The sequence below is a fragment of the Enterococcus sp. AZ095b genome (genome assembly GCF_051714725.1).
GTDB classification, from domain to species: Bacteria; Bacillota; Bacilli; order Lactobacillales; family Enterococcaceae; genus Enterococcus_B; species Enterococcus_B pernyi.
In genome coordinates this window covers 492501-723186 of the sequence record NZ_JBIOSL010000001.1, presented here as the reverse complement: position 1 = coordinate 723186, position 230686 = coordinate 492501, and the positions used below count along the sequence as shown (strand labels likewise).

Annotated in this window: 208 protein-coding genes, 3 pseudogenes, 1 riboswitch and 1 other annotated feature (2 of these 213 only partly in view); of the genes and pseudogenes, 46 read left to right on the top strand and 165 right to left on the bottom strand. The window is 38.5% G+C overall.

Annotated features, from left to right (window positions below; genetic code table 11):
• A protein-coding gene (locus IGJ99_RS03360; RefSeq protein ID WP_010736115.1) for a ribonuclease J crosses the window boundary here: on the bottom strand, positions 1–479 show its start. It extends 1201 nt beyond the left edge of the window; only the first 479 of its 1680 coding nucleotides appear in the window; the start codon lies at positions 477–479; its stop codon lies off the left edge, out of view.
• A gap of 473 nt (positions 480–952) precedes the next feature.
• Here IGJ99_RS03360 and IGJ99_RS03355 point away from each other — a divergent pair, with 473 nt between their 5' ends.
• Positions 953–2461, top strand: a complete 1509-nt coding sequence (locus IGJ99_RS03355; RefSeq protein WP_438770583.1) for an ABC transporter permease — start codon at positions 953–955, stop codon at positions 2459–2461.
• A 12-nt stretch (positions 2462–2473) separates the two neighbouring features.
• Complete coding sequence (locus IGJ99_RS03350; protein WP_010736117.1) at positions 2474–3139, top strand: ABC transporter ATP-binding protein; 666 nt, start codon at positions 2474–2476, stop codon at positions 3137–3139.
• A gap of 62 nt (positions 3140–3201) precedes the next feature.
• Here the strand turns inward: IGJ99_RS03350 and IGJ99_RS03345 are convergent, their stop codons facing one another.
• The 8 genes from IGJ99_RS03345 to IGJ99_RS03310 form a co-directional block, all read right to left on the bottom strand.
• On the bottom strand, positions 3202–3423 hold the full coding sequence (locus IGJ99_RS03345) for a CsbD family protein (RefSeq protein WP_010736118.1): 222 nt from the start codon (positions 3421–3423) through the stop codon (positions 3202–3204).
• Between the two features lie 90 nt (positions 3424–3513).
• Complete coding sequence (iadA, locus tag IGJ99_RS03340) at positions 3514–4704, bottom strand: beta-aspartyl-peptidase (protein ID WP_226076671.1); 1191 nt, start codon at positions 4702–4704, stop codon at positions 3514–3516.
• 203 nt (positions 4705–4907) lie between these two features.
• Positions 4908–6647 (bottom strand): putative basic amino acid antiporter YfcC, encoded by a 1740-nt coding sequence (gene yfcC, locus IGJ99_RS03335; RefSeq protein ID WP_438770581.1) that lies wholly within the window; start codon positions 6645–6647, stop codon positions 4908–4910.
• A 521-nt stretch (positions 6648–7168) separates the two neighbouring features.
• A complete protein-coding gene (locus IGJ99_RS03330; RefSeq protein ID WP_010736121.1) occupies positions 7169–7774 on the bottom strand; it encodes an SIS domain-containing protein in 606 nt (201 codons plus the stop codon).
• Between the two features lie 508 nt (positions 7775–8282).
• A complete protein-coding gene (locus IGJ99_RS03325) occupies positions 8283–8657 on the bottom strand; it encodes a hypothetical protein (RefSeq protein ID WP_010736122.1) in 375 nt (124 codons plus the stop codon).
• 63 nt (positions 8658–8720) lie between these two features.
• Positions 8721–9602: a UTP--glucose-1-phosphate uridylyltransferase GalU gene (galU, locus tag IGJ99_RS03320; protein ID WP_010736123.1), complete on the bottom strand. Its 882-nt coding sequence runs from the start codon at positions 9600–9602 to the stop codon at positions 8721–8723.
• A 30-nt stretch (positions 9603–9632) separates the two neighbouring features.
• A complete protein-coding gene (locus tag IGJ99_RS03315; protein WP_010736124.1) occupies positions 9633–10646 on the bottom strand; it encodes an NAD(P)H-dependent glycerol-3-phosphate dehydrogenase in 1014 nt (337 codons plus the stop codon).
• A 766-nt stretch (positions 10647–11412) separates the two neighbouring features.
• Positions 11413–13149, bottom strand: a complete 1737-nt coding sequence (locus IGJ99_RS03310; protein ID WP_438770579.1) for a fibronectin type III domain-containing protein — start codon at positions 13147–13149, stop codon at positions 11413–11415.
• Between the two features lie 213 nt (positions 13150–13362).
• On the opposite strand from IGJ99_RS03310, the gene IGJ99_RS03305 reads away from it, so the two are divergent.
• From IGJ99_RS03305 to IGJ99_RS03290, 4 genes are all read left to right on the top strand, one after another.
• Positions 13363–14304 (top strand): helix-turn-helix domain-containing protein, encoded by a 942-nt coding sequence (locus IGJ99_RS03305; protein WP_062805586.1) that lies wholly within the window; start codon positions 13363–13365, stop codon positions 14302–14304.
• 612 nt (positions 14305–14916) lie between these two features.
• Entirely contained in the window at positions 14917–15567 is a 651-nt protein-coding gene (locus IGJ99_RS03300; protein WP_224434567.1) for a lytic polysaccharide monooxygenase auxiliary activity family 9 protein, read from the top strand.
• Between the two features lie 395 nt (positions 15568–15962).
• On the top strand, positions 15963–17678 hold the full coding sequence (locus tag IGJ99_RS03295; protein WP_375152122.1) for an ABC transporter ATP-binding protein: 1716 nt from the start codon (positions 15963–15965) through the stop codon (positions 17676–17678).
• Position 17679: 1 nt separating this feature from the next.
• Positions 17680–19455 carry an ABC transporter ATP-binding protein gene (locus tag IGJ99_RS03290; RefSeq protein ID WP_375152121.1) on the top strand — a complete coding sequence of 592 codons (1776 nt, stop codon included), beginning with the start codon at positions 17680–17682 and terminating at the stop codon, positions 19453–19455.
• A 77-nt stretch (positions 19456–19532) separates the two neighbouring features.
• Here IGJ99_RS03290 and IGJ99_RS03285 read toward each other — a convergent pair whose 3' ends face one another.
• The 4 genes from IGJ99_RS03285 to IGJ99_RS03270 all read right to left on the bottom strand — a co-directional run bounded on the left by IGJ99_RS03285 (position 19533) and on the right by IGJ99_RS03270 (position 21410).
• Complete coding sequence (locus tag IGJ99_RS03285) at positions 19533–20066, bottom strand: folate family ECF transporter S component (RefSeq protein WP_375152120.1); 534 nt, start codon at positions 20064–20066, stop codon at positions 19533–19535.
• Between the two features lie 36 nt (positions 20067–20102).
• Positions 20103–20200, bottom strand: a riboswitch (THF riboswitch).
• A gap of 154 nt (positions 20201–20354) precedes the next feature.
• Complete coding sequence (mgsA, locus tag IGJ99_RS03280) at positions 20355–20786, bottom strand: methylglyoxal synthase (RefSeq protein WP_023519225.1); 432 nt, start codon at positions 20784–20786, stop codon at positions 20355–20357.
• Between the two features lie 63 nt (positions 20787–20849).
• Positions 20850–21176, bottom strand: coding sequence for a type II toxin-antitoxin system PemK/MazF family toxin (locus IGJ99_RS03275; protein ID WP_010736132.1), 327 nt, complete (start codon positions 21174–21176; stop codon positions 20850–20852).
• Entirely contained in the window at positions 21177–21410 is a 234-nt protein-coding gene (locus IGJ99_RS03270; protein WP_010736133.1) for an AbrB/MazE/SpoVT family DNA-binding domain-containing protein, read from the bottom strand.
• A gap of 413 nt (positions 21411–21823) precedes the next feature.
• Between IGJ99_RS03270 and IGJ99_RS03265 the strand changes: the two genes are divergently transcribed.
• Complete coding sequence (locus tag IGJ99_RS03265; protein WP_010736134.1) at positions 21824–22933, top strand: ABC transporter ATP-binding protein; 1110 nt, start codon at positions 21824–21826, stop codon at positions 22931–22933.
• 93 nt (positions 22934–23026) lie between these two features.
• Here IGJ99_RS03265 and IGJ99_RS03260 read toward each other — a convergent pair whose 3' ends face one another.
• From IGJ99_RS03260 to IGJ99_RS03240, 5 genes are all read right to left on the bottom strand, one after another.
• A complete protein-coding gene (locus IGJ99_RS03260; protein WP_019722490.1) occupies positions 23027–23653 on the bottom strand; it encodes a hypothetical protein in 627 nt (208 codons plus the stop codon).
• Positions 23654–23904: 251 nt separating this feature from the next.
• On the bottom strand, positions 23905–24789 hold the full coding sequence (gene rsmA / locus IGJ99_RS03255) for a 16S rRNA (adenine(1518)-N(6)/adenine(1519)-N(6))-dimethyltransferase RsmA (protein WP_438747736.1): 885 nt from the start codon (positions 24787–24789) through the stop codon (positions 23905–23907).
• The gene (rnmV, locus tag IGJ99_RS03250) at positions 24782–25351 is read right to left on the bottom strand and encodes a ribonuclease M5 (RefSeq protein ID WP_010736137.1); all 570 of its coding nucleotides are present in this window, start codon (positions 25349–25351) and stop codon (positions 24782–24784) included. The genes rsmA and rnmV overlap by 8 nt, the downstream gene beginning before the upstream one ends.
• On the bottom strand, positions 25344–26120 hold the full coding sequence (locus IGJ99_RS03245; RefSeq protein WP_023519222.1) for a TatD family hydrolase: 777 nt from the start codon (positions 26118–26120) through the stop codon (positions 25344–25346). The genes rnmV and IGJ99_RS03245 overlap by 8 nt, the downstream gene beginning before the upstream one ends.
• A 136-nt stretch (positions 26121–26256) precedes the next feature.
• Positions 26257–27579, bottom strand: a complete 1323-nt coding sequence (locus IGJ99_RS03240) for an APC family permease (RefSeq protein ID WP_010736139.1) — start codon at positions 27577–27579, stop codon at positions 26257–26259.
• Positions 27580–27747: 168 nt separating this feature from the next.
• Between IGJ99_RS03240 and IGJ99_RS03235 the strand changes: the two genes are divergently transcribed.
• The gene (locus IGJ99_RS03235) at positions 27748–28341 is read left to right on the top strand and encodes a hypothetical protein (RefSeq protein ID WP_023519221.1); all 594 of its coding nucleotides are present in this window, start codon (positions 27748–27750) and stop codon (positions 28339–28341) included.
• Positions 28342–28382: 41 nt separating this feature from the next.
• On the opposite strand, the gene IGJ99_RS03230 is transcribed toward IGJ99_RS03235, so the two are convergent.
• Together IGJ99_RS03230 and metG are read right to left on the bottom strand one after the other, a co-directional pair.
• Positions 28383–29144, bottom strand: coding sequence for a Fic family protein (locus IGJ99_RS03230; protein WP_438747732.1), 762 nt, complete (start codon positions 29142–29144; stop codon positions 28383–28385).
• A gap of 340 nt (positions 29145–29484) precedes the next feature.
• Complete coding sequence (metG, locus tag IGJ99_RS03225; RefSeq protein WP_010736142.1) at positions 29485–31494, bottom strand: methionine--tRNA ligase; 2010 nt, start codon at positions 31492–31494, stop codon at positions 29485–29487.
• A 277-nt stretch (positions 31495–31771) separates the two neighbouring features.
• On the opposite strand from metG, the gene IGJ99_RS03220 reads away from it, so the two are divergent.
• Positions 31772–32050: a hypothetical protein gene (locus IGJ99_RS03220; protein WP_080674305.1), complete on the top strand. Its 279-nt coding sequence runs from the start codon at positions 31772–31774 to the stop codon at positions 32048–32050.
• A gap of 91 nt (positions 32051–32141) precedes the next feature.
• Positions 32142–32963, top strand: a complete 822-nt coding sequence (locus IGJ99_RS03215; RefSeq protein WP_010736144.1) for an NUDIX domain-containing protein — start codon at positions 32142–32144, stop codon at positions 32961–32963.
• Positions 32964–33087: 124 nt separating this feature from the next.
• On the opposite strand, the gene tnpA is transcribed toward IGJ99_RS03215, so the two are convergent.
• Complete coding sequence (gene tnpA, locus IGJ99_RS03210; RefSeq protein WP_010736145.1) at positions 33088–33540, bottom strand: IS200/IS605 family transposase; 453 nt, start codon at positions 33538–33540, stop codon at positions 33088–33090.
• A 549-nt stretch (positions 33541–34089) separates the two neighbouring features.
• Positions 34090–40761 carry a hypothetical protein gene (locus IGJ99_RS03205; RefSeq protein ID WP_438770577.1) on the bottom strand — a complete coding sequence of 2224 codons (6672 nt, stop codon included), beginning with the start codon at positions 40759–40761 and terminating at the stop codon, positions 34090–34092.
• 207 nt (positions 40762–40968) lie between these two features.
• Here IGJ99_RS03205 and IGJ99_RS03200 point away from each other — a divergent pair.
• Positions 40969–41472 (top strand): annotated as a pseudogene (locus tag IGJ99_RS03200) (transposase); the annotation flags it as partial.
• Between the two features lie 307 nt (positions 41473–41779).
• Here IGJ99_RS03200 and IGJ99_RS03195 read toward each other — a convergent pair.
• From IGJ99_RS03195 to opp3b, 5 genes are read right to left on the bottom strand one after another with little or no spacing between them, the layout of a single operon-like run.
• Positions 41780–42787 (bottom strand): RNA-guided endonuclease TnpB family protein, encoded by a 1008-nt coding sequence (locus IGJ99_RS03195; protein ID WP_010736150.1) that lies wholly within the window; start codon positions 42785–42787, stop codon positions 41780–41782.
• A 12-nt stretch (positions 42788–42799) separates the two neighbouring features.
• A complete protein-coding gene (locus IGJ99_RS03190) occupies positions 42800–43753 on the bottom strand; it encodes an ABC transporter ATP-binding protein (RefSeq protein ID WP_375152115.1) in 954 nt (317 codons plus the stop codon).
• A complete protein-coding gene (locus IGJ99_RS03185) occupies positions 43728–44810 on the bottom strand; it encodes an ABC transporter ATP-binding protein (RefSeq protein WP_019722498.1) in 1083 nt (360 codons plus the stop codon). The genes IGJ99_RS03190 and IGJ99_RS03185 overlap by 26 nt, the downstream gene beginning before the upstream one ends.
• A 5-nt stretch (positions 44811–44815) precedes the next feature.
• Positions 44816–45859, bottom strand: a complete 1044-nt coding sequence (locus tag IGJ99_RS03180) for an ABC transporter permease (RefSeq protein ID WP_019722499.1) — start codon at positions 45857–45859, stop codon at positions 44816–44818.
• Positions 45860–46801 (bottom strand): oligopeptide ABC transporter permease, encoded by a 942-nt coding sequence (gene opp3b, locus IGJ99_RS03175; RefSeq protein WP_019722500.1) that lies wholly within the window; start codon positions 46799–46801, stop codon positions 45860–45862.
• 80 nt (positions 46802–46881) lie between these two features.
• On the opposite strand from opp3b, the gene IGJ99_RS03170 reads away from it, so the two are divergent.
• The gene (locus tag IGJ99_RS03170; protein WP_010736155.1) at positions 46882–47226 is read left to right on the top strand and encodes a DUF3899 domain-containing protein; all 345 of its coding nucleotides are present in this window, start codon (positions 46882–46884) and stop codon (positions 47224–47226) included.
• Between the two features lie 92 nt (positions 47227–47318).
• On the opposite strand, the gene IGJ99_RS03165 is transcribed toward IGJ99_RS03170, so the two are convergent.
• From IGJ99_RS03165 to IGJ99_RS03140, 6 genes are all read right to left on the bottom strand, one after another.
• Positions 47319–48986, bottom strand: coding sequence for a peptide ABC transporter substrate-binding protein (locus IGJ99_RS03165; RefSeq protein WP_010736156.1), 1668 nt, complete (start codon positions 48984–48986; stop codon positions 47319–47321).
• 332 nt (positions 48987–49318) lie between these two features.
• Positions 49319–49861: an aminoglycoside 6'-N-acetyltransferase gene (locus IGJ99_RS03160; RefSeq protein WP_023519215.1), complete on the bottom strand. Its 543-nt coding sequence runs from the start codon at positions 49859–49861 to the stop codon at positions 49319–49321.
• 85 nt (positions 49862–49946) lie between these two features.
• On the bottom strand, positions 49947–51020 hold the full coding sequence (gene rlmN / locus IGJ99_RS03155) for a 23S rRNA (adenine(2503)-C(2))-methyltransferase RlmN (RefSeq protein WP_010736158.1): 1074 nt from the start codon (positions 51018–51020) through the stop codon (positions 49947–49949).
• Positions 51021–51140: 120 nt separating this feature from the next.
• Positions 51141–51554 carry a hypothetical protein gene (locus IGJ99_RS03150; protein WP_438747722.1) on the bottom strand — a complete coding sequence of 138 codons (414 nt, stop codon included), beginning with the start codon at positions 51552–51554 and terminating at the stop codon, positions 51141–51143.
• A 15-nt stretch (positions 51555–51569) separates the two neighbouring features.
• Positions 51570–51980 carry a hypothetical protein gene (locus IGJ99_RS03145; RefSeq protein WP_051377631.1) on the bottom strand — a complete coding sequence of 137 codons (411 nt, stop codon included), beginning with the start codon at positions 51978–51980 and terminating at the stop codon, positions 51570–51572.
• Between the two features lie 479 nt (positions 51981–52459).
• Entirely contained in the window at positions 52460–54898 is a 2439-nt protein-coding gene (locus IGJ99_RS03140; protein WP_153830480.1) for a DNA translocase FtsK, read from the bottom strand.
• A gap of 512 nt (positions 54899–55410) precedes the next feature.
• On the opposite strand from IGJ99_RS03140, the gene IGJ99_RS03135 reads away from it, so the two are divergent.
• Complete coding sequence (locus tag IGJ99_RS03135) at positions 55411–56865, top strand: metallophosphoesterase (RefSeq protein WP_438747718.1); 1455 nt, start codon at positions 55411–55413, stop codon at positions 56863–56865.
• A gap of 136 nt (positions 56866–57001) precedes the next feature.
• Here IGJ99_RS03135 and IGJ99_RS03130 read toward each other — a convergent pair whose 3' ends face one another.
• The 4 genes from IGJ99_RS03130 to IGJ99_RS03115 form a co-directional block, all read right to left on the bottom strand.
• The gene (locus tag IGJ99_RS03130) at positions 57002–58447 is read right to left on the bottom strand and encodes a glycoside hydrolase family 1 protein (RefSeq protein ID WP_066025120.1); all 1446 of its coding nucleotides are present in this window, start codon (positions 58445–58447) and stop codon (positions 57002–57004) included.
• A 205-nt stretch (positions 58448–58652) separates the two neighbouring features.
• The gene (locus tag IGJ99_RS03125) at positions 58653–59465 is read right to left on the bottom strand and encodes an amino acid ABC transporter substrate-binding protein (RefSeq protein WP_010736164.1); all 813 of its coding nucleotides are present in this window, start codon (positions 59463–59465) and stop codon (positions 58653–58655) included.
• An 18-nt stretch (positions 59466–59483) separates the two neighbouring features.
• Entirely contained in the window at positions 59484–60119 is a 636-nt protein-coding gene (locus tag IGJ99_RS03120) for an amino acid ABC transporter ATP-binding protein (RefSeq protein ID WP_010736165.1), read from the bottom strand.
• A gap of 20 nt (positions 60120–60139) precedes the next feature.
• Complete coding sequence (locus IGJ99_RS03115) at positions 60140–60781, bottom strand: amino acid ABC transporter permease (RefSeq protein ID WP_010736166.1); 642 nt, start codon at positions 60779–60781, stop codon at positions 60140–60142.
• A gap of 91 nt (positions 60782–60872) precedes the next feature.
• Positions 60873–61103: a binding site (T-box leader), on the bottom strand.
• Between the two features lie 92 nt (positions 61104–61195).
• Between IGJ99_RS03115 and IGJ99_RS03110 the strand changes: the two genes are divergently transcribed.
• Positions 61196–61681 carry a YbaK/EbsC family protein gene (locus tag IGJ99_RS03110; RefSeq protein ID WP_023519207.1) on the top strand — a complete coding sequence of 162 codons (486 nt, stop codon included), beginning with the start codon at positions 61196–61198 and terminating at the stop codon, positions 61679–61681.
• 1 nt (position 61682) lies between these two features.
• Here the strand turns inward: IGJ99_RS03110 and IGJ99_RS03105 are convergent, their stop codons facing one another.
• From IGJ99_RS03105 to IGJ99_RS03095, 3 genes are all read right to left on the bottom strand, one after another.
• A complete protein-coding gene (locus tag IGJ99_RS03105; protein ID WP_438770574.1) occupies positions 61683–63758 on the bottom strand; it encodes a DNA topoisomerase III in 2076 nt (691 codons plus the stop codon).
• On the bottom strand, positions 63691–64068 hold the full coding sequence (locus tag IGJ99_RS03100) for a DUF1033 family protein (protein ID WP_010736169.1): 378 nt from the start codon (positions 64066–64068) through the stop codon (positions 63691–63693). The genes IGJ99_RS03105 and IGJ99_RS03100 overlap by 68 nt, the downstream gene beginning before the upstream one ends.
• A 124-nt stretch (positions 64069–64192) precedes the next feature.
• Positions 64193–64759 carry a TetR/AcrR family transcriptional regulator gene (locus IGJ99_RS03095; RefSeq protein WP_010736170.1) on the bottom strand — a complete coding sequence of 189 codons (567 nt, stop codon included), beginning with the start codon at positions 64757–64759 and terminating at the stop codon, positions 64193–64195.
• A gap of 117 nt (positions 64760–64876) precedes the next feature.
• Here IGJ99_RS03095 and IGJ99_RS03090 point away from each other — a divergent pair, with 117 nt between their 5' ends.
• Positions 64877–66169, top strand: coding sequence for a multidrug efflux MFS transporter (locus IGJ99_RS03090; protein ID WP_438747716.1), 1293 nt, complete (start codon positions 64877–64879; stop codon positions 66167–66169).
• A 50-nt stretch (positions 66170–66219) separates the two neighbouring features.
• Here IGJ99_RS03090 and mnmA read toward each other — a convergent pair whose 3' ends face one another.
• Both mnmA and IGJ99_RS03080 read right to left on the bottom strand, forming a co-directional pair.
• Positions 66220–67341, bottom strand: a complete 1122-nt coding sequence (gene mnmA, locus IGJ99_RS03085; RefSeq protein ID WP_438722362.1) for a tRNA 2-thiouridine(34) synthase MnmA — start codon at positions 67339–67341, stop codon at positions 66220–66222.
• 199 nt (positions 67342–67540) lie between these two features.
• On the bottom strand, positions 67541–68164 hold the full coding sequence (locus tag IGJ99_RS03080; protein ID WP_023519203.1) for a hypothetical protein: 624 nt from the start codon (positions 68162–68164) through the stop codon (positions 67541–67543).
• 74 nt (positions 68165–68238) lie between these two features.
• Between IGJ99_RS03080 and IGJ99_RS03075 the strand changes: the two genes are divergently transcribed.
• Positions 68239–68370: a hypothetical protein gene (locus tag IGJ99_RS03075; protein WP_438770572.1), complete on the top strand. Its 132-nt coding sequence runs from the start codon at positions 68239–68241 to the stop codon at positions 68368–68370.
• A 743-nt stretch (positions 68371–69113) separates the two neighbouring features.
• On the opposite strand, the gene IGJ99_RS03070 is transcribed toward IGJ99_RS03075, so the two are convergent.
• The 4 genes from IGJ99_RS03070 to IGJ99_RS03055 form a co-directional block, all read right to left on the bottom strand.
• The gene (locus IGJ99_RS03070; RefSeq protein ID WP_224434552.1) at positions 69114–69377 is read right to left on the bottom strand and encodes a hypothetical protein; all 264 of its coding nucleotides are present in this window, start codon (positions 69375–69377) and stop codon (positions 69114–69116) included.
• A 425-nt stretch (positions 69378–69802) separates the two neighbouring features.
• A complete protein-coding gene (locus IGJ99_RS03065) occupies positions 69803–70054 on the bottom strand; it encodes a hypothetical protein (RefSeq protein WP_438770570.1) in 252 nt (83 codons plus the stop codon).
• Between the two features lie 392 nt (positions 70055–70446).
• Entirely contained in the window at positions 70447–70704 is a 258-nt protein-coding gene (locus tag IGJ99_RS03060; protein ID WP_023519199.1) for a hypothetical protein, read from the bottom strand.
• A gap of 631 nt (positions 70705–71335) precedes the next feature.
• Positions 71336–71602, bottom strand: coding sequence for a hypothetical protein (locus IGJ99_RS03055; protein ID WP_438770569.1), 267 nt, complete (start codon positions 71600–71602; stop codon positions 71336–71338).
• A 1277-nt stretch (positions 71603–72879) separates the two neighbouring features.
• On the opposite strand from IGJ99_RS03055, the gene IGJ99_RS03050 reads away from it, so the two are divergent.
• Positions 72880–74802 (top strand): hypothetical protein, encoded by a 1923-nt coding sequence (locus IGJ99_RS03050; protein ID WP_438770567.1) that lies wholly within the window; start codon positions 72880–72882, stop codon positions 74800–74802.
• 304 nt (positions 74803–75106) lie between these two features.
• Here the strand turns inward: IGJ99_RS03050 and IGJ99_RS03045 are convergent, their stop codons facing one another.
• From IGJ99_RS03045 to IGJ99_RS03035, 3 genes are all read right to left on the bottom strand, one after another.
• Positions 75107–75793, bottom strand: coding sequence for a hypothetical protein (locus IGJ99_RS03045; RefSeq protein WP_023519195.1), 687 nt, complete (start codon positions 75791–75793; stop codon positions 75107–75109).
• A 156-nt stretch (positions 75794–75949) separates the two neighbouring features.
• Complete coding sequence (locus IGJ99_RS03040) at positions 75950–76558, bottom strand: metallophosphoesterase (RefSeq protein ID WP_023519194.1); 609 nt, start codon at positions 76556–76558, stop codon at positions 75950–75952.
• Between the two features lie 92 nt (positions 76559–76650).
• The gene (locus tag IGJ99_RS03035) at positions 76651–77922 is read right to left on the bottom strand and encodes an MFS transporter (protein WP_224434550.1); all 1272 of its coding nucleotides are present in this window, start codon (positions 77920–77922) and stop codon (positions 76651–76653) included.
• Positions 77923–78013: 91 nt separating this feature from the next.
• On the opposite strand from IGJ99_RS03035, the gene IGJ99_RS03030 reads away from it, so the two are divergent.
• On the top strand, positions 78014–78793 hold the full coding sequence (locus tag IGJ99_RS03030) for a hypothetical protein (RefSeq protein WP_010736188.1): 780 nt from the start codon (positions 78014–78016) through the stop codon (positions 78791–78793).
• Positions 78794–78935: 142 nt separating this feature from the next.
• On the opposite strand, the gene IGJ99_RS03025 is transcribed toward IGJ99_RS03030, so the two are convergent.
• From IGJ99_RS03025 to IGJ99_RS03010, 4 genes are all read right to left on the bottom strand, one after another.
• On the bottom strand, positions 78936–79283 hold the full coding sequence (locus tag IGJ99_RS03025; RefSeq protein WP_010736189.1) for a DUF1831 domain-containing protein: 348 nt from the start codon (positions 79281–79283) through the stop codon (positions 78936–78938).
• Positions 79284–79358: 75 nt separating this feature from the next.
• Positions 79359–80498, bottom strand: a complete 1140-nt coding sequence (locus IGJ99_RS03020) for a cysteine desulfurase family protein (protein WP_438770565.1) — start codon at positions 80496–80498, stop codon at positions 79359–79361.
• 157 nt (positions 80499–80655) lie between these two features.
• The gene (locus IGJ99_RS03015) at positions 80656–81636 is read right to left on the bottom strand and encodes a ribose-phosphate diphosphokinase (RefSeq protein ID WP_010736191.1); all 981 of its coding nucleotides are present in this window, start codon (positions 81634–81636) and stop codon (positions 80656–80658) included.
• Positions 81637–81713: 77 nt separating this feature from the next.
• Entirely contained in the window at positions 81714–82568 is an 855-nt protein-coding gene (locus IGJ99_RS03010) for a dihydrolipoamide dehydrogenase (RefSeq protein WP_153830468.1), read from the bottom strand.
• A gap of 237 nt (positions 82569–82805) precedes the next feature.
• On the opposite strand from IGJ99_RS03010, the gene IGJ99_RS03005 reads away from it, so the two are divergent.
• Complete coding sequence (locus IGJ99_RS03005; protein ID WP_010736193.1) at positions 82806–84713, top strand: M13 family metallopeptidase; 1908 nt, start codon at positions 82806–82808, stop codon at positions 84711–84713.
• A 188-nt stretch (positions 84714–84901) separates the two neighbouring features.
• Here IGJ99_RS03005 and IGJ99_RS03000 read toward each other — a convergent pair whose 3' ends face one another.
• The 8 genes from IGJ99_RS03000 to IGJ99_RS02965 form a co-directional block, all read right to left on the bottom strand.
• The gene (locus tag IGJ99_RS03000) at positions 84902–84997 is read right to left on the bottom strand and encodes a putative holin-like toxin (RefSeq protein ID WP_353629272.1); all 96 of its coding nucleotides are present in this window, start codon (positions 84995–84997) and stop codon (positions 84902–84904) included.
• Between the two features lie 156 nt (positions 84998–85153).
• On the bottom strand, positions 85154–85240 hold the full coding sequence (locus IGJ99_RS02995) for a putative holin-like toxin (RefSeq protein ID WP_410779225.1): 87 nt from the start codon (positions 85238–85240) through the stop codon (positions 85154–85156).
• A gap of 605 nt (positions 85241–85845) precedes the next feature.
• The gene (locus IGJ99_RS02990) at positions 85846–86208 is read right to left on the bottom strand and encodes a hypothetical protein (RefSeq protein ID WP_065096110.1); all 363 of its coding nucleotides are present in this window, start codon (positions 86206–86208) and stop codon (positions 85846–85848) included.
• 594 nt (positions 86209–86802) lie between these two features.
• Positions 86803–87090, bottom strand: a complete 288-nt coding sequence (locus tag IGJ99_RS02985) for a hypothetical protein (protein WP_224434547.1) — start codon at positions 87088–87090, stop codon at positions 86803–86805.
• A 150-nt stretch (positions 87091–87240) separates the two neighbouring features.
• A complete protein-coding gene (locus IGJ99_RS02980; RefSeq protein ID WP_438722348.1) occupies positions 87241–87792 on the bottom strand; it encodes a cysteine hydrolase family protein in 552 nt (183 codons plus the stop codon).
• Between the two features lie 12 nt (positions 87793–87804).
• A complete protein-coding gene (locus IGJ99_RS02975; RefSeq protein WP_023519186.1) occupies positions 87805–88497 on the bottom strand; it encodes a 5'-methylthioadenosine/adenosylhomocysteine nucleosidase in 693 nt (230 codons plus the stop codon).
• A 17-nt stretch (positions 88498–88514) separates the two neighbouring features.
• On the bottom strand, positions 88515–88799 hold the full coding sequence (macP, locus tag IGJ99_RS02970) for a cell wall synthase accessory phosphoprotein MacP (protein WP_010736198.1): 285 nt from the start codon (positions 88797–88799) through the stop codon (positions 88515–88517).
• Between the two features lie 12 nt (positions 88800–88811).
• Positions 88812–89375 carry an NUDIX hydrolase gene (locus IGJ99_RS02965; protein WP_010736199.1) on the bottom strand — a complete coding sequence of 188 codons (564 nt, stop codon included), beginning with the start codon at positions 89373–89375 and terminating at the stop codon, positions 88812–88814.
• 217 nt (positions 89376–89592) lie between these two features.
• On the opposite strand from IGJ99_RS02965, the gene IGJ99_RS02960 reads away from it, so the two are divergent.
• Together IGJ99_RS02960 and IGJ99_RS02955 are read left to right on the top strand one after the other, a co-directional pair.
• A complete protein-coding gene (locus IGJ99_RS02960; RefSeq protein ID WP_438747696.1) occupies positions 89593–90255 on the top strand; it encodes a 5-bromo-4-chloroindolyl phosphate hydrolysis family protein in 663 nt (220 codons plus the stop codon).
• An 89-nt stretch (positions 90256–90344) separates the two neighbouring features.
• Positions 90345–91544 (top strand): toxic anion resistance protein, encoded by a 1200-nt coding sequence (locus tag IGJ99_RS02955; RefSeq protein ID WP_010736201.1) that lies wholly within the window; start codon positions 90345–90347, stop codon positions 91542–91544.
• A gap of 64 nt (positions 91545–91608) precedes the next feature.
• Here the strand turns inward: IGJ99_RS02955 and IGJ99_RS02950 are convergent, their stop codons facing one another.
• From IGJ99_RS02950 to sapR, 4 genes are all read right to left on the bottom strand, one after another.
• A complete protein-coding gene (locus tag IGJ99_RS02950; protein WP_019724164.1) occupies positions 91609–92988 on the bottom strand; it encodes an APC family permease in 1380 nt (459 codons plus the stop codon).
• A 43-nt stretch (positions 92989–93031) separates the two neighbouring features.
• Positions 93032–93898, bottom strand: coding sequence for a GRP family sugar transporter (locus tag IGJ99_RS02945; RefSeq protein ID WP_019724165.1), 867 nt, complete (start codon positions 93896–93898; stop codon positions 93032–93034).
• 331 nt (positions 93899–94229) lie between these two features.
• Positions 94230–95255, bottom strand: a complete 1026-nt coding sequence (gene sapS / locus IGJ99_RS02940; RefSeq protein WP_010736205.1) for a two-component system sensor histidine kinase SapS — start codon at positions 95253–95255, stop codon at positions 94230–94232.
• Positions 95256–95272: 17 nt separating this feature from the next.
• The gene (gene sapR / locus IGJ99_RS02935) at positions 95273–95947 is read right to left on the bottom strand and encodes a two-component system response regulator SapR (RefSeq protein ID WP_010736206.1); all 675 of its coding nucleotides are present in this window, start codon (positions 95945–95947) and stop codon (positions 95273–95275) included.
• Between the two features lie 624 nt (positions 95948–96571).
• On the opposite strand from sapR, the gene IGJ99_RS02930 reads away from it, so the two are divergent.
• Positions 96572–97402, top strand: a complete 831-nt coding sequence (locus IGJ99_RS02930; protein ID WP_010736207.1) for a manganese catalase family protein — start codon at positions 96572–96574, stop codon at positions 97400–97402.
• A 50-nt stretch (positions 97403–97452) separates the two neighbouring features.
• Here IGJ99_RS02930 and IGJ99_RS02925 read toward each other — a convergent pair whose 3' ends face one another.
• The 3 genes from IGJ99_RS02925 to IGJ99_RS02915 form a co-directional block, all read right to left on the bottom strand.
• Positions 97453–97659: a hypothetical protein gene (locus IGJ99_RS02925; protein ID WP_023519183.1), complete on the bottom strand. Its 207-nt coding sequence runs from the start codon at positions 97657–97659 to the stop codon at positions 97453–97455.
• Positions 97660–97849: 190 nt separating this feature from the next.
• Complete coding sequence (locus tag IGJ99_RS02920; protein WP_010736209.1) at positions 97850–98305, bottom strand: arginine repressor; 456 nt, start codon at positions 98303–98305, stop codon at positions 97850–97852.
• A gap of 57 nt (positions 98306–98362) precedes the next feature.
• Positions 98363–99013, bottom strand: coding sequence for a GyrI-like domain-containing protein (locus IGJ99_RS02915; RefSeq protein WP_438770563.1), 651 nt, complete (start codon positions 99011–99013; stop codon positions 98363–98365).
• A 209-nt stretch (positions 99014–99222) separates the two neighbouring features.
• Between IGJ99_RS02915 and IGJ99_RS02910 the strand changes: the two genes are divergently transcribed.
• Both IGJ99_RS02910 and IGJ99_RS02905 read left to right on the top strand, forming a co-directional pair.
• Complete coding sequence (locus IGJ99_RS02910; RefSeq protein ID WP_010736211.1) at positions 99223–100605, top strand: MFS transporter; 1383 nt, start codon at positions 99223–99225, stop codon at positions 100603–100605.
• Positions 100606–100783: 178 nt separating this feature from the next.
• Positions 100784–101890, top strand: coding sequence for an NAD(P)/FAD-dependent oxidoreductase (locus tag IGJ99_RS02905; protein ID WP_023519181.1), 1107 nt, complete (start codon positions 100784–100786; stop codon positions 101888–101890).
• 64 nt (positions 101891–101954) lie between these two features.
• On the opposite strand, the gene IGJ99_RS02900 is transcribed toward IGJ99_RS02905, so the two are convergent.
• The 6 genes from IGJ99_RS02900 to IGJ99_RS02875 form a co-directional block, all read right to left on the bottom strand.
• Complete coding sequence (locus tag IGJ99_RS02900; protein ID WP_023519180.1) at positions 101955–102563, bottom strand: LysM peptidoglycan-binding domain-containing protein; 609 nt, start codon at positions 102561–102563, stop codon at positions 101955–101957.
• Positions 102564–102940: 377 nt separating this feature from the next.
• Complete coding sequence (gene queG, locus IGJ99_RS02895) at positions 102941–104107, bottom strand: tRNA epoxyqueuosine(34) reductase QueG (protein WP_153830461.1); 1167 nt, start codon at positions 104105–104107, stop codon at positions 102941–102943.
• A gap of 15 nt (positions 104108–104122) precedes the next feature.
• Positions 104123–104869 (bottom strand): hypothetical protein, encoded by a 747-nt coding sequence (locus tag IGJ99_RS02890; protein WP_010736215.1) that lies wholly within the window; start codon positions 104867–104869, stop codon positions 104123–104125.
• 273 nt (positions 104870–105142) lie between these two features.
• Positions 105143–106078: a metal ABC transporter substrate-binding protein gene (locus IGJ99_RS02885; protein ID WP_153830460.1), complete on the bottom strand. Its 936-nt coding sequence runs from the start codon at positions 106076–106078 to the stop codon at positions 105143–105145.
• Positions 106079–106093: 15 nt separating this feature from the next.
• Positions 106094–106966, bottom strand: coding sequence for a metal ABC transporter permease (locus IGJ99_RS02880; protein WP_153830459.1), 873 nt, complete (start codon positions 106964–106966; stop codon positions 106094–106096).
• Positions 106963–107709 (bottom strand): metal ABC transporter ATP-binding protein, encoded by a 747-nt coding sequence (locus tag IGJ99_RS02875; protein WP_023519176.1) that lies wholly within the window; start codon positions 107707–107709, stop codon positions 106963–106965. The genes IGJ99_RS02880 and IGJ99_RS02875 overlap by 4 nt, the downstream gene beginning before the upstream one ends.
• Before the next feature lie 241 nt (positions 107710–107950).
• Here IGJ99_RS02875 and IGJ99_RS02870 point away from each other — a divergent pair, with 241 nt between their 5' ends.
• Positions 107951–109321 (top strand): amino acid permease, encoded by a 1371-nt coding sequence (locus IGJ99_RS02870; RefSeq protein ID WP_023519175.1) that lies wholly within the window; start codon positions 107951–107953, stop codon positions 109319–109321.
• Between the two features lie 337 nt (positions 109322–109658).
• Here IGJ99_RS02870 and IGJ99_RS02865 read toward each other — a convergent pair whose 3' ends face one another.
• From IGJ99_RS02865 to IGJ99_RS02820, 10 genes and pseudogenes are all read right to left on the bottom strand, one after another.
• Positions 109659–111017 carry a HAMP domain-containing sensor histidine kinase gene (locus IGJ99_RS02865; protein WP_077151558.1) on the bottom strand — a complete coding sequence of 453 codons (1359 nt, stop codon included), beginning with the start codon at positions 111015–111017 and terminating at the stop codon, positions 109659–109661.
• A complete protein-coding gene (locus IGJ99_RS02860) occupies positions 111014–111670 on the bottom strand; it encodes a response regulator transcription factor (RefSeq protein ID WP_019723143.1) in 657 nt (218 codons plus the stop codon). Before IGJ99_RS02860 ends, IGJ99_RS02865 begins: the two co-directional genes overlap by 4 nt.
• A 12-nt stretch (positions 111671–111682) precedes the next feature.
• Complete coding sequence (locus IGJ99_RS02855) at positions 111683–112915, bottom strand: ABC transporter permease (protein WP_137072016.1); 1233 nt, start codon at positions 112913–112915, stop codon at positions 111683–111685.
• A gap of 6 nt (positions 112916–112921) precedes the next feature.
• The gene (locus IGJ99_RS02850) at positions 112922–113605 is read right to left on the bottom strand and encodes an ABC transporter ATP-binding protein (RefSeq protein ID WP_137072014.1); all 684 of its coding nucleotides are present in this window, start codon (positions 113603–113605) and stop codon (positions 112922–112924) included.
• Positions 113592–114845, bottom strand: a complete 1254-nt coding sequence (locus IGJ99_RS02845; protein WP_178946657.1) for an efflux RND transporter periplasmic adaptor subunit — start codon at positions 114843–114845, stop codon at positions 113592–113594. The genes IGJ99_RS02850 and IGJ99_RS02845 overlap by 14 nt, the downstream gene beginning before the upstream one ends.
• Positions 114846–114906: 61 nt before the next feature.
• Positions 114907–115137: a hypothetical protein gene (locus IGJ99_RS02840; RefSeq protein ID WP_023519169.1), complete on the bottom strand. Its 231-nt coding sequence runs from the start codon at positions 115135–115137 to the stop codon at positions 114907–114909.
• 385 nt (positions 115138–115522) lie between these two features.
• A complete protein-coding gene (gene tnpB / locus IGJ99_RS02835; RefSeq protein WP_153830454.1) occupies positions 115523–116674 on the bottom strand; it encodes an IS200/IS605 family element RNA-guided endonuclease TnpB in 1152 nt (383 codons plus the stop codon).
• Between the two features lie 42 nt (positions 116675–116716).
• Positions 116717–117043: pseudogene (locus IGJ99_RS02830) on the bottom strand (transposase).
• Between the two features lie 140 nt (positions 117044–117183).
• A complete protein-coding gene (locus IGJ99_RS02825) occupies positions 117184–117537 on the bottom strand; it encodes an MmcQ/YjbR family DNA-binding protein (protein WP_023519166.1) in 354 nt (117 codons plus the stop codon).
• Between the two features lie 130 nt (positions 117538–117667).
• Positions 117668–118294: a pentapeptide repeat-containing protein gene (locus IGJ99_RS02820; RefSeq protein WP_438747629.1), complete on the bottom strand. Its 627-nt coding sequence runs from the start codon at positions 118292–118294 to the stop codon at positions 117668–117670.
• Between the two features lie 233 nt (positions 118295–118527).
• On the opposite strand from IGJ99_RS02820, the gene IGJ99_RS02815 reads away from it, so the two are divergent.
• A complete protein-coding gene (locus IGJ99_RS02815; protein WP_019724362.1) occupies positions 118528–118704 on the top strand; it encodes a hypothetical protein in 177 nt (58 codons plus the stop codon).
• Positions 118705–118829: 125 nt separating this feature from the next.
• Here the strand turns inward: IGJ99_RS02815 and IGJ99_RS02810 are convergent, their stop codons facing one another.
• Positions 118830–119213: a DUF7006 family protein gene (locus IGJ99_RS02810; RefSeq protein WP_019724361.1), complete on the bottom strand. Its 384-nt coding sequence runs from the start codon at positions 119211–119213 to the stop codon at positions 118830–118832.
• A 1036-nt stretch (positions 119214–120249) separates the two neighbouring features.
• Here IGJ99_RS02810 and IGJ99_RS02805 point away from each other — a divergent pair.
• Entirely contained in the window at positions 120250–121737 is a 1488-nt protein-coding gene (locus IGJ99_RS02805) for a helix-turn-helix domain-containing protein (protein WP_438747627.1), read from the top strand.
• A gap of 241 nt (positions 121738–121978) precedes the next feature.
• Here the strand turns inward: IGJ99_RS02805 and IGJ99_RS02800 are convergent, their stop codons facing one another.
• The 4 genes from IGJ99_RS02800 to IGJ99_RS02785 form a co-directional block, all read right to left on the bottom strand.
• Entirely contained in the window at positions 121979–126850 is a 4872-nt protein-coding gene (locus IGJ99_RS02800) for a WxL domain-containing protein (RefSeq protein ID WP_438770562.1), read from the bottom strand.
• 13 nt (positions 126851–126863) lie between these two features.
• Positions 126864–127949 (bottom strand): DUF916 and DUF3324 domain-containing protein, encoded by a 1086-nt coding sequence (locus IGJ99_RS02795; protein WP_153830450.1) that lies wholly within the window; start codon positions 127947–127949, stop codon positions 126864–126866.
• Positions 127950–128024: 75 nt separating this feature from the next.
• Positions 128025–128828, bottom strand: coding sequence for a WxL domain-containing protein (locus IGJ99_RS02790; RefSeq protein ID WP_010736239.1), 804 nt, complete (start codon positions 128826–128828; stop codon positions 128025–128027).
• A 22-nt stretch (positions 128829–128850) separates the two neighbouring features.
• Positions 128851–129222: a hypothetical protein gene (locus IGJ99_RS02785; RefSeq protein WP_023519160.1), complete on the bottom strand. Its 372-nt coding sequence runs from the start codon at positions 129220–129222 to the stop codon at positions 128851–128853.
• Positions 129223–129487: 265 nt separating this feature from the next.
• On the opposite strand from IGJ99_RS02785, the gene IGJ99_RS02780 reads away from it, so the two are divergent.
• Complete coding sequence (locus IGJ99_RS02780) at positions 129488–131005, top strand: helix-turn-helix domain-containing protein (protein WP_023519159.1); 1518 nt, start codon at positions 129488–129490, stop codon at positions 131003–131005.
• Between the two features lie 216 nt (positions 131006–131221).
• Here the strand turns inward: IGJ99_RS02780 and IGJ99_RS02775 are convergent, their stop codons facing one another.
• The 7 genes from IGJ99_RS02775 to IGJ99_RS02745 all read right to left on the bottom strand — a co-directional run bounded on the left by IGJ99_RS02775 (position 131222) and on the right by IGJ99_RS02745 (position 139867).
• Positions 131222–132385 (bottom strand): hypothetical protein, encoded by a 1164-nt coding sequence (locus IGJ99_RS02775; RefSeq protein ID WP_023519158.1) that lies wholly within the window; start codon positions 132383–132385, stop codon positions 131222–131224.
• A 144-nt stretch (positions 132386–132529) separates the two neighbouring features.
• On the bottom strand, positions 132530–133675 hold the full coding sequence (locus IGJ99_RS02770; protein WP_438770561.1) for a pectate lyase-like adhesive domain-containing protein: 1146 nt from the start codon (positions 133673–133675) through the stop codon (positions 132530–132532).
• Positions 133676–133885: 210 nt separating this feature from the next.
• Positions 133886–134239, bottom strand: a complete 354-nt coding sequence (locus tag IGJ99_RS02765; RefSeq protein ID WP_438770560.1) for a hypothetical protein — start codon at positions 134237–134239, stop codon at positions 133886–133888.
• 52 nt (positions 134240–134291) lie between these two features.
• On the bottom strand, positions 134292–134849 hold the full coding sequence (locus IGJ99_RS02760; protein ID WP_194179903.1) for a hypothetical protein: 558 nt from the start codon (positions 134847–134849) through the stop codon (positions 134292–134294).
• 25 nt (positions 134850–134874) lie between these two features.
• Positions 134875–135393 carry a hypothetical protein gene (locus tag IGJ99_RS02755; protein ID WP_194179904.1) on the bottom strand — a complete coding sequence of 173 codons (519 nt, stop codon included), beginning with the start codon at positions 135391–135393 and terminating at the stop codon, positions 134875–134877.
• Between the two features lie 32 nt (positions 135394–135425).
• Positions 135426–138125 carry a BspA family leucine-rich repeat surface protein gene (locus tag IGJ99_RS02750; RefSeq protein WP_438770559.1) on the bottom strand — a complete coding sequence of 900 codons (2700 nt, stop codon included), beginning with the start codon at positions 138123–138125 and terminating at the stop codon, positions 135426–135428.
• Positions 138126–138391: 266 nt separating this feature from the next.
• Positions 138392–139867 (bottom strand): helix-turn-helix domain-containing protein, encoded by a 1476-nt coding sequence (locus IGJ99_RS02745; RefSeq protein WP_438770558.1) that lies wholly within the window; start codon positions 139865–139867, stop codon positions 138392–138394.
• A gap of 1083 nt (positions 139868–140950) precedes the next feature.
• On the opposite strand from IGJ99_RS02745, the gene IGJ99_RS02740 reads away from it, so the two are divergent.
• Positions 140951–141571: a hypothetical protein gene (locus tag IGJ99_RS02740; protein ID WP_194179907.1), complete on the top strand. Its 621-nt coding sequence runs from the start codon at positions 140951–140953 to the stop codon at positions 141569–141571.
• Between the two features lie 172 nt (positions 141572–141743).
• Complete coding sequence (locus IGJ99_RS02735; protein ID WP_375152086.1) at positions 141744–142001, top strand: hypothetical protein; 258 nt, start codon at positions 141744–141746, stop codon at positions 141999–142001.
• Positions 142002–142029: 28 nt separating this feature from the next.
• On the opposite strand, the gene IGJ99_RS02730 is transcribed toward IGJ99_RS02735, so the two are convergent.
• The 3 genes from IGJ99_RS02730 to IGJ99_RS02720 all read right to left on the bottom strand — a co-directional run bounded on the left by IGJ99_RS02730 (position 142030) and on the right by IGJ99_RS02720 (position 144972).
• Positions 142030–142626, bottom strand: a complete 597-nt coding sequence (locus IGJ99_RS02730; protein WP_023519150.1) for a YitT family protein — start codon at positions 142624–142626, stop codon at positions 142030–142032.
• Between the two features lie 383 nt (positions 142627–143009).
• Positions 143010–143852, bottom strand: coding sequence for an S-formylglutathione hydrolase (fghA, locus tag IGJ99_RS02725; protein ID WP_194179910.1), 843 nt, complete (start codon positions 143850–143852; stop codon positions 143010–143012).
• Positions 143833–144972: an S-(hydroxymethyl)glutathione dehydrogenase/class III alcohol dehydrogenase gene (locus IGJ99_RS02720; protein WP_438747611.1), complete on the bottom strand. Its 1140-nt coding sequence runs from the start codon at positions 144970–144972 to the stop codon at positions 143833–143835. The genes fghA and IGJ99_RS02720 overlap by 20 nt, the downstream gene beginning before the upstream one ends.
• 312 nt (positions 144973–145284) lie before the next feature.
• Here IGJ99_RS02720 and IGJ99_RS02715 point away from each other — a divergent pair, with 312 nt between their 5' ends.
• Positions 145285–145533: a winged helix-turn-helix transcriptional regulator gene (locus tag IGJ99_RS02715; RefSeq protein WP_224434882.1), complete on the top strand. Its 249-nt coding sequence runs from the start codon at positions 145285–145287 to the stop codon at positions 145531–145533.
• Positions 145534–145664: 131 nt separating this feature from the next.
• Here the strand turns inward: IGJ99_RS02715 and IGJ99_RS02710 are convergent, their stop codons facing one another.
• Together IGJ99_RS02710 and IGJ99_RS02705 are read right to left on the bottom strand one after the other, a co-directional pair.
• Positions 145665–145964 carry a hypothetical protein gene (locus IGJ99_RS02710; protein WP_023519146.1) on the bottom strand — a complete coding sequence of 100 codons (300 nt, stop codon included), beginning with the start codon at positions 145962–145964 and terminating at the stop codon, positions 145665–145667.
• A 413-nt stretch (positions 145965–146377) separates the two neighbouring features.
• Positions 146378–148207 (bottom strand): glucose PTS transporter subunit IIA, encoded by a 1830-nt coding sequence (locus IGJ99_RS02705; RefSeq protein ID WP_010736253.1) that lies wholly within the window; start codon positions 148205–148207, stop codon positions 146378–146380.
• Between the two features lie 273 nt (positions 148208–148480).
• Here IGJ99_RS02705 and IGJ99_RS02700 point away from each other — a divergent pair, with 273 nt between their 5' ends.
• Positions 148481–149680 (top strand): enolase C-terminal domain-like protein, encoded by a 1200-nt coding sequence (locus IGJ99_RS02700; RefSeq protein WP_010736254.1) that lies wholly within the window; start codon positions 148481–148483, stop codon positions 149678–149680.
• A gap of 374 nt (positions 149681–150054) precedes the next feature.
• On the opposite strand, the gene mazE is transcribed toward IGJ99_RS02700, so the two are convergent.
• From mazE to IGJ99_RS02670, 6 genes are all read right to left on the bottom strand, one after another.
• Complete coding sequence (gene mazE / locus IGJ99_RS02695) at positions 150055–150282, bottom strand: type II toxin-antitoxin system PemI/MazE family antitoxin (protein WP_023519142.1); 228 nt, start codon at positions 150280–150282, stop codon at positions 150055–150057.
• A 709-nt stretch (positions 150283–150991) separates the two neighbouring features.
• Positions 150992–151699: a GntR family transcriptional regulator gene (locus IGJ99_RS02690; protein WP_010736257.1), complete on the bottom strand. Its 708-nt coding sequence runs from the start codon at positions 151697–151699 to the stop codon at positions 150992–150994.
• A gap of 189 nt (positions 151700–151888) precedes the next feature.
• A complete protein-coding gene (locus IGJ99_RS02685) occupies positions 151889–152779 on the bottom strand; it encodes a LysM peptidoglycan-binding domain-containing protein (protein WP_438770557.1) in 891 nt (296 codons plus the stop codon).
• 117 nt (positions 152780–152896) lie between these two features.
• A complete protein-coding gene (locus IGJ99_RS02680; protein ID WP_010736259.1) occupies positions 152897–153064 on the bottom strand; it encodes a hypothetical protein in 168 nt (55 codons plus the stop codon).
• Positions 153064–153741, bottom strand: a complete 678-nt coding sequence (locus IGJ99_RS02675) for an NAD(P)H-dependent oxidoreductase (protein WP_224434533.1) — start codon at positions 153739–153741, stop codon at positions 153064–153066. The genes IGJ99_RS02680 and IGJ99_RS02675 overlap by 1 nt, the downstream gene beginning before the upstream one ends.
• Positions 153742–153809: 68 nt before the next feature.
• A complete protein-coding gene (locus tag IGJ99_RS02670) occupies positions 153810–154715 on the bottom strand; it encodes an AraC family transcriptional regulator (protein ID WP_010736261.1) in 906 nt (301 codons plus the stop codon).
• Positions 154716–154942: 227 nt separating this feature from the next.
• Between IGJ99_RS02670 and IGJ99_RS02665 the strand changes: the two genes are divergently transcribed.
• Entirely contained in the window at positions 154943–155983 is a 1041-nt protein-coding gene (locus IGJ99_RS02665; RefSeq protein ID WP_438770556.1) for an aldose epimerase family protein, read from the top strand.
• On the top strand, positions 155980–157146 hold the full coding sequence (locus IGJ99_RS02660; RefSeq protein WP_010736263.1) for a galactokinase: 1167 nt from the start codon (positions 155980–155982) through the stop codon (positions 157144–157146). Before IGJ99_RS02665 ends, IGJ99_RS02660 begins: the two co-directional genes overlap by 4 nt.
• A 271-nt stretch (positions 157147–157417) precedes the next feature.
• Here IGJ99_RS02660 and IGJ99_RS02655 read toward each other — a convergent pair whose 3' ends face one another.
• The 10 genes from IGJ99_RS02655 to aroF all read right to left on the bottom strand — a co-directional run bounded on the left by IGJ99_RS02655 (position 157418) and on the right by aroF (position 165883).
• Entirely contained in the window at positions 157418–157927 is a 510-nt protein-coding gene (locus tag IGJ99_RS02655; protein ID WP_438770555.1) for a type 1 glutamine amidotransferase domain-containing protein, read from the bottom strand.
• A 124-nt stretch (positions 157928–158051) separates the two neighbouring features.
• Positions 158052–158507, bottom strand: coding sequence for a type II toxin-antitoxin system HicB family antitoxin (locus tag IGJ99_RS02650; RefSeq protein WP_010736265.1), 456 nt, complete (start codon positions 158505–158507; stop codon positions 158052–158054).
• Positions 158508–158541: 34 nt separating this feature from the next.
• Positions 158542–158703 carry a type II toxin-antitoxin system HicA family toxin gene (locus IGJ99_RS02645; RefSeq protein ID WP_023519139.1) on the bottom strand — a complete coding sequence of 54 codons (162 nt, stop codon included), beginning with the start codon at positions 158701–158703 and terminating at the stop codon, positions 158542–158544.
• Between the two features lie 164 nt (positions 158704–158867).
• On the bottom strand, positions 158868–159734 hold the full coding sequence (gene pheA / locus IGJ99_RS02640; RefSeq protein ID WP_244063188.1) for a prephenate dehydratase: 867 nt from the start codon (positions 159732–159734) through the stop codon (positions 158868–158870).
• Positions 159731–160237 carry a shikimate kinase gene (locus IGJ99_RS02635; RefSeq protein ID WP_438722295.1) on the bottom strand — a complete coding sequence of 169 codons (507 nt, stop codon included), beginning with the start codon at positions 160235–160237 and terminating at the stop codon, positions 159731–159733. Before IGJ99_RS02635 ends, pheA begins: the two co-directional genes overlap by 4 nt.
• On the bottom strand, positions 160237–161520 hold the full coding sequence (aroA, locus tag IGJ99_RS02630; RefSeq protein ID WP_438722293.1) for a 3-phosphoshikimate 1-carboxyvinyltransferase: 1284 nt from the start codon (positions 161518–161520) through the stop codon (positions 160237–160239). The genes IGJ99_RS02635 and aroA overlap by 1 nt, the downstream gene beginning before the upstream one ends.
• A 4-nt stretch (positions 161521–161524) precedes the next feature.
• Positions 161525–162604, bottom strand: a complete 1080-nt coding sequence (locus IGJ99_RS02625; protein WP_023519136.1) for a prephenate dehydrogenase — start codon at positions 162602–162604, stop codon at positions 161525–161527.
• A 13-nt stretch (positions 162605–162617) separates the two neighbouring features.
• Positions 162618–163784 carry a chorismate synthase gene (gene aroC / locus IGJ99_RS02620; RefSeq protein WP_010736270.1) on the bottom strand — a complete coding sequence of 389 codons (1167 nt, stop codon included), beginning with the start codon at positions 163782–163784 and terminating at the stop codon, positions 162618–162620.
• Positions 163785–164849 (bottom strand): 3-dehydroquinate synthase, encoded by a 1065-nt coding sequence (gene aroB, locus IGJ99_RS02615; RefSeq protein WP_438770554.1) that lies wholly within the window; start codon positions 164847–164849, stop codon positions 163785–163787.
• A gap of 14 nt (positions 164850–164863) precedes the next feature.
• Positions 164864–165883: a 3-deoxy-7-phosphoheptulonate synthase gene (gene aroF, locus IGJ99_RS02610; RefSeq protein ID WP_019722398.1), complete on the bottom strand. Its 1020-nt coding sequence runs from the start codon at positions 165881–165883 to the stop codon at positions 164864–164866.
• A 552-nt stretch (positions 165884–166435) separates the two neighbouring features.
• Between aroF and IGJ99_RS02605 the strand changes: the two genes are divergently transcribed.
• The 3 genes from IGJ99_RS02605 to IGJ99_RS02595 are packed head-to-tail and all read left to right on the top strand — an operon-like array spanning position 166436 to position 168555.
• Positions 166436–167827 carry a Y-family DNA polymerase gene (locus IGJ99_RS02605; RefSeq protein WP_438770553.1) on the top strand — a complete coding sequence of 464 codons (1392 nt, stop codon included), beginning with the start codon at positions 166436–166438 and terminating at the stop codon, positions 167825–167827.
• Positions 167790–168299, top strand: coding sequence for a hypothetical protein (locus IGJ99_RS02600; protein ID WP_096081378.1), 510 nt, complete (start codon positions 167790–167792; stop codon positions 168297–168299). Before IGJ99_RS02605 ends, IGJ99_RS02600 begins: the two co-directional genes overlap by 38 nt.
• A gap of 16 nt (positions 168300–168315) precedes the next feature.
• Positions 168316–168555 (top strand): hypothetical protein, encoded by a 240-nt coding sequence (locus IGJ99_RS02595; RefSeq protein ID WP_010736276.1) that lies wholly within the window; start codon positions 168316–168318, stop codon positions 168553–168555.
• A gap of 149 nt (positions 168556–168704) precedes the next feature.
• On the opposite strand, the gene IGJ99_RS02590 is transcribed toward IGJ99_RS02595, so the two are convergent.
• The 12 genes and pseudogenes from IGJ99_RS02590 to IGJ99_RS02535 form a co-directional block, all read right to left on the bottom strand.
• Positions 168705–169571, bottom strand: coding sequence for an RsiV family protein (locus IGJ99_RS02590; protein ID WP_023519129.1), 867 nt, complete (start codon positions 169569–169571; stop codon positions 168705–168707).
• 18 nt (positions 169572–169589) lie between these two features.
• The gene (locus IGJ99_RS02585; RefSeq protein ID WP_023519128.1) at positions 169590–170018 is read right to left on the bottom strand and encodes an RNA polymerase sigma factor; all 429 of its coding nucleotides are present in this window, start codon (positions 170016–170018) and stop codon (positions 169590–169592) included.
• A 954-nt stretch (positions 170019–170972) separates the two neighbouring features.
• Positions 170973–171229, bottom strand: a pseudogene (locus IGJ99_RS02580) (type II toxin-antitoxin system YafQ family toxin); the annotation flags it as partial.
• Positions 171230–171507: 278 nt separating this feature from the next.
• Positions 171508–171999, bottom strand: coding sequence for a glycosyl-4,4'-diaponeurosporenoate acyltransferase (locus tag IGJ99_RS02575; protein ID WP_071866705.1), 492 nt, complete (start codon positions 171997–171999; stop codon positions 171508–171510).
• A 9-nt stretch (positions 172000–172008) separates the two neighbouring features.
• Complete coding sequence (locus IGJ99_RS02570; RefSeq protein WP_096081376.1) at positions 172009–173088, bottom strand: glycosyltransferase; 1080 nt, start codon at positions 173086–173088, stop codon at positions 172009–172011.
• A 15-nt stretch (positions 173089–173103) separates the two neighbouring features.
• Positions 173104–174600: a phytoene desaturase family protein gene (locus IGJ99_RS02565; RefSeq protein WP_071866704.1), complete on the bottom strand. Its 1497-nt coding sequence runs from the start codon at positions 174598–174600 to the stop codon at positions 173104–173106.
• Positions 174601–174860: 260 nt separating this feature from the next.
• Entirely contained in the window at positions 174861–176390 is a 1530-nt protein-coding gene (cls, locus tag IGJ99_RS02560) for a cardiolipin synthase (protein WP_010736291.1), read from the bottom strand.
• Between the two features lie 362 nt (positions 176391–176752).
• Complete coding sequence (locus IGJ99_RS02555; protein ID WP_438770552.1) at positions 176753–180202, bottom strand: WxL domain-containing protein; 3450 nt, start codon at positions 180200–180202, stop codon at positions 176753–176755.
• A 5-nt stretch (positions 180203–180207) separates the two neighbouring features.
• Positions 180208–181275, bottom strand: a complete 1068-nt coding sequence (locus IGJ99_RS02550; protein WP_023519121.1) for a DUF916 and DUF3324 domain-containing protein — start codon at positions 181273–181275, stop codon at positions 180208–180210.
• Between the two features lie 129 nt (positions 181276–181404).
• Positions 181405–182217: a WxL domain-containing protein gene (locus IGJ99_RS02545; RefSeq protein ID WP_010736295.1), complete on the bottom strand. Its 813-nt coding sequence runs from the start codon at positions 182215–182217 to the stop codon at positions 181405–181407.
• 18 nt (positions 182218–182235) lie between these two features.
• The gene (locus tag IGJ99_RS02540) at positions 182236–182589 is read right to left on the bottom strand and encodes an LPXTG cell wall anchor domain-containing protein (RefSeq protein WP_010736296.1); all 354 of its coding nucleotides are present in this window, start codon (positions 182587–182589) and stop codon (positions 182236–182238) included.
• Between the two features lie 249 nt (positions 182590–182838).
• Positions 182839–184317, bottom strand: a complete 1479-nt coding sequence (locus IGJ99_RS02535; RefSeq protein ID WP_153830438.1) for a helix-turn-helix domain-containing protein — start codon at positions 184315–184317, stop codon at positions 182839–182841.
• A gap of 201 nt (positions 184318–184518) precedes the next feature.
• Here IGJ99_RS02535 and IGJ99_RS02530 point away from each other — a divergent pair, with 201 nt between their 5' ends.
• The 3 genes from IGJ99_RS02530 (at position 184519) to IGJ99_RS02520 (ending at position 187477) form a co-directional block, all read left to right on the top strand.
• The gene (locus tag IGJ99_RS02530) at positions 184519–184815 is read left to right on the top strand and encodes an ArsR/SmtB family transcription factor (RefSeq protein WP_010736298.1); all 297 of its coding nucleotides are present in this window, start codon (positions 184519–184521) and stop codon (positions 184813–184815) included.
• A gap of 76 nt (positions 184816–184891) precedes the next feature.
• Positions 184892–186262 carry an aldehyde dehydrogenase family protein gene (locus IGJ99_RS02525; RefSeq protein WP_010736299.1) on the top strand — a complete coding sequence of 457 codons (1371 nt, stop codon included), beginning with the start codon at positions 184892–184894 and terminating at the stop codon, positions 186260–186262.
• Positions 186263–186274: 12 nt separating this feature from the next.
• Complete coding sequence (locus IGJ99_RS02520) at positions 186275–187477, top strand: NADH:flavin oxidoreductase/NADH oxidase family protein (RefSeq protein WP_438770550.1); 1203 nt, start codon at positions 186275–186277, stop codon at positions 187475–187477.
• Positions 187478–187622: 145 nt separating this feature from the next.
• Here the strand turns inward: IGJ99_RS02520 and IGJ99_RS02515 are convergent, their stop codons facing one another.
• From IGJ99_RS02515 to IGJ99_RS02455, 13 genes are all read right to left on the bottom strand, one after another.
• A complete protein-coding gene (locus IGJ99_RS02515; RefSeq protein ID WP_157733673.1) occupies positions 187623–187799 on the bottom strand; it encodes a BspA family leucine-rich repeat surface protein in 177 nt (58 codons plus the stop codon).
• A 4-nt stretch (positions 187800–187803) separates the two neighbouring features.
• The gene (locus IGJ99_RS02510; protein ID WP_010736301.1) at positions 187804–188445 is read right to left on the bottom strand and encodes a hypothetical protein; all 642 of its coding nucleotides are present in this window, start codon (positions 188443–188445) and stop codon (positions 187804–187806) included.
• Between the two features lie 587 nt (positions 188446–189032).
• Positions 189033–189794 carry a tyrosine-protein phosphatase gene (locus IGJ99_RS02505; RefSeq protein ID WP_071866699.1) on the bottom strand — a complete coding sequence of 254 codons (762 nt, stop codon included), beginning with the start codon at positions 189792–189794 and terminating at the stop codon, positions 189033–189035.
• Positions 189795–189839: 45 nt separating this feature from the next.
• A complete protein-coding gene (locus tag IGJ99_RS02500) occupies positions 189840–190808 on the bottom strand; it encodes a dimethylarginine dimethylaminohydrolase family protein (protein ID WP_438747582.1) in 969 nt (322 codons plus the stop codon).
• A gap of 32 nt (positions 190809–190840) precedes the next feature.
• On the bottom strand, positions 190841–191125 hold the full coding sequence (locus IGJ99_RS02495; RefSeq protein WP_023519113.1) for a hypothetical protein: 285 nt from the start codon (positions 191123–191125) through the stop codon (positions 190841–190843).
• Between the two features lie 281 nt (positions 191126–191406).
• Entirely contained in the window at positions 191407–192837 is a 1431-nt protein-coding gene (locus IGJ99_RS02490) for a glycoside hydrolase family 1 protein (RefSeq protein ID WP_023519112.1), read from the bottom strand.
• Between the two features lie 175 nt (positions 192838–193012).
• On the bottom strand, positions 193013–193414 hold the full coding sequence (locus tag IGJ99_RS02485) for a PTS sugar transporter subunit IIA (RefSeq protein WP_023519111.1): 402 nt from the start codon (positions 193412–193414) through the stop codon (positions 193013–193015).
• A gap of 13 nt (positions 193415–193427) precedes the next feature.
• Positions 193428–194237: a PTS system mannose/fructose/sorbose family transporter subunit IID gene (locus tag IGJ99_RS02480; protein WP_010736307.1), complete on the bottom strand. Its 810-nt coding sequence runs from the start codon at positions 194235–194237 to the stop codon at positions 193428–193430.
• A complete protein-coding gene (locus IGJ99_RS02475) occupies positions 194224–195114 on the bottom strand; it encodes a PTS mannose/fructose/sorbose/N-acetylgalactosamine transporter subunit IIC (RefSeq protein ID WP_062805684.1) in 891 nt (296 codons plus the stop codon). The genes IGJ99_RS02480 and IGJ99_RS02475 overlap by 14 nt, the downstream gene beginning before the upstream one ends.
• Positions 195115–195127: 13 nt before the next feature.
• On the bottom strand, positions 195128–195607 hold the full coding sequence (locus IGJ99_RS02470; RefSeq protein WP_224434517.1) for a PTS system mannose/fructose/N-acetylgalactosamine-transporter subunit IIB: 480 nt from the start codon (positions 195605–195607) through the stop codon (positions 195128–195130).
• 57 nt (positions 195608–195664) lie between these two features.
• Positions 195665–196642, bottom strand: coding sequence for a tagatose-bisphosphate aldolase (gene lacD, locus IGJ99_RS02465; protein ID WP_438747581.1), 978 nt, complete (start codon positions 196640–196642; stop codon positions 195665–195667).
• A gap of 20 nt (positions 196643–196662) precedes the next feature.
• Positions 196663–197841 carry an SIS domain-containing protein gene (locus IGJ99_RS02460; protein WP_010736311.1) on the bottom strand — a complete coding sequence of 393 codons (1179 nt, stop codon included), beginning with the start codon at positions 197839–197841 and terminating at the stop codon, positions 196663–196665.
• Between the two features lies 1 nt (position 197842).
• Entirely contained in the window at positions 197843–198586 is a 744-nt protein-coding gene (locus IGJ99_RS02455; RefSeq protein ID WP_023519107.1) for a GntR family transcriptional regulator, read from the bottom strand.
• A gap of 443 nt (positions 198587–199029) precedes the next feature.
• Between IGJ99_RS02455 and IGJ99_RS02450 the strand changes: the two genes are divergently transcribed.
• The gene (locus tag IGJ99_RS02450; RefSeq protein WP_010734358.1) at positions 199030–200325 is read left to right on the top strand and encodes an ISL3-like element ISEfa11 family transposase; all 1296 of its coding nucleotides are present in this window, start codon (positions 199030–199032) and stop codon (positions 200323–200325) included.
• A gap of 159 nt (positions 200326–200484) precedes the next feature.
• Here IGJ99_RS02450 and lacD (IGJ99_RS02445) read toward each other — a convergent pair whose 3' ends face one another.
• The 4 genes from lacD (IGJ99_RS02445) to pfkB are packed head-to-tail and all read right to left on the bottom strand — an operon-like array spanning position 200485 to position 204263.
• On the bottom strand, positions 200485–201468 hold the full coding sequence (gene lacD / locus IGJ99_RS02445; protein WP_023519106.1) for a tagatose-bisphosphate aldolase: 984 nt from the start codon (positions 201466–201468) through the stop codon (positions 200485–200487).
• Positions 201465–201920: a fructose PTS transporter subunit IIA gene (locus IGJ99_RS02440; protein ID WP_062805688.1), complete on the bottom strand. Its 456-nt coding sequence runs from the start codon at positions 201918–201920 to the stop codon at positions 201465–201467. Before IGJ99_RS02440 ends, lacD (IGJ99_RS02445) begins: the two co-directional genes overlap by 4 nt.
• 19 nt (positions 201921–201939) lie before the next feature.
• Complete coding sequence (locus IGJ99_RS02435; RefSeq protein WP_438770548.1) at positions 201940–203331, bottom strand: PTS fructose transporter subunit IIC; 1392 nt, start codon at positions 203329–203331, stop codon at positions 201940–201942.
• On the bottom strand, positions 203331–204263 hold the full coding sequence (gene pfkB / locus IGJ99_RS02430; RefSeq protein WP_023519103.1) for a 1-phosphofructokinase: 933 nt from the start codon (positions 204261–204263) through the stop codon (positions 203331–203333). Before pfkB ends, IGJ99_RS02435 begins: the two co-directional genes overlap by 1 nt.
• 155 nt (positions 204264–204418) lie before the next feature.
• Here pfkB and IGJ99_RS02425 point away from each other — a divergent pair, with 155 nt between their 5' ends.
• Positions 204419–205171, top strand: coding sequence for a MurR/RpiR family transcriptional regulator (locus tag IGJ99_RS02425; protein ID WP_010736317.1), 753 nt, complete (start codon positions 204419–204421; stop codon positions 205169–205171).
• Positions 205172–205300: 129 nt separating this feature from the next.
• Here the strand turns inward: IGJ99_RS02425 and IGJ99_RS02420 are convergent, their stop codons facing one another.
• From IGJ99_RS02420 to IGJ99_RS02335, 18 genes are all read right to left on the bottom strand, one after another.
• Positions 205301–205567, bottom strand: a complete 267-nt coding sequence (locus tag IGJ99_RS02420) for a hypothetical protein (protein WP_438747578.1) — start codon at positions 205565–205567, stop codon at positions 205301–205303.
• Positions 205568–205950: 383 nt separating this feature from the next.
• Positions 205951–206232, bottom strand: coding sequence for a hypothetical protein (locus IGJ99_RS02415; RefSeq protein ID WP_010736319.1), 282 nt, complete (start codon positions 206230–206232; stop codon positions 205951–205953).
• A gap of 290 nt (positions 206233–206522) precedes the next feature.
• The gene (locus tag IGJ99_RS02410) at positions 206523–207902 is read right to left on the bottom strand and encodes an FAD-dependent oxidoreductase (protein ID WP_010736320.1); all 1380 of its coding nucleotides are present in this window, start codon (positions 207900–207902) and stop codon (positions 206523–206525) included.
• Positions 207903–208022: 120 nt separating this feature from the next.
• Complete coding sequence (locus IGJ99_RS02405) at positions 208023–209195, bottom strand: pyridoxal phosphate-dependent aminotransferase (RefSeq protein WP_023519102.1); 1173 nt, start codon at positions 209193–209195, stop codon at positions 208023–208025.
• 35 nt (positions 209196–209230) lie between these two features.
• The gene (locus tag IGJ99_RS02400) at positions 209231–210325 is read right to left on the bottom strand and encodes an amidohydrolase (RefSeq protein ID WP_023519101.1); all 1095 of its coding nucleotides are present in this window, start codon (positions 210323–210325) and stop codon (positions 209231–209233) included.
• Positions 210285–211634 (bottom strand): aspartate kinase, encoded by a 1350-nt coding sequence (locus IGJ99_RS02395; protein ID WP_023519100.1) that lies wholly within the window; start codon positions 211632–211634, stop codon positions 210285–210287. The genes IGJ99_RS02400 and IGJ99_RS02395 overlap by 41 nt, the downstream gene beginning before the upstream one ends.
• Positions 211631–212626, bottom strand: coding sequence for an aspartate-semialdehyde dehydrogenase (locus IGJ99_RS02390; protein WP_023519099.1), 996 nt, complete (start codon positions 212624–212626; stop codon positions 211631–211633). The genes IGJ99_RS02395 and IGJ99_RS02390 overlap by 4 nt, the downstream gene beginning before the upstream one ends.
• A gap of 20 nt (positions 212627–212646) precedes the next feature.
• The gene (gene dapD / locus IGJ99_RS02385; protein ID WP_019723553.1) at positions 212647–213342 is read right to left on the bottom strand and encodes a 2,3,4,5-tetrahydropyridine-2,6-dicarboxylate N-acetyltransferase; all 696 of its coding nucleotides are present in this window, start codon (positions 213340–213342) and stop codon (positions 212647–212649) included.
• Position 213343: 1 nt separating this feature from the next.
• Positions 213344–214063, bottom strand: coding sequence for a 4-hydroxy-tetrahydrodipicolinate reductase (dapB, locus tag IGJ99_RS02380; RefSeq protein ID WP_438747577.1), 720 nt, complete (start codon positions 214061–214063; stop codon positions 213344–213346).
• Complete coding sequence (dapA, locus tag IGJ99_RS02375; RefSeq protein ID WP_019723555.1) at positions 214060–214941, bottom strand: 4-hydroxy-tetrahydrodipicolinate synthase; 882 nt, start codon at positions 214939–214941, stop codon at positions 214060–214062. Before dapA ends, dapB begins: the two co-directional genes overlap by 4 nt.
• Positions 214938–215744 carry a diaminopimelate epimerase gene (gene dapF, locus IGJ99_RS02370; RefSeq protein WP_019723556.1) on the bottom strand — a complete coding sequence of 269 codons (807 nt, stop codon included), beginning with the start codon at positions 215742–215744 and terminating at the stop codon, positions 214938–214940. The genes dapA and dapF overlap by 4 nt, the downstream gene beginning before the upstream one ends.
• Positions 215731–216987, bottom strand: a complete 1257-nt coding sequence (gene lysA / locus IGJ99_RS02365; RefSeq protein WP_019723557.1) for a diaminopimelate decarboxylase — start codon at positions 216985–216987, stop codon at positions 215731–215733. The genes dapF and lysA overlap by 14 nt, the downstream gene beginning before the upstream one ends.
• A 274-nt stretch (positions 216988–217261) precedes the next feature.
• A complete protein-coding gene (gene trhA / locus IGJ99_RS02360; RefSeq protein WP_010736330.1) occupies positions 217262–217903 on the bottom strand; it encodes a PAQR family membrane homeostasis protein TrhA in 642 nt (213 codons plus the stop codon).
• 91 nt (positions 217904–217994) lie between these two features.
• Complete coding sequence (locus IGJ99_RS02355; RefSeq protein WP_438770546.1) at positions 217995–218840, bottom strand: class C sortase; 846 nt, start codon at positions 218838–218840, stop codon at positions 217995–217997.
• Between the two features lie 39 nt (positions 218841–218879).
• Positions 218880–220748: a SpaH/EbpB family LPXTG-anchored major pilin gene (locus IGJ99_RS02350; RefSeq protein WP_438770544.1), complete on the bottom strand. Its 1869-nt coding sequence runs from the start codon at positions 220746–220748 to the stop codon at positions 218880–218882.
• Positions 220745–221830, bottom strand: a complete 1086-nt coding sequence (locus IGJ99_RS02345; RefSeq protein WP_438770543.1) for an isopeptide-forming domain-containing fimbrial protein — start codon at positions 221828–221830, stop codon at positions 220745–220747. Before IGJ99_RS02345 ends, IGJ99_RS02350 begins: the two co-directional genes overlap by 4 nt.
• 27 nt (positions 221831–221857) lie before the next feature.
• On the bottom strand, positions 221858–222097 hold the full coding sequence (locus IGJ99_RS02340) for a hypothetical protein (protein WP_438770541.1): 240 nt from the start codon (positions 222095–222097) through the stop codon (positions 221858–221860).
• Positions 222094–225540, bottom strand: a complete 3447-nt coding sequence (locus IGJ99_RS02335) for a SpaA isopeptide-forming pilin-related protein (RefSeq protein WP_438770540.1) — start codon at positions 225538–225540, stop codon at positions 222094–222096. The genes IGJ99_RS02340 and IGJ99_RS02335 overlap by 4 nt, the downstream gene beginning before the upstream one ends.
• Before the next feature lie 354 nt (positions 225541–225894).
• Between IGJ99_RS02335 and IGJ99_RS02330 the strand changes: the two genes are divergently transcribed.
• Positions 225895–227391 carry a helix-turn-helix domain-containing protein gene (locus IGJ99_RS02330; protein WP_224434508.1) on the top strand — a complete coding sequence of 499 codons (1497 nt, stop codon included), beginning with the start codon at positions 225895–225897 and terminating at the stop codon, positions 227389–227391.
• Positions 227392–227452: 61 nt separating this feature from the next.
• Here the strand turns inward: IGJ99_RS02330 and efp are convergent, their stop codons facing one another.
• Positions 227453–228013, bottom strand: coding sequence for an elongation factor P (gene efp, locus IGJ99_RS02325; protein WP_010736336.1), 561 nt, complete (start codon positions 228011–228013; stop codon positions 227453–227455).
• Between the two features lie 373 nt (positions 228014–228386).
• Here efp and IGJ99_RS02320 point away from each other — a divergent pair, with 373 nt between their 5' ends.
• The 3 genes from IGJ99_RS02320 to IGJ99_RS02310 all read left to right on the top strand — a co-directional run.
• On the top strand, positions 228387–229304 hold the full coding sequence (locus IGJ99_RS02320; protein WP_023519093.1) for a PLP-dependent cysteine synthase family protein: 918 nt from the start codon (positions 228387–228389) through the stop codon (positions 229302–229304).
• Positions 229305–229352: 48 nt separating this feature from the next.
• A complete protein-coding gene (locus tag IGJ99_RS02315; protein ID WP_019724150.1) occupies positions 229353–230501 on the top strand; it encodes a cystathionine gamma-synthase in 1149 nt (382 codons plus the stop codon).
• A 152-nt stretch (positions 230502–230653) separates the two neighbouring features.
• Positions 230654–230686, top strand: the 5' end (the start) of a protein-coding gene (locus IGJ99_RS02310) for an S-ribosylhomocysteine lyase (RefSeq protein WP_019724149.1). It continues 426 nt past the right edge of the window; 33 of the gene's 459 nt are visible here — the first part of the coding sequence; it begins with the start codon at positions 230654–230656; its stop codon lies beyond the right edge, outside the window.

Here is a 230686-nt window from a genome sequence, read left to right as displayed (position 1 = left end):
TCACCCGTATAAACGATATTTCCTTCTTGGGTTTTTAAATTGATCCCAACTGAATCTGGAATCGTATGGGTGGTGCGGAAGAAGCTAACGATCGTTTCACCGAAATCGATCTCTGTATGCTCATCTACCACATGAAAATCTTTGAATCCTTTTGCAGCATCATTGCGATTGACATTCAATTTTGCCAATTCGATCGTCAATTCGGTTCCGAACACAGGTACAGAAATCTTTGACAATAAATAAGGCAACGCCCCAATCGCATCTGCGTGACCATGTGTCAGAAAGACACCTGCTACACGATCGACATTATCTTCTAAATACGTAAAATCAGGAATCACAACGTCAATCCCTAATAATTCGTTTTCAGGATATTTCAGACCACAGTCTAAAACAAAAATAGCTTCCCCTACTTCTGCAATGTACAAATTTTTTCCGTTTTCGCGTACACCGCCTAAAGGGATAATCTTAATGGTACTCACAAATTTCACCTCTTCTTATGACATCTTCATTTTGACGATGTCGATTCTCTATTTTATTTAAAACGATCCAATTTCTGAGTGCCTCGTTTTCGGATGATTTCATTAGATAATCAAATCTATCTTAATATTACAGGCGTTTAGGATCTTTTTTTGACACAAAAAAATCGGGATTGCTTCAGTTGCTCGATCAACTGCTCCACATCATTATACAACAAATCAAACAAATCGCTAGCATGTACGATTGTTTCTGTCTTCATGTTTTTCCCAGACCATTTTTTCTTCTTTTGTTTTAGAAGATACTTCGTCTATTTTAACATAAATTACTCAATAACTATAGAATGTTTTTCATTTCCTGCTCCATTTGATCTGTTTTTAGCTTTCAACTGTTTGTATTCGTGGCCGCTTTTTAAGGTAGGCTTAAGCTACTCCCTTTATTCTATTTTTTGTACTCATTTCGAAAGGAGATCGAACCAATGAATTTTTTCAAACGAGCATTAAAAAGTACAAAAGTAAAATGGGGGCGTTCTTTACTATTATTAGCAGTTTTTACAGCAATCCTTGTCTTCGTTCTTGCTGGACTAACCATACGTAGTGCGGCACAAGAAGCAGCAGAGCAAGCTCAAAAAGATGTCGGTGCGACGGTCACTTTAAGTGCAAATCGTGAAGCGGCTTTTCAAAAACAAACAGAGGAAACTGATACTGAATCCGGTGGACGACCAGATCCTGGAAGTTTCTCCCTCACACCTGTTTCAGTCAGCGATGCAGAAAAGATCGCAGTACTAGATAATGTAGCAAGTTTTTCCTTCGAAAGCTCTGCATCAGCTTTAGCCAATAGCGGGATCACTGCCATTTCAAGCTCTGATACCTCAGAAACATCCGAAGAAACTGATACTGCAACTGATGCTGCACCAAACGGTGAAAACATGGGTGGAGCTATGGGAGGTGGCAAACCCCAAATGATCCAAGCAGATTTTCAAATCAGCGGGGTATCCAATACAGCCCAAACCAGTGGCTTTACAGATGGCACAGCTAAAATCATCGAAGGAGAAGGAATCACTGATAGCGACAAAGATACGAACAATGTTGTGATCGACTCTACTTTAGCTAGTGCGAATGACTTATCCGTAGGAGATACTTTCATAATTACTAGCACGGAAGACGAAGAAACAACTTATGAAATGACGATCAAAGGAATCTATGAGTCAAGTGAAACAAGTAGTAGCATGGGAATGAATTTCAATTTCATGAATCCAACGAACACTTTGTATACTTATTATACGTTTGCCAATACATTGAATGGCTCGACAGAAGATGACACAATTGATTCTGCGGTTTATACGCTGACCGATCCTAATAAAATTACAGACTTTATCAATGAAGCAGAAAACCTGATCGATACTTCAACGTTCAGTCTTCAATCAAACGATACCATGTTCCAAGCAATGCTTGAACCACTTAACAACGTGGCCAGTTTTTCACAAAATGTCGTTTTACTCGTTGCGGTTGCTGGAATCATTATTTTGACTTTGATCATCATGATCACGATTCGTGAGCGTCGCCATGAACTAGGGGTATTGCTTTCATTAGGTGAGTCCAGAAGCAAAATCGTCCTTCAATTGTTTGCAGAAGTGGCCATATGTATGATCGTCGCGTTAGGTGTGGCTTCATTCAGTGGAAATGTCGTTGCAAATGCTGTCGGTCAACAGTTGCTTGATCAACAAACTGAAACGTCAACCGACTCACCTGCCGAGCAACAAGGAGAGCAGATGCCTGGTGGTGGCAATCGTGGACCTGGCGGACAACCAGGTGGAACTAGTAATCCACTTACCGTTTCGGAGCAAGTAAGCGACCTTGAAATCACTGTTCAACCAGCTCAACTTGGCCTACTAGCAGCTGTTGCATTTGGGATCAGCTTACTCTCAGTTTTTCTAGCCTCCATCGGCATACTACGATTAAATCCACGAAAAATTTTATTAAACTAAAGGAGGAATTGGATGTTACGTACAGAAAACTTGGGCTTCTGGTATCAGAATCCAACAGAAGCACTTTATAAAGATGTGAATCTATCCTTTGAAAAAGGAAAAATGTACGCCATATTAGGGGCTAGTGGTTCAGGAAAGACGACCTTTCTTTCGTTGATTTCAGGACTTGATACACCAAAAGAAGGGACTGTTTATTATGAAGAGCGAGCTTTAGCTAAAATAGGCCTACGGAATTATCGCAAAAATGATGTATCCATTATTTTTCAAGCGTACAACTTATTGCCTTACCTTTCCGCTCTTGATAACGTCATTACCGCCATGGAAATTTCAAATACTCCTCAAAAAGAGTATCGCCAAGTAGCACTTGATCGCTTGGCACGCGTTGGGATAAATGAAACACTTGCAAAACAACAAGTCACTAAATTATCTGGGGGACAACAACAACGCGTAGCGATCGTCCGAGCGATTTGTTGCGAACATCAGTTGATCATTGCGGATGAACCAACAGGAAACCTTGATGAAACGACTTCACAAGAAATCGTTCAACTCTTCCAAGAAATCGCCCATGAGCAAGATCGCTGTATCATCATTGTGACACACGAACTAGAAGTGGCTAAAAAATGTGATGAAGTTTTTGAATTAAAAAATAAAACATTCGCGTCCATTGCCATTGGATAACCGCTAAAAAAAAGCGTCCACCTTATTGGTAGGACGCTTTTTTTTAAGAATTTACAAGTAGACTATTTATGGTCTTTTTTTGAAAATTTTTCTTTTACATCTTCAAAGCCTTCTTTGATTTCATCGCCGATATTACGAGCTTTACTCTTGATATCCGCACCTACAGATTGGGCTTTACCTTCTGTTTCTTTACTTCTATCGCCTGTTGCTTTTCCATAGGCTTCTTTGCCTTCACCTGCAACTTTGTCTTTCAAATCTTTAGAGCGTCCTTCTAAATCTGCCATAATATTTCCTCCTCTAAAATTTGTCTTTGTAACTACTTTTAGAGTAACACCAATTATAAAAACAAACAAACAGAATGCTTATTGTGTTATTTAGTTGTTAAGAATTTGCTCAAATGTTCCCCAAACTTTCACTTGTTTTTCTTGGACCATGATGGTGCCATTAGCGATCACCGTATCGATTTCTAAGGTTTCTTTATCAAGTAGACAAAGATCTGCATCTTTACCAACAGCGATTCTTCCCTTTTGGTCCAGTTTAAGGACTCTTGCAGGATTGGACGTCACAGCTCGTAAGGCAATCTCTAAAGGAATGTCTTCTTTTTGAACGGCTTCTTTGATGCCCACCAGTAAGGATTTCGCACTACCGACGCCCATACCGATAAAATGGTTCTCTTGGTCAAAATATGGGAGACTACCTTGTCCATCGGAGGTCAAGGTGAAGTTATCAAGAGAGACTTGTGCTTCCAATAACTGCTTCAATGCTTTACTGAAACGAACTTCACCATCGGTCTTTTCCCAAAAATCAGGATCTTCACTTGCAGTGAAATCGATCGTTCCACCTTTTTTCGCAAATTCGATACATGCAGCTAATAATTCAGTTGTCCGATTCGCATGCGTCGGATAAAACTGAGTAATAGGGATTTCTGTTTCTTCAACCACACGATTCAATAGTTCCAATTTTCGACTTCCGCCACCTAAATGGACATTCACGATCCCTGCTTTACCTGATAACATGCCCCCAACACGAGCATCCGCCACTGACCGAGCAAACTCATCGAATGTTGGCTGAGAAGAGCGATGATCAGAGACAGCGATTTCTCCGATCCCAATGATCTTATCAATGGTAAGAAAATCTTTGATCAATGAATCAGTCACCGTTTTGACCGGCAACCGATAAGAACCAACATAAACATACGTAGTCAATCCTTCTGCCTCTAACCCTCTTGCTTTACTGATCAAAGCAGTCATATCTCGACCCTCGCCATCTGTCCCGATACAACCTACGACTGTTGTCACTCCTGCTGTCGTTAATTGACTAAGTGTGACTTCTGGCGTGCGATTATGATAGCCTCCTTCGCCGCCGCCACCTAAAATATGGAAATGGGCATCAATAAAACCTGGGGTCAAGAGTTTTCCTTCTCCTGAAATTTCTTCCACGATCAATTCTTCGTAACCGCCGGATAGTTGATCTTCCAAGGCAACAATCTTATTTCCTGCCACTAATACGTCCTTCTTACCAAGATATTCTGGTGCATAGACATCGATTTGTCGAATGAGTTTCATATCTGATCTTCTCCTTTATAAAATAGTCTTTACCTTTTAGAACACTCAAAAGGTTGTTTAATAAGCAATCCATCGCTCTTTCGGAAATAAGCGAGAAAATCCAAAAATATGAAGATACTTTCGGGTTTTCTCGCTTATTGTCTCAGAGTTACGTATCGGTTAGCATAACTTCTTTGATTGCTATAAATCAGTTCTTATTTGTTTTATTGAAGTCCGATCGCGATTGCAATCATAATGAAGATCGTTCCTAAAACAAAGAAGAATCCTTGCATTTTGATTTGGAATCGTGCCCATTTTGCCCATTCGATCCGTGCCACACCTAAGACACCAATCAAGCTAGCAGAAACCGGCGTGAACGCATCCATGAATCCTGAACCTAATTGATAAGCTAATACAGCCACTTGACGAGAGACACCTACTAAATCAGCCAACGGTGCCATGATTGGCATCGTCAATGCCGCTTGTCCAGAATTTGAAGTGACGACTAAGTTGAACAAACTTTGGAATACGTACATCGCCCATGCCCCGATAACTGCCGGCACACCAGTCAGTGCTGTTCCAATACCATGTAAGATCGTATTAAGCGCAGAAGGTACAGAAGCATCTGATCCACCTAATACAAGTAAGATTCCTTTTGCCATCCCAACAACGATCGCTGTTCCAGCTAGATCTGCTGCTCCAGATTGGAAAGAAGAGGCAATATCATTGACCGTCATACCGTCCAATTTGAATAAAACAGCAATGATCCCTGCAACGAGTCCCATAACAAAAAATTGAGAGGCGATTTCTGGGATATAATAGCCTTTTTGTGTGACTCCCCAAACGATCCAAACTAAAACGATCAACATTTCGCCTAAAATCAATTTATGGCCTAGTGTAAATGTTTTTTGTTCATCGGATGTTTTCTTCAAGTGGTTACGGAAGTATTCATCAGATTTATACGTTAATGAACTTTCCGGATTCTTCCGAACTTTTTCGCCATAGATCATTAAGTAACCAGCCGATAACGCAGTCACGACGACCCACATGATCAATCGGAAGGTGGCGCCTGATAAGACTGGAATACCCGCAATCCCTTGAGCAACGGCGACACTGAACGGACTCATCCATGACGTGGCATTCCCGACTTGTGACGCCACATAGGTGACTGTGACGGCGACGATTGAATCATAGCCTAAGGCAATCACAAAAGGTACCATGACCATTGAGAATGGAATGACTTCTTCAGCCATACCGAACGTTGCGCCTCCAAATGAAAAAGCAAAGAATAAGAGCGGTAAAGCTAAACGTTCTAGACCACGTGTCTTATTGATAAAAGCATAAATACCTGCATCGATGGCACCCGTTCGCATAATGATCCCGAATGCACCACCCACGACTAAAATAAGTGCAGCAATCCCGACTGCTGAACCATATTTATCACCTGATACTAGACCTTCAAAAACGAAGTTTAAAAAGCCGAAACCACCGAAATCATCGGTCCCCCATAGTTTTGCTGTTTTATGCAATTTCTTTGAGGTGTCATAGATGTCTTCACCATATTCATCGTATAAAACATCATCTGTCAGTGAGATTTCATCTAGTTTCTCCTGGGTCAAGTTTTTCTCACCAGCTGCCAAGACTTCTTCTAATCCTTCTTCAGGAACAGCTAGCTTTTCTCTTTCCTTTGGATCATTTTGTAATTCTTCCAGTTGATCAAATACAAAAGCCTTATCTAATTCATAAGCATAACGAAACGAATCTTGGCGTAATACTGTTCTGGTACTGGTTTCTCCATTTGCATCTTTGTATTCTATATCTTGCGTACTGAATCTCCCAGCTGGTACGATAAATGTTAATAACCAGGCAAGTACAACTACACCAAAAATAATGACATACGTATGCGGTGTCGTCATTTTGGTAAAGTCTCGTTTTTTCTTTACTGAAGAATTTTTTCTCTTCAAAACTCGTTCTTCCTTTCTTGCTACGTTTTTGTCAATAATGAATAAGCAAATAGATTATACAGTAAAATGTTCTATACCACATGAATAAACAATTAAAATAATCTATTGATTTTAGTTATCATCAAGACACATTTTAATAAAAACGCTGGTTTCAAAGCCATAGTACCTATAAAAATGGATTAAAATTCTTTTTTTATTTTTACAATGTCGCTATTTCCGACTATTTATTTTCATTTCTAATTACGTATAAACAAAGATTTTTTAGCGATTAACAAATATTTATACATTTTCTTCCTCGCTCCTTTCCTATTTGAATCGATGTTTTTGATTGAATTTCTGCCTCTCTCTTCCTCTCTTTTTATTTTCATTAGGTATCTTCATTGCAATATTCATAACAAATGTACTATAATTGGAGTGTAAAGAGTTTTGGGGAAGACTCTTTCATCAACGTGTATAAAGAGACAAGAAAGAATCTTCATGATTCTTTCTTGTCTCTTTTTCGGACTCTTAACCTTCTCGCTTTAGTGACTCTCCAACAAATAATACACTGAAAAATAAACGATCTGCTGTAATAGGATTAAGGTTGCTAAGGAAGCTGCACCACATATAGCTGGCTCAAATTTAGGAACCGTAAGGACGGCATCATCTATCGTTGCATAGTTATCTAATACTAGATCTGCATATTCATATAAGCGCAAACCACTACTATGTCTTGACTTGATACTTCGGGATAAGTCAAATCCGGTGATCACGATCAATAGATACCCTTGTTCTTTGACCCATTCCGCCAGTTCAATGATTGCAGGATTTCTACCTTCATTTGATAAGAAAAGAAAAATATCTTCGGGTTGCGCATTGATTTGTTCAATGATTGCTTGGCCAGTTCCTTCCAGCGACTCATAAATCCCCGCTGCGGGATGTTCAATCAACTGAGTTGGCAAGATTTTTGGACATTGTTGCCAAAATTCATAGGCAGTGCCTTGTAAGGTACGGCTAGCAAAAATATGTAAACATCCTCCTCGATGAATCTGTGTAGCGATCCAACGACCCGCTTGTTCCATCAAGGGTTCCTCGATCCTTAATTTTTGTTCAAGTTTTTGACAATAATCAAAATAGGGTAAGCTCATTCTTTTCTCCTCTTCTTCTGCTATTTCAGAATAGAGATAACTATCAAAAAGAAAAATACAAAAAGATGAGACGAAGCAATTGCTCAGTCTCATCTTTACCTTAACCACTTATTCATTACAATCAAGCAAAAGATCTGATGTAGCAGCATCTTGATGTTCTTCGGCTTCAGTGTAAAAGATAGGAACGATGTATCGCTAAAAGCAAGTCTTTAAAACGGATTAAACAAACTTCTCGCTTGAATATACATCTGTTTTGACATAGTAAATAAACTGCCCCGCTTCCTCCGCTTTTTAGATTCATAAGGTAGAAAATCTTCCTTAAATCAGGTACAATAAATGCGGTCGGTGCGCTGCATCGACTATGGCAAAATGATCGGTCAGGGTGTATACGTGTGACTGGTCATTCCTTGATAGTTAGTTGCCGCTAACTATCAAGGAGCCTTTTTTTAGTTATTTCTATCTGCATCTATTGTAAGGAAAGTGCGAAACAAGTGCAAGTATCAAAATATCAGCGGTCAGATCTTGTCCGTCTTTCTGAGACATCCTTTGAGCGGTTCGGAGAAGCCGCATGTTTGCCTTTTTTGACGACATGAAATCTTTTAAGTAGATACGGGATATAGGCAAAAAGGTACAGCAAAAGAAAAGCTGCCGCAAAAAGAAATGCCTGTTGATCTCCCCACAAAAGAACGATGATCAAACTACCGATCGCCACTGTTGCTAAGTACCAAATAAAAATCAAAAAGGTTTCTTTTATTCTGACCATATAAAACATCGTAAACAAACTAATAAATAATACTGGCAGTAAAAACAGCCAATTATTTCCCTCCATCAACCATTTCAATCCATCAAGAAACGTTTGTGCAATGTTGATTAGAATCCCCATGTAAGCAATACACCTCATTTACTATTCTTTTCTCAAGATTTTATTTCTCTAATTGTTAAGTTTTTAGTCCAGAGAATGACTTAGATCAATGAGGTATTGTTTCAGCTGCTCGCTGATTTCAGGATGACCTAAACCGTATTCGATACTTGTTTTTAGATAACCAAATTTATCACCGACATCATATCTAGAGCCTTTGAATACTCTCGCATATACGGGTTGCTTTTTATTTAATTCATCAATTGCATCCGTCAATTGAACCTCATTTCCAGCTCCAGGTTTTTGTGTTTCTAATAATTCAAAAATTTCTGGTGTCAATAAGTAGCGTCCAATAATCGCTAAATCACTCGGAGCTTGTTCAGGTGTTGGTTTTTCGACGAATCGTTTCACTTCATACAAGCCTTCAGATTCTTTTGTTTCTGGATCGATGATCCCATATTTTGACGTGTCTTCATGAGGAACTTTCATGACTGCTACAGTCGAACCTTTTGTTTTCTCGTAATCTAAGATCAATTGTTTTGTCAGTGGAATCTCATCTTCCATCAAATCGTCCCCAAGCATAACGATGAATGGTTCATCTCCAACAAAAGTTTTCGCTTGTAATACCGCATGACCTAGTCCTAAAGGATGGGACTGACGGATAAAGTGGAGATTGACATTCGTTGTTTCTTCGACTAATTTTAGCAAGTCGATTTTATTTTTTTCTTGTAGATTCAATTCTAATTCGATATTCGAATCAAAATGGTCTTCAATCGGTCGTTTTTCTTTTCCGGTAACGATCAAAATATCTTCGATCCCCGAAGCTAAAGCTTCCTCTACGATAAATTGGATCGTTGGTTTATCAACGATCGGCAACATTTCTTTTGCCATTGCCTTTGTAGCAGGTAAAAAACGTGTACCTAGACCTGCTGCAGGAATGACTGCTTTTCTTACGATTTTATTCTCCATATGCGTATTTATATACTCCATTCTGTTGATTTACTGAAATTCGTTTTCCATCTTGCCATCACGCAACATGATTTCTTTTGCTGCTTGTTTGATATCCTTCCCTTGATAAAGGACCTGATAGATTGTTTGAGTGATGGGCATTTCTACACCTAGTTGATCAGCAAGTTCAACCGCCGCTTTTGTTGTCGATACACCCTCCACGATCATTCCCATATTCTCTAGGATTTGGTCTAATTTCTGTCCTTCACCTAACATATGACCCGCGCGCCAATTTCGTGAATGGACACTGGTACAAGTGACGATCAGATCACCAACACCGCTCAATCCAATAAAGGTCAAAGGGTTCGCGCCCATTGCTACACCGAGACGACTGATTTCAGCTAATCCTCTTGTCATGATCGCCGCTTTCGCATTGTCACCAAAACCAAGACCGTGGATCGCGCCGGCACCGATTGCAATGATATTCTTCAATGCTGCACCTGTTTCCACACCGATCACATCATTATTTGTATAGATTCGGAAATAATCATTCATAAATAATTCTTGCACATAAGTAGCTGCTTTTTGATCAACACTTGCAGCAGTAATCGTTGTGATATCGTGGACTGCCACTTCCTCTGCATGACTAGGTCCCGACAAAACAACGATGGATTGACGTTTTTCTTCTGGGATTTCTTCAGCAATCACTTCTGAGATCCGCTTATGCGTGTCTTGTTCTAATCCTTTACTTGCATGGATGATCACTGGTTTTGTCGTTAAATGTTGTAGCAATTCTTGTGCTACAGCACGGATTGCTTTCGTCGGTACGACAAATAATACTGCATCTACCTCTTTGACAGCTTCAGCCAATTCTGTGTAACCGATGATTGATTCTGGTAAATGTAACTCAGGTAAATAGTGTTTATTCGTATGATACGTATTGATTTCTGTGATTTGTTCTGGAACATTCCCCCAGATACGGACGTCATGTCCATTTTCTGCTAAGGTTTGAGCTAAAGCAGTTCCCCAAGAGCCAGGGCCTAATACTGCAATTTTTTGTTTCATGGAAATTCCTCCAAAATTCATAGTTAGTTTCTATTATAGTATAGATTAACAAAATACTGGACTTATTTTCATTGTTTTTAGCTTTTGTTTAAGAAGAGGTCGAGATATAAGTGTTTCGAAGTGGCTACTTTTTAGATGGTGTGAGAGGTCAAATGCCCCAGAAACATTTTATTCAGCCATTTTATTTCTTGATCTACCTTAAATAGAAATTATAATGTTGCAATACCATACAAGATGTTTTTTGGTCTATTCCAATGATATAGTCTATTTATCAACAGTCGAACTAAAGGAGGTGCATCTTATGTGGTCAGTTACTCCACCAATGTAAGTGCAAGTTTCAAGAATAGACAAAATCCTCAAGAATAAAAAACGAAAATCGTCGTTTAACAAGCGATTTTCGTTTTTTTATTTATTTTTCTAAAAATCAGCTGTCTCTATCCATCTCTTCTATTTATCGTAATTCTTTCTCGATGATTTTTTTATACATAGCAATATCATAACCAAACAATTATGTTTCTTAAAAAATAAAAAAAGCCCTCTAAAAAGAGGACTTGGAATTTTTATAATAGTTGTTATAATATATGTTTTTTTCATGTTCTGTTATACAAACATAAATAAATAATTGAATTTTTATCATGCGTTTGCCCAATTGCTAAGATTCTCGTTATACATGCACGAAAATCTTAACAATACTGAGCAAATCACTTATTCGTTGATTGATTCAGCATCAACGATTGCTTCATTAATAAAAACGGGTATGGATCGATTAGCCAATCAATTCCCAAGGTCCCCATTGTTCAGTTCCAGGCTCATTGCCTCGTGTCCACCATTTTGCACGATATGTGTTTCCTTTGTGTGTCACGATATCACCTAAATCATAAATTGTATCTGCATCCCATGCTTCTGCTGATGGTGCATCCGCCGTTGTCACAACTAATGCTTTGCTTTCTTCTGAAATGTTGCCCGCTTCGTCAAATGCTTTTACTGTATAAGAATACTCCGTATTAGCTGTTAATCCTGCGTCACTAAATGTATTTGTTTCTGTTTCTCCTACTTGCTCACCATCACGGTAAACATAGTAACCTACTACACCCACGTTATCTGTTGATTGTGTCCATGATAAAGAAACACTCTTGTCACTAATTGATGAAGCCGTAATGTTCAATGGTACTGATGGAGCTTCTAAGTCTGCTGGTGGCTCTTCTAATGTAGAGATCACTAATGCTTTACTTTCTTCTGAAACGTTACCAGCTGCATCAAATGCTTTCACTGTATAAGTGTATTCTGTGCTGGCAGTCAATTTTGTGTCTGTATAAGCATTGTTTGTTGCTCTACCAATTTGTTCGCCATCACGATAAATGTAATAACCTGCTACGCCACGATCATCTGTTGATTTTGTCCATGATAAAGCAACAGTTGAATGTGTTGCTGTGCCTGCTAGATTTGTTGGTTGTGATGGTTTTTCTGTATCAGGTGTTTTTTCTTGGAATAGATCCTGATAAGACTTCGCAAATGATTCATTGTACTCGACACCAGCTGAGTTTCTTCCTTCATCCCAGTTGATACTCCAAGTCATCAAACCTTTTAATGGTGTTTGATCTTTTTCCATTTGTTCGAATACATCGTAAACTTTTGATGGTTCTTTTACAAAACCATTTGCTGCTGCATCTACGTTTGCTGGAATACCTAAAGCTAAGCGATTCGCTGGGATTTGGATAAACCCACCGCTTCCTTCGTTGAAAGCTTTTGAAATTCCATATAAGAATTCAAATTTTTTGCTGTCATTATTTTGAGCGATCCATTCAGTTCCAACACTTATACCGTCACCTGCTTGGTTGTATAACTGTGGTGCAATAAAATCATATTCTTGTTCTAAAGCAGTAATGTATGGTACATATTTACCTTGTGTTCTTAAATATGGAAACTCTGGCGCCATGGAGATAATGAAATGTTTTTGTTCTTTCTCAAAATGCGCACGGACAATCTTCAAAGCATCTGGAATTACTGTTTTATTGTCGCCTGCATCTACTGCGGTTTGTTCTAAATCGATATCTAAGCCATCAAATCCATAAACTTCAACCAAACGGATAATTTCATCGGCAAAGGCTTGTTCTTCCCCTTTATGTAATTCAATATGTGAATCTGCACCACCAAGTGAAATAATGACCACACGATTTTCAGCATTCAAAGTGGCTACTTTTTGTCTAAATTCAGTATCTGATATATTGTAAGGTTTGAATGTTGGGATACCTTCTCCTTTCATGAATGACACAGCAATCACATTATAAAAAGGATTTACTTTTGCCAAATCAGTATCTGCCGGACGGCCACCTTGGTAACCAGCACCTTGTTCAGGCACCCAATTATGATAATAACCTACTGAAACTTGGCGATTTGAGATATCTGGCATCGTATCTGCTGCATCTGCTGCAAACACATCTGTTCCGCCTCCAAACAAACAACCTAAAAGACCAACTGAGAATAATAAACTTTTCTTATTCATTTTTTTCCCTCCTAAATTTGTATTACAGAAGAGATTAAAACATATTTTATCCTTCAAAATTTTTTTTGTTTGGTATTGCAACAAAATAACTTTCCAAACAAAAAAATCGCACTTTTTTAACAAAAGGGCGCACATATGAAAACATAACATCCACATAACTATATTATGCTATTATAACCATGTACAAAAAAACAGCTTCTGGAGGAAATGAACATGACAGAACATGCTGCTCTAATTCGAAAATTAAGAAAAGATCGTGGATTGACACAAGAACAACTAACTTCAGGTATCTCACAAAGAGGAACCTTAGCAGCTTTTGAATCACGTGGAACAAAAATCGGCTTTGAACTAATAGTAAACTACCTTGATCGGATGAATATCACACTTGAAGAATATCAATTTTTATTGAATAGTAATTCGTTGTCTAATAAACAAAAATTAACGAATTATTTAATCACTTCAAAAACCATTACATCTGCTCAAGAACAAGAATTGCTCAACGAATTTGAAAAAACAGGAAACATTTATTATCGTTTGATCTACGCCCAAAGAAAATTGATTTCAAATTATCTGTATAGTAGCTCTTTTACCGCATCAATGAAAGAAGAAATCAGTGTTATAAAGAAGTATCTTGAAAAGATTGATACATGGGGGCACTTTGAATTGACTATTTTTTCGAATTGTTTATTTATTTTTGATGATGAATACATTGCCTATTCGTTCCAAAATAGTGTCACAAAGATGAAAGCCTACATAGATAATACCTATTATTCGGAGCTTCTTTCTAACTTTATTTTGAACGGCATACGTCTTTCTTTTAACCGTGAATCAACCACATTACGCAAATTATTTCTAGCCCAATTAAAAAAAATCGCGACGACACACAAACAAACACTCGATCTTGCACATTACAAAGTGTTTACTGCTTTAGATAAACTAGCTGATGGACAAAAAACAGCTTTAAAAGAAGTGGAAACGGGTATTGCGTTTTTTGAATGGTTAGATCTTTCTACGAGTAAAGACTACATGATCAATCTAAAAGAAAAATTTTGCGCTGAAGTATGTGATTTTCCGAACAATGATCATCACACAAAAGTCGTTGTCAAAAGTACGTGCGATCGCCTCTCTCCACAACGCCAAGTGAATACTGCCTAAAATAACCGCGTATCTCCTCACTCCCAATGAGAAGATACACGGTTTTTAAGTCTCTCTGTTTATTCTCGATTGATTCGATAGGTTCCACTGGAATGGCGTGCTTGATACGAGAGTTTCTAAACAGTTCATTGCACATTTCGTAGTCAGACGATTATCGATCAAAGAACTATCAGAAATGCAACGCATTGAAGAAATGCGTCTTCGTGTATTCCTTTCAGGGGCACCGATTACTAAAGTCAACAAATCCTGGCCAGTCATATGGACCACCTACAAGGGCGCACCAGCCTACTGCCTGTGTAGGTGCATAACGTTGCTTCCTTCATTTTCTGATTCGTTCTCTACATTTCCTCTCAATAAATTCTTTTGTTACTTGTTTTATCCCCATGTCTCCCCTTTCTATACTGTGCAAACGCGACTCCTTCAGTGGCAGTTCTTTCTCCAGCGAACATTTGCGTTTCACCTAAAAAATGACTAAATAGTATAATTTCTAATAACACTCGCGATGAACGAAATTTTTTTGTTGCAATAACATACATAATTTTCAGATTAAAAATATATCAGTTATGATAACAATCGTACATTACACAAAGTAAAAATATCGGAGGAATTATTATGAAAAAGAGTACATTAATTGGTTTAGGATTCATTTTGGCAGGTATCGGAGCAAGCACGCTTACTTCTGTTGATGTTGCTGCTCATGGTTATGTTTCTGAACCAGCAAGTCGTGGCTACCAAGGAAGCCTTGACAAAAATACAAACTGGAATGCTGCATTCAAAAAATACGGAGCTGTTATCAATGAGCCACAATCCCTTGAAGCACCAAAAGGATTCCCAGCTGCAGGACCTGAAGATGGTCAAATCGCTTCTGCAAATGGTACGGTAGGTGATTTCTTATTGGATCAACAAACAGCCTCATTGTGGACAAAACAACAACTGACAGCTGGTGCAAATGATTTTACTTGGACATTCACTGCCAACCATGCAACAACGAAATGGCATTACTACATGACGAAAGCCGGTTGGGATCAAAATGATGCGTTGACAAGAGACGACTTGGAATTCATTGGTGAAGTAGGCAATGATGGACAACTAGCTTCTACTAATCCGACACATTCGATCAACATTCCCAATGACCGATTAGGTTATCATGTGATCTTAGCTGTTTGGGATGTCGCTGATACTAAAAATGGGTTCTATAATGTCATTGATGTCGATGTTAAAGGTGAAACAGTTTTAGCTGACTTACAAAAAAAAAATTATTAATGACCGAAAGAGACCGAGGCAGGAATCTTTAGCCACGGAAATAAGTCACCATCTACGAGAGTTGTTCGTCAATTTTTTGTAGATGGTGCTTTTTTGTAATTATTTTTTTCTATGGTTTATTCAATTATAGGCGTTGCAAGAGCGACAACGCGTTAAGCGTTATGGTGTGATTTCTTAAGTTTTACTAAAATGTGCGGATTATGAAAAGGCTTGTTCTCTTTTCATTCTAAATTTCATAAGCTACAATATGAGAGTACCTAGTTATATCATCGTTAGATTTCTCGCTGCAAGATATTTTTGTTGCTTTAAGGATATCTATTTATCATAAATCGGTTGTTTTTTGCCGATAGACGTTCGAACAATATTGGGTAACTTGTTTTTAGGAGGAAATTTTTATGATTCAGTTATTGCGCTATGCGAAAGACTATCGAAAACAAATCATCCTAGGTCCTGTATTTAAATTTTTAGAAGCAGTCTTTGAATTGATTTTACCTTTACTGATGGCTTCGCTGATCGATAATGGGCTAAAAATGAACAATCGTGAAGTGATCATCAATATGGGTATCTGGATGATCGCGATGTCGGTGATCGGATTGATCTGTGCCATTATTTGTCAATATTATTCATCCATTGCCTCTCAAGGGTTTGGAACAGAACTTAGAAATCAACTCATCAAAAAAATCAACTCTTTCTCCCATAGTGAATTAAATCATTTTGGGACGGATACATTGATCACGCGGATGACCAATGATATCAATCAGCTACAACTTGCACTCGCAATGGTTATCCGTTTATTGATCCGAGCACCTTTTTTAAGTATTGGATCAGTAGTGATGGCGTTTGTGATCGACTGGCAAGTCGGGCTATTCTTCTTAGCTTTATTACCAATTTTTTCAATCATTTTATACTTTATTATCCGTAAGACGATCCCCCTCTATCAAAAAGTCCAAGAAAAGTTGGATGGTCTAAACGAGACTGTTAGCCAAAACTTAAGCGGGGTTCGTGTGATCCGAGCATTTTCACGTACCAATAAAGAAATCGAAACATTTGATGAAAACACAGATGTCTTAGCAAAAAATTATTTACGTGTTTCCAATATCTCCGCTTTGCTCTCTCCGGCAACGACATTGATCATGAATGTCGGAATCATTTGTCTATTGACTGTCGGCGGGGTCAAGGTAAATATCGGTTCCTTACAACAAGGACAAGTTTTAGCATTGATCAATTACATGAACCAAATGTTATTAGCCTTGATCGTCGTTTCCAATCTTGTCGTGATTTTTACTCGTGCAGAAGCTTCTGCTCGGCGGGTCAAAGAAGTCTTAGATACCGAAAATACCATTACAGATGCTGAGACTCCTAGTGAACCAGTCATGGATTCTGAAACAATTCTACAATTTAAAAACGTAGATTTTCGTTATACGCCAGAATCTGGTCTGTCATTACAAGGAATCAATTTCACTTTGAAACGCCAAACTGTCTTAGGGATCATTGGTCCGACCGGAAGTGGGAAGACGACATTGACACAATTGATCCCACGTTTTTATGATGTTAGTGAAGGCTCTGTGCTATTTGATGAACAAGACGTTCGTGACTGGCCCTTAGATACATTACGAAGTCAGATTTCGCAAGTACCACAAACGGCTGTCTTATTCACCGGTACCATTCGGGAAAATCTTCAGTGGGGAAAACCTGACGCGACAGACGCAGAGTGTTGGGAAGCTTTGGCAATTGCCCAAGCGGAGGATTTTGTTCGCCAATTACCCAAAGGTTTAGACACAAGAGTCATGGAGAATGGGAAAAACTTTTCCGGAGGACAAAAACAACGGTTGACGATTGCTCGTGCATTGATCGCCAAACCCGCCTTATTGATCTTAGATGACTCCTTGAGTGCCCTTGATTATCAAACGGATCTAAACTTACGCCAAGCACTACAAACTTCCCTCAACACAACGGTCATCATTATTTCTCAACGCATCCGTTCGATTCAACAAGCAGAGCATATCCTCGTCATGGATCAAGGAAAAATCGTAGCCCAGGGTACGCACGATACATTGCTTAGTCAATCTTCTGAGTATCGTGAAATCGTGGCATCACAGGAGGAGGAATAAAATGAAAACAAAAAAACTATCTTGGCAAACGCTCAAACGTTTTGTTCCTTATCTGACGGCCCATCCACGTGAAATTTGGTTAGCTGTCTTGTTGGGAATCGTCAATGGTGTTGCTACCGTCGTAATGACCTTACAAATCGGTCAAAGTATCGATCAAATGGTTGGTGTGGGACAAGTCAACTTTACTCGATTAGTCCAACTTCTGGTGATGTTTGGCGGGATCGTTTTACTTAATGTCATCAGTCAATGGCTGATCCAAGTATTAAGTAACCGATTGGCTTACCTCTCCGTTGCGAATCTACGAAAAGATGCCTTTGCTCGTTTGAATCTTTTACCTTTAAGATACTATGATCAAAATTCACATGGGAATATCGTCAGCCGTTTCACAAATGACATGGACAATATCTCCATCGCGATATCAGCGGCGTTCAATCAATTATTTTCTGGGGTAGCGATCATTATCCTCTCACTGATCTTCATGCTCAACTTGAGTCCGTTATTGACACTTGTCGTCATTTGTTCGACACCAATCATTTTCTTAGTCAGCTGGTTAGTCGCACGGGCTTCTCAAAATGATTTTGATAACCAACAAAAAATCATTGGGAACATTTCAGGATTCGTTACGGAACGTATCGGTAATCAAAAAATCATCAAAGCGTTCCAACAAGAAGAAGTCAATCAACAGCAATTCAGCGCATTGAATGCTGACTTATATGAGAAAGGGCAGCGCGCGCAATTCTCTTCTTCATTAACGAACCCATCTTCTCGTTTTGTCGATCACTTAGCCTATCTCTCCATTGGTTTGATTGGTGGTTTACTTGCCTTACGAAGTGATTCAACGATTACTGTCGGGATCATTTCAAGCTTTACGATCTATTCAAGTCAGTTTTCAAAACCTTTTATTGAATTATCAGGGATCACGACACAGATCCAAACAGCATTTTCTGGTTTAGAACGAGCATTTGAATTGATCGACCAACCGGAAGAAACGCCAGATGAACCTTTTGCGTATCAACTTGAGCCTCAAACGATCAAAGGCGAGGTCGCTTTTAAACATGTTTCTTTCTCTTATGAGCCACAACAACGGTTGATCGAGAATTTCAGCTTTGTTGCCAAACCAGGTCAAACAGTGGCAATCGTTGGTAAAACAGGAGCTGGTAAATCCACATTAGTGAATTTATTGATGCGGTTTTACGATGTCAATTCTGGGACGATCACGATCGACGATTATGATATTACCCAAATCGCCCGTGATTCCTTACGTAAAAGCTTTGGGATGGTTTTACAAGATACTTGGTTATTCGACAGTACGCTACGAGAAAACTTACGTTACGGGAAGCCAGATGCCAGTGATGAAGAAATCAATGAGGCCCTAAAATCAGCCTATATGTATGAATTTGTCCAACGCTTGCCACAAAAACTAGATACACGCATTGGTGGACAGGGATTAAAAATCTCCGATGGGCAGCGTCAATTACTGACGATCGCTCGTACGATGATCAGTAATCCACCCATGTTGATACTTGATGAAGCAACAAGTTCAGTGGATACATTGACAGAGAAGAAAATCCAAAATGCCTTCCTAAAAATGATGGAAGGAAAAACTAGTTTTGTGATTGCCCATCGCTTGTCCACGATCAAAAATGCCGATCAGATCCTCGTGATGGATCAAGGGGCAATCGTTGAGATAGGAACACATGATGAATTATTGAAAATCGAAGATGGTAGCTATCGTCAACTTTATCAAGCGCAATTTACTGGATCGGTTGAAAAATAGTGAACATCGAATCAGATGATTTTTCTGATCTATGCAAAAAACAAGCAGTCTTCTGGGATGGGAAGACTGCTTGTTTTTTATTTTGTATGCGTCGTTAAACTCCGCAAAATTCTTTTATATGGCATGGCGCGCCCAATCACGTAGATCATCGTCGATTGGATCGGCAACCAGATAATGGCTTTTAATAAACGTGGTCCCCAGAATACCCAGTTCATCGGTACTTGATACATGATGACCAACCATAATGGTGTCAGGATCAAGCTAACGAACACTGTCACACTGAGCGTGGCTAAGATTGCATTTTTCCAAGTGATCTCTTTGCGATGGAAAAAGAACCCATAAATCGCTCCTTCAATAAAAGCATTCAACGTGAAGCCAATGAAAAAGACAGATTTAGGAAATAATGCCATACCCACCACATCAGCTAACACAGAACCGACCCCTGTCCAAAATGGGCCAAATAAAATACCCATGATTACTTGGGGAATGAACGTTACACTGATTTTGAGTAATGGTGTTTCAAATGAAACTAAGCGAGACAACGTGACCATCAATGCGATCAGCAGTCCCATGATCGTAATCATACGAGCATCTAAACGATTTTTCTTCATTTCTAGCATCTCCTTTAAGAGCTGCTACATGTTTCATGCAGCGAATGCGAAAATAAAACCGCGAACTTACGTCCTTCGTCCTAGAGGCAACATCCCATCCTCTAAGCACTTAACGCTTTATTTTCTACTCTGTTAATAGTGGGAACTTATCCCAGACAAACTATAGCATAGAAAAGGAAGAACTGTAAATAAAAAAACCTAATGTTCTAAACGAAAACGATTCCTAAGTTCGTAACATGGCAGACATTCGCCTTGATCAACTGTCTCTATCCTCATAAAATCCGAATTTTAAATCTTATTAGGAAAAGGGATCTTACTTCCTTCTTCATGGATCACTTGTCGGAACTCCAAAAATCCGGCTTCAAGCCCTCGTAATAAAACTTCTGCGGTACCGATATTCGTTGCTAAAGGAATATCATATACATCAGCCAAGCGGATCAACGCAGTGACATCAGGTTCATGAGGTTGAGCTGCTAAAGGATCACGCAGGAAAATCACTAGATCCAATTCATCTTCTGAGATCATCGCGCCAATTTGTTGGTCACCGCCTAAAGGTCCTGAATTGAACCGATGGACCAATAATCCTGTGGCTTCTGCAATCTTTTGTCCGGTCGTCCCTGTCGCGAATAGTTCATGTTGTTCCAGTATCGTTTTGTAAGCAGTGGTAAATTTTATCATCAATTCTTTTTTGCGATCATGTGCAATCAATGCTATCTTCATCCGTCCTCACTCCTTTTTTACCAGTGTACCAAATTTCTTTGTGGTTTGATATTTTTCAAATTTCTATAAAAACATATCAAGGACTTCTAGTACATCCACCCATGTGAGAATATCACATTGTTCAATTTTTATTATGTTTCTAGCGGTGTAGTCAATTGAACGCAATTGATGTGTAACAACTTGTCCAGAAATGATTTGTGGTTCTTTAATCTTAATATATGTATCAAATTTTCTTTCAGTTGATGTGATTGGGCAAATCAAACAAAAACCAGTGTATTGGTTGAAGTTATTCTTACTTACTACCAAACCTGGTCTTCGCTTCTTTATTTCCTTTCCTCTAGCTGGATCAAAATCCAGCCATACAATATCTTTTTGCTTTGGATAATCCATTTATAGTTCCTCCCCCTCAAGGTTCATCTCATCCCACTCTTTATCTTCTTGGGTGATTGAATCTCTAAAGCCTGCCCATGCCTCTGGAGTCTTAAAAATATCTTCTTTTTTGGGCTTTAATACATATGTTTCACCTATTTTAATAATCGTATATATTTTTCCAACTTCTGGAGAAATATCTTTGGGAAAAATCGCTCCTACAGAATTTCCAATCTTTCTAACAGTCGTTTCCATTATTATCATCTCCCAGCTTATGTTAAATCGAGTTTAACTTAATTTAACATGAAAATCAAATTTTGTTTTCTTGGTTGCCTCCTTTTTTATATCTCTTAATATCTACAAAGTATTATACGCTCTAAGATAGTGAATACACGGTAAATCTTTGATAACTCGAGCAGTAAAAACAAAAAAATAGATTGCCATATTGCTGGAGTTTGCTCTCATTGTTGAAGGATCTGTTTCATGAACATCATTTATTCTATTTTATAGGTGGCAGATTTAGTAATCTCACGCACTTTCCAATTATTTTGTACACATTGACGAAAGTTCCTACGAATTCTTGTTCATTGTGACATTGAATATAGATAGCGCTTTCAACTATACTAAACACATCAAATAAAAGAAAAAAAGAAAGCGTGGTTTGTACGATGGTAGAAATGGCTCTGAAAAATGTATACAAGAAATATGATAATGCAGAAAACTATTCTGTTACTGACTTTAACTTGGCAATCAAAGATCGCGAATTTATCGTATTCGTTGGTCCTTCCGGTTGTGGGAAATCAACAACTCTACGAATGATCGCTGGTCTTGAAGATATTTCCGAAGGAGAATTGAATATCGGAGGCAAAGTAATGAACGATGTTGCTCCTAAAGACCGTGATATCGCGATGGTATTCCAAAACTATGCCTTATACCCTCACATGACGGTATTTGACAACATGGCGTTTGGTTTGAAATTGCGTAAATACGATAAAGCAGACATCCAACAACGTGTAGAAAATGCTGCAGAGATCCTTGGTTTGACTGAATACTTAAAACGTAAACCTGCTGCTCTTTCTGGGGGGCAACGTCAGCGTGTGGCTTTAGGTCGTGCCATCGTACGTGATGCGAAAGTCTTCTTGATGGATGAGCCATTGTCAAACTTGGATGCCAAACTACGTGTAGCCATGCGTGCCGAGATCGCGAAGTTGCATCAACGCTTAGAAACAACAACCATTTACGTTACCCATGACCAAACAGAAGCGATGACGATGGCAGACCGTATCGTCATCATGAAAGATGGATTTATCCAACAAATCGGTTCACCGAAAGAAGTTTATGACACACCAGTCAACATGTTCGTTGCTGGTTTCATTGGTTCGCCTGCCATGAACTTTTTCAACGTAAAATTAAGCCAAGGCGTTATCTCAGATGGTCATGGACTAAAATTGAGAATCCCTGAAGGTAAAAATAAAGTACTAGTTGAAAAAGGTTATGAAGGCAAAGAACTTGTCTTTGGTATTCGTCCTGAAGATATCCACAGTGAACAAGTTGTCTTGGATGCCTCACCAGAAACTGTTGTCAATTCAGAAGTCGTTGTTTCAGAATTACTAGGCGCAGAAACCATGCTTTATACTCGCACTGGAACAACTGAGTTCATTTCAAAAGTTGACGCGCGTGACTTCCATAAACCAGGAGAAATGATCGACCTTGCCTTCAATATCAATAAAGGCCATTTCTTTGATAAAGATACAGAAGATGTCATCACGATCCCATAAACGAAACAGAACTTGATGATACGTAAAAGACCCAACGATCGTTCGATCGTGGGTCTTTTTTTGGTTATTTTTCAGTCTTTATCTGTGGCATTGCTAAACGACTTTTTTGATCGTTCCTTGCACGATCTCTTTCTTTTGCTGTTTCTTGGCAGCAGTGAAAACTGGGACATCAAAGAATTTACTCAATGTTCCGGCAATGAAGTAAGCGATATTGTAATCCACCAAACTATGGATCAAGCCACCGATCCCCATCAAGATGAATACGGTATAGAAGTAGCCTTCTGCATAGTATGTTTCCGGCATATTCCCAATGAAGAAGAACACACTCACCACTAGCATTTCGATGATCGAGTGGATCACGCCGATCAATAAGTTAAACCCTTGAAAACGCCAGTTCATTAATGTGAATTGCCCGTCTTTTAAGACGATCCCTGGTTTTTTTTGTAAATACCATGCACCGATTAGAGCGAATACCAAATGAGACAATGCACGAAGCGCAATAATCACAGGTGTCGTCAAGAAGAAACCAAATGTTGTACCTAGCGCCACTGCCACAGCTACACCGGGTGAAAAAAACATTGCGATAAATAATGGCACATGTGAAGCTAGTGTAAATGAAGCAGGCGGAATTACGATCTTAGGCATGATCATCGGAATAAGAACGCCCATCCCGATCAATAAAGCGGAAATTGTCAATTTTCTTACAGAATTTGTTTTCATTTTTTTACTCCCTTGATGTGTCTTGACACATTTGTTTTGACCTATTGTACCGCTAACTTTCTAATGTGTCAAGACACATCAAGAGGAACAAGGCGCCTGAAATACCACCCTCTTTAAAATCCAAGAATTTGATTTGGGATCTTGTTTCCTAAAATAGTCAGGCATCACTTGAAGAATACCCAAAATGGTTTTCTCAAGTGATGCCTTCAGACCTAGAGCGAAAAGACTTTTTCAGCCTTCTATTCCTCATTTTATTTTTTTAGATGTTCCATAGCATTGCTCAAAGCAGCAAATTCTTCTAAAGAAAGTGTTTCTCCTCGTCTTTTCGGATCGATTCCTGCCTCTGTTAGACTTGCGGTTAACCAACTTTTAGTTTCTTCGTCTTTCCCATAGGCATGTTGCAAATTATTCCATAAAGTTTTTCTACGCTGTTGAAACGCAGCCTTTGTCAGACGGAAAAAGGCTTTTTCATCCGTTACGGAAACTGCTGGTATTGCGCGTCTTGTCAATTTCAAGATTGCTGAATCCACGTTTGGTTGTGGCACAAATACTGTTTTTGGCACAATAAACGCCAAACTTGCTTCCATATAGTATTGCACAGCGATCGATAAAGAACCATATGCTTTTGTTCCCGGTTTTGCTGAGATGCGATCAGCGACTTCTTTTTGCATCATCACGATCATTTCGTCAACCACTACGTCTGATTCAAGAAAGTGCATCATGATCGGTGTCGTAATATAATAAGGCAAATTAGCCACCACTTTCAATGGTAACCGCTCATTGAATTGAGTATTGACTGCCTCTGCTAAATCAGTTTTCAAAATATCTTGGTGGATGACTGTGACATTCGGATAAGGTGAAAGGGTATCTGCCAAGACAGGAATCAATCGATCGTCGATTTCAAATGCGACTACTTGTTTGGCATGACGCGCGATTTGCTCTGTTAATGCACCAATTCCTGGCCCTACTTCGATCACATTAGTCTGCTGACCGATTTGACCAGTTTCAATGATTTTCCGAAGGATATTCGGCTCTGTCAAAAAGTTTTGTCCTAAGCTCTTCTTAAAAGAGAAGCCGTGCTTCAATAAAATTTCTTTTGTTCTAGTGGGTGTTGCAATATCCCGATATTCACTCATAATGATCCTCCACTTTTTTCATTGCCTGCTTAAACTCAGTTAACGTAATTCGGAACATGTTCAATCGTTTTTCCAATTGTTTTCCGTTCGTATAGCCGATGCGTAATTCATCACCTAGCATCTCACGTTTTTCTTTTGCATGTGCTCCGGCAATCAATCCATATGCAACCAGCATTTGTCTAGTGATCTCCGGTACTTGGGTCTCATCATCGACTGGCGTAACGACCTTTTTCAACGCTTCTAATATCGCTTCATCACTCGCATGTTCGACCCCTAAGCTTCCCTTTTTTTTCGGTACGGCTTGGTTCCTTGGCAAAAATGCATGTTTTGCTTGTGGTACCACTTCCATGATCGTTTTACGGATCTTCTCACCTGAGAAATCTGGGTCCGTAAAAATAATGATTCCCCTAGTTTCCTGTGCATGTTCGATCTGCATCAAGATTTCTTCATTGATCGCTGAACCAATCGTTTCTATCGTATCGGCTTCAACCACTTCTTGTAGCCTTCTCGTATCGTCTTTCCCTTCGACAACAATGATTTCTTGGATCTTTAACTTAGTCATGCTCTGATAATCCAAATAAATGATGGGCGTTTTTCCATGTTTGTGCCGCAACTTCTTCCATTGGTAGTTGACGAAGTTCAGCGATCTTTTCGACTGTGTAACGAGTATACCCTGGTTCATTTCTTTTTCCTCGATAGGGCACTGGCGCTAAATAAGGAGCATCCGTTTCCACTAATAGACGATCCATTGGGACGTTTGTCGCTGCTTCTTGCACATCTAACGCCTTTTTGAATGTCACGACACCACTAAAAGAAATGTGCATCCCTAAATCAAGGAAACGTTGTGCCCATTCATAATCACCACTAAAGCTATGCATGATTCCGCCAATATCACGAATGTCTTCTTCTTTTAACACCTTATAAGTGTCTTCCAAGGCATCTCTCGTATGGATACTGATCGGTAGACGCATTTCTTTTGCGATGGCGATCTGTCTTCTAAAGATTTTATCTTGGACTTCTTTGGGATCTTCCATCCAATAATAATCCAGTCCGATTTCACCTAAAGCAACCACTTTTGGTAAAGTCAGTTGTTCTTGTAGTTTGTTTTCGATTTCTTTCGTATAGCTACCAGCTTCTGTAGGATGCCAGCCGATGATGCTATAAATGTTTGGGTAATCTTGACTAAGCATCAAGGACTTTTCGATCGTTGGTGTATCAAAGCCTACAACGGCCATTTTAGTCACACCTAGTTCTTCTGCACGCTGGATCGTTTCAGGAATATCATCATTGAATTGTTCCGCGTTCAAATGAGTATGAGAATCAAATATCATCTTTATCTCTCCTTTTCATTCATTACTTTAGCATATAAGCAGGCGTTAAAGAAGTCTCAAAGACTAAAAAACATGAGATATCGTACAAAGAAAGACAAGAAATGACTTGATTCACTTCTTGTCTTTTCATTATCAGTTAGTTACTTTCAGTTTGTCTTTTTTTGTAGTAAAACACAGGTACACCTAACAATGTGACTAAGATTCCGATCAATGCCAAATTCGTTTGTGTGATCAGTGTCATCCCTAAAATAAAGATGGCTCCTAAAATCGCAATGATCGGTATCACTGGATAAAGGGGTACTTTGTATGGACGAGGCATCTCTGGGGCTTTCTTTCTTAAAATAAATACGCCAATAAAAATCAATAAGCTAAATAGCCACATGACAAAAATCAACATATCTGTCAGAAAATCAAATGAACCCAAGCTCATCATGATACATGCAATCGCTAGTTGGAACAACGCAGGGACATAAGGAACGGTGAATTTTTTTGAGAGCTTTGTCAACTGGTTACTGAACGGCAACTCATTTTCTAATGCCATTGCATATGGAACACGAATCCCAGTCAACGTATAACCATTCAGTGCGCCGTAGACAGAGATCAAAATACCGATCGTAACGATTTTTCCTCCTAGTTCACCGAAGATGACCGCTGACGCATCAGATGAAGCATTCAAGTTTCCAGCAATTTGATCAATCGGTAATGTTTTTAAAAAGACGAAGTTGATCAATAGATAAACGAATGTCACAAAACTCAATCCTAAAATAATCGCTTTTGGTAGATCCTTTTCTGGACGTTTCATTTCTCCAGCCATGGCTCCGACACCTAACCAGCCATCGTAAGCGAATAGTGTCGCCAACAAAGCACCACTAAGTCCTTCTGCCCATGAAACACCTTGTCCGGCTTCTACTGGAAATAATTGAACAGTACCCTGTCCGGGTGTCAGAAGCCCCCAAATAATGATCACTGCAATTGGGATCAACTTGACTACCAATGTAATCGATTGAACGTACGCACCAACTTTGGTCCCTAACAGATTCAATCCAGTGATAGAAAGTGCTGTAATAATAGCAATCACCAATAAATAATCAGGAGATAGCTGTAAGAGATTGATCAGCTGTGTTGCAAAGATGATCGATAATGCCGCAATGTTGGCTGGAAAGTAAATCAAACTTTGTGCCCAGCCTAACAAAAAACTTGGTAACTTACCGTAAGCTGCTTCAATATACTTGACAGCTCCACCTGTTTCAGGAATGGCAGTGGCTAATTCAGCGACTGTTAGCCCCGCACAGATCGTTAAGAATCCCCCTAACAACCACGCGAGTAACGTCAAACTTGTTGATTGTGTACTTGCCACTACCGCTGCTGTTTTAAAAAAGACGCCGGCGCCGATCACAGTTCCCATTACTGTGGATAATGCACCAAACAAATTGATCTCGCGTTTTAATTTCCCCTTCATCCTCTTCCTCATTTCGTATTTCTTTTTTATTTTTTTCAGTATAACCGAGAACTTTTCATTTTACCATTCTTTTCAGAAATTTGTAGTGAAAATATCCCTCTAAAGACGGATGTATTCTTGTCTTACTTCTTATAGAATGAAGCTACTTGAAATGTCAGGAGGTACCCTATGGATTTTCAATCGATCGATCCAAAACTAGCATCTTATCTAAAAGATAAAGGTACTACTTTCTTTCCACAAAAAGAACAAAAACAATCCAAGCTACATTGGTTATTGTTGATTTTATTTGGCTGGCTAACAATTGCGACATTGACACAGCAATTGCTATTGATGGCTAGTTTTCTTCTCATTGCCGCCTTGATCAAAGGGCCTGGGATGTTGTTGTGGGGAATCGTCTATTCCTTTCTCGTCGGCTTGTTTCCGCCCATTGCTTTTTTACTATCGGTCATCTTTTTACTATTGAATGTTCAAACGATCGTCAAAAATTGGCGCGTCACGATGGTCGGGATTTTTTTCTACGGCTATCCTTTAACCATGAACGCCTTGCGCCACTTGACTGATTGGGATACAAGATGGTTCTTTGCGATCAGCTTGCTCCTAGGGCTGGTGATCCTTCACTCGCTATTGACCAAGATTTATGTACGTTACGGCAATAGCCGCCTGATTGCTTGGTATATTCTATGTATTCCATTTTCAATCGTCGCAGCATTATTGCCAACGAAAGTCAAACAACGGCTAAAACTAAAAAAAGTCGGACGATGATTATCATCGCTCGACTTTTTCAATATATCTATAAAGCTATTTTATTGATGAACCGATCCTGTGAATTTCATTTTTTTTAAAAACTGTTCATACATATCTTGACTCATACCTAAAGTATCAAGTAAATAACCATTCTCGGTTCCCCAATTACTTAAACCTCTGTAGTAGAACTCACGATGGACAACTTTGATCACGAAAGGCATGATATTGTGCCTCAAGCATTCTTTGAACATCATCAAACGTCCCGTACGTCCGTTGCCATCTGCAAATGGGTGGATGCGTTCATATTTCACATGAAAATATGCAATTTCAACTAAGCTTTGTTTTTTTGAGTTCTCATAGTGAGCAAGTAATTCCGTCATTTTTTCAGTTACTTCCTCGGGTGCTATGGTTTCAACCTCATCATAACCAAAACCAATCATATTTTGAACAAGTTTAAATTCTCCGACAGGTGTTAGCGGATTGTTTTCATCAGTTGTTCCTCGTTTCAAAATTCGATGTAGTTCTTTGATAAAATCATTCGATAACGGTTCTTCGATATGATCGATCACGTAATCGAAACCTTTGAAATGATTTTCTGTTTCTTTGATATCATCTAGTTTCGTTGCCTCGCCACTTTCAGCAGGAGGGAGAATATTATTTTCAAATATTAAGGCGGTTTGCTTCTCAGAAATTCTCGACCCTTCGATTCGATTGGAGTTATACGCCATTTCTACTTGAGTCAAATGGTAAATTCCGCCATGCAGATTTGCTTTTTTTTCCAGTACAAATCGGGTAACTAAATCTAACTCAGCCACATTCATCTTTCGTCTCCTTCCAATAGATAGCATAGTTATCCTATTTCTTATCAAGCGCTAACTAAGCCAATGACCTGCTCATTCGGCTTGGATCGTTTACTTACTCACTTTTCTTTCTTATTGTAACATGAATGAATGGTTTAATACTGCAGTTCCAAAAAATTTGTCACTCAATCAAAGTTATAAAAAAGCCGAGGAGATTCGTCCTTTCGTACCCCCTAAAAACAAATAAACGGTGTTCGCACAACCTCGTTAGTTTTATTTTTATAGAGCCATGAAAAGTAAGGTTATCAAAAAAGAACTATTCTAAGCTTATTTGCTTAGAATAGTTCTTAACAGTCATTGATTAGCCAACTTCAGAACCGTTTGGCATACCTTTTGGTGCTTCGATCACTTGTAATGAACCATCAGCTGCTTCTGCTGAAAGAATCATTCCTTGACTGATCAGCCCGCGCATTTTGCGTGGTTTCAAGTTAGCAACGATCACTAATTTTTTGCCGATCAATTCACTTGGATCAGGATAAAATTCGGCAATACCGGATAAGATTTGACGGTCTTGGTCATCTCCTGCATCTAGACGGAATTGCAATAATTTATCTGCCCCTTCGACTTTTTGGCAATTGATGACTTCTGCTACTTTTAATTCGACTTTTTCAAATACATCGAATTTGATTTGTTTTTCTTTAGTCGAAACAAGCTCTGTTTCTTCTGGGTCCCATTTGACAGAGTCCTCATTTGTTTGAGTACCTTCTGACATTTTTGCTTGGATATACGCAATTTCTTCTTCCAGCTCTAAGCGTGGGAAAATCGGTGTACCTTTTGCAACGACTTTTGTCCCAGATGGGAATTCACCGAAGTGTAATCCTTCAAGGTTCATCGTCTCGGCATCCAACCCTAATTGATTGAAGATTTTAGTTGGTGTTTCTGTCATGATCGGTTGTAAGAGGATCGCAGTGATACGTAACGATTCAGCTAAGTGGATCATCACGCTCTCTAACTCTTTTTTCTTCTCTTCGTCTTTTGCTAAGACCCAAGGTTCTGTTTCATCGATATATTTGTTGGCACGAGAAATCAATACCCAGATTTCGGCTAAAGCAGTGTTGAATTCCATTTTTTCCATTGCGTCATGATAACGACCAACCACATTCGCAGCAGTTGTTGATAACTCACTGTCAAACGGTGTCACTAATGACGCATAGTCAGGAACCATGCCATCACAATATTTATTGATCATTGCAATCGTTCGATTCAAAAGATTCCCTAAGTCATTCGCCAAATCGTAGTTCACACGTGACACAAAGTCTTCTGGTGTAAATACGCCATCTGAACCAAATGGTACTGCACGCAATAAGTAATAACGCAAAGCATCTAAGCCATAGCGTTCTACGAGCATTTCTGGATAAACGACATTGCCTTTCGATTTAGACATCTTGCCGTCTTTCATCAACAACCAGCCATGTCCAAAGACTTTCTTTGGCAATGGGATATCTAATGCCATCAACATGATCGGCCAATAGATCGTATGGAACCGAACGATTTCTTTTCCAACCATATGGACATCTGCGGGCCAATATTTCTGGAATAATTGATCGTCTTCTGAACCGTAGCCCAGTGCGGTGATGTAGTTCGACAACGCATCGATCCAGACATACACTACATGTTTCGGATCATTTTTAACATTGATTCCCCAGCTGAATGTCGTCCGTGAAACTGCTAGATCTTCTAAACCTGGTTTGATGAAGTTATTGATCATCTCATTTTTACGTGATTCAGGTTGGATAAACTCTGGGTGTTCTTCGTAGTACTCTAACAAGCGATCTGCATACTTACTCATACGGAAGAAATAAGACTCTTCCTTGACTAGCTCAACTTCATGACCACTTGGCGCTTTCCCGCCGATCACTTTGCCGTCTTCATCTTTGTATACTTCTGCAAGTTGAGTTTCTGTAAAGAATTCCTCATCAGAGACAGAATACCAACCTTCATATTCACCTAAGTAAATATCGCCTTGTTCAAGCAAACGATCAAAGATTTTTTGAACTGCTGCTTTATGATAATCATCAGTTGTGCGAATGAATTTATCGTAGCTGATATCTAATGTTTTCCATAGTTTTTTGACATCTGCAGCCATTTTGTCTACATATTCCTGTGGCTCTACGCCTAATTCTTCTGCTTTTTTCTCGATTTTCTGTCCGTGTTCATCTACCCCAGTTAGATAAAACACATCAAAGCCCATCAAACGTTTATAACGTGCAACAGCATCACATGCAATCGTTGTATAAGAATTGCCAATGTGCAGTTTGCCACTTGGATAATAGATGGGCGTAGTGATATAAAAAGTTTCCTTTTCTGCCATGGGGTACTTCCTCCTTTATCGCATGGTGCGAATTCGTTTCCTTGCTAGTATACCATAAAATGAATACGCTGTTAGCTTTTTTTGATAACTCCCGAAATGTAAAGATGTCCTTTCCCTTCAAGAAAACATTTATAAAGAACCTACGTTATCGTGATGAACCACTTCCTTCTCTACCCACACTCTCGCTCCTTTTTCTTCAGGATCGTCTACTCTCTCATTTTTACTTTACAAACATGCTATAATAAGCAATATCATATAAGAAAAGGTTTTGAGACTAATGACAAAAAAACACAAACGAATGATTATCAGCATTGCTTTACTTTCTCTCATCCATCTATTATTTAGTTTTTACTATTTACATCTGTATGGTTATTTCAATCTACATGGGCAATTAAATACTTTTCTTTTGCTCACTTTGATCCTTCGAGTGATCCTAGCAGGGTATATCGTCCTCTGTGGCTTTTTCGCCATTCGAGAAGAAAAACAGAAGCTTCCCCCTTTTTATTTGCTTTTCTTCCTATTTAATCTACTCTTACCGTTTCTTTTTCAACTCTGAGTTGGATTTATTTGTCTAGAAATCTTTGGTTTTCAGAGAGATTCTGCTACAATAAAGTAAAAAGTACCTTAACATAATAGGAGGTGAGAAAGTGGAACATTTTCATTCAAAAGAAGAAGAAAAAACATATTATGAACAAGAGGCCTCTGAAACTGATTTCTTATCTTGGTACCAAGACCAAGAACGTCCTGAATATGAAAAACCTTCCTTGACCGTCGATATCGTTTTACTCTGCTACAACAAAGAAGAAGATCAATTAAAAGTTTTACTTATCCAACGTAAAAGCCATCCTTACCGAAATTCTTGGGCACTTCCCGGAGGATTCGTCCAAAAAAATGAATCGACTGGTGCCAGCGTATTGCGAGAAACAAAAGAAGAAACAGGCGTCATCATATCCGAAGAAAATATTGAACAACTGCATACCTTCAGTACACCGAATCGTGATCCTCGTGGCTGGGTCGTGACAGTCAGCTATCTCGCCTTTATCGGTGAAGAACCTTTGATCGCTGGAGACGATGCCAAAGAAGTGCAGTGGTTTTCACTTGAACGCAATGCAAACAAACTGCATTTATCGAGTGGGGATGTAGCAATCACTCTAGACTTGACGACGAGCGAGTCTTCTGGCAAAGACACATTAGCTTTTGACCATAGCGAGATCATTGTCAAAGCCTTCAACCGTGTCGTCAACAAAATGGAACATGAACCCCAAGTGCTTCAAGTGCTAGGAAAAGACTTCACGATCACTGAAGCACGCAAAGTATTCGCTAAATTCTTAGGGATCGATTTTAAAATGATCGATCATTCCAATTTCAAAAAAGCTATGTTACAATACTTCGATGAAATCGGTGAACGTCCTGTCGGTATTGGACGTCCCTCAAAGATCTATCAATTAAAACCTGGACATACAGAGTAAATATCCACCCGTGAAAACGGGTGGCTTTTTAACAGCTCTAGAAGGGCTCACCACTCGCTAGCCCCTTAAAAGGGGCTTTTTAAATAACCACCAACCGCTCGCTCACAGCTCTATCTCTCTTTAACTATTTAAATGGATCTACATACTCTTGTTTACTTATACTATCTCTAATTCGATCATCTGCTTCTTGTTCTCGAATATATTTTTCAATTGTTTTTTGATTTAACCCAACCGTACTCACGTAGTATCCTTTGGACCAAAAGCTTTTATTCCCATACTTATATTTCAAATTCGCATGTTTTTCATGGATTAAAGTTGCACTTCGTCCTTTTAAGTAGCCCATAAAACTAGAAATACTAATCTTTGGCGGTATTCTTACTAACATATGAATATGGTCAGGCATTGCATGTGCTCCAATGATTTCAACATCTTTCATCTCACACAATTTTCTTAATATCTGACCAATACTTACTCTTAACTTTCCATAAATCACTTTTCGTCGATACTTCGGGATGAATACTATGTGATACTTACAATTCCATCTTGTATGTGCTAAACTTTTATCATTGTTAGACATAAAAAAACTCCTTTCAATCTGATATGCGGTTGGTAGCCACTATTAGTATATCGAAAGGAGTTTTTTTATCGCTAAAGCTATTTCGTCCACGCATAGAAACGCGCGGTTTTTTTATTTCGTACGCTACGCGAACGAAACTGACTAAAGTCAATAACAAAAAAACTGTAGAACAAAGAAATTTTTTCTTTGTCTACAGTCTGATTATGTTTGGTTCCTATTTGTGGGAGTTGCTTTTCATTACTCGAGCCTTTTTCATTTAAATATGAAGGGGGAACTGGCAAGACTTTTATGAACAAAAAGATAAGTTAATTTTGTGAGGATGGACTTCCAATTTTTTGAAACAATTTGGACAGGTAGTCCTTCATCCAAGATGAATAAAACCGCTTATCGTTTGAATTCTTGTGTAAATGGTCCATGTTTCATAGTAATTTCCCCCACAAACTCTCTTAACTTGGTGTCTACTTTAATATAACTCGTCCATCACTCCTCCTTAATTTTTTGTTTAGTTTATTATACCAAGCCCATATATTTTTGAATGACCTACTTGAATTAATATTGTGGAGTTACTTCTTGCAGATGGTTTGTTCGTCTCTTCGAGACATTTTGTCGAAGTTTATTACTTTTTTCAATACTACTAGTTACAAGGTTCGAGAAACTTAAAGTCAATGAAGGGTGTGTTGGGCTCATTACTCCTTGTTCTTTTATAATATATTCAGTTATACTGTTATTACTTTTTATCATACTAGCCGTTAGAAGGTCTGAGACTTCCTTTTTCAACATATCTTTTGCTTTATATTTTAGTATTTTTAAAGATTCCGTGTGTACAGGCATTCTTGTTTCTTTCGGCATTTCTTTACTTGGGATATCTGTACTTACATTATCCATTACTTTTGTTGTGGTCTGTTCTTTCATTTGGTTTAACTGATGATTTACCTCTAAATTTGAATTTCTAGACAGATAAGCCATTGCCGTATAGAGGAACAGAAATTTTAGTTTCATTTTTTTATTATCTGTACTTCTTGGGACACGAACGATTTCATCCACCTCTCTTCCTTCGATAATGTCCCTTAAAATCATTGTAAAGAATTCTGCATCTGTCAATAAAAAATTATAAAGCAACACATCATCTTCACACATTCTCCTTATAACCTCAGACTTGGATAAGGTAGGTAAATTCAATTCTTTCGCTAAATGATCCACAAAAACACCGAAAGGTTTAGAATCTACATTTACTATGTTTTTTAATTCCTCGTAAAACCGGTTTATTGCTTGTGCTGTAGTCAATTCCGTCCCTCTTAGAGAATAATATTGAACTGCCAGATCGTTTGTATTTGAAACAAGATGTGATCCTTCATGAAAGAGCACTGAAGAAGGTCTTGCTGTTAGCTCATATTCTGGAAATTTTTGAGGATCCAAATGAAAACTATCTGCATAAATAATGACCCGACATTCTCCATCAACTGGAAAAACCTCTGCTTTCGGAATATTTATATCAGCTGTTGATACATAAACATCTAATCCTTCTTTCTTGGTGAATGAATCACTCCAAACGAGCAAAATATTTTCATAGTCCCATTCCTTTGATTGCTTATAGAAGTCTTTGATTTTTTTCAACCTATTCAACAGTCTTTTAATCGTTTCTGTTATGATGAGTTCTTGGCTGGGAGTCTCACCTATTGAAAATAATTTTATTAAATATTTCCCTTCTTTAGATTGTGAAAGAGTTTGATCAAACTTAACTAGTTCAATCGCTTTGTCAAGTTCAAATTGTGCCTGCTCTGCTTTTGCCATAACTTCTTCTAGCTCTGCTTGTGCAATAGCTTTGTCAAGCGGAGATTCTGCAAGCTGAACTTTTGCCACAGCATCGTTAACTACAGCTTTTGCCACAGCGTTTTCAACCTCAGCGTTTGCCACGGCTTTATTAAGCTCAACTTTTTCAGTAGTTTTGTCAAGCAATAATTTTTCAAATATGGCTATTCCAGAATCTGCAAAATCCATTAATTGTTCAAGACCATATTCCATATCTTGAACAAACGGTTTGAGAAAGTCTGGCACTTTATCAGAAGTAACTCCTGCCACTGTTTTAAAAGTAGAATTGGGCGGCAAGTTCACTTTAATTGTTTTCAAAATACTCTGTCTTATTTCCTCGTCACTAAAATGATATTTATTAGGCAAATCTGAAACAAATTCAGTTAACGGTGCAAGTCGAACATTAGGATCTTCTATTCTTGGAATTACACCTTTAGAAAGCTCTGCTTCTCTAAGTTTACTCCATAAATCATATTTTCCCGCGGATTTGGGAATATCATTATTTTCCACTTGACCAACCAATGTGCCCATTTTAACCCTTTTATCGTGAGAACTTGTGCTTGAAGTACCTGAGGTGCCCGGTGTCTCTCCTTGCGACACTCTTGACTCACCTGAAGTGGTTTTTCTTTTATGCTGTAAAGCCTCTAACTTATGAGGTTTTTCTTTCTTACTTGTTTGTTCAATTGCTTCTACCTTCGCTCTTTCCGAATCTGTCTCAAAACGAAACTTGCCTTTTTTTTCATCAAATATCAAAATCGTCATCGGTTCATTGTATTCCTTTTTCACTAAATGATACCGATTGCTATTTTTATCCAATGCGATCAACGGAATGTAATGATTATTGATCTTGATGTAGGATCTGCCTGATTCATTCCACATCATCCCCTTTCCATACGAAGCAGAAAGTCCACTTGGATCTTTTAGTGTTTCAAACTTATCTAACATCCCAGCGATTTTTTCCTCTACGGATTTTGATATGAAAGTAGACGTTGCTTCTTCAAAATACCATTCCATCCCGTTAAAATTCACTGGTAACATTTTTCCTTCATGACGATCATAAACATCTAATCGGATTCCATGCTTTTTGATGACTGTCATGGTCACTTCAATCAATTTCCCCTTCATTTCAATACAACGCTTCGTTTCTTCACCTTCTTTTGCTACAGTTGTGATCTTCCCTGTACCATAGGCTTGAGGATTTAAATTATCTTCCACGACAAAGATCTGATTTTCATCCAACTTCACCTCCAAGAGGTTAATCAAGTTGAGTTGTTCATTCGTAAATGTAGCGGGTCTATAGGGCTCTAAGCGATCCCCCTTTTTCATAAACAAGCCGCCAAACACCTCTGCAGTTTCTAGATTCGTCACGCGCATATACAAATGAGCATTCACTTTTCTCACTGGTACTTCCAGACCATTTAACTGAACGATCTCGATTGATTTCTCCCACGCTTTTTGCGTCTTCTCCCACGCTTCGACTCTTTCTAACATTTCTCTCGTCTTTTTACCCACACGAAGTTCATTTTTGAACTGCACTACTTTTCTAATGATCCATCGTCCTCCACCTACAATGGTCTCAAATCCTGGATCAATCGTTTGTGCAAGAGTTAACGCAAGTCTTCTGGTCTCGGCCGCTGTTGGTAGGAAACTTTTACCACTTCTGATGGCGTTGCGAATTCCTCTACTGGCAAACGCTCGAGCCGCACCTAATGTAAATTTCATATTGAGGGAAGTGATTTGACCGAGTACCGGAATCATGAGTAAGGCATCAATCGTACAAGAAACAATTGCTCCTTCTGTGTCTTGATTAATGCTCCCTGTCACACAATCATAAAAAGGAATAAAATGCTTGACGACCTCCAAAGCTTTTTCGAGATCCGCTTTGTCGTCTCCCGAATCATACAATTGTTGATACAGTTGATCACTATGTTTACGACTAAGTGCTTCAATGAATGGAGTTGTCTCAACTCCATGGGATAATTTTTTACTCCAATTCATACGAGTAGAAAATGTAAAAAGTTTATCCCCGATCCGAATCTCATTTCCTTCTTTCTTATACCCATTTTTCCAAAGGTTTTTCTGATCAAATAACCCAAATTTGAGGTATAATAGAGGATCTTGATCAACACGATAAAAACGATAACCTCCTTCGCCAGCCAACTGCTTCAGGGCATACCAACGTTTTTCCTTTTCGTTGTCCGCTACAAACAGATCGGTTTTGTCTAGATTTAGAATCGTTCTCTGTTTCTTCTTCATAGAAAGCAACTGATACATCTTCAGAGCCACACTTGCGACTGGCACTTCAGCCATATAGTCACTTTCATTTGTCAACTCGGCATTTGCCTCATATAGCTGAGTTCCTTCTGAGAAAATAAACGCTCTTTCCTCTTTGTCGAAGGCGAGTAATGCAAACTCTATCAGTTTTTTATTCAGTGGCAAATACGTATCTGCTACATTTTTCGTCAATTTAACATAACTAGTTTCTAATTTCTCTGGAATCCAGTCAATATCTGGACAAGGATCTTCTGAACCTATAAGATAATTTTGTTTGATCACATGAAATGAAATGAGGGAACCTTTGTCGCGACAAGTCTGTGCCACAGTTATAGCTAATGCTTTTTTTCGACGCCATTGAAGAAAGACTTTTTGATAAGCTTTATACAATTGACTGAGGAGTTCTTGATTTTCGACTAGCTTATAATAACCTTCTTGTTGATATCCAATAAAGGTACTGATTGCCACTTCTTTGTAGGTGTCCGTAGCCAATGCCTCTCGTAATAGATTTGGTTCTAGTTGGGCGACCGCAAGCAAAGAAGGCATTAGAAGTTGACGGAATTCTTCATAGCTGGTCACGCCTTTTTCAAGGATCGTTTCCCAGAAATGTTGCCCCATCAACCAACTATCTTCTTGACTGAATGCCTGTGGGTACCCACTCTCATTTAAAATTTGTGCTCCTGTCAGCTGCATCAATGATTGATAATCAGAAATCAATAAGTGATCCGCTAAACCACTGCTATCTAGAAAATAATTTGGTAGCTCTTTATGAAGTAACAAATTCCATAATTTGTTAAAGACTCTTTTCTGTTCTTGAGAAAGGGTAGGCGTATCTAACTGAATTAATCCCTCTTTTTCTAAGTTTCTGGCAGTGAATAAATCTCTCAATCGACCTATGGTAAATTGCTCTACATCAGGAGCCGACACTAAGGTTTTGACTATATAAGCTTCAATCGAACTTCCTAATATCGTTTCAAAGGCCCATTTCATGACAGTTAATTCGGCATCTTTGTTTGAAATCTTTTCCTTTCCTTTTATATCATAAAGCTTCAATCCTTTTATAATCACTTTTGCTACTGCTTGAATTCTTTTATAATTGAAGACGAATTTGTTATTTTCTTCTTTGATGATCCATTTTCCTAAGGCGATCAATATTTGTTCTTTGGTTGGCTGATTTGGTAATAATTCCTTTTCTTGAAAAAATGCTTCCATTTGTTTTCGCACATTAGGGTCACGCCATTGAATTCCATCAGTTTCGCTGTTATTTTTTTGGTTTTCTGTCCTTGTGGGGTGGGGCGTACTGGTTCCTTCTGGTTGTTTAGTCGTTTCCACAACAAGATTTAAAGCCACAGATTGGTTGTCCTTCACTGTTTCATAGATCCATGTCCCGACCGTTAGACCGGCTTGTTCCTCTGAAATCACTGTCTCTTCGCTCATTTCCAAGATCAGTTTTGCAATTTGTTTAACTTTCACCATATCCAACGTTGGTGGCGCTGCACCTTCAAGAAGTACCCACTCACCGACTGTCTCCATTAATTCCTCAGCATTTTCTTGACAAGCAATTCCTTTTTCCGTGAAAAAATGAGTCAGCTTTTTATTTATGTCCTCTTTTTGTTCCTTATTCCACATTGGAAGAGGTGTTTCCTGTTCTTCTTGAATTATTTCCTTTGCTGGATCAGCTCTATTTTCACGCAAAAATGCTTGGATTTTTTCATTTATCTCTTGCTCTTGGGTGGTGTCAAATTCTCCAGCTGTTGTCACATTTAATCCAAGTACTTCCGTAGGAATAGCTGTCGCATTCACCGAACTGTCTTCGAGAGTTGTTTCAGTGCTAACAGGAAGGGGCATTGCTTCCACCCCAAATGTTGGGAAAATATCAAAGCTCCCTACTTTTTCACAAAAATCTTCTACTAGATCCCAAAGTTGCGTGAAGAAACTCACTTTTTCAGGAGATAGTACAGATTCACCTTCTGGTGGTGTGCCTGTCACTTCCTCTGAAGCTGTTTCCTGAGGATCCTGCGCCTGTTTTTCCTCCCTTGATTTTTTTGGTGAAATCTTGGATGGATGCGAGTCTTTCGTGGAGTACACATTCATCGGTATCTGTTGATCCTTTTCTAAATGGAAATCACTAGATAGCTCTTCCTCATAATCTATCGAAAAAGTACGCAACAATAAATTCACAAACTGCGACAGCACTGACCCACCACTTGTGTCTTTTTGTTCTTGGGTGTAGCTCGTATTCTCGTATTGGTGAAAGATCTGGTAAAATCGCTCCGTTAATCCCTTCCAAAACGTGGCTGGGATTGGTCTATGTACATTCGTTGGGGCATCTGTTGTGCTATTATATTTGGTTTCAAAGGTGGTTCGGATGGCTTCACTTAGTTTTTGAGCCGACTCTTGTGCAGAAAAATAAGGAAAATCTTGAGTTTTTGAATCATTCTTATGGTGAGAAGAGTGTGTAGAATTCTCCCTCTCTTGTTTCTTTTGCTCATTTTGCGCATTCGATCGAGTAATCGCTTCTTGGCAAATAGTGGTCAATCTCGTTTGTTCCACACTTGTTCCTGTGACGATCCATGTGTTTACCTGATCTGTCCTTCTCGTGGTGGTACAATTGATCAGTTGATGAATCTTATGCCTCCGTCGGTACAAAGAAAGACTTCGTTCATGCACCATCTTCGCGAGATCAACGTACGGTGATAGATCCATGGATGTCGTATTAGCAAACGTCTGATTGTCATAAGAAAGTTTGTCTGTATCCGAATGGGATATCGCATGGTTTGGATTCAAGGAATGGATTCGAGCACGATTGATGGTGGAGGTGGAAACAAAGGAGTGAATCCTTGCCTGATTCCCCTCTCTTCTCACGTCAACTCGTGTAGTGACTTCAAATGCTGGCGAGTCTTTTTTTATAACCGGATGTTGTTCGGGAGGATCTACTGGCCGAAAATTTTGAAAAATAGTGGCTAGATAAACCAATCCAGTAAATGTCCATACACCATTGCGTATCAGCGTTTGCCCCCTGTGATTGGCTAGATAGGTTAAAATCTTTTGATCCGTTCCTGGCGGATGTTCATCATTCCGTTTGTTGTAATTATTTCCAATTTTTTCTCTATGAGCATCTTCTGGTAACTTTGGCATCTCTTTCACTCCTCGTTAATTAATAAGATAGATAGTTTATTTATATGTAGTCAACAAAAAGCACCTCCTAATCACTCTTTTTTGTATCATATAATACAAACTTCAAAAAATACACTAAAAAAGAAAACTCAGACTACAGTTTTTTTATTACAATTAAAAAAAAACGTTCGCTTTTTGAGGAGGAATGTATAATGCTGTCCAAACAATCAAATGAATGAGCAACGTAAAGTAGAACAGAAAAGCCATGCAGAAAAACTGAAAAAGAACTGGCGCTTTCTGCTAAAAAATCGTGCAAACATTAACCACTATGAATATAAAACATGGAAAAGTTTCCGAGCACCTAAATACCCATTTCTTACTGAAGCAATGATGATTGATCGATTGCTTAGCTTTTCCACGCCCCTAAAGGAGGCGTATCCCGTTTTCCATGAATTAGTTGAAGCTTTTCGAGACAAAGATCCTGACTTGCTTTTCTCCTTATTGGCAGAACTTCCCGAAACATTAGATGAAGGATTTCGTGAGAAACTTCAAAACCTTCTGATCTACGAAGAAGGCATCGGCAATGCGATGATTTATCCTTACTCCAATGGAAAAATAGAAGCAAAGAATACCCACATAAAAACAATGAAACGAGTATCCTACGGATTTAAATCATTTGAGAATATGAAAATTAGAATCTTTTTGACCAATCAATTAATCAAAGTTAGATAACACAAAATCTGAGTCAGAATGAGGTTTGTTCTGACCCAGATTTAGTTTTTCGCAACTCATCAGTCCTTATTGACAAAGAGCCCATATCTTTTATTATACAAAAATAGACAAAAGTATTAATCTACACTCTTAGTAAAGAGGAAACTGATGCTTTTGTCTACAGTCTGAAAGGAGAAGAGCATTCATGCTCTTCTCCTCTTTTTTGGTTTGTCATAATTAGTGAGCTTCTCTGAAAGAAATTCCTAGAAACAAAAACAATAGATGTTTTTTATTAGCAAGGCGAACCCTGGCGCCCCTACCAGTTTTTTTATTCAAAAAGGACTTGCTTCCCGATTTCAACTAATTCCAGACTCTTTTTATTTGTGGAAGCATTTGTTTGTTCTTTCATATCGATCAATACTAACTTTTTGCTATACCATTGCGATTTATATTGGAGCTTTGCTAATAGCTTATGCCAGTCTTGGATAGAAAAATCACCTTTCGGACAATCTGCTGAAATCGATTCGACAAACAAATAATCATAATGATGGATCACTGTTCCTGAAATTTGTTCTAAATAGTCTTCTCGTTGAAATTTTTGTTTTAAATAAAGGTCTTTGATTTTCCTTTTTTGCTTTTGATAATTTTTAACTCTTTCAACGTGTGTTCGTCGATGCTGTGCTGATCGTCCTTTGATCACAAGCTTTCTCTTTGCCCGCAGGAGTTGTTGATCAACTTGTTTGAATTTAGGAATCGTGATGTCAAGCGGTGTAGACATCTCCACTAGACGATCTGGATCATAGGCAATCCCGATCCATTTATTTGACGCTCTCATCGTCTTTTGGGGAACTTCACAGAGCAAGGAGACATAAAAGATCTCGTTGTATCGAGATGAGATCGTTGCTGAACGAATCGTTCCTTCAATCGGGCGATGGGCATGGATGCGAATTTTCTCTTTTAGCTTTGGCAATTTGAGGTATGTTTCTTCTAAATAGATTGTTCCTTTTTGATTATTCGTCGTATACGACTGCCAAATACTTTTTTTATTTTTTAGTTTGGGGAAGCTTGCGCGTCCTTTAAAATAATTACGAAATGCACGATCCAAGTTTAATTGGGCATTCGCTAAGGCTAAACTATCGACTTCCTTTAAAAACGGATATTGCTTTTTTAAAGAAGCTGGTGTCAGCGTATAATCGATCTCTTGTGTTTCTAAATAATACGCCTGTCTGGCTTTTAATAAATGATTGTAAGTAAAACGCACACAACCAAATGTTTGGATCAACCACTGTTTTTGTGAATCAGTGGGATAGATTCGAAATTTAAAGGCTTTTAGCATCGGCTTCTCCCCCTAGTTTGCGACTAGCAAGGCTTCTTTCTGCCGTTTTAATTTTTTCGCATAATAAGCAACTTCTTGTTCTGTTGCATATACAAAATGTTCAGGAGCAATTTCTCTTAACGTGCGGATTTGTCCATCATCTGGTTCAGGTTGATACTTGATCCGGCGACGTTGGCGTTCATGATCAGGGTCAGGCAATGGGATCGCTGATAGTAAGCTTTCCGTATATGGGTGCACTCCATGATTATAGATTTCTTCACTGGTTCCCATCTCAAGCAACAAGCCATTGTGCATCACACCAATACGGTCACTGATATGTTTCACCATGGATAGATCGTGCGCGATAAACAAGTAAGTCAATCCTTGCTCTTTTTGTAAATCTTGTAAAAGATTGACCACTTGGGCTTGGATCGATACGTCTAAAGCAGAGATTGGTTCATCACAAATGATAAACTTCGGATTGACTGCTAATGCTCGTGCAATCCCGATCCGTTGGCGTTGTCCCCCTGAAAATTCATGAGGATAGCGTGTGCCATGGCTGGGATTTAAGCCAACTGTTTTTAGTAACTCGTTGACTTTTTCTGCACGTTCTTCGGGTGATTTAGCTAGTCCGTTGACATCGATTCCTTCTGCAATAATATCTCGTACTTTCATTCTTGGATTTAATGAAGCATATGGATCTTGGAAAATCATTTGGACTTCATGACGAAACTTTGTCATGGCTTGTTTGCCTTTTAATTTCGTCACATCTTGCCCATCAAATAAGATCTCGCCACTCGTTGGTTCATTCAAACGGATGATCGTTCGACCTGTGGTTGACTTTCCACTACCAGATTCGCCAACTAAGCCGAATGTTTCTCCTTCATAGATGTGAAAACTGATATCATTCACCGCATGGACTTCATTTTTCTTTCCTACATTAAAATACTGTTTTAAGCCTTTAACCTCGAGCAGTTTTTTGTTCATTGTTCAATCCCCCTTGGCCATGTGCTTTTTGTTTTTCTTGAAAAATCGCCCAGCGCCGTTGAATCTCTTCTGGCGGTGTCACTTTTGGAGCTTGTGGGGCTAATAGCCAAGTAGCTGCTTGGTGTGTTGGTGATAGTTCGAAAAACGGTGGTGCTTGTTCCGCATCGATTTTCAATGCAAATTCATTTCGTGGATAGAAGGCATCACCTTTTGGCGGATTCAATAAATCCGGTGGAGAACCTGGGATTGCATATAAGCGGTCATTGCCACTTTCCAATGTAGGCATAGAGCCAAGTAAGCCCCATGTATACGGATGCTGTGGATTGTAAAAAATCTCTTCAGATGTCCCCACTTCAATGATTTTTCCACCGTACATCACTGCTACTCGATCAGCGACATTCGCTACGACACCAAGATCATGGGTGATAAAAATGATCGACGTGTCGATTTTTGATTGGATTTTTTTCAACAACTCTAAAATCTGTGCTTGGATCGTCACATCTAAGGCTGTCGTTGGTTCATCTGCAATCAAGATTTCTGGGTAACAAATCAACGCGATCGCGATCACGATCCGTTGCCGTTGTCCCCCTGAAAATTGATGAGGATAGCTATGGATGCGTTTCTCAGCTTCCGGGATTCCTACAAGATTCAATAATTCTAAAGCGGCTTTTTGCCCCTCTTTTTTCGATACTTTATTATGCTTACGTAAAGATTCTGCTACTTGTTTACCAATCGTCATCGTTGGATCTAATGAAGTCATCGGATCTTGGAAGATCATCGCAATTTCTTTCCCACGAATCTTTTGCATTTCTTTTTCTGTTTTATCAACAATGTTTTGTCCTTTGAATAAAATCTCACCAGAATCAATCGATGCGTTACTTGACAGTAAACGCATGATACTTCTAGTCGTTACAGATTTCCCACTACCGGATTCGCCAACGATTGCCAATGTTTCACCTTTGTTCAAATGAAAATCGACGCCTCGGATTGCTTGGACTTTTCCAGCATAGGTATCAAAGGAGATTTGTAAGTTCTTTACTTCAAGAATTTTCGTCATCGTACTCACTCTTTCATTTTAGGATCAAAGGCATCACGTAAGCCATCTGCTAATAAGTTGAAACCAATCATGATCACCGATAAGGTTGCTGCCGGTATCCATAATAGGTACGGCAAGTATAAGAATGTTTTGTATCCATCACTCAACATCGTTCCCAATGAAGCAGAAGGTGGTGTCAAGCCTAGGCCGATGAAACTTAAGAAAGCTTCGAAGAAAATCGCTGATGGGATACTGAACATCATTTGGATGATGATCACACTCGAAATGTTTGGCAAGATATGCTTGAAGGCGATCTTCCATTTGGATTCACCTAATGTCATTCCTGCTAACACATACTCTTGGTCTTTTAATTTCAAGGTTTGCGCCCTGACGATCCGAGCCATCGGAATCCAGTTCGTGATCGCCATCGCCGCCACGATCGAGAAGATCCCTGGTTCAAAGACGACCAACATCAAAATCATCACGACTAAGTTAGGAATACCAGATAAGACCTCTAAGAAACGTTGCATCGCATTGTCCACACGACCACCTAACAAACCAGAGATCAAACCATAGGCAACACCGATCGTTACATCTAGTAACGCAGCAATGAAGGCAATCAGTAGAGAGATACGTGTTCCCATGAACAAACGACTTAACACATCACGACCTAGACCATCTGTTCCTAAAAAGTAGTTCACGTCTGCGGGAACATTTGCTTGCGCATATTTATCGACTAACTCACCAGCAACCATTGCTTTTCCGTTTAGTCCGTCGATATTGATACCAGGAATACGTGGTGGTAAGTTGATGTAATCGACATTTTGAGCGGTTGGATCATGGGGTGAAACGAAAATCGTGATGATCGAGATAAAGATGATCACGATCAGTAATCCCATAGAAATAACTGCCGCTTTGTTTTTCTTCAATCGACGCCAAGAATCCTGGATAAAATTCAGTGAAGGAGCTTCGATTTTTTCACGTTCTTCTTCTGTGTTTTTTTGTAACGGTAAAAATTCATCTGCAGGAATTTCTGCAATTGTTTCGTAGCGTTTTGGTATCAGTTCCATCTAGCTTCGACTCCCTTCAGAAACTCGGATTCTCGGATCAACTAGTCCGTACAATAGATCCACGACTAAAATAACTAAGATCAACATAAATGAATACAAGATCGTGACAGCCATGATCGTTGGATAGTCATTTGTTGTGATCGACTTAACGAATTGCTCACCGATCCCCGGAATAGCAAAGATATTTTCAACAACTAATGAACCAGTCATCAAAGCGACTGCTAATGGGCCTAACAAGGTCATCAACGGGATCAAACTATTACGTAGACCATGTTTGAAGGCAATTTCCCAACGACTCAAGCCTTTTGCTCGAGCCAATTCAACATAATCACTATGCAAGACTTCGACCATTTCTGTTCGGATGAATCTGGCAGAGTCGGCTAATGGCGACATGGCTAGTGCAATCGTTGGTAAGATCGTATACATGAACCCATCCCATTTTGCGATCGGTAATACACGAAATTGGATGGCAAAAATGTATTGTAACAATACAGCAAAAACAAAGTTAGGGATAGAACGTCCTAAGATCGCGACTAATGTAGAAGACGTATCGACCCATGTATTTTGTTTCATTGCTGAGATTGTTCCTAGGATCGTTCCAAAGAAAGTTCCGAAAATGATTGCTTGTAGACCAAGCTGTAATGAAGGTCCTACTCGTCCTGCTAATAAGTTAGCAACTGGTTGGTTTTTGAATTGGAAAGAGATACCAAAATCTCCTTGGATCAAATTAGAAAGATAGATCCCATATTGAACGATGACTGGTTTATCCAAACCAACTTGTTTGTTCAACATCTCAATTGTTTCAGGACTTAAACGTTCCTGGTTTGTGTAAGGTGTACCAGGCAATAATTGCATCAAAAAGAATGTGATGGTTGCAATCAACCAAAGTGTGATGACCATAAAGAAGACACGTTTTAATACATATTTTATATAACTATTCACGAATGTTTCCCCCTAGCTTTTGACTTCTGATCAATGTTTCGCTACATTATTTAATGAACCAATGATAAAGGAGCAAAAAAATGAAAAAAAAATATCGTCCTTATTTGTTTGCCGGTTTAGTGATCGTCCTCGTGTTACTTAAAAATGCTTTGACTGATCAGTTGACCCTTCTTCAATTATCCAATGATTTATTTTTATGTGCGTTGCCGTTTTTGATTATCGGCGGATTTTTATGGGTGTTCTCCTCAGGTTTCTTTGATCACTTTCAACGTTCGTTTCACTTAGCACGAACGAGAAACCGGAAGGAAAAACCAGAATTTACTTCCCTATCTTCGGTCAGCTACGGTATGTATACCTTTTGGCTGATCATCGCTGGAATTTTGCTTGTGTTTTCGATTGTCTTTGCGCTCATCTCACTTGTCTAAATGAACGGCCAAAAGAATAACTAGGATCAGAAAATTGAGAGGTCTGGGATTTGTAATACATCCCAGACACTCTTTTTTCTTTTTAGGACAGTTTATTCTTCAATATATGTCCATTTGTAATCCCATGATGCGCCAGCAGCATGATGAACGATACCTTTGACTTTTGGATTAACTAAATGACCTTCAGCTTTTTGATAAACTGGTGCGACACCCATATCTTCAGCGATGATTTTATTCGCTTCTTGTAAGTCAGCCCAACGCGCTTGTTCGTCACCAGCATCTTTAGAAGCAGATGCTTCAACGGCTTTGTCATAGTCCGCATTTGACCATTGTCCACGGTTGTAAGAATTGCCTGTTACAAATAAGTCAGTAAAGCTACTTGGGTCAGCATAGTCTGCGCCCCAGCCACCTAATACTGTATCGAAATCACCAGATGATGAACGATCCAAACGAACAGAGAATGGTACTGGTGTAGGTTTTACTTTCACACCGTCAAGGTTTTCTTGGATAGAGTTTTGGATATATTCGATCACTTTTTTCGTTGAGTCATCATCTGATGCCATCAATTCAAATTCTAATGAGTCGATTCCTAATTCACTCTTCGCTTTTTCCCAATATTCTTTTGCTTTGTCTTGATCATATGATACTAATTCGCCGGCTTCTGCTGCAAAATCTTCATTTGTTTCAGGATTCTTAGTCATGTCAGCAGGAATCAAGCCTGTTGAAACAACTGAACCATCACCCATGACTTGTTTCACTAATGCTTCACGGTTGATTGAATAAGAAATGGCTTTTCTTAAGTTCACATTTTTGAATGGTGAATCATCTTCTCTTTGATTGAACTCGATATAACTTGTACGTGCTTCTTTAACTGACGTATAAGCTGGATCATTCGCATTTTGTTGTGCTAACTCACCTGATAAGATGACATCATCTGCTTGTCCATCTTTGAATAGATTCAATGCAGTAGAAGATTCTTTTACAACACTGACTTTTATTTCTGATAATTTAACTGCATCTTTATCCCAGTACTCTTCATTTTTCTTGTACGTCCATTCTGTATCAGTACCTGGTCCATCAAAATCAGCTAAAGTAAATGGTCCGTTGTATACTGCGTTGTCACTTGATGATGCGTACGCATCTCCATGTTCTTCAACCACTGCTTGACTTTGTGGGAAGAATGAAGGGAAAGCAAGTAAGTATTGGAAGTATGGTGTTTGTTTGGCTAATTTGATTTCCAATTCATAATCGCCAACTGCTTTGATGCCTAATTCTGATTTGTCTTTGTCGCCTGCTGTGATTGCTTCAGCATTTTCAACTGGTGCAAAAAGATACGCATATTCTGATGCCGTCGCTGGATCTACCGTACGTTGCCAACCGTAAACATAATCAGCTGCAGTGACAGGCTCCCCATTTGACCATTTTGCGTCTTCACGCAATTTGACTTTATAAGTCAATCCATCTTCACTAACTTCAGCCAATTCACTTGCACCGGCTGGTTGAGGTTTACTATCTTCATCTAAACGATAGATTCCTTCATACACATTATTTAGTGCAGTAAAACTGATTGTATCTGTTGCAACCGATAGGTCGGCTGACGGCATTTCTTGAGGTACTACTAAGTTGAAGACGCCTCCTCCATCTGCTGATCCACTGCTTGAAGAACCACTACCACTTGTATCTGCACTGCTGCCACCATAACAACCAGCAAGTACAAGCCCACATAAGGCCACAACACCAAAAGTTAAATTCTTTTTCATCTTCCGTACCCCTTTATCGAAATTTTCAGAATAATTAGTATTTTCTGAGTTGTTTATGAGTTTAATGAATAATTATTAAAATTGCAACAGTTTTTTTCGCTTTTTCTAAAAAATAATGACTTTTCCATGAACGTTTTATTATTTTTTTCTGAAAAAATGAGATAAATCAAGGATTTTTATCTAATCCTCTTTCGAATAAAATAATCATAAAAAAATGGTCGTTATAAGAACGTTTGATATGAATGTTCGGTTTTTGCTACAAAAAAGAGCCTCCACACTAGGGGAGGCTCGCATGTTTTATTCGATTTTAAAAAATCATTTTGGTGCTTCATTCATTGATTTATTTCTCCAAGTCGTTTTGCCAGAATGATATCTGGTTGATTGAGCCCATTTGCATCAGGAATCGCTCCAACGACTTGATAGCCCATTTTTTCATAAAATGTATAAGGATGCTTGTTGAAAGTTTCGATTGATTTCAGTTTATCTAACGGATGATCAAAAAGATCCGTATGACTAAGACTCGTGTCCCCATCCGTATCATCTGTTCCTAAATAAACCATCACACCACCTTTAGAAGCGATTTCTTTCTCCACATAAGCAACTAAGCGGCTACCGATATACTGCTTTCGATAAGAAGTTTCTACTACTAGAGGGTGAATTTCCCAACCAGTCATTCCATACTGCGGAATCGCACCGATAAAACCAACCAAACGATCTTGTTCCACCGCTGAGACAGCGATTCGATCCATCGCCAGCAGTTGCTCGACTTCTTTCATTGGTTGTTCACCGTAATCCTTCGGCCAAGTCAATCGCAAAAGGTCAGCTAGCTGATCCTTCAAACCGATATTTCTACGATCAAATTCACTGATGATCATCCTATTCCCCTCCATTCCAATTTCAGCCTATTCTATCAGCCAAACGGGAAAAAGAGAAGGAAAGAAAACTTAACTTTAAGAATATTTATTTTGCTACAGTTTTTTCTTTTTTCATTTGTTTGCTACGCAATTGCCCACAAGCTGCATCAATATCTGTCCCATGCTCTTTGCGAATCACACAATTGATGCCGTTCTTTTTCAACACATCATAAAATTTCAATACATCCGCTTTTGGACTTCTTGAATATTGATCATGTTCACTTACTGGGTTGTAAGGAATCAAATTGACATAAGTTAATTTTTTCTTGTCTTTCAACAGATCAGCAAGTTGTTGCGCATGTTCTGGCCGATCATTTACTTGATTCAGCATGATGTACTCAAACGTGATCCGGCGATTAGTTTTCTCCAAGTACTCATCCACTGCTTCCATCAATTTTTCGATTGGAAAACGGCGATTAATGCGCATCATGGACGTACGGACTTCATTATTTGGTGCATGTAATGAAATTGCTAAGTTGACTTGTAATCCATTTTCAGCAAACTCTTTGATTTTATTTGCCAACCCACTAGTTGACACTGTGATGTGACGAGCACCGATTGCTAAACCTTTGGCATCATTGATGATATGCAAGAAATCCATGACATTGTCATAATTGTCGAACGGTTCACCGATCCCCATCACCACGACATGGGATACACGTTCCCCCAATTGACGTTCATCAAAGTAATGTTGGACCATCATGATCTGAGCCACGATCTCACCCGCAGTTAAGTCTCGGTTTTTCGTTAATAAACCACTGGCACAAAAAGTACAGCCAATATTACATCCGACTTGTGTAGTTACACACACAGATAAGCCATATTCTTGTCTCATCAACACCGTTTCGATCATATTTTTATCTGGCAACTCAAACAAGTATTTGACTGTCCCATCACTTGCCTCTTGCACGATCACTTGTTTCAATGGATTGATCTCAAAATTTTCTGATAGTTTTTCAATCAAACTTTTTGAAAGATTCGTCATTTCTTCAAAGCTTGTGACACGCTTTTGATAGAGCCATTCCCATACTTGTGAGGCACGGAATTTCTTTTCACCATGTTCTAAAAACCAAGCAGTCAATTCTTTATTTGTTAAACCATAAATGGATTGTTTTTCCACGATTATTCCCTCTTTTTTTCAAAGTATCGCTACATACTATAACTGATTCCCTTTATTAATGCAATAGTTCACAAAAGAAACTAAATAATCGTTAAAAACTTGTACTAAATCTTATTTAGGTCATGCATGGGTATCATGCCACTCATCGTATTCTTCTACTGATTTTTCTGGATCTATAATCATCCATTTAATAAAGATAATCCCTAAAATCAACAAGGTTGCTGGAATGATCGAGAAAAAACTGAATAGTAGTGGGGAACCATAACCAATAGCAGAAATGATCAACCCGACTGTTTTTTTAGAATCTACTGCTTTTGAAAGCAATAAATATAAGCTCAAAGTGAAGCCGATCACGCAAATCATACTTAGGATCGACCAAAAAATAATTCCATAAAAATTCCCCCATAGACGTGTCACATAGACGAGAGGAACCAGACCTGACTGCTCTGCTACTCGGTTAAAGAAACCAAAAAGATAAATCACTGTTTGAACGATATTCAATATAAAAATAGTTTTGATCATTTTTTGATGCATATTGTTTTCTCCTTTCTAGTAGTAATAACCATCATAAATGTAAGGATCATAGTTATAAGAATCCCGGATAAAAGAATCACGAATATACCATAAGCTAGAAAGAATGAATACGACGAAAACAAGATATAAGAGGATAATCACAATTTGAATAATAAACATCGCTATGCCAGCTCTACTCCAAGTTTTTTGGACTTGTTTGAATGTTTCAACATCCGTATAGTTTCCATCTCTCCATGCCCCTTCATTGCCTTTGAATCCGCAAATAAACACCCAAACAAAATTGAATAGTGGAATCAGACACAGTAATGGAAGATACGTTTTGTTCCCAATTCCCCAGATGATGTTAAGAGAGAAGGCGCCCCAATTCCATTTTTTGATTTCTTCCGGTACTTCCTGATTGCCCCTTTGAAACTCAGAATTTGCCAAGCCGACTCGGGGTTCATCACGCGTTGCTTTTTTTGTGTGACTCGTTGGTTGTATCGGTTCTTCGATCGGTTCTTCGATCGGTTTTTCGATTGGTTCTTCGGTTGCATCTACACCGGCATCCGCATCCAGTTCTTTGACTGGTTCTTCGATTGGTTCTTTGGCTCGTTCTTTAGGTTGTTCGTTGACTGGTTTTCCAGTCGCTTCATCCCTTGTTTCTGTTAATTGTTCATTCGTGATTTTTTCGGAAACTTCATTCGTTACTTGATCAATCTTTTTCATTGTCTCATCGTTCATTCAGTGAATCTCCTTTCATCTAAAAAAACTATTGTGACTTTACGCTTATCATTTTTTAACATGAATGATTTTATAATAGTCGTGTTGTTACTACCTGTTTTTTTTCACAAAAAATATTTTTATGGACTAAACGCAAAATAAAAGCAAAAAATCAATTCGATAAGAAAAGATTTCTTGCTTTCATTTTATATGTCCTGATTTTCAGATAATGGTTGCTCCATTGACTCTTCCACTTGTTCAATAAAAACTTTTCGAGGCTTACTGCCTTCTGAAGGGCCTACGACGCCGTGAGCTTCTAATTCATCGACTAAACGAGCTGCCCGATTGTAGCCGATTCTAAAACGACGTTGCAACAGAGAAATACTAGCGGTTTGCATTTCGATAACTAATGCTTTTGCCTCTTCAAATAGTTCATCTTGAGGTTGTTCAGCTGAACCAGCTGATTCAACTTCATCCGTTGGCATCATTTTTTCTTCGTAATTGGCTTCTTGTTGATCGGTGACAAAGTTAACCACACGTTCCACTTCATGGTCTGAAATGAAGGCGCCTTGAACACGGATCGGTTTGTTCTCTCCCATTGGTAAGAAGAGCATGTCCCCTCGTCCTAAGAGCTTTTCCGCCCCATTAGAATCAATGATCGTTCGTGAGTCTGTTCCGCTGGAAACAGCAAACGCCATTCGTGAAGGTACATTGGCTTTGATGATCCCGGTGATAACATCCACACTTGGGCGTTGTGTCGCTAAGATCATATGGATACCTGCGGCACGAGCCATTTGCGCTAAACGGATGATCGCATCTTCGACTTCGTTGCTTGCAACCATCATCAGATCCGCTAATTCATCAACAATGACAACGATAAATGGTAAGGTCGGATGTTTGGTTCCATTTTCTAGATTTTTTTGTTGGACAAATTCATTGTACCCAGAGATATTTCTCACACCAGTTGCAGCAAACTTCTCATAACGTTCTTCCATTTCCTGAACGACTTTTTGCAATGCTTGTGCTGCTTTTCTAGGATTGGTCACAACTGGCGTCAACAAATGCGGGATACCATTATACATATTCAACTCAACCATTTTCGGGTCGATCATCATCAGTTTGACTTCATGAGGTTTTGCTCGCATCAAGATACTTGTGATGATGCCGTTGATCGCTACTGACTTCCCACTACCAGTCGATCCGGCAACGAGCAAGTGAGGCATTTTCGATAAATCGGCCGTTTGGACACGACCCGAAACATCTCGTCCTAGAGGTACTTCCAATAGCTTGTCTGGATGATCCGGTTGGGCTTCGATGATCTCTCTAAACGAAACCATACTAATCTTGCTATTCGGCACTTCGATCCCAATCAGTGATTTCCCAGGGATCGGTGCTTCCATACGAACATCTTTTGCGGCTAAAGCTAAGGCAATATCATCAGTCAAACTAACGATTTTACTTACTTTTACTCCGACAGCTGGTTGGATCTCAAACTTCGTCACAGATGGGCCTAAACTTGCTTTGACGACTTTCGCATCGACACCAAAACTTTGGAAAGTTTGTTCTAACACGCCAATGTTCTTTTCAATTTTCTTGTACTCATCACTTTGATCCACGGTTTGCGCTGAGTCTAATAAATCGATTGAAGGTAGCTCGTATGCTTGATTTTCTTCTTCTGCTTCGATCTCAAATTCTAATGCAGTGCCATCATCTTCAAATAACTCATCTTCGGAAGACTCTTGTACTTGGCTCATCTCATCCTGTTTAGGACGTTCCATAACAGGAGGTTGGACATTTCCTTGGAAACTGTCAATCGGCACAAAACTTAATTGTTCAGGTTCACTTTCTTCATAAATAGGAGAAGTTTCCTTTTGTACCTGATTCTTTTGACGAGTGGCTCGCTTTTGTTCTATTTCCGCAGCTTCAGCTTCGGCTGCTTCTTTCGCAGCAAGACGTTTTGCTTCCTTCGCTTCTGCTCGTTGTTTTTGCCGCTCTTCTTTCGCAGCTTGTTTACGTGCCTGCTTTTCTGGATCGCCTTCTAACAGTTCTTGGAATCTATCTCCCATGACTTGTAAGGCATTCAATAATTGATGACCCTCAACATTACTGAATAATACTGCTCCGCCAATAATCAATAAAACAGCTACGAAATAACTTCCCGGTTGAGCAATCAAAAAGAATGTCAGATTATAAATAAATGCACCTAACATACCGCCACCGACATTCGTGGTGATTTGGCTTTGACGAATATCTCCCGATAGTAGATCCCAAGTCGTTCCAATGATATTGGGTTCTCCGCTGTTCAATTTTCCAAAAAGATTGGCATGTAAAAAGAGTAAGATACCTAAATAAAACAGACCGACTCCCAGCCAACGACGACTCTTACCCATCGTGAATTCTCTATTTTTGACCATGATCCAAAATCCTAAAACTGCTAATAATACACAGAGGATCTGATACGTATTTCCAGCGACTATGCGAAAGCCATTCGCCACTAAAATGCCTAAAAAGCCTAATTTCAAAAACCCAAAGACGGCAAATAGTATAAAAGCAAAGCCAACACCGATCGCAATCATTTGCTCCTGCTGCTGTTTTTGTTTTTTAGTTTTTCTCTTCTTCTTAGCAGGACGTTTTTTCTTTGCCATGATATATCCCTCTTTTCATCAAGTTCCATTATACAAAAAAAAGCAAGCGAACAAAAGTTTTGTTTGCCCGATTGCTGATTTTCTTTTTATCTGATTCTTCAAAACTCTTCCTACGATCCTCGCCACCCCTTTTGCCTCCATGGTCTTCGCTCTTTCGTTGAGATGAGGATAGAAATTCTTTTATGTCTTTGTAAGAAGAATTATTTGTTGCAACACCACACACTATGAACAGTACCTATTATAGGAAGATATACTTTTTTTAAAACAATCAACTTTAAAGGAGGTTACGACAATATAGGAAATCACACCACTTTTTGTTTTGTCATAACACTCACAAGAATCAAAAAAGCCTTCGAGTGTAGAATTTCAAAATAAAAGTGAAACAAACTTTAAAAAATAAATTAATATAAGAGAATGGAGTAGAAATGAAATTTGAAAAGCGTACTAAAATATTAATAAATAAAATGATCAAAAGCATTACTTTGAGTGCGAGTATTCTAGTAGGTACAATTATGGTTGGCACTACGGCATTCGCAGACATCGACTATTCGTTTGTAGTTACCTCTGATCCTCAATTTCCATGGACAGCAAAAACAGATGATGGTATTTATCAATCAGATAGCGATCTCAGAGCGGAGTCCGCTGCGTTAATTTTAAATCAGTATGACAGTATCAATGATTATTCAACAAGCATCGGCAATAAAGTAATACATACCTATGTCAATGGGGATGTCACTGCTTACGGTCAAGGCTCTCAGTGGAGTCGCATGGATCAATTATTCAGTAGACTAAAAATGCCTTATTCTTATGGCCTAGGAAACCATGATATTGAAAATAATTTCGAGGATACTTTCCTCAACCAAGCTTGGCGGATAACCTTTAACAGAATGCATACCTATAGACCTCATAATTGGATTTCAAAAGATACTTGGAAAGAAGATTACTTTTTTGAATCTAAGCATGTTGGTAGCCTAAACTATTCACAAAAAATTGGGGATTTTAGAATGATCACAGCCAACAATTATCCCACGATGCATCTTTCTTGCTCTGGAGGGACTGGTCCTACTTATTGGTTAACACCTGGGATGGACTATATCGAGAGACAGTTAGAAGAAGCAAGAAGTGCAAACCAACCGGCTATTCTTTATATACATAAACCAAATGATTGGAAATTGGGAAGTGATCCCCAAGGAAGATTCAAGGCAATGGTAGAAAAATATTATGATAATGGAACGTTGCGAGCCGTTTTTGCAGGGCATTATCACAAAACAATCGGTAAGGTTTCTTACCCACAGTATTTTGGCAAAGTCCCAGTTTATTCTTCTGGCAGTGCTTCTCAAAAAACTTACTTAACTGCAGAAGTCGATCATTCAAAAAATGAGATGAAAATCTATCGAGTGATTGGGAATGTTTGGGAAAAGAAACAACTCATTGATACAATTGCTATAAATTCGAAAGGACTCACTGCTGTGAATGATGACAGAGACTACCAACAGCAAAAAGAATTGGCTAATAGGGTAGGTAATTCTTATCACATCATTAATTCTCTTAATAATAGTAGAGCGCTAGATGATTCAGCAAGTAGTGATGATGTCATCTTTTTTAATGAACATAGGAATACGAACCAACAATGGAGATTTGTATTCTATGAGGCTAACAATTCCTTTGTCATCCATAATCGAGCAAATAATTTTTCAATGTATGAATCAGATAGTAAATGGAATGGCTTCTCTATTGTACGCACTGGGGTTTTAAATGCTTCAGATAAACGGGCACAATGGCGAGTAGTAAGCGCAGGAAATGCCTATGGAACCATTCCTTTGTACAAGTTCAGAAACGTTCGAAGCGGAAAACTACTCACACTAAATTCGTATAGTGGGAAATTGACGGATGCCGCAATCGGCGCAACATTATTGACTGCACCTGATTTTGGTGTAACGGTGCTTCAACAATTTATGTTAGACTAGTGATCAACAGAAATTCTAGGTGATGTAAAAGCTAAAAGACAAACAAAAAAAGGAACAAAAGATGAGCAGTACCTCCTCTTTTGTTCCTTTTTTTAAATTGTGCCATCCACTTTAGTACGTATTATTCGTGCAATATTTATTGGTTCCCAATATTCGCGCCATTCTCACGAATTACTTGTTGGTACCAGTAATAGCTATCTTTTTTGTAGCGATCAAGTGATCCTTCTTGTGTTTCATCCTGATCTACATAAACGAAGCCATAGCGTTTTTGGTAGCCATTTAACCAGCTCAGCAAGTCTGTGTAAGACCATGTGCAATAGCCCAAGACTTCTGCACCATCTGAAATAGCTTCTTTGATGGCTTTGACATGACTTTCCAAGTAGTTGATACGGTAGTCATCATGGATTTTTTTATCTTCTGTCAATTTGTCATATTCACCTAAACCGTTTTCCGTGATCAACACAGGGATACGGTAGCGACTCGTGATTCGTCGCAAAGCAATACGTAAACCTTCTGGATCGATTTCCCAATCCCAATTTGTACGTTCGACAAATGGATTTTCTACTTTTTTGTACATGCCAGGCACGCCTGTTTCTTCTGATGAGCCTTTTTTACCTGTAGTATTCATCTTACCAGCGCCGACACCATCTAATGGATTAAAGGCATTCGTTGCTGTTTGGTAGTAGTTGATGCCTAAAAAGTCAGGTTTCGCAGATGCTAGTAGCTCCTCATCGCCTTCTTCAATCGTTGGCGCCCACCCTTGTTCTTCCAAGAATTTCATCGCAGCGATTGGATATTTGCCCCACATATAAACATCCATCCAATAATGTGCCATCAAATCTTCCGCATTTTCAGCAGCCAAAATGTTCTTTGGATCACTGTCGATCGGATAGTTTGGCGTATACGCAAAACTTGGTCCGATTTTCCCAGGCATATCCATTTCATGGAACGCATTGATCACTGCTGCATTAGCTAAGTTGGCAATGTGGTTCACTTGGTACATTCGTTTTGGATCAGTCACTCCTGGAGGATGTACCGCTAATAAATAACCGAGTGAAGTAAAAATATTTTGTTCGTTCAAACTAACCCAATAGTGGACTTTGCCACGAAATGCTTCGAATAATGTTTTTGCATAGTTCGTAAAATCTTCGATGATCTGACGAGATTCCCATCCTTGGTATTCATCTTGCAATGCTTGTGGCAGATCCCAATGATACAAAGTCAACATTGGTTCAATGTCGTGTTTGATCAATTCATCAATCAAATCCATATAGAAAGCTAAGCCTTCTTGATTGATCTCGCCGCGGCCATTTGGAAAAATACGTGTCCAAGCTACAGAGAAGCGATACGTTTTCAAACCTTGTTCTTTCATCAAGGCAATGTCTTCTTTATAACGATGGTAGTGATCTACTGCTAGGTCACCATTTGTTCCTTTAAATGTCTTACCTGGAATACGAACAAAGCGATCCCATACAGACTCACCTTTTCCGCCTTCTTGCCATGCACCTTCTACTTGATAGGCAGCTGAAGCAGATCCCCAAAGAAAATCATCAGGAAATGCCGTTAATTTTTGGTGTTCCATGAACATCTTCCTTTCCTAGTTCAATCTTTACCTCTTTAGAATAACACGAAACCCTTTTCATTACCAAGTAGATTTTTGACATTTCTAAATAAAAGTCTAGTCATTTGAAAAATAAGTCCAAAACAAACAAAAAAAGCGGAGCAGCAGATGCTGTTCCACTATTTTGACTTCCCCTATGATTCGATCCTTCATGTCATCCTGTCACCTATTCTGGTGTGACATCTTCACCAAACCACTTCTCTGAGATCTTTTTAAATTTTCCGTTTTCAACCAATTCGGCTATGCCATCATTGACTTTTTCCACAAGTATTTCGTCATTTTTTCGCGCACCGACAGCAAAATCTTCTCCATCAAAGTCCCCTTTGATCACATTGAAATTGTCTAATTCGTCTCGTATGTTCAAAAAATACTCGGCATAGACTTTGTCGATCAACACACCATCTGTACGGCCACTTTTCAAATCGATCAATGCTTCATTAAAGCTTGCATACAAAACTGCCTCTTGATTTTTCACATAGTCTTTGAGTATTTCTGGATGTCTGACAAACATATCATAACCAGAAGAACCGTTTTGTGCGCCTAAGATTTTGTCTTGCATTTGTTCAAAGCTTGTAATACCAGAAGTTTTTGGTGTGATCAACACTTGATCATTTTTCATATATGGTTTTGTAAACAAGACTTTTTCTTCACGTTCTGGCGTTTTTGAATACCCGTTCCAGATCAAATCAATTGTTCCGTTGTTTAATTCGAACTCCTTCATTGACCAGTCAATTGGTTGGAACTCAACAGTAATGCCATATTCATCAAAGACAGCTTTCGCTAACTCAATATCAAATCCTGTCAGTTTACCATCTTTATCACGAAAACCCATTGGTACAAAGCTGTCGTCTAGTCCTACGATAATCTTTTTTTCTTCATTGATTCTTGACCAGCTTTCTGTCGCTGTCCGCTCATTCGTGCAGCCAGTTAAAAAGAAAAAACCAATCAAAGATAAAATCAAAAAGCTGAATTTTTTCATTTTCTCCCCACCGCTTTCCTACTTACTTGGCATAACTTTGATCAATTGATCCCCAACGTTTTCAGCAAAGACTAAATCGTGGGTCACGATGATTTGTGTCACGCCTTCTTCTTTTAATGAAAGAATCAACTTCTCTACTTGTTGGCGTAACTCTGGATCTAATGCACTCGTCGGTTCATCATAAGCTAACACTCGTGGGTTCATCGCTAACGCACGAGCAATGGCCACACGTTGTTTTTGTCCTCCAGATAATTGATAAGGATAATTTCCTAATAAATCACGAATCCCTAATGAGTCCGCTAATTCCTCCGCCTTTTTCGTGTATTCTTCTTTACTTTGTTTCAACACCATTTTAGGTGCCAAAGTAATATTGTCAAAAATACTCAAGTGTGGGAAAAGCTGGAAATCTTGAAACACGACGCCTACCACTTGTTCTTCTGTTTTCAATTCAAAAGGGTCAAATTTCGTGCCATCCAGGTAAAACTCACCACTGTCAGCTTTTTCTAAACCGGCTAAAATCCGTAACATCGTTGTTTTACCGCCTCCTGACGGTCCACCGATCGCTAATGTTTGTCCTTCCGGTATTACTAAATCAAAATCTTTGATCACTTGTTTGTCACCAAATGATTTACTAATCTTTTTTAATTCAATCATCGCTGTTCCCTCCTCGTTTCTTAGCGGTAATAATTTAATTTTTCTTCAATTTGCTTCAACACGATCGTCAGCACTCCTGTTAGTGCGAGATAGATCAGTGCCACGCCAAGCAATGGAAGTAAACTTGCATCTCTCTCCATCGCGATCTTACCCGCTCGCATCACATCACCTAAACCTAAGATGTAGATCAACGAAGAATCTTTCACTAGATTGATAACTTCATTGCCGACAGAAGGTAACACGATTTTTGTTACTTGCGGAATAATGATTCTTGTCACTGTTTGGAAAGGACTCAACTGTAAGACTTGAGCTGCTTCATACTGCCCTTTAGGGATAGACTGAATACCACCACGGAAAATCTCAGCAAAATAGGCAGCATAATTTAAAACGAATGCGATCAAAGCAGCTTCGAAACGATCAAACACGATCCCGATCGTTGGCAAACCGTAAAACACGAAGATCAATTGTAATAATAGCGGTGTTCCTCGCATGATCCAGACATACGTTTGTAGGAAATAACGGATCGGTTTAAAATGTAACGACAACCCTAAGGCTAAAATAATTCCTAATGGCAAAGAACCAATCAAGGTAAAGGCAAATAATTTCAAGGTTGTCAGCGCCCCTACTAACAACTGTGGCATCACTTCTAATAAATCATTCATTTTCTTTTCCTCCTCTTTTCTTTAAAGGGGTACATTGTTAGCTGTCCCTTCCAACCACATGAAAAACAAAAAAAGTCCTTTGATCCGAAGATCAAAGGACGCAAAATACGTGGTTCCACCTTTTTTTATTAGTTTCTCGCAAAACTAACCTTATCTGGTCGTCTAACAACGACCGCAGCTATAACGGGCTTCCCGGATTTTCTTACTGGCTGTTCAGAAAATCGACTCCAAGATGTGTTTCACAATCAGTTATTGCCTCTTCTCACCAACCAGAGACTCTCTTCAAACACTTAATTGCTACTCTTCTTTTCGATGTCTTTTATTTAACTTAATGAGTAATTTACCTGATTCATTTTTATTTGTCAATCTTTTTTGTGCTAAAATAAATAAAAAATGAATGGAGGATTGTTTTTTATGTGTCATGCCACGAAACAAGAGGCCTATGAATTGCTTGATCTATTGGCAATCAATTACCAAGAAGTGAATCATCCAGCCATTACTTCTGTCAAAAATCTAACTTTTACTTTACCAGGTCCACAAGTTAAAAATCTTTTGGTCAAATCAAAGAAAGGCAAACAAATATATTTTGTCGTCTTACCTGATGAAAAACAAGCCGACTTGAAGTTATTGGCAGAACAGTTGAATGAAAAACGATTATCGTTTGTGTCAGGAGACCAAGTCAAACAGTTGTTACATGTTCCGCCAGGTACCGTCAATCCATTTGCCTTAGTCAACGATTTAGAAAACGAGATCCAAGTCGTCATTGATTCCTCGATCGATCGCAAAGATACCGTGGGCTTTCATCCAAACAGCAACACCAGTACCATCATTTTTCCCTTTGCAGATTTTGAACGACTACTCGCTCATGTGGATCATCTGCCAAGGTATGAAGTCTTGTAACTTAACTATCCTTCATCGCAGCTTTTAAGGCTGCTGCTAATGGGCTTTCTTCCGGTTCTTCTGCTTGAGAATATTTCTTCATCAAGCGACGTTCTTCATGTTTTGTCATTTTTTTCTTCTGCTCTTTTTTTTCTAGCATCTTCTCTGTCGTCCCGTCAAATTTACAACGGAAGTAAGCGCCATTTTTGCCTTCAATGATCTCCATTTTGCGGTGACATTGTGGACAACGATGGTTAGAGACTTTCGGATCTTTCCGACGACGATAGCTACAATCTTGATTCGTACACACATAGATTTTGCCATCTTTTGTGTTCTTCTCACGAAGATTCGAGCCACAATCCGGACATTTCTTTTGGGTAATCGAAAAATCTTGGTATTCTTGCTTACTTGTTTTGATTTCTTGGACAAGTCGCTTCGTTTCTTTTTCGATGGATTGTAAAAAGACGTTGGCTTGTTTTTTTCCAAGCGCGATCGCTTCTAGATCTCTTTCCCAACTTTCAGTCAAATCTGGTGTCACAAGTGATGGATTGACCAGTTCTAACAACTGCTTGCCCTTCGGTGAGACTTGTAAGCCTTGCGGTGTGCGTTCCATTAATTCGGATTTGATCAACTTTTCAATGATCTCCGCACGAGTCGCGGGCGTGCCTAAACTGTGTTTTTCCATCAAACCTAACAGACTTGCTTCTGTCAAAGGTTTTGGCGGTGCCGACAATTCCTTTTTGATCGTAAAATCAGGTTGGATGCGCATGTCTTTTTTCCAGTCAAACGAATCCACATGACTTTCAGCAGACGTTTTCCAACCAGCTTCCAACACCCGGTTTTGGCGGAAAACAAATTGTTCGTTCCCAAATACGACAGTGATTTTCGTTTGACTGATTTTATGTGGTTCTGCAAATAACCCTAAGAATCGTGTCACGATCATTTGGTAGATTTTTTGTTCTTCGTTACTTAATTTTTCATAGCGTGGACGATTTTCCGTCGGTAACAAAGCATGGTGATCTGTTACTTTACTATCTTGGAAGACACTCGTTTGACGAACCACTGCCCCATTCTTCAAATAAGTTTTCACTTCTGGTGCAAAATCGCTGATGGCTTGAAGTCTTTCTTTCATGGTACTTTTCATATCATTCGTCAAATATTTACTATCTGTTCGTGGATAGGTGACGATCTTGTACGTTTCGTATAAACTTTGAACAAGTCCTAACGTTTTCTTTGCAGAATAACCATAACGTTGGTTGGCTTCTCGTTGGATCTCCGTGAGATCATAAGGCAGAGGAGCTTTTTCTGTCTTTGTTTTTTCTTCAATGTTGACTACTGTTCCCTTACTCTGACTAAGGGTTTTAACAAACGCTTGGGCTTCTTCATGGGATTTCAAAGCAAACTGGTTTTTTTGGACCATTTTTGCTTGTTCATTGCCGACTGTCAATGAAATCGTAAAATACGTTTGTGGTCGGAATGATTCGATTTTCTTTTCCTGATTACGCACCAAAGCTAAGGTTGGGGTTTGTACCCGACCCGCTGATAAATTGTCTTGATATTTTACTGTCAGTGCACGTGTCACATTCAACCCGACCAACCAATCTGCTTTTGCCCTGGCCAAAGCAGACTCATACAGCGCATCATAGCTTTTAGCTGGTTTCAATTGGCTGAAACCTGTCTTGATCGCTTTGTCCGTTTGAGAGGAGATCCACAAACGTTTCACCGGCTTATTGAAGTGAACGTATTCCAAGATCCAACGTGCAACGAGTTCTCCTTCACGTCCGGCATCTGTGGCGATCACTGCTTCTGAGACATCTTTACGACTAGCCAATTGCTTGATGGCTTTCAATTGATGACCAGTTTTTGGTAAGGGTTTGATCCCTAGTTTTTTAGGGATCATCGGCAAGGTCTCCATCTGCCAGCTTTGCCATTCCTTATTCAGATCCTCTGGCATCTTTAGACCTAATAAATGACCAAGGGCCCAAGTCACGATCACCTTGGGTCCTTCGTAATAGTTTTTGTGTTTTTGATTAGCACCAAGCACCTTGCTTAGGTCTTTCGCAACGCTTGGCTTTTCCGCTAGAATTAGTTGTTTCATAAAAATCCTTTCTGCTTTCCAAAGTGATCGGTTGATAATCTTTCAGCAAAGCCAGTCCTTTGTATTGCTGCAAATCATCATCGCATTCTTCACACCAGCGCTCATCGCCATCATTCCAAAAAGCGCTAAGAAAATTATTTTTGGCATGGATATACTCATAGTTGTCTTTAATGGCCAGCCATTTTTCTTCATAGTTTTGTTGCGCTTCTTCAAAAGAGGAGAAAGTTTCCTCCATTTGAATATCTTCTTGCCAATCTTCAAAGAACCACCAAGGCTCATTATCACCGAACATTGTAATTACTTGATACATACATGCGCTCCTTTTCTCAGGTCATCTTAAAAACATATTAGTCACTTTCCAAGAAAGTTGCAAGAAATTTTGCTTAAAAGGGGCTTTTTATGAATGTTCAGAAAATTAATTTAAATGATGCCTTTTATTTTATTGGTAAAGTTGCAATAAAGTCGTCGATCATCCAGACATAACTTTCTTCTGGAGAAACATTCGGTTCATTGGTAAAGTACCCTAAAAAACGTAACGAAAGGTACCCATGGATCATACTTCGCAGTTCTCGACTTCGATGGACCTTTTCTTCTTTCGACAAAGAAAAAGCGTCAAATATTTGTAAAATGATTTGGTTCGTTTCGTGTATTCCCTCTAATAGAATTTCTTCATTTGTATGCGGTACACTGATCAGCAGTTCATAGACTGCCTGATTTTGAAACGCAAATGACTGATAGGTTTGCGCGTACGCTTGGATCGCTTCTCCCTTACTTTTCCCAACTAACACTCGACGTAATTGATCATTCAACTCCGTTAAAAGTTTCGCAGTCAACGCCGTTTTCACTTCTCGAATATTCTTAAAGTGGTTATAAAGCGACGGTGATTTGATATTCAATGCCTTAGCTAAATGTTGGAAAGTGATTTGCTGTACAGCCATCTCTTCTGCCAATTCTCGAAAGCAGTCGATGATTTTCTCTTGTGACAGCGTTCGTTTTTTCATTTGATTTCCCCTCTTATGGAATAAACTCAATCCCTTTAAGTTTACCATGAAAGACGAAGAGAAAAAAGACTTGTTGTTGATAAACTACACGTTGTAGTTTATAATAAATGATTGTAGATGAAAATTTTCAGAAAGAAGGCTTTAATTGTGGTGTCAAGAGTAAAAAAGACAGTATTCAGAAAAAGAGAAACATGGGAGAAAAACCTAGTTGTTTTGTGGTTTGGTACATTTATGGCAGGGATTGGGTTTAGTCTAGTGATGCCTTTTATGTCGCTTTACATAGATACGTTAGGAAATTACAGTACGTCACAATTGAACTTTTGGAGTGGCTTGACCTTCTCCTCTACATTCCTTGTTACTACTTTGATTTCTCCATGGTGGGGACGACTTGCCGATCAAAAAGGCCGAAAGATGATGTTGTTGCGCGCTTCTCTAGGGATGGCGGTAGTGATTTCCTTGATGGGTCTAGTAACCAGCGTGTATCAATTAGTCGCATTACGTCTGTTGCAGGGAATTTTTTCCGGCTATATCAGTAACGCTACAGCTTTAGTCGCCACTGGTACCCCAAGAGAAAAAAGTGGACAAGTACTTGGCACTTTGGCGACCGGCTCTGTGACCGGAACATTACTTGGTCCTTTACTTGGCGGACTTTCTGCTTCTGCTTTTGGGTATCGCCCTACCTTCTTTATTACCGGGACAATTTTGTTCTTCGTTTTCTTACTTAGCTTATTTTTTGTCCATGAACAATTTGTGCCAGTAGAAAAAAGCGAGTTGGTTTCTGCTAAACAAATTTTCCGTGACCTGAAATACCCACATGTCGTCATCGGCATGTTTATTACCACAATGATCATTCAAGCATCAAATAATTCGATCAGTCCGATCATTAGTTTATATATCCGGCAATTATTACATGGACATGGCAACGTCACGTTGGTCAGCGGGATCATTGCTTCTATTCCTGGGATTGCCACCCTGATAGCCGCTCCTCGTTTCGGCCGCTTAGGTGATAAGATCGGGAGTGAACGAATCTTAGCCATCGGATTAGGCTTCGCCTTGATCGTCTATATCCCAATGGCTTTCGTAACGAATGTATGGCAACTTGCAGGACTACGATTTTTGATCGGGATCTCAGACGCTTGCCTCCTTCCAGCCGTGCAAGCATTGATCACTAAATACTCTCCCCCACAAGCTGCCGGAAGAATCTTTAGTTACAACCAATCCTTCCAAGCCACTGGAAATGTCGTTGGCCCCTTGATCGGTTCAAGCGTTTCAAGTATCTTCGGTTATCGTGGTGTCTTTTTATCCACATCCTTACTTGTACTTGCAAACTTTGTGCTGGTCCACCATAATACGAAGGAGATTCATAAGCAGGAAGAAACAAGCAATGGTCATGCTTTTGTCAATAAATAGCAAAAAAGCCACAGGATTCGTAAAAAATCCTGTGGCTTTTTTAGACTATCTTAGACGTATTGCAAAACTTTCGTTTCTTGATACGCATGATCGATCAATCCGCCACCTAGACATTCCATTCCGTCATAAAAAACAACGGCTTGTCCTGGTGTGATTGCGCGTACGGGTTCGTCGAAGATGACTTCTGCCCGATTATTTTCTAATAAGCGCACGGTTACCGGTACATCTTGCTGACGGTAACGGAATTTCGCTGTACATTTGAATTCTTTTGGCATTGGTTCATTCGTTGTAAAATGGATTTCGCTTGCATCCAAACTGGTTGCATACAATGCAGGGTGGTGGAAGCCTTGTCCAACATATAATGTATTCGTCGCAAGATCTTTCCCCACCACGAACCAAGGTTCTTGTGAATCGCCACCGCCGCCGATACCTAAGCCTTGACGTTGTCCGATCGTGTAGTACATCAAACCAGCGTGTTCACCTTTCACTTCACCATCAAGGGTCACCATATTGCCTTGTTTAGCTGGTAAATAGTTACTTAAGAATTGTTTGAAGTTCTTTTCGCCGATAAAACAGATACCAGTTGAGTCTTTTTTCTTCGCCGTTGCTAGACCGGCACGTTCCGCAATCGCACGTACTTCTGATTTTTCCATACCGCCTAACGGAAACATCGTTTTTGCTAACTGTTCTTGTGACAATTGGCTAAGGAAATACGTTTGGTCTTTGTTATTATCGACCCCACGCAACATATGTGACACGCCATTTTCATCACGTGTGACTTGCGCATAGTGACCAGTAGCAACATATTCCGCTCCTAAGTCCATTGCATAGTCTAAGAATGCTTTAAATTTGATTTCCTTATTGCACATTACATCTGGGTTCGGGGTACGTCCTGCACGATATTCTGCTAAGAAATATTCAAACACACGGTCCCAATATTCTTTTTCAAAATTGACCGAGTAATAAGGAATCCCGATTTGGGCAGCGACTTTCGCTACATCCTTATAATCTTCCGTCGCCGTACAGACGCCATTTTCATCGGTATCATCCCAGTTTTTCATAAAGATCCCGATTACATCATAGCCTTGTTCCTTTAACAAAAGTGCTGTTACAGATGAGTCAACACCGCCACTCATCCCAACGACAACGCGTGTTTTGCTGTTGTCTGTCATGGTATCACCATCATTTCAATTAGATTCTGAAACATCTACGAGTTGAAGGTCGCAACTTTTCAGTATTTTACATTATACGTCATCTTTCTGAAAATTTCACCCCTAAATAATCAATTTAAAAAAACGACGTTTTTTAGTTGGCCTATTCTGTACTTTTCAGATACCAAAACTTTGCTATGAGAGGCGTTTTGTTCGTGATTCAGTTTCTTACTACATTCACCAAAAACAAAAGTAACAGCACAACATTGAAATATGTAGAAAACAAATAGTTGATAAACAATAAGTAAAATTTTCGCCGGCTAGTTTCAAGCTTTGTTGCGGCGTATAATCCAATCAAGCCAGAGATCACCATCAACATCAGTAAAGGAATCAAATAATAACTTTCGAATGAATGACTTTGAAAAATAATCAAATAATGAGCATAAATAAATGCGAGTGTAGAAATAGACATCGGGATGATCAATCCCATGATAAAGAATGCTTTCTTTTTCTCTAACTCATGAAGCGCGCCCACAATTAATACGTACGCAACAGGGAACAATAAATACTCCACCTTACCAAAGCTGACAAAACCTAATAAAGTTCCTAGTACAATACCGTACATCAAAACAAGATGAATGCCAATGAGCACTCTTTTTAAGAATGCTGAGGGGATTCTAGTTGAGTAAAACAAACTGATTCCACTGATGATCCACCAAGAATATTGGACTGTTGCAAATAACCAATAAAATTTGAAAACAAAAACTAAACTTCCTAATAGAAAACAAAGCGCCAATAGATAGAACGAAATATATTTATTCGGCATACTTTTTTTTACAAACATTCCACTCACTCCTTTTAAAACATACTTATCTAGTAGAAAACCACCAGCCAAAGATACAGAACCAGTTAACCAAAATGATCAATACTTTTACCCAACCGAATTTTATTCCTGTCGAAAAAAATAAACTAATCCCACTCAAGGACCAGCAAATCGTGGAAATCATCAATTTAGTCTCGCCAGTATATGGTAAATATGGTAAAAAATAAAAAATCGCAAAAAAACTGACAAGCACATAAATAGTAGGGAAAAAACTTAAATCTTTTAGGTTCAATCGAAATCATTCATCTCACTCCTTTTTTCAACGATTACCGATCATAGCTTACTAGAAATAAACTCAATCACACGCATCAAACTCATAGCGGTCGCAAATCCATAATTTACGACTAAGAGAAATCCTTTCTGATAGTTACTCATCGTAAGACAGTTCGTAAAATAAATCCCCATAAGTCCAGGAATTACCATGTACAGGATAAATGCAAAACTTGAAAGTGGCTCTTATCGATATAGAAAGCTCCCTATCATAAATAAGATAGACAACAGCATCGAAAGACCCAATCCTATTTTATGGAATTTCATGGTGATCTCCTATTCATCTTTTATTTATTGTGGCGTTATGGTGCTTTTTTCTATGTACAGTTACTGTTCATTTCACCAGTAAATAGAGTCTTAACTAAAGGAAAACAGCCAACCATAGATACAACTAAAGTTCAAAAAAAATGACTAAGTTTTTTAAGGCTTTACTTTCAATGAACCTTGAAAAAAATAAACTTATACTGCTAAGTAGCCAACAAATCGATGTCAATATTACTCGCCATTCAATACTATAGCGACCTCCTTGAACCATACTGAACGTAATCACACTGATCGATAAGAGTAAAATAATCAATGAACAATATCTTTTGTATGTACTTTTCATTTCAATCTCCCTTTCAAGTAATATTTAACTCTATTAATTGTTCAAAGTTAAAACAATTAATTGAATGAATTGTCCAATAATAATAAATGTAGCAAAAAAATAATTCAGAGAAACAATCATCCATTTGTATCGTCCAAGATTCGCTTTCATCGAATAATAAAACCCAGCTAATCCAGGAAATGTCATAATGAAAAACAATAAGACACTCTGAGGACTATCTCCATAAACGATTTCTCCAACAAAACAACAAATCGAAAAAAACATCGCAATTAATAATCTGAATTGATTATTCGTCATCTTATTCTCCTTTTAAATTTATGAATATCTGTAGTTTCAAAAATCAAAATATAAACCACCAACCATAAATACAAAAAATATTCGCTCCTACAACAATACACTTAATAAATTTATTGTTGATTCCTGTAGAAAAAAATAAACTACATCCACTCAATAACCAACAACTGATAACGATGATTCCTTGATATACAAGAGGCAAAGTTCTATAAGATGAAAAATAACTGCTACTAAATAAACAAGAAGCGAACAAAAAGATGATCGATAAAATCCAGTACTTGTTATTCTGTTTTATAATCATATGTGACTCCTTCTTTCTTAAATCCACTCACAACTAGATATAATTTCTATTAATTTTTAAATTGTTCAATTGATACATAAAATAAAATGTACTAACTTGTAAAAAACTCTATCCCGAAGACTTGTAACTAATAAATTACGATAATCAAGACGGTACTGTAAGTAGCGAAAAGGTAATTCAGCCCTAGCAGTAGCCATTTCAACTTCGTCTTTTTTATTTTTGTCGAACAATAAAAACCAATCAAACCCGGAAAACCTAAACCTAATGCAAAAAGAATCCCCTCAATTTCTCCACTTAAATAAATATGTATATAAAACAGACCACTGACACATGCAAGTATTGACAAAAATAAAACGACTAGATTCAATGCACGTTTCATACTTCTTTCTCCTCCTTATCAACATCAATATTTCTCACTAAAAACAGAAATAGCTTCAAAAATTCAAAGAAAAATGAAAAATCGTAGATAAAAAGACATAGCTAAACACAAAATTCAACGTAATCAACGTCCTTTTCAGGTATCTATCTGCGATTCCTAACGCAAAAACGATACTCCCTCCATTGATGACCCAACAAATCGAAATTGTGACTATAAATAGATGCGGTTGATACTTAAATGAGTCAAACAAGATGGGACTAGCAAAGACACACGTAATAAATACAAGAAAAATTGATAATACCAATAGAACTACTGATTTTTTTGTACGAGACTTATTTTTTTGGAAAAGACATTTATACGCTCCTTTTTACTATTTTACAAGCACACATAGACTAACCAAAATAAAATAACCAACCATAGATACAACAAAAATTCACTAATATGATTCCTCTTTTCAAATATGGATAAGTGATTTTCGTTGAAAAAAACAAACTTGCAGTGCTACATAACCAACAAACCGTCATGATGAATATTCTGATTTCATATTGCAATTTAGAATACGGATAGGCATAGAATAAAAATAAAAGAATAGAGATTGCCAATAAAACAATTGAAAGAATAAATTCTAAATAATTTTTCTTGGTTAACATTCCTATTCCTCCTCGTAAATAGTCTTAACTCATTTGGATAAACTTTCTAATAAACCATTCAATGAATTGCCCAATAACAATATACGTAGCAAAAAAGTAATTCAAAGAAATAAGCAACCATTTATACTGTCGAAGTTCCGCTTTAGTGGAAAAATAAAGTCCTAGCAGACTTGGAAAAGTCATCATGAAAAACAAAATAATCCGTAGAGCACTCTCTCCGGAAATGATTCCTCCAACAAAGCAACTCATCGAAAAAAACATTGCTATAGATAATCTGAATTGGTTATTCGTCATCTTATTCTCCTTTTAAATTTATGAATATCTGTATTTTCAAAAATCATATATAAACCACCAACCATAAATACAGAAAATGTTGATGCTAATGACAATACGTTTCAGAAATTTATTACTGATCGCCCGACAAAAAAATAAACTAAATCCGCTTAGTATCCAACAACCGTAGACAATAATCCTTTGATATACAAGTGGATATAGTCTATAGGATAAAAAATAATGTCTAGCAAGTAGACATGAAAGTATCAATAATACAAACGACAAAATCCAGTATTTTTTATTTTGAATCATTTTTTTCTCCTGCTTTCAATATCTTTATTGATACGTCTGGTCCTTTTTATTTATAAAAAAATCGTAAGAAAACATGGACAACGTCCCATCCGATGAGCGTAGTCGCAAATAAATAATTCACGACTAACAGAGCCCATTTCAAGTACCTATTCATAGTGATTTTTGTGGTAAAATGGATTCCCGCAAATCCTGGGGTAATGATCACAAACATCAAGATAAAGCCGATATATCCGCCATAATCTATGATTGTTCCCAATAGACACAAGATCGATAAAATCATAGAAACAATTAACCCAATTTTATAACCGTTCATAACTATCTCCTTTCATAATTTCATTTAAGTTATTATTGTTCGGATGACCAATTTACTTGATAGAATTTAACAATCAATAAAAAAGCCACCAACCATAGATACAGAAAATGTTGATGCCAATGACAATCACTTTCAGAAGTTTATTCCTGATTCCTCGACAAAAAAATAAACTAAATCCGCTTAGTATCCAACAGCCGATAATAATGATTCTTCTATATATAAGAGGATATTGCATATAGGGTAAAAAATAATGCCTAGCAAGCAGACATGACAGACCTAAAAAGACAAATGATAGAATTAAATACTTTTTATTTTGGGTCATTATATTTCCTCCTTTTTCCATTTTTTGATATGTATCATACATTACTTGTATAAATGTAAAATAAACTGAATAAAATACCAACCACTAAGCGTAGTCGCAAATAAATAATTCACAACTAACAGAGTCCACTCTAAGTACTTTTTCATGGTAGTTTTTGTAGTAAAATAAATTCCCAAAAAGCCAGGAATTATGATTACAAATGACAAAATAAAACCAACATACCCTCTATAATCTATGAGTATTCCCAATAAACATAAGATCGATAAAATCATAGAAACAATTAACCCGATTTTATAACCGTTCATCTAATCTTCCTTTCTTCTAAAAATTTTAGGTAACGCTATTCGCTGATTCAGCTGATTTTTATTCGTTGATCTCTTACAACCTATAGAACCCTCGTTAAAAACTGGATGAAATATCTGATATGAAGATGCGTTGCGAATAAATAATTTACGATGAACAAAAAAGATTTCAGAAGCTTATCCATAGTGATTTTAGTTGTAAAATAGATCCCAAAAAATCCTGGAATAATTGTTAAAAAAACTAACAACAATCCAATTAGTCCACGTCCATCAATCAGCGAACCAATAATACACAGAATAGATAAGGACATTGACATACACAAGCCGATTTTGTACCCATTCATAAGCTACTCCTTTCTTCGCTTCATTTAAAATAATCAAAGCTATTTTTGGATTAATAGAAAAATTATACATCTAACAATCAAAAACCAATAAATTGTTATTTAAAATAAAATTTAAAATAACTTTAAAATAAATCAATTAACTTGCAGAGAAATAATGAAAAATTCTTCACATTAACTTTTAATGATAAACATAATTAGATAAAAGCTTTTCCATAAATTCATATAAAAAAACATATAAAATTAAAAAATAGGTGTTTTTATAAATGTTTATATGTTATTATTTTATCATAAAATTAAGGAGGAAATATCATGAAGCTCAAACTTTTTTTCACAACTTTTATATTAATCGTTTCACTTCAATTCTCAAATATGCAGGTACATGCCGAAGCGGACTCTTATCAGTCTTTAGAGGATTATTATGAATTTTTCGAAAATGAATACGCTTCCTTCGAGCAGACATTTGAGGAATTTTCAGCTGGTTACTACAACCAGACACCTTATTTAGATGAGGATCAATTAAAAGAATATGCACATTCCGTCAATGACACGTATTTAACCGAGGAAGCAGAACGGTTAGCGAAAATCCCACCACTATGGTCTTTCAATATTGGCAATTCTTTAGATAATATTTCTTTTGAAAAGAAGCCGGAATATGGTACTTATGACTTGTTAAATACGGTCCAGCCTGGAGATGTTATTTTTGAGGTAAACAGAGCTGATATGGTCATCAGATATCTGCATCATGTCATGATTGTCGATGATATTGTTGAAGAAACACATATAATCAATGGAAAAGAAGAAACCTTTACATATATTCGAACAATTGAAGCGACAAAAGGAAACTTCGGTGCCAAAAGTGATGGAGTTGTCTACGGAGTATTAGATGACGAACGCTTTGATTATACCAATGCCTCCATCCTACGAGTACCTGAAGAAACAGTTTTACAAAAAAAAGCTGCCGTAAGATTTATGGAATCACAACTAGGAAAAGGTTATGCCTTACATGATCTTGATGATCTTTATAATCATCGTAACCGCTCCTCTAGCCGATCTACATGGTATTGTTCCATGCTTGTATGGGCTGCTTACATGAACGCTACACCTGATGGCAACATTGATGACCTGACGCCTGAAAATGATCCGAATTTTCAAGGAATTGATATCGAGTCAAAAGATGACCTATTCGAATCTCCAACGATTACGCCTAATGATATAAAACGCTCCGATAAACTGGAAAAAATCAGTCCTTCGTTTCCCGAACACATCGATTATATAAAAAATATTACTTGGTCAGGGGAAGGTGCGCCGCTTCAAGGTGAAGATTTTGTTTTCAGCCCGAATTCTAACCTTTATTACCTTGAAAACGACTATCATTTCTTAGCCATCGACCAAAACAACCAACGTCCCTACACCAACAAATCACTTACACTCGGTCGGAACGCCAGTGGAAATGTTGTTGCACAATTAGATTTATTCACCAATTTCGCTTTGACTGATGAAGCGAAGCAAAAATACGCAGATAAAAATATCCCTGTTGTACCTAATGGTATTGAACTTGCGGATATCCCAAATTACGTGATGAATTGGATCAATCGCTATACTCAGTGTAGCTTTGATATTGTTTACTCAAAAGATATCACGACGGATAGTAATCACTTACGCTATAATCCGACTTATTCAAAAATCGATCAAAAAGCACATCCTTCATATGGCTATTTAGTTAGTCAAGTAGTACATACTCCTCCAGCATTTACTCAAAGAAAATTTGATTACACTGAGAATTTAAGTGTCTATGAAAATTATGATCTAGCCTATCCGAATCCATTGAATTATGATGTATCCTACACGAAGAACCGTCCGACTTGGTATTACTTCTTTAATAACTTCCATGCCTTGATCAAGCTAGAAAATGGTACCTATCGTTCCGCTACTTATCTACGATTCCATGGCTCTTTCACTACGCCTGCTTCTCAGAAAAACGGGTATGGACTGAACCATGATTTTACAATGACCGATGAAGCCAAAAAGATTTACCAAAATTATTACTATCATATCGGCGTAAACCAATCTGTGGATTACGCGATCGATTGGTTGAATCAATATACAAAAGAAGAGGTCCTTATCGTCTACTCAACAAATATCACGAATGATCTTAAACGTTTGAATGATGGGACAGCCACTGTTGGTAAAGGATTGAATAATCAAGGAAAACTCGTCAATTGTATTATTTAAACTTTCAATAGCTCCTTGGATTTTATGTCTGATGAATCTATAAAGTTGTTAGCAAGGATTGAACAAATGAACTCTACACTTTTTCCACCTAGTATCTAGATGAATGTCGAAAATAAAACAGGTGTGAGACAAAAGTAACATTTCCTTTTGTCTCACACCTTAAAACCGCATATGCGTTGGAAACATAGGTAACCTCATCAGAAAAGCGACAGCTACAAAAATTTGAAAACAATTTTTGTAGCTGTCGCCTTATTTCTTGAGGTAATCCATCCCCCACCTTCTTCTCACCTACTTTTCCTAATGGTTATTCTTTTGATCCAGCAACTTCTGTCTCTTCGATGAGGGAGAGTTCATCGACTTCACCGGATTCTTTATCAGTCAGTCGACTCATTCCTGTTACAGGATTAATCTCTTCTTTGATCTCTTCATCTTCATAGACTAGATAAAACCGATTTTCTGTACCATATTCTTCTTGCAATGTTTGAAGCAGTTTGTCATTTGTGACTGTTTCAAGTGCTTTGAACGCATCGTACTCTTCAATCGTCCCCTTTTCCTTATCTGTTATTCGAGCCATTCCAGTAATCGGATTGATTTCTTCTTTCGTTTGATCATCTTCATACTCTAAAAAGAATTTGTCCTCTGTCCCGTATTCTTCTTGTAGTGATTTTAGAAATTCTTCTTTTGTAAATAATTCAAATTCCCCGAATGCTTCATATTCTTCCGTTTCCCCTGTTTTTTTATTAGTGGTTCTAGCCATTCCAGTTACTGGATTGATTTCTTCTTTGTATTCATCATCCTCAAATTCAAGATAAAATCTGTCTTCTGTGCCGTATTCTTCTTGCAACATTTTTAATAGTTCTTCTTTTGTTTCTACTTCTTCACCGACTTGTTCTGTTCCTTGCGATGTGTCAGCAAAGGTAGGAACAGCACCAAAAGCAAATGCACTGAATAGGCCAACTGAAGCTAAACTTACACTCAATTTTTTGATCATATGTCATCACCTCTCTATTTGATATGGATTTATAATAACTTAAAATTTAGGTAAAAAATGGATTTAAATTTAAACAAAAACCGCTTATTATCTAAACTATTCTTTAATTAAGAATAATTTAAAAATAACTAACGGTTTAAAATTATCGAGCGATGTTTAGCGTTGAATTTTTTGTAGCTCTTGAAACTTTGCTTCATAGATTTCTTCAATCTCTGCTTCCGAAAGTGGCGTGCCAAACGGGCGTTTTGTTTTTAATAATTCTCGCTCTGGCGCATCTACGCCTACATTGACGTCGTTGCCGATGGGTACGCTGTAGTGATGGATATGTCCATGAAGATTGCGTATTTTATCATTGCCTCCGAGCAACAATGGATAATGGGTCAAATAGTATTGTTGGTGATTGAATTTTATGATGACACCTACATCATAAAAGTGAAACTTTTGCTTTCCTTCCTTTTTCCACGGATCATGTTGTTCCAAGTAGTTGAAAAAGGCCCGACTGTCATGATTCCCTTTGATAAAGTGGATCGTGCCATTCAGTTCTTTGACTAAGGAAAGAATTTCTGCGCTACCTTTTTCATACTTAGGGTGCATCGCGAGGTCCCCTAGATGATAAACATGGTCGGATTCCTTTACGACTGCATTCCAACTAGTGATTAATTGATGGTGCATGTGGGCAATATTTTTAAATGGTCGTGGCGAAAAATCACTATTACCGAGCAACCGTTCATGGAAAAAATGCATATCACTGATAAAATAATTCATCTAAGCTCACTCTCCTTTATAAATATCGTATGTGAAAACAAAAAAATAGGCAATCAATGCCTATCTTTAAAAAAGAAATTTATTGCTTTGTCTTAGCTATGTTTACTTTGTAATTCTAAATCGTAGTTTCTGGCTGAAGGAACCAGGTACAGTGCAATTGCGCAAAGTAATGTACCGACACCAGCAATCACAAACAATTTCTCCACGCCAAGAGCATCTGCTAGTGGTCCAGCAAAGATCAAACCGATTGGACCAGACAGAGACATCAGTGAATTGAACACACCCAACACCCTTCCTAAAATGCTTGGCTCAAAACTTTGTTGGATCATCGCCATGACTAATGTATTGTAGTAAGGCGTAGCCAAACCGGCAATGGCATTCAACAGAACAAAGTAAATAAATCCTTGTGAGGTTGCTGGCAATAAACCACTTGCTGTGACGGATACCCCTAAAACGATATAAGAGATGATCACTAGCTGCATTCGATTCTTAAAATGACCAGAAAAACCAATGACTGCGCCTCCGACTAACATCCCAACGGCGTAAATGACTTCGATCAATCCCGCTTGTCCAACTGTGCCATTAAAATAACCCATGGTCATCAGTGGATATAAGCTTGCGGCAGGCATGAACAACAGCATGAAAACTGCCCCATTGAGCATGATATGCCATAACCCTTGCTTCTCATATAGTTTCTTTACTCCAAATTTAGTATCCGCTAACAAATGAACCGTTTCTCCTTGGATGTCCATCTTGGGAATTACCACAAGAATCAACAATCCTACACCAAGAATGGCACCTAATACATCCAAAAGAATCAAAGCATTCATTGGTACCGCAGCAAATAAAAAAGCACCTAATCCAGGAGCAACGATATAATTCGCTGATTGCACCATACCCAATCGCCCATTGATCCTTGTTAATTCTTCTTCTGGAACCATTGTTGGTAAAATTGATTGGATCGTCGGCATTTGGAATGTCTGTGCGACCGAACGAATAAATAAAGAGACAAACACTAACCAGAGCGGAAAGGTCGACATCACTGTTCCTACAATGGATAAAATAAGTGCAAAGATCGCAACAATGATATCCGTATAAATCAATAATTTTTTCTTATCCCAGCGATCGATCAGTGGCCCAACAAATGGACTTAATAGAACCATCGGCAGCATTCCTAATAATGTGGCAAAACTTAAAATAGTCGCAGAACCTGTTTCTTGCGTCAAATACCAAATAATAGCATATTGAACAACCATACTTGTGATTCCTGATAAAAATTGTCCCATCAAAAATAAATTAATATTCTTTTTCCAGTATTTCTGCATAACGCCTCCTAATTTTGTATTCTTTCTGTATTTTACCATTCATTTGTCTTATATTTTTTTATAATTATGATTATTTTATTATTGCTTGAAAAACATGGTACACTGTAGAAAAAAACGGGAGGATACACCTATGACTAAGGTTAGTTTTCACACAACGATCACTGCTTCTGAAACACAGATCCAATTAGAGGAAGAACAAATCCAACTCTCTATTTGTTCAAAGCCAGTAAAAGAAATAGAAAATTCCTTTTATCTTTATTACTTAGACAAAAAGTGTCTGGCAATTGGTACAAAGATCCGCCCAAAATCCTTTGACCAAGTCATCACTATCCATTTACCATGGGATCTTGAAGCAGATTATTTTATGTATCTAATGAATAATCAAGCCACCGAAGCTGGTCTAACATTAGAAAAAGACAAAGATTTCAAAGAAAAAATCCCAGTTGAAGCAACCAAAAAATTAGCCCCGACGATCGAAAAAGTAATGACTGTGTTATCAACGTTTGGCTACGGATTTGCTCCGCTTGCTGCAACGAAAAAGAAACCTGCCAAAGCGCGTCATCGGTGGACGAAACAAATCAGCGAGATTCCTTTTACTGTGGAATTTCGTGGTAGCAAGGCAACACTTTACTGGATCAGTCGCAATGAGATGTTGATCAAAGCTGGCGCTACGTTATTACTTGATGCCCCTTTGAATAAAGATGGTTCGGTTAGTTATGCCGCGAAATATGGAGATAAGATGCGGGCTGACTACCAAGAGCAGATCAAAGATGGGAAAGTTGTGGAGGACATCATCGTCAAAAGTGTGAATGAAGCTAGCCTATTACTGTATTATGGCGGAACAAATAGTTGGTTAGAACTAAAAGATGCCCAAGGAAAAACATTAGATGAATGGTCAAAAGTTGAATGATCATTGACCGATAAATAAAAAAGTACCCAAGCGCTAGGAAGGACAGTTACGCATGCTCGCTGTCACATGAAGACGATACATGCACTTGTTTTTCTAGTGTTTAGGTACTTTTTTGTTTTTCTTTATTGTTTCACATGAGTACTTAGCCTTCTACTTTTTCAAATAGTCCACGACTGATCATGCTATCCATCAAGAAATAAAACTTATCTTGACTCATTTTTTGCTTTGGATCTTTAAAAATATCGACTGCACGCAAGCCATTGGCTGTCGTGATCGACATCTTCATTGTCTTGATGTCTTTTGCAACCGTGATTTTTAATTTAAAACCCTCTTTGCTTTGTGGTGTTGCATCAAGCGGACGAATCAATTGATAGTTCCCGCCATTTGTTTCTGTAAAGCCATTGTCGCGTAATGTGTATCTTTTTGCATCTGGATGTAAACGGTAGCTAACTGGAGAACCGAGTACGGACGCTGTTTGTTCAAATGCCATCTTTTTCACCTCAGTAAGTTTAGTTTCCTCTTTATTATAAAAGTTTCTAACTCGTTTTACTAGGTTTTTTAGCGCTTAGATTGCTTTGACTAAACCATCAGCAAATCGTTGGACTTCTTCTTCTGTATTCCCATAGCCAAAACTGATGCGGATGGATTCTTTCAAGAATAGTGTTCCTTTTCCATACATGGCTTCTAGTACATGAGAAGGTTCGATATTTCCAGCAGTACATGCCGAACCGATCGAGATCGCAAAGCCTTGTAGATCCAATTTCATCAACAATAGATCGTTGACGATCCCTGGAATACGTAAATTCAGTACATGAGGTAATTTATTCGTCAAATCCCCATTGATTGCATATTCAATCTCATTTTCTGTCAATTTATCTAAAATCAGTTGTTGGAAGTCCAAGTATTTTTTATTACGTGCTTCTCTTTCTTCAAGTGTTAATATTTCTACCGCTTTCGCTAATCCACAGATCCCCGCTAAGTTTTCTGTACCGGCACGGCGTTTTTCTTCTTGTTCTCCCCCTAAAAGCAAAGGTGGGATATTTACGCCATCTCTTTTATATAAAAAACCGATTCCTTTCGGTCCATTGATTTTATGACCAGATATGCTCAAAAGATCGATTCCTAACTCTTGAGGATGAATCGTTTGATTACCATAAGCTTGAACAGCATCCGTATGGAAATAGGCTGGATGTTCTCGTAAAATTTCACCGATTTCTTTGATTGGTAATAAATTACCGATTTCATTGTTCCCGTACATGATCGAGACTAGAATCGTGTCTTCTCTTAAAGCCGAGCGGAAGTCAGCGATCGAGATATTTCCTTTTTGGTCAACTGGTAGATATGTAACCTCAAAACCCTTGTTTTCAAGATACTTCATCGTATTCAAGACTGCTGGATGTTCAATAACTGTAGTGATTAGATGTTTCCCTTCATTTTGACGTGAGAATGCTGTTTCAAGAATCGCAGTATTATCACCTTCCGTTCCGCCACTGTTAAAAATAATCTCATGCGGGCGGGCGTGCAAACTATCTGCCACGATTTGTCTAGCATTTTCTAATTTTTCATGAGCCATCCGACCAAATCCATGAATGCTCGAAGGATTGCCAAATGTCCCTTCCATGATATCCATCATTTCTTTGATTACCAACGGATGCATCGGCGTCGTCGCTGCATGATCTAAATAAATATTGCCCAATGTATTCATCCCTTTCAAATAGAACTAGGCACATTCTAGCATAGAAATAGCCAGTTACCAAAAATAAACTTAGGCAAAAAGAGGATTTTTTAGTAGATATGTCCAAGTTCCTAGCAAAAAACACCATAAAATGACCTAAATTCCGTCATTTTATGGTGTTTCATTTTTATCTAAAGCTCTTCTCTTCCAAACGGAACAGTGGGCTCATTGGCGTGTTTTCATGGATACGCTTGACGGCTTCACCCATCAAGTTTGAACAAGTGACGATCGTCAATTTTTCTGGGTGACGGTCTTCTGGTGTATACACAGAATCAGTGATACAGATATCTTTGATTGGTGCTTCGTCCAAGATCTCTTTTGCAGGCTCTGACAACAAGCCATGGGAAGCACAAACATAGATATCTTTGGCGCCATTTTCTTTCAAGACTTTGGCTGCTCGAGCGAATGTCAATCCAGTATTTAAAATATCATCAACCAGGATACACGTTTTTCCTTGAACATTCCCGATCACGTAACTTGCTGCTGTCCCTTCGACTTCTTCGTCCGCATGATCAACGATCGCTAACGTACTATTCAAGTACTCTGATAAGCTACGCGCGCGTTGGACACCACTGTTCTTTGGTGAAACAACGACAATGTCATCGCCGACCAGACCAAGTTCACGGTAATAATGCGCAAATAATGGCATTGTAAATAAGTTATCTACTGGAATATCAAAGAATCCTTGTACTTGCACCGTATGCAGATCTAAGGTCAATACACGAGTCGCTCCTGCTTCTTCAAGCATGTTCGCAATCAATTTTGCTGTAATTGGTTCATGGGGCTTCGCTGTACGGTCTTGTCTCGCATAACCATAATAAGGCAACACCACATTGATCGTTTTGGCACTTGCACGTTTCATCGCATCGATCATGATCAATAATTCCATGTAGTAATCATTGACTGGTGCATTCGTCGATTGAACGATGTAGACATGGTCGCCACGGATACTTTCTTCAATGTTAATTGAAATTTCTCCATCACTAAATTGTTTGACTACACTTTTCCCTAACTCTGTTCCAAATACTTTGGCGATTTTTTCTGCTAACGGTCGATTCCCATTCAAACTAAAGATTTTCAACGTGTCGTCCTGATACTTTTTACTCATGACATCCTCCCAAACTTCTCTATTCTTCGATAGTTTAACATATTTCGTTCCGTATTTCTGGTATTTTCTGAAAATAATCAAGGAAGTGAGACTGTTCCATTTCCCCAACTTGCAGGAATCACTTTATTTGTGTTTCCCCAATTATCATGGACTTTATAATAACGCTCACCAGAAGCTGATTCATAGTAAGCATAAGCAGTGACCCAATGATTGCCGTAGGTACTGCCTAGCAATCTTAAAATACCGATCATCACAGGTTTTCCTTCGCGAATCCGCTTTGTTGCTCGTTGCCAAGAACCGACTACTGTACTTCTGGCATAAATCGGTTGTTGTTGTGTTCTAAAAAAGGCTGAGATCCCTGTACTTACTTGGATAGGTACAGTGGGCAAGCCTAAAGGTTGGATCGTTTTACGCAGTTTTTGGATCAATTCTTTCGCATCGCGGGAATCTTTTCGGCGAATATCTGAAGGAATCAGATTCGGCATACGATAATCTTGATAGTAGGCAAGTAACACTGCTGCCGCATAAGTGCCACAAAGATAACCAGACGTTGTTCGCCACTTTTTATAAGTCAAGAAACGTTGCTCTGGCAAGCCTACCCAACAATCAACTAAATAAGTCGTTGGCGCTTGTTGCGCCCACTTTGCCAGAAGTTTATCGATCAGCTCATCGTCAATTCCTTCTGCATTTATACTGGCTTCTTGCCACATAGTGGATGTTGCAATGCTTGTTGAATAGGCGTTTACCGCTGTAATAAATTCGACTGGTTTTCCATGAGGATCAACGATCAAATAACTCTCATTTTCAAAAATCACTGCTAAATAGTATTCGTTCTCCCGTCTTCTCTTTAGCAGACGAAACTCACTGATTCGCTCTGTTTTGCCATCGAGCGTGATTTCTTGCCATTTCCCACTTACTTTACTCAGAATCAATCACCTCCACCTACATTATAAGGGATAGTCCTAAAAAAATAAATCAGATCGACTAATGGTTGATTGCGCGTTTTGAACATTTTTCCTGATTCGTATGTAAAATGATTTTTAGAGCTTGCTTACAAAAGAAACCGATTACAAAATTTGTCGCTTTGAAATAGATTTTACATTCCATTTGTTTATTCTGCTTTTTTGTTAGATAATGGGCACACGGAACTAAAAAGGAGCGATGATTCAATGAACCAAGAACGTTTGAAACAAGATTTTTTTGAAGCAGTAAATGAAGAATGGTTAAAAACAGCAACAATTCCTGCCGATAAGCCAGCAACTGGTGGGTTTCAGGATTTAGTTGATGGCATTGATCAACTAATGATGCGAGATACAGATGAGATGTTAGCTGATCCAACAAAAGTTACATCTGATAAAATGCGTCACTTCCTTGCATATTATCAACTAGCAAATGATTATGAATATAGAGATCAATTAGGTGCTACACCTTTACAACCAATCCTCGAAAGGATCGAGCAACTCACTTCCTTTGACGAATTAAATCAGCAATTTCCCGAATGGACATTGGACAGCTTACCGTTGCCTGTTGTCTTAGATGTGGATGCAGATATGAAAAATGCGCAAGTCAATGCCTTTTTCGCTTCACCACCCTCTTTATTTTTACCAGATAAAACTTATTATGAAGCAGAACATCCAAATGGTGCTCAATTATTGTCCGTCTTTTTTGATATGATGGTCCAACTTTTAGAAATGACAGGCAGAGAAAGAAGTCAGGCAGAAGCAATCGTCGAACAAGCGATCCAATTCGATAAATTGATTGCGCCCCATGTTAAAAGCGCGGAAGAAAATGCAGATTATAGCCAAATGTACAATCCACGTGCCTTTAATGAATTTACGGCATATACCGATGCTCTTGACTTAACTACCTTGACTACTGGCTTGATCGGCACACGTCCAGACCAAGTGATCGTTACTGACCCTGTCTACTTTGAACATTTAGCTGAACTTTTGACGACACCACATTTCCGACTACTTAAAAGTTGGATGATCGTAAAAACGGTGCGTTCACTAAGCAGTTATCTATCTGAAGATTTCCGTCAAGTCAGTGGGATCTTCTCTCGGACTTTATCAGGAACCGATGAAGCAATGCCACAAAAGAAAGCAGCTTACTACCTTGCTTCTGGACAGTTTGATCATGTGTTGGGCGATTACTACGGTAACAAGTATTTTGGCGAAGCAGCGAAAAAAGATGTCGAAAAAATGGTCAAGAAAATGATCAATGTTTACCAAAAACGACTCGAAACGAATGAATGGTTAAGTGATGCGACACGAGAAAAAGCAATTGTGAAATTGAACAAATTAGGCATCCAAGTCGGTTACCCTGATAAAATCCCTGCCTTGTTCGATGCGTTCCAAACAGTTCCCGCAAATGAAGGTGGAACCTTGCTTTCAAATGCGTTGAACTTTAGTCATCTAACCCTAAAAGACCGTTTCAGTAAATGGAACAAGCCTGTTGATCGTGATGAATGGGAAATGAGCGCGGATACAGTCAATGCGTACTATCATCCATTCCGAAACGTGATCGTTTTCCCAGCTGCGATTTTACAAGCACCATTTTATAGTTTGGAACAATCTAGCTCGGCAAACTTCGGCGGAATCGGTGCAGTCATTGCCCATGAGATTTCCCATGCGTTTGACAACAACGGGGCGAAATTTGATGAGTTCGGTAACTTGAATAACTGGTGGACAGAAGAAGACTTCGCTCATTTCCAAGAAAAAGCGCAAGCCATGATCGAACAGTTTGACGGTGTACCTTTTGCTGATGGCACAGTCAATGGAAAACTAACCGTTTCTGAAAATATTGCAGATGCTGGCGGATTAAGTTGCGCACTAGAAGCTGCAATGACAGAAGACGATTATTCAGCAGCCGATTTCTTCATGAATTGGGCGACAATCTGGCGTACAAAAGCGAAAAAAGAATACCAACAATTACTTTTACAAATCGATGTTCATGCACCTGCGAAACTTCGGGCGAATATCCAGCCACAAAACTTAGCAGAGTTTTATGAAACATTTGCGATCACTGAAGAAGATCCGATGTATCTAGCACCTGAAGAACGTGTGCATATTTGGTAAATAATTCCCTAACAAACTAGGTGTATGGGGCAAAAAAATAAATTCATTTGCAAATTCATTTTTGTTTCTGATTTAAATTCAAATAAACGATGTTCCAAAAGCTAACCTTAGTTAAATAACAAGTCAAAAGAGTATAGAGCAGACACACCAAAATGTTTGCTTTATACTCTTATTTTTAAAGTTATATTTCATTGTATTAACGTCTTATAGTTAATAATCAGCAAAACTAACATTGCGAAAGCGATCATCAGTTGCATTGCTTCAAAAAATCGACACTTGTCTATTTCATATTTGCAGGGGTAAAATTATTTTGCTATACTATGATTAACAAAATGAGCTATGCGCTAACATAGCTCATTTGTAGAACCGTTAAAAAGACGGCAGCTTTTATTAGTTTGATATTCTAACCATCTAATTACTCGCCAAAGTGGATTAGATGGTTACTTTTTTTGGTCTTTATGGTCAATAATCAGCAAAACTAACGTCGCAAAAGCGATCATCAGTTGCATTGCTTCAAAACTTGACACTTGCCTACCCCCTTCTAGGGATAAAGCTATGAACCATAGGCATCACCCCTTTTTCAAGAGATTAGCCACCATCTTTTCACTTCTCTACCTCAAAATTATATCATATTATTTACAGTGATTTCTTCGATAAACAGTCTTTTTTCATTTTATCTCTATACCAATCTTTGACTCTGATTCTCGAGTGGTGGTTACTCCCACAATTTGACTTAACTGACTTTCAGCGGTGTTCAGTTTTTCAGGTGGGTTTCCTGGTTTTTTCCACCCACCTCTATTTTCAAAAGTTTGTGCATTTCTCCAATCGAAAAAAGCTCTGTTATATTTAGCTCATTTTTATAGATAATCTCCTACTTAATCAGCTGAAGTGAGCTTAGAAACTTGCACTCACTTCTCCTATCAACCACAAACAGAAGTCTGAATCTGAAAATAATGGAAAATTACCGATTCTTCTTATTTGTTATATTCTTCCATTCCTCATTAATAAATAAACACCAAAAAAGGAGTGATACATTAGTACCCTTCCACCACCTAAGGGTAGGAACAGAATTAACCTCTTCGAAAATAAGGCTGAACACTTCTGTCACAACCCCTTTTTATCTGATCTTCTTTTAGTGTAGGGAAACCCCTTTTTTGTTTTTTATAATCAATCTAGCAAAAAAAATAATTAAAAGGACTCCTAAGATAATAAGATAAGGTACTAGTGTAAAAGTTATTTTTTCTAATCCTAAAAGATCAAATGATTTTTTCAGTAAATAATCACTCAAAAAGATGAAAAAAAGAGATTTAAACGTACCCCAGCCTTTATGAATTGGTATCAATCCAATCACAACACCAACAACAATCGGGACTCTAAAATAAATTTCATCGAGAGTAAATGAATGATTTCCTTTCCAAATAAATTCTAAGATTCCTCTTAAAACAAACAATAAGAGAAATACACCCACGATATATCGGGAATCCAGTTTTTTCATTATTTCACCTTACTTACATTGTTTTATTTTATGTACCTTACGTAATAAACAGTCTGTGAAACATTGCTTGGTTCACCAACCTATCATCCAATCCAACCATTTCCACTTGTGTCCAATCCTCTAGCAATAGCATCTTCAGTACTAAAACCTTTTGTAGTTATTCCAAAAATACCTCAAAAAGAAACTACTTCCCCAAATGAGAGAGCAGTAAAGAATGCAAACAAATCTATTTCTACTACAAGATTAGTATATTTCGAAGCTGGCTTTTATTATCATTAATACTCTAAAAGTTTCGCAAATAACAATTATTTAACTTATGGTATTCAAAGGAATATTCTTAATCACAACCTACTACCAAACTTGCAAGTACTGCTGACGGGTTCAGTCGCCAGATTCATTTCTACTCCCCTTAATAGTAGAAATAGAAACACTACTTGTCGAAGAGCCTTTTTCAGCTTATTTCATATTTCTTTTTGATATTTTTAATTTGAATTTATGTATGATTTTACACTTTCTTCACCGATCAGCAGACACTACTCCTACTAGTCTCTGCTCAGATATGAATTTAAAACAATTAACAGAGAAAAAAACATACTAATAAATATAGTGACGAACGCTTGTAACTCTCCCAGTTTTATAGTTAGAATATATGCTAATAATAGTGAAAAAATTATAATTTTCAGTAAGATACTTCTGGTTAAAACTCTTTCTTTCGTAAAAAAATCTTTCAAACCTTCCCCATTTTTTGTTATCCAAAAAAAAGCCAAACAAAGAAAATAATGCAAAGAGCGAAAATAACCCTGAGAGATTTGGTAAATATCCTAAAAACCCTAAAATTCCCAGTAAACCTAAAAAACCCAAATTTGCTTTCCCTTTTCTCATACCGATTCCTTCCCTTCACGTAGAAACGACTTTATGCACACCCCATTGATCAATTTGTATGTATCTATTTCTCTTTGTTTCAGTTAATGACCAATAGAAATAGTGGATAAAGTACGATATAAACGCCTTTATCCACTTTATTCACTCTTTTTATCCCTTAATGATCTCCGCACCAAGGGCTGTTTGAAAATGTTTCAATGCCCAGTCATGTCCGATTGGATCAAAGCTGGCAACTGCATCTTCGTAAATAAATAATTGATAGCCTAGGGTATAGGCATCGACTGCTGTATGCAAGACACAGATATCTGTACAAACACCTGTCAAATAAATCTCTGTAATCCCACGTTCCCGTAAACGAATGTCAAGATCTGTTCCACTGAATGCAGAATAGTGACGTTTATCGATCCAATAAACATTGGCTTGTGTTTGATGTTCCGCATAAATCTCTTGCAATGAACCATACAGATCGCGGCCACTCGTTCCGACTACATTATGTGGTGGAAACAATTGGTTTTCCGGATGAAAAGCATCTTCGGGATCATGTGCATCGATCGCAAATACGACAAATTCTTTCTCATCAATAAACTTTTTTGTATACTTCGTTAAAGCTGGTTCAATTGCCTGACCGCTCTTTCCAGTCGTCAATTTCCCATCGTCTGCCACAAAATCATAGGTGTAATCAATCGAAATCAATGCTTTCATTCGGTTCACTCCTTATACAAGATGTTTGACAAATTCAATCACCATTTCAGCTGAACGTTTCCCTGCTTCTTCGATGAATTCGTCAAAGCTTTGTGTCGCTGAATGGTCCGCAGTATCACTCATTGCTCGCACGATCAAGAAAGGAATATTGAATTGTTGTGCCGTTTGACCGACTGCAGCCCCTTCCATCTCACAAGCAAGTGCTTCAGGGAAATTTCCTAAGATCTCTTGGACTTTGACTGGCGAATCAACAAATGTATCTCCTGTGACGATCAAGCCTTCTTTTACATTCAAGTTGGTTGCTTCTGCGGCTCTTTTCATTTCTGAACGTAAATACGTGCTTGCTTCATAATAAAGAGGCATACCTGGTAATTGTCCTGGCTTGTAACCGAACCCTGTAACATCTGCATCAAAATAGGCAACTTTGTCAGAGATCACTACATCCCCTACACGTAGACCTTCACCAATGCCACCAGCTGATCCTGTATTGATGACCATGTTTACACCATATTGTTGGATCAATAAGCTTGTTGTGATCGATGCTAAGACTTTCCCGATACCTGAACGTACAACGATGACTTCATGGTTGCCTAATGAACCTGAGATAAACAGAGCGCCTGCTCTTTCCCATGATAAGGGTTGTCCTAGTTGCTCTCTTAAAATTTTTACTTCTTCTTCCATTGCTCCGATGATTCCAATTTTCATTTAGTTGTTCCTTCTTTCTATATAAATGCAACTGCCAGAAAAACGATGGCTAACAATAAAATGACTATAACCAAGCCTTTCATCAAAACAGCATTCCATTTACGTGTTTTTTCTCGTTCGCCTGCTCTTGTTTTCGTGATTGGCTTATTTTTCTTTTGTTCTTTACGATAAAAACTCGCGATCTTTTTTTCTTCTTGTTTGTACGTAGCTTCCGCTTTTCTTTGTTTTTTTAATGATTCTTGTGCTTGTTCTTGCTGTCGTTTACGGATTTCGCTACGTGTGACTAGCGGTCCTTTGACCATCAATCGATCCCTCTACTTTCCTTTGTTCATTGATTCCCAGTATTGAATCGCATAAATCGTTTTTGCATCGCAAATGACTTGATCTGACATCGCTTGTTTTGCTTCTGCTAAAGTCAACGCATAAAGTTCCAATACTTCGTCCTCATCTTGTGCGAGAGGCTGTTCCACTTTTTCGATATTTACTGCATGATAGATATGCAGGAGTTCATTCGCAAATCCTGGTGACAAATACATAGAAGTCAAATGATCCAAACGCTCTGCGCGGTATCCAGTTTCTTCTTCTAATTCTCTAGCAGCAGTGATCTCAGGCGCTTGTTTTTCTCCTGGATCAATTTTACCAGCTGGTATTTCGAGGATCACTTTCTCTAAAGGTTTGCGGAATTGTTTGACTAATAGTAGACGATCCTTTTCATCAAAAGCAATGATTCCTACACCACCGGGGTGAAAGACTAATTCACGCTTCCCGATATTTCCATCTGGTAAGCGAACATCATCCACAGCGACATCAATGATCGCTCCATGATAAATTTCTTTTCGTTGGATCGTTTTCTCTTCAAACTGTTCATATTCAAGCATCTTTTCCCCTGCTTTCTTTTGTCCTATAATAACTACTTTTTTTGTTTTTTTCAATTTTCTTTTTGATTTCTTACTTAGTTTACCATATCCAAACCTTAGAAATTCTATAAACTCATAAAATCCACCTTTAGTCCGATACTAATTATTAAGAAGGTTGTGCTAAAATAAAGAAGTAGATGAGCAGAGTGGACAATGAATATACACGGAGGTTTTTAGGATGATTAAAAAGAATTGGAAATGGATCGTAGGTTTACTCTTAGTGATACTGTTCTTCAGTTATAGTGAAAATGATGTATCGATCATATCAATGATCTTGTTAATTGGCGCAGTTTTGCTGATTTGGGGGCTTTTTGGTTTTCGTAAAAAACCTAAGGACAAAACAGCTTTACCAAATCTATCTGACAAATTAGCGACCCATTATAGCGAAAACGGCATGACACCGAGTGAAATCTCTTTTTTTAGAGAAACGATGAATCAAACAAAAAATGAAATCGAACAACTAGAAAAAAATATGTACGAAACGGCAAAGCTTAAAGCGATCGATCTTCGTCACGAACCGGTAAAAGCAGCAAAAGGTTTGTTCAAAGAACTCGTAAAAGAACCCACTCGATTGCACGATGCGAGTCAGTTCCTTTACACCCACTTGCCAAACCTAGTGGATTTGACAAACAAATATATTGAGATCAATGAACACGAGATCAAAAACAAACAGACCTATCAAAAACTGGAAGAAAGTACCCAGATTATTGATCAACTTGCTTCATTAGTCGCGAAAGACTATCAAGATTTCGTTTCGGAAGATTTGGAAGATATCGATGTAGAGATATCTGTTGCGAAACAAAGCTTAAAGCGTGATAATAAAGATGTACCAGAAGAATAAGCACGTTTATTTCTTGGACTCGGAACACTTAGACATCGTCTGATTGTTTCGGGTACTTTTTCTAGCTTAATCGATAAGGAGGAATTTTAATGGAAAATAATCCACATGAACCAAAACACGAAGTAACCCCTGTAAATGATACTTTAGAAGATTTATTGAATAATCCTTTTTCGACACCCGTCGATAAATTGACTCAAACACAACAAAATGAAATCAATGCACTTCAAGAACAGCAAACTGCTGCTCGGCTGATTGATAAATTACCTGCTGAAAGACAAGAACAAGCCAAACAATTGGCTGAAAAAATCGATGTCACTGATTCTCAATCGGTCATCAGCTACGGTTCAGCTGCTCAAACAAAATTAGGTGAGTTCTCACAGTCGATGTTGAATCACGTGCAAGCACAAGATATCGGACCAGTCGGTGATTCATTGACTGAACTGATGTACCGCCTTCAAGAAGCAAATCCAGATGAATTACGTGCAGGAGAAGGAAATATTTTCCAACGCGTATTCGGTAAAGTCAAACAATCGATTTATGAAGTCACTGCCAAATACCAAAAAATCGGTGCGCAAATCGACAAGATCTCAGTCAAATTAGACAAAGAAAAAGATGGCCTATTAAAAGACAATCTGATGTTAGAACAACTTTATCAAAAAAATAAAGATTATTTTGATGCGTTGAACATTTATATCGCTGCTGGCGAATTAAAAATGGAAGAATTACAGACAAAGATCATTCCAGAAGCCATGCGAAAAGCAGAAGAAACAGGGGATCAAATGGATGTACAGATCGCCAATGATTATACACAGTTTCTTGATCGCCTAGACAAGCGCACTCATGATCTACGCTTAGCCAGACAGATCACGATCCAACAAGCGCCACAGATCCGTTTGATCCAAAATACAAACCAAGCATTGGCAGAAAAGATCCAAGCATCGATTGCTACAGCCATCCCATTATGGAAAAACCAAGTGGTTATCGCATTGACCTTGCTTCGACAAAAAGATGCAGTTACAGCACAACGACAAGTTTCTGAAACAACCAATGATTTATTGAAGAAAAACTCAGAAATGTTGAAAATCTCTGCCATCGAAACTGCTAAAGAAAATGAACGTGGCATCGTGGATATCGAAACATTGCAAACCACACAAAATGATTTGATCGAAACGATCCAAGAAACACTTCGTATCCAACAAGAAGGAAAAGAAAAACGTCGTCATGCAGAAGTCGAACTTGGCCATATGGAAGAAGACTTGAAACAAAAATTACTCGATTTAACGCAATAACAAATAGAATGAAAAAACCTTGTATCAGCAATGCTGCTTGATACAAGGTTTTTTGTTTATCTTTTTATTTTTCGGTATTCATCTTACTGTGTTTGTAACCATAGCCAAAGTAAATCACTAGGCCGATCACCATCGTAATCCCAAAGACTAACCAAGTCACCGCTTGTAAACGTGACATCAAGACTAGACAAGATAAGATCGAAATGATTGGTAAAATCGGTACCAATGGTACTTTGAACTCGCCTGCTTTTGGTTTGCCAAACATTTTACGTAATTTCAGTAAGCCTAGACTAACTAACATTAGATAAGCCAATGCCATGATGTTCGTCAACTCTGCCAAGATATTCAATGGGAAGAATCCTGCGAAGAATAATGCGGCGATACCTGCTGCATACGTCGCTTTCTTCGGTGTGCGATGTTTCTTGTCGATTTCTGTCATGAACTGTGGTAACAAGCCATCTTTACTTACTGCAAATAATAACCTAGCTAATGAATACATCATGGAGATCGTCACAGTCAATAAGGTCAAGATCGCGCCAACGGCGATGATCGCTCCTACTGTACCATGTCCTACATAACGCATCGCGAATGCCACAGGATCATTCACACCTAATTCTGTATAAGGCACGATCCCTGTTAAAATCAATGTCACGATGATGTACAACACGGTTGCGATCAAGATCGAGCCAATGATTCCACGTGGTACATCTTTTTGAGGATTTTTTACTTCCTCCGCAGCCATCGCTACCGCATCGAATCCTAAGAATGCGAAGAAAACTAATGCTGCGCCATCTAGGACACCTTCAAAGCCAAATGGTGTGAATGGTTGCCAATTCTCTGGTTTAACAAAAAAGATTCCTACAATAATAAATAATGCAATGATTCCAAATTTCACATAAACCATCATGTTGTTCAATCGTAACGCTTTCTTCGCTTCCAAAGAAACAATGTATGTGACGAAAATCACAACAAGCACCGCAATTAAGTCGATGTATGTACCATTGGCTGGATTATATCCACCTGTTAGCGCCGTTGGTAAGCCAAAACCAAGACTTTCAATAAACCCTTGTACATAACCGGACCAACCTGACGCAACGGATGAAACGGCCAATAAGAACTCACCGATCAATAACCATCCAGTCAACCAAGCGGCAAATTCACCGAATACGACGTATAGATACGCATATGGTCCGCCAATCACTGGTACCCGCGAAGCAAATTCTGCAAAGCTTAGACCAGATAAAATCACAACGATCGCTGCTAAAACAAACGATAATGATAGTGCCGGACCTGCATTTTGGTTTGCTGCCACTCCTGTTACGACAAATATACCTGTACCGATGATCGCGCCAATGCCAAGCATGATCAAATCGGATGTTTTTAGTTCTTTCTTCATCTCACTCGTATGATTGAGACTGATTTCTTTCTTACGAAACAAATCCATTAAATTCCCTCCCCCTGATTTTTGAGTATATAAAAAAACAGCTTTACGCTGTTTTCATATACCCTAAAAGGATACCACCAAAAATAACTAAAAGGCAACCTACAATTACAAATATAAGCTCTTTTTTTGTCTTTTTCTCCCCTAAGATAAAAATACCACCTAGAGTTGAAATGATGATCCCCATTTGAGAAAGAGAGAAACCGACTGCTAGTCCTAATGACTTAACGGTCAATAGCATACATACGTTACCGATTCCCCATAGCAATCCACTCGCCATATTTTTCCAAACATATTGATCAACTTTTACTTTTCGGAAAGCAAAGAAACTTGCCCCTAAGATCATACCGATACTTTGCGGTAAAATAATCGACATCGCATCTAAATTCGCCCAGTTGACGATAATCGTATAGACACCATAACCTAAAGTAGAATAGATCAATGCTCTGAATCCTTTACCAAAATCAAGCATTTTATTATCTGTATCGACTTTTCCTTCATCATCTTGTCGAGCAGTCAAATACGCACCGCTTACAAGAAGAATCAGCGCTAAAATACCATAAACGTAATCTTTTGTTTGTGTCCATTCATGGAAAAAGACAGCGCCCGCAATCGTATTCAAAATTAATTGAAAACCAGTGGATAACGGCAATCCTACAGATACTCCCATGAATTTCATCCCATGAAACTGCCCATTTTGTCCGACACTCCACGCTAGACCAGATAAAAATCCAATCAATGTGATCCATGGCGTGATCGTTGGATTAACGATGAAAAAAGCAACGAGTGAAAAAAGAAATGCACCGATCGTCATTCCTAATGTTTGTTGATTGGCATCGCCACCGATCTTTCCACTGACTAAACCAATACTTCCCCACGCGACCATTGGGACTAATGCGATTAATAATTCCATAAACATTCTCCTTCTTTTAAATGTCACATGTTATAGAACATATCAACGAAAACGTTAACAACACAAGAGTTATTTTTTATTTCTCACTTTTTTCTAACTTAACTTCCTTGACGATTCTATGAAGTTCAATCAGTCACTAATAAATCATAAACAAAATCAACCGTTACCTCGAAAATTCTTCTACTTTCGGGGCAACAGCTGATGTATAACTATATTAAAACTTTTCCAATCATCATCTAAGGTCAACACACTTCTATCACAACCAAATTAGACCATGTTCAACCGGTAGTTCCTTCAGAAATACGCGTGAACATGTCGCAATCCCATTTTTTTAGCGTTCTTCTTGGTAAAAACTCAAGATAGGGAAAAACAAAGACATAGTCGTCCCTTCTCCTTCGATCGAGTCAACAGTGAGAGAAATCCCTAATTTTTCCGCAAGATTTTTAGCGAGGTATAATCCTAGACCAGTAGAGTGGGTTTTGCTCAGACGGCCATTCGCCCCTGTAAAGCCTTTGTCAAAAATCCGTCCAACATCTTCTTTCGGTATACCGATGCCTGAATCTTTGACAGAAAATTTTACGCCTTTTGTCGTCTTCTCGATCAATAGTTTGATCTCGCCTTCATCCGGCGTATACTTAATGGCATTACTAAGAATCTGTTTGAAAATAAAAGCCACCCATTTGGAATCAGTCAAAATCGTTTGATCTTCACCTATCACTTCATAACGTATTTTCTTTTGGATAAAATAATTTGCTTGGCTACGAATGACGGGTTGGATGATACTCTTGATACTGTATTCTTGGATCAAGTAGTCTCTTGAAAAACTATCCAAGCGCGCATAATACAATACTTGTTCCACATACTCATCGATTTTAGACAACTCATTTTCTAACAATGTATATTTTTGATCATCGATATCAAACTCGATCGATCGTACTAATAATTCTGAAGCCGCTACGGGTACTTTGATTTCATGGACCCATGAGTCGATATAATCTTTTTGATCTTGCTGGTTCGTGATGGCTTCTTGCATCACTTCCTGATGTTCACGTATCAGTTGATTGATATAATCTTCTATCAACTTCTCTTCCTCTGTATGTCCACCATCTAAATAATTTTGCAAGGGAGAATTTTTTTGTAGATTTGCCAATTTTGCCCACCACCGACGTTTACTCAAGTAACAGACAAGTAAAAAAAAGATTAAGAAAACACCTTCGATCAATGTTAAGTAAGCAATCGTGGCCCAATCGACCGTTATATTAGGGGCTAACCACATCACAAAAATCGTCAATAAAATAAAAAATATCCAACCGACGATCAGCGACCATTGATCTTTCAAATACTTAAAAAAGTTCATAGTTGTATTTCATCCTTTCAGGGAACAATATACCCCTGGCCGACTTTTGTTTCGATATAATCGGTGATCCCTGCCTGTTCGATTTTACGACGTAAGCGATTGATGTTGACCGTCAGTGTATTGTCATCGACAAACCGTTCATCATCCCACAACGCACGCAACAATTTTTCACGAGTCAAAATTTTCCCGTGTTGCTTCATTAAAATAAACAACAAGCGATACTCATTCTTACTCAAATCGATCATTTCACCATTAATCTCCATACTGCCATTATCGACGTTTAACGTGATTCCATTATGGGTCATCATTTCACTCGACAACTCACCATAATTATATGAACGACGCAACAAAGCATTGATTTTAGCAATCAAGACATCGATTTGAAACGGCTTCGTCACAAAATCGTCTGCCCCCATGTTCATCGCCATGATCATGTCCATATTCGTATTACGACTTGAAATAAAAATGATTGGGACTTTGGAAATTTCTCGTATTTTCTGGCACCAATAATAACCATCAAACACTGGTAAATTGATATCTAAAAGAACAAGTTGTGGTTCTTCTTTCTCAAAATCAGCAAAAACCTGATTGAAATCTGACGTTCCATAGGTTTCAAATTGCCATTTCTCCAACTCTTCCATAATCAGCTGACGAATGATCTCTTCATCTTCCACTACCATAATTTTAGCCATGATATACCTCCGATGTTTTTCTTGTACTAACCATATCAAAGAAGCAAACATTCTACAAGTAACAATAGGTCGTGAAAGAAGCGATCAGCACTAAGGCATAAGCAAAAAAAAAGCGAAAATGGCTCTTTCATTTTTGATTTTTTTTTGCTTAGGACCGAAGTGTTGCTTCTTGAACACCGTTTATCAGGTCGTGAGAAAGCCGGTCAGCTCCAAGTATTAAGACGGAAATTGAGAAAATAGCTTCTCATATTTTTTCAATTTTTGACTTAATATCGTAGGAGTTGGCTTTCGAACACCGTGGATCAGGTCGTGACAAAAGCGTTTTGACCTGAGACTTAAAAACAATCGTTCTTTGATGTGACCAGCTCTTCTTTCTCGTTACTTACTTTCTGTTAACAAAAATGAGAATACAATTGGAAATTATCAATAGTTATCATTTATAAACAAAAATATTTCATTGAGCTATTCCTAATATTTTCTTTTAACGAAGTCATTCTCACAGAATAAAACATTGATAAATCAACATTTATAAAATAACTATAATATCTAGAGCGTTTTCTTTGAATTTTTTTCCATTACATATAACAATAGTAATGTATTAAAAAATGATTAGGAGGAGATTTGATGTTTAGACACCAAAAAGAATTACAGTTTGAGGCAAAACCAGATCGTCCGAATCCATTAATCGCAAAATATTTACAAGAATTGATTGGCGGACAGTATGGTGAAATGAGTGTAGCGATGCAATATCTTTTTCAAGGTTGGAGCTGTCGTGGAGAAGAAAAATATAAAGATATGCTGATGGACATTGCAACAGAAGAACTTGGACACGTTGAAATGTTAGCGACAATGGTTGCTCGCTTACTTGAAGATGCACCTGTTGAAGATCAAGAAGAAGCAATGAAAAAAGACCCAACGATTGGTGCGATCATTTCCGGCATGAATCCTCAACACGCTATTGTAGCTGGCTTAGGACCTCGTCCTGCGGATAGCGTTGGTAATCCTTGGAGTGGTGGTTATATTGTTGCTAGTGGAAATTTACTTGCTGATTTTCGTGCAAACTTAAACGCAGAATCTCAAGGAAGACTACAAGTGGCACGTATTTACGAAATGATCGATGATCGTGGCGTAAAAGACCTACTATCAGTTTTATTGGCTAGAGACAGTTATCATCAAAACCTTTGGGCAGCGGCTGTCAAAGAATTAGAAGAAACAGAAGGCGGTATTCTTGTTCCTACGACTTTCCCAAGAGAAGAAGAACGTAAAGATATTGCTTATGATTTCTATAACTTTTCAGAAGGTGACGAAAGTAGCGAAGGTTCTTGGGCAAAAGGTAAAGCTTTAGATGGTGAAGGGGAGTATCAATGGTTGGAAGAACCTAAGATCGAAGGCAAAGCACCTAAATTAAAACCGGTAACACCTAAAATGTACGGTACCCCTCCCAAAAAAAAATAAATGAAAATTAAAAACTGATGCCCTATATTAATGGGCATCAGTTTTTTCTATTATTCTATCAACAATATTCCGTCTTCGACGATCTTACCAAAAAATAGGAAAATACTACTGGTGAACAACAATGTCATGTTCACACCAAAATAGATCGCAATTTTTTCTAGGTAATTTTTGATTTCTTTTATTTTAATGTACATAAATGCCAAAAAATTGACGCCGTAAACTAAAATCGTCAGAAAAATGATCATGTTTGTCATCACTGGACTGCTCGCCCCTCTTTCACTGTATACTTGTTCAAATTGATTGGAGCTTTAGAATGATCCAGATTGTAAAGACACCCTTCCAATCATTACGTACCATTCTTGCAAGTCCAGTATCCATGGAATTTAGTACGATTTACACAACGTCAATATGTTTAGCGCTTCCATTGATCATTAGACTAAACGTGAGCTATTCTCTCATTTGCTCTAATTTTTCAGCGAAAGCCTGGGCTTCTTCTTCTGTGCGACAAATAATAATGAACGTATCAACGCCGGCAATCGTCGCAGCCACTTCTGGATAATCAACTTCATCTAACCAGTTTGTTACCACATCCGCACCATCTTTTTCTGTTAAGACAACAATCATGAATTGAATCCGTTGAATTCGTAATACTTCTCGTTTGACCGCACTTCGCAAGCGATCTTCCATCAAAGAATCCGCTTGTTGATTGAATAACGCATAGCGTATTTGTTTATTCTCATCTTGGATTTTCACAAGTTTCAACTCACGTATATCTCGTGAGATCGTTGCTTGCGTTGCATTGACCCCATTCATCTGCAAATGATTCAATAATTCCTCTTGCGTACCGATGGCATGCTCAGTAATCAATTGGCGAATCAATGATTGTCGTTGATTTTTTTTCATACAAAAAACACCTCTTCGTATCTATTATAGCAAAAAAACAGGGAATCTTTCTCTCTTTTAGTTGATGACTGACACTTCGACTGATTTGTCTTGTTCAACGGTTACTCGCAAAATCGTCTTTAATTTTTCTGGTGCCGTCCTTCTGGGATCACTCCTATAGATTTCTTTATGCTCTTTTGAAGTTCGGCGATAGCCTTTTTCCTTGAGAAATAAAGCCAACTTTTCAAATGTTTCTGGTTCATCGTCGTAGGAACCAATGTGTAAGATCTGTGCCACAAGGCCTTCTTCAATCGTCTTAAAAACGAGCTGACTCGCTAGGTCTTCTGGAATTTTGGTTTTGGCTCGTACTAACGCCTCTGCAGCAACTTGAGGAGTCACAAAATCCGGTTGCTTGATCATCAACTGATAAGAAAAATGCTCTTTTAACATCACTGGTTCGTTCAAAAATTTTTCTTGCAGTCCCCACTGACCTTCTAAAGGATACACAGTATAGGGGGAGTAATCAGGGATCAGCCAATCATTTTTAGGTGCCATTCGGATCGTATAGCTAACAGCATACAAACTACCTACACGACGCTTAAATTCTTCTCCATTTGGATCACCTATTCCGTTGATACAAAAAAAATTTTGAGCAGGGAGTGTGATCAATTGCGGTTTCTTTGACATACGATAACTAGGGTCGGTTTTTCTCCATTCGATTTTTTCCATAGGCCCTCCTTGTTTTCTTCTTCACTACTATCATAACTCTTTTACATTGGATTGGCTAATCTGGTTGACACTATTTTTAGACTTGTGCTAGAATAAGCCGAACGATAAATCGTACAGATAACACGCCTAGCGTGTCGAGAGAGAGGCGGTTTCTATTTTCGAATAGAAATCTCTCTCTTTTTTTACGAAATAATTTAGAGGTGAAAAACATGCAAAAACAAAAACAACTACAATTAATTCCTGCTGTACTTGCCACAGGGATCATGTCATTTGCAGGTGTTTTGATCGAAACCGCAATGAACGTGACCTTCCCAACGCTGATTCAGGAATTTCAAATCAGTACCTCCCAAGTACAATGGGTAACAACCATTTACTTATTAATGATTGCGATCATTGTGCCACTTTCAACTTATCTGACAAAAAACTTTAGCCTGCGTACTCTTTTCTTGAGTTCCAATTTACTATTTATTGCTGGTTTATTGGTCGATTACTTTTCCCCTACCTTCTTGTTACTGCTTTTAGGACGGGTACTCCAAGGTGCTGCGACAGGGATAGCCTTGCCATTGATGTTTCACATCATCTTGACTTTTGCTCCTATGGGAAAAAGAGGAACGATGATGGGTCTTGGTACTTTAACAACCGCCATTGCACCAGCGATTGGTCCTACGTATGGTGGGATCTTAACTGCTAATTTCTCATGGAGTCATATTTTTATCTTTCTATTGCCAGTGTTACTCCTTTCACTTGGGATTGGCTTATACGCGATTCCTAAATTTAAGGTGGAAAAATCTGGTCGCTTAGATTTACTCAGCGTCCTTGGTATTAGTCTGATGTTCAGTGGAAGCTTAACTTTTCTAAGCATGTTCAGAGACTGGATTGGCTGGGCATCCTTAGTCATCGCCATTTTAGGATTCATCCTTTTCTATCAACGAACAAAAAAAGCCGATCATCCGTTGATCCGACTTGAAATTTTTAAAAACCATACGTTTCGCTTATTCTTATTTAGCTTTTTAGTTTATCAATTTTTATTACTTGGTGTTTCTTTTGTCCTACCGAACTTTGTCCAAATCGTCCAAGGGAACAATGCCTTTGTCGCAGGTTTAGCTATGCTTCCAGGTGCAACGATTGGTGCCCTGTTATCACCTTTTTCAGGAAAGCTACTCGACCAACATGGACCTAAAAAACCAATTTTCATCGGTCTCTTGTTTTCACTTGTTGGCTGGACTACCCTTGTCCTGATCTTAGGTCATGCATCATTAGGTTTTTTGATTGCCTGTCATTTCTTCTATATGATCGGTATTGGTTTGTCTTATAGCAATATGATGACTACTGGAATGAATGCTTTATCGATGGAATTACAAGGTGATGGCAACGCCGTATTCAATACGTTGCAACAATTTTCTGGCGCTGTCGCTACTACGTTGGTGGCTGTGATCATCAACTTTTTCCAAGATCATCGTTCAGATAGTTATGAAGCAGCAACAACGTTAGGATCAAAAGTTGCTTTAAGTGTCCTACTTGGCTTGTTGATCATTAGTTTGATCCTATTTATCCGCTATATGGTGCAAAAACCTAAGCAAATACAAAATTAATAGATAAGGAGGTGTGAGAGAATGAAGCTCACTCCTCCTTGTTTTTTTTGTCTCTAACTTTATCAATAATCAGTTTTCACCATACAATCGTTCGGATGAAATAGAAAAAAATCCTTGGATAAAATATTGTATCTCTAATGATTCTATGAGATGGTAGATAAGTAAAGGAGGTTTTTCTATGGAAAAAATTGCTATTATCGGTGGTGGCATCATCGGTATGACATTAGCCAACTATTTAGACACCTCTAAATTTGAGGTGACCTTATTTGATGCAAAAGAAGGACAAGCTACTCGCGCTAGTGCAGGCATCATCTCGCCTTGGCTTTCAAAAAGACGAAATAAACAGTGGTATCAGTTAGCAAAAGATGGTGCGGCTTTTTTCCCAAAACTAATCCAGGATCTATCACTTGATGATTCCATCTATAAACAATCCGGCACACTGATTTTTCGCCAAAAAGAAGCTTTGGAAGATCTTGCTGCACTTGCCGAACAACGAAAGAAAGACGCACCTGAAATCGGCGATATTTCGCTGTTACAAGCTGAAGAAACAGCCAAAGTTCTCCCATTGCTAAAACCAACACCTGCTTTATTTGTGACTGGAGGGGGACGTTTAGACGGTCATGCCTATCTATCTCACCTTGCCACACGCTTGGAGAAACAAATGGTCAAAGTAATCTCTGAACGTGTCCAGTTACGCAAAGAAACCGCACACTGGGTCATCTCTGGTACTTTTGGACAACTTGACTTTGACCGAGTCATTCTAGCGCCTGGCCCTTCATTGAAGCCGTTACTGGAGCAGATTGGCTTTCATGCTGATATTCGTCCACAAAAAGGACAGCTGATCGTTTTTCAAACACCTTATGCGAACAGCCAAGAATGGCCTGTTGCCATGTTAGAAGGGGAAGCCGATTTTATCCCATTCAACGATGGGACTATACTAGTTGGCGCAACCCATGAAAATGATGCGGGTTGGGATTTGGTTCCTACCGAATCTGCTTATCAGCAATTGATAAAAAGTACAGTACCATTTTTAGCTGAACCCGATCAACTTGCTACATGGAAACACACCATGCGAGTAGGCACACGGGCGTACACCTCCGATTTTGCGCCGTTCTTTGCACCTGTTCCAGATGAACCAAGCTTGATCGCCGCAAGTGGCTTAGGCTCCTCTGGTTTGACTACTGGCCCTTATATCGGCTATTTGATTGCAGAGTATCTCAACACAGGCATTTGGCGAGGCGACCATTATCAAAAATCAATCGATACGTACCTTTCAAGATTATAAAAGAAGTAAAAAAAGAGGCCTACTTGCGTAGCCCTCTTTTTTGGATTCATGATTGATGGTTATCTTAGTACCAACCGTTTGCTAACCAGAATGCTTTTGCAGCATCCCATGAACCATAGCGTCCAGCAACGTATTCTTCTACAACACGTTCTTGGTTCGCTGGTGAGTAGTCACCGTTCAAATATGCTGAATCTAATTGGTAACGTCCGATGTAACGGCCGTTTGTTGCAGTGTAAGAACCACCTGATTCTTTTTGTGCAATCCATTCTTTCGCAGAGTTGCTGTTTGTTGTTACAGTAGTTGTAGCTGGTGCTACTTCAACTGTTTCAACAGGCGCAACGTATGTATATTCTTGCGCTGGTGTTTCTGTTACTACAGGAGTTTCTACTTTTTCAGTTGTTGGTGCTACTTCTGTTGTTTTTACTGATGAAGCGTCAGTTGGAATTGTTAATTCTTCACCAACGAAAATGCGGTTGATATCGTCAATCGAATTTTGCTCTGCAATAGCTTTGATCAGTGAATTGTCACCTGCAAATTTTTGTGAGATTTTAGATAATGAATCTCCAGCTTTTACTGTATAGACTTCATCTGCATGAGCAGTAGTCCCTACAAACATTGCAGTTGCTCCAGCGGCAACAGTTGTCCCCAAAACGATCTTTTTAATTGAATTCATAGTAAGCTCCTTTTTTTCTCTTTGATTTGTTTCAACGTCACTAACTTTATCATCTAGAAATATTTCATAGGTGAAAGAATTATGACATTTAATGACAAAATCGTCACATTTTTAATATTTGTAATATTTGATTTTCCGAAAAACTAGGACTAAAGTCGTAGAAGCTTTATAAATCAACGTTGGAATCGTTTTTCAATCCTTTCACAGAAACTTTAAAAAAACTTACATTCTGTAATATTTAGAATAAATTTTTTTCAATTTATTGTATTTTTCTGCGAAATTCTTCTCATTTTCCCAAAAATTGATGCAATAAACACAAAAAAACCAGTAATTGTTACAACAATTACTGGGAAAAATGACGTATTCGAGTAAAAAAGTCATTTTTTAGGAGTTTTTTTCTTTTGTAACAATTGGATTGCTTGGTTCATTTCATGGATTGCTTCTTCGTCTGTTTCTTTTTCCAGTGCGCAACTTAATACTTCTTGCCATTTTTCAGGATCTTTGATTCCTAACTTACCGATTGCCCACGCTGCTGTCCCGCGAATCACTGGACGAACATCACTTAGACACTCTTCAATATGAGGCAAAGCGGCACGTTCTCCTAAATTGGCTAAGGCAATCAGCGCATTTCGTTGAAGAGGTTTCCTTCCACGCCATGAGCCAGCCAAATGACCGTATTGCTGTTTAAATTCTTTATTAGAGATCGTTAACATAGGCGTGAGTTTCGGATAGACTTCGTCTACTTTTGGTTCCATTTCTGGATGAAAGTGAAAATCTTTCCCTCTATTATAAGGACAAACCAACTGACAGATATCACAACCATAAATGACGTTGCTCATCTTCTTTCGATACTCCTCTGGCATCATGCCTTTTGTCTGCGTTTGATAAGACAAACAGCGTTTAGCATTCATTCGCCCATCACCTAAAAGTGCATCCGTTGGGCAAGCCGTCACACAACGCGTACATTCGCCACACCCAAAGACACCAGGAGTATCTGGTTCTAGGTCGATATTGGTCACAATCTCACCTAAATAGACAAACGAGCCAAATTCCTCTGTGATCAATAATCCGTTTCGACCGATAAACCCTAATCCAGCACGTTGCGCCACAGCTACGTCGATCAACTCACCTGTATCTACTTGCGGCGCCAAGCGCCATTCTTCTTCCTTTTGCCAATGTGTCGCTCGTGACTCAATAAATGAAATCAATTGTTGCAGACGATCCCGTAAGACATCATGATAATCGATGCCCCAAGAAGCACGAGCAAACTGTCCACGCTTTTCATCTCTAGGCATCTTTTCATGGATCTTTGTCGGATACGCTAAAGCAATTGCAATAATTGATTTCGGCCGATCAAACGTCATTTCCGGATATAAACGTTCATCGATATTAGGGTGTTCAAATCCAGAAGTATGTCCAGCAGCTTTTTGTTCTACCAACGATTCTTTCAAATGATCAAATGGCTCTGCTGTAGTAAACCCGATTTTATCAATCCCGATTCGCTTACTTTCTTGAATGATTTCTTCCTTTAATGTTAGTGCCATCATTACCACCCTCGATCAGACACGACTATATAATCCGTAATATAATCGTTCTTTTTTCAATTGAACGAATTGGATCTGTTGATCTGGGATTTTTCTTTCTTCCATCCAACGATTTCTAGCAGCAAATACTTCCCAGAAATTCACGGATACCCATTTTCGACGTTGGTCTAATGCATTGAAAAAGTTCAACGAAACAGGTTTTGTGTGGAGTAGTTCATGTAAACGTAGTTGTTCTCTTGCTGAGAACTCAGATAGATCCCGTGAATAAACAACATCTTCGTATAGATTTTTTTGTTGCCCATAAGTGAACGTTTGTGGAATTTCTCCTGGACGAGCAATTTCTACTAAACGATTATAATACGTATTCATTAGTTTGCTATTTGCAATAAATGCACTCTTGAAAAATGCGGATTGGATTTTTGGAATCACACCCTCTGTCCCTATCAAAGAAAACAACGCGGGCCATGCTTGAACCTTTAGTTCGTTCTTTTGTTTGACTAATACACCAGGAGTAAAACCGACGGATGAAAGAAAGACAAAGTAGCCAATGCCTGTTTCTTCATCTAATGGCTGAAAATCATCAAATAACCATTTTCCAGGGTATTCCTCTGTTTCCAATTCTTCTGGGCTTGCTATGAACGCTTTCGCCATTTCTGCTTCAAGAAATAGGAGATCTTGATCTTTCTCCTTATTTTCTAGTTGGTTGATTTTTTTTGTTATTTCTTTTGCAATCAATTGTTTGTCTTTGCTAGTAAAATTCATAGCTTCACCTTCCTTTCCTCTCTTTTAACTATAACGGAATTTCACTAAAATTGGTATCTTTAAAACAATAAACGAACGAATTTTTATTTGTATAAATTGCGGAAGCATTAGTCCTCACGTCTCCAAAACTGAGCAAACGGAAGGAATAGAAGGACTCTCTTCAAAAACAAAGCGCCATCCACAAAAATTTAAAGAACAATTTTCGTGGATGACGCCTTATTTATCGAGGCTACACACTTTTGCCTCTTTTTAGATTATTAAATCGATTAGTGATTATTTCTTTTCTTGAGATAGACCATCGTGGATCGTTTCGATGTTCCATTTCATCATTCCATAATAAGAATCACCAGTTTCTCCTTCTTTTGCAATGGAATCAGTGAATAGCTCATCATAGATTTCAAGGCCTGTTTCACTTGCGACACGTTCCATGCTTCTCGGATCAACACTTGTTTCCACAAATAAGACTGGAACATCCGAAGTACGAACTTGGCTGATGATCGACTGCATTTGTTCAGGTGTACCTTGGCTTTCTGTGTTGATTTCCCAAATATACCCTGCTGGTAGATCGTATGCTTGTGAGAAGTATCTAAAAGCTCCTTCACTTGTTACTAATAGTTTTTTATTGTCTGGGATCGATCCAAAACTCTCTTTCGCTTGTTTATCTAATTCTTTCAATTTTACGATATATGCATCTGCATTTTCTTCATATTGCGGAGCATGGTCTGGGTCTTTTTCGGCAAAGATGCGTGCGATTTCTTGTACATATTTGATTCCGTTTGAAAGATCCAACCACGCATGTGGATCTGCTTCTGTCTCTGATTCTCCACCGGTCAAATAAAGTGGTTCAACTTCTTTACTTACTGCAAAATAGTCTTCATCTTCTTTTTTATTTGCCGTATCCATCAAGTTTTCAAACCAAGCATCCCCTGTTTCCAAATTTAACCCATTGTATAAGATGACATCAGCATCACTTGCTTTTTTGATATCTTCTGGCAATACCTCGTATTCATGTGGGTCAGTTCCAACAGGGACGATACTATGCACATCGACATGTTCTTTTCCAACTTCTTTCGCCATGTCGGCGATGATCGAATTTGTTGCTACGACGGTCAGGTTTTCTTCTTTCTCTTCTGCTGCGGAACTGCCACAACCTGCAAAAATAAATAAGACAGCTCCCATTAACCATAAGATATTCAGTTTATTTTTCATGTACATACTCCATTTCTATTCGTTAGATTTTTTACGACTCGGCATTTTTTTCGTTTTGTTTCTTGAAAAAATAATCCCTTTAGTCGGTGAAAATAAAAAGGCCAACGTAAAGAATACTGCACTGGTCAACACGATGGTCGCCCCAGAAGGCCAATTATAACTATAACTATAAAACACACCGATGATCGCACTTAACACGCCGACTGTTGCCGAAATAAAAATCATTTTTGCCAATCGATCGGTCAATAGGTATGCAGTTGCTGCTGGTGTGATCAACATCGAGATGACCAAAATCGTTCCTACTGTCTGTAAACTCACAACGGCAACCAGTGTTAAGAAGAACATCAACAAATAGTGAACAAGTGTCGTATTCAACCCATAAGCTTTTGCCATCATCGGATCAAAAGAAGTGATTTTCAGTTCTTTATAAAAAATAAATACAAACAATAAGACGATCCCACTCACTATGGCAGTCATCAACATATCACTTTCTCTAACTGCTAAAACATTTCCAAATAAGATATGGTACAGATTAGTTGCACTTTGAGCAAAAGAAATCAAGATGACACCTAATGCAAAGAATGAACTAAAAACGATCCCAATAGCTGTATCATTTTTCAAACGGCTACGCTGTGTGACAAATCCGATTATGCCAGCTGTCAACATCCCAAATGCAGTGGCTCCTAGAATGTAACTAAAACCAAACATATACGAAATCGCGACTCCAGGCAGTACCGCGTGAGAAATCGCATCCCCCATCAAAGACATCCCTCTCAAAATAATAAAAGAGCCAATCACCCCTGAAGCCAATCCAACTAACATAGATGTAATCAATGCATATTGCAGAAATTGATAATCCATTAACCCCTCAATAAACGATTGAATCATTTTTCCATTACCCCTTTAACTAATTGCCCAATGATCTCCCCATAAGCCAACTGTAGATTTTCTGAAGTAAATACTTCGTCAACTGATCCAGCTGCAATCAATTCTTTATTCAATAAAATTACTTCATCAAAATAGGCTTCGACTTTGTGCAGATCATGATGGACGATCACAATAGTTTTCCCTTCATTTTTCAGTTCATCCAAAATAGCAAAGATTTTTCTTTCACTGACCGCATCGATCCCAACAAATGGTTCATCTAAAAAAATCCATTCTGCGCCTTGAGCCAAGGCTCTAGCAATAAATATCCGCTGTAATTGTCCTCCAGATAATTCACTGATTTGTCGATTTTCATAATCTGTCATGTCCACTTTCGCTAAGGCTTGTTTTGCTCGTTCCTTTTCTTTTTTCCCAGGACGTTGCCCCAAGCGCAAGGATGGATAGGTTCCTAACAAAACTACCCCTAATACATCGATCGGAAAAGAAAGATCCAGCTCACTACGCTGTTCGACATAGGCAATTTTTTTACGAATCGTTTTTATGGAGCGACCGTCGAAAGTGATTTCTCCGGAAATTTTAGGAACTAATTCTAATAAAGCTTTCATAAAAGTAGATTTCCCAGCGCCATTCGGTCCAATGATCCCTGTAAATTTTTGTGATTGGATAACTGTTGATACATGATTTAATACTGTCTTTCCTTGATAAGCAACCGTCAAATCTTTAACGGATATTTCATTTTTAGACACCTCTTACCACTCCTTTTCGGTGTACCTAACTTTTTATTCAAACTTAGTTTAACTAATATCAAAATCATTTACAAGTGTTATAGCTAATTTTTTTGATTTTTTAGATTTTTCTCGCAATTTTTGAAAATTTTCTGTAAAATCACAAACAAGAGCTATAAAGTAATGGTCGTTATTTTGTTTGCTAGTTATAGAATAAACTTATTTTTTACTTTATCACTCAACTTAAAAAAGGAGTTTTTGTATGGAAGAAGAAAAATTAACTCGTAGTCTCAGTGCACGTCATATTCAAATGATTGCGCTAGGAGGAACGATCGGTGTCGGTCTGTTCATGGGTGCTTCATCCACCATCCGTTGGACAGGACCTTCTGTAATGGTTGCATATGCTGTAGCAGGCTTCTTTTTGTACCTGATCATGCGTGCATTGGGCGAGATGTTGTATTTAGATCCTTCTACCGGTTCTTTCGCTAATTATGCAAGTGAATACATCCATCCCGTCGCAGGTTATTTGACGGCTTGGAGCAATATTTTTCAGTTTATCGTGGTCGGTATCAGTGAAGTCATTGCTGTAGGGGAATATATGAACTATTGGTGGCCAGACTTGCCCCAGATCATTCCAGGAATCGTTGTGATCCTTTTCTTGATGTTCGCCAACCTTGTTTCTGTCAAAGCATTCGGTGAATTAGAATTTTGGTTTTCTACTATTAAAGTAGTGACAATTATTTTGATGATCATCGCCGGTTTAGGCATCATTTTATTTGGATTCGGTAACCATGGAGAAGCAATCGGGATTTCAAACTTATGGAAAAATGGTGGTTTCTTTACTGGTGGCGTGAAAGGATTCTTTTTTGCTCTATCGATCGTCGTTGCCTCTTACCAAGGAATCGAGTTGATTGGGATGACTGCAGGTGAAGCGAAAGATCCCCAAAAAACGATTGTAGACGCTGTCCAATCAACGATCGGGCGGATCTTGATTTTTTATATTGGGGCGATCTTCATCATTGTCAGCATCTATCCTTGGAATCAATTGAGCGAACTAGGATCACCGTTTGTTCAAACTTTTTCTAAAATCGGGATCACGTTTGCTGCTGGTTTGATCAATTTTGTTGTCATCACTGCTGCTTTATCTGGTTGTAATTCCGGTATTTTCAGCGCCAGTCGCATGGTCTACACATTAGCCATCAACGGCAAAATGTCTAAAAAGTTTTTGAAACTTACACGTCATGGAGTGCCATTTTACCCAGTAGTAGCCATCTCATTTGGTATTTTGATTGGGTTGATTTTGAATTATTTGTTGCCCTTCGTCTACTCCCAATCACAGGATTTATTTGTTTTTGTCTATAGTTCCAGTATCTTACCAGGGATGGTACCTTGGATCGTTATTTTGATCAGTCAAATCAAATTCAGAAAAAAACATCCGATAGAAATGCTTGAACATCCATTTAAAATGCCCTTATCCCCATATACCAATTACCTGTCATTGGCCTTTTTGGCAGTGGTATTAGTCTTTATGTTCATCAATCCCGAAACAAGGATCTCATTGATGATTGGTTTGATTTTCTTGATCTATATGGCGGGTTACTATTTTGTACGCGAAAGAAAAATCAAGGAATAGTATAAGAAAGTATACAAAAAGAAGTCAGGACTGCGCGAACGTAGTCCTGACTTCTTTTAATCTATCACAACCTGATTGCACAACTGCTACTTACCAGGGACTAAATTTTCTACAAGAGTTTCTAGTACGTTGTGAGTTTTTTGATCATTTTGTTCTTACTATTTAGTGGTATGGTATAGTGTGGTTTTGTACATTCCAGTTGAGTGTGTAAAAATAAAAAATCAAAGTCCCTGGCAAATAGCAGTTGTGCAATTTGGCTATTAGCTTCGCTACCATCACAAAAATATCCAATAAATCTTGTGGCGACAGACCGTTTGTCCTTTAGGAATACCATCGATCAATTTAGGCTTCTTCCACTAAAAATGACAGAAAAGCACATCCTGGAATTAGCAGTTGACTTGAATGAATACTCCCAGCCATATTTTTCAAAAAGTTGTTGTACGATAAACAATCCTAAACCAGAACCTCCAGTATCTCGACTTCTGCTAAAATCTGGTCTATAAAAAGGTTGGAAAATCTTACTTAATTCCTCCTCCGTAAGTATCTGATTCACTTCATTTTCAATCACTAATTGTTTACCATCAAAAAACAGACTGATTTCTCCCTCATGCTTCGTATATTTGAAGGCATTACTTAGTAGATTATCTAAAATTTTATCAATATCATTTTTATTACCGATGATTTTCTCCCCTTTTAGATTAACGACTAGTTTTTTCTGTTCTGCTTCCGCAAGTATCCGGAAAGAAGTCAATTTATGTTCGATCATTTCTTTGATTGAGACTTCTTCATAGACCACATCATCTGAAGGCAAATTGTTTCTTGAGGCAAAGAGGATATTATTGATCATTTCTGTTTGTTCTTGCAAAATATTTTTGCAAACTTCTAAATATCGCTCTCTGTCTTTAAATTTTCCGACATTATAGATCATGCCATCAATCAACCCCATCAATGAAGCAACAGGTGTTTTCAATTCATGAGAAGCGATTTGCATAAACTCTGACTTTGCTTGTTCCAATTCTTTCGTTTTAGCTACTTCAAGCTCTAACACTTCAATTGTTTGGATCAAAGAAACATATAGATGGTTGATATCTTGCGCTAAAAGTGAGATTTCATCCGTACCTTTGACATCACAACGAATATCCGCATCTAATTCGATCATTTTTTCTGTTACTTTGGATATCTCTTTGATTTTTTTTGTCGAATAAATACTATAGTAGTAAGCGCCGATGCCCCCAATGATTAGTGAGACAATGATGATAAATGGATATAAATGAAGTAACACTTGACTTGCTTCTGCGACTGGTTGCATCGAGTATATGCCAAATAAATAATAAGTGTTACCTTGTTTGTCAGTAATCTCTTGAAAAATTCTCTTTTCATCAGATAGAAGACTGATGCCTGAATAGTCAAGATTCCCGTCAAAGAAAGGACCAAGAACTAGGCCATTATTATCCAACAGCATGATATCAAGATTTTGTTCTCTTTCAAGCCAGTATTGATCAACAGCGTTTTGCATGGTAGCTAAATCTTTGTGCTCTATACTCTTTGCCACTTGATTGAATTCCTTGTTTATTTCGTTCAGCTTCATTCGTTCATAGTAGACTGGCATCGTAAAATATAAGACAATCAATGAAAGAATCGAAACTAGAAAAATGATGATTCCAGAAAATAGAAAATTTTTCAGCATGATACTCATGGGGTGTCCTCAAGCTGGTAGCCTCTATTTTTGATCGTTTTTATTGATAAAAGTGGCATTTTCTTTCGGATATTTTTTATATGATTATCTAATATTCGATTTTCCAAATGATATTCATACGACCAAACTTGATACACTAATTGTTCTCGCGTGATGATTTTCCCTTTGTTTCTTATTAGAATCACTAAAATATCGTACTCTTTTCTTGTTAAATGGATTTCTTCCTCTTGGTATTTTACAAGACCACCATCGAGATCAATGGCGTACTCCCCGATAGTGATGTGGGGATTTCCTTGATTCATCCGAAACACATTTTCGATCCGTTTGATCAAAATAAGTGGGGAAAAAGGTTTGACGACATAGTCACTGATCAAATGGGAAAAACTGAGCAACTGCGTATATTCATCATCCAAGGCAGTTAGCATGATGATCGGCACATCCGACGTTTCCCGAATTTTCTTTAAAACATCCGTCCCCCTTATCCCAGGCAACATAATGTCCAATAGGATCAAGTCAAATGTTTCTTCAGCAAAAACTTCCAATGCTTGTTCGCCACTCCTTACTGAATAAACTTCATATTTACGCTCTTTTAAAAATTCCGTCACGATTTGATTGATCATATATTCATCTTCAACCACTAAAATTCTTTCCATATCACTCTCTCCTTATTCAAAGCGTAATGCCTCAATAGGGTTTAATTTGGATGCTTTCATCGCTGGTAATAAGCCAAATATCACACCCATTAGGGAACAAAAAACTAAGCTAACGATAATAGACAGTACAGACACAATATAAGGATAATCAAGCGACTGTGTGATAACATAGCCACTTAGTAAGCCTATAAGTATCCCCAGTATCCCACCAATCAATGTCAAGACTACCGCTTCTACTAAAAATTGTTTTAAAATAATTTTTCTTCTTGCGCCGAGTGCTTTCTTTATCCCGATTTCTTTCGTTCTTTCCGTGACAGAGACTAACATGATATTCATCACACCGATCCCCCCTACTAATAACGAGATACTTGCTATACCGGACAAGAGAATAAAACTTGACTGGTTCATTCGTTCCAATTCTCTGGCAAAGTCTTTCAGATTCATTACCCCATATTCATAATCGGATGGTGGGATCTGTTGATTAAGAATCTCTGCTGCTTTTTCTGCAGCGCCTTGTAATTGATCGGTATTATTTGTTTGGATCGTGACAAGTGGCACAATATCTAACTCATCAGATAGTTTATGTGCTTGCTGTAAAGGAACATAAGCTCTTTTCTCAAAGCTAAATAGATTACTACTATTGGGATCTAACTGAAATACACCTTGAACTTTGAATGGCACGCCATTCACTTCGACAAACTGTCCGATCCCTTCTTCATTGGGAAATAATTCGTCATACAAGGAATCTTCCAGAAAAATGGCTTGTTGTTGCTCCTTGAAGGCTTGAGAAGCAAAACCTTCCCCTTTGATGAAGTTTAATTGCTCCAAATCCTCAACAGAAGAAGTGACAGCAGAAACTTTGGCGTCAGCCCCTTTTGCTTTCCTATAGATTTTCCCATCTTTTTGATATGACAAGCCACTTGCTAAGACCTCTGGTATCTCATTAATTTTATTTAATACATCTTCACGTAAAAACGGAAGGTATAACGGTTTTTTTTCTTCCTTTTCTGATAGGCCTCCCCCAAATAGGTTTCCACTTTGGAATGAACTTTTTTTATCGTATTGGATGTTCATCGTATTATTGTTACCACCAATCATTTCTCGTTTCATTTTTTCGGTATTTCCACCGATGATGCTGAAAATCGAAATAATGGCAGCAATCCCAATAATGACACCTAACATAGTCAACACTGAACGCATCTTATGAGCAAAAATCGATTGTAAGGCAAATCTGATTTCTTCCATTCTTGATCACCTCACTTTATTTTGTTCATCACTGATTATTTGACCATCTCGTAAAGTGATCGTGCGCTGACATAACGCTGCAATTTCTGGCTCATGGGTAATTAGAATAATTGTTTTTCCTGCTTGGTGGAATTCCTTAAAAAGGTCCATGATTTGGCTACTGGTTTTTGTATCAAGTGCCCCTGTCGGCTCATCCCCTAAAACAAAACTAGGGTTAGTCACTAAAGCTCTCGCAATTGCGACACGTTGCTTTTGTCCTCCTGATAATTCCATTGGTTTGAAGTCACTTCGATCCTCTAACCCTACGAGTTGCAACATATCCAAGGCACGCTTACGCCGCTCTTTTTTATTGACTTTTTTATACGTTAATGGCATTTCCACATTTTGCGAAACAGTTAATTTTGGCATGAGATTGAAATTCTGGAAAACAAAGCCGATTTTTGCGTTACGAAAATCGGCTAATGAATTGTCCGCTAACGTTTTGACATTCGTTCCTTCAACGATGTAATCCCCTGATGTAGCTGTATCCAGACAACCAATGATATTCATCAACGTCGACTTTCCTGACCCCGATGGCCCCATGATTGCGACCAGTTCTCCTTCATTGATTTGCAAAGAGATATCTTTAAGGACTTTTAGTTCTTTCCCGCCTTGCCAATATGACTTCTGAATGTTGTTAAGCGTCAACACTTGCACCAACCTCCATTCCCTCGACCATTCCTGTTTGAGGCAAAGCAAGTTGATCTTCAACAGTCAATCCTTCGACTATTTCTGCGAGTTCATTATCCATCGGATTTACCTTGACTTCATGCTCTTTTATCCGATCATTTTCTACTTTCCATACATAATATTTTCCATCTTTTTCCATGAGGTATCTTTGGTTGATGATTACTTTTCCTGACACAAAATCTTTCGGTAAAACATTGACATACACATTGGAACCAATCAGTGGCATTTCTTCTTTTGGATCAATCTTAACTTTGTAAGGAAACTTAGATAAATTTGGATTCTCTTCTTTTTGATCGTCTTGTTTTGCATCACTTGTTAAATTTGCCACCTGCACAATGGTTCCTTGCCAAGTATTCTCTTGGTCTTTACGATCCATAATTTCTACTCGCTGATCGACAGCAACTTTTTCACGATCAAATTCAGTGACTTGGCCATCCACGTACAAGTTCGAATCATCAAGGATCTCCATAAAGTTTTCTTCTTTTTGACGTTCTTTTGATTGATTGACTAAGTCACGATTCAATGATTTGATTCTTCCTGAGTTATCGGCTGTCACTGTGTCTTCATTCAGCCGTTCTTTTTCGTTTTCGTGAAGTAGTTGGGCTTTTCGCAAGTCTGTTTCTATATTCTTCACTTCATTGTCACCAGCAATAGCTTCTGCATGTAGACTGGTGATTTCTCCTTCTAATGCTTTGATCGTACTTTGTAACTCTTCGGATTTTTCCTTCGCATAATCTTGTCTTGCTTTTCCAAGCTCTGCTACTTTTTGGTTATGTGCTGTCCATTTTTGATTTGCAGTCACTCGTGCTTGTTCTACTGCTCTCACTTTGATTTCTACGTCCATTTCAGCTTCCACAACTTTTCTCTGTTGATCCGTTTGGTATGTAAACAAAGGTTGCCCTTTTTCTACGACATCGCCTTCATTTACCAGAATATCTTTCACTGTTCCTCGTTCTGGATCAATTTTGATTTTGTTGCTATTATTTGGCATGACTTTTCCTGCTAAAATCAAATTCGCCGCTTTCACCTCATCAATGAGGGATTTGACAGACCGTGCTTCAATATTTGTTCCTGCATTTTCTTCTTTTGTTTTCCCACTAGAAACAACTATACTGATTGCACCAACTACTAGTAAAACAGTGATGACTGCTACTAAATAATACCATTTTCGGTTGAATTTTTTTATTTTTTTAGGCTTCATGTACCTACTCCTTCATTCAGATCAGTCATTAGAAAAGCGCTTATATAATTCTATCCAAAGCTCATTCCTCTTCTTTTTCCGAGACTTCTTCCTCAAACTCTTGAACAACCATTCCATTATCTAAAACTTTTTCTGTTCCTTCTTTCCCATCCACGGTTATTTTTCGTTCACTTTTTACTTTTGGCATATCTGATTCACTTGTATCTTTGGTCTCTGAACTGCATGCTGCTAAAAGACCGATAGAACATACTAATACCAGATAACCTTTATACTTTGTTCCTTCTTTCATCATAAAAAACCATCCTCTTCTATTTGTTTTAGTTATGTTTCTCTTGTTATATTTACTATCATACATAACAGACCTATTCTCTTTCTAAAGCTAATCTGTTTTTTGTGTAATTTTTTTGGTAATTTTTTTTGAACAAAAAGATAGCGCTTAAATTTCACACAAAAAAAAAACAACCCAAGTGATCGTTGGATTGTTTTGATGAAAGTGAAATCTTCCACTATTATTTTTAGCACTCATTCGGTGAACTACTCACCACTTTGCTAAACCTAACGGTTCTTAACACTTGAAGTGGGAGCTTCTTGGGAATAGAGCATACCTGTAAGTGTATTTCTTTACTCACAGCGGTTTCTCTTGTTTACCAAGCGATCTCCGTAGTTCCTACGGTTCTTTATGTTATCTCAGTCAGCGATTTTATGCGTAGTCCTTCGGTCAGAATATTGATACTAGCATTGATATCTCGATCATGATGCGCGTGACAAAGAGGGCACGTCCATTCTCGAATTTCGAGGGATTTCTTGCCGTCTTTCTGTCCACATTTCGAACAGATTTGACTAGATGGAAACCACTGATCCACCTTGATCATTTTCCGACCGTACCAGTCAGCTTTGTACTGTAGTTTTTTCACAAAGCTAGACCAAGACACATCAGAAATGCTTTTTGCTAATTTATGGTTACGCAACATACCTTTGGTATTCAAGTCTTCAATACAGATAATATCGTGATTTTTGATCATTTCTGTACTCAATTGATTTAGAAAATCATTCCGTTGGTTCATTACTTTTTCGTGTAATCGAGCGACTAACCGTTTTTGTTTTTGATAATTCTTCGCTTCAAACAGATTGAACCCTCTCTGTTTAGCTAATAACGCACGTCTTGACAATTTAGGTTGTTCATGTTTAAGTTTCTTTGCCATTTTTGAGGTAAATTTATTGTTATCAATCTTTTGAACAGTTGAAAAAATGGCAAAATCAGTGATCCCAAGGTCAATCCCAATAGCGGAATTCGTTTGAGGTAGTTCGCTAATTTCTTCTTTACACAACAACGAAATATAGTATTTACCACTTGAATGACGCGAAATGGTCGCTGATTTGATCATTCCTTTCGGTCTTCTATGAAGCTTGATTTTAATTAATGACTTCAATTTAGGAACTTTGACGAATTTATGATCAATCAAACTAACTGTTCCATTTTGATTGTTGGTGGTGTAACTTTGAACTGGATTTTTTTTGCTTTTGAAACGAGGAAATCCAACGGATTTATCACGAAAGAAGTTCTTGTACGCCTTGTCTAGATTGAGTTGTGCATTCGCTAAAGCAAGGCTATCTACTTCTTTCAAAAACGGAAATTCTTCCTTGTATTTAGCGGGTGTTGGAAAATTCATTTTTTTAGAAGGATCATTTTTTACTTCTTGATAGGCTTTTTTTCGGTCATCAAGCATTAGATTGTAGACCTTACGGACACAACCAAAAGATTTGGCAAAGAAAATTTCTTGTTCTTCTGTTGGATAAATTCTAAATTTATATGCTTTCAGTCGTTCCATCAGCTTCATCTACTCCTTGTGATTGTTTCCTTGGCTTTGACTCTATTTCTTGATGTCACTAATAGATACGTCACCAGTAGTCAAAAATTTTTAGACGAAACCATTTCTTTTCAAAGAAACTGTTTGATTCGTGGGAAATCACGTTGATAAGCAGTGATGAATATTGTCAGTTCTGTTTTAGATGGGTTTTGCACATGATCTTTCTCATGATGCCACTCAACTAAAGGGATAAGATTCTGCCATTCGTACAAAAGTAGTTTTAGCAAATTCAGATCATTCAGCGTCAATCACTTGTCTACGGTATTTAGTTACCAACACAAGGTGAGAATAGAGGAGAAATTCTGAATGGTGATTCGTGTCGAATGCCATTGTTCTATCCACTCATTTCTCCTATAGATTGATAATAACGTCGAACATAATAACCTGTCGGGTTTCGAGTTGCCAACGGCAATCCTCATACCGAACGACATTCATCACCCACCTAGAGAGGATGGGCGACTTCTGCCTAATTACGTTAAATCATAACTCTCTTTCAGTATATAAAAGAGTTGCTTTTCTGTGACTGCACCATTCAAAGCTACACTGATCCAATGTTGTTTATTCATATAATAAGCAGGATAATAGCCTTTACTCTTTTTCAGGATGGAGATGATCTCTGGATCTGCTTTGACATTGACGAGGGGGACTTGACCTTCGCCTTCTATGCCTAATTTGTCTTTTTCAACAGATACGATCAAACCAAACCATTTACCTGTCGATTGATGTCGAAACACGATATAATCTGGAAATTTTCCAAAAGGATGATCCATTTGGACGGCTTCCAAGGTAGTAGCAAAATCGACAAGTTTTTCTGTCAAATCCATTGGTAAGTTCTCCTTTCTGCCAATAAACTAAATTAAGTGGTCATGAAATAATTCAACTATGCTCTAGGTTGATTCTAGGATGTATTCGATCAGATTGACTAATTTCTTAACATTGTTCGTTCTGTTTTATCTATTCAATAACCAACCCCAATCCTGCCGCGATAATGATTGCTTGTTCTTGATTAACGATCAGTCCACGAAGTAATTCCATAGATAGATTGATTTGAGAAAATGTATTTGTTGTAAAGTCTAAACCTTTCAGTGGCGTATTGACCCAATTAGAGCCTGAAAGGTCATTGTTTTCTACTACTAGATCTTTCCAATTGCTATCGAAAAAATCAGTATTTTTTAATTGATTGTCGCTAAATCTGACGAACTTCATATTCGTGTAGCTAAAAGAAGAGAGATTTGCTACGCACTCTTCGAAAACACAATCACGCAAGAAGCTATCTGAGAAATTGGTTCCGGTCAATTTGCATTGCTTGAAATGCACACGATGAAAGCTTGCGCCAAACCATTCTAAATTTGAGAAATCACACTTCTCAAAAATGACATCGCTACATTCAAACCGCTCTAAACGAGATTTTTGCATCGCTAATTTTTTGATATGGCTACTCTTCAACACGATATTGCGAGAACTAAGATAACTTTGATCTTCCCCTTCAGAAAAAATACCTAAAAAGATTGTTTCATCCTCTAAATAAAAGTTTCCCTCAACTAATTCGGGCAGCTCTGGAGAAGCAATTTTCTTTGCCATACATTCAGCTCCTTTCTCTCTATTTGTTTTACTTCCCTTATCATAACAGAATAAAGATAAGATAACGTGATTTATCTCATATAGATAAACTTGCTTTTACTCATATCTTATTGCAAGCTAATCGGCTTTATCCCCTGTCGATATTTGACAATGAAACAGCTTTCACCGTACACTATAAGTAACTAGTATTTTATTGTTTAAATAGGATATGTATCTTTCAGGAGGCTTTTATTTTGACTAATTATCATTCCAAACCATTCACATTCCTACGCTTGGCATTATACACCCTTTGCAGTTTAAATCTATACTACCAATTCATCACAAATTCGATCTTTACTTGGGCGCTTTATTTGCTTGCAATGGGATTTGTTGCTTATGACGTTTTTGATATGATCAAGACACGGAAATAATCTATTAATTTTTATATGTATATGAGGTCGGGATAGAGATAACTTCTCTTGTCCCGACCTTTGTTTTTTTACCTGCGACTAGTTCGTTGAATTTTTTCTACCTTAATGAGAGCAATCAAGCTTCCTCAAGATTCACTAAGATAAATCAACTGCCATGGTACTGAGTGATTCATGTCAAGACCTGTTAGTTCTCTGTAAAAACATTTTTTATCTTTGGCGATCATTGAAATGATTTCTGATTCTGTCATCCCTAATTCTTCACATAAACTTTTGTTTGTACTTTTGATCAATTCTAATAGGATCTGTAGCTGTGCATCAATATCTAATAATATTGCTAATTTCAGAAAAAGAGTGGCATCTGTTTGCTGATAAGTCATTAGGAATTTTGTTCGTAAATCAAGATAAAATTCAAACATTTCTGGATGTTTACTGATAAAAGAATGATTGATTACTCTCTGATCATAATAGGCCAAGTATTCTTCAGGCGTTTCAATTCTTTTCGTTTCCATTCGCTCCCTCCTTAAAACATTAAAAACCACATTAATGTTTCTTTTAAGATTTATTTGTCAGATTCACTAAATTTAATTACGCTTACATTTTGATACTTCACTCAAGAAAATAATTACAAAAAAATATATCTTTCTTCACAGATTATTTTTATATTTACTCATTAATGAAAGTAACAGATTCTATATTTGATGTGTTTCATAATAACATTTAATGCAGAGAACATCTTACTAGATCCAAATCAGTTTTTCCCATTACTTAAAATTGTTTATGTGAGACTACCTTAAGAACAAGCCTCTTTCGTCGCAATAATTAACAAACAAATTGAACTAATAACACTCCTAATTTCTAACTTCTTCATGCAATTTTACAGTATTCAAATAATACTTCAATTGAATAATTTCATAGTTTTCTGAAATTTATAAATTGTTATCATTAAGTTATTTTAATATAGTTATTAGGTAATATTAATTATCAATCTGAAAGCGATTTGTTTTTTAACCTTACGCTAGTGCAAAAGTGGATTGCTAAAAAAAAATAGAAAGGACGAATATCCGGTAATTAATGGTATTAGTAGCTCGTTTATCTACTGAACACTTTGAACCACTATCAAAAACTGATCATAGAAGTAAAACCAACTCATTTGATACTGATTAAAATAACCATGTAAAATCGAACGCTCTAATAAGCAAATAAAAAACGTTAACTTTTCACTCAAAAGATAACATAAGTTACTTTTAATTTATATGAATGTCCACTACTCAATTTGAACATTACTCTCATATTCAACATATAAGAAACTTAGATCTAATGAGCTCCTAACTAAATGAATACTATGATAAAAGCAATTCTCCTTTACTCTTTTATTAAAAATATACATCTGAAAATATTCTAGCTTTTTTTGAATTTCTATCTCACTTGTTAACAAATAAGAAATTGGAAAATTCCAAAAATATATCTTTAACTTTCGCAATGGATGCAAGCCTATGCTCTATTTTCTATTCCCTAGAAAGATTTAGATAGGAGGTAAAAGTTCTATTGAAAAATTTTCAATTAAATTTTATAACAGATAAAGTAAAATTACGTTGGTTCCAAATCTTGAAAGAGTTAGAGTCTACTGGAATCTGTACGACAGCCCAACTGATTGGCATGACAAACAGTACAGCCAGGACATTAGTCAACGACATCAATTATTTGAGAGAATATTTCGAGAACGTCGCGGATATTCAATCCTCGAAACAAGGTTATTCTTTAAACATCCATTCTTCAGAAACCTACCTAGAAAAAAAAAGAGCGATTCTCGAAGATGAACCACTCTTTATTATTCTTGAACAAATTTTTTTCAACGAACTTCAGTCTATTTATGATTGGGCAGATTACTTTCATATCTCTGAGAGCACGATGATCACGTACGTTAAAAAAATTGCAGATCAAGTAAAAGAATTCAATATCACCCTTGAGCTAAATCCCGTCAATTTGATCGGATCAGAAGCCAATATTCGAAATTTTTATTTTGCTTTCTATTACGAATCAGATATTACACCCCACACGGTTTTTCCATCAATTGCGACGCAAGAAGTAGTGATTAAAATTGTTAACCTATTGGAGCGTCCTAATCAAAAAGTTTCTTCATTTGGTTATTTTAGTTATTTATTATACCTCTCTATTGAACGGATATTATGTGGTTGTATGGTGGAACTCGACCCTGAATTAAAAGATATTGTCCTTAATGATCCAGAGTTTCACCGACTTTCACCTGCATATTCGATTGTGAAGGATTATTTTAATATTGACCTAACACAAGAAGAAGCCATTTTTATTTTTAGTTCTGTTTTATGCCGTAGAGGTATCGAAAATCCGAAACAGGAAAAATATTTTTGTGAAAGGTATAATCGATGGCCACTAATAATAGCGCTTACAAGTAGCTATTATCAAATGATCAAGAGAAATACGCACACACAAGCACACGAGTTAATCTTATTAGAATCTTTTTTCACGTCCATCAAGCTACGTAGTCTATTGTCTAAAAGCGGAAATAAAAATATCCAAGATACAAATGAGTATGCCAAAACCTTGTTTAGCAATGAATATAAAAAAAATCGAGCTTTTTTAGAAAAAAATCCCTCCTTCCATCATTTGTTCTCTGATGATCATTTGGATGATATCTGTGCTAGTTTAACGATATTCACTGAGTCAATCAAAGAAAAATATTGGAAAAACCCTACGAATATCGCATTTATTTTTGAAGGAAATGAGTATATCAGTCAACATCTCGAAGCCTTAGTTCGAAAATATTTAGGGGGATTTCAAAATATCTACTTTCTTCGTCCAAATGAGCTATGCGCCTCTTATATTGAAAATCATGAGATCAATCTCTTAGTCACGAATTACAATGAATACTTGACATTTTCTTCGTTAGGTCTTGAATGTCTTTTATTAAAAACAGTACCTGATGCCTCAGATTGGAAAAAATTACTAAATAAAATTGATCCTCAATTATTACAAAAATTTAGAACGCAACATTAGTAAAACTTACAGTTATTCATTTTTTCTACTGCATAATGTAGTGATCCAAACAAGTAAATACAACTCCACCGATTCGGAGTAGATGGTCTTCGGACGACTCTTTCAGTGAATTTATACTTATAATCATCACTTGCTACATCTTACATCTAAAAAAGGAATTCAATTGACCTTAATGTACCGATCAATTGAATTCCTTTTTATTTTTTTCATTTCCAGTCAATTTTAATCACCACTGACTGGTTCATTCTATTCGATTTTTAGGAGTGGCTTGAAACGAGTAATTGATGTGCGTCGTATAGTTTGTTGCTTTTGCATTTGCTGTATTCGGCACATTTAGAAAGATACTGCTCTCTTTATTCGAATCATCCCCAAAATTATAAAACCATGTCTGCTTCTCTATGAATAGATTTGCATCGATCAATTGAATACTATTATTATTAGGAATCAAGATCCCACTCGTGCGGATGATACCTAAATTATCTTCATTGCCGATTTCTCCAGTGCTTGAAATGGCTTGTCCATTTTTCCAACTAAGTTGGGCACCTTTCAATTCACCTGTTTTTTGATTAGAAAATTGTTCTTCTTGTTTGATGAACAAACTCCAGCCACTTATTTCTGATACCGGTCGCTCATCTGTCACCTGAACAAAATTCGGTCTGGAAGTTCCTTGCGCCGTACCGCCTACCTGACTCGGTAATGCATGGTACGTTTGTGTTTTAGTCGTAAGCGGTTGGGTCCCAAAGTCCCAATTACTTGCTTGATCGATCGTTAGCTCTCCATCGACCATACCACCGACAATCAATGTGGTAGCAGGAACAAACGTTGCATCCCGAAATGCTAATGGCGTTTTCGGATTGATGTTTCCTACGTGATTATTCGTCTCTGGTGGATTCATGACACCAGCTTCACTAGCAGAACCTTGGTGATCTCTTAAGAAGACTTGGATGACATCATCTACTGCTAAATTTAACTTCTCAACAGCAATCCTGATATCCCCTTTATCATCTATGGTAATGAGTGTAGGATCGATTGTTTCTCCATTATGAGTCGCCGTAACCTCTACCTCAGGATCGTCGGAATGACCTGAAATAACCCGCGCATTTGCCGGAACTAAATGATTGGAGAAAGTCGCAGGTGAAGGTGGTATGATAGGAAATACGGTGACATCTTCCACTTCATACACATTTTGAAAATCGCCTTCCATTTCACCTGCTAAAACCTCAACATCTGTTATACGTACAAGATCGCCTGCTTGTAAATATTCGTCAAGTTCGATTTCAAAAACGCCGCCTTGTGGCTCTTCATCATAGATACTAATACCTGGTTTTTCCGCTGTGTGACCATGTGTCAAGGTTTCGTATGTCTGAATCACTGCCCCATCTCTTTCGATTTCCACAGTTACCTTCACTTCATCTTGCCACGCGGGGCGGCTGTCATGGAGACCAACTGGCATACGGATCAACCCGTGGATTTTTTTATCCGCATTTGTCGGTACTCTCAATTCATTCACGATTGCCCAACGTGCATTGTTTGAGCTGAGTCGAGAATAAGAAGTCAAGCCCGCTGAGCCAAATGCTTCAAAATCGAAACGTTCTGCTGGTTCCATTGAAGTGAGCGTAGAAAAGTTAGTGCCAGAGAATGTATAATCCATATTGTTCGAGTGAAGATACGGATCGGCATCTAAGTCTGTACCATCTTTCCAAACAGCAAAATCACTTGCAGTAGCAGTTAAAGTGGAGCTCGCAATATTACTAAAAATATTCCCGCCACCTACACGATTATTCCGATAGTCCATAAATAGCGGATTATCGAAATTCACAGTAGTTGAACGACCACGAAAAATACCTGCATTTGCGCTTGCCGTACGACCGGAAGCTTCAAAATAACCTAAATTACTCACTCTGATCTCACCATTTCCACCGGCTGTATTTCCACCGGCTACTGTCGCATCACTCATATCCAATGCGGGACCATCATTCGCATAGATTCTTACTTCTGAACCCGGATCATTGACAGAAAACCCATTATTTGATCCAGCAGTATAATGGATTCCTTGGTTTCCACCACCTGTATTCCCATTATGAGCAATACCAGTCCCCTCATTGACTACTAACAATCGCCCCGCATTACTAACAGTCACTTGATTATTACTGCCCCACATCCGGATTGCTGGCGCCATTTGCGCCGCCCCCCCTGCGTTACCTTTTCTCTTAGTCACGGTCATATCCCCACCATTGATATTAAATTGATAGCCACCGTGCGTCGTTCCTGTATTATTTGGACCGGAACGTAAGAATCTTAAAGTAGCATTCGCATTATTTGCTTCAAGTTGTCCAGAAGGACCTGAATCTAACTTTAATGTCGCCTTGCTATTTACATTGAACTGTCCATTGATGCCTTGCAAGACTAATGCAGAGGATGAGTTCGCCCAAAGTGTGATATTTGCTGAATCGGATGCTCCTACAATTGGCTCACGCCCAATTTTTTCTGTTTCTTCTTCGCCTAACTTCACAGTGGATACACCATTTACAGTTGTTGCGATATAGTTACTTTTCGCATTGATACTTGTCTCTTTATTCTCTGCGAGGAGTTTGACATAATCACCATTCAACTGTATCGCTGTCGCTGCTTGCGTTTCCGCAGTTAACTTTCCGCCTTGATTAAGTGATAAAACAGCATTCGCACCGTCTAAGCGAATCCCTCTCTTCGTACCCGAGCGGACCAATACATCCACGCTAGCTCCTCGAGTAATTTCCATAGTAGGAGCATTTCCTTTTAAATAGATACTATTATTCGTTATGACGGTGTCAGCAGAATTAGTACTTGGAACTGCGACAGATAGTTGTGATTGGTTGTCAACAACCATTTTTGCTTGATTTCCTTGAAGAGAGACATTAGCAATTGCTCCGCCTTCATTTTCTACACTCATATTACTTTGGTTATCTAGGGTAAATAAACTAGTTTCACCCGTCAGAAGAACAGCTCCACCGGTACTTGTTGATTTCGTTGTCAAGTCACTTCTATCTAAATGGACAGATGGCTCAGCCCCAGATAGTTCCACTGCTCTTCCTGTCACGGTCTGTATGTCAGCCTTAGAATCTGCAAATGTAATACCCGCTTTCTTTCCTTGTAAATATATGCCATTGCCTGTTCCACTGTTGACTGTCAGATTCAGTTGAGCATTTTCTGAAAGAGTCGCTTTTGACTCTTCCCCGTAAAGTCCAATCAAACTATTCGCACCTGCGGTAGATACTAACGCACCTTGCACGTCTAGCGTTGCACCATTTTGCATACGTAACGTAGAATTTTTACCTAATGTGGTGGTGCCGAGTTGATTGATATCCTCGGTTCGGTTCCCTGTATTTGTAATAGCAACAGCACTATTATCAACAGTTAACATCGCTTCTTGATTCAACAATCGAATACCTGCCCCGGTTGTCGCAGTCATCTTCAAATCACTGTCATTAATCGTCATTGTCGGCGTTATACCAGTCATTGTCAGCCGATTGCCTGTACTAGAGTTGATTGTTACATTACTTGCGTCACTTACTTCAAAAGTTGCATCGTTTCCAGACATGACTAGACTATTTCCTGTAGTCGATTGGATTACTGCCGTTGATTTAGCTATGTTGAATGCGCCATTTGCACCTGTAAGGTTGATGGAATGCGCTGTATTCGATTGACTTTGCCATTGACTACCTGATGCCACATCGATTGTTGGGTTTTCCCCTGTCATGATAATTGCCTGTCCACCTGTAGTTGTCGCATTTAACCTTCCATTTTCCAGCTCAATGCTCGATTGATTCCCTGTCATCGAGAGCGCATTCCTACTTGTAGCGTCTGTCGAAGTAGATGCTGCACCATCCGCTTGTATTTGTAAGTTACCGTTGTTTTTCACAGAAACTGTCGCATTGCTTCCCGTAAAATAGACGGAATTTTGCAAAGCGGTTGTTCCACTGTTCGTAATAAACAGTTCTGCTCCATCTGCGACGGTCAGTTTTGCATTCGTACTCGTAAATGCCAACGCAGAATTTTGAGTATTCCCTAGCTTCACGACTGCCTGATTTTCTACGATAAATTCTTTTGTCGTAAAAAGCGCGCCTGGTAGATTGATCCTATTATCTATGGTTAACCCACCGCCAGTTATTCGTACCACTGCGCTTGAGATATCAGCTACTCTAAAATAATTGATCGATGAGCTGTCTCTTGAAACATCTTCCATTTGAAGGGTCCAATTTTCACCAGACGATTGCCCGATAACAAAGGGATTGGTATCTGTTTTATTAAGAAAAGTATTTTCAATTCTTAAAGTTTTGCTCTCAGTAGTCGTCAATAAACGCACTTGTCCGGTGCCGATATTCAAAGTATTCATTTGCCCATTGATTTTTAGTGAACGATCAATGTCCAAGTTTTCTGGACTGATAACTGAGCCTATATCGATCGAACGTTCCAAATTGATGATAGAAACCTCTGGATTGGCGAGTGCACTTAAAAATTCTGCACGAGTCGAAACCGGTACCGTTGCTCCTTGAATTTCTTCGTCCTGTTTCTCTTCCGAGCGATTTCTTTCTTCCTTTGGTTCGTCGTTTTCTGACTTTTCTTCTCCTGAAGAATGGTTCGGCTCAGCCTTCGTGATTTCTACTTTAACAGTTGCCACTTCTCCTACAGTTACTGAATAGGTTCCTACTTCTGCAAACATCACAGGTACGGTAAATTCCTTTTTCGGAGTTTCTGATGATAAGAGCCACTGGTCGAACGTTTCATCATAACTGCTACTCATCCCTGATGACAATTCATCTTCAATGATCTCAGCAGTTGACGGAAGTTTGATTGCCACGTTATCCACTTCTTCTGTACTTATAAACGAAAGGGCAGTTACCGTCTTTTCAGTTCCCTTTATTACCGCTTGCTCCAAAGAAAAAGCGGGTGCCAGTGACTGGGTATCCTTCACTTCAGCTGATTCTGTTGATTGACTATTACTGTTCGGCGTGTTTATAGGTTGACTCCCTTGATCGATTGTCTCCGCAACAGCGAGGAAAGGTATACCCAAAGTATATAGTGCAAAGATTGAAATACTTATTTTAGTCATCATTTTACATACTTTTTGACGCATTGGTCCTCCTCCTCTAGTCATCTGTTTTATTTTCTGAAAGTGTATCCATGTATTTTTCTTGCATTAGTTTTGCTTTTTTCTTATTTTTGTATGTCGTATAGGCGAGTACACTAATAATGATCACGATTAGAACGATTGCTGCAATCAACCACCAGTTGGTATCTTTAACGGAAACATCTGATTGGTTCAAGCGTCTTGCTTCGTCTGCTGTCACATCAAAAGTTTCTTCCCAAGTCCATTCATGTTCGCCAGAGCGAGCCGTCATATTCAGCACATATGTCCCGCTTCTAAAACGTTCGCCATTGAGTGAGATTGGAAAATTAAAATTGGAGTTAGGTGCCATTTGCATCATCTCCTCTGATGCTCGATATAAAATCGTATCAGATCCTTCTCTACGTATCGAGGCTTCCACACTTAGTTCATTCACAAAAGTAGGTAAGAAATTCTGAATCGTCGCACTAAAAGCGTTTCTATAATTTATTTGATCCGCAAATACATCTAAAAGCGCCAATTCTGGAACAATCGTTTGTGTACGATCATTACTCGCTACGACACCAATTACATAAGAAAAAGAATTGATGATCTGCATTCCTTTATCCTCAGAATCCTCTTCCTCTTCTTCTTGTGTCACTTCGCTTAGTTGTAAGCCACCGGCTAATAATCCTTCTACCTCATCCTGAGGCATAGTGAGGGTTGTAACGATCCGTTTTTCCTCTCCTGCTTCTAAACGAATGGGTTCATCTTCGACATCCAGTAAGTCCTTCATTTCCACTTTTAATGTAGGATCGGGCTGGTCAGTTTCTCCGCCATATTCAACCACACCATTGATATTTGTGTAGGCAGTATGAGCTGTGATCGAGAGATCGATCGGGATATTTCTAACATTTTTCACCACTAACGTGAGTTCTTCTGTTTCTCCTGGTTGCAATTCCACATCAAAGTAGCCTTTATCATCCCCAAATTGACTTTCAGGCGTAATTGTGCGAACACTAAAATTTAGTTCACCATTGGCAAATACCTCTTGAGAAAAACCAACAAACCCGATCATTACATAAAGCATAACCAGAAAAGATGCTGTAAACTTGTTAAATAAAGGCATAGTTATCTCCTTTCTAAAAAACAACGATGCTGACTGCATCGTTGTTTTTTATCAACCTTTCAAATCTCTAGCTAGTTAATTGATATTTGCCGGTGTTGCAGACAATGTCCATAATAAATTAGTCGTATATTTGGAATTAGCATCTGTACGTGTTGTGCCAGGTACACTTAATTGTACAGAAGGATTAGCCAATCCTCCATCTACTTCACTGTCTTGCACTAAGTTGGTTTTATCTCCCCACATGGCAGTACTTAGTCCATAGCCTATGTTGCTTCCGGCAGTCATGATCACGCGGCTATTTTCCGGAATCAACGTGAAACCTGAATTTATCGTTGGTAATTCGTCACTTGTATTTTGAGCTGTCCCATTCGCAAACTTGACTTGAGCACCATTTAAGCTTCTTTCCCCATTCGTAAATTGTGCTTCTTGTTTCAATGCCAGGTTCCAACCTGTTAGGTCTTCACGTAAGTCACGTACTTGAGCAAATTGTGCACGTGCAGCTTGTTTTGTCGCTTCATTGACCCATGGGCTATTCATATCAGGATTAGGAAAATCAGTTGATTCTTCATCGATGTCAAACCACCAAGCGGCAGCTGGATAAGATTGATCTAATGCTGAATTTTGACGTAAACCAAAATCATAATCACCAACATATGCAATTGCAAAAGCACCATCTTGAGTAGGAGGTACGATGACTTCTTCTGGTCCCGGGTTTGGATCAATTGTTTCACCGTTGTCCTCATCCGCTTCACGATATTGAATCTGTCCATTCGTTTTTAGTGTTCCATCCTGATCTGTATTGTCTGCATGAACAACCATACTTCCTGTTGCTAGACTTGCTAATAACACTGACATTGATACTAGTTTTAATGCTTTCATTTATTCGTTCTCCCTATTTGTTTTATTTTTTTGTAAAACATCTACTTGATAGTGCGACTTGCTCGTTTATTTTCTTATCTCTTCGTTTTAACCAAGTTCGAATGACCCATAAAAGAATTAGTAGACCCAGCAACCCGTAACTTGGTATCACTTGATTTAATTTTGGTAATTGTCCATTTACCTGTACATATTCGTCTCTATCTGAGGGTTGCGCCTGCTCTTCAGAAGGTGGTTGTGGTTTAGGGTCCCCTTCATAATCGATTTCTCCGTAAAACCCTACATTCTTATTCGTTTCTACAGAGGAGCCTTCTGCCGCAAAGACTTGAACTGGTTGATGAAGCATCCCAAGAAACAATAAAATGGTCCATAACAAATACCAAGGCTTCTTTTTCACATTTATTTCATTCCTCCTATTCTAGGTAACTACATTTATTTTCTTCTAAATAACATTTTTATGACTCAAGTTTGTTTTTTAGAAGAGTACATTATATACTTTAAACAACACACGCATTCTTTCGCAATTAGCGTTTTTCACCATACTCTGAAATTATTACTATTTACTAATTATACTTAATAGATATAATTTACTTAAAATTAGCTACACCTAAAACAAAGAATCAACTACCCTAAACTAAACTGATCTATGAGAGGTGGGTACATTGAAAACATTCCAACTGAATTTCATTACCAATAAACCACTGATACGATGGCTTCAAATCCTCAATGAATTTGAAAAGAATGCTTGTTGCAACGCGAATGACTTAGCAATACTTACTGAGAGCACTTCTAGAACAATTGGTAAAGATATCTGTCAGATCCGAGATTATTTTGAAGATTCGATCACGATTGAATCTACCCATCAGGGGTATGTATTCAAACAATTAAAATTAGTTACTTACGAAGAGAAAAAAACTGCTTTACTTGAGAACGAGCCACTTTTTTTAATTCTTGAGAAAATTTTTTTTGCTGAATTATATACCCTTGACGATTGGTCCGATCAGTTACATCTCTCTAAAACGACCCTCTTGAAATACCTCAAAAAAATCCAATCACAGTTAGTTCATTTTGATTTGGATATCACGCATGATCCCGTAAATATCATTGGTCAAGAAGCAGATATACGACATTTTTTTTGCACGTTCTTTTATGAATCTGAAATCACTCCGCACACCATCTTCCCTTCTGTTTCCGCTCAGCAAGCGGTGAATGAAATCAGTTGTCTGTATAAGAATGACTTCTATCGAAATACCTCATTTTTCTTATACACTTACTTACTTTATATCTCGGTTGAGCGATTCATGCAGGGAAATACTGTGAACGTAAATAACCACTTACGCTGTGTCCTGACTGATCGGATGCAACAAGTACATGCCGAAAAAATAAATGACGTAATTGAAAAATATTACGGCATCCGTTTGCCTGAAGATGAACTGATTTTCTTATTCTGTAGCATTATTACACAGAGAAAAATGAGTGATATCATTGTTGAAAAACAATTTTGTTCAACATACAATCAGTGGCCAGAAAGCAAACGACTTGCAAAAGAGTTTCTAGAGATATTAGACTGTAGCGATGAAAATAAGCTCGTCAATCTGATCTTTTTAGAATCTTTTTTTACAACCGCGAAACTGAAAGAATATTTGTGCATTTCTGCTAATCGAAATACGCAAGATATCAATCGATTTATTAAAAAAATCTTCCCGAATGAGTGTCGTAAGTACCAATATTTTCTAGAAAACAGCTCGGCTTATCATTCGCTATACTCTCATGACTTTTTAGTAGATTTCGCTTCTAGCCTAGTGATCTACGTTGAAACCATTCGAGAACGCTACTGGAAAAACAAAAAAAATATTGCCTTTCTTTTTGAAGGCAATAATCATGTCATACAGTTCATTGAAGCCATATCGAATAAATATTTTATGGAATATCAATGTGTGTTCTATCCAAACGCTAGTGAAGTAAACAAGAACTATCTTCTTAAAAACAAGATTGATTTTTTGATCACTAATCATCCTGAACATGTAGAAGAATTCCAAGAAGTAACAGAATGTATTCTTTTTCGGTCTATTCCTTCTGCTTCTGATTGGAATCGCTTGCTCGAAAAAATCAATCCGAAAATCATCAATCAATATTTTTTAGCTGACAAAACGAGCTTTCCCTCATCCATATGCGAATGATAAATCCACCATACTCCAATGGCCTTTCGAATGGGTCTTTGCTAAGCAGATTTTAACTATGTCTACGATTACTCCTAACCTTGGCTTACGATTATTTTATCAGCACCTGTATCATGAAATGCTTGTTGTTTAGATTTGCAAATATGTATCGATTTTTAAGACAAAAAAACTCCCTCAAATTGAAATAATCTTTGAGGGAGTAAAAACGTGATAACGTTAGTCGTTCATTGATTCAGTTGAGGGAAATGTATCTGGGTACAGCTGACTAGCACTTCCAGCAGTATACTCTCGATAACCATTGAACCCTAAGAAATTCTGTGTAAAGCTATTGATGTTCGAAGAAACCACTTGACTCCCATTTGCACCACTTAACTGTGTTTGTAGATGAGCTGTCCAAGCATGAGTCGGTGTTGGTCCAAAATTATTATTCGCCCAGAAAGCATTTCGAACGGCATTGATCTGGATATTTGTTCCTAACGTATGGATCAATGGACTAGAATAAGCGGCAGAACCCGTTTGTCTTAAATGGATTTGGTAAGGATTATCAATTGTTAAATGTCCAGATCCAAGGACTTTTACTACTGGCTCTCCACCAGTATGATCTGCTTTAAATGTTGAGAATTCCCCCACATACATCCGACCATTTGTTGAAATTTGTACAGGTGATAAAATATTCGAATTGACAGTCAAACTACCGTTGTTGATCACATTCAATTGATTCGCCACGATGGCTTCATTCATGATCACTTGGGAGCCAGAGTCGATTTGCACTAGACCATCTGTTCGGATAAATGGTTGTTGTCTCTGTCTTGTTTGTTCATTCCCAACAACCAACGTATTCCCAGAAAAACTTACTGTTGAACCAGAGACACCTTGTATAAATGGTTGTCTGACTTGGTTTCCGTTTGTAACAATTGGTCGATTCGAGCTAGAGTTAAAATGAACATGTCCACCAAACCCTACATGTAGGGAATGATTATTATTCATATTGATAGTCGAATTATTGAGGAAATTGATTGTCACCGCTCGATTGACTGTGTTTAGACTAGTTAAAGCGCTATTGAAACTTGAAGTGACATTGATTACTGACACATTTGAATTATTGATGGCACTTCTAAATCCAGACCATGTTCTTACGGATGCAGTTGTGCGATTTTGATCATCTACAAAAAATTCCACGTCCTCATCATTTGTAAATGTTTCCCCATACATTGATAATGTTTCCCCATCTTTCAGAAAAACACCACCAGCAGTTTCGCCTTCTGTCAATAATTGTGCTTCTGGTACGATTTCACTTGCAGCGACATTCGTTACTGAAATTGGGCCAGCAAGGAGCATACCACTTAATAATAAGGTACTCATCAGAGTCATTCGTTTCATTTTCTTTCCTCCATTCATTTGATAATTTAAGATTAACGAAGAACTCACATTGAATCAAAAGTGTTTTTTCGTGACTATACGAAATTTTTTAATTGATTCTTTCAAGGTTCTTCAAAAGCTGTTGTGATTTCTACTTCAATCATGTTACTCCGGGAATGTATCAGGAAATAATGACATCTCCATTCCAGCAGTATATTCTCGATAAGAATCAAATCCTAAAAAATGATTTTCAAAACTAACTGAATTTGAACGAAGAACTTGCGAACCATGGGGGCCACCCAGTCGTGTCTGTAATTGACTATTCCAAACATGGGTGGGACGAAAACTCATATTATAATTCTCCCAAAAAGCGTTTCTCACGGCATTGATTTCCATGAGTACGGCAGAAGAATCGATCAATGGAGCGACAAGCCCGCCGAAGCCAGTCTGTTTTAAATGTATACTGTACGGATTATCAAAAAAAATCTCCCCGCCAGTCATTTTGATCACTGAATGACTCCCCCCATGCGTCACTTTTAACGAAGAAAATTCACCGACTCTAATCGTCCCATTGATCCCCATTTTTATGGGGGTGATTTCATGTGCGCGTAATTCTAAACGACTATAGTTGATCACAAATAAATCATTTGCTTCGATTGCTTCATGTATCCTTACATTGGAGCCAGACGGAACCTCGATCAATCCTTCTGTTCGAATAAAAGGTTGCTCTCTCAGTTCAGTTGAACCATCTCCGATGACCACCTCACCTTCTAGACGAATCGTACTCCCATAAGAACTTTGGATAAATGGTTGCTTTAATTGATTTTGACTAACAAATATGGGCGACTTGGCGTTCGCTTTGATTTCTAAAGTAGAATGCTTTGCCAGCTTGAGTGCATGATTATTTTCTAAATCTATACGAGCAGCATTGATAAAATTGATCGTCAATGGGCGATCAATCGTATCCAACGAATGAAAGGTCGTATTGAAGCTAGCTGACACATTGATAACGCTGACATTTTGATCATTGATAGCATTTCGAAATTGGTACCACGTTCTTACCTCCACTGTTTTACGATTTTCCTTGTTTACGACATAGTACGCCCCATCTTCACTGATAAAATGATGGACGTTATCGGCTAATGATTCACCATCTTCCAGCAAAATCCCATTGACCGATTCTTTCACTCCGATTCCAAGATTTGTTTGGAAATCATGCATTGTCGCTCCACTTGTTGTTGAACGTACAAAGAGTAAGCCTATTATTCCTCCTAAAAAAAATACCAAATTGAGCTGCATAATTTTTTTCATATCTAACACGCCTTCCTTTTATAAAGCGATCATACCTGAAAGCAAAATGGAATATCAAAAATGTTTTTTCTGCAAAGCAAGAATTTTTCTGTTTTTACAACTAGAAGTTGTGCTCATTCGGCATATACATCCACCATGAAACGAACAAACCAATAAGCCCCTTTCAATGACGGAGACCTATTGGTTTGTTTCTTCTTTATTATTTTGTTTTTAGTAACTATTCTTTTTCGGACGTTTGTTACCTGAGCGATGATTCTTTCTAGTCGAAATAACAAGCCAGGCGGTAACGAGTAAATAGCCAAGCCACAAGAAACACTGACCGCTCAAAGCGTTTGTTTTTGGTAGCTTCCCTTGTTTTAGTTCGGAAATATCAGCGACAAGGGTGTGCTTCTTGTCCTCGTTTCCATGTGATCCATTGATCGTTCCACTTTTTTCTGTGCTAGTGTCTTCTCCAATTCGTCCAGTGACAGTGATTTGTCCCGTTGTCGTATCTGCACCAACTACCTCAGTAAGCAATCCATTAGCGATAATAAAGAATAGTCCCGTGATATAGAACAACTTCATTCTTCTTTGCATACGATTGATCCATTCTTTTTGGGATTTAAGTGATTCTTTTTTACGCTACATTAGGAGAGAAACTCAAAACTAATTTAAATGTTGGGTTTAACTCTGCTGAGGCATTGACCGGCGTGACTTTACCAGTGAAAGTAAATTTTCCTTCATTCGTCCCTTGATTTCCTTGGAGTCTGAAAAGTTCAGCTACCGTTTCTGTTGGCTTGCCATCTTCAAACAAATCAATCGTATTCACTTTCAATGAGTCTACTTCAGCCATATTCGTTGGTGTATCTACGCCAGAAACGGAAGCAATCACGCCAACAGCAGAATTATTCGTAATCGTGTGTTCAGGTGACGTAATTGTGGTATGATTTGAGGCTTTTGTTGTGTAAAATAAGGCGGTTGTTGGAATCGTCACATTGATCCATTGATCCAAATCCTCAGGATTTGGTCCAGGTGTCGTATTATCGAATTCACCGATGATCCCCCGTACAAGAACGTCTCCTGACGTCTCTCCTTCACGCCCGTCAATCACTTGCTCCGCTCTAGCGATTGTCCCAGTTGCCATAATCCCTGCGATTGTTGCTGTACTTAGAAGTGCTGCTACTATTTTTTTCATCTAAATTCCCTCATTTTCTTTTTTTTTAGTTTTTAACGATAATCATTACTTCCGCCTCAGTGACCCCTTGTTTTTCTTTTGTTTCAGGGTCATAAATATTAACGGTGGCTTTAGCGGGATACTCCCCTTTAGCTAGTTGTTTTTCCAATTTTACATTTTCTACGAATTGGTTCGGATAGATGGCACCAGAAGAATAAATCAGCTCGTCACTAGACATTAAAGAAATATCTACTGCGATCGGATAAACATTCGTTCCAGGATTGACAATCTCGATCGATCCTTCACTCTGTCCGTTCTCAAAGACGGCTTCTGGATTGATTTGTAATGTAAAATAATTGGCATCGGCTACTTCTTGCGCTCGATCCGCCAATTGTTGATCAGAGGCATCGCTGACCGCTGGTAAAAGATCCGCACTGACCAATGGAACGTGATCTTTTGGTTGATTGAAATAATAGGCGAGACCACCGGCAATCAAAGAAAATAGCAAAAACCACAAGAGCCATTTACGCTTATTTTTATTTTGTGCTTGGTTCGTTTCCTCCAATGGCTTCACCTCCTTGTTAACTATTTTTTTCTTTAAGTTCGTGGGACGAATCGTAACACGATTCGATAATTAGGCACGAGCATGTGCTCGTAATAGCCTCCTTGCTCAATATCAGGGTTATCAACCCACCGTGGATAATTCCCATAAAATTCTCCCGATAAGGAAAGGGGGGTACGATCTCCTTCAGATAAACGAATCAAATGTTGCTCTGACATCGTTGCGTATAACTGTTTTTTAGTCTCTTGCGTTTGGAGATGCAAGCGCAACAACGGCTTCGTAATATCCTCATAACTAGGATCTTCCACTGCACTTTCTGCATAATCCAGTGGATCTTCCCCTTTTTTTAAAAGAACGATTCCAGCAGAATCATCAATAGCAACTTGGTTGATATACGTATCAATAGCTACCGAAGATTGGTTGTGGATCTCATAGGTTTGGCTCTCAAACTGGCGGTTTGATTCTTTTTCGTCATACAATGATTCAAAAATCATTTTGACAGGAATCGTTACCCGCAAATGTTCAACTTTTGAGGTCAGATCGATACCGATCGTCATCTGATACGCTTTATTGCCGACTTCAAGAATCGCGTAGTAACTTCCGTCTTCTTCGCTATCTAACGAAAGATCGGTCTCAACGATGCGAAAATCATTGGTCATGTCTTCTTCAGATAAGATATTTTTTGCTTGTGCACGACTTTCTTGAAGAATAAGCGCATGTAATGCTTCGACAGTAGCTAACTCATTGAGCTTAGAACGATCTAACGTAAAGTTATTGCTCCGATAATCAATCCCTTTGATGACTGTTTGCTCTTCTGCTACATCACCAGTTGTGTCTCCTGAAGGTTTGGACAGTTTGATTTCGACCGTTGACCCCGTTTCAAGCCGTTCATTTTCTGTCAAATTGATTTGGAACGAGCGAACCTTCTCCTGGGTATCTTGATACTCTCCCCAGACGATGCGAGGAGAATCTTTTTCAAGAACTACTGTACTTCCTTCTGTGTTTTTATAGGTAATCGTCAAATGGTCAACTGATTCTGTGGCATGACCATGAATCGCTACAGATTGGTCACTCACAGGGTCAAATTTGGCAATGAGTTGTTCAGGAGGAACTGGCTCCCAGATATACGTACCTGGATAAGTGCCATCATAGTTATTCATAAACTCGGTTGAGTTTTCAAAGGCGATAACCCCAGTTCCGCTCGTTAAACTTTCTTCTAAAACCCACCGTCCTGTATATTGATCAGTTATTTCAATCTGTGGCAAATTTGTCGAACCAGCTGATGACGTGGGTGGGAAAACCGTTTTTTCTCCCAGAACGATTGTCTTTAAAGATGTATTATTAAACATAGCTACAACTAAACTTAAGCTTGCTGTATTCCAATTACTGATATCTAATTTTGTTAAAGAATTTGCACCATTGAACATAAACATAGTAGAAAGTAAAGCTGAGGTATTCCAATTTCCTAAATCTAGTTCTGTGATTGAGTTTGCAGATTGGAACATAAAGCTCGTACTAGTTACCTTCGATGTATTCCAGTTACTTATATCCAATTCGATTAAGGAATTTGCATTTTGAAACATGCTACTCATAGTTGTGACATTCGACGTATTCCAATTACGTACATGTAACGTTTTCAACAAAGAAGCACCATTGAACATATAGCTTATATCGGTCACATTTGATATATTCCAATTATTCAAATCTAACTCAGTCAAAGAACTTGCGAAATTGAACATAGAATTCATATTTATTACATTTGATGTATCCCAATTACGTAAATCTAATTCTCTTAGATTTGATGTGCTAGAAAACATCCACCTCATGTTTTCGACATTTGAAACATTCAATCTGTCAGTATTCTCAATTACTTCCAGATTTTGTAAGTTTGAAAACAGACTCTCTGAATTTTTTGGTAGTATCACTTGATCTTCCACGATGATTTGTTTGACCGAAGAGTAGGTTTTCCATGGAGCATCTGCTACTTCGCCAGCTTCTCCACCATATAATGTGATTGTTTTAGTTCCTTCTTCATACGACCACGGGACCGTTCCCCATAGATTCTGTTCAGGCTCGTAAGTATAGACAACCGTTTGTTCTTCTACTCTAAAAGTCCCAGAGGCATTTTCGGGAGTCTTACTCAATTGCCAACCACTAATACTTAGCGCTGCGGTTGTATAAGTTTGATCAACTAAACCAGTCAGCACGCTAGGATCAGCTAATTGATTCCCTGCCTCATCTTCATGCTTTACAGTAATATTTCCACCTTGAACTGGTTCAAAAACTGCACGAATCACAGAGTTTCCAGCTTCCCTTTGGTTTACACTAAGATCTTCGCTATTTGAATCAAATATAAATATCGGACCTGAAACGACTTCCCAATGTAAAAATCGGTATCCTGGGTTAGGGAATGCCCTCATATTCCCTAAATTTCCTCCTACCGGAAGCCATACCACACTCGATCCTGAATCAGTTCGTCCAGGATTGCCTCCAGCGGGAGGGCTTGCAACTAATTCTAAACGATATTCAGTAGCACGATTACTTACCTCTTCACTTTCTTTTTTTCCCGATTCTTCTTGCTTTTCTGGATATTCCGTAATTGCTGCTACTTCATGATTATCAGAAGAGCTTGAATAATCATGTGCATAGGTTAGTTGAAATGGGAGCTGGGGTAAAAGCAAAATCATGATCAACAATAACTTTCCAATGATTCGGCTAATTTTATTTATGTTCATACCACTCCTCCTAGTATTTGACCTACTGTATTATTCTTATTAGAAACTTATAGCGAACAAAGTTTAGACATTCTTTTTATCAACTGTCATTTTTTGTGGGCTCGAAGATAACTCTTTTTTCAAAAATTCTGTAAGTCAATTTGCATGTTTATTACTTCACTAAGATTACATTGATTTTTTAATGAAATAAAATCATCTATTTCATTAACGTCTGAAATAGATGAAAAAAAACAGTCGCTATTTTTATTAGCAACTGTGGAAAAATATTAATTATAAGTTTTACGATAAGGATTTATTTTTCTTTCTAATCGTTTCCAATCATGTTCATCTGGAACAGCTTTTAACAAAAGAAAATCGGTCTCAATGATGTAATCTAAAAGATAGCGATTGTAGTTTGTCACAATTAAATCAATATGTGCGGCGTTCAATACTTCTTCTGCTAGATAATAAAGTGGCAAAAAAACTAATGTATGTTTACTCCCAAATTGTTGACGTACACGAGTTATAATTTGTTGACAAACAAAATGATCCCCTTCCAGAAGAAAGTAAATTGTTTTACTTGGTAAATAAAAATCGAAAATCAAATTACTATAAATCGTTAAACTCACACTTATATCTTCCATGTATTTTGAAGAAATAGAGTAGCTTTTCCTTTCTTTTTTTAAAAAACCTAAATTCCGCTGATAATTCTCATTATCTGAGCGTATGACTGCTTTTTTTATCTCTATCGCCTCTTTATTTAACACAGGTGATAACAAATCATTTATTTTTCTAGATAGAAAAAACGAGCGTAAGAATGTTGTGATTTTTTGATCAATATTTTTAGGGAAATCAAATTCCTTTAAATATCGATTCGTGAGTTGAGAAATTTCTGTGCCTTCATGAAAATCTTTATAAAACTTTTTCTCTGATTCTTCATGATCTAGGGTACGTTTACAGACAGTGACTAAATAAATCCAAGCGAATTCTTCTTTTGATAATTCGACCTTATAAAGTTTCTTGATGTCATCTTTCAAAGAATGAAGGAGAGAAAAATTCTTTGCTTTGTATGCTAATTTCGCTAATTTTCTTGGAATCTCTATAGAAAAACCCAGTCCTGCACGTTTGATTGCGATATAAAAAGTATAATAAAAGGATGCTGGCGTAGTTCCAGATCCAACCTCATCTTGGCCCAATTTATTGCTTAATTTTTTTAAAACCAATTCATGTAATTCAATATCAGGAACAAGCGTATAGGGCGTTTCTACTCCTTCATAATAAAAATCTTTGAAGAATTTTCGCAAATTAGCTTCTCTTCCTTCAATCGACAACGGGTTGGATGCCCACTGCAGTCCATAGCTCTTCAATACTGTGGTTGTTCGATTCAATAGCCGGCGAAAGGTACTCTCTGAAAAATGATAGTGATGGGCAAGTTCATCGATTGTTGATAATTCTCCTAAAAAAATATTCCCGATGATTTCAAATAGACACTCATTCTCAAGTAATTTCTGCTTTTTTTCTTGATACATCGAAGCTTTTTTTTCTTCAAAAAAGATTCCACTATTTCCTGAATCTAAACTGATACAATCATCAAAATAGTCTTTGATGTACTTGATATCATTGGCAATCGTTCGTTCTGTCACTTGCAGTTTTTCGGCCAATTCTCCAATCGTAAACAATCGTCTTCGTTCAATCATACTCAATATTCGAAACAAACGACTCGTCGTTCGATTACTGATAAATGCCAATTGTAAGTCTTTCAATTTTCCACCTCATTTTTTAAATGAACACTTTTCTTTATACTTACATATAAATAACACAACCAATCGGAATGATAAACTATATTGTTTCTCCTTGAAAGAAAAAACGAACGTAAAAGTGACAGATTTTAACGTTCTATTTTGCTTCTTAACCTTATGGTAGTTATGATTTATTCAATAGTTACACAACGCTTTCTAAATGATCATTTGTACCCATTTTTATATTTTTTTCAGGATTCCAAATGAATCCTACTGTTATAAACAGCATTACCAACAAAGTCATTCTTTAAATAAAAAGGACTATTTTTGCTAACTGACCACTCTTATTAGTTATTAACCATGTATGATCAAAAAAAGCTGATACACCTTACATAGAACCAACTTATTTATAACAATTTGTTCATGTATTCTTGCTTATTATCCATAAACTCAAGTTCTTGATCTCCCTTAAAATCCATTTGCTATTATCGTTTTTTGTCTTCCTTGCTCTAGTATCCTACAAAACAAATCCAATAAATAAAAAAACATGTCTTTCTCCTTCGTCAGATAATACGTAGAAGAAATACATGTTGAATATTTTGTTCATATCCAATTAAATAATTTATTGGGATCAACGTGGAGAGTTTTCTCTTTCACCAATACTGTTAACATTAACAACGACTATTTTATTCACTTTAACAATCACTTACCTATGGAATAGAAGATGAGAAATCAGAACGGTAAATGCGTAACCTTATAACCAGTCAGAATAGTCAAAAACCTAGGATAAGAACCAGCGATCACTGTGGTATCTATCCTAGGTTTTTACTGTCTAGCTTGAGCATACATATTTTTTCCCTTAGCCAATCCACTCATTTACCCCTCTACCAATTAACAGATCTCTGCTTATCTCTTTGATTTTTTCACACCAGCATCCTATTTAGCGACAAATAGCAATCCAACGCCTTTTTTCATTTCGCCTAGATACGCTGACACTATCACCGACAATCCCAATTGCGTACTTACTTTAGTGATATAGACAGATACATCTCATCAACATGCTATAATTGATAGAAAGGAACAGAACCATAAACAAGTAGGTGATCCATGTATTCTCCAATTCAAGTACCCTATATCGTCAACCCAATCTATCAGAAATATTTCAAGTATCCAGCAATTGTCATTCCCTCATTACAAGACTTTGTGATTTGTCTATGGGAACACCAATCCTTGACTCAGGATTCCTACGAAGTGAATGATTTGATCATTCCAGATGGGTGTATCGATCTTTTCATTGATTTCAAAAAGCAATCATCGAATTTTCAGGTATCAGTAAAACAGAGTATGATTTCTATAGCAATTAGTGAGTTTAAGATGCCTTTCAACCTCGACTATTTCTTCTCCCTATCCTATTCTCAACAAAAAGAATATTTTATTGATTACCTCCATCAATTGATTGAAGGACATACACCAAACCAGTTTATCAAATTGATTGATCGATTTAGCCAAATCCCTGCTTCTACAATTCAAGATTTGTGTCAGGATTTAGTTGTAGGCACACGGCAATGCCAACAGTTATTTAAGAAGTATTATGGCATTTCACCGCAACTGATGTTGCTTACATTGCGTTTTCAGTACTGCTTGAAAATACTAACCGATCCTCACGCTAGTGAAAAAAAGTTAATTGCGTTGCATTACTACGATCAGTCTCACTTGATCAAAGATTAAAAAAAACATATCGGCTTTACACCACTCGAATTTGTCCAGCTTTGTAAAGAGTTCAAAGCACAACCTTTGGATTAGATGATACGTCGTGAGCAAAGTGAGATGTCGTGTATTTACAATACAGTCTAAAATTCTCATGCTATAGTTGCTCGATCAAGTTCAGGGAGATGAAATCATGAATAAAATCAAGTGGAAAGGCTTTTTACTTACAACTTCTGATTCAGAAATCGAAGTGATCCACGATACATTGACCTATGACTGGGGACAAAAAGTGTTTCGTTTTTACGACTACGATAAACATATCGTTGAAGTTTCAGAAAGCATTCAAGGTGTCTTCAATCGTCTATATGCGCAAGGATTGAGCCTTCCGGAAATCGCTGAACGCTTCGGTGATCCACTAGAAATTATCAAAGAGCGTTACAGTATCTCCTAAACTCCAAGAATAACTAAATTATCCACCTCTAAGAAGTTTGTCTATTCTCAATAGATTTATAGGATATCTTAGAGAATAGGTTCATCGTTAGAAAAACTAGAATATTTGAAGTCAAGGCAAGTAAAAATTGGTCAAAACCAAAAATACTCCAATTTAGCAGTATGACTATACCATCTATGAAAAACAAGCCTGTAGAGAGTTTTATATTGAAATATTTTTTTAAAATTATCGGTGGAATGGACGTTCCTCCACTAGAAGAATTTTGTGAATAAACAATGGACATACCTACAGAAAAAATTAGACTCCCCAAAACGATCGATAAAATTTTATTTTCAGTAAACATTATTTTAGGTACATAAGTTAACAATAACGGTAGAACTAAGCTGCCATATAAAACTTTCATAAATACTTGTTTACCTAAATAAATGATTGCTAATAGCAACATAACTGAATTTAATGCTAGCACGACGAGTGAACGATTTACTTGAACAAGGTATTCAAGTAATATTCCTAGACCACTCGTTCCTCCAGCAGCAATATAATGTGGGCCAAAAAACATATTGATACTAATTGATAGTATCCACAGCCCCAAAGTAATTGTTAAATATTTGAATAGATTTTTCATATGCGCCTCCTAATATTTTTTAATGCAAGAACACAAAAAGGGATTAGATAAGAATATTCTTATCTAATCCCTTTGGATCCTCCGAAACTTTAATTAAGTTAACACATCTATTCTAAAAAGTAAACCTGTTAATTTTATTTTTTAATTTTGACTCACAGAATTACACCGCTATAAACAATTGAAACTAGTATCCGGCAGAACTCCTTTCACTAATTGGCTTTCGTGGCTCTGTGCATGATCTAGTCAAACTAAAGAGGTATCTCTAAAAAAAAATTTCAGGTTTCACTGCTTATTACTTATAGTTGCATCGTTCTGTCTTCTTCTGATTTTCCAGTTAGTTGCTCGTTTGTCTGACTCACATTCCATCTCTTACAATGGTCTTTTCACTGTTTCAAATAGCTCGCATGAAAAGCAATATGTTGTTCTACAAATGTAGCAATGGTGAAGTAGCTATGATCATAGCCTTCTTCTTTTCGGTAGAAAACTTCGTGTTTCACTGATTCTGCTGCTGATAAAAAAGCTTCTTCAGTGAGCTGGACTTCGTAGAATGGATCAGCCGTCCCTTGTGTGATCAGGATAGGCGGTTGACTGGTTGTTTCTTTTTTGATCAGCTCAGTGGCATCCCATTCACTCCATGTCGCTTGGTCAGGACCTAGATAAGCGGTGAATGCTTTTTGTCCCCATGGTACGTTTGAGGGGTTCGAAATTGGTGCAAAAGCAGAGATCGAAGCAAAGCGTGCTGGATTTTTCAGACCGATCACTAACGAACCATGCCCACCCATGGAATGACCCATGATACTTTCTTTTCCAGAAAGATTTGGGATCAAGGAGTAGATGATCTCAGTCAGCTCTTTCGTAAGATAGTCGTACATTTGGAAGTCTTTCTTCCAAGGTTCTTGTGTTGCATTCAAGTAAAAGCCAGCCCCTTGACCGAGATCCCAATCTTCACTGTCAGCAACATCCCCCCGAGGCGATGTGTCCGGCATGACGAAGGCGATTTGCTGTTCTGCTGCATAGCGTTGGAATCCACCTTTGATACTAAAATTATCATCTGTACTTGTTAAACCAGCTAACCACCAAATGAGTGGGATTTCTTGATTTTCAACAGTGGTTTCTGGTAGATACACGCTGAATGTCATCTCACAATGTAGCGTTTCTGACAGGTGACGATATTTGATTTGTTGCCCGCCAAACGACCGATGTGTTTCAATTTTCTGTAGTTCCATCAGTATCACCTCCATAAGTGAGCATAGTACGAATGGATTCTCCACGATGCAACAGCTCAAGTGATTCATTGATTTGTGTAAAATCTAAACGATGGGTGATGAATGAATCTAAATCAATTCCACCGTTCAAGTAATCTTCCACCATACATGGCAATTGGCTTCGCCCTTTGACACCGCCAAAAGCCGAACCACGCCAGACACGACCAGTCACTAGTTGGAACGGACGCGTGTGGATTTCTTTTCCAGCTCCGGCTACACCGATAATGATGCTTTCGCCCCAGCCTTTGTGACATGCTTCAAGCGCGGAACGCATCACTTCCACATTGCCAATACACTCAAAACTATAATCTACGCCACCTTGGGTCATTTCTACGATGACTTCTTGTATTGGACGATCGTGTGTTTTAGGATCAACAAAATCCGTTGCGCCCATTTTTTTAGCTAACGGCCATTTTTCAGGGTTCATATCGATTGCAATGATTCGTTTAGCATTAGCTTTTTTCAAGCCTTGGATTACTGCTAAACCAATCGCTCCTAGTCCAAAAACAGCTGTGACAGCACCTTCTTCAACTTTTGCCGTGTTGTCAACAGCACCTAACCCTGTCGTTACGCCACACCCTAATAGTGGAACGGTATCTAGAGGAGCATCCTCTGTGATTTTCACCAAATTGATTTCATTGACGACAGTATACTCACTAAACGTACTCGTACCCATATAGTGATAAATCGGCTCGCCTTTGTAAGAAAAACGTGTCGTACCATCTGGCATTAGACCTTTTCCCTGCGTTTCACGGACAGCAGAGCATAGATTGGTTTTTCCTGACAAGCAAAACTCACACTTCCCACATTCTGGGGTATACAACGGAATCACATGGTCCCCCACTTCAACAGATGACACGTCATCACCAACTTTGACAACGATACCGGCGCCTTCATGACCTAAGACCGCAGGAAAAACTCCTTCTGGATCTTCCCCTGATAAGGTAAACGCATCTGTATGACAGACAGAAGTGTACAAAATTTTTACCATGACTTCCGTCGGTTTCGGATCAGCAACATCGATTTCAACGATTTCTAACGGTTTTCCTGGTTCAAATGCTACGGCAGCTCTACTTTTCATTTTTCTTCCTTCTTTCTTATTCCGCTCGTCTGGTTCTTAGTTAGCGAGCGAATCCGCAATCTTTCCACTTCATCGTATCATAGGCTGTGTTGAGAAACAAAACTGACAAACTTGTCAGTATCCTCAATTTCTTTACTTCCATTGGTGAGATTTGTATAATAGCAACTATTGCTGTCGAATAAATAAATCAAAGTGAGGTTCTTTATGTATCAATACCATGAAAAAGAGTTTACCAATACGAAAGATTTAGCCATGCACGTCCTGAGTGGAAAATACAAGATCGTCTTGATTTGATGTTTTTTACAACAACCGATTTTACGATTAAGTGAGATTGAAAAAATGTTACCAGACATCAACCAGCGAATGTTGATTCGCCAATTAAGAGAATTAGAAAGCGATCATTTACTCACACGTAAAGTCTATCCCGTAGTCCCGCCAAAAGTAGAGTATCAATTGACCGAGATCGGGCGCGAACTCTCAACGATCGTCCAACATATCTGCGATTGGGGCGATCATTATTATGAAGTCGTTGCTGATCTTTCAACGGATATAGCGGATTGATTCTGTAAATGATGGAAAGATGGTTTTTCTATCACAGTAAAGACAGTTCTTGAGATAATAAAAATCCCATATAGTTGATAGTAGAATGAACATCTTCTCTTATCGACCGTATGGGAAAGTGGGGAAGTATTTTAAAAAGTTGGGTCAATCAAAAACTCGAATGTTTCCGCTTCCAAAAGCGTCACTTCATCTTGTGGATTTTTGTTGATTTTGTAAGTCACTAATTTTTTGCTCTGTGTGGGGCCAAACATGTTGACTTTGCACAAGATCCAATAGTTTGTCCCAGCAACTACTTGTGTTCCTAATAGCGCAAATGGTATAGCCTCACTACTGTCATCTAACGTTTTGCGTGCTTCTTCTACCAGCTTCTTGTGTTCATCAGTAATCGTTGGTGCGTCTGGAATAGTGATTCCTCCAGCTAAATCAGTCATATCTATCGCCTACTAAGCTTACATCGAAAGCGCTTACCGATTCTTAAAATAAGGATAATTTATTTTTAAAAAAAACATCAAATAAAACAACCCGAAGAATTCCACACACTGAATGAATCTTTTTTATATTTCCCCTCTTTCGCCTATCCACCATACCATTCCCCACTGCATTAAAAACCACTAGCCCTCATAAAACAATGAAAACCAGCTGATAAACCAGTATTATCAAAGTCCCCTAACACCTAGCAAATCATGGAATCGCATAAAATCTATTCATGTTTCACCCGATAAATTAAATAACTTTAAACAAAAATATAGATAACTAAATAAACAAAAAAATAAGGTTATCAACAAAAAAACATACGCCAATCTTTGAAGATGGCGTATGTTCTCTTGATCATGCTATTTTCATTTTACCCATTCAACAAGGCACGTTCCAAGAGCGCTCCAGCTTGGTGCTGCCCTTCTAGGTTTCGTTCCCCGGAGAATTTCGACACACGATCCATGTTCGTGATCACAACGATGACCATGCTCTTTTTCCCTTGACTATGGATATAAGGCAAATCCATTTGAGCAATTTTAGTGTCAACGGTTACCTGATCACCGACCTTTACAAGTACATCGAATCCTGCCCCATTCAAGTTGACAGTATCAATTCCCATATGGACTAATACTTCGACGCCATTACTAGTTTTAATTCCTAACGCATGTTTGGAAGGGAAAATCGTAGTGACTTTTCCGCTGACCGGTGCAAAGATGGCGCCATCGATTGACTCGATTGCAAAACCATCCCCCATCATTTTCGTTGAAAAAACTTCATCAGGCACATCTTCTAAAGGAATATATTCTCCTTTAGCTACAGCGTGTAGATTCACTTCGTTCGTGTACTCAGTATCTTCAGCTTGTTCGTTTGGTACTAAGAAATAAGTGATGGCGAATGAGGAAACCAAAGCGATCACTATCCCAAGTACCGCAAAAACAAAATACTGACCGATATAAGCTGGTAAGCTAAAAATACTTGATAAAATATAGCCGTAGATCCGAACACCGAAGAAACTGATAAACGCTGAAGCGATCGAGCTACCGATTGTAGCCGCCATAAACGCCTTCTTGTATTTTGATAAGATCCCAAATAGCGCTGGTTCAGTGATTCCTAATAGACCAGAAACAGCAGAAGATAGTACCAATGACTTTTCTTCTTTTGATTTTACCTTGAGATAAATTGCCGCTGTCGCACCAGTGATCGCCATGTTCGCCATGAACATCATCGGCATCAACATGTCATAGCCTTGATTCGCAAAATTTTGTAAGGCAATTGGGGTCATCGCATGATGCAACCCAGTAAAGATTGCAATTGGACGGATCGCACCGACCACGATACCAGCTAACACTGGTGAGATTGAGAATAACCATGCCACACCAGCTGCTAAGAGGTTACCTAAATGAATACTGATCGGGCCGATCACTGTGAGTGTCAACAATCCTGCAACAAACAGGGAAATGGTTGGTGTGAAAACCGTTCGTAACACTTGTGGCAACAACTTATCCACCCAACGATAAATGTAGCTGAGTGCCAATACCGCAAAAATGATCGGGATAACTGTTCCTGCATAATTAAAGACAGGAACTGGAATGAGACCAAACAGTTGGAAAGCAGAGATCGAACCTTCAGCAACCGCTGTCGTCATGGTGGGAAATTGTAAAGTTGCAGCGATCGCAATCGCTAAATATGGATTCGTTTTGAAGATCCGAGCGGCAGAAGCAGCAACGAAAAATGGCAAGAAAGTAAATACGCCACTCGCAATCATATCAATGATCAAATACGTATCCGTCTGGTTCGAAATGACATTCAATGCCACTAAACCGGCCATCAAACCCTTGATCATTCCTGCCCCAGCAATTGCTGGTACGATCGGACCAAATACACCGGAAACAGTATCCATAAATAAGGATACGACGCCTTTTTTCTCTCCTTCACTTCGTTCACTTGTTTCATCTAACCCTAATTCTTTCGCAATTGGTGCAAAATAGTCAGCGACTTCTGTACCGATCACGACTTGCAGTTGTTCACTTTGATATTTTGTCCCCACCACTTTCGGTGTTTTTTCCAACGCAGCATAATCCACTTTTTTCTCATCTTTTAAATCAAACCGTAATCTTGTCATACAATGCCAAGCGTTGTTGATATTACTTGCTCCACCCACATGTTGTATGATTTGTTTTGCTATTTCTTCATGCTTCACATGTTCTCCCCCTTATTCTCATCAAACAATGATTCTTGTTTCCGCTTTCACCCAAATAGTAGCATGTGGAACGCCACTTGTAAAACCAGTCCTTTTTAGTAAATAACCAATGAAAAAGCTTTAATATCAACGTTTATAAAAATACTAACGTAAAATTGGACTGATTTTTAGTCGGTTTAGATGTTTTTATTAGACCAAATTGACAGGATGTTCTTCCCCATGTTTCAATGAGGATGCACATGATTCATATTTATGTATATTGGAGTGAAAAAAATGACACCAACGATCATTACAAATATAAAAAGTTACGCAATCAAACCAGATCGTCACAACTTGTTAGTCGTAAAAGTTGAAACAGATAAAGGCGTGACCGGCTTCGGTTGCGGCACTTTCCAATTTCGTCCTTTGGCTGTCCAGACCGTAGTTGAAGAATACTTAAAACCTTTACTGATTGGACGCGATGCGAATCAAATCGAAGACCTTTGGCAAGTCATGAATGTCAATTCTTACTGGCGGAATGGGCCAATCACAAATAACGCCATTTCAGGTGTCGATATGGCGCTCTGGGATATCAAAGGGAAAATCGCTGATATGCCATTGTATCAGTTATTCGGCGGAAAAGCTCGAACAGCAATTCCTGCGTATACGCATGCTGTCGCAGCTAATCTAGAGGACCTCGATCGTGAAATCGAAACATTTCTCGCACAAGGGTATCGTTATATTCGTTGTCAATTAGGTTTTTATGGGGGAAATCCAACGAATTTAGCAACACCTGAACAACCACTTGCTGGCTCTTATTTCGATCAAGAAGAATACGTGTCCACTACGCTATCCATGTTTGAACATATCCAAAACAAATATGGCGATCGTTTCCAAATGTTACACGATGTTCACGAACGCTTGCATCCTAACCAAGCGATCCGTTTTGCAAAAAAAACAGAAAAGTACAATCTTTTCTTTTTAGAAGATATTCTACCGCCAAACCAAAATGAATGGTTGGCTCAATTGCGAAGTCAATCAACGACCCCGATTGCTACTGGAGAATTGTTCAATAATCCAATGGAATGGAAAGAATTAGTTCGCAATCGTCAAATCGACTATATGCGTGCCCATGTCTCACAAATCGGCGGGATCACGCCTGCCTTGAAATTGGCACACTTTTGCGAAGCGATGGGGATACGAATCGCTTGGCATACGCCATCTGATATCACACCGATCGGCTTAGCAGTGAATACGCATTTGAACATCCACTTGCACAATGCGGCGATCCAAGAAAACATCGATGTTCCTGAAAATACGAAACAACTTTTCGGAAATATCCCCACACCAAAAAAAGGCTTTTTCTATCCGATCGAACAAAGTGGGATCGGTGTCACATTCAATGAAGAACAGGCGGCAGAATTTCCAGTTGTCTATCGTCCACACGAATGGACACAAAGCCGTACACCAGACGGCACGATCGTGACACCGTAATTCCAAAAAAAAGCTATCCTTACACGAAATATGTAAGGATAGCTTTTTTTGGTTCCGCTGTATTCCTATTATTATAATAATGAATACACGTGTAAACCTTAGTAGCTTTTTATGTAAAACATAGTTTTCAAAAATCAGTTTCTAAAGAATAATCTAAAATCTGTTTGACTTGAAGAAAATCGTCTCCTCTTAGACGATCAATAAATTCTTTACTAATAATCCGGTCAGTATCAAAACTATGAATTTGTGTAGCGTTCACTCTTCCACGTATCTTGTAAGCATTTGAGGAAACAACTAAAGCTGGCTGCTTTCCTCTTATTTCCCTGCTAAAAGAAGGCGTAGAATTAAGTCAGATCAAATCACCTTGTTGAGGTTCATACATTTTTCCCAATCTCCTCTTTTGCTATTGTTTGCCATCCCTCATCTTCATCCTTTTGAAATGGTTCATCCAATAAAAATGGATTTTCTATTTTTGGTGTGAATATTAATCCTCCATTCTTAGATTTATATACGACATATTTTGATCCAGCTTTAACCTGATACTGTTTAGGAATTGAAATAGAGATAGAATTCCCTACTTTACGAGCTTTTACATTAATCATCATTTATCACTCCTCACACAGCAAATTTTATTATGTAAAATTTAATTTTATAACGTAAAAGATACTAATACAAAAATAAATCAATAGAGTGTCTCAGACCTTCTTAATCTTTTATTTAATGCCACATTCTCATTAAACACTTATTGAATATTGACTTAAAAAAGGCATATAATCAACTTAAATCACAATAATAATTTTAAGGAGGATGAACATCTATGTCGAATAAAACCCAAGCTGCGAGAAAACTTGTTCAAGTTATTTGGTTGTTACAACTTTTAACTTTGTATACTTTTTTCCTAACAACTAACGATCAATCCTATCAGCTATCGAATCTGATCATGAAGTTACTTATCATGCTCTCTCTAGGTTTACAGAGTATTTTTATACGCAGTAACAGGAACTATAAATTTGGTATCATTTTTACATACAATCAATCAACAATAGCTCAAATAGTTGAAAGACTTATTTGGTTCATACTTATTGTAAGTTATTTTTTTGTGTTTTATATTTTCTATTATAAATAATATAACTTACTTCACTTATCAAGCATTTGTAAGAAAGCACTGATGATTGCGTTTTACGCTTCATCAGTGCTTTCTTCACAATCACTATCAACTAATTCGCTTTAATGTTTTCTTCCTTAACTTTCAAAAAAGCTACATTTTTACAGAAGTTTTTTCCTTAAGCTATTTTGAGACTACTCAAATCCTCAATCAATCCTCGAACGATGGATCTCACGGTCAAAGGGGCGGATGTAAGTCACAGAGTAGTCGATGGCAATGATACTGCTGTATTCATAGACTTGTCCATCTTCTAATATAGCTCGGTTCGTGATTTGCATGGCTGGTGTACCGCGTTTACATAGCAATATTTTTGATTGTTCTTTGGAAGTCGTGATTGGGTCATAACTCGTGATATAGTGAGAAATTCGATAGCCTTTTTGTTCCACGTACTTTTGGATGGAATGTTCGATGACTTCTTGGGATAAGTCGGGAAACATTGCTACCGGCATTTTTGACATTTCTAACTGCTCGATTTTATAATCAACGATTCGAATACGTTCAAATGTCCAAACTTCGGCGCCGTCATCAAGTTGAAAGATTTTTTGCTCATCCGCCGTTGCTGGTGCTTTGTTTAAACTGATCATTTTTGAATGGATCCGATCATAAGGGGTACGTGTCAAAGAATTGAAGATCAAGGGATTTTTGACCCATTTTTCATGGATAAAGATACCTGATCCTTGAACGACACGGACAATACCGATTTCTTCCAGGTTTTTGATCGCTTGTTGGATCGTAAAGCGAGAAACATGATAGATTTCCGCTAGTTTTCGTTGATTCGGTAATTTTCCATCTTTAAATTCTTCTTGATAGATCTTACTCAATAAATCTTGGACGATGAATTCTCGTTTTTTCATGATCTTCTCCTTTACGGGTTGCATTCACTTCTTTATCTTAACAAAAAAACAACCAATCACAACCCACTCATGATGAGCCAGTGGAGAACGAAACGTATTTAGAACAAAAAAGCCACAAAAATTGGCAAAAAGAACCATTTTTGTGACTTCATCTAATCAATTGAAGTTGAATCTTTCTTCTTGATCTTCCTAATTCAAACGTAATTCTTGACCAGGGTTAAAGAAGAAATCATCCATCGTCATGTCATTCAAGGACAAGATCGTCTCAACTGGCACACCCGTCCGTTGCGCAATTTGATTTGGACCTTCGCCTTCACGTACAACGGTTGTAGCTGCTTGATTGCTCGTATCTTCTGTGGACTGTGCCGTGTACTGATTGGCTTGTGACTCCGACGTTTCTGTTGTTTCTGGTGTCGCTTCCGTCGAAGGTGTCGTCTCTTCCGAAGAAGATTCGCTACTAGGTGTCGCTGCTTGAAGTTCCGCACTTGTTCGCAGATAAATGTCGGAGATCCGAGCGACCTGCGCCGTATAACTTGCAGATAGCTGATTGATCATGGTATCTAGGTCGATATCCTCCTTGTTGGAAGCATCTTGGTACATCCCTCTTAATTTACTGATTCCTTCATCCGACAAGGCTTGAAGTTCTCTTGCTTTTCGGTTGGCAATGACCGAAAGACCATTGACACCGTCTTGATTGTTTTGGATCTCTGCTTGGTATTCTTCGATCAACACTGGGGTTTTATCTTCGATTTTCTTCGAATAATCTGCAACGACTGCTTGTAGTTGTTCAGAAATAGCTCCTGAAGGTTCTGTTGCTTCGCTGCTTTCTTGTGTTGCTTCAGTTTCAGATGAAGCAGTAGTTGAAGCTGTGGACGATTGCGTCGTTTCACTCGTCTTTGCTACCGAGTTTTCACTGGCATTGTTTCTACTATGGAGATATAATCCAGTACCTGCACCAACCAGTAGTAAGACTACTGCAACAGCGGCACCGATTTTCATCATACGCATGCGTGATGCTTGTTTCTGTTGTTGTCTTCGAGCTGATCGAACATTGCCACGCTGTTCATTTTCTTCATTCATTTCATTCACCACCTGTTATTTCTGTAAAAAAATAGCGTTACCAACTTTCTTGTAGTTCCATTGTAGCAAATAATAAGCGTTATGAACATTTTTTATTATGTTATTACTGAAGAAAAATCACCATTTTTGATGATTCCAAGATTCTCCATCGATTTCTCCTTGCAACTGCTCGATCCGTTCATTGATTTCGACAAATAAGCGTGACATTTCATGAAGTAAGGCTTTGCCCTCATAATCCGCTTGCGTACTCAATTCGGCTAATTGTTCTGTCAACCATTGATCCATTATAAGGTCTTTCCTTTCATCTCTTGTAGTATAAATGTCAGATCTTCAATATTTTCTTTGGCTTCTTCTAACATCGTTTCGATCATCTGCTGCTTCATCGGTGCTTTTTCCTTGATGCGTTCATTTTGCGCAAATCGTTCGATAAACCAATCGATCCGATTGATCAGTGAAGGTTTTTCGACTAATGTGAGATATTGCTGATAACTGATCAGGCGTTCAAACCGTTGTTCTTGAGTTAAGTACATGAACTGTGCTAAAACAAACGGAGGCAAAAAGGTCATCTGGAATTTATGGGCAATTCGTTGATACGGACGCAAATACTCCGAGATCGTATACTCTTCTTTCCCACCTGCTTGGTATTCTTTTTCACTCACGCCGGTTGTTAAGACGATCCCTAATTCTTTACCTGATAAGACTGCTGTTGCCGCTTCTAACACTTGGTCTTGCCACATTTTCAAATGGGCTGGCGCGCTATACCAATAGAAAGGAAATTGGAAGATGATCCGGTCATGCTCTTTCAATAAAGCAAGTTCTGCTTGAAGGTCAATTTCCCCATCTGGATAACAAGCTTCTAGATGATGCCAAGTAGTCGATAGCTGGCTGGATGCTTCTTTAAAAAACTGTTGGTTCAACGATGTGTCAATTATCGGATGGCTGACAATAATCAATGTTTTCATAGCTTTTTCCTCCCGTTTTCTAGTCTAGCATATCCCAAGAAAAACCCAGTCAACAATGCCTTTATGTCTTAGGTCGCCCAAGAAATGATGGCTTGTTCTTCTAATTGCTTTTTTAATTGTTCTGCGGAAACTCCTTTGATCTTTTCGTTATTCATTCGTCTACGATAGTTTGTCGCCGTCTCACCAGTGAATTTCTTGAACATGCGGCTAAATACGACCAAACTATTGAAGCCGACTTGATAAGCGATTGCTTCAACGGATTCTTCCGTCAGAGATAAGAGAAACGCTGCCCGATTGATGCGAACACCAATCATATATTCTTTGATACTGATCCCCATATGATTTTTGAACACACGAGAGAGATGACTTCGGTTAACGGATAATTTTTTTGCGATCTCCTCAACAGTCAAACGCTCGCTGTAATGTTCTTCGATATACTGTACCGCATCAACAGCGAGGGCTGAATAACTTTTTTGTTCTCCTAAATGAACATAGCCACCATCTTCTAATAAGAGCGCGAGCAATTGATACGTCAACGCATTTAATTGCAGCTCATCGACTAGATTTTTTGTCGAGTAATTCATACATGCCAAGATAATCTCCACATATCTAGCAATTTCTGAAGAAACCATCGTGTATTGATCATCTTTGAATAAAGAATGTTGAATGATTTTATCGGCTACTGCCCCACCGAAGGAAATCCAACAGTAGACCCAAGGATCTTCACCATCCGCCAAATAAAAAGTAGAATCACCCGGTCTAATCAAAAAAAGATCACCTTTTTTTAATTGATATTGCTGATCTTTTACGCGATAGACTCCTTTTCCTTCCATCACGATATGCAAAATATAATCTTGACGAATAGCTGGTCCAAATGAATGAAAGGGCAATGTTTTAGAAAAACCGCAAAAGTCAAAGTATAGTTCTTGTGAGATGGATTGATGTTCTTTTTTCAAAAAAATCGCTTTTTCCATTGACGTACCCTCTTTCGTATTTTCTTTATTCTACTATAGATGCAACAAAAAGTTAAATACTGCTCACAGAAATACATTCAAGCAAGTGCTCTTCTTTGATATGATTGAATGGTAAAAACAGTAAACGCCCCATTGTAAACGCTTCATTTAATGGTATAGTTAATTTGATTAGGCGTAAACTGCGCCTACACCAACTACTAATCCAGCACCAAGAAAGGACTACTTAAATGGACATTACTAAAAAAACATTTGGACAATCTGCACATTTGATTACTTTAACCAATCAACAGGGTACGACCCTCGCTGTTACCGATTTAGGCGCACGGATCGTCAGTTTGACATTCATGGGTAGAGAGTTGATTCTAGGTTTTGATTCAGCAGAAGAGTATCTCGAAAAAGATGCCTTTATCGGAGCAACGATCGGACGAACTGCTGGGCGGATCGATGCAGGCAAATTCACCCTCGACGGCCAGACGTATCAACTACCTGTCGATCCTGCAACTGGTCACTCCTTACATGGCAGTACGCCAAGTTTTGAAGAAAAAATCTGGCAATACGAAATCATTGATGGCGAACAAGAAGCCACTGTGGTATTTACCACGACTAGTCCCGACAAAGAGCGTGGTTTTCCAGGGAATTTATCCGTAGAAGTTCGCTATACTCTTACAGAAGATAATATTTGGCGTGTCACAACGAAAGCAGTCAGTGATCAATTGACACTATTCAACCCAACCAATCATGTTTATTTCAACTTGAGTGGTGATGTGACGCAACCAATCGATGACCATACTTTGTGGGTCAACAGTCAAGCCTTTGCTGCTTTACGACCAGATAGCATTCCGACAGGTGAACAAATAGAAGTGACTGGAACACCGTTTGATTTTCAAACACCAACAAAACTAACGACTGTTTTCACCAGTGACTTTCCACAAAAAGAATTATTTGATGGAATCGATCATCCGTTCTTCTTAAATGACACAGGCTTAGATAAAACGGCCGCTTCTCTTTTAAGTCCAGATGAAACAATCAAAGTCAGTGTCAGGACGGATGCATCGAGTATCGTCATTTTCACTGCCAACTTTGGGGAAGATACACCTGAAATGCGCGGGCAACGTTTAGCGAACCATGGCGGCATCACTTTTGAAACACAAATCGCTCCAGGAGCAGAACGTTACCCTTCTTTCGGCAACATATCTTTGGTACCGGAAACACCATTTGAGACGATTACAGAATTCAAACTTGAAGCAAGAGAGGAACAAGACAGATGAATAAAACAGCACATTTAACAACGAAATTCAATGAATTATTTGGTGAAAAACCAACAACAAACTATTTTTCACCTGGGCGAATCAACTTGATCGGTGAACACACGGACTACAACGGTGGACACGTTTTTCCTGCATCGATCACTTATGGCACTTACGGCGTTGCTGCACGTCGAGAAGACAACAAAGTATTAGTTTACTCAACAAACTTTGAGGAAATCGGCGTGATCGAATTCACGCTTGATGACCTGACATTTGATAAAAAAGACAACTGGGCAAATTATGTCAAAGGAATGATCTTGAAACTAAAAGAAGCTGGCTATACCATCGAGAGCGGTTTTGAATTGGTGATTGAAGGAACGATCCCTAATGGTGCCGGACTTTCTAGCAGTGCTTCGTTAGAATTATTAGTGGGGGTTGTTCTGGAAGATTTGTTTGATTTAGCGATCGATCGCTTGACACTCGTTCAAACTGGAAAAAAAGTAGAAAATGAATTCATTGGTGTCAATTCAGGGATCATGGATCAATTTGCGATCGGTTTTGGAGAAATCGACCATGCCATCTTGCTAGATACGAATACATTACACTATGAAATGGTCCCAGTTAAATTAGATGGCTACGCCGTGGTTATCATGAACACGAATAAACGACGTGAATTAGCGGAATCAAAATATAATGAACGTCGCAGCGAATGTGAAGAAGCCTTGAAACGTCTACAAACGAAGCTGGACATCAAAGCTTTAGGCGAATTAGATGAAGCGACTTTCGAAGCGAATACGGACTTGATTGGCGATGATACCTTGATCCGTCGCGCACGTCACGCCGTCACTGAAAATCAACGAACATTAAAAGCAAAAGCTGAATTAGAGCAAGGAAACTTAGAAGCTTTCGGTCTATTATTGAATGATTCTCATTACTCACTCCGTCATGATTACGAAGTCACAGGCATCGAATTAGATACACTTGTAGATGCCGCACAAGCGCAACCTGGTGTATTAGGCGCACGAATGACAGGCGCAGGATTTGGTGGCTGTGCCATCGCTCTAGTCAAAGAAGAGGAAATCCCCGCCTTTAAAGAAAATGTCCATGCACGTTATTTAGAGGTTGTAGGATATGAGCCAGAGTTTTATGTAGCACATATCGGAAGCGGTACGACGAAAATTTAGTTAAAAACAGAAACATGCGTCTGGGCTTGGCAAACAACCAAACTCAGGCGCATATTTTATTGAATCATGATTTTGAATCTAGGTTAAATAATTTTGAAAAAATTTAAAAATCAGCGGTTGATTAGTTGCATCTTATTTTAATTATAAATTTCTTTTTCAGTTAAAAAGACAGAAAGAATGTATTTGCATTCTTTCTGTCCCAAATCATTCTAAAATTCTTTATTCCTCGTATCACTATTTTGACTTGCAACGCTACAAAGTGTTCAGTCGTTTAACCCAAGATCTCAACAATTGCTTTGTTGAATTCAGGCAAGTCATCTGGTGTACGGCTAGTAACTAATTGATTATCGATCACCACTGCTTCATCTTTGACATTGGCGCCAGCGTAAGCCACATCTGGACGAACAGTATCGTAAGCAGTCATTGTTCTACCTTCTGTTAGACCGGTTTGGATAAACAATTGTGGGCCATGACAGATAGCAAATAACGGTTGGTCATTTTTCAAGAAGTAAGTAACGAAATCAACAAAACGTTGATCCTTACGTAATTGATCCGGTGAGAATCCTCCAGGGATCAAGAGCGCATCGAAATCTTCAGGAGAAACTTCATCAATGCTGCGATCGATCGTGAACTCGCCACCTTTTTTGCCTTTGATCGTTTGGTTTGCTTCAAAACCAATCGTTGTCACTTCATTCCCCGCATTTTCCAATGCTTCTTTTGGTGAAGTCAACTCAATATCTTCGACTAAATCAGTTACGATTGCTGCAATTTTTTTTTCCATTTTTCCTCTTCCTTTCTTATCGCTTGATTCTAGCCTAAAGGATTTCAGAAAAGTGTGCAAATCATCTGTTTATGATTTATAACCTATTTTATTTAAAAGAAAAATGATAGTTTCTCTTTTAAAGTTAAGCACCTAGTTTTTCACGAACAATGGCTTCAGTCAATGTCTTTGAAAAATTTAGATGCATTTCTTTACCTAACTTATCTGCCCATTTTGGGATCGTTAACGTCTTTTTTACAGGTTCCTCTGTGCCTAAATATTCTGTTAGATCTACAGAGACCATTGAAATAAATGATTTTTCAGCATCATATTCTAATATGAACTCAGAGTCACTTTTAAAAGGGTTATTTTCTATAAGTGACAATGAACTGATAAGAGATGGTTCAGGTAATGTTCGGTCTTCTTCTATCTCAGCCGCCAAAAGAATACCTAAGTAATCAGAGGCATTTTCGAGCGCTTCAGGAATGTCAGATCCGCTTGTACCAGCCATCTCCGGAAAATCTGGAAAGAAAACAGAAAATCCCGAGTCATAGCCTTCACTTGTTTCTGAATAGAATAATGCCGGATATGAAATAAGCATGATCCTCCTCCTCTCTCAAGAAGCAGGAACAAAGCTATTTTAACCCTGCCTGCCTCAGTATCGCATGTTCTGTCCCTTTAGGTAGCTTGGAAGGAACAATAATTGGTCGATTTACTCCTGGTAGTTTCACTTTTATATGAGAACCTTTTCCACCTTTAACTTTTAACCCACTTATGGAAATCAAGAGTTTGACCATCTCCTGTTATGTCATTGGCATTGTTACAATACCTCCTGACATATCTATACTAACACGTGTAACACGTGAAAAAAATAAAAAACACGTGCTATACGTGTAAAAGCAAATATAGAAAAATTATTCAAAAAAAACCAAGGCAGCTATCTAGGTTCAGCTGCTTTGATTTATTTTCTGTATGTCGCTTTTTTATCCTCACGGCTACGGTACACTGGATATTCTCCAATCAATTGGACCGGAAATGCTCGCTGTTCCAGTAGTTTGATTGCTTCGTTCAATTTTGTATCTGCTTGTTCAATCTCTACTTCGATCACGAAAAAGTATTCACCTAACGAGGTTTTTTGCGGTCTAGACTCGATTTTGGTCAAATTAAGTTTTTGTTCTGCAAACACCGCAAGTACTTGATATAACGCACCTGGGCGATTTTCTGGCAAGTCTACAAATAGCGTTGCTTTGTAAGTACTGACTGGTAACTTAGATGACATCGGTGAGGAACCTAGTAGCCAAAAACGGGTTTCATTGTTGCGGATCGATTGGATATCTTGCTGAACGATGGTCAAACCAAACTGTTCCGCAGCTTCTTTAGGTCCGATTGCCGCGATTTTTTGTTCAGGATGCTCGGCAACTTGTTGGGCACCTTGGGCAGTCGAACCCATTTGCTCGATTTCCACGTCAGGGAACTGTTGCTTCAAAAATACTTGCGATTGTGCCAACGCTTGCGGATGACTACAGATTTTTGTTACCTCTTGCCACATCTGTTGATGCTTAGGATGTACCATCAATTGTTGCTTGATTGGTAAAACGATTTCTCCTTGGATCGTTGGTAAGGTTTCATAGACATGGTCTAATGTGGGCAATACAGAACCTTCGATGGAATTCTCGATCGGTACCATCGCATAATCGATCGCATCGTTGATCTGGGCATCAATCAAATTTGTTAAAGCTTGATACGGAGACCAATCGCCTTCGTTGAAATAATTCTTTACTGCACTATATGTGAAGGAACCTTTTGGGCCTAGATAACCAATTTTCATCGATCCATCACCTGCTTTATGATTTCTGAGACAACTTCTGCTGGTGATTTACCAGTTGTTTCTATCGTAAGATCTGCTAATGTTTCATAGTGTTTTTTTCGCGAAAAAAATAATTCTTTTAACTCTGTATCATCTTTATCGAGTGCCAACGGACGGGCTTGTTTGTGATCTTGGCGGATACGTTTGATCAAAAGATCGGGATCAGCTTTTAAGTAAACCACCAGATGATCTGTCAGCAGTCGTTGATTTTCTTCTTGTAGGATAACTCCCCCACCTGTCGCAATGATCGCTTCTTCTTGCAATGAGTTTTTCAGTAGCTTCGTTTCTTTCTGTCGAAAGGCAGCTTCGCCATGTAATTCAAAATACTGACTGATCGAACAGCCAAACTCCTCGACTAGTTTTGTATCCATATCGATCAATGGTTTCTTTAACTGCATAGAAAGCTTGCGACTGATCGTTGTTTTACCGGCGCCCATAAAACCAATCAGCACAATTGCAGCCATTAGTTTTTCTCCTTGATCAGACCAGCTAGATCGGTGAAGAAGTCAGGATAAGAAATATTTACCGCTTCTGGATGGTTCAATTCAACTGGCTCATCGGTCAATAATGCGGCAATCTGTAACATCATGCCAATGCGATGATCCCCATGACTGTCAACAATTGCCCCATGCAAAGGTGTCGGACCATGAATGATCAGCCCATCATCTGTTGTTTCGATGTTTGCGCCCATTTTTATCAATTCTTCCGCTGTCGCATCGATGCGATTTGTTTCTTTCACTTTTAATTCTTGTGCGTCCCGAATGATCGTCGTGCCTTGTGCTTGTGTTGCAGCTAATGCCAAAATCGGTAATTCATCGATCAAGCGAGGAATGATTTCTCCTTCGATCGTACATGCCTGCAAGTTGGCAGAACGTACCATTAAGTCAGCCGCTTGATTTTGTTGATCGATTTGCATTTCTTGGATCGAAGCCCCCATTTCGATCAATACATCTAAAATCCCTGTTCGTGTTGGATTGATTCCTACTTGTTTCAATAAGACTTCACTATCTGGCAAAATACTTGCTGCGACTAGATAAAAGGCTGCTGACGAAATATCCCCAGGTACCGCCACGTTTTGTCCAACTAACCGTTGTCCGCCAGCAAGTGTGATCACTTTATCTTCTACTCTGATTTCTCCACCAAATTGTTTGATCATTTCTTCTGTATGATTCCGTGAGCGTTCTTTTTCGATGATCGTTGTCTCACCATCTGCTTGAAGTGCCGCGAATAAAATCGCTGATTTGACTTGCGCACTGGCAATCGGCATCTCATATTCGATTGGTTTCAAAGGCCCACCAGTCACTCGTAAAGGTGGTAGATCTGGATGTTCGATCCCTTTAAGATCCGCACCCATTTCACGTAAAGGATTCATCACTCTCCCCATCGGGCGACGATTCAACGAGTCATCTCCAGACACTTCTGCCGAAATCTTACTTCCAGCTAAAACCCCTAAAAGTAAACGGATCGTTGTACCAGAATTACCTGCATCTAAACGTTCTGTTGGTGTTTGTAATCCCTCTACGCCATGACCATAAACATGGATTTTCTCTTCTTCCTCTTCTATTCTCACACCTAATTGTCTAAATATGGACATCGTACTCAAGCAATCTTCTGCTTTTAAAAAGTTCGTTATCGTCGTTTTTCCATGACTGATTGCACCAAACATGATGCTGCGATGAGAAATCGACTTATCTGCTGGAACCGTTAGCTCACCTTTGATCCCATGTGTAGCATTAAGTAATTTCATTGTCTCAACTCCTGATCCAACAGTGAAAATTTTCCGCTTGAATCAATGCTTGTCCTTTTTCTAAATCGGTTTGATTTTTGAAGGACAATTCAAGGACTCCGAAAATATCTTCTCTAGTTTCTTGTATTTTTAGATTGATGATTGAAATATCTGCTTGGCTCAAAGCCGTTGTCACCTTAGCAACTGCACCGGAAATATCCGGAATATCAACGTATAGATCATAGAACGCTGGAATCGTTCCTTGTCGTTTCTTCGGCAACTGATCCCTTGTTTGCTTCGCTTGTGCAAAAAATCGATAAATGGCCTCTTCATCATTTCTCGCAAGTTGTGTTTTCAATGTTTCCATGGAGGATTGCCATTCCTCTAGTAAAGACAGCATGATTTCTTGATTCGTTAATAAGATATCTGTCCACATTTTTGGATCAGAAGAAGCAATACGCGTAATATCTCGAAACCCTCCGGCTGCAAGTTGGGAGGCTCTTGGATGTTTTTGATTGAGTTCATCACTGGTTTGCACTAAACCAGCAGCCACGATATGAGGCAAATGGCTTAAAACGCCGACGATCTCGTCATGATTTTTGGCTTCCATCAATACAAATTTTGCTCGAGTCGGTTCTAATAGTTCCATCAGTTCAGCTACACGATCACTCTCATGATCATTGGTCAATATATAATAAGCTTCCTCGAACAAATTGGGATTGCCGGCTTTTACTCCAGATTTATGCGAGCCTGCCATTGGGTGTCCACCAATAAAAGTAAAAGGTAATTCCTTAGCCGCTGTCATGATTGCTGCTTTCGTACTGCCAGTATCACTGACCAATACAGTTTCCTTTAGCGGAAGTGTCGCTAATTGTTGCAAATAGTCCAAACTAACTTGTACAGGAACCGCTAATAAAATAACATCCATTTGACTTGCTTCTTCGATCCCAGACACCAGATGATCCACTAATTGGACTTCTTCTGCAATTTTTCTTGTTTCTGCTGAATGATCCCATCCATAAAGAGTCACATTCGATCCTTTGATGGCTCGGCAAAGCGAAGCACCAATCAGACCTAAACCTAAGACAAATACCTTTTTCTTCATATCAGTCTCCTCACTAAAAGTCTTGGATCATCTGCCGATGACTGGCAACAGATTTTTTCAGCTCACTCATGTTATCCGCTGGGAAATGTTCAAGGATCTCCACGGCAAGTGCTGTTGCAATGACGTGTTCAGCCACCACAGAAGCTGCTGGTACAGCGGTACTGTCGGAACGTTCGACACTTGCTTTATAGGCTTCTTTCGTGTCGATATCCACACTCATCAACGGCTTGTAAAGTGTAGGGATCGGTTTCATCACACCACGAACGATGATTTGTTCCCCATTTGTCATCCCACCTTCAAATCCACCTAAATGATTGGTTGTCCGGCGGTAGCCTTGTTCTTGATCCCAGGTGATTTCATCCATAACTTTAGAACCTGGTAAAGTCGCTGCATCAAAACCGATCCCAAATTCTACCCCTTTGAAGGCATTGATACTCAGCATGGCTTGTGCTAATTTTCCATCTAATTTTTTATCCCATTGGACATAACTACCCAAACCAGCCGGTACATTTTCAACCCGGACTTCGACGACACCACCTAAGGTATCACCTGCTTTTTTCGTCTCATCGATCAATGTTTTGACTTGTTCTTCGATCTCAAGGTCTACCATATTGACTTCGGAGATCGTTGTTTTTTCCTTGATCACCGCCACAGGTAGCACTTCAGGAATCGTTGCTTTGACCCCTCCAAGAACTGCTACGTGACTGGCAATTTCAATATCTAGTGCTGCTAGGATCTGTTTTGCTAAAGAGCCGATTGCTACACGCATGGTCGTTTCTCTAGCTGAAGACCGTTCTAACACATTCCTAAGATCTTGATGTTGGTATTTCATTCCACCAACTAGATCCGCATGTCCTGGACGAGGTTTGGCTACTCGACGACGTGTGACATGTTTTTCTTCGATTGGCTCGACTGACATCACCGTCTGCCAATTCTTCCAGTCTTTATTCTCCACGATCATTGTGATTGGCGAACCAAGCGTTTTACCATGTCGAATACCTGAGGTGATTTGGACACGATCTTTCTCGATCTTCATTCTGCCACCACGACCGTAACCCCCTTGTCGCCTCGCAAGATCTTCATTGATTTTTTCAAGTGAAACTTCTAAACCTGCCGGGATACCTTCAATAATGGCAGTTAACTGTGGACCATGAGATTCTCCTGCTGTTAAAAAACGCATTTAGTTTCCCTCCTTTAAATAGTCTTTCACGGACTCAAGCGGGATTTCTTGGATTCTTGCTTGTCCGATTTTATCTAATAAAATAATTTTCAATGTCTTTCCACGTGCCTTTTTATCGTGGGTGATCGCATCATAAAGGGATTGCTCCTCCCAAGGTTGGTACTTGATCGGTAACTGATACTTTTCGATCATGTGGATCAATTGCGCAGTGATACCCACTGGTGATTGTCCCAGCTTTTCGGCTTTTTTGGTGATTTGCACCATACCGATCGCTACGGCTTCACCATGACTGATCTGACCATAACCAGCAGTATTTTCGATGGCATGTCCGATCGTATGGCCAAAGTTCAGTAACAAACGATGCCCGTTATCGAATTGATCTTCTTCAACAACTTGTTTCTTCACACGCAACGCCTTTTCAATGATTTTTTCACTATTAGCCAGTAAGTCAGCAACTCCTGTTAATTTTGCCAAATCTTGCCATAGCGTTTCATCACTGATTGCGCCACACTTGATGATCTCAGCGATCCCTTCTTGGATTCTACGCTCTGATAACGTCATTAACGTCTCTGGATCGATCAATACCCCGTCTGGTTGTGCAAATGTCCCAATCATATTTTTCGCCATGGGTGCATTGATTGCTGTTTTTCCTCCAATGCTTGAATCGACCTGTGCCAGTAGGGAAGTCGGGATCTGGACAAATGAAATCCCTCGCATATAGGTGGAAGCAACGAAGCTGGCTAAATCGCCGATCACTCCCCCTCCAAGCGCAATCACCGCATCACTACGCGTAAATTGTTCTTCTGCTAAAAACGCATAGAGGTGAGCTGCCATGTCGAATGATTTGCTGCTCTCCCCAGCTGAAACAACATAATGGACGACTTCGTAGCTTGCCCGCAACTGTTGACAAATTTTTTCGCCGTATATCGGAAAAACATTCGTATCACTGATAATCGCGATTTTTTTATTTTTCCAGATTCCTTCGATCCACTCAGACACATGATCGAGTGCATTTCGTTCAATGATGATCTCATAGCTTTTTTCTGGTAAGACAACTTCTAACATGACGCTCCTCTTTTCTATAAGGCTTTGATTTTATTCATTGCTTCAACTAAAATCTCGACTTCTTCCATCATTCGTAGGTAGTTCTTTTCATTCAATGATTGCTGTCCATCTGACCATGCGTGGATTGGATCAGGGTGGATCTCTACGATCATCCCATCTGCGCCACTAGCAACACCGGCTCTTGCCATTGGTGATACGAGATCCCAAACCCCTGTACCATGACTTGGATCAACGATGATCGGGAAATGACTTAATTTTTTAATGATCGGTACAGCACTTAGATCGAAGGTATTACGTGTCGCTGTTTCGTAAGTACGAATACCACGTTCGATAAAGATGATGTTTGGATTGTTTTGTACCGCAATGTATTCCGCCGCATTCAACCATTCTTCGATCGTCCCTGAAATCCCACGTTTCAAGCCAATTGGTTTTCCTGTTTTCCCAACAGCTTCTAATAGACGAAAGTTTTGCATATTTCTGGCACCAATCTGAATGATATCTGTGTATTCACAAACGACATCGATATGAGCTTCATCCATGACTTCGGTAATGACTTTTAAGCCGTAATGATCCGCTGCTTTACGCATCATTTTCAGTCCTTCTTCTCCTAATCCTTGGAAAGCGTAGGGTGACGTTCTAGGTTTGTAGGCTCCTCCACGTAGGACTGTTGCCCCACCAGCTTTTGCCATACGAGCAGTTTCCATGATTTGTTCTTCGCCTTCTACTGAACAAGGACCAGCCATCGTCACAAAACTACCATCACCGATTTTCAAACCATCCACATCAACGACTGTATCTTGCGGATGAAATTCTCGAGAAGTCAGTTTGTACGTATTAGAGATTTTTACTGCACGCTCCACCGTGTCGTATCTTTCAAATGGTACACCTTGGATAATTTTTGGATCACCGATCAATCCTAAAACAAGACGATCTTTGCCATGGTTGATCTGAACGTCCAAGCCCTCTTCCTTGATACGTGAAAGTACTGGTTCTAGTTGGTTTACTTCAATTCCTGGTTTAATAATTAAAATCATAAGATAACATCCTTTTTTATTTTTATTTTTTTATCACTGTTTGAACACTTGATCGACAATGGAAAATCGTTCGTTGTTTACTTAAAATAACTCGTTGGAAAATGAACTGATGTGGTTCTCCTTTCGTTAGGTATAAAAAAAGCCCGCCGTAGACAAATCTACAGTGGGCCTTCACCAATTCTAACAAAAAAGCCACTATAGATTTTCATCTATGTGGCGGACAAGTCATCTCAAACATCCTTAGCCATCATAGATACAAACGTTGTGTTTGCACCCATGAATGTCATGAATACAAACCTATCTAAAATAGCTAAAGTAATACGTATTCAGTTGTGAATTCAATGTGATTTTCATAAGAAATCGCTCCAAACTGATTTAAGATTGGTTTAAGTATAGATTTCTTTCTGAAATAAGTCAACTACTTTTTCAAATCTTTTTCTCTTTATGCTAATGATCCTTTAGAAGACCGATGTTTTTTTAAAGTTCCTATTGATTTTTTCGTTGACAAAAAACGCGAACGTGTGTTCTAATCATGTAGAAGAGGTGACTGTTATGTTTAAAAATCAAAATCCTGTATTTGACTATCATAAAGAACCTTCTAGAGATATTTTATGTATTGATTGTAAGTCGTTCTATGCTTCTGTTGAATGTGTCTCACTTGGTTTAGACCCTTTAACAACCAAACTAGTTGTTATGTCGTACCCCGGAAATTCATGGGAAGAACGTGGTAGCGGGTTGATCCTTGCCTCTAGTCCAGCTGCAAAAAAAGCCTACGGGATCACGAATATCAGTCGTGCGCGTGATTTGCCCTTTCCTTATCCCAGTGATCTATATATTGCCCCACCACGAATGGCTTATTATATGGAGAAGAACAAAGAAATCAATGCGATTTATAAAACCTATGCAGACGAGAGTAACCATCATGTCTATTCGGTCGACGAAAGTTTTTTGGATATCACAAATAGTTTGAATTTGTTCGATGCTCCTGATGCCCGGACACTTGCAAAAAAAATTCGTCAAGACGTTTATGACCAGACAGGGATCTATACCACGATCGGTATCGGTGATAATCCACTATTGGCAAAATTAGCTCTGGATAATGAAGCGAAGGATACCCGAGACATGATCGCCGAATGGCGTTATGAAGACGTCCCTGAAAAACTTTGGCGGATTCCTCAGCTGACAGATTTTTGGGGGATCGGTCGAAAAACAGCGATTCGTTTAACTAAAATGAACATCCATAGCATCTATGAGCTTGCACATGCGGATTACTATCGTTTAAAAAGTGCAATGGGGGTAATTGGTACACAACTTTATGCCCATGCCTGGGGAATCGATCGGAGCTTTCTTGGTGAAGTCTACACCCCTAAATCAAAAAGCATCGGAAATAGTCAAATCCTCAATAAGGACTATACCCGCCGAGAAGAGATTGAAATCGTGATCAAGGAAATGGCAGATCAAGTAGGCACACGCTTACGTCGAGAAGAAGCAAAAGCACAAGTAGTTAGTCTGTGGGTCGGCTTTTCTTTGGGCTACACAGATGTTTCAGGAAAAACTGGGTTTCACCAACAGATGAAAATCGAGCCGACCAATGCCAGTCATGTTTTAGCAGAAGCACTATTGATGATTTTTGATCGACATTATCAACGGCAAGATATCCGAAGTATCGGCGTCAACTGTTCTCGCTTAGTTTATGCGACTGGCTTGCAATTGAATCTATTCGATGATCCTAAAGAGCAAGTCAATGCGGCAAAGATTGACTTTGTCGTGGATAAGATTCGACAAAAATATGGATTTAAAGCAATCGTCCATGCACATAGTTTACTAGAAGGTGGTCGAGCAATCGCCCGCAGTTCGCTTGTAGGCGGTCATGCTGGCGGAATGGCTGGTATTGAAGGTGAGGGACATGCGACGCACGAAAAAAGAATTTCTCGATTACAATGAATACCGTGATCGCCCCTTTGGCTTGAAATGGGGAACCGCTTTTGCCATGGATGAGCTAGTTAAAGGGATCGAAGAAAATGCAGCAGTCGCCTTAAAAGACCTCCCTCCCCAATTGCAAATGACGAGAGAGGAAATCGACCAAGTACTATTACAGTCCTTTCTCTACCGACAAAGAGTGACCATCCAATTAAACACAAAAGATGAATTTGGTCGATATAGAGAAAATATCGAGGGCGTTTTCTTAGGCGAATGTGATGAAGAATATCTGACGATTGACCAGTACCAGATTCTCTGGGAGAACATTCGTCATGTTGGTTTGAAACAAGAAATGAAATGGTTTGAGTTTAGTACCAACAAGGCATATGACGAACAAGTTTCCCGATCAATCGATTGGAACAAGCCAAACCAACAAGCTGAGTTGCAATTGATCAAAGATGAATTTTATCAAGCTTTTGAAGAGGAAAATGACTAAAAGGGAGGCGTTGCCGATGACAATGGTAAAGAATCATTTCGAAACTGTCATAATCACTGCTTATATTGCCAAACAAGAAATTACGATCCAAACAAAAAAGGGAGAAAACTATAGAGGAAAGATTCAAAAAAAGATGACAGAAGATGGCTTTTATGTAAACGAGGGCTTTATTGCTTGGGATGAACTTGATTCGATCGATTTAGAAGAGGAATATTTTCATTTTTGGCAAGAAATCGTCAAGCAAGCGATTGAGTAATTCAGATAAGCATTGGATTCTTCGGCCATTATTGAATGCTATTTCTCTCAACCTAAAAAGCATCAACCGGTAAACATGTAAAAAAGATTCTACCGGTTGATGCTACTATTCTCAGCAAAGAACGATTCTATTCGTAAAGTCTGAAAGCTTTAGTTCAAATAGTTTGGGTCAGCCAATAAAGATTGGATTTTATTTGTATCAATAACGAATTCTTGTGTCCCCATAGCACCAGGTGCTACCTCGTATTTATCAAAGAAGATAACCAGCTGGTGTTCTTTATTGATATAAAAACTAGGATCTTTTTTTAATAAAAATGAGCCATTATCCTCTAGAGCAAAATAAGTTGATTCTGGATTTTTTTCCATACGATTTTTCATCTGTTCTTCAATTTCCTTTGAAAGAGCAATGAGATAATCATCATTTTTAAATAATAAAGGCAAAGACACAAGTACCTCATTTTGTTTATCTAACGTGTCAAATTGATTGTTCGTTTGCGTACTTGCAATTGTCTGTTCGATTGAACGATCAATCACTAAAAATCGCTCATCATTGACCAATATGCGATATCCACCTGTTGTATCAATCTGTTGCCCGTTTTTCTTGATTTCTTTCACTCCTTCCTCATAAGCTTGTTGTCCCTCTGCGAGATATTTTCGATTCAACTGGTCATGGATTTCTTCTTTTCCAATTATTTTTGGAACAGCAATCCTGATACCCGATTCCTCTTCTTGGAATGAATAGGTTTTCCCAGTAATGATCGAAACCAATTCTCCGAGAACAGGGATTTCTGTCGCCCATACGCGAAAGTCTCTATTTTGAACACCTGCGAACAAAATAAGTACAGAGCAGACGATCCCCAAACCGATATGAACAGCATGTTTTACTTGTCGTTTCACCTTCACTTTTTTCTTGGCAATCGTAAAACGCTTGAATAGCTCATCTTCTAGCTGTTCAGGAATTTCCCCCGCTCGATACGCCTGATTCATCATACTTATTTTTTTCTTTGTTCCTCCCATTTCGCTATCCACTCTCCTTTATTTTAAAATTTCTTTGTAATTATCTAGTGAGCGATACATTTTTGTTTTCACTGTATTCTCATTTAAATTTAAAATCTGAGCAATTTCTTTCAATGTAAATCCTTCAAAAAATTTCAAGATAATAATCTCGCGTTCTGGGCTAGGCGTTTGGCTCAATAATTCACGTAATTCCATGTAAGAAACATCATTTTGACAATCGATGAATTCAAGTCCTGGACAGTCTTCCAATTCAAAATTCAAAGGCATTCGTTTATTCTTGCGCCAATAATCAATTGCTGTGCGGACTAAGATTTTATAAAACCAAGCTTGAAAATGATCGATCTTCTTTACCTTTGAGAAATCCATCAGCGCTTTTTGAAAGCTATCTTGGATAACATCTAGTGCATCTTCCGAACAGTGTGTATAACTATAAGCGATTCGATACATTTTTTGATATTGTGTCTCAATCAGCTGTTCTAACTGAGATTCATAATGTCTGACTCGCTGCTTTTTTGCTATCCGATTAAAAATATTAGATCCCTCCCTATCTCAAATAATAAATTTCACCCAGTTCTCGCATAAAATCCTTGTTTGCTTCCTTACGTGGTTGTGTATCTTTCGTTCTAGTCGACTCGCTTGTCCCTATCTCTTGTGGCTTTTCTTCTATGATCGAAAATGTATCCATTGAATACATCCATAAAAAAAGGCTGGTAAACAGGAACAATAAGACTAGGAAAATTAGTTCTATCGTTAAAAATGAATAGTTTTTTTCATGTTTCATACGCTCACTCCGCTTTCTTTTTTTATACTTAATTAGACGATCGTTTTCTAAGAAAAGTTTCAAAAAAATCAACTTTATTTTGAATCACTAACTTTGCACAAAAGACAGTTTGTGACATTCTGATAAAAGTGTTAAGCTCCGCTAAAAAGCACCAAAACCCCACAATTATTCATCGATGGATTTTGGTGCTTGTTTATGTAGTATTCACTTCTAGAAAACCATTTATTCGTTTTTAGCAATCACAGTACCATCTGGCAGCTTATCTTTCAATTTTTTATCCGAAATTTTTTCTCCCAAATAACTCCTCACTTTTCAAAAGGCACGAAACCAACGATGATATCTTTAAAAAAAAGAGTCAGCGATTTGACGTACTCCAAAGGATAGACCCAAGTGGAAAATAAACCAGGCAAGAATATCAAGAATCACTAACACTCCAGTGATCAAATGAATCAGTAGCATAAAAAGCTCCTAAAATTTGTTTTTTCTTCCTAAAAAAACGATTACACTATTTCTCTAGTAACTCCTAGAACAAAATAAACGAGAGAATCCAAACACTTTTAAAACAAGTTTTAGATTTTCTCGTTTATTTTTCTGAGTTGTCCATTTATTTCACAACTTCTTTAAAATAATTCACTATGGGATCCCAGCCTAGCAAGTATCAATATTAATTGATCATTATCAATCTTATATACTAATAGCCAATCAGGACTGATATGACATTCTCTAAATCCCACATAATTGCCGGTCAAATGATGATCACGATACAGTTTGGGGCATTTATGTTGGCTTGCAAATGAGATAGCACCTTTCTTAGTTTTGCTAAATCTTTTCCCTGTTTTTTCGTTTTTTTATAGTCTCGCTTGAATTGTGAAGTATAAAAAGTCCTCCAGCATCTTTTCTCGCTTGCAAAGTAGCCGAATTTTCCCTTTCAATTTTAAAAGGAAGTACCAGTTTAGTTACAGACTGTTTTTAAAAAACTGTAATTGCGGTTATCATATTCATACCCAACTCAGCAAATAATTGCTCAGCATCCTTTTTCAAATCCTCATCAATTGAGATATGGATTGGTTTCTTTTTTGTCGTTTCCATGTCATCACCTCTGCTATTTTTCAACATATAAACAACATAAAAGAAACATAAATCCGTTTTAAGAACCTACTTATTCCTCATTCTTCTAATGAACGCTCGTTCCAATCGTGGCCGATTATAGCGTTGGATCATAATAAATGGGATATTGACAAGAAGCGCATAAAAAACCATGACCCACCCCGCCCATTTGGGATTCCACAAAAAGAAAAGGAACGCTGGCGCAATCAATAGCCAATGTGTCAGCTCTGCTCTTTGTGTTTCAATGATGAATTTCTTCAGTGCGGCAGAATCAGTCTTACCAAGTCTTGATTTATCGAATCCACTCTTGGCAATCACAGTACCATCTGGCAGCTTGTCTTTCCATTTTTTGATTCGAAATTTTTTCTCCCAAATAACTCCTTGCTTTTCAAAAGAAAAAGAACGAAACCAACGACGCTTTCTTTCAAAAAAAGAGTCAGAAATTTGACGTACACCAAAGGATATACCCAAATGAAAAATAAACCAGGCAAGAATGTCGAGCATCACTAATACTCCAGTGGTCAAATGGATCAGTGGCATAAAAACCTCCTAAAGTTTGATTTTTCTTCCTTTCCAAGTCACTGATTTCAAAAGATAGGTTTGGATCAATGACCACAAAAACAAGAAAAGAAAGAAGATAAAAAAGAACGGAAAAACGAACAAGAAAATCGGCTTGAAATTTCCTACACGTTTGGCAAATACAATACATTGGAGCACATACAGGCAATAAATAACCAGTGCGAGCGGCCATTGTTCCATACCAAAAGCCAACACTGAGCCAACACCACCACTTATCCAGAGGATGACTCCTAACAAAATAAAGGGATTGGTTGCTCTAGAAGCTGTGGCAAAATCCTTTGTCCATCCTTGGATCAATTGCTTGAAACCTTCAGGATACATGCGAAAAGCAATCAACTCTTTCCCACCATATAAATGGATGGGAAATCCTGCCTTTTGAAAACGATTGGCTAAAGCCATATCATCTAAGATCCCACGAGGCATATCTTTATGCCCATCGACTTGGAAATAATCGGTTTTCGAGCATAAGATACACGGCCCAAACGCCCCCGCTGCTTTTAATTTTTCACCTAGCACAGAAAAAGTATTCAACCCTACTAGAATGACCACATTGAAAACAAACGAGAGCTGTTCATAAAAGCGAACAGTTTGATGAAACGGTTGAAGCGACAGCAAGCCACTATTCCCTCTTTTTTCGTATTCATTCAACAGTCTTTCCAAACTATTGTCTGTCTGAAAAAATGTATCTGCATCTAAAAATAAGAAATGCTCACTTTGGGCCTTTGTTGCACCTAACCAACAGGCAGCCGCCTTGCCATGCTGCTCACGATCATTTGAGAAAACTGTTGCATCTAAGTTCTTGGCGATTTCTGCTGTACCGTCAGTGGAATCATCATCCACGACGATGATTTCTCGTGGTTGGATCGTTTGCCTTTGGATCGATTGTAGCAATTTGGGGAGCGTATTTGCTTCGTTACGTACAGGAATAATGATTGAAACATTTGTGTCAAAACGTTTTGCAGAGGTTAGGTTTGTGATGAATGGCAGTCGATAAAAGATACACCAACCTGAAAGCCAAGCAACAAAAAGGACGATCATTATTAGTAACAAAATAAGCCTTCCTTCCTATACATCCGCTTCTCTTCGAGCAATCTTGTCACTCACTTGTTGCCCACTCAAAGTGACCATTGGCATACCTGCACCTGGATTGACTGTCCCACCTACAAAGTATAAGTTGTCATAGCGCTCACTATGTTTTGCATGTTTGAACCCATGATTTTTCTTACGATCAGAGACAGTCCCATAGATTGCTCCACGATGGGATAAATAATTTTTTTGGATATCTTCCGGGGTCCAACGATTTTCATAGACAATATGTTTTCTCAAATCCGTTAATCCCATCGTTTCTAATTTGATCAAGATACGCTCCCGAAAGGCATCGTATTCTGCCTCTGTAAATGGTTGATCTTGTAAATAAGGGATGTGCGGTAAAATCTTGATGTTCTCATGTCCTTCGATGGTTTGAGAAGGATCAGTCTTATTGACATTCACAAGATAGATCGTTGGGTCGTCTGGCAACTGATGCTGATGGAAGTTTTGATCAAAGTTTTCTTTAGAAGCATTCGAAAAGAAAAAATTATGATGGGCTAATTGTGGGTATTCTTTATTAACACCTAGATGCAAGACAAAACCAGAACTTGCGGGTTCAAATTTCTTTTCTAATTTCTCTGTAAACGCTGGTTTTTCATCTAATAATTGTTCATAAGCTGGGATGACTTCCATATTCGAAACAAAATAATCTGCTTCGATCACCGTCCCATCCGCTAGTCGTGCCGAACGGATCTGTTCATCCACTACATTTAGTTTTTCAACCTGACAGCCAGTATGGAACGCTACGCCGAGCTCTTTCCCAAGATTGACGATTCCTTCAGCAATTTTATGCATCCCGCCCGGAACATACCAAATTCCTTGCTCATGCTGCATGTAACTCATCATATTTAAAACCGCTGGCGCATCATAAGGAGAGGAACCGACATATTTGCTGAAATACCCTAAGATATCTTGCATTTTTGGATGACTCACACGTTTAGCGATTCCATCATGCATCGAAGAAAAATAATCAAACCCTTTCAACGCTTTGATCACACCATGTTCTTTTAAAATCTCCATTGTCGAATCAAGCCCTTTGTCAAAATAACCGACTTCTGTGGCCGCATAGATTTCCTTCGCATAGTCTAAGAAATCTTGATACTCCATCATGTCTTTTTCAGTCAGCAAAGGATTTTCTTGGGCCATTTTCGTTAAATCACTGTATAGATCAATCGTTGTGTGATCAGGAAAAAAAGAACGCCACTGCAAATCTAACCGTTCGATCGGAATGTAATCTGCCATCTGTTTGCCACTCGTGAGAAACAGTTTTTCAAAAATTTGGGGCATCGTCAAAATCGATGGACCTAGATCAAAGCCAAACCCATTTGCTTCTAAACGGTTCAATTTCCCCCCTAAATGATCGTTCTTTTCATATAGCGATACGTCGAATCCTTCTTGGGCTAAGGAAACTGCTGCAGACAAACCACCAAGTCCACCTCCCAGAACAATGACTGATTTCTGTTTGTTTTTCACAAAATCACCTCTTACTTTCTAAGTCTTAAAGCACATTTTCACAGATGTAAATTCGTAAGATCCAACTGTAAAAAAACACTTTATATCTATCTCTATAGTAGCATATCTCTAAAAAAACTTATTTTATTGCGCATTGTATTGTTATAAAACACTAAGAAAGGATAAAAGAAAAAACAGAAGAAACAAACACGTATGAAACGCTTTGTCTATTCTGTCTTAAGCTAATGGCACGTTCTTATGCGCTGATTCCGTTGCTTCTATCAAAGTATCGGCACAAACAAGCCACTGATTTTCTCTTTGATTTTCGTCCATGCACTTCGCTCTTGCCATTCGTCTTTTTTGACCTTTTCAGCGTGGGCTAAATCTTCTGTAAAATGGACGTTCAATTCATCAATCGTTTTTGATGGACCATAAATGAACATTGACAGTTCATGATTGAGATAAAAACTGCGAATATCAAAATTAGTTGATCCAATCGTTGCAACCACATCATCAACGATCATATATTTACAATGGATAAATGCAGTCGTATCGTAGATCGACACTTCAACTCCTGCCGATAACAACTCATCAATAAACGAGTTCGTCCCATGAAATGAAATCCCGCGATCGCCTTTTCCCGGTATGATCAATTGTACTTTGATCCCACAGCGAGCTGCTCGTCTGAGTGCCCCAAGAGTTTCTTCATCTGGAATAAAGTAAGGCATAGCAATCTTGATCGAATCAACTGCTTTACCAATCAAGTCATTGAAAGAGTCTTTGATGATCCTCTCCTGATCATACGGCCCTCCGTAAACGACCTGTACGATTTCCGAACCTTTTGGTTGTTCCGTTTGTAATGGAAAATACAGCTCTTGCTGATTGATGAAATAAGTGATCGTTTCCGTCCCTTCATCGAGAAATAACCAATCATAAACGAAACATTCCTGCAACTCGAGTACAGAAGGCCCTTCGATTCGAACATTCGTATCCCGCCAATAAGAAAACTTTTTCCCGCGTCCACTATACTCATTCCCGATATTCATACCACCAGTGTGTGCAATTTCCCCATCGATCACAACGATTTTCCGATGATTGCGCCAATTGGCTTTGTTACTCAGCCACGGTGAATTCAATAGATCATAGGTTCTTACCTCTACACCATTTTCTCGCATCGTATCTAATAATTGATTCGGGAAAGCAATTGATCCGACACTGTCATACATAAAACGTACTTTGATTCCCTGTCGAGCTTTTTCGATCAAAGCAGCAACTAGTTCTTCGCCAGTTTCATCCCCTTTTATAATATAGAAGAAAACATGGACATGATGTGTTGCCTGTTTGATATCTTGCAACAATGAAGCAAAAGCATCCGTCCCTTCTTTTAACAATGTCAATTGATTGTCTTTTGTGGGATACTTTGCGGAAAGATGGAAAATTTCTTTGGAAAGATCGTGCTTGGCATGAATGATTTCTGAATGTTCCTGAAGGATCTTGGACACCGTCTCTTGTATGTTTCGTTCATTGTCTAGTTGCTGTTTCGATAACTTGCGTAATCGTGGCTCACGACCAATCAGATAGTACAGCATGATCCCGACGACCGGTAAAAATAATAACGCTAAGATCCAAGCAATTTTAGAGGTTGCTTCTCTTTGATCAAAAATCACTAAATAGCCACAAAGAAGAAAGGCAAAAATTTCCACGATCAGCCACGCATAAATGATTTGATTCAAAAAAATAATCAGCGAAACAGCTACAAGAATCAATAATATCAATAATATTTTGTATTGTTGCAATTTATTCTTTATCATATCTATCTCCATATTCGCTCGCTTCGTTTTTTTGTTGCTTCTTTTTTCTGTGCCAATCAACGTTAATGGTGACAACACACCTTATATAGATTATATACGTTATAGTTACTCTAGTGTAAAGAAATCTCTCGTTTTCTTCGCACTTTTTTACAGAAAGTTTTCAACTAATAGAAAAATACTTTTTTCCCTCAGTTTTAAGAAAATGAAAGAAGTGAGATAATATTCATCATCTCATACTCCCTAAAACTGAGTAAATGTAATTAAAAAAAGGATGTTAGCAAAAATAAGCCAGAAATCCCGAAAATCTTAGCGGTTTCTGACTTATTTTTTGGAGCTGTATCTGGCTATCACAACTCTTTTTTTTATTGATTTTCTGGAACACTACTCAATTCCCAAGTAAGTGTCGTTGAATATTCTTTGGCTTCTGGATTCGTTCCTTTCGGTACATACAAACCAACACTTTTATCAGCTGTCTCTGCATTACCAAAACGATAGATCCAGGTTCCTGTTCCAGATTTTTCATCTGCTTGTAATAAGATTCTTTTAGTATTTGGTATGATTTTTTGGCCAGTTTCTTCTTTTAGCGCAGGCGCTGTTCCGCCTTGAGCTGTCACTAGTTCTTGATTGAGTAACTGGATCTCAGAACCAATCAATTCATGACCATTTTGATTACTGAATTGTCCATTCTGGGTAACCGATAATTGCCAACCACTTCGCTCATTGTCCGGTCGACGATCACTGATTTGAACATAATTTGGTCGCTCTTCGTTCTCTTTCACTGTCCCATCTTCATTCAACAATCGTTGAGGTTGGGCATAATAGGTTTGTTCATGAACAGAAATAGCTTGTGAGCCAAAATTGAAGGACGAAATAAAGTCAATGCTTAGTTGCCCTTGATCTTCTGGCAATTCTGGTTTATTTTCAGGTTCCACTTCTAATTCTGGATCCAAAGGATCTACCGGTGAGAAAGGTCCTACATCCTCAACGATTAATGTCGTAGCCGGTTCAAAAGTTACATCGTGAAATGTTAAGTCAGCGGCTGGGTTAATATTTCCACGTGCGTTATTTGTTTCTGGCGGATTGATCACACCTGCGGCTTCTGCCGAGCCTTCCGCATCTCTTAGAAAGACCTGAATCTCATCGTCTTCTTTTAAAGTTAAGTCAGATAAATTCAGGATAAAGTTACCCTCGTCGTCTACCGTTACATCAGAAGTGTCAAAGATTTGTCCATTATGAGTTGCGGTTATTTCAACCTCTTTGTTTTCAACATATCCCTGAACATGTGTTGCTGTTTTTCCGATGATATTCACAGGGAACTCCGCTGGTTTTGGTGGGATAATTGGAAAGACGACAACACTATCTATTTTGATATCGTCCGGCAAACTGGGAACTCCAACTTCACCAACACCGCGAAAAGCAGATAGAACGCTAATCCGATCTCCCTCATTTAAAAGTTCCGGTAATTTTACTTCAAATATTCCCTCTCTATCTGCTTCACCATAGATACTATCTACTTTAGTAACTGCTCTATGTGTTTCTTTTTCTCCAGTAAGTCGTTCAATTTCTATCTCTAGTTCTACCTCGCCTTCAAACGCTGATCTATAGTCACTCCCTTCCGGAATACTTACATGACCAAAAATAGACTTATCTGCATTGGTAGGAACTCTTAATTCATCTACAACAGCACGTGCGTTATTTGCACTAATTCTACTATATGCAGTCATTCCAGCTGGTCCAAAAGTACTTGTATTAAATGATTCCGGATCGCTAGTCTGTCTAATAGTATTAAAATTGCTTCCCGTTAATTCAAAATCAATCATATTCCAATACTTTTCTGCTTCAAGATCAAAATTAGAACCATTAGTCCATGCTGCAAAATTAGAATTTTTCAAATCAAATATAGAGGATGCCGATACACTATATATATTGCCTCCGTTTGGACGTGTATTTTTAAAATCAAAAAAAAGTGGATTATCAATAGTTATATTACTAATTGAACCATTAAATATTGCACCTGATGCAGTGCTCGATCTTCCAATTGCTGTAAAACTAGTTCCTTCCCTAACATTGATTTCCATCGAACTGTTTCCACCAATAGCAGGTCCAAAATCAGAGACAATATTTACTTCTGTTCCCACGCCACTCAAATCAAAAACTCCACCATCATTAGCAAATTCTATACCTTGATTCGCCGAATTATTAGGTGATCCGTTTCCACCATTGTACATTTGTAATTTACTATTTCCTTTTACAAAGAATTGACCATCCGCACGAAATCTTACTGCCGGAGCAGCTCCTTCTTCAGCCTCAATAATAACAGTACTATTATTATCTATATCAAATCGAGAACCTCGGCTTGCAGCCCCATAAAATCTAACTGTTGCATCATTTCCATCAAGACGAGAAGAGTAAAGTTCCATTTTAGAGCCATTGTCTACCAAAATTCTTGAATTCGTAGCAGTATCATAAAGAAGCGCACTAGTTTGAGGGGCTTCTATTTTCAAAGATGCTCCATTGTTAACCTCAATAAGCGATTCATTTGAATCAAATCTAATAACCCCTCCGTTTCTACCCGAGCTTGTTGAAGTTGTATTAATAGAAACTGTAGTGTCTTCATCCGTAATTTGAACTACCGGTAATACGCCTGAAATTTGTGCTAACTTTGCTTGCAGGTCCATACTTACTTTACTTCCATTTCGAGCAAAAAATTTATTGACTCGGAAGACAGCATCATCACGCCCATTCATAGTCGACCTATAAGTATTTTCGCCACCTATATATCCTGCCTTTGCATTCGGTGCATTAACTAAACCAGATACATTCCCACTTCCCGTATGAACATTTTCAAAATTTAATGTCCATCTTTGACTGTTGGCTGCTGTACCTGTAAAAATTGCTGTAGTTCCTGGTTTTGTTATTGTTATATTTTTTAAAGTAATTGTCGTCTCTACGCTCACTGCTCCAAGTGTGAATCCAGCAGTATTATTAGCAAAATCTATCGACCATCCTTGTCCGTCAATTTCGATATTTTTGTTGATCGTTCCTGCCGATCCAGCGTTTCTGACTATGTCGTTTTCCAAAATAATTTTTTGTACATCATCGTTACTTATGGCTTTTTGAAATTCTTCCCATGTAGAAACACTTACGAAAGGCTCTTTCTCCTTTGTTTGTTGATCCTGCGGAGCTTCTTCCTTAGGCTCATCTACTTCTTCGGATGTCTGATCATCCTCTTGATTTTCTTCTATTATATATTCTCCCTCTTTTGATTCCTTTTGTCCGCCTAGCTCATCATCAGGGGAGTCACTTTCTTCAGCTGGAAGTTCATCACTGATTGCTTCTGGCTCACTGATTTTTAGCTGAGTCGTCGTTTCTTCCACAGACAGTTCATAGTTTCCTATCTTGTCAAATACCAAAGGAAGAACAAACGTATTTTGCGCATGTTTTGAGTGAACGATCCATTCATGAGGCTGCTCTCCTTGTTCGATTGAAATCCCTGCCGACAATTGGTCTTGGATAAGCGTTGCTTCTTCTGGTAAGATCACTCGTGCCTCTGACACTTCTTGATCAGAAAAGAACGTCACTTGTAGCGGAACTTTTATCGTTCCTTGCAATTGAGATTGAGAAAAGAAAAAGTTAGGATTACTGGATAGTTCTTTTAAGGAGTTTTGGATAGCAGGACGTTCCATTGGCTCATGTTCCACATTGTCCATCGTGGTTTCTGCGTAGACCATGCCTATCGGTATAGTTACTGTTTGTATCACTAAAATTGTCGTCCCTAAAAAAATCATCGTTCTTCTTAATCTTGAGGGCATTGTATTCACTCCTTCTCATTACTCTTATTCGGTTGCTCTTTTTTTCTTTTATGGATTAGGTAAAGAATTATTCCAAGCAATAAAACAAGTAACATGATTGAACCAATCATCCACCAATTAATACTCGTATCGACCATAACATCCGCACGATTCAATGCTCGTGCTTCATCTGCTTCGATCGTAAAGGTTCTTTCCCATTGCCATTCGTCTTCCCCAGAACGTGCCGTCATTTTCAATACGTAGTCACCACTGCGAAAACGATCACCTTCTAAAGAAATCGGGAAATTAAAATTGGAATTAGGTGCCATTTGCATCTGTTCTTGACTGGCTTGGTATAAAATCTCTTCTTCGCCCACTTTTTGAACCGTAGCTTCGACTTCTAAGCGATTCACGAATGTCGGGGTGAAGTTTTGTAGATTCGCACTGATCACATTGCGATAGTTGAGTTGGTCAGCAAAAACATCTAACAACTCTAAGTCCGGTTGTACAGCATCTTGTTTGTTGCTCACAACCACACCGATGATATACGCAAAATCATTTTGGATGGCGACACCTTCTTCATTACTCGTTTCTTCTGTTGCTTCTTCTTTGACTTCTGACACTCGTAATCCACCAGCTAACAATCCTTCAAATTCTTCTTTAGGCATGTTCAAATCAAGCGTAACGGTCTTTGTTTCATTTCCAGCAAGCTCAATGATTTCTGGTTGTTCAATCAACTCAGCCAACGAATGTTTGAGCGTTGGATCTGCTTCTTCCGCATCTTGTCCGTATTCTACGACCCCCATCACGTTGGTATAAGCAGTATGTGGGGTGATTTTGATTTTTTTGGCTTCTGCGTTTGCGTTTTGTAGTTTCAACGTTAGCTTTTCTGTCGTGTCTGGTGCAAGATTCAATTGAAAATAACGATCATTTCCTGATTTTTGATTTTCTGAGAACTCAGGCGTTACATAAAAATTCAACGTTCCTTCTTCCGCTCCAACCAACATGGGAGCCATCAGGCTGACAATCATGACGAGTAATACGATCCCCACTTGTTGGATTTTATTTTTTCGATATGTACTTGTCTTTTTCATAAACTTACCCCTTTCTTTAAAGGAGGTAGCGCTACAAAATTGTAACGCTACCACATTCACTTCTATAAACAAAAATCGGTTGCTTTTTAATGATTATGATTCGTTATGTTACTCATATTTTTTTTCTTGTTAATTTACACCACTAACATCAGGTGTATTGGATAATTCCCAAGTCAATGTTGATTTATATTGTGTCGCGTCTTTTGCTGTAGAACCAGGAACAAACAATTGGATCGCATTATTTGTTACTACTTCAACTTCATCGTTCACCTCTTGTGCATCTAGGTCTGCTTGGTTTCCCCAAACAACTGAAGATACCCCTGCACCTTTATCTTTTTCTGCTGTCATCACGGATACCGCAGAAGCATTTGGTATTAATTTCATTCCAGCTGGATGAGCTACTGGCGCATTACCAGGCGTGCTTCCTTCATACTGGATTCTTGGATCCAACAATGAAATTTCTGCACCGAGCAATGTATCATTTGTTGTATTCGTTGCTTTAAAGTCGGTCATGCGTACTTGCAGATTCCAACCAGCATTCGTTCCACGGACATCTTGTACTTGCGCAAAACTGACATACGGAACTTTGTTTTCTTCACCAGTTGTCCCCTTTTTTTGTTGTTTTTCTGCAACCATATTGTATGTTCGATCTTGATTTGAAATGACTTGTGAACCGAAATCCATTGTGACAGCTTTCATGATCGATAAAGGTCCAGTTGTTCCTGGCACTTCAGGCTCAATCTCGACATCTGGTTCTTTTACTGGCGGAACAACGACTAGCTCTTCATCTTCATTTGGTGTAAATTCAATCGTTCCATTAGTTGTTACATTACGTACTTCTTTTGATGTGTTTGTGGAACCATCTTCTGCAAATACAGTCATACCTCCGGCAAAAACTGTTGATGATAAGGCTGCAATTGTTGCTAATCTAACTAATTTCATTTATACACGTCCTACTTTCTATGATTGTTTTTTCTTTTTGTATTTCCAAAACCAAAAACTAAGTGTCACTATCACAAGAAAAACCCCTAAAATTATCCAACTACTCATTTGTTGTGCATTCGTTTTTGGCAATCTTCTGTGACTGGCATCTCTCTCCTCTGACGGTTGTTGAGCGATTTCTTTCGGGAAATCTGGTTTGATTTCAACTTCTGGAGCTGGTACTGGATCTCCAGGCATTTCATACATGCCTGTAAAACCGACTGTCCCCTCTGTTTCAACCGATCGAACCTCTGTCCCGTATACAACCAAGGGTGCATAACATTGAATAAGTAACATACTCAGGCTTAGTATGTATTTTTTTTTACGATTCATTTCCCTCCTCCTATAACCTTTCTTACATAATAGTAATTATCATTACTTTCTGCATAAATAAGATTAACGTAGCTCAAAAAGAAAAGAAATTCATATTTTTCACTAACTAGTGAAGTGGCTTGTTCCCACTTTCACTATGTGACTTTGATAGATTCGCTCCTTTAGTTGCACAACAAAAAATCGATGAAGAACCGCGGAGATCAGTTAATCTCTTTAGTTACTTCATCGATTAACGTCGTTTTTTGCTTCTTACAGCATACTATTGAGTAAAGGATTCAACTGAGTAAAAATGTTGACCCAATCATTTCTATTAGGGACTCGATTGATCAACAAATAGTCCTTGTTCAACTGGTAATCCAATAAATAAGGACGATAATTCGTTACGATCAAATCAACATGCTCAACGTTCAAACGTTCTTCTGTCAATTCATGTAACGGAACAAACAGCACATGATGCTGCTTCGACAACAGTTGATTGGCTTGGACTTTGATCAACTGAACGAGTAAATGATTACCTTCCAAAAGAAACAACACTGTTTTCTTAGGTGAATAATAAGAGAACAAGATTTCTGTATACATCGTTAAACTTGCTATGATATCTTCTAAATATTTCTCTGAGAAAGACAGCAATGGTTGATTTTTTTGAATAAATTGTCGATTTTTCTCATAGGCTAAACCATAGAGACCTTTGATGATAATAATTTCTTCATTTAATAATTTATTCAGTATTGGTGCCATTTCATTATTGATTTTCCTCCCCAGAAAAAAGGCAGAAAGAAAGGTGGATAATATAGGATTAGTCTTACGGTCGATGTTAAATAATTGGAAGTAAGATTCAATCACTGGATCTATTTCAGGCCACTGATTATACTTCTCCAAAAAGACAGTCTCTTGCTCGATATGATCAATTGTTCGTTTGCTAATTATGATCAAAAAAAGCCAAATGATTTCATCTTGATGGATCGAAATACCATACTCCTTTTTGATCAGTGGAATCAATTCGGACATCAATAAAAAATCTGTCTCATTGCTAAAATCGATCTCTTTTATCCTACGAGGTAAAGAGATGATATGCCCATTCTTGTTTCTGATCATCGTGATATACAAACAGTAATAAAATCCTGTGACCATGATCCCTGTACCTATCTCATACTTACCAAGACGCTCACCTAACTTATCCAAAAACATTTGGTGGATTCTTTCCGGGGGATAGACCGTATACGGTGTTGGTTCTCCTTCATAAAAAAAATCAAAAAAAAACTTGCGGATATTTCCTTCTTTTCCCACAAGGTCCACTGGTTTTAAGCTAAGTGAAAGCTGATATTCTTTTAAAACCTCTTTGATTTGAGCGACTGATCGTAGCATCGTACTTTCTGAATAATTATAGCGATCAGCTAATTCTCCGACAGATACTAGCTCTCCATAAAAAATGTCACTGATAATTTCAAACCAAATCTCCGATTGTAACAATGCTTCTTTGTCTTCATGATACAGTCGTCGATTTTTTTCTTTAAAAAAATAGCCAGTGGTATTTGACTCAAAAATCGCACTCTCTTCAAAGTAATTTTTCAGTTCACTGACATCTTTTAGGATCGTACGCTTAGAAACACCAAGTTGTTGTGACAATCCGACAATCGTAAACATATTCTGTTGTTCGATCACATTTAAAATCCGCATCCACCTTTCTGTAATCGTATTTGTAATAAATTTTAACTGTAACTCTCGCATTTTTCACACCTCTTTTGCTTTTTATATCTATTCTAAAAAAAAATAGATTGTAAACATGTATATCAAAAAATATGTGAAAATACTAATAATAAATAAGTGAATAAACTAAAAAATAACATACTTATGATGGCTTTCCATAACGCGTTGACAAGTTTAAACATATCGTGCTATACTCACTTTAACAAATTGAAGGAGGTCACTATGCGAGAAACATTTTTAGCGTTATTACGCGATTCCACGCCCCTATTTACGACATTACAAGAAGAAAATCGTCAAGAAATCGTCAGTTTGCTAGTAGAAAAAGGTGGTTTAAGTGTGACAGAAATCACAGAAGAAATGTCTATTTCTCGCCCCGCTATTTCTCATCATTTAAAATTGCTTTTACAAGCAGGGATTGTGTATGTCGAAAAACGTGGCAAAGAGCGGATCTATTATTTAGATGTTGCTTGTATCAAACGTAATTTGAAAGGATTTATGCAACTATTAGAAAAAATATAAAAAGGCTTCGGCCTTTCTTTTTAAATAAATAGGTTCATAAGTTCGAACATATAAATATATTAAAAGGAGAAAACGCATGATCAACCAACTTTTACAGAATCAACAACATTTTTTTGAAACAGGAAAAACAAAATCAATCGACTTTCGATTAGCCCAATTAATCAAACTGAAACAGGCGATGCAAGAAATAGAGATTGAATTGACACAAGCATTATTCAAAGATTTGCGAAAACCAGCACACGAAGCATATGTCACTGAAATTGGTGTTGTCTATCAAAGTATTTCTGAGATGATCAAAAAATTAAAGAAATACGCTAAGCGAAAAAATGTTCATACACCGATTTATATGTGGGGGAAAAGTTATCTTGAGTATGAACCTTATGGACAAGTGTTGATCATTGCTCCTTTCAATTACCCATTTCATTTAGCTATTGAACCACTGATTGGGGCAATTGCGGCAGGGAATACGGTGATTTTAAAGCCAAGCGAATTAGCACCAAATGTGGCTAAAGTTCTGACAAAATTGATTCATTCAACTTTTGACAAAACATACATTGCCTCGGTCGAAGGCGGTGTGGACGTAACGACTGAATTACTCGCACAAAGATTCGATTATATCTTCTTTACTGGCAGTGTCCCAGTAGGAAAAATCGTAATGCAAGCTGCCGCAAAGAATTTGACACCCGTCACTTTAGAATTAGGTGGCAAGAGTCCCGCGATCGTCGATGATACTGCTAATTTAAAAGTGGCAGCAAAGCGCATCGTTTGGGGAAAATTGCAGAACAACGGACAAACTTGTATTGCGCCAGATTATGTTTTAGTGTCCCGTAAACGAAAAAACGCATTGATCAAAGAAATGATTATTGCCACGAAAGAATTTTATGGTTCTGATATCCGAAATAACACAGACTATGGCAGGATCATCAATGATCGCCATTTTATCCGATTGCAACAGATGTTAGAAGCTGACCACTCCTTTGTCGTATTTGGCGGTGAAACAGATCGGGAAGATTTATATATTGAACCCACAATTTTGGATTTACCTAGTCATGATGCCGCAACCATGCAAGAAGAAATCTTTGGGCCGATCTTACCAACCTTGACTTTTGATACCATCGATGATGCGATTTCTCAAGTTAAACAGTATGAAAAACCTTTAGCACTATATCTATTTACAACATCGAATCGGAAAAAAGAACAGCTCATGACCGCTATTTCATCAGGAAATGTGACGGTCAATGATGTTCTGAAACATATTGCCAATCCTCATTTACCTTTCGGTGGTGTAGGAGAATCTGGTATCGGTGGCTATCACGGAAAATATAGTTTTCTTACCTTTTCTCATCAAAAAGGAGTCTATGAAAATCGTTTAACCTTCAATGTTCCTGGATTATTCCCACCTTATTCAAATCGATCGTTGAAACTTTTAAAAAAAATACTGAAATAAAAGGAGAATTCAATGCTATTATCAAAAATCACTTTACCAAATCAAACAATCTTAAAAAATCGAATCGTCAAATCTGCAATGAGTGAAACACTTGCCGACAAAGAAAATAACCCAACTGAAAAACATATTCATCTTTATCACCGTTGGGCTCAAGGCGGTAGTGGACTTTTAATTTCAGGAAATGTCATGGTCGATCGTGATCATTTAGGTGAACCTGGAAATGTTGTTATAGATGAAAGTACAGATAAATCAATTTTAAAAGCCTGGGCCAAAGCTGGAACAGAAAACCATACAAAATTTATTTTACAAATCAATCATCCCGGCAAACAGTCACCCAAAACAATGAACTCACAACCGGTTGCCCCTACTGCTCAACCGATAGGTGAAGAACTTCAAGGATTTTTTAATCCTCCAAGAGAACTAACTACTAAAGAGATCAAAACACTGGTGGAACAATTTGTCACAGTTGGTAAAATAGCGGAAGAATCTGGTTTTTCTGGGGTACAGATCCATGGTGCACACGGCTATCTCATCAACCAATTTCTTTCTCCAGCAGATAATCAGCGAACCGACCAATACGGTGGTTCTTTGGAAAATCGGATGCGTTTCCTTCTTGAGATCTACCAAGGGCTAAGAGAAGCCACTACACCTGAATTTATTGTTGGTTTAAAACTTAATTCCACAGATTTTACTGCTCAAGGGTTTAGTGAAGAAGACTCGCGTCAAGTTATTTTAAGAATGGCGGAACTAGGGATCGATTTTGTTGAGATTTCTGGTGGTAATTACGAAAAAACAAAATTCATGGAGGTTGGGGAAGGGGCATTTTTCCTTGATTTTGCTAAAGATATCCAACAGCAAGTGACAACCCCAATCATTCTAACTGGTGGACTGACACAACCAGAAACAATGGAAGAAGTAATCACTAAAGAAAAAATTGCGATGGTTGGACTAGCACGAGCACTAGCAATGAATCCAGAGTTGCCAAATCAACTAGCACAAGGACATGCTCAATCCATTCAGTTACCACGTCTAACGACACATCTGAAAAATCTCGACAAAAAAGCTGGGAGCATTATTAGTCTTTCTTATTATGAACAACAAATGAATCGCTTAGCGACTGGTAAAGAAGCTAAATTTACAACCAACGCTTGGTCACCGCTTCTTGATGCAATGTTTAGACATGGTCTAAACATTCTAAAACCAAGACGCAGATGATGGTTGCTAGTCAATCAATAAAAAGAAAATCCGTTCGACTTTCTGTTTCTTATTCGAACGGATCTTTTTTTGATGCAACACAGAAAAACTTGTTAGTTACCTCCTAAACGGATTATCTGATCAATAAGAAGATGATATTTTTCAGCTATTCTTTTTGACCAGATAACATGAAAGAGCAAACCGATGAGATTCGATAAAACAGACTGTTCATATTCGTTACATTTCTTGTATCAAAATGACTCACATCTATTTCTCTTAAATTGCGCATCTGGGTAAACATACGTTCCATATTTGTTACTTGACTCGTATCTAAATACTCCATTCCTTCAATTGTTTGGACATTTCGTAAATTTTTCAAAAAATCCTTGGTTATGTTCCCCCTGCTCAGCATTCGATAAGACACTATTTCTTGTTCCAATCAAACTTCCCCGTAATTCGATCCTCCCCGTGATAACGATGCCGTTGATCATTTCTTGATTCGCGGACGTATGATTAAAATAATCCGTCGCTCCATATCGACCACCAACATTATTTTCCTCATCGAAGATGCCAGAACTTAGAGTCAGTGTCCCAGAAGCATCGACTGTCCATGGAATCGTTCCTAATTGACCAGATTCAACGACTGCAGGATCAAACCCTTCAGTCTCATTAACAAACGCTTCTACATCGCTTTGCTCAATAGTCCACTCAGGCGCTTCTATAAGTTCAGTACTTATCTCCGCTCCCTCATAGAGCCTATCATTTTCAATTTCTTCAAATTGAGAAAACTCTTCTATCCCGTTTTCTTGCGGAATATTATTAAAATGGAACACATCGTCTTTTAAAACCAATTCGTCATTGCTATGTGCTTCTGGTGATTCCTCCGATTCTACGTGAATCGCAATTACTTGCCCAACTGGCAAAAGCATCATCATCATCACAACATTGAAAATCAAAAGTTGTTTTTTCCACAAACCTTTCTTTCTCATGTAGCCACCCACCCTAACTCTATATAAGTGAAAGAATTTGTCATTAATAGCTTATAGCCTACTCAAATAAACAATATATCTTAATCATGTATCTAATCTCTCAGCTATTAATAAAAAAGCTCTCTCTTTTTCAATAATATATCACCTCATTTAATCTTAATCCATTTATTATTTTTTTCTAATTCAGAAAAATTACTGTACTCACGCCTATTTCCCTGATATAAAAGAATGATTAAGTAAAAATAAAATAACGTTTGAAAGAAAAGATAAAAACAGCTCAAACCCTTACTTAGAATAAACTAAAAGCAAAAATTACATTATACTAAAAAAACACATCTTTATAACCATTAAGACAATGTGATGCACAACCTGAGATCCACTCCAATTCCCCTAAAAAAAGATATTTATTCCTCAAAATAAACCGAATCCCTTTTCAACTGTTCCTTGGATTATTGGAAGACAAAAAAAACTGACCTAATTTCTTAGATCAGCAAGTCTATCGATACAGTTGATTATAAATGGTTGGTTTCTTACAATTTTTTTGAAAAATCAATGTTTAAATTTTTGAAGTAATAAAAAATAGCAACTCAACCTTTAAGAAATTGATTATTCATTGCCTGTAAACTTAATTGGTCGATAGCCAGTGCTTGTTTCAAATAAGTTTGGATCGACCCGTATTCCTTTTCTACTACTTGATAAAAACGGTCCAAGTAACTACTGTCCACATTCAACGCAACATCTAAAGCAGCTAGATTCCCCTCAGTCAAGTGGACTTTTTTTGCTTGCGCCAAAATCAACGCATTTTCTTTTTTACGTAGTTCATTCGTACGTAAATAATCGACATAGATTGCCTTGCGAGGAACGTCTAATGACTCTAATATTAGTAAGGCTGCGATCCCCGTTCGATCTTTCCCAGCAAAACAATGGAATAAAAGACTTTCCTCTTGATCCAAAGTAAGTACTTCTTGGAAGAAACGAGCATACCCTTTCTGCGAAGTCGGATTCAATGCGATATCTTCATATATTTTTGTCATATAGTTCGTAGCTTTTTCAGGTGAGCCGATTTTCACAAAATCTTCCAGCCCAGCGCCTTCGTCTGCCACATCTTTCATGATGTCGATATGGATATATTTCGTCTGTGGAACCGTTTTATCTGGTCGAGCCTGAATTTCATCTTCGCCGCGTAAATCAACGATTTTACTTAAACGATAGGTGGTTTCTAAATGTCTAGCATCTTCTTCTGTCAAACTAGATAGTTCACCTGAACGCAAGAAAACATTTGTTAAAACTTCTTTGCCATTTCTATTTTTGATGCCACCGATATCGCGAAAATTTGTGATTTTTACCATTTCTGCAATGACCTTCCTTTTCCTATATTTTAGGATCGTTTCCACTTAGTTCCTCAGAAGCGGTTGCGTACTGCATCTGAAAGAACCACCAAAGATCCTTGTCAGTTGATAGTCAATATACTCGACTGTGATTCCTCGTTTCTCTAATTCTTCACCAATAAAAGTAAATTCTGGATCTGTGATATACGTTGTCTCGTTGATCGGCAGTCCGTTCGTCGCCAATCGAGAGGCTTGTGCTAAAGACACCTCTACCCGATCCCAATGGCTTAACTGTTCTGGGATACCATTTAGGAACGCTTCTTCACACACGATCATCAATCCATCTTTGACAAGGCTTAATGCGCAGTCTAAATGCAGGATCGTCGGATGAAGTGGCACTTCGATCACTTTGTAGCCGAATCGTTTGACTAGATTTCTTAACCATTCAATACCACGAGTATTAGATGCTAACCCTGAGTTACCTGCAAAAATCGTTTTTCCTAATACTAAAACATCTCCACCTTCTAAGAAAGGCCCTTGATCTGAATCGATACCTTGCGAAATATCCGGCTTAGGAATAGAAAAATACAAGCAGTCATTCTCATTCGATTCATTCATGAGTAGCTCACGAATCGGTAGAATCTCATTTCTGCGGTGTGGGAGCTTCAATGAGCCTTCAATCAATAGATCCCCGATCGTAAAAAAGGGATCTCGAGTGAAAAAGTTACTGTAGCCATACTCTAGCCCTAGTTTTTTTTCAAAAGAGGTCAACTTTCTTGGTAAAAGGACTTCTACCTCATGTTTTTCTAGTACTTTTTGTAAATTCTTCCGTTCGACTTCCCAAGCTTTTTGTTGTTCTGGGAAAGCTTCACTAAAGTCTTTGCCTATCACTTCAGGCCCACTAAATAATTCATGGTTTTCTTCTGTCAAGAAATCGACACCGGTTAATTTTTTCGTAGGAAAGCCAAATTCAGACTGTGCTAAAACGACCCGTTTTAGCGGTGCAAACTCGCTTTTCACAAAAATATGATCCATCGTTTCTGCTCCTCCTCGATTTGTTCGAATCTTTACAGGAAATAACATGCGAAACCAACCAAAAATATTAAAACAATCAAAGCAATCATTGGTTCGACCCATGTTTTTTTCGAAGAAAGAAAGACATTTTTCTTATTTTTTACAAATCCCCAACCAAACTCTCTAGGGAGTTGTACTTCTAATATCATCCCACCTGATAAAGGCAAGAGTGCCACTTTATATCTGGATTTTGCAAACAAAAACAATGACATAAAATAAAGACCGAACTGGATGATTTTGATCAATCGAATGATTTGGATATTTTTGATTTTTCTCACTATTTCTCTCCTTCTATCCTAGCGGTTATCGGCTAACAATAACACCCTTTCTCTTTTTCTTAGGATATTTTTTAATTATTTGGTTAAAAGAGCGTTCTATTCTGTTACCTCTGCTCCCCAACCTCCACTATCTGCCAGAAGCAACTTTTTTTACTATAACATGAGTTGACTTCGTCTAGATCAAACCGATCATAATCGTTGGTTTTGGACTCATAACCTACAAAATCTCTCACTAAATAGCCCACATCCAGTCGATTGAAGGTGAGCTATTTTCTACCGAATTATTTCATTTCTACGCTTTCACCATTAGTCGCAATCACTTTTTGATACCAGTAAAATGATTTTTTAGGCGAGCGGGCCAGCGTTCCTTTGCCCTCGTCATCTCGATCGACATAGATAAAGCCGTATCGTTTACTCATTTCACCAGTTCCTGCACTGATCAAATCAATACAGCCCCAAGAAGTATAACCAATCAAGTCCACGCCATCATCAATTGCTTTCCCCATTTCTTGGATATGTTGGGCGAGATAATCGATCCGGTAGTCATCGTGGATCGAGCCATCTGGTTCAATTTTATCGACAGCCCCGAGTCCATTTTCTACGACCATCACTGGGATTTCATAGCGAGAATAGATTTGATTCAAGGTATATCGCAACCCGACCGCATCAACTTGCCAGCCCCATTCGCTTGTTTCAAGATACTCATTAGCCACCCCGCCAAATAAATTGCCGCCACTTTTATCTGACCGAGTATTTAAATCATCTGCAATACACGTACTCATGTAATAACTGAACGTATAATAATCGACAACGCCTTCCTTCAAGAATGCCAAATCCTCTTCTGTGATATCCACTTCGATTTTTTCTTTTTCAAAGTAGCGTTTCATGTAATAAGGATAGGCTCCTTTGACTTGGACATCGCCACAGAAATAATTTAACCGGTCATTCATTTGTTGCGTCTTCAGTACATCTAATGGATGACAGGTTTTAGGATACATCGTGATATACGCCAACATACAGCCGATCTGAAAATCAGGATTGATTTTATGTCCAGCAATCACCGCTCGAGCAGAAGCAAGGAAGACATTGTGTAAGGCTTGATATTTTTCTGTTTCCGTATAAGTTCGATTAAATAATCCATTGATTTGTTTGCCATGTTCTAAGACACCAAAATTGATTTCATTGAAGGTCAACCAGTATTTCACTTTGCTTTTGTAGCGTTCAAAAAGTGTCGTTGCGTAACGTTCGTAATACTCGATCGTTCGTTTGTCTAAAAATCCGTCATACGTTTTTCCCAAATGAAACGGTAACTCAAAATGTGAGATCGTCACGATCGGTTCGATCCCATATTTATGTAGCTCATCAAACACTGCATCATAAAATTTCAACCCTTCTTCATTTGGCTGCTCTTCGTCACCATTAGGAAAAATCCGTGTCCACGCAATCGATAAACGATAGGCTTTAAAGCCCATTTCCGCAAATAATGCGATATCTTCTTTGTAGCGATGATAAAAATCAATCGCTGTATGGCTCGGATAGTAATACTTGGTTTCATCGATCACCAAATCAAAGGTACGTCGTTTCCCCATCTCACGATTGCCTGCACGATTGTGATCGCTGATCGAATCTCCTTTACCATTGACAGCCCATGCTCCTTCACATTGATTTGCCGCTGTTGCGCCACCCCATAAAAAATTCTTCGGAAAACTCATCAGTCATTGCCCCTTTTCAGTTTGATATGATAGCCTTACTGTTATTTTATTATTGAGTATAAAAAAAGACCTAATCAACCACCTAAAAAGGCCGTTGATCAGGTCTAGCTTAACTGAATAATCACTATCCTATCTAAAAAGATACTATTTTTTGTAAACGTTGTCAAACATTGATTTATTCGTCATCTTCAGCCAATGCAACAATCACTTGGTTCACATTCAAAATATTCTCTGCACCAGAGCGAACATATTCCGGCGCCGATCCAACCATTTGACTATTGATAAACTCGATGACCATTGGCATATTCATGCCCGCATATAATTCGATCGCTTCGCCTTCCATGATCAATTGGACAATACTATTGGCTGGCGTCCCGCCCATCAAATCACAAAAGACAACATAGTCTTCCAACGAAGAAACCACCGCAAGAAATTTTTCTTTGAAATCCTCTGTTCCTTCTTCCGGCAATAAAGGCACTGTATGAATATGAGCTTGCGGCCCCATGATCATTTCGGTACTTGCCTTTAGTCCTTCACAAAGTTGTCCGTGACTGACAAGAACTAACTGTTTGCTCATTTTCAACACCCTCCTATTTTGAGATCACACCTAAAGCGGATAAAACGACACAGATAATCAAGACGATAAAAATTGCTCTTGTTGATGTCATATTCTTTTTGCCTAATAACCAATAGACACCGCCAACGATCGCTGCTGGTAATAGTTTAGGAAGGATCATATCAATATTATTTTGCATGTTCATCGTCACATCACCAATGCTCGGCGCCCAGGAAACTTTCACATTCACCATTGTAGCAACTAATGCACCTACCATAAACACCCCTAACAAGGTTGCGGCATCTGTGAGCGCTGTTAATCGTGATTGCATCGTGGTCACTAAAGAAATCCCTTCTTTGTAAGCAAATTGCAATTGTTTCCAACGAAAGACCATGACTGCGATTTGTGCTACTATCCAGATAAAAATACCCGCGGGGTTCCCATTGATCGCCATATTTGCGGCTAATGCCCCAAAAATGGTCGGGATCAATGCGGCGAAAATGGAATCGCCAATTGCGGCGAAAGGTCCCATCAATCCAGCTTTCATCCCAGAGACAGTTTCTTTTGCAGCAATGCCCTCTTTTTCTTCAATTGCTAAATCGATCCCGGTAATGATCGTGTTGAAAAAGTTAGAGGTATTAAAAAATTGTGTATGAGTCTTCATTATTTCTTTTAATTCCGGCGTATCATCTCCGTAGATTTTTCGCAATTGTGGCAGGATCGTATAGAGATAGCCTGAACCTTGCATCCGCTCATAATTCCAGCCTAATTGGAAGGTCAACAAGCTTCGGCGGTTGATTTGTGTAAAGTCTTCTTTCGTTAACTTGTAATTAGATTTCGTCATCTTCGATTTCTCCTTCCTCAGAGGTTGTATGGGGACTTGCTACTTGCTGGTTTTCTGTTCGTTGATTGTTTTTATAGCTGATCGCTGCTAAAGAGAAACCGATCATTGCTACTGCCAACATCGGTAATGAATTGAAGGTTGCTGGCAAATCTTTGACGACACTTGCGACACTCGTGCCAAGCAACTGGACATTTGAGAACAATGTTGCTAATAAAGCAGTGATCGTAAAACCTAAAATCAGATAAGGAAAATGTTTCTTGACTGGTAAATAACGTAGTAAAATAGCAAAACCGACTGCTGGTAAAACGGCTCCTGCGACAGATAAGCCATCTCCTAACCATTTCAAATCGCCATTTAGCACAGCGACGACGTTTTCGACTAGTCCGCCACCAAATGCTAAGGCTAAAAAGACGGGGATCAAACGTGACAAGGACCAAGGAAGAGCACCTAATAAATAATTGCGTTCAATTGCTTTATAATTCATTGTTTCGACATGTTGGTCGATACGATGAGCGAAGTACGTATTCGCAAATCGAGCTAAAATATCCAATTGGATCATTAAACTAGCGACAGGAACTGCAATAGCTGCAATTGCCTGTTCTGGATTCATCCCTAATGAGATGGAAAAAGCAGTCGCTAGTATCGTTCCGGAGTTTGCATCGATCCTTGAAGCACCGCCAAATGTCCCAACACCTAGAACGGTCAATTGCATACTACCACCGATGATCAATCCAGCTTGTAAATCCCCCATGACTAATCCGGTGAACAAACCGGCAAAAACGGGGGCACTCATTGAGGAATAAATTTGTAGTTCATCTAAAATCTGATAACCTGCATATAAAGATAATAATAAGATTTGCCACCATTGAATGGACATCTACTTAACCCCCTTATTTATTCAAAAGACTCATAAAATCTTCTGACTTATCACTTGGTACCATTTGTGCGGTCAAATGGACCCCACGCGCATTTAACTGTTTGAAATCCTCAATATCCTTTTCCACCACATTAATCGATTTGGTGATTGATCTGGTTTCATTTGTCTGAGACATATTCCCTACATTGACTTCCTTGATCAGCACGCCTCGTTCAACAAGTTTCAATAATCGATCAGGTTTTTTTGCGACGATCAGTAAGCGTTGGGAGTCATATTTCCCAGCGAGAATATTCTCTGCGGCTTTTTCAATCGGTAAGACACTTAACTTTACTCCTGCTGGTGTGGCTAATTTCAAGCCACTTTTTTCTACTGTATTCATTGCGACCTCATCATCTACAACTAATATCCGAGTAATCGACAACTTCGTTACCCAAAGATTCGCAACTTGCCCATGGATCAAACGTCCATCGATTCTTACACCAATAATTGCCATTGTTCATTCTCCTTTACAAATAAATTGTTCATTCTCAAACTAAAGGTAACGCTTACATTATTCACCTGTTTTTTGATACCAAGGTGTCGCTGTCTGATTGATTACTTGATTCAAGTTCTCAATATTCTGTCTACCTTGTGTCCGTAACCATTTGACGGCTCCTTCTTTCCCAGCATCTACATAAGCTTTGACGCCATCTTTCCAAGTCGCTCTTCCGCACAAGACACCATTGAAGGTGGAACCTGACTCATGAGCAAAGACTAGCGTTTGTTGGAATAATTCAGAAGATACACCCGCACTCAAGAAAATGAATGGCAAGTGAGTCGCCTCGCTTTGCGCCTTGAAAAAGTCAGCTGCTTCTTTTTGACTATAGACGATTTCCTTGTCACCAAAACCTTCGACAAAGTTCATATTGACTGGTACTTCGACTTTCAAAACATCTACTTGGTAACGAGGATTGGAAAATTCTCTCATCATTTCAATCACTTTATGCGGTTTGACCTTTGCATACTCACGTGAAGCGCTATCATTTATTTTCGCATCATAAGATAGCAGTTCTAAATAAAACGGTCGATCCTCTCCTGCGCATTCACTTCCTAGACGTTCAATAAAGACGTGTTTCAAATGATTGATTTTTGGATCTTCATCAACGTCATAATAAAGTAAAAATTTCACTGCATCTGCTTGTTCTTCTTTTAATCTCAAGGAAGACCAGTCTCCTAATAGATCCGGTAACCGTCCAGGAGTCGATACATCATATCCCGTTTTTTCATACGCCAAGAGCAAACCAGCGGATTGATCACGTACTTTGGCAGCGGGCAAACCATATTCAGGATCTAATAAAATAGCTGAAGCATAGGGCGTCAACTCACTAGAAACCAACGCTTTGAACTCAACCAATTGTTCATCTGTGGGTGTTTCTCCTAAAGCCGACAGCATTTTCTTCAATGCTCCCCGCTGATCGATTGCTAATGCACTGATGATGCCGTCTTTTGTTGCTAATTGTTCCATCGCTTTTTTCTTATTTGGTGTCATCGTTTTTATTGACCTCCTTGTTATTCATTTTGGTACTCATGGATCGTCACACCTTTGACTACTCGATTCACCGTTCCTGTCGGTGAAGGTGTGTCAGGCGTATTACCAACTTTGATCGACATCTGAAGAGCAATGATTTGTGCGGTCAAAATCATCACTACGGATAGATAGGCATCGGGTAATTCTAGCGCGGCTGGTTCTAGGAAAAAGTTTGCTCCAGAAAAGTCTCTTTGCGTCGATTGAGCAATGGCTAACACCTTTGCAGCAATAGCATTGCCATTGATTTCTTCCAAAATATCTAAATCATAGTTGCGTGTGTACGCTTGGTTCGTCACAAACCCGATCACTAAAGTTTGCTCATTGACAAAGGATTTTGGTCCATGACGGAAACCCATCGAAGAATCAAAGATCGTCGCGATTTTCCCAGCCGTCAACTCTAAGATTTTCAGCTGTGCTTCCCTTGTGGCACCAGCCAAGCTACCTGAGCCAAGATATGCAACCCGATTGAATGGTACTGCTAACACTTGGATCAGTTCTTGCTCTCTTTTCAGAACATCTTTGCCGATATGGCTCAAGGATGTGACATACTTTTGTTTTGTTTCTTGGTTCGTTTGATCAAACAGCCAAAGGGCACTCAATAACATACATGTAAAGCTACCTGTCATGGCAAAGCCAGCGTCATTTGCTTTTTTTGGCATCAACAACAAGAAATGTTGCGATTGTTTACGTGCGACTTGTGCTAATTTTCCTTCTTCTGCACACGTAATCACTAAATGGAACAACGTATCCACAACTTGATCGGCAATTTTGACTGCTGCCAGACTTTCCGGACTATTGCCACTTCTAGCAAACGAAATCAATAACGTGGGTTGATCAGGAAACAAATACTCTCTTGGAGAAGCAACAATATCGGTCGTACCAAAACTATGAAAAGCAAACCGTTTGGTGTCTCCATGCTCATTCAAGTAAGGAACAAGCGTATCGCCTACATATTGAGAAGAGCCTGCACCGGTAAAGATGACTTGGATTTGTTGCTTGTTTGCCTGTTTTTCAAGTGCATCAAAGAAAAGGGCTAATTCATTTTTCTTCTCTTCTAAGATTTCCACAACCTCTTCCCACAGATCTGGTTGTTGTTTGATTTCTTCTGTAGTGATCCTTGCACCTATTTTTTCTAATTCATCCTTTGACAGTTCAAACATGTTATTTTCCTCCTAGATTACTCCGAACATGACGGATCTTATAATGGAATTGGTCTGCTCTGGCGACACTATCTGTGTATTCGATGATCTCGTTTTTGCTATTGAAGGTCGTCCGTTTCAAATGTAAAATTGGTGCCCCATCGCATATATGCAGTAATTCGGCATCATTTGCGTAAACAATACTGGCATAGAATTCTTCTTCTGCCACTTGGACATGTTGATCAAAATCTTCCAGAAAAACATCATACAAAGGCTTGCTTTCCAAAATCGGCAAATCAAGGCCAAGAAACAGTTTTGCTGGTAAATAAGACCGTTCAACCATCAAAGGGACATCATCCGCTAAACGTAGCCGCTTGATTTTGAAGATTGCTTCTCCTAGATTGAGATTCAATCGTTCAGCCAACTGCTTTGTCGCTGCTTGTTTTTCAAAAGCTAAAATAATCGTTTTCGGTGTACGCCCCAATGCCAACATTTCTTCTGTGAAGCTGTAAGCACCTGCTAAACTCGCTGCTTGATGCGATAAGTCACTGACAAACGTTCCTTTTCCATGTTTTTTATAAATATAGCCAAGTGTTTCTAATTCCTGCAATGCTAATCGAACCGTCGTCCGACTCACACCATAGTACAGACATAACTCCCTCTCAGACAGCAATTTATCATGCGGGATCATTTCTGCTTCAATTCGTTTCTTTAGTACATCAACTAGTTGATAATATAACGGTTTCCCTTTACGAGAATTTTCCATTTCTTTACCCCTTCCAACTGGTTATAACCACAAGACAATCGTAAAGTAATAATAACTACCTGTCAACATAAAAATCGCTTAAAAACCGCTATATAACAACGTTTTAACCAACTATATATAAAAAAAATTTAAATACCTCGAAAATACCACTTAAAATAAAAAAACAGCATAAACTTCATAAAAAGAAGCATAAGGCTTAGCCTTAAAAAGCTTGTTTATCCTAGAAAATTTATAAAATAATGAACAAATCCAACGGTTCTTTTTCTTGCATTCCGCTAAATTCCAATGAAAAATAACAAAAAAAAAGGGCTCTATAATTTATGGGACTGATGAATCAGAATTGATTCTTCAGTACCATTTTCATTTTAGGTATTAAAAAACATATCGTTCTCTAGTATGATTAAATCACCACAAAATAAACAACTGAGAGGACGATATGCTATATGAATGATTCTATCAAAAAAATGCTGAGAATAATAGAGAAAGATTTGATGATTACAGAGGTCTCTTACGAGACCCTTCAGAAGAAAAAGACGTTGGTCGTCGATGCTGTTCTCTCGCCTACTCCTCGTGCTTGTAGAAGTTGTGGTTCTACTGTGGTAGATGGAAACGGGAAAGCAATTATAGTGAAAAATGGAAAAAAAGAAACGATTGTCCGTTTTGAACAATACAATCATATGCCTTTGGTTATGCGCCTAAAAAAGCAGCGCTATACCTGTAAAAACTGCCGAACCCATTGGACTGCTCAAAGTTATTTTGTCCAATCCAGACATTCAATCGCAAATCATGTTAGATATAAAATTGCTTCTTTACTGACTGAAAAAGTATCTTTATCTTTTATTGCGAAAAGCTGTCAGGTATCTTTGACCACTGTTATTCGTACATTGAAAGAGTTTAAAAGCTATTTACCAAAGCAATCTAAGAAGATTCTCCCAAGAGTATTGATGGTTGATGAATTTCGTTCGCATGCTTCCATAGAAGATAAAATGAGCTTTATTTGCGCAGATGGCGAAACAGGAAAATTAATAGATGTTTTGCCTACGCGTAAATTACCTCGATTAACAAGCTATTTCTTAAAGTGTACCAATCCAGAAGAAGTAGAATTCTTGGTGACAGACATGAACGCCGCCTACTTCCAGCTCACCAAACGTGTTCTGCCAAATGCGAAAATAGTGATTGATCGGTTTCATATTGTCAAACACATGAATCAAGCGTTCAATGAGTTGCGTATCCGTGAAATGAATGAACTTCGTAAAGCAGGACAGAAAAGCCAGGCAGAAAAACTGAAAAAGAACTGGCGCTTTTTGCTAAAAAATCGTGCAAACATCAACCATTATGAATACAAAACATGGAAAAGTTTCCGAGCACCAAAATACCCATTTCTTACTGAAGCAATGATGATTGATCGATTGCTTGAGTTTTCTACGCCCCTAAAGGAGGCGTATCCCTTTTTTCATGAATTAGTTGAAGCCTTTCGAGACAAAGACCCTGACTTATTTTTCTCCTTATTAGCAGAACTTCCCGAAACGTTGGATGACAGCTTTCGGGAAAAGCTTCAAAACCTTCTGACCTATGAAGAAGGCATCACCAACGCAATGATCTATCCTTATTCCAATGGAAAAATAGAAGCGAAGAATACCCACATAAAGACAATGAAACGAGTATCCTACGGATTTAAATCATTCGAGAACATGAGAATTAGAATCTTTTTGATCAATCAATTAATCAAAGTAAGATAACAAAAAATCTGAGCCAGAATGAGGTTCATTCTGACCCAGATTTGATTTTGCACAACTCATCAGTCCTTATTGACAAAGAGCCAAAAAAAGAAACACTTCATTTCCCACGTCTAGGCGCTCAAAGTGTTTCTCTTTTGCTATTTCAAGATGGCTAATCAACTAGCGACTAATCTTATTTTGCCAAGAAGAAGCTGTCTTCCTCAATACTCCATTTAATTCCTCAATGTTGTTTCTCCCTTGTTCAGCTAGCCATTTTATTGCTGCCTGTCTCCCTTGATCCACAAAAGGTGCCACACCATCTGCCCATGTAGCTCGCCCACATAAAACGCCATTGAACGAAGAGCCAGCGTTTTTGGCAAAATGCAACGTTTCTTGGAATCCTTCGGCACTGACACCTGCACTCAGAAAAATAAACGGTAAGTCAGTGGCTTGGCTTTGCTCGATAAACAAAGCGGATGCTTCTTGCTTGGAATAAATGATTTCTTTTCCAAAACCTTCAACATAAGTCATATTGACAGGTACTTCTACCTTCAAGACATCTACGTTGAACCTCGGCTCTGAGAAAATCTTCATCATTTCAATGACTTTTTTCGGTTTGATCTTGGCATATTCTTTGGAGGTCGTATCTGGGATCGTTGCATCATAAGATAGCAATTCTAAAAAGAAAGGAAGATCTTCCGCCAGACATTCTGAACCGATTCTTTCTACATATGCCTGTTTCCGTTCATTGACTTCTTCGCTTTCGTCTACATCATAGTAAAGCAAGAATTTGCAGCCATCTGCTCCAGCTTCCTTTAGTCTTTTGGCTGACCAAAAAGCTAAGGTATCTGGCAAACGTCCAGGTATCGTTGTATCATATCCTGTTTTCTCATAAGCCAACAATAGTCCAGCTGTCTTAGCGCGTTTTTCAGCAGCGGGCAACCCATATTCTGGATCTAAAAGAATCGAAGAAGCAAAAGGTGTCAATTCTTCGGACACGAGTTCTTTGAAATGGATCAAATCATCCACTTTGACCTCCTCTTGGTGTCTCGCCATCATTTTTTTCAATGCGCCTCTTTGGTCAATCGCTAAAGCCCCGATGATCCCGTCTGGATTACTCATGTTTACCAATGCTTGGTATTTCCCCTCTGATACTTTCCTCATTTTTTCAACATCCCCTCTAACTTAGAATCAATCAAGCCAACAATTTCTTCTTGAGTGGAAGCAGTGATAAATGCTTGTTTAAAGCCTTCATCCATCAACATTCGTGCCATTTGTGAAAGAAGCGCCAAATGACTGGTTCCTGCTTCTGCAGCTGGAATAAACAACGCAATCACATACTTGATCGGTTGACCGTCTAAACTATCCCAGGCGACTGCATTCGTTAATTTCAAAATAATGATCGTTGGTTCTTCTATACTTTCACTTTTCGCATGAGGGATCGCAAAGCCATCCATCATACCAGTCGTACCTTCTGCTTCGCGTTGTTTCAAGCCGATTTCGACCGCCTGTTCATTGGTCGCTTTACCTACCTCAACGATTTTTGTTGAAAGAAACGCAAACACCGCTTCACGAGTATTCGCCGCCACATTGGTATAAACAAATAAATTTTCCATCAAATGAATCCTCTCCCTTTCACACACTCAGTGACTTTCTTTTTTGAACCAAGCCTAGTAATACTCCCCCTACAATAGAACCAGCAAGAATCGCAAGAATCCAAAGTAAGCCATGCGTCACTACTGGTAAAACGAGAAATCCGCCATGGGGTGCCGGTACTTGCACGCGAAAGAAATAGGTCAATACAGCGGCGATCGACGAACCAAGCATCATGATTGGCAAGACACGAAGCGGATCTTGTGCTGCAAAAGGAATCGCACCTTCCGTAATATGTGTTGAGCCTAGAATAAAATTTACTAGACCAGCATTCTTTTCGTTTGGCTCGAAGTATTTCCCAAAAAGCAAGACCGCAAAGCCAGTAATCAACGGCGGAGCAATACAGGCTGCAGAAACTCCCGCCATAAAGCTAGTATTTCCTTGTGCTAACAGGGCAGTTCCAGTAACGTAGGCTGCTTTATTGATCGGCCCCCCCATATCGAATGCGCACATACAACCGACGATCACCCCTAATACTAAAGGACTTGAGTTTTCAAACCCTGCTAGAAAATCCATCATTCCTTCATTGATACTAGCCATCGGTCCTGAAATGACTGTCATGATCAATCCAGTAATCAACACCCCTAGTACGGGATATAAGAAAATTGCCTTTAAACCATCTAGTGTTTTAGGCAAAGGTTGTAACGCTTTTATTAATCCCAATACCACATATCCTGCCAAGAAACCTGAGATAATTCCACCTAAAAAACCTGTACCACCGTCTGAGGCAATCAATCCGCCGACAAACCCCACAACCAATCCAGGACGTTTTGCAATTCCTTCAGCAATAAACGCGGAAAGGACCGGCACCATCATACTCATTGCAAAACCACCGATTCGATTCAAACTCGCAGCAAATTCATTGTATTGCGCATTGGCAGGATCGGCAGAATAAATCCCCCATAAAAAAGAAATGGCGATCAAGACTCCCCCACTGACAACAAAAGGCAACATGTGGGAAACACCATTCATCAAGTTCTTATAGATGCTGTGACCAACACTCTGTTGTGCATGTTGTTTTTCCTTATCTCCTTCTGCCATTTCGATTTTTTCAGAAATCACTCCTTCACCGTTTAAAGCCGCAGCAATCAATTGATCGGCTTCTTTGATCCCTTTCGAAACAGAAACATCAATGATCCGTTTCCCGGCAAATCTTTCAGGCTGAACATCTTTATCCGCCGCAATAATCACTGCTTCCGCTTCAATGATTTCTTGATCTGTCAAACGATTTTCTACCCCTACTTGCCCATGGGTCTCCACCTTGATCGTAATGCCTTTTTTCTTTGCTGCCTGTTCCAGTGCTTCTTGTGCCATATACGTGTGGGCGATACCTGTGGGACAACCAGTTGCAGCAATTAATCGATACTTAGCCATTATCTGAATTCCTCCTTATGAATGGTGATTTGTTTTTTCAACTCTGCGACATCGGTAAAATCAGTCAATCCTTTTTGAAACGCAGTCGAGCTACCCGCAGCTAAACTGTCCTTGAAACAATCCGCACTATTTTCTTCTTTGATCAATCCTGCCAGAAAAGTGGCTAGGAGTGTATCCCCGGCGCAAGCGGTATTAACGACTTTTCCTTGCGGGGCGTTTCCTGTCAAACAATAGTTTTCGTTCACATAGATCCCACCCGCTCCACCTAATGACAGCAATACATTTTGTGCACCTGCGGCTAATAGTTTCTTGCAATAGTTTACATATTCCGTTTCTGCTATTTCTTCATCAAACCATTCTGCCAATTCCTGCTCATTCGGTTTCAGTAAAAATGGTTGATACTTTAGACATCGTTTAACGATTTTAGCACTCGTATCTAAGATCAAGCGCACTTGATTCTCATGACAGATTTTACTGATCATTACTAAGATTTCTTCTGGTACACCTCTTGGCAGACTCCCAGAAACACAAAGATAATCTCCAGCTGACAAATGACTGATTGTCTCAAGCAATTCTTCCATCGCTAACTGGTCGATTTCTGGTCCACGATTGACCAATTTATATTCACTTGATTCCTCATTCACTTGTGTAAATACGTTGATGCGAGTCATTCCGGGTATAGAAACAAAATGAGCGTCGATTCCTTCCTTCGTCAAGCATTCCTCAATATAAGCCCCAGTAAATCCTCCGCTAAAGCCCAATGCAGTATTTGGTATCCCGAGTTTTTTTAAAATCAATGAAACATTGACACCTTTCCCATTTGCTTGGATATCATCATCGATTGAGCGGTTCACGACATTCGGTTTGAGTTGTGCCACTTCAATAAACAGATCAATCGCCAGATTCATCGTACATGTATATACGTTAGCCACCTGTATCCCTCCTCACTTTATCTACAGTATGGTCTGTTTTTGGATGTACATGTTTTCTAAATAAGCAAAATTTTAGGTAAATGTTTACAAAATAAAACTCATCTAAGTAAGGGTTTACATCAATGGTAGAATAAAAAGAAAAGGGGGAGGACTAAATGGAAACTAAATTAAGCGAGGCAGAACATTTTTTATGGGAGTATATGATGAATCACATCCAAGAAATCCCAAATCTATCAATTATCAAACTAAGCGAACGAGCCAACGTATCCACCACGACCATCGTTCGTACCATGAAGAAAAAAGGGTACGAAGGCTATACTTCTTTTAAGCATCATTTAAAGGAAAAGAAGAATACCACCATCAATTTTGCTACGGTCGATAAAGTAGATGAAGAAATAAAAACCTCTATTCTAAAAAACGAACAGGAAGTCGTGCGTACCATCAATCTATTGGATACAGGGGTAATCGAAGATGCGATTCAAAAAATCTGGAGTTCACAAAGAATCATTATCTTTGCCAGAGGATTTTCAGAAATGATTGGAGAAGAAATACAAACAAAATTCCAACTACTCGATAAGTATTGTGTCCTTCATACCGATCCAAATATTATCAAAACCGTTAGTCGCAAATTGCACAAAAAAGATGTCGTTCTTTTTATTTCCTTAAACGGTGAAACAGAAGAACTCGTAGCAGCAGCGGAGAATTGCTACCGCGAGGAAATCAGTTCGATCCTGATCACCGCCTCACGGGAAAGTCGCTTGAACCGATTAGCAGAATTATCTTTGATCGGCTTCAAATCCGAAATCTCTTTTTTCCCTGAATATGAAGTCCGCTCTCGCCTGCCACTTTCTGTGATTGCGCGGATCTTGCTGGATTCGTATGCGATACGGGTGAAGAAGGGGGATTGAGGAACAAGTATAAGAAGCATCAATCACCGAAAATGTGAAGTTTTTTCGGTGATTGGTGCTTCTTTACGAAAGAGTTCATTCAATTTTATTTACGTTTGATTCATGACGTTCATCTACATTCATGTCTTGTCATAATGCCAAAACAAAACAAATAATCGAAACTACAACTGTCAAAACAAATTCAACCTTCACTTCCGTTCCATATGTTTGATTCGGTAGATAGATGGCTTTTCGTTCCGATTGATAAGGAATTTTAGGGCGGTTGGGTTGAGCAGACTCAATAAGTATTGATAATAAAATCAGTGTGAAGTAAATAGTATTTTTCTGGGCCGCAAAATAAATACTTGAAGCTAATAAAATTAAACTAGTCCCTTTGAGTATTCTAGCGTAGGTCATTGTTATCTCTCCATTCTATTCTTCTTTTATTTGTAGATTTTCTGTCCTGTTTTCTAACTATTTTCTATTATTTTTATACCTCCATGAGGTTGTGACAGAAGTGTCTAGCTCCGAGAAATAAGCCGAGAAAAACGAAAATTGTTCTTCAAATTTTTGGATTTCTCGGCTTATTTCTGAAGGAGTTACTTCTGGAACATCGTTTATTAAGTTTAAGGTTAGAAACAAAAATGAATTTTATTTTTGTTTCCAATCACTAGATAGGAGGTGAGAACAATTATTTGACTCACTCGGTTCACCTTCTCTAAAATTCTCATACGATCGATACTTTTATGTATTCATTTTTATTACTAACTAAATAGATGTGGTTCAAATTATTCCTGTTACTAAAAATGATACAATTCTAATTCCAAAATGGAGCAAATCATAAGAACTAAAATCGTGGGAATCAGCGCAAACACCACTTCCGTTCTAGATGTTTGATTCGGTAGATAGATTGAATTTTTTCCCGATTTGTAAGGAGTTTTAGGTTGCTCGGATTGGGTATATTCAATAAATAGTGATAGCATAATCAGTATGGTATAGATCGTATTTTTCATTGCAGCAAAATAGATGCTTAGCGCCAATAAAACCAGTTGGATTATTTTGAATATTCGAATGTAGGTCATCTTTCATCTCTCCATTCTATGTATAAATAGTAACCGATCCCTCTCTACAAATATATATACGTAAAGCACTAAAATATTACTTTAACAAATTAAAATAACTTCCATCTTAATCATATCAAAAAATATCAAAAAAAAATTATTACATTCCTAAAAAGCTGTTTTAACAGCATAATCGTCAACATTTCCCTTCAACCCAAACAACTCTTACGAATAAATAAAAAAACGGAACAACAGGCTGAATGTTTCCATCCACCTGTTATTCCGTATTTACTATTACTTAAATTTAGTTTTTACTCCACAAATGGCTCTTCACCTAGTGCTTGTTGTGCCGCTAAGTTTAGTAAGCTCCATTGACGGTCGTGTCCTGGTTGGAAGAAGAAATCTGCTTCTGCCAAGTCTTCGATCGTTAATTTTTGTTGGATTGCTAGTGCTAAGACATTGCCTTGTGCAGTGATGTCCTTCGTTGATAAAACAGCGCCACCTAGCAATTGGTGCGTAAATGGATCATAGGCTAATTGTACAGCTGCTTTTCCGTTCCCAAATTCTTCTGGTACGAATTTTGGACGGATCGTATCTTCATAGAAGGCTGTTTTGATGGCTACGCCAGCGCGATCAGCTGTGAAGCTGTTCAAGCCACTTGCAGCAAAATGATAGTCAAACACACGTAACGCAGATGAGCCGACTAAGCCACCAAATGGTTTGCTTGGTGTTTGTTCAAATAAGTGTTGAACGACATAGCGTGCTTCTCGACGTGCAACTGTTGCTAATGCGATCGGCACTTTTTTGCCTGCTGGGATCGAATAAGCAAGTGTTGCATCTCCTACTGCATAAACATCAGGTAAGTTTGTTTGTAGGTATTCATCTGTGATGATCCAGCCACGTTCATCTAAATCAACGATGCCTTTCAACCATTCGGTATTCGGTTTGACACCGGCAGCTTGGATGATCAAATCTGTTTCGATCGTGCCACTGTCTGTTTCGATGGCTGCGACTTTACCGTCACCTGTGAAGGCTTTGATATTCACGCCAGTTTTGATGTTCATGCCTTTTTCTTTTAAGTGCGCTTCTAAGATATCTGTCATTTCCTTATCTAAGTAAGTACCTAAAGGACGATCGATCATATCTAATAACGTTACTTCTTTCCCTGCATTCAAGAAAACTTCTGCTGCTTCGATCCCGATGTAACCTGAACCGATCACAGCTACTTTTTTCACTGCTGGGTCTGTCATGCGTTCTTTGATTTTCGTTGCCCAATTATAGCCACGCATCAAATATACATTTTCTAAGTCTGTTCCTGGAACAGGTAATGAGTTTGGTTTAACACCTGAACTCAAAATCAATTTATCGTAAGCATACTCTTCTGTATGTCCATCTTCTTTACGTGTAACTGTAACTGTTTTTTTATCTGCATTGATTGTGTTTACTTCGTGGTTATTTAATATCGCCACATTTGGTTGTGGAAAGTTTTCCGGTCTGAAATTACGGACATCATTCACACTAGTGACTTGATCCTCTAAATATAATTCCATGCCGCATGACATAAATGAAACATAGTCGCCTGCTTCAAACAAGGTGATATCCACATTTTCTCCGTATCTAGATAGTAATTCTAAAATGGATTGATGCCCTCCATGTGATGCACCGACAATAATTACTTTCGTTTTTTCCATTGACAAAACCCTCCTCATAACAATTGTTTAGAATCATTCTAAACAATTTTACGATATCATTCTAAGAATAATAATGCAAATGAAAAGGCTTGCCTAAAAATTTTATTAGTTATTTTAATATTATTTTTTTAATTGTGCTAAAAATGTGCCGATACGTTTACACGCTTCTTGTAGGTCATCCATCCCACTTGCATAAGAGATTCGGATAAATCCTTCACCTTCCGGTCCAAAAGCTGAGCCAGGGATACAGGCAACCTTACCTTGTTCTGCGAGTGCTAAACAAAAATCCCACGAATTCATCTGGATTGTTTCTGGTAAGCGACAGAACAAATAAAACGCACCATCAGGTTGAGAGATTTGAAAACCTAATTCCGTAAGTTGCGGCAATAGATAATCTCGGCGTTCGACATAGCGGGCCTTCATTTTTTCCCCTTCGTCCATACTCGTTGTCAAGGCTTCGACCGCAGCTTTTTGAGAAATCGTTGTGGCAGAAGTAACTAAATATTGGTGGACCTTGATCAATTCATCGATCACTGGTTTTTGAGCAAAGAGAAACCCAATGCGCCAACCAGTCATGGCATGAGATTTAGAGAGTCCATTCACGACGATCGTTTGTTCAGGCAAGTACGTAGCCATCGAGACATGATCTCCCACGTAGTTCAACTCCGAGTAAACTTCGTCACTGATGACAAAGACTGGGTGCTGGCTTAAAACTTCTGCAAGTTTGCTCATTTGCTCCGCAGATAACAATGTTCCCGTTGGATTACTTGGGTAATTCAAAATCACAGCTTTGATTTCGTCTCCGTATTTGGCAAACGCCTCTTCTAGTTGTTCTGGCTGACAAATAAAGCCAGTGTCTGATGTATCGATCGTGATCAATTCGGCGCCTGCTAGATCAACAATTGGTTGATAGCCGGGATATGCAGGTGCTGGGATCAATACTTTATCCCCTTCTTCTAAGACCGCTAATAAAGCTGTCGCGATCGCTTCTGTGGCACCGATCGTTGTTAGTACTTCCGTTTGCGGATCATAAGAAAGACCGTAACGTTCTTTTTGGAAGAAACAAGCTGCTTCACATAATTCTGGTAAACCTCTCATCCCGGTATAATGAGAATAGTTTTCTTTGATGGCTGTGATCCCTGTTTCTTTGACTGCTTCAGGTGTTGAAAAATCTGGCTCACCTAATGTCAATTTGATGATGCCCGGAATGCTTGAGATTTGCTGATCGAACATACGGATCTGCGAGACTTCGATTTTAGCCAGCCTTGGATTAAAACGATGGTGTAGATTCATAGACTTCTCCCCTTTTGGTTACTATCCTTATTTTTTCAGAAAAGTTCCTCGGTGTAAAGGATTGTTTGGTACCATTCCAATCCTTTTTCTAAAACAGCCATGTCGAAATCAAAGGTGGCATCATGCAGGGCTGGTGTATCACCTACACCTAAGAAGAAAAAGACACAAGGATAGTGTTCCGTATAAACACCAAAATCTTCTGCTTGTAAGACAGGCTCAGCCAACTCATGTAATAACTCTGAGTGGGCAAGTGCTGCATACAACTGTTCATCGTTACGTACAGCAGGATACCCATCGTTATAACGAAATGAGATTTTCGCTGGGGAAGTTTGTTGGAATTCTTTTGCTAGTCGTGCTAGTTGCATCTTTAAGTCCGTTTGGGTCTTACGACTGTATGAACGAATGCTGCCTGAGATCACGACTTCATTGGCTAAGACATTGCGGATCGTCCCACCTGTAATCTGACCAAATTTCAAGAGATGTTCAAGGTTTTCTGGCAGAGATTCATCAAAGTCATAGACTTGTTTCATAAAACGCACAGCTGCTTCTAGACTGTCGATGCCTTGACTGCTTGAGGCGATATGCGCAGATCTGCCTTGGACGATGATATCTGTTTCACTACTTTGCGCCATCAACGCACCTGGTCGTGAAAATACTTTTCCTTCTGGCAAGCCTGGCCATAAATGAAAACCAAAGATTGCCTGTACCTTGTAATGTTCCAACCACCCAGAACGGATCACACTATCTGCCCCGCCAGCAATTTCTTCTGAGGGTTGAAAAATCAAGACGATATTGTGCCGCATCTCTTGACGGTGCGTGGCAATATAATCGGTCAATCCTAAGAGCATTGCCATATGACCATCATGTCCGCAGGCGTGCATGAATCCTGGGTGTGTAGACGCAAAAGGTAACCCTGTGGCTTCAGTGATGGGCAACGCGTCGATATCTGTCCGAAAAGCAATCGTTGTGTCTTGTTGCTGATCAAAATAAACCAACAAGCCTGTCTCATCGATTTCATGGATCACGCCACCACAGTTTTTGATTTGTTCGTAAAGGTATTCTTTCGTTTTAAATTCATGAAAGCCAAGTTCAGGAATTTGATGTAACGCCATTCGGTGTGTTGCCAACATGTCGCCTCACCATCCCTTCATAGATTCCTTTTACCACGGTTTCATATTGTGTATTGGGTACGCCGATGATCAAATTCAACTCTTGCGCACCTTGCGATAAAATCGAGGTCCTGATTTCTAACTCATTCAAAATCGATAATACTTTTCCAGAAAGTCCAATTGGTTCCTTATGTGGGCCACCTACAACAGAAATCAAAGCCAAGTCTTCGATGATTTCGATTTCCTCTACGCCTAATTCCTCACGTAATTCTTTCGTGATCAAAAACAATTTATCCATGATCAATTCCGCCGAAACGACGACACCGATATTATCGATGCCAGAGGGGATATGCTCGATCGAGATGCCATGTTTTGCAAAAATACTCATGGCTTTCCAAATAAAACCGATCTCGTCTGACATATGTCGTTTGAACAAGGTGATTGAAAGAAAGTCTTTTCTTCCTGCAATTCCCGTCAATCCATTTTCTTTTTCGACTTCATGATTTGAGATTTTTGTTCCATGATCATTCGGTCGATTCGTATTTTTGATTTGGATCGGGATATCAGCTTCTTGTACAGGAAAAATCGCGGATTCATGCAAGACATTGGCACCCATATAAGCCATTTCTCGTAATTCACGGAAAGAGATCTCTTCAATGACTTTCGGTGAGTCAATGATTCTTGGGTCTGCCATCATGATGCCTGAAACATCCGTCCAATTTTCATAAAGATCTGCCTGTAAGGCACTTGCTAAAACGGAGCCGGTAATATCACTGCCCCCACGACCAAGTAATTTTTCTTTTCCTGCTGGGTTGGCACCATAAAATCCTGGGACGATCAACTTTTGGTGTTTCTGGTACATCTCGCGTACTGCTTGCTCTGTACGCGGAAAGTCGATGCCTCCTTCATAATCAAAGTAGATCAGCTCACTTGCGTCTGCAAAGGTATACCCTAAATATTCCGCCATCAATTGCGCAGTCAGATACTCCCCACGACTGACTAAATAATCGATCGTCACTTTTTCCTGTTTTAGATGTGTTTCGATCGTGGTTAATTCTTTTTCAATCGGAAAGTCGAGTGACAGAAGATCCCTAACTTGAATAAAACGTTGTGTGATCCGTTCCCATAGTGGCGTCCAATCAACCTTATGTTGAAGATACGCATGGATCAAATAGAGTAAATCGGTCACTTTATCGTCTTCATCGGTTCTTTTTCCTAAAGCGGAAACGACAACGACTTCTCGATTAGGATCAGCTAACACGATCTCACGGACTTTACGGAACTGTTCTTCATGAGACATCGAGCTTCCACCAAATTTTGCGACTTTCATGAAAGGACCTCCTCTTGTAGAAGCGCCAAAGCAATTTGCACCGCGTTAGCCGCAGCGCCTTTGCGAATATTGTCAGCCACGGTGTAAAAGAGTAAGCCATTTTCAACAGAGAGGTCGCGACGAATACGCCCAACGTATACTTGGTCTGTGCCTCTTGCTAATGTACTTGTGGGATATTGGTGTTCTGCTAAGTTATCGACAACCAAAATCCCTGGAAACTGACTGAAGCAAGCACGGATTTGTTCCAATGAAAATTCCTTTTCTAACTCAACAGCAATCGAGACACCATGGCCATTTTCAATCGGTACACGGACACAAGTCGCAGATACAGGCAAATCTGGTTGATGCAAGATTTTTTTCGTTTCATTGATCATTTTTTGTTCTTCTTTGGTATACCCATTTTCCATTGGGCGATCGATTTCTGGAATGACCGTTTGACTGATGTCATGGGGATAAAAAGTTGCTGGTTCACCATTTTTTGTCGCCTGTAGATCAGCGATCCCTTGTTGCCCTGAACCTGAAACAGCTTGATACGTCGTGTAATTGACACGTGTCACACCAAAGGTATTCTGTAGTGCTTTCAGTGGTAACACGGACTGGATCGTCGAACAATTTGGGTTGGCAATCAATGGATCTAACGTATGATCCTCTAGATTTACTTCAGGGACGATCAACGGGATCGTAGGATCTTCTCGCCACGCTGAAGAATTATCGATGACTACTAAGCCGGCTTGACGTGCAATTGGGCCAAATGTTTGAGACACGGATGCTCCAGCTGAAAAAAGCGCCAAATCATACCCAGAAAAAGAAGTCTCAGTCAGTTCTTCGACAACATACTCTTTTCCCTTAAACACAGACAGACTCCCCGCAGAGCGTTTGGATGCTAAAAGCTTGAGTTTTCCTACTGGAAAATCGTACTCCTCTAATACTCTTAACATAGTTTGACCGACTAATCCCGTCGCTCCGACAATACAGGTATCTATTTCGCGCATGTTTTTCATCCTTTCTTTGTCTACAATTCTCTTAGTGCTGCAATCAATGCGGTATTTTCTTTGGTTTGATCATCTTTTATTTTTAATACACGTGCCGGTGTACCACCAACGACCGTCTCAGGGGCAACGTCTTCTAAAACGACTGCACCTGCTGCGACGACTGCATTCTTTCCAACACGAACGCCTTCGACGATCACTGCATTCGCACCAACTAATACACCATCTTCGATCACTACTGGTTGAGCGGAAGCTGGCTCGATGACTCCAGCTAACACAGCTCCAGCACCGATATGACAATTCTTACCGACAGTCGCACGTCCGCCTAGGATTGCTCCCATATCGATCATGCTATGATCCCCGATCTCAGCACCGATGTTGATCACAGCGCCCATCATGATCACTGCTTGATCGCCGATGGTCACTTGATCACGAATGACAGCGCCTGGTTCGATGCGAGCGTTGATGTCTTTGACATCCAGTAAAGGAACTGCACTGTTTCTAGCAGTTTGTTCTAGTTCGATCGCTAAGATTTTTTCCGCTTCTTTTTCTAGTACCGGCGCGATGTCTTTGTAATCTCCAAAAACGATTGGACTATGCACTTCACCAAATACTTTCGCATTCGGAAACTCGACAGGTTCTGATACATTTAAATAAACTTTGACTGGGGTCTTTTTTTCTGCTGTTTGAATAAAACGAATGATTTCTTGTGCGTTCAACTTAGGCTCCTCCTCTAGGTTCAAATAAATCTTCTAATTGATATGAACCGGCTGACTGCTCGGCCAACCAGATACTTGCTTGAACTGCCCCTTCTGCAAAAATTCGATTTGAAAAGGCTTCGTGCTTCACTGAAAGAACTTCATCTTTGGTTGCAAAAAGGACTTCATGTTCTCCTGGAAAAGAGCCTGCACGTAGGCTATGGACACCGATTTGTTGGTCTTCTCGTGATTTGTCCGCCCATTGATAGACAGGCGTCAGCTCTCGAACAGATTGTAGTGTTTCTACTAAGCGCTTGGCTGTGCCAGAAGGTGCGTCTTTTTTTTGGCTGTGGTGTTTTTCGATTAATTCGATCTGCCAGCTGGCTAAGTCTTTAGCTGCTTGTTTGATCAAGCGATTCATCACCATGATCCCTAATGAAAAATTAGCACTGTAGAGTACAGGGATCGTTTGAGCTGCTTGGGCGATTTCAGCAAATTGCTCTTCGGTATAGCCTGTTGTGCCAATCACCAGTGGGACTTGGTGAGCTTTGCTGTATCGCAAGATTTTATCCAAACCAGCTGGATGAGAAAAATCGATCATGACTGCTGGTGTCTGAGCAAACGATAATTCCTCCGTTGCTTGTAAGGATTCGGTCAAATTCAATGGCTGATGTTGATATTCTTCGGTAACTTCTGCAATTCGCTTACCCATTTTTCCACTTCCGATGATCCCTATATTCATGTGCTTGCCCCTCCGTTTTCTGTTAACAGTGCGATAAGTTGTTGCTTTTTCTCCTCGCCTAATTCAATCAGTGGTAGTCTTAATGGTCCAGCAGGTAAGCCTAAATGATTCATTGCTGCTTTCACTGGAATTGGATTGGTTTCACTGAATAAGGCATTGATCAACGCTAAATGAGTCAATTGTTTTTCTTTTGCTGAAGGACTGTTTCCGTTTAAGTAATCATGAACTACTTCATGGACTACTTTTGGCTGGATATTTGCCCAAACACTGATCACACCGATACCACCAATACTTAGAATAGGTAAAATCAAATCATCATTGCCACTGTATAGTGCAAATGATTCATCAATCAGTTGCGCCACTTCCATTGTATAGGACATATCACCAGAGGCTTCCTTGATGCCGATGATTCGTGGATGCTTCGCTAGTTCTGTTAATACAGGTAACGAAATCGTCATCCCTGTTCGTGACGGTACGTTATATAAGATGATTGGTAGCGAGGAAGCGTCTGCGATCGCTTTAAAATGAGCCAGTAACCCTACATCACTCGTTTTATTATAGTAAGGGGTGATCACTAATAATTGGTCTGCCCCAAGTTCAGCAAAGCGTTGGACTTTCTTGACCGTTTTCGCCGTTGCATTTGATCCTGCACCAGCAATCACTGGGATACGTCCATTGACTTTTTCAACGGTGAATCGTACGATCTCTTCCTCTTCCTCCTCAGATAGTGTGGGTGATTCCCCAGTTGTTCCAAGGACCAGTAAGCCGTCTGTTTGTTCTTTCAGATGAAACGCAATCAGCTGCTCCAAGCCTAGATAATCCACTGCACCTGTTTCCGTCATTGGTGTCACTAACGCGACAATCGAACCTTTGATCATGCCTCTACCTCCAAATTTTTATGCCATTCATATGTGGCTGGTCCCGCCATCGTGATCGTTTTATCGCCAGAAATCAGTAAATCGCCTTGCTCTAAATGAATCGTCGCTTGTAAGCCGGAAAGGTAGCCTTGATCTCTTGCGACGACATACGCTGCACAACAACCTGTACCACAAGCTAGTGTCCAACCGACCCCACGTTCATACGTGCGGACGATCAATTCTTCTTCATTGACAGATTGGACAAAATTGACGTTTGTTTTTTCTTTGAATAAGGGATGATGGCAGAGTTTTTCTCCAGTCTCTTTGGTTAATTCAGCCAACGCATCTTCAACAAAAACAACTGTATGGATCGTCCCCATGAATAAACTAGTCAGCTCTACCTTTCGCTCATCAATCGTCAGCGTTTGTTTGATGATAGGTGTTGATTGCGCTACGCCTACTTTCTCTGGTCGGTAGTCCGGCGAACCCATGTCGACTGTGCAATAAAAAGGCTTTCGTGAATGGATTGTCACATGGATCATCCCAGCAAGCGTTTTGACCGCAAATTGTGGCGCTTCAAGTAATTGTTGATCGCTGACATAATTGGCAAAACAACGGATACCATTGCCACACATCGGCGCACGGCTACCGTCTTTATTGTAGTAGATCATTTCTAAAGGTTCGGTTTTAACAGCAATCAATCCATCCGTATCGTAAGCCGTAGGTGCACATAAGCTTTGAGCCAAATGACTATAGTCGATCGTTTCATCGTAATCTAAGAGAATAAAGTCATTGCCACAACCATTATATTTATAAATCTGCATAGACTTCTCCTCTCAATAGATCCGCATAAGTTTGCCGACGCACGACTTCTCTCGACACGCCATCTTTGACAAAAACAACTGCTGGTCGCAGTGCACGATTGTAATTGCTACTCATCGAATATCCGTAGGCTCCTGTGGCATACACTGCCAGAAGATCACCTGGCTCTGCAGGAGGCAACTGTGTTTCTTGGATCACCACGTCTCCTGATTCACACATTTTTCCGGCAACCGTCACTTTTTCTGTTTTTTCAATGTCTAGTTTATTTGCCAAATCACAGGTATATTCTGCTTGATAAAGTGCCGGTCGAATATTATCTGTCATCCCACCATCCACAAAATAATATTTCTTGTGAGGTGTTTCTTTGATATAGCCGACTGTATAAAGTGTTGTTCCGGCTTCACCAACGATACTTCTCCCAGGTTCAATCAATAAGCGATCGATCGTTAAGTTTCTGTCAGCTAGCGTCTGCTCTGTGTGTGTAACCAGATGTTTGACTGATTCTGCAATTGGTAAAGGTGTGTCCGCTTCGGTATAACGGATACCAAAGCCCCCTCCCAGATTTAAAGAAAGCGGTTGTTGAAAATCTTCAAGGTAGGTAACCAGCTGGTCGATCTCAGCCAGCCAAGCAGTCATATCAAAGATTTGTGAGCCGATGTGGGCATGAAAGCCTTCCAATCTAAGAAATTCACTTTGTTGGATACGTGCAATCGCTTGTTGGCAAACATCGCTATCGTAAAGCATGCCGAATTTTGAATCGATATGTGCGGTGACGATGTATTCATGGGTATGTGCTTCGATCCCTACGTTCAATCGCAACATGATCTGTAGCTTTTTCTGATATTCTCGGCTTAACTCTTCCAAGACTTCGACTTCCATCCCATTATCTGCAACAAAATGGCGTATATCATTTTCAATGGCATATCTTAATTCATCAATCGTTTTGTTGTTGCCATGGAAATAAATATCTTCTAAAGGAAATCCAGCTTGTAACGCGGTATAAATCTCCCCACCACTTACGACATCTAGACCTAACCCTTGTTCAGCAATTAGATGGAGTAATTCTACCGTTTGAAAGGCTTTAGACGCATACAAGATCTTTGTTTGAAAAGAATCAGAATCAAAGTTCAGCTTAAACGACTTTATCGTTTCTTCCATCTTTTTTTCATCATACACATATAGGGGTGTTTGATATTCATTTGCTAATTGACTCACTGGAATTTCGCCGATCGTTAATTCTGTCATTCTCTTTTCCCTCTTTTCAAAAAATTATTTTCTCATCAAATTGAAATATCCTTAGATTATAATTTGAATTTTATTTGAATAATATTAAACAAAATTGTTTGAATTGTCTAGTTTAAATCGCTATTTTCAGCAAAAATGTTTAATTTTTCAATTTTATTGCATACAGAAAACAAAAAATAAAAAACCACTATTTATTTTCACATAATTCTCTTAGAAACAGACAAAAAAACTGACCAATAAATTGGTCAGTTTTTTGAATCATATTTTCCTTAAATCAATTACTTACATAGATTGCTAAAAACATCAACGCTGCACCTAACATGACAAATAGATGCCAAATCACATGGGTGAATCGTCTGCTTTTCATGCTATAAAATAGTGATCCCACAGAATAGGCGATTCCTCCGCCAACTAGCAGTAGCAAGCCAGTCAAATCGATATTCTGATAGAGCTTAGGTAGCACAACGATGATTGCCCACCCCATCACATTGTAAATGATCGTTGAAACTTTTGATACCTTGTTTGTCTTTGTTAAAGTCAGACATTTATAGATGATGCCAATCACTGCTGTCGCCCAAATAACACTTAGCAAAACTAGTCCTGTCGTTCCTTGCACGACTAGCAGACAAAATGGCGTGTAGGTTCCAGCAATCAAAAGGTAGATCGAACAATGATCAAATACCTGAAATACTTTTTTTGCTTTCGTAAAAATCAAACTATGAAATAACGTAGAAGAAAAGAATAGCAGAAAAAGAGAACTACCATAAATCGCAAAAGCGACATAATCTAAGGTCGTATGGGCGCGATCCATCAGCAAATTGAAGCAAAGCAGACTTAACAAAGCTGCAATCCCATGGGTCACCGCATTTAATACTTCATTGACGATTTGGTACTTTCGGCTAAATTCTATCTCCATCTTGATCCACTCCATTTCGTTTGTTCAATTTCATTATACATGAAAGATGTTATGTTTACAAAAACTTTATCATCTAGTTTCCGAAACTATATTATTTTTTAATAACTTTTGTAAAATATTTTATCATCATGATAAGAAATAGCAACAAAAACACACTGATCAAGCCATTTACGAGTAAAAATGCAGTACGCTTCGCCCGTTTCACTTTTTCTAACGATTCTTTTATTTCTTCTGGTTCAACAGCGACCCTGTGTCCGCGTACTAATAAACGGTGACTGTTGACCATATATGGAGTACAAGTAACCAGTGTGACTAAATCTTGATTTTCTTGGATTTGTAGCGCTTCTGTTTCTGTCGGTGCTACGGTTTTAATCTGATCGACTTGATACGCAAGATACTGTCCATTGATTTCAATATAAAAGTGATCTTCTATTTTTAATTGAGGTAAATCTGTAAACAATTTTGCTTGCGGCAAGCCTCGGTGGCTGGAAAGTACCGCATGTGTCGATTTGCCTCCGATCGGGTATGAGGTGCCCTCGAGCAGACAAGCGCCTTTTTCCAATAGTTTCGTCGTTGTTTGATCAAAAATCAGTAAGCTGACATTGATTTTGGGGATCGTCAAAACACCAACGGTATGTGATTCGATATACGATTTCTGAGATTTTTGATCATTCTTTTTTTTCTTGGAAAATGGGTCTGCTTCTGGCATCGCTACGTTTGATGCCAGTTGTTCATTTTTTTTGATCATCCGCTTTTGTAATTCAGCAAGTTCTGTCGCATGTTCAGACTTTGCCTTTTTTTGATAATTTTTGATGATCTGCTGGTCGAGATAATTATTCAACGTATCACTGACAAAAGGATACGCCAAGCTGAGGACACCGATAAAAAATACCGAGAACATGATTAGATCTAACAGACGCCATTTTTTTTGTTTCATTTTATTCTCCTCAGCGAGTCACTTGTTCTTCATTTGATACTATTTAACTTTTGGTCGTTTTAGCCAGTATGCACCCACGATTGTCAGTAAAACCACACCTAAGAAAATGTACAATGAAATGCCTTTGCCACCAGTTGCTGGTAATGTCCCTTTGTGTTTGTTTGGTACTTTCTCTGGTGCAACCAATTCACCTGCAACAGCATAAGATTGCTGATCGACCTTAAACGCAATTCGTTCAGTTAGTTTCACATAATTGTTTGGTGCTTTTGTTTCTTCTAAATAATACGTACCATAAGACAAGCCTGTGATATCCACTAATCCATCACTTGTTGTCGTGAAAATCGTTGCTTCTTCCTGTGAAGTCGTCCACGCTACTGCTTTTGTTACTGGATCAATGATCAAATATTTCGCTGTTGCTTCATCTTGATCACGTACCACAAACGAAGCGTCTGCTAATGGTTTGATATCAGCTACTGCTCCATCTACTTTAATGAATCGTTTCCCACCTGTCAGTACTTCCACAGTTGGTGGTGTTTGATCTGTCGTATGTCCAGTATCAACATTTGCTTCGTTGTTATAGCCTTGGGTTGGTTCTGCTAACTGATTCAAATGCATGTAATAAACAAAACTCAACGTACCACCTGGAGTCAATGAAGGAATATAAGTTGGTTCAATCGTTACTGTGAAGCCGTTTGTTTGTTCAGTTACGTGGTAATTTGTTGAATCAATGATCGTTTCACCATCGTAAAGTGCATAACCTGTTTCTCCCGTTGATTGGTTCATGAATGTTAAAGCTGGATCATGTGTATCAATCAATTTGAAGGTGGTATATTTATTGTTTGATCCTTCTTTATCCGCGATCCCAAGAGGAATATTGACGCTGATCTCATAATTGATCGGTTCTCCGATTGCTACGTCTTGCCCATCTAATTGCGGCGTTTCTTTTTCTACTTTCGTCGTATCATTTTTCACTGTAAGTTCAACTGGCGTTTGGCTACCAGCAACAATTGTGAATGGTGTCTTCGTTTGCTCAGTGATCATCGCTGCATTTTCAGGTGCTTTTACTTCTTCTAACACATATTCGCCAACTTCTAATCCAGTAATGAGTATTTGACCTTTCTCTGCTTCATTTTCAGCAACGTCCTCTTCACCGATTTCATAGCTTTTGCCAGTCACAAAGTGTTTTGCTTTAGATTTGTCAGTTGTCCATGTATACATTCCTTGTGCCACACTATGCAAATATTTGGCAACACCTGCATCTTCTTTCACAATGACAAATTCCGCACCGTTTAGTGCTTCGCCTTCTGCTGAACCTACTTTTTTGACCTTCAGCGTTCCTTCATTTTCCACGACATTTTTAGGATATAAATGAACTACGTCTAATTCTTCTGTCCCATATTGATATGAACCGTCGGATTGTTTGATCAGTTCATATACTGGAAATGCCACAACCATATTTGCAGCAGCTGTTACTCCTGATTTTGCTTCTTCTTCAATCACATAAACTGCATCTTTTCCAGCTTGTTTTTTTGGCAATGCTAAAGAAAGATCCCCCTGAGCGTCTGTGGTACCAGAAAGAAGAGCTGTGCCAGAAGTCTGTGATTGGACGATCGCTTTTGCTTCTTCAATCGTCGCGCCATTTTTTCTTGCTTCAGCAAATGATTCGGTGACATCATACACATGGAACGTCACATCTGCCAACCCTTGATAGTTGTTGAATTCAGTCATTTCTTTCCCTGTATTTTGGATCTCTTGTTGTGGGAAATCTAACATTTTCTTTTTGTGGATCACCAATTGTGCATCCATTCCTTCAGCAAACACTTGTGGATTAGGAAGTAATGCCACCAGTGTAAGTAGTGATGAAATAAGACATAGTAATACTTTTTTGAAATTTTTTCTATTCTTCATTCTTCTTTACTCCTGTTCTTTTGATAAATAATGAAACTACCTATGATCGATATGCCACCAATCATACCAACACTTATTTTTTCGTCAGTTGTTTTTGGAAAAAGAAAACTCGTTTCTTGTTTCTGATTAGTGATTTTCAAAGGTTCACTAGGTTGTCCATTGATGGCATATGACATACTTTTTACGACAAACGAGACAGCATAAGGATTTCTTTTATACCCTTTTGGTGCTTTGATTTCTTCAAGTAAATATTCTCCGTCTGCTAAGCCATTGATGGAAAATAAGCCATTTCGATCAGAAGTCAGCGTTATTGCATCTCTTGCTCGTTTTTTCCAGCAATATTTTCCATCTTTCAAATGCAGGTATTCTTCCTGTTGGTTTTTGATCATAAACATTGCATCTTCTAGCACCTGTTGTTCCTTATCTTTTGTAACTTTTTGAAACCACTTCCCTCCTGTTCGAATACGTGTACTTCGTGACAATGATGCTGTTCCGATATCTAATGTCGCTTGATTGATGATCGATTGATCAGCGATTGCATCTTGTCGTAAACGCATCTGATAGTTGATCCTCACTGTTTTACCTGCCAGATCTTGCAAGTCTTGACCGTTAAACGCAATACTGAATCCTTGACTATGGCTATGAAACGTCAGATTTTCCAAGTGTTTTTCTTCACTGTGGACTTTGAGCGATTCAGTTAGCAACTCCAACTCTTTCGTCGCACTGTCAGTGACTACACATGTTTCTTCAGTTGCTATTCCATTTGGAAACTGGATATCCAATTGATAGTAGATCTTTTCACCAATCGAATAAGTGTTTTTTTCCTCTACAAGCTTTTTTTCAAAGACGATCGCAGATGGCTCTTGGTTCATTTTAGGATAGAGATGGATTGCCTTTTGTGGGTGATCATATGAATCATAAAGAGGCAAAACCACGACTACATTTTGTGATCCTACAAACGCATCTGCTATGTGAGTGGTTTCGTTCACTAAATAAACGTTACCTATTTGATTCGTTGACTCACGTAGATCAAAGATTGCTACATCTTCTCCATCATTGTTCGACTTCACCAGTTTTTCCATTAGAAAAGAACCTGCTGAAGTACCTTGTCACGCAATGATTTGTTGTGTTTCTTCGACAGTAAATCCTTTTTTACGTAATTGATAAAATGATTTTGTCACATCGTAAACCGCAAAACTCGCTTTATGAGATTCCGTTTGTTTATCTGATGAGGGTTGCGTAGTATGGACAATCAACTGGACCATCTCTTGTGTTTGGGCGATACACGTTTTGGCACCACCAACTAACAGAAAAGGCAACAACAGCAAGAACCAATAATACTTGGTCAACTTGAAATGCCTCCTCGTCTCATCCCCCTTAAATAAACGACAAATGAAACAATCGCAAGGATACCTAATAATAGGAAGCCAAGTCGGCCAGATCCTCCGGTTTCAGGCATTGGGATCAATGCCTGATTGGTGATGACCAAATGGATTTGGTTGTTCGTATGATCAGTTTGTAACTGGATTTCTGATGGTTCACCATCTACAGTTACTTTTCCATCCGTTTGGATAACGATCTGTACGGGTTGCTCTAACCCCAGATAACCTTCTGGTGTTTTGATTTCCTCCAACGTGTACTCACCCGGTTTTAGGTTCTCAAAAACAAATGTATCAGTTGCTTTATCGTCGTTTGGTAATTCAACCTGTCCATCTGAACCGGATAGTCGGAAGACTGCCCCTTTTAACACCTGTCCTGTATCCGTTTGCTTTAGGACTGTTAAATCAAAAGGTTTGATTTGATTCATATGCGTCAATGTCCAAACGGTATCTTCCTCTACATTTTCTCCGTCATAGAGAATCGTACCGTAAGGGTCAACTTTAAATTCATAGTTTCCTGGAATCGTATCGTAACCAAGCGGTCCTGCTGTTTCTACTAAGCGATATTCACCCGCTTTTTGTATCACGAATTCTGCCAATCCTGATGACGCGGTAACTTCCTCTTTCAGTGTATGATAGGTTCCTGTTTCTCCTTTTATTTGTAAAGCAAAAGTTGCTCCTGCCAGATTGATTTTTTGTTTGTCCTTTTCGGTATATTTTCTTATGGCTATCGGAAGGTCTGCAAATGGATTCTCAATCGTCAATTGGATCACTTGATCAGTGACTGTAGCTTGTTGTTTGTCCACTGTTACTTCCCCATTGTCAGAAATAGCAATTTCCCACGCCTGCTTTTCCGATTTTTCATGTCCAGCAGGTGCACTGATTTCTGTCAATGTATAAGATTTTCCTTTTTCAAGGCGTGTGCCTTCTGGCAATGAATAGGTACCATCCTCATGGTCGATCAGCTGAATCTCCTGACCTTCAATCGTTAGTTGAAACACTGCTCCTTTTAGGAGATGGTCAGCTGACGAAGTTTTCTTGGTTATTTTTAAATCTAAAGGAACAAATTGTTTTTTATTTTTCCAAGTCGTTGCGTTGACTTTTTCTGATTGATATCCTGGTACATCTAACTCATTCACCGCTTCATAGTGAAATTCTTGCCCTTGATTGTTGTGTTTTGGCAAGCTGAGGGTTTCACGAGACGCTTCACTGGACGCTAGAAGTTTGGTGATATTGGTTCGCTCCCAAACATTGGTGTTCTCCTCTTCCGGTTTACTTAATTGTACATAGCCACTTTCCCAACTAGATGTTTCGGTGATTCCTGTTCGCTTGATTTCGTAAATCACTTTCTCTGGTCGAGTCGTCGTATCTTGATCAAATTCTTCCCATTCTTTGAAAAAATCAAGAGATACACCTGGTGCTTTGGCTGACGGCACACCGAATTTAGCAAGAACATCTGGGTTGCTCGTTGGTTGGAAGATTGTTTGCCCATTCATTTGATACCAAGTATCAGTCTCGAACATTTTGCTTTCTGTTTGGAGTCTCACTTGATAATGTAGTTGGATTTCTTGCCCTTTTTCTAAATAGATTTTATCGACGTTGATCGTTTGCCCATCAATAGAGAGAAGTGGCTCAATCGATAGAGGGGTTGTCCCTACACTTGTAACAGAAGCGCTGTCTGGTTGATAAACAAATGGATCAATGATTGGATCAGTGATTTTTCCATCAACGACTGTTCCAGAAAGCTGCACAGCTTTTTTGGCTAGATAATCAGCAATATCTGTAGACTCATTGGCAGATTCATAATATGCCGTGCCGTCTTCACCAGTGGAAACCATCTTACGCATTCGACGTTCTACTTCCTCTTTCGTGATGCCTTCAGTTTCATCTCCTTGCAACTGTATACCCAAGCCATGGATCTCGATTCCTCGTTGTTTCAATGCCATTGCTTCACCAATCGTTGCTGTAAACGTTGAATTGATCCAACGCCATTGTGAATATTGGTCTCTAACAGGTACAAGATAAGGCGGGGAAATTTTTGAAGTATATTCGGGATGATCGACTTGATTGCTAAAAGTCGCGCCATAATAACTAACGTCCTCTTCAGTCACCACACTTGATACGTGATAGGAGCATGTCGGAACACCATCAGTCAAAAGAACGATCACCTTTTTGTGACCATTTTGTTCAGACAACATCTCGCCTGCCTGACGTAAACCATTTTGAGTAAACGTACCACCACTTGTTGAATCAGGTGTGGCTGCTTGGATTTCTTCCTTTACAGAATCAAATCCTGCAATCGGTATCGTTCGATTGTCGTAGCCTTCACTAGAAAAACCAACATAACCTAAATTGATTTTTTCCGTTACACCACTTTCTGATAAGGTATCGACAAATCGATCAATCCCATTCTTCACTTCAATAATACGATTGTCCTCATTCATACTGCCAGACCAGTCAACAACCAGAACGACATCTAAAGGAGGGATATTTTTTTGGGTATTTCCTCGAACATTCAGATACAAGTCAAACAATCCAGGAGTCGCTGTCTCTTTGGCAAATTTACGGATTGCGTAATCGGCTTCTTCTTTTTCCCCACCATATTCAATATAAGAATTGTTTTGATTGGTTGGGTCACCATCCCAATTCGTCAATCCATCCCATTGTGATTGACCATGACGATTCCCTTGATGATTTCGTACATTCTCGTCATTTTCCGGTTGCCACATCGCTTGCGGATAGGTTCCTTGCTCATCTGTGGTATATTCCGGTTCAATCGTCGCTAACCCTTTCGGTTTCAACTGTTCATTGAATAATTGTGGTTGTTCAAACGGACGATATTCGTTTTTAGCTATCGATGAATCATCCGACACCTCACTGTTTTCAGAAGAAGTCGTGGTTTCAGACGTTGGTTCACTCGTTTGTGCAGTTTCCTGATTCTCGTTATCTATAGAAAATGAAAAGGAAGCTGGTTCAGATAAAAGTAACTGACCCGTTTTTTCTTCTATCTGAATATTGAGTTGAAATTCTTTGCTCGTACTCGGCAATTCAATGGTCAATTCTTTTTCTTCAATGGCTTGAGAAAAATCACCTGCTAGCCATTTTCGTTGTTGCTCATCTGTGTATTCTTGATATTCCTGAGAAACATAAGAGGAAAGCAGATTCGTTTCAGGTGCATCTTTTGGATGTAACTGGAATAAAAATCTGTTTTCTTGTGTTTGCTCATTTAATCGATACACGACCGTTAGCTGACGATCTATTTTCCTAATACTTACTTTGCCATATTCATTATTTAAGACTTCAATGGTTGCCTCTTCATTAGCTGCCACAGTCTTTCCTTTTTGGAAATAGAAATAGGTGACGAAAAATAGAGAAAATAGACAGAAAACGATGAAATAATTTCGCTTCTTCATTTATGGATACCTCCTTAGAAAAACTTTAAAATTCAATTAGATAATATAAAAAAAAGAAAAAATTCACTAATCTTTCTAGTTCTCTTCTCTTTTGTCTCTAACTATTAAATTACAGTTATTTTAAGTAGCTTTAAATTTGATATAGTAAAACGAATACATTGAATGATTAGTTATTTAAAACCGATTTATTATTCTTTTCTCTCACAAAATATACTCATTGAGCAATAATTTTGAGACAAATTTAAAAAAAATATTTCTAAATCCGGTAGAGTTTTTTTAGAAAATTGAGACAAGTATTTACAAGGAAAAATAAATACGGTATTAATAATAAAAATATAAAAAGAAGGTGAAGAATTGATTGAAAAAATTTTATTAGATGACCATGCAAGAATGAAATTAAATGTGTATGGAAAGATAATGACCTTATGGTCGGGGGAATATAGTTTAGATCATGTACGAGAAAACTTAGATTTCTATTTCAGTCCGACCCGTTTCAAAAAAATCCTATGTGCTATAGAAGATGATTTAGAACAATTTACTGATATTAAACTGTTACATACTAAAAACAAGTTATCCATTCCTGAACAACTTGTTCAATATACCCAATACCAACATTTCCTATCAACAGAAAGTGTTCCTTATAAATTATTGATCAGTCTTCTGACTGAACAAGATGAAGATCTTGCAGCTTTTTGCAATCGCCATTTTATCAGCCGCTCAACATGTTTTCGACAAACAAAAAAATTGGCTGAATATTTGAAGGAGTACAATATCAATTTGAATTTATCGAATCTTACCTTATCTGGTTCTGAAATGCTGATTCGTATCATTTTTTTCAACTTCTTTTGGTTTGTTTCATTAGGAGAAAGTCTGGATAGTATTCCTTACAGCCAAGAAGTTCGCGCATTGATTTATAAGCACGAAGGATCGCAACACAAGAATAAGTTTGATTTAGGAAAAAAACAAGCTAGTCTCCATTGTCTGATTTGTTTGCTGAGGATCGAAAATAATCATTTTACGGATATCTATCGATTATCGAGAGATTCCTTTATTCCAAGTGAAACAAACATTGACTTTTTTTACGACTTCTTCAAAATTGCGAATCTTCGTTTAGATATCTTAGAGGTAAACTCTTTGTTTTATTTGTTCTATTATTGGCCGTTTCTTACCTCTAATCAAGATATTCGTGTGCCGATCGTGCAACATTCCTATCAACAACCGAGTAATGAGATCAAAGCTATTTTAGAGGAATTTCAAGAGCACTGTCAGACATTTATTGGTACATTCCATTTTGAAAAAGAGCCCGCTTTGCTTTTGAATCTCTATCTATCCATCGGTAACTTTAGCATGTTCAAGCAAAAAATTCCTTTGACCACATTATTTATCTCTTCTTATATTCAAGATAAATACCCACTTTTACGTATCTTGACAATCAAAATCGAAGGGTTTTGGAAAAAAATCGCACAACGAAAAAACTATACCTGGTTGAAATCTTGCGTAAGTGAATTAGCCTTTCTACAAGCCAGTTTACTTTATCCATATTATTCAGAAATCGATGAAAACTATAAATTGAAAGTTGGGTTTGTCAACGTCTCTGAGCATCTGATCTCCGCAGAAATCTTGAATTTAGGCAAGAAGATCCCCTTTGTAGATATCGAGCGACTCACGCTTCCCATCACTGAAGAATATGACTTTTTCATCTTTGGTTCCCCCCTGCTGATTCCTAATGGTCTTGATTCTTCTAAGTATACAGTCCTTGATTTTTGTCATTATAGAGACTTTGAGACAAATCTGTATCAACGACTGTTAGAAGTCCATCATTTAAAACTACAAACATTGTTTGCTGATTAACTGATTAATATAAAAAAAAGCTTTTAAGCATCCTGCTTAAAAGCTTTTTTACTACACTCGGTTATTTTGCACGTTTTACGTATGAACCTTCTGCTGTATTGATTTCTAGTAATTCATCCGCTTCAATGAAATCAGGAACATTGACTACTAAGCCTGTTTCCATCGTTGCAGGTTTACCAGAACCAGTCACTGTCGCACCTTTGATCGATGGTTGTGTTTCAACGACACGTAAGACAACTGTTGTTGGTAATTGGACACCAATCACTTCGCTACCGAAGAATTGGATTTTAACTTCCATGTTTTCTAAGATAAATTTCATTTCTTCAGCTACAGTTTCTACAGGGATCTCATATTGTTCGTATGTTTCTAGATCCATAAAGAATGCTGTATCATCCATTGTGTATAAGTATTGAACTGGTTTTGTATCAATGTGTGCTTTTTCAAATTTTTCGTCTGGTCTTAGTGTCGTATCATAAGTAGCACCAGTACGAACATCTTTTAGCTTCATACGCATCACAGTATTTCCTTTACCAGGTTTGTGATGGCTTGCATCAATTACTTTGATCAATTTTCCGTCTTGGACAAATGTCATTCCGGCTTTTAAATCGCTTGCTGAGATCATTATTTTTTGCTCCTTTTTTTCTTAATCATAATCACCCTTATTGTATCAGACAAACGTCTATAAAACTAGGAAATTATTGCTTTTCAAATGATAGTCTTTGACTTTCTTATTTTTTCATGCTATTTTTAATTAAATCATTATTGGAGGGATAAACATGGCAATCAATTACTTAAAACAATTGAAGTGTTGTTGTATGGTGTATAAAAACAGCATACTGTTTGCCATGTCTATTAATTGCCCTTCATAGTTGAATGAAAGATCTCTTTCTGTAGTGAAAGTGTTTTCTTTCTTGGTCTTTTCAATTTATGATCTTACGAGGAGCTGATTAAATAGTCAGCTCCTTTTTATTTTACTTTTTTGGAGGTTTGGATTCGTGATCATTTCATCAATTACTGAAGCAATCGGGCATACACCCGTCTATAAATTTACTGCGCAAGATTTTCCTATGCCAAAAGATTCCGTGATCTATGCAAAACTGGAATACTTGAATCCAGGAGGTAGTATCAAAGACCGTTTAGGTTTGTATTTATTGACTTCCGGTCTTGAGAGCGGAAAAATCGATCAAGAAACAACGATCATTGAGCCAACTGCTGGTAACACAGGGATTGGTTTAGGTCTGGCAGCTTTGAAATTCAATTTAAAAACAATTTTTGTCGTACCAGAAAAATTTAGTATAGAAAAACAAAAAATCATGCAGGCACTAGGCGCAAAAATCGTACACACTCCTACAGAAGAAGGAATCGTTGGTGCGATCGAAAAAAGTAAACAATTAGCTTCTGAGATCCCAAATAGTTATGTTCCCTTGCAGTTTGAAAACCCAGACAATCCAGCCACTTATTACCAAACATTGGGGCCTGAATTGTTTCAAGAATTGGAAGGGTCAATCAATAGTTTTGTTGCCGGTATTGGAAGTGGTGGTACGTTTGCTGGAACCGCAAAATTTCTAAAAGATCGTTTACCTGAACTTCGCCTGATTGGTGTTGAGCCAGAAGGATCAATTTTGAATGGTGGTCCTTCACATGGGCACGAAATTGAAGGCATCGGCGTTGAATTTGTCCCCCCTTTTCTTAGTGAGTTGACAATTGATCGATTTGAAACGATTTCTGATGCTGAAGGATTTGCTTACACACGTCAACTAGCAAAAGAACACGGATTATTAGTAGGCAGCTCGAGCGGAGCCGCTTTTGCCGCAGCCTTAAAAGAAGCACAACGTCTACCGAACGGACAGTCTATCCTGACCATATTTCCAGACACGTCCGATCGTTACTTATCAAAAAATATTTATCTGTAAGCAACAAACGACACAATAAACTCAATGAAGAAATTGGAGGAAATAATTATGCATATTCAAACAAAATTGATCCATGGTGGTATTAGTGAAGATCCGACAACCGGTGCAGTTAGCGTACCGATCTATCAAACATCGACTTACCGCCAAAATGCAGTTGGACAACCGAAAGAATACGAATATTCACGTTCAGGTAATCCAACACGTTTTGCTTTAGAAGAATTGATCGCAGACTTAGAAGGTGGCGTTCGTGGCTTTGCCTTTGCCTCAGGTCTAGCAGGAATCCATGCAGTCTTTTCCTTATTCCAATCTGGAGATCACATTCTCTTAGGCGATGATGTCTATGGTGGAACTTTCCGTTTATTTGATAATGTTCTTACAAAAAATGGGTTAGAGTATACGATCGTCGATACAAGTAATCTTGCACAGATTGAAGAAGCAATTCAAGACAATACAAAAGCTTTGTACCTAGAAACACCAAGTAATCCTCTACTTAAAATCACCGATTTGAAAGCAGGGGCTGCCATTGCAAAAAATCGTGACCTGTTAACAATCGTGGATAACACATTTGCTACACCATACTTTCAAAAACCTTTAGAATTAGGCGCTGATATTGTTTTACACAGTGGCACAAAATATCTAGGCGGGCATAGTGATGTCGTTGCTGGATTAGTTACGACAAACAACCAAGAGTTGGCGGAACAAATTGGTTACTATCAAAATGCCATCGGTAGCGTATTAGGTCCACAAGATAGTTGGTTGATGCAACGCGGGATCAAAACTCTTAGTGTGCGTATGGAAGAACATCAAAAAAATGCCTATGCTGTAGCAGAATTATTAGCGAACCATCCTGAAGTTGAAGCAGTCTATTACCCTGGTCTAACAACCCATAATAATCATGAAATTGCGAAACAACAGATGTCCGGCTATAGCGGAATGGTTTCCTTTACCTTGAAAAACGACGCAGATGCAATTCCTTTTGTAGAAGCTTTGCAACTATTTATCCTCGCTGAAAGCTTAGGTGGTGTCGAAAGTTTAGTGGAAATTCCTTCTGTGATGACTCATGCCTCTGTACCTAAAGAAAAACGCGAAAAAGCTGGAATCAAAGACGGATTGATTCGTTTATCCGTAGGAATCGAGTACGCCCAAGATCTTTTAGATGATTTGAACCAAGCCTTTACCCAATTGAAAAATCACTGATCCATTTTATCTTTAAAGAATTGAAAAAAAATCAATCAGTTTTCTACACCTGACCTGCAATAAGTGTTAGAATTTAGATAAATCGACCCAATCTTTTTAGAGGATTTTCATTTCCCTAAAAAGAATCATCAGATAGTTAGGAGTAATTCAATATGAAAATGAATGTCGAAAGTTTTAATTTAGAC

Excerpts from the sequence above, each read along its gene's own strand:
- IGJ99_RS03355 (WP_438770583.1), top strand. The coding sequence starts at position 953 with ATGAATTTTTTCAAACGAGCATTAAAAAGTACAAAAGTAAAATGGGGG.
- IGJ99_RS03350 (WP_010736117.1), top strand. The coding sequence starts at position 2,474 with ATGTTACGTACAGAAAACTTGGGCTTCTGGTATCAGAATCCAACAGAA.
- IGJ99_RS03345 (WP_010736118.1), bottom strand. The coding sequence starts at position 3,423 with ATGGCAGATTTAGAAGGACGCTCTAAAGATTTGAAAGACAAAGTTGCA.
- iadA (WP_226076671.1), bottom strand. The coding sequence starts at position 4,704 with ATGAAACTCATTCGACAAATCGATGTCTATGCACCAGAATATCTTGGT.
- IGJ99_RS03330 (WP_010736121.1), bottom strand. The coding sequence starts at position 7,774 with ATGAGCTTACCCTATTTTGATTATTGTCAAAAACTTGAACAAAAATTA.
- IGJ99_RS03325 (WP_010736122.1), bottom strand. The coding sequence starts at position 8,657 with ATGGGGATTCTAATCAACATTGCACAAACGTTTCTTGATGGATTGAAA.
- galU (WP_010736123.1), bottom strand. The coding sequence starts at position 9,602 with ATGGAGAATAAAATCGTAAGAAAAGCAGTCATTCCTGCAGCAGGTCTA.
- IGJ99_RS03315 (WP_010736124.1), bottom strand. The coding sequence starts at position 10,646 with ATGAAACAAAAAATTGCAGTATTAGGCCCTGGCTCTTGGGGAACTGCT.
- IGJ99_RS03310 (WP_438770579.1), bottom strand. The coding sequence starts at position 13,149 with ATGAATAAGAAAAGTTTATTATTCTCAGTTGGTCTTTTAGGTTGTTTG.
- IGJ99_RS03305 (WP_062805586.1), top strand. The coding sequence starts at position 13,363 with ATGACAGAACATGCTGCTCTAATTCGAAAATTAAGAAAAGATCGTGGA.
- IGJ99_RS03300 (WP_224434567.1), top strand. The coding sequence starts at position 14,917 with ATGAAAAAGAGTACATTAATTGGTTTAGGATTCATTTTGGCAGGTATC.
- IGJ99_RS03295 (WP_375152122.1), top strand. The coding sequence starts at position 15,963 with ATGATTCAGTTATTGCGCTATGCGAAAGACTATCGAAAACAAATCATC.
- IGJ99_RS03290 (WP_375152121.1), top strand. The coding sequence starts at position 17,680 with ATGAAAACAAAAAAACTATCTTGGCAAACGCTCAAACGTTTTGTTCCT.
- IGJ99_RS03285 (WP_375152120.1), bottom strand. The coding sequence starts at position 20,066 with ATGAAGAAAAATCGTTTAGATGCTCGTATGATTACGATCATGGGACTG.
- mgsA (WP_023519225.1), bottom strand. The coding sequence starts at position 20,786 with ATGAAGATAGCATTGATTGCACATGATCGCAAAAAAGAATTGATGATA.
- IGJ99_RS03275 (WP_010736132.1), bottom strand. The coding sequence starts at position 21,176 with ATGGATTATCCAAAGCAAAAAGATATTGTATGGCTGGATTTTGATCCA.
- IGJ99_RS03270 (WP_010736133.1), bottom strand. The coding sequence starts at position 21,410 with ATGGAAACGACTGTTAGAAAGATTGGAAATTCTGTAGGAGCGATTTTT.
- IGJ99_RS03265 (WP_010736134.1), top strand. The coding sequence starts at position 21,824 with ATGGTAGAAATGGCTCTGAAAAATGTATACAAGAAATATGATAATGCA.
- IGJ99_RS03260 (WP_019722490.1), bottom strand. The coding sequence starts at position 23,653 with ATGAAAACAAATTCTGTAAGAAAATTGACAATTTCCGCTTTATTGATC.
- rsmA (WP_438747736.1), bottom strand. The coding sequence starts at position 24,789 with ATGAGTGAATATCGGGATATTGCAACACCCACTAGAACAAAAGAAATT.
- rnmV (WP_010736137.1), bottom strand. The coding sequence starts at position 25,351 with ATGACTAAGTTAAAGATCCAAGAAATCATTGTTGTCGAAGGGAAAGAC.
- IGJ99_RS03245 (WP_023519222.1), bottom strand. The coding sequence starts at position 26,120 with ATGATATTTGATTCTCATACTCATTTGAACGCGGAACAATTCAATGAT.
- IGJ99_RS03240 (WP_010736139.1), bottom strand. The coding sequence starts at position 27,579 with ATGAAGGGGAAATTAAAACGCGAGATCAATTTGTTTGGTGCATTATCC.
- IGJ99_RS03235 (WP_023519221.1), top strand. The coding sequence starts at position 27,748 with ATGGATTTTCAATCGATCGATCCAAAACTAGCATCTTATCTAAAAGAT.
- IGJ99_RS03230 (WP_438747732.1), bottom strand. The coding sequence starts at position 29,144 with ATGAATGTGGCTGAGTTAGATTTAGTTACCCGATTTGTACTGGAAAAA.
- metG (WP_010736142.1), bottom strand. The coding sequence starts at position 31,494 with ATGGCAGAAAAGGAAACTTTTTATATCACTACGCCCATCTATTATCCA.
- IGJ99_RS03220 (WP_080674305.1), top strand. The coding sequence starts at position 31,772 with ATGACAAAAAAACACAAACGAATGATTATCAGCATTGCTTTACTTTCT.
- tnpA (WP_010736145.1), bottom strand. The coding sequence starts at position 33,540 with ATGTCTAACAATGATAAAAGTTTAGCACATACAAGATGGAATTGTAAG.
- IGJ99_RS03205 (WP_438770577.1), bottom strand. The coding sequence starts at position 40,761 with ATGCCAAAGTTACCAGAAGATGCTCATAGAGAAAAAATTGGAAATAAT.
- IGJ99_RS03195 (WP_010736150.1), bottom strand. The coding sequence starts at position 42,787 with ATGCTAAAAGCCTTTAAATTTCGAATCTATCCCACTGATTCACAAAAA.
- IGJ99_RS03190 (WP_375152115.1), bottom strand. The coding sequence starts at position 43,753 with ATGAACAAAAAACTGCTCGAGGTTAAAGGCTTAAAACAGTATTTTAAT.
- IGJ99_RS03185 (WP_019722498.1), bottom strand. The coding sequence starts at position 44,810 with ATGACGAAAATTCTTGAAGTAAAGAACTTACAAATCTCCTTTGATACC.
- IGJ99_RS03180 (WP_019722499.1), bottom strand. The coding sequence starts at position 45,859 with ATGGAACTGATACCAAAACGCTACGAAACAATTGCAGAAATTCCTGCA.
- IGJ99_RS03170 (WP_010736155.1), top strand. The coding sequence starts at position 46,882 with ATGAAAAAAAAATATCGTCCTTATTTGTTTGCCGGTTTAGTGATCGTC.
- IGJ99_RS03165 (WP_010736156.1), bottom strand. The coding sequence starts at position 48,986 with ATGAAAAAGAATTTAACTTTTGGTGTTGTGGCCTTATGTGGGCTTGTA.
- IGJ99_RS03160 (WP_023519215.1), bottom strand. The coding sequence starts at position 49,861 with ATGATCATCAGTGAATTTGATCGTAGAAATATCGGTTTGAAGGATCAG.
- IGJ99_RS03150 (WP_438747722.1), bottom strand. The coding sequence starts at position 51,554 with ATGCATCAAAAAATGATCAAAACTATTTTTATATTGAATATCGTTCAA.
- IGJ99_RS03140 (WP_153830480.1), bottom strand. The coding sequence starts at position 54,898 with ATGGCAAAGAAAAAACGTCCTGCTAAGAAGAAGAGAAAAACTAAAAAA.
- IGJ99_RS03135 (WP_438747718.1), top strand. The coding sequence starts at position 55,411 with ATGGTTGGCACTACGGCATTCGCAGACATCGACTATTCGTTTGTAGTT.
- IGJ99_RS03130 (WP_066025120.1), bottom strand. The coding sequence starts at position 58,447 with ATGGAACACCAAAAATTAACGGCATTTCCTGATGATTTTCTTTGGGGA.
- IGJ99_RS03125 (WP_010736164.1), bottom strand. The coding sequence starts at position 59,465 with ATGAAAAAATTCAGCTTTTTGATTTTATCTTTGATTGGTTTTTTCTTT.
- IGJ99_RS03120 (WP_010736165.1), bottom strand. The coding sequence starts at position 60,119 with ATGATTGAATTAAAAAAGATTAGTAAATCATTTGGTGACAAACAAGTG.
- IGJ99_RS03115 (WP_010736166.1), bottom strand. The coding sequence starts at position 60,781 with ATGAATGATTTATTAGAAGTGATGCCACAGTTGTTAGTAGGGGCGCTG.
- IGJ99_RS03110 (WP_023519207.1), top strand. The coding sequence starts at position 61,196 with ATGTGTCATGCCACGAAACAAGAGGCCTATGAATTGCTTGATCTATTG.
- IGJ99_RS03105 (WP_438770574.1), bottom strand. The coding sequence starts at position 63,758 with ATGAAACAACTAATTCTAGCGGAAAAGCCAAGCGTTGCGAAAGACCTA.
- IGJ99_RS03100 (WP_010736169.1), bottom strand. The coding sequence starts at position 64,068 with ATGTATCAAGTAATTACAATGTTCGGTGATAATGAGCCTTGGTGGTTC.
- IGJ99_RS03095 (WP_010736170.1), bottom strand. The coding sequence starts at position 64,759 with ATGAAAAAACGAACGCTGTCACAAGAGAAAATCATCGACTGCTTTCGA.
- IGJ99_RS03090 (WP_438747716.1), top strand. The coding sequence starts at position 64,877 with ATGAAAATTTTCAGAAAGAAGGCTTTAATTGTGGTGTCAAGAGTAAAA.
- mnmA (WP_438722362.1), bottom strand. The coding sequence starts at position 67,341 with ATGACAGACAACAGCAAAACACGCGTTGTCGTTGGGATGAGTGGCGGT.
- IGJ99_RS03080 (WP_023519203.1), bottom strand. The coding sequence starts at position 68,164 with ATGTTTGTAAAAAAAAGTATGCCGAATAAATATATTTCGTTCTATCTA.
- IGJ99_RS03075 (WP_438770572.1), top strand. The coding sequence starts at position 68,239 with ATGATCAATACTTTTACCCAACCGAATTTTATTCCTGTCGAAAAAAAT.
- IGJ99_RS03070 (WP_224434552.1), bottom strand. The coding sequence starts at position 69,377 with ATGACGAATAATCAATTCAGATTATTAATTGCGATGTTTTTTTCGATT.
- IGJ99_RS03065 (WP_438770570.1), bottom strand. The coding sequence starts at position 70,054 with ATGAAACGTGCATTGAATCTAGTCGTTTTATTTTTGTCAATACTTGCA.
- IGJ99_RS03060 (WP_023519199.1), bottom strand. The coding sequence starts at position 70,704 with ATGTTAACCAAGAAAAATTATTTAGAATTTATTCTTTCAATTGTTTTA.
- IGJ99_RS03055 (WP_438770569.1), bottom strand. The coding sequence starts at position 71,602 with ATGAACGGTTATAAAATTGGGTTAATTGTTTCTATGATTTTATCGATC.
- IGJ99_RS03050 (WP_438770567.1), top strand. The coding sequence starts at position 72,880 with ATGAAGCTCAAACTTTTTTTCACAACTTTTATATTAATCGTTTCACTT.
- IGJ99_RS03045 (WP_023519195.1), bottom strand. The coding sequence starts at position 75,793 with ATGATCAAAAAATTGAGTGTAAGTTTAGCTTCAGTTGGCCTATTCAGT.
- IGJ99_RS03040 (WP_023519194.1), bottom strand. The coding sequence starts at position 76,558 with ATGAATTATTTTATCAGTGATATGCATTTTTTCCATGAACGGTTGCTC.
- IGJ99_RS03035 (WP_224434550.1), bottom strand. The coding sequence starts at position 77,922 with ATGGTAAAATACAGAAAGAATACAAAATTAGGAGGCGTTATGCAGAAA.
- IGJ99_RS03030 (WP_010736188.1), top strand. The coding sequence starts at position 78,014 with ATGACTAAGGTTAGTTTTCACACAACGATCACTGCTTCTGAAACACAG.
- IGJ99_RS03025 (WP_010736189.1), bottom strand. The coding sequence starts at position 79,283 with ATGGCATTTGAACAAACAGCGTCCGTACTCGGTTCTCCAGTTAGCTAC.
- IGJ99_RS03020 (WP_438770565.1), bottom strand. The coding sequence starts at position 80,498 with ATGAATACATTGGGCAATATTTATTTAGATCATGCAGCGACGACGCCG.
- IGJ99_RS03015 (WP_010736191.1), bottom strand. The coding sequence starts at position 81,636 with ATGAGTAAAAAGTATCAGGACGACACGTTGAAAATCTTTAGTTTGAAT.
- IGJ99_RS03005 (WP_010736193.1), top strand. The coding sequence starts at position 82,806 with ATGAACCAAGAACGTTTGAAACAAGATTTTTTTGAAGCAGTAAATGAA.
- IGJ99_RS02990 (WP_065096110.1), bottom strand. The coding sequence starts at position 86,208 with ATGAAAAAACTGGATTCCCGATATATCGTGGGTGTATTTCTCTTATTG.
- IGJ99_RS02985 (WP_224434547.1), bottom strand. The coding sequence starts at position 87,090 with ATGAGAAAAGGGAAAGCAAATTTGGGTTTTTTAGGTTTACTGGGAATT.
- IGJ99_RS02980 (WP_438722348.1), bottom strand. The coding sequence starts at position 87,792 with ATGAAAGCATTGATTTCGATTGATTACACCTATGATTTTGTGGCAGAC.
- IGJ99_RS02975 (WP_023519186.1), bottom strand. The coding sequence starts at position 88,497 with ATGAAAATTGGAATCATCGGAGCAATGGAAGAAGAAGTAAAAATTTTA.
- macP (WP_010736198.1), bottom strand. The coding sequence starts at position 88,799 with ATGGTCAAAGGACCGCTAGTCACACGTAGCGAAATCCGTAAACGACAG.
- IGJ99_RS02965 (WP_010736199.1), bottom strand. The coding sequence starts at position 89,375 with ATGCTTGAATATGAACAGTTTGAAGAGAAAACGATCCAACGAAAAGAA.
- IGJ99_RS02960 (WP_438747696.1), top strand. The coding sequence starts at position 89,593 with ATGATTAAAAAGAATTGGAAATGGATCGTAGGTTTACTCTTAGTGATA.
- IGJ99_RS02955 (WP_010736201.1), top strand. The coding sequence starts at position 90,345 with ATGGAAAATAATCCACATGAACCAAAACACGAAGTAACCCCTGTAAAT.
- IGJ99_RS02950 (WP_019724164.1), bottom strand. The coding sequence starts at position 92,988 with ATGGATTTGTTTCGTAAGAAAGAAATCAGTCTCAATCATACGAGTGAG.
- IGJ99_RS02945 (WP_019724165.1), bottom strand. The coding sequence starts at position 93,898 with ATGGAATTATTAATCGCATTAGTCCCAATGGTCGCGTGGGGAAGTATT.
- sapS (WP_010736205.1), bottom strand. The coding sequence starts at position 95,255 with ATGAACTTTTTTAAGTATTTGAAAGATCAATGGTCGCTGATCGTCGGT.
- sapR (WP_010736206.1), bottom strand. The coding sequence starts at position 95,947 with ATGGCTAAAATTATGGTAGTGGAAGATGAAGAGATCATTCGTCAGCTG.
- IGJ99_RS02930 (WP_010736207.1), top strand. The coding sequence starts at position 96,572 with ATGTTTAGACACCAAAAAGAATTACAGTTTGAGGCAAAACCAGATCGT.
- IGJ99_RS02920 (WP_010736209.1), bottom strand. The coding sequence starts at position 98,305 with ATGAAAAAAAATCAACGACAATCATTGATTCGCCAATTGATTACTGAG.
- IGJ99_RS02915 (WP_438770563.1), bottom strand. The coding sequence starts at position 99,013 with ATGGAAAAAATCGAATGGAGAAAAACCGACCCTAGTTATCGTATGTCA.
- IGJ99_RS02910 (WP_010736211.1), top strand. The coding sequence starts at position 99,223 with ATGCAAAAACAAAAACAACTACAATTAATTCCTGCTGTACTTGCCACA.
- IGJ99_RS02905 (WP_023519181.1), top strand. The coding sequence starts at position 100,784 with ATGGAAAAAATTGCTATTATCGGTGGTGGCATCATCGGTATGACATTA.
- IGJ99_RS02900 (WP_023519180.1), bottom strand. The coding sequence starts at position 102,563 with ATGAATTCAATTAAAAAGATCGTTTTGGGGACAACTGTTGCCGCTGGA.
- queG (WP_153830461.1), bottom strand. The coding sequence starts at position 104,107 with ATGGCACTAACATTAAAGGAAGAAATCATTCAAGAAAGTAAGCGAATC.
- IGJ99_RS02890 (WP_010736215.1), bottom strand. The coding sequence starts at position 104,869 with ATGAATTTTACTAGCAAAGACAAACAATTGATTGCAAAAGAAATAACA.
- IGJ99_RS02885 (WP_153830460.1), bottom strand. The coding sequence starts at position 106,078 with ATGAAAAATAAACTGAATATCTTATGGTTAATGGGAGCTGTCTTATTT.
- IGJ99_RS02880 (WP_153830459.1), bottom strand. The coding sequence starts at position 106,966 with ATGATTCAATCGTTTATTGAGGGGTTAATGGATTATCAATTTCTGCAA.
- IGJ99_RS02870 (WP_023519175.1), top strand. The coding sequence starts at position 107,951 with ATGGAAGAAGAAAAATTAACTCGTAGTCTCAGTGCACGTCATATTCAA.
- IGJ99_RS02865 (WP_077151558.1), bottom strand. The coding sequence starts at position 111,017 with ATGAGTATCATGCTGAAAAATTTTCTATTTTCTGGAATCATCATTTTT.
- IGJ99_RS02860 (WP_019723143.1), bottom strand. The coding sequence starts at position 111,670 with ATGGAAAGAATTTTAGTGGTTGAAGATGAATATATGATCAATCAAATC.
- IGJ99_RS02855 (WP_137072016.1), bottom strand. The coding sequence starts at position 112,915 with ATGGAAGAAATCAGATTTGCCTTACAATCGATTTTTGCTCATAAGATG.
- IGJ99_RS02845 (WP_178946657.1), bottom strand. The coding sequence starts at position 114,845 with ATGAAGCCTAAAAAAATAAAAAAATTCAACCGAAAATGGTATTATTTA.
- IGJ99_RS02840 (WP_023519169.1), bottom strand. The coding sequence starts at position 115,137 with ATGATGAAAGAAGGAACAAAGTATAAAGGTTATCTGGTATTAGTATGT.
- tnpB (WP_153830454.1), bottom strand. The coding sequence starts at position 116,674 with ATGGAACGACTGAAAGCATATAAATTTAGAATTTATCCAACAGAAGAA.
- IGJ99_RS02825 (WP_023519166.1), bottom strand. The coding sequence starts at position 117,537 with ATGGATTTGACAGAAAAACTTGTCGATTTTGCTACTACCTTGGAAGCC.
- IGJ99_RS02820 (WP_438747629.1), bottom strand. The coding sequence starts at position 118,294 with ATGGCAAAGAAAATTGCTTCTCCAGAGCTGCCCGAATTAGTTGAGGGA.
- IGJ99_RS02810 (WP_019724361.1), bottom strand. The coding sequence starts at position 119,213 with ATGGAAACGAAAAGAATTGAAACGCCTGAAGAATACTTGGCCTATTAT.
- IGJ99_RS02800 (WP_438770562.1), bottom strand. The coding sequence starts at position 126,850 with ATGCGTCAAAAAGTATGTAAAATGATGACTAAAATAAGTATTTCAATC.
- IGJ99_RS02795 (WP_153830450.1), bottom strand. The coding sequence starts at position 127,949 with ATGCCTTTATTTAACAAGTTTACAGCATCTTTTCTGGTTATGCTTTAT.
- IGJ99_RS02790 (WP_010736239.1), bottom strand. The coding sequence starts at position 128,828 with ATGAAAGCATTAAAACTAGTATCAATGTCAGTGTTATTAGCAAGTCTA.
- IGJ99_RS02775 (WP_023519158.1), bottom strand. The coding sequence starts at position 132,385 with ATGAAACGAATGACTCTGATGAGTACCTTATTATTAAGTGGTATGCTC.
- IGJ99_RS02770 (WP_438770561.1), bottom strand. The coding sequence starts at position 133,675 with ATGAAAAAAATTATGCAGCTCAATTTGGTATTTTTTTTAGGAGGAATA.
- IGJ99_RS02765 (WP_438770560.1), bottom strand. The coding sequence starts at position 134,239 with ATGAAGTTGTTCTATATCACGGGACTATTCTTTATTATCGCTAATGGA.
- IGJ99_RS02760 (WP_194179903.1), bottom strand. The coding sequence starts at position 134,849 with ATGAAAAAAATAGTAGCAGCACTTCTAAGTACAGCAACAATCGCAGGG.
- IGJ99_RS02750 (WP_438770559.1), bottom strand. The coding sequence starts at position 138,125 with ATGAACATAAATAAAATTAGCCGAATCATTGGAAAGTTATTGTTGATC.
- IGJ99_RS02740 (WP_194179907.1), top strand. The coding sequence starts at position 140,951 with ATGTATTCTCCAATTCAAGTACCCTATATCGTCAACCCAATCTATCAG.
- IGJ99_RS02735 (WP_375152086.1), top strand. The coding sequence starts at position 141,744 with ATGAATAAAATCAAGTGGAAAGGCTTTTTACTTACAACTTCTGATTCA.
- IGJ99_RS02730 (WP_023519150.1), bottom strand. The coding sequence starts at position 142,626 with ATGAAAAATCTATTCAAATATTTAACAATTACTTTGGGGCTGTGGATA.
- fghA (WP_194179910.1), bottom strand. The coding sequence starts at position 143,852 with ATGGAACTACAGAAAATTGAAACACATCGGTCGTTTGGCGGGCAACAA.
- IGJ99_RS02720 (WP_438747611.1), bottom strand. The coding sequence starts at position 144,972 with ATGAAAAGTAGAGCTGCCGTAGCATTTGAACCAGGAAAACCGTTAGAA.
- IGJ99_RS02710 (WP_023519146.1), bottom strand. The coding sequence starts at position 145,964 with ATGACTGATTTAGCTGGAGGAATCACTATTCCAGACGCACCAACGATT.
- IGJ99_RS02700 (WP_010736254.1), top strand. The coding sequence starts at position 148,481 with ATGACACCAACGATCATTACAAATATAAAAAGTTACGCAATCAAACCA.
- mazE (WP_023519142.1), bottom strand. The coding sequence starts at position 150,282 with ATGATTAATGTAAAAGCTCGTAAAGTAGGGAATTCTATCTCTATTTCA.
- IGJ99_RS02690 (WP_010736257.1), bottom strand. The coding sequence starts at position 151,699 with ATGAAAAAACGAGAATTCATCGTCCAAGATTTATTGAGTAAGATCTAT.
- IGJ99_RS02685 (WP_438770557.1), bottom strand. The coding sequence starts at position 152,779 with ATGAATGAAGAAAATGAACAGCGTGGCAATGTTCGATCAGCTCGAAGA.
- IGJ99_RS02680 (WP_010736259.1), bottom strand. The coding sequence starts at position 153,064 with ATGGATCAATGGTTGACAGAACAATTAGCCGAATTGAGTACGCAAGCG.
- IGJ99_RS02675 (WP_224434533.1), bottom strand. The coding sequence starts at position 153,741 with ATGAAAACATTGATTATTGTCAGCCATCCGATAATTGACACATCGTTG.
- IGJ99_RS02670 (WP_010736261.1), bottom strand. The coding sequence starts at position 154,715 with ATGGAAAAAGCGATTTTTTTGAAAAAAGAACATCAATCCATCTCACAA.
- IGJ99_RS02665 (WP_438770556.1), top strand. The coding sequence starts at position 154,943 with ATGGACATTACTAAAAAAACATTTGGACAATCTGCACATTTGATTACT.
- IGJ99_RS02660 (WP_010736263.1), top strand. The coding sequence starts at position 155,980 with ATGAATAAAACAGCACATTTAACAACGAAATTCAATGAATTATTTGGT.
- IGJ99_RS02655 (WP_438770555.1), bottom strand. The coding sequence starts at position 157,927 with ATGGAAAAAAAAATTGCAGCAATCGTAACTGATTTAGTCGAAGATATT.
- IGJ99_RS02650 (WP_010736265.1), bottom strand. The coding sequence starts at position 158,507 with ATGCTTATTTCATATCCGGCATTATTCTATTCAGAAACAAGTGAAGGC.
- IGJ99_RS02645 (WP_023519139.1), bottom strand. The coding sequence starts at position 158,703 with ATGGTCAAACTCTTGATTTCCATAAGTGGGTTAAAAGTTAAAGGTGGA.
- pheA (WP_244063188.1), bottom strand. The coding sequence starts at position 159,734 with ATGAAAATTGGTTATCTAGGCCCAAAAGGTTCCTTCACATATAGTGCA.
- IGJ99_RS02635 (WP_438722295.1), bottom strand. The coding sequence starts at position 160,237 with ATGGCTGCAATTGTGCTGATTGGTTTTATGGGCGCCGGTAAAACAACG.
- aroA (WP_438722293.1), bottom strand. The coding sequence starts at position 161,520 with ATGAAATTACTTAATGCTACACATGGGATCAAAGGTGAGCTAACGGTT.
- IGJ99_RS02625 (WP_023519136.1), bottom strand. The coding sequence starts at position 162,604 with ATGAAGAAAAAGGTATTTGTCTTAGGTTTAGGTCTGATTGGTGCTTCG.
- aroC (WP_010736270.1), bottom strand. The coding sequence starts at position 163,784 with ATGCGTTTTTTAACAGCAGGAGAATCTCATGGTCCACAGTTAACTGCC.
- aroB (WP_438770554.1), bottom strand. The coding sequence starts at position 164,849 with ATGTTAGAAGTTGTCTTACCAGAAAAAAGCTATGAGATCATCATTGAA.
- aroF (WP_019722398.1), bottom strand. The coding sequence starts at position 165,883 with ATGATTTTAATTATTAAACCAGGAATTGAAGTAAACCAACTAGAACCA.
- IGJ99_RS02605 (WP_438770553.1), top strand. The coding sequence starts at position 166,436 with ATGTTTAAAAATCAAAATCCTGTATTTGACTATCATAAAGAACCTTCT.
- IGJ99_RS02600 (WP_096081378.1), top strand. The coding sequence starts at position 167,790 with ATGCGACGCACGAAAAAAGAATTTCTCGATTACAATGAATACCGTGAT.
- IGJ99_RS02595 (WP_010736276.1), top strand. The coding sequence starts at position 168,316 with ATGACAATGGTAAAGAATCATTTCGAAACTGTCATAATCACTGCTTAT.
- IGJ99_RS02590 (WP_023519129.1), bottom strand. The coding sequence starts at position 169,571 with ATGGGAGGAACAAAGAAAAAAATAAGTATGATGAATCAGGCGTATCGA.
- IGJ99_RS02585 (WP_023519128.1), bottom strand. The coding sequence starts at position 170,018 with ATGTATCGAATCGCTTATAGTTATACACACTGTTCGGAAGATGCACTA.
- IGJ99_RS02575 (WP_071866705.1), bottom strand. The coding sequence starts at position 171,999 with ATGCCACTGATCCATTTGACCACTGGAGTATTAGTGATGCTCGACATT.
- cls (WP_010736291.1), bottom strand. The coding sequence starts at position 176,390 with ATGATAAAGAATAAATTGCAACAATACAAAATATTATTGATATTATTG.
- IGJ99_RS02555 (WP_438770552.1), bottom strand. The coding sequence starts at position 180,202 with ATGCCCTCAAGATTAAGAAGAACGATGATTTTTTTAGGGACGACAATT.
- IGJ99_RS02550 (WP_023519121.1), bottom strand. The coding sequence starts at position 181,275 with ATGAAAAAGACAAGTACATATCGAAAAAATAAAATCCAACAAGTGGGG.
- IGJ99_RS02545 (WP_010736295.1), bottom strand. The coding sequence starts at position 182,217 with ATGAAATTAGTTAGATTAGCAACAATTGCAGCCTTATCATCAACAGTT.
- IGJ99_RS02540 (WP_010736296.1), bottom strand. The coding sequence starts at position 182,589 with ATGAATCGTAAAAAAAAATACATACTAAGCCTGAGTATGTTACTTATT.
- IGJ99_RS02535 (WP_153830438.1), bottom strand. The coding sequence starts at position 184,317 with ATGCGAGAGTTACAGTTAAAATTTATTACAAATACGATTACAGAAAGG.
- IGJ99_RS02530 (WP_010736298.1), top strand. The coding sequence starts at position 184,519 with ATGCGAGAAACATTTTTAGCGTTATTACGCGATTCCACGCCCCTATTT.
- IGJ99_RS02525 (WP_010736299.1), top strand. The coding sequence starts at position 184,892 with ATGATCAACCAACTTTTACAGAATCAACAACATTTTTTTGAAACAGGA.
- IGJ99_RS02520 (WP_438770550.1), top strand. The coding sequence starts at position 186,275 with ATGCTATTATCAAAAATCACTTTACCAAATCAAACAATCTTAAAAAAT.
- IGJ99_RS02515 (WP_157733673.1), bottom strand. The coding sequence starts at position 187,799 with ATGGAGTATTTAGATACGAGTCAAGTAACAAATATGGAACGTATGTTT.
- IGJ99_RS02510 (WP_010736301.1), bottom strand. The coding sequence starts at position 188,445 with ATGAGAAAGAAAGGTTTGTGGAAAAAACAACTTTTGATTTTCAATGTT.
- IGJ99_RS02505 (WP_071866699.1), bottom strand. The coding sequence starts at position 189,794 with ATGGTAAAAATCACAAATTTTCGCGATATCGGTGGCATCAAAAATAGA.
- IGJ99_RS02500 (WP_438747582.1), bottom strand. The coding sequence starts at position 190,808 with ATGGATCATATTTTTGTGAAAAGCGAGTTTGCACCGCTAAAACGGGTC.
- IGJ99_RS02490 (WP_023519112.1), bottom strand. The coding sequence starts at position 192,837 with ATGAGTTTTCCGAAGAATTTTTTATGGGGTGGCGCAACAGCGGCAAAT.
- IGJ99_RS02485 (WP_023519111.1), bottom strand. The coding sequence starts at position 193,414 with ATGAGCAAACAGTTAGTTCTTGTCAGTCACGGACAACTTTGTGAAGGA.
- IGJ99_RS02480 (WP_010736307.1), bottom strand. The coding sequence starts at position 194,237 with ATGACGAAATCTAATTACAAGTTAACGAAAGAAGACTTTACACAAATC.
- IGJ99_RS02475 (WP_062805684.1), bottom strand. The coding sequence starts at position 195,114 with ATGTCCATTCAATGGTGGCAAATCTTATTATTATCTTTATATGCAGGT.
- IGJ99_RS02470 (WP_224434517.1), bottom strand. The coding sequence starts at position 195,607 with ATGGCAATTATTGGTGTAAGAATCGATGGACGTTTGATCCATGGGCAA.
- lacD (WP_438747581.1), bottom strand. The coding sequence starts at position 196,642 with ATGACACCAAATAAGAAAAAAGCGATGGAACAATTAGCAACAAAAGAC.
- IGJ99_RS02460 (WP_010736311.1), bottom strand. The coding sequence starts at position 197,841 with ATGTTTGAACTGTCAAAGGATGAATTAGAAAAAATAGGTGCAAGGATC.
- IGJ99_RS02455 (WP_023519107.1), bottom strand. The coding sequence starts at position 198,586 with ATGGAAAATTCTCGTAAAGGGAAACCGTTATATTATCAACTAGTTGAT.
- IGJ99_RS02450 (WP_010734358.1), top strand. The coding sequence starts at position 199,030 with ATGAATGATTCTATCAAAAAAATGCTGAGAATAATAGAGAAAGATTTG.
- lacD (WP_023519106.1), bottom strand. The coding sequence starts at position 201,468 with ATGAGGAAAGTATCAGAGGGGAAATACCAAGCATTGGTAAACATGAGT.
- IGJ99_RS02440 (WP_062805688.1), bottom strand. The coding sequence starts at position 201,920 with ATGGAAAATTTATTTGTTTATACCAATGTGGCGGCGAATACTCGTGAA.
- IGJ99_RS02435 (WP_438770548.1), bottom strand. The coding sequence starts at position 203,331 with ATGGCTAAGTATCGATTAATTGCTGCAACTGGTTGTCCCACAGGTATC.
- IGJ99_RS02425 (WP_010736317.1), top strand. The coding sequence starts at position 204,419 with ATGGAAACTAAATTAAGCGAGGCAGAACATTTTTTATGGGAGTATATG.
- IGJ99_RS02420 (WP_438747578.1), bottom strand. The coding sequence starts at position 205,567 with ATGACCTACGCTAGAATACTCAAAGGGACTAGTTTAATTTTATTAGCT.
- IGJ99_RS02415 (WP_010736319.1), bottom strand. The coding sequence starts at position 206,232 with ATGACCTACATTCGAATATTCAAAATAATCCAACTGGTTTTATTGGCG.
- IGJ99_RS02410 (WP_010736320.1), bottom strand. The coding sequence starts at position 207,902 with ATGGAAAAAACGAAAGTAATTATTGTCGGTGCATCACATGGAGGGCAT.
- IGJ99_RS02405 (WP_023519102.1), bottom strand. The coding sequence starts at position 209,195 with ATGAATCTACACCATCGTTTTAATCCAAGGCTGGCTAAAATCGAAGTC.
- IGJ99_RS02400 (WP_023519101.1), bottom strand. The coding sequence starts at position 210,325 with ATGTTGGCAACACACCGAATGGCGTTACATCAAATTCCTGAACTTGGC.
- IGJ99_RS02395 (WP_023519100.1), bottom strand. The coding sequence starts at position 211,634 with ATGAAAGTCGCAAAATTTGGTGGAAGCTCGATGTCTCATGAAGAACAG.
- IGJ99_RS02390 (WP_023519099.1), bottom strand. The coding sequence starts at position 212,626 with ATGCGCGAAATAGATACCTGTATTGTCGGAGCGACGGGATTAGTCGGT.
- dapB (WP_438747577.1), bottom strand. The coding sequence starts at position 214,063 with ATGAATATAGGGATCATCGGAAGTGGAAAAATGGGTAAGCGAATTGCA.
- dapA (WP_019723555.1), bottom strand. The coding sequence starts at position 214,941 with ATGATCAAAGGTTCGATTGTCGCGTTAGTGACACCAATGACGGAAACA.
- dapF (WP_019723556.1), bottom strand. The coding sequence starts at position 215,744 with ATGCAGATTTATAAATATAATGGTTGTGGCAATGACTTTATTCTCTTA.
- lysA (WP_019723557.1), bottom strand. The coding sequence starts at position 216,987 with ATGACAGAATTAACGATCGGCGAAATTCCAGTGAGTCAATTAGCAAAT.
- trhA (WP_010736330.1), bottom strand. The coding sequence starts at position 217,903 with ATGGAGATAGAATTTAGCCGAAAGTACCAAATCGTCAATGAAGTATTA.
- IGJ99_RS02355 (WP_438770546.1), bottom strand. The coding sequence starts at position 218,840 with ATGAAACAAAAAAAATGGCGTCTGTTAGATCTAATCATGTTCTCGGTA.
- IGJ99_RS02350 (WP_438770544.1), bottom strand. The coding sequence starts at position 220,748 with ATGAAGAATAGAAAAAATTTCAAAAAAGTATTACTATGTCTTATTTCA.
- IGJ99_RS02345 (WP_438770543.1), bottom strand. The coding sequence starts at position 221,830 with ATGGAAAAACTGGTGAAGTCGAACAATGATGGAGAAGATGTAGCAATC.
- IGJ99_RS02335 (WP_438770540.1), bottom strand. The coding sequence starts at position 225,540 with ATGAAGAAGCGAAATTATTTCATCGTTTTCTGTCTATTTTCTCTATTT.
- efp (WP_010736336.1), bottom strand. The coding sequence starts at position 228,013 with ATGATCTCAGCAAGCGATTTAAAAGCCGGAATGACATTTGTCCAAGAC.
- IGJ99_RS02315 (WP_019724150.1), top strand. The coding sequence starts at position 229,353 with ATGCATATTCAAACAAAATTGATCCATGGTGGTATTAGTGAAGATCCG.